A 215,282-nucleotide genomic window follows, 5' to 3' on the forward strand; every position below is an offset into this window, starting at 1 on the left:
CGACGGCCGGGGCGCATGCGCCCCGGCCGTCGTGTTCGCTCGGTGCGCCGGCCGTTCGGGCCGAAACGCCCGCACCCGCTTCTCGTTCTCGACCTCGCAGGCTCGGTCGAGAACTCGGCGGATGCGGGCGTTTCGGCGTCCGCGTCGATGGTGTTCACCGGCGGGGCCGGTGCCTCGTGATGTCGCGCTCTGCGGCATCGCGGCCGCACACCGTCGGGCGCCCGGCAGCTCTAGCCGCGCCGCAGGTCGCCTGCCCAGATCAGTTCCTTTTTCGAGCTGGACGCCCGCGCGGTGTCGCACCGAGCGGGCAGATGACGAGGGCGAGCCCGCAAGCCCTCGTCATCTGCCCGCCGGATCAGCGTGAGGACGATTCACCGGCTCCAGACGTCGCGCATCCAGGCCTCGACATCGTCGGGGTCGCGCGGCAGCGACGCCGACAGGTTCTCGTTGCCGTCCTCCGTGATGAGGATGTCGTCCTCGATACGCACACCGACGCCGCGGAAACGATCCGGCACCAACTCGTCGTCCGCCTTGAAGTACAGGCCCGGCTCGATCGTGATGATCATGCCCGGCTTCAACTCGGCGTCCATGTAGTCCTCCTTGCGCGCAAGGGCGCAGTCGTGGACGTCGAGGCCGAGGTGGTGGCTCGTACCGTGCACCATCCACCGACGGTGGAACTGGCCGTTCTCCGGGTCGAGCGTCGCCTCGACGTCGACGCCGTCAGGCAGCAGACCCCAGCCGTGCAAACGCTCCGCGATGACGCGGATCGTCGCGGCATGCACGTCCGAGAACTTCGCGCCCGGCTTCGCCGCCGCGAGCCCAGCCTCCTGCGCCGCGAGCACCGCCTCGTACACCTCACGCTGCGCGGGGGAGTACGTGCCGTTGACGGGCAGGGTGCGCGTCACGTCAGCGGTGAACAGCGAGTCGACCTCGACGCCCGCGTCGACGAGGATGAGGTCGCCGTCCTTGATGTCGCCCGTGTTCTTGATCCAGTGCAACGTGTTCGCGTGATCGCCGCTCGCACAGATCGAGTCGTAGCCGACGCCGTTGCCCGCATGGCGTGCATGCAGGCCGAAGACACCCTCGACCCAGCGCTCACCGCGCCCGCGACGCACCGCCTCCGGCAGATCGGCGACGACGGCCTCGAACCCGCGCGCGGTCGCGTCGCACGCCTCGCGCATCTGACCGACCTCCCACGCATCCTTCGTCAACCGCGCCGTCGACAGCCACCGGCCGAGCTCCAGATCGCGCTCCTGCGCCTTCTCGGTGGTGGCCTCGTCGAGGTGGGCGCGGATCTGCTCGACCTGCGCCGTGACGTCGACGTCAGCGTCACGTACGACGAGCACCTCCGTCGCGCCCGCGTCCTTGGCCGCAGCGTCGGGGAACTCATCGATGTGACGAGCGGTGATGCCGAGCTCGTTCGCCATGTCCTCGAGCGTCGGTCGCGCACCGACCCAGAACTCGCCGTAGCGGCTGTCACCGAAGAACTCCTCGGTGTCGCGCCCGGCGAGCGGGCGGAAGAAGATCTGCGCCTCGTGCCCGCCCTCGGCCAGCGGCTCCAGGACGAAGACGGCGTCCGGCTCGCGGTCCGCGCCGAGACCCGTCAGCCACGCGAACGCGGTGTGCGGGCGGAACACGTAGTCACAATCGTTGCTGCGCACCTTCAACCCGCCGGCGGGCACGACGAGACGGGCCCCCTCGAAGGCCGCCGAGAGGGCCTCGCGTCGCGCGGGCGTCAGGTCGGCGACCTCGGCGCGGGGCGTCGGCTCGGTGCCGCGCGGCGCCCACCCGGAGGCGACGAACTCTCGGAAGGCCGCCCCACCCGGGCGGCTGCGGTGCTCTGCTGTCTGCTGCTTCTCACTCACCCGTCCATTCTGCACCCCGGCCCCCGACATGTGGCGGACGGTGTGCGCCCAGTTCGCCGCATCCCCCACAATGGCTGGGCCGACAGAAGTGACGAGACGAGGTGCAGGCGCGACATGGTGAATCCCGACGGCCCCAGGCCACCCCGACACCGCCGTCGGCGACCCCGTTGCCGGCGCCGCGTCGTGCCGCGCCGAGCAGCCCCGAGAGCCGCCCTGTGCAGGCCCACCCCACGAAACCCGCCGCGGCCACGACGAGCGCCCCGCGGATGCCACGTACCGGCGCGACGCGGGTGCGCGGTCGGGCGATGTCCGTCATCCGTCCGAGCGGGCCGCCGACGAAGCCGATCTCGGTGCGCGGCACCAACGACCGCGTCTCCGAGTGGCACACGCGCGCCGTCATCGACTTCTGCCTCCGCCTCGGAGAGGCGATGCTCGTCACCGGCGCATCCGTGGCCGACACCACCGCGTCGCTGCTGCGCGTCGGGCGCGCCTACGGGCTCCAGGGCGCGCACGTCGACATCACCTACACGTCCGTCACGATCTCGATGCATCGCGGCGTGCACCGCGACCCGATCACCGTCATGCGCATCATCATGCACTTCGGCACCGACTACTCGCGGCTCGAGGCGTTGCACCCCCTCGTGCGCGACATCGCCCGCGACCCCGACGACCCGGGCGAGATCGACGACAACCTCTACACCCTCGAACGCATCCTCGAGCAACCGCACGTGTACCGCCGCGGCGTCATCACCTTCGCGTGGGCGCTCATGGGAGCAGGCGTCGCGATGCTGCTCGGCGGCAGCACGGCCATGGTCCTCGTCGCCGGGCTGTCCACGGCGGTCGTCGACCGCATCCAGTACGCCGTCGCGCGCGCCGGTGTCTCCGCGTTCTTCGGGCAGATGCTCGGTGCGATGTTCGCGACGGCTATCGCCGTCGGCCTGCTCGTCGTCCACCAACACGCGGAGACGATCATGTGGCTCGGACAGGTGAGACCCTCCCTGGTCGTCGCCTCCAGCGTCGTCGTGCTCCTCGCAGGCATGAGCGTCGTGACGGCTGCGCAGGACACACTCGACGGCTTCTACCTGACCGCCGGCGCGCGCACCTATGAGGTCGTCCTGCTCACCGGCGGCGTCGTCGCGGGCGTGCTGCTCGTCCTGAGCATCGCCCAGCGCTTCGGCGTCGACCTCGTCATCGTCGAACGCTCCAGCAGCTTCGCCGGCTCTGTTCTCACCCAGATCGTGGCAGCCGCACTCATCGCCGGTGCCTTCGCCGTCTCCGCGTACTGCGCTCCGCGCACCGTGCTCGCCGCCGTTCTCACCGGCGGATTCTCGTGGCTGCTGTTCGGGACGCTCATGTGGGGTGTCGGCACCAGCGAGCCCGTCGCCGCAGGAGGTGCGGCCCTCGTCGTCGGGGCGCTGGCACCATTCGTGGGGACACGGGTGCACGTGCCGAGCATCGCACTGATCACCGCGGGCATCGTGCCCTTGCTGCCGGGGCAGGCGGTCTACCGGGGCATCATGATGTTCATCACCGAGGGCGAGAACACCCTGTGGCAGACCACTCTGCTCAACGCCGTCCTCATGGGCCTCACGCTGTCAGTCGGCGTGTCGCTCGGCACGCTGCTCGGCCGTCAGGTCAGCGCGGGCGCCGACTCGCTCACCGCGCGCGTCGTGCGACGGACCGTCAGCGAGACGACGAACGACACCGCCGCCTGAGCGGCGCGGAGTGCGTCAGCGGACCGTGCTCGAGGCGGTTGCGCTGGCAGGTCGGGCGGTGCCCGAGCTCTGGGCGGGCTTCGATGCTGCGGATGACGAGGCAGGCGCCGAGGACGCACCCGACGACGACGGCGCGACGCTCGTCGTCGGCACCGCCGCCGGAGTCGTGCCACTGGCCGTCGAGCCGGCGTCACCCTTCTTGGTCCACGACCAGCTGGCGAGCAGCGCCGTCAACGCCGACTCGTCGCGGGCGGCGTCAGCCTTCGCGCCGGTCAGGGTGACGGAGTACAGCACCTTGTCGTGCGCGAGCATCACGTAGCTGCGCTTGAGGTCGACGTTCTTCTCCGTCGAGGTCGCCGTGAAGCCGACGGCCTTCTCACCGCCGACGGTGCGGTCGGGCAGGGCGGCCACCGATGCGCCGCTCTGCTTGGCCTGCAGCGACGCCCGGCGCAGCGTGCCCTCCAGCTCGGGCGCAGGCGTGACGCTGGAACGCGCGACGACGATCGTGGGCGCGACGTCGTGCGCGAGAGTCGACGACGACAGGTAGGCGACCGATTTCGGCTGGGACGTGAGATTCCACCCAGCCGGCACGACGAAGTTGAACGCGCCGTCCGAGCTGACGACGGACCCGGGGCTGGGGGAGGTGATGGCACTCGGGTTGGACGACGCCGTCGTCGCCGAGGAGCTCGCGCTGAACGGGGTCTGGGTCGCCGAGACATCCTTGGGGTCGGCTCCCGAGCTGCACGCACTCAACGCGACGAAGCCGGTGGCCGTGACGAGCGCTGCGACGCCGCGTGCGGCCCGACGGAGCGAGCGGCGGCGCGCTCGCGGGGTCATATCGAAGGGGCCCTGCTTCACCATGGTCGAAACCCTAGCGACGCGAGCGGTCTCAGCGTGTGCGGCGCGCGGCGCGGGCAGCGCCCTGTGATGACAACCACGGCGTCACCGGGCGACGCCACAGCAGGTAGACGGTCGCGAGGCCGAGCGTCATCGTCACCGCACCGATGAGGGCGCCGGGGCCGAACGAGCGCACGCCGGACAGCAGGAAGGTGAAGGTGTAGACGATGGCGAGGACGGTCGCGCACGTGCGCCCGGAGGCGCGACCGCGCAGACACAGGCGCGCCACGAGTAACCACAGCACGACGCAGAATGCGCCCGTGACGAGACCAAACCAGCGGGCCTGATCCGTCGCCCGCTCCAACTCACCGGCGGGCAGGGTGCGCCGCTGGAACTCGTGCGCGAGCCGCGCCGTCTGAGCGCGGGTGCCGTCACGATCGAGCCATGCGACGAGCGTCGAGACGGCCTGCACGAGCGCACCGGCCATCATGCAGGCAACGGCCCGCCGCACCGGACGCGGCGCGTGCTCACCCATGCCTGCCCTCACGGGCAGCAACACTAACCTGTCACCCATGCGTATCGACCTGCACACCCACTCGAACCGCAGCGACGGCACGACGAGCCCCGCCGACGTCGTCGCGCAGGCATCGGAGGCGGGGCTCGACGTCGTCGCGCTCACCGACCACGACACGACCCGCGGGTGGGACGACGCCGCCGACGCCGCGCGCCGCGTCGGCATCGACGTCGTACGGGGCATCGAGATCTCCTGCCGCCATCGTGGCATCAGCATCCACCTGCTCGCCTACCTTCCGGCTCCCGAGGGAGAGCTGTTCGACGAGATGGAACGTGCCCGCGAGTCGCGGGTGACGCGCGCCGAGCGCATGGTCGAGCGGCTCGGACGCGACGTGCCGATCACGTACGAGCAGGTGCTCGCGCAGGCGGGGCCGGACGCGACGATCGGGCGCCCCCACATCGCCGATGCGCTCGTCGCGAACGGCGTCGTGCCCGATCGCAGCACCGCCTTCGAGCACCTGTTGAGCAATTCGGGCCCCTACCACGTCGGTCACTACGCCATCGACCCGGTGCGCGCCGTCACCCTCGTGCGGGCGGCCGGCGGGGTGCCCGTCATGGCGCACCCCTTCGCGGACGTCCGTGGACGCGTCGTCGACGACGCCGTCATCGAGGAGATGATCGGCGCCGGGTTGCTCGGCCTCGAGGCCCACCACCGCGACCACACGCCCGAGCAGGTGCGCCACGCCCGCGACCTCGCGCGGACGCACGATCTGCTCGTCACCGGCTCGAGCGATTACCACGGCGACGGCAAGCCGAATCGACTGGGGGAGAACACGACCGAGCCCGACCAGTACGAACGCCTCGTCGCGCTCGCGACGAGTGACGTGGGAGTCTTGCGCGGGCGCTGACGCGGTGCTGACGGCGGGTGCCGGGCGTCCGGCGGGCATGACGACGGCGCCGGAGCGAGCCCTGCTCACCCCGGCGCAGGACGCGACGTCGACGGATGCCTGATCGAGGTGGCCCCGGCTCGAACCCGGGCACCCGATCATCTTCCCCTCAGCGTTTGAGGCGCGAACGCAACGCACTCACGACGGCTCCCAGGCCATGCGTGGGCTGCTTCGTGGTCGAGGCGGCGAGAGCGTCGCCGTCGCCGTCCGCGACGGCCTCGCGCGAAGCCTTCTCCTCATCGGTCTCGCGTGCGCCCCATTCGCCGAGGCGGCGGAGGCGCTCGGTGCGCAGCGCCGCGATGCGCCCTCGATCGGTGCGGTACTCGAGGTCGGCGACGGTGACGGTGCCGGAGCGCAGGTCCACCTGTTCACCGATGTAGCGGAACAGCACCGCCAGCGTCGCGACGACGGGGACGGCGAGGAAACCGCCGATGACGCCATGGTCCTCGGAGCCGGCCGCGATGCCGAGCAGCACGAGGACAGGGTGCAACGACATCGAGCGGCTCTGCAGCAGCGGCTGCAGGATGTGCCCCTCGAGCTGCTGCACGAGGATGATGATGACGAGGACGATGATCGCTGTCGTCACCCCCTTCGTCACCAGCGCGACGAGGACGGCGAGTGCGCCGGCGACCGTCGCACCGACGATCGGGATGAACCCGCCGAAGAACGTGATGACGCACAGCGGCAGGGCCAGCGGCACACCGCATGCGATGAGACCGATGCCGATGCAGACCGAGTCGATGGCCGAGACGATCGCCTGGGTGCGGATGAACCCGGACAGGGTCTGCCACGCGCGGGTGAACACCTCGGTGACGTGAGCGCCGGTGCGCTCACCCGTGACGAGCCGCACCCACGGCAGGAAGCGGTCGCCGTCCTTGATGAAGAAGAACGCGAGGATGAGGCTGAGGACGAGGGTGACGAGGATGCTGCCGACCGTCGTCACGCCGCTGAAGACGCCCGAGGCGATGGCATCGCCCGACGTCTTGAGCTTCTCGTTGATCACGTTGACTGCGTTGTCGATCTGGGTCGCCGGGATCTTCAACGGCGGGCCCTGCAACCAGCGTTGGATCTGGGAGACGCCCTCCATCGACTTGCGTGCCAGCTCGGGCGCCTCGGCTGCGACGGTCGGGACGATCGCGGCGATGATGCCACCGACGACGAGCAATCCGCCGAGCACGCTCGAGAGCGCCGCCAGGGCGGGGCGCACGCCGCGGCGACGCAACCAGGCGGCAGGCGGCCACAGGACGGTCGTGATGAAGAGACCGAGGATCAGCGGCAGGATGATGACCCAGAACGGTGTGAGCGCTCGCCACACGAGATAGAACGTGACGATGATGATGCTGATCCGCAACGACCAGCGCGCGAACGAGGCGAAACCGTCCGAGATGATGCGCGAGCGGTCCTCGGACGCCCGTGACTCGGGCTCGTGCGGGTCCTGCTTCTCGACGCGGGCATCGCGGTTGCGTGCGTCGAGCGTCAGCTCGTCGCGCTCTTCGGGCGGGGTGGACGGAGGCGAGGCGGAATCGGCCGGTAGCGGCGTCGAGTCATCGGCCGCGGGCGGCGTCAGGGCCGGGTCCGGAGGTGAGGCAGGCATGGGTGCCCTTTCGGATCAACGGTCATTTGTCGTGAAGCGTACTGAGAGTGATGACACAGGCGCGAATGCGGCGCGAGGCGCCCGGTGCTCGCCCGCGTCACGTCTGAACGAGTGCGGACGGCGCCGGGCGCCTCGCGCCGGGAGGGTGCGTCAGTCGGCGGCAGACGTCTCACCCGCGCCACCGCGGGTGCGACGGCGACGTCGGCGCGGCTGCGACGAACCGCCGGAGCCCTCGGTGCTCGCGGCGTCACGGCGCGGGCGACGCTCGCTCGAGCCACCCGAGGCCTGACGTTCGCCGCCGCGACCACCGGAGCGCCCGCCTCGTCCCCCCGATCGGCCGCGCTCGTCGTCACGGCGCGGACGACGCTCGCCGCGCTGATGCGAGTCGCCTCGCCCCGTCTCTCCAAGATCTTCGACGCGCTCGGCGTCGAGGCCTTGGCGGGTGCGCGCCGACTTGGGCAGGCTGCCGGTCGCGTTCGCGGGGATCTCGAGATCCTCGAACAGGTGCTCGGAGCTGGAGTACGTCTCCTCGGGTTCGGGGATGCCGAGGTCGAGGGCCTTGTTGATGAGCGCCCAGCGGTGCAGGTCGTCCCAGTCGACGAGGGTGACGGCGATGCCCGTCTTGCCCGCGCGGCCGGTGCGGCCGATGCGGTGGACGTACGTCTTCTCGTCCTCCGGGCACTGGTAGTTGATGACGTGCGTGACGTCCTCGACGTCGATGCCGCGCGCGGCGACGTCGGTCGCGACGAGGACGTCGACCTTGCCCGAACGGAACGCACGCAGCGCCTGCTCTCGGGCGCCCTGGCCGAGGTCGCCGTGCAGCGGAGCGGCCGCGAAGCCGCGCGAGATGAGCTCGTCGGAGACCTTGGCGGCCGTGCGCTTGGTGCGGCTGAAGATGATCGTCAGGCCGCGGTCCTTCGCCTGCAGGATGCGGGCGAGCATCTCGACCTTGTCCATCGCGTGCGCGCGGTAGACGAACTGCTCGATGTTGGAGGCCGTCTCGGCCTCGCTCGCGTCGTCCTGCATGGCGCGGATGTGCGTCGGCTGCGTCATGTAACGACGCGCGAGGGTGACGACGGCGCCCGGCATCGTCGCGGAGAACAGCATCGTCTGACGCCCACCCGGCGTCATTGCGAGGATCTTCTCGACGTCGGGCAGAAAGCCCAGGTCGAGCATCTCGTCGGCCTCGTCGAGCACGAGGCAGCCGACGTACGCCAGGTCGAGGTGACCACGCGTCGCGAGGTCGATGATGCGACCCGGCGTGCCGACGATGACCTCGACACCTTTCTCGAGGCGCTCGACCTGCGGCTCGAACGCGCGACCGCCGTAGATCTGCGCGATGCGGATGCCGCGCTTCTTCGCGGCGGCCTCGAGGTCGGAGGCGACCTGGACGGCGAGCTCGCGCGTCGGGACGACGACCATCGCCTGCGGCTTGCCCTCGGGCGCGGGGACGGCGGCCTTCGACGTCTCACCCGGCGCGGTGACGCGGCTGAGCAGCGGCACTCCGAAGCCCAGGGTCTTGCCGGTGCCGGTGCGCGCCTGGCCGATGATGTCGTGCCCCGAGAGCGCGACGGGCAGCGTCATCGCCTGGATGGGGAAGGGATGGACGATCCCCTTCTCTTCGAGGGCGGCGACGATGTCGGGGTGGATGCCGAAGTCGGCGAATGTCTGCTCGGCGATGGGCTCAGGGGCCGCTTCGGCCTCGATGGAGGTGATGCCGGCGGAGTCGAGCTCGGCAGCCGTGGGCTGGTTGTCGTTGATCACGATCGTGCTTCCTGTGTCGCCCCGGGGCCTCGGAGGCCGCGCCGGGGATGATGAGAGCCGATCGGAGGTCTGCGCGCCGCGCGGCCTCGCGTGCGGAGGTGGGCGGCGGGAGTGGGCGTCTGTCGTATGACGCCCGCACGTGCCGGGAGGGGCCGATCGGTCACCCGTGGTCATCTCGAGTCTACCCACGCGCGCCACACCTGTTCGACGCCACGCTACGATCGCTGCATGAGCGAGCCTGTGACGCCTGATCCGAGCCCTTCACGCACGATCGAGGACGAGACGTACCGGGCGGGGGTGATCGACCTGCTGAGCGTCATCGCCTACGGCGAGCTCTCCGGCGCCTTCGCGACGGTGGCGGACGCCGCTCGCGCCCCGCGCCTCGACCACAAGCTGGCGCTCGCGCGCATGGCGCGCGGCGACTTCGACCACTACGAGCAGCTCGCCGGCCGTCTGCGCGACCTCGGCGTCGAGCCCGAGGACTCGATGCAGCCGTTCACGGCCGCCATCGATGAATGGCACCGTCGTACGCCGCCCGCCGATTGGTACGAGGGCCTCATGAAGGCCTACGCCGGCGCCGCGATCGCAACGGATTTCTATTCGGAGATCGCGCGCTACGTCGACCCCGAGACGCGTTCGCTCGTCGAGCGTGCCGTCGACAGCGATGAGCAGGACGCGTTCATCATGAGCGTGCTCAGCGACGCCATCGCGGCCGACCCGCGAGTGGGTTCGCGTCTCGCACTGTGGGGGCGCCGCCTCGTCGGTGAGGCCCTCAGTCAGGCTCAGCGCGTCGCGGCGACCCACGACGGGCTGACGGCCCTGCTCGTCGACGACGGCTCCGGCGTCGGCGCGGACCTCGCCGAGCTGACGCGCATGTTCGAGCGACTGACGTCGAATCACACGCGCCGCATGGAGGCCTTGGGGCTCACGGCGTGAGCGCCTGACCTCTGACCTGATCGCGGAAACGCAGAAGCCCGGCCCCAGGAGGGGCCGGGCTTCTTCACCTGCGCAGCGGAGCTGCGCGAGCGACGGATCAGACGCGGTTCTTTCGACCCACCAGCGTGAGGTAGATGGTGATGAGAACCATCGCGCAGATGATGCCCACGATGAAGGGGATGATCTCGAAGCCGCCGTTGGAGTTCTTGTAGCCGAACTGGGTGGTCAGCCAGGAGCCGAGGGCGGAGCCGACGATGCCGAGGATGATCGTCATGATGATCCCCATGTTCTGGTCGCCCTTGAGGAACAGGCGGGCGAGGGCGCCGATGATGAGGCCGCCGATGATCGAGCTGATGATGCCCATGGTGAGTCTCCTATGAGTTCGGCTGGGCTCCGGTATGTCCCAACGTTTGTCTCCACCTAAGCCAATCGGCGGTCGCATTTCAACCATCGAGACCGGCGAGGTGCTAGATGCGTTATTCCTTCGTTACGCGACGGCGGGCGTTCACCCCTTTGGGGTGAACGCCCGTGACCGCTTCGGGTGAACGTCAGCCGCCGAAGCCGACGCGGCCCTTCTGCTCCGCCGCGATGTCGACGTAGCCGATGGCGGAAGCCGGCACGGTGACGCTGTGGCCGCGCTCGTCACTCAGCGTGAGCGGGGTGCCGCTGTCGAGAGCCGCGCGCACGTGCTCGCGCACCGCGTCGGCGTTCTCGTGCGAGTCGATGACGACCTCGCGGGCGACGTTCTGGACGCCGATTCGAACCTCCATGGTTCTCCTCCTTCTCGTCGCGTGCGGAACGCGATCAGTGGTGGACGTGTGGGTGAGATCAGCGTGCCCCATCGGCGACGCCGGAATCATCCCAGGGGGTGAGAAGCCACGCGACTCACCCGTCGTATGGGTGCAACGCCTCAGCGCTCGATTTCATCCCCGCCGGTCTTCGGGAACCCGCCGAGGCCGCGCCAGCCCAGCAGACCGACGATGCGCGCGGCCTCCTCGCGGGGGATCGGCGAACCCGTCGTGATCCAGTAGCGCGCGACGACCTGCGACATGCCGACGAGGGCGACGGCGACGAGCGTCGCCTGCTCCGTCGGAAGCTCCGTGTCCTCCTGCACGACCTTGGCGACCTCGGCCGCGGTCTCCGTCAGCATGCGTTCGACCTTCTCGCTGACGGCGGGCTCGTTCGTCAGATCCGATTCGAAGACGAGGCGGAAACCCGCGTCCTCGCGCTCGACGAAGGCGAAGAACGCGCCGATCGCCGCGGCGACGCGCTGGCTGTTGTCGGACGTCGACTCGATGGCCTCGCGCACGAGGAGCGGCACCTCACGCGTGTGCTGCTCGAGCAGCGCCAGGTACAGGTCGAGCTTGCCGGGAAAGTGCTGGTAGAGCACCGGCTTGCTGACGTGGGCGCGCTCCGCGATCTCGTCCATCGCCGCACTGTGGTAGCCGGATTCGACGAAGACGGACTGCGCCGCCTCCATGAGTTGGGCTCGCCGCGCCGATCGGGGGAGGCGTCCGCGTTTGGTCGAATCGTCCACGTGGGTCATGGATGAGGCTCCTTGCTCGTCGGTCATAAGCTGGGTGCGACTTTATCGCCCATGGGCCATCTCGGTGGCCCGGTCACGGAATGAGGTGCCTGTGCGAGACGCCCAGCCCGACGATCCCGGCGCCCGACGATACGCGCGCCACCACTCGCTGGCCGGCTTCGGGGTGACCGGGCAGCGACGGTTGGCAGCGGCGCGGGTGCTCGTCGTGGGCGCCGGCGGGCTCGGCTCACCCGTCATCTCCTCGCTCGCCGGCTGCGGCGTCGGGCACCTCGTCGTCATGGATCCGGACGTCGTGGAGATCTCCAACCTGCCGCGTCAGCTCATCCACACCGAAGCCGCGATCGGCACGGCGAAGGTGACGTCGGTGCAGCGCGCCGTCGCGGCGCAGAACAGTGGTGTCGAGGTGAGTGCGCTGCCCGAGCGCCTCAGCGTGACGCGGGCGCTCGAACTCGTCGCCGAGGTCGACGTCGTCGTCGACTGCACCGACAGCATCGAGGCTCGCTACGTGCTCAACGACGCCTGCGTGCTGCTCGGCGTACCGCTCGTGTGGGCGTCGATCGCGCAGTATGCAGGGCAGTTCGGCGTCGTCGAGCCCGCAGTCGGGCCGTGCTATCGGTGCGTCTTCCCCGATCCGCAGGCCGTCGCCGGGCTCGCGACGTGCGAGGAGGCGGGGGTGCTCGGCGTGCTGCCGGGCGTGCTCGGCGCGATGCAGGCCGTCGAGGTGATCAAGCTGTGCTCCGGCATCGGCGCTCCGGCGCGCGATGCGATCCGGTTGTACGACGCCCTCGGCGCGACGATGGCGACGCTGCCCGTCGCGCGCGACCCCGAGTGTGGCGTCTGTGGGCTCGAAGCGGGGTACTTCGAGAGGGTTGCCGGCCTCGAGGGGGTGGATGCGCCTCCAGGGTTCGCTGATTTCGGTGGATCTGGTGGTTTTGGTGGTCTCGGTGCGGCGGGTGGCCCTGGGGCCGACGGGCGCGCGGCGGCGTCAGGCGCGGTGGCCGAGATCGGGCCGCAGGAGTGGCCGGACGCGGGGTTCGTCCTCGTCGACGTGCGCAATCCCGATGAGGTCGAGGCGGCGCCGTTGCCCCCATGGATGACGGTGGGCGCCGACGAGACGTTCGTCGAACCCTGGGCCGGCGGCTGGAACGAGACGACGCGAGCGTCCGTGCACGCGCGGGTGGGGGAGCGCGACGTCGTGCTCGTCTGTGCGCGCGGTGCGCGTTCGCGTGCGGCCGCGGGGGTGCTGGGTGCGAGTGCGAGTGCGATAGAGCATGCTGCTGCGTCGGGCCGGGAGGCGGCCTCTGGTCAGGATGTGACGCCGGGCGATGATGCGGCGGCTGATGGATCGTCGAGGCGCTCGGGTCGCATCCTGAGTGTGCGTGGGGGCCTGGCGGCGGCGTCATGAGGCCGGCATGACGGGCGGGGCGCGCGACGAACTGAGCGAATCGGTCGCCGAGGTCGTCGCCGACGTGCCGCCGGGGCGCGTGACGACGTACGGTGCCGTCGCCGCGGTCGTCGGCACGGGCGCACGTCAGGTGGGGCGCATCCTCGCGGACGGTCGGCCGGGGTGGCCGTGGTGGCGGGTGACGAACGCGCGGGGGCTGTTGCCGGAGGCGCTGAGGGCGCAGGCGTTCGAGCAGTACGAGGCGGAGGGGACGCCGACGCGAGGTGAGGGAGTCGACCTGCGTCGGGCTGGTTGGGTGCCTCCGTTCTGACGGGTGGGTGACGAAAAATTCCGCGGAATCCCGGCGTTGTCGGCGCGCTGTGCTGGGATGACATCATGACGAATCACGAGGGTTTGACGGCGCAGACGCCGGCCGGCGCGCCCGTCCAGGGCGAGGCCGCCCTGCCGATCGCTGCGCTGCCGCCGAGCGTGGTCGAGGGCGTCGTGGCGAGCGTCGATCCGACGCGTCTCACCCCGGCGCTGCGTGGCGCGACGCAGACCGAAGCGGCGGCGCCGCTCGATCTCGATCCTGCGCAACAGGCCGTGCTCGAGGCCGACGATCGGGTGCTCCACGTCGTCGGCGCGCCCGGCACGGGCAAGACGACGCTCGCCGTCGAACTCGTCGCGCAGGCCGTGGAGGGTGGTGCGCGTCCCGATGAGTGCGTCCTGCTCTCACCGACGCGCGTGGCAGCCGGGGCGTTGCGCGCCCGCGTCACGACCCGCGTGGGCGGCACCTCGAGCGAGCCGATCGCGCGCACCCCGCAGGCGCTCGCGTTCGGCATCCTGCGCATGCGCGCCGCGATGGACGACCTGCCGGCGCCGCGCCTGCTCGCCGGTCCGGAGCAGGACGTCGTGCTCAAGGAACTGCTCGAAGGCCACCGCCTCGGCCTCGGCGCGGCGCCTGCCTGGCCCGAGGATCTGGCGGAGGCGCTGACGACGCGCGGGTTCCGCAACGAACTGCGCGACCTCATCATGCGCGCGGTGGAGTGGGACGTCAGCAGCGACCACCTGCGCCGGCTCGGCGCCGAGCACGGGCGCGACGAGTGGATCGCGGCCGCGGACGTCCTCGACGAATACGACGACGTCACCGCCCTGTCACGTCCGGGAGCGTTCGACCCGGCCTGGATCCTCGGTGCGGCGGCGCAGGCGTTGCGCGAGAACGAGACGCTGCGCGAGCGGGTGCGGGCGCAGCTGAGACTCGTCGTCATCGACGACGCGCAGGAACTCACGCGCGCGTCCGTCAGTTTCCTCACCGAACTCGTCGGCCCGGGTCAGCGGCTCGTCCTGCTCGGCAACCCCGACGTCACGGTGCAGGCCTTCCGCGGCGCCGACCCGCGCTACCTCGAGCAGGTCGCGGCACAGCACGGCGCGAGTCGACGGTTCGTGCTCGGCTACGGCCACCGTCAGCCCCGAAGGCTCGCGGAGGTGGTCGAACGCGTCACCGCGCGCATCGGCAGCGTCGACGGCATCGCGCACCGCAGCGTCGTCACGCGCCCCGGTGGGGGCGTCGACGTCGCGCTGCTGCGCAGCGGCGCGCAGGAAGCCGCCCACATCGCGGGGGTGCTGCGTCGAGCACACCTCAAGGACGGGGTGGCGTGGAAGGACATGGCCGTCATCGTGCGAGCCGCTGCCGGAACGTCGGCGCTGCGGCGCGCCCTCAACGCGGCCAAGGTGCCCGTGGCTGTCCCTCCGGCGTCCTTGGCCCTGCGCGACGAACCCGCCGTGCGGCCGTTCCTGCACGCCCTCGAGATCGTGACGAGCCGGACGCGTGGCTCTGAACAGGCCCCGGTGGACGGCGACGCCGATGCCTCGCGGGCGGGCGTCAGTGCCGACCTCGCCCTCGACCTGCTCACCTCGCCGCTCGGCGGAGCCGACCCGGTCGTGCTGCGACGACTGCGACGTTCGCTGCGCCGTGAGGAACTGGCCGCCGGCGGCAACCGCGTCTCCGACGAGCTGCTCGGCGCCTGCCTGCTCGAACCGGCGCTGCTCGTCTCCCTCGGCCCCGAAGCGGCGCCTGCGCGCCGGGTGTCGCGCGTTCTCGCGGCAGGGGCGGCCGCGCTGAGGGCCGCTCCGCCCCACGACGACGCCGAGCACGTGCTGTGGCAGATGTGGCAGGCCAGCGGCCTCGCCGAGGCGTGGGAGGCGAACGCGTTGGCCGGGGGAATCTCCGGAACCCGCGCCGACCGTGACCTCGATGCGCTGCTCGCGCTCTTCGCAGCGGCTGCAGCGTTCGTCGAGCGGCTGCCCGGCGCGGGCGTGGCCGACTTCCTCGACCACGTCCGCAGCCAGGACGTGCCGGGCGACCGCCTCGTCGCCGCAGCCCCCGACGAAGACGCCGTCGCGCTCGTCACCGCAGCCGGCTCGGCGGGCGGCGAGTGGCACACGGTCGTCGTCGCGGGCGTCCAGGAGGGCGTCTGGCCCGACCTGCGATTGCGCGGTTCGGTGCTCGGCTCGGAGGATCTCGTCGACATCCTCAGCGGTCGCGGGCGCTCGCTCCCCGCGCGGCAGGCGGCCGTCCGGCACGACGAGACGCGGCAGTTCGCGATGGCGATGAGCCGGGCGCGCGAGCACGTCGTCGTGACGGCCGTGCGTGACGAGGACGAGCAACCGAGCGTCTACCTCGACATCGTCGACCCGCTCGCGCCGGGCGCTGCGGCCGACGCGATGCGAGAGTTCACCCCTGTCGCCCGGCCGATGACCCTCGCCGGGCTCGTCGCCGAGGCCCGACGCATGCTCGCCGACCAGGACGAGGCCGTCCGTGACGAGGGCGCCCGCCGTCTGGCGCGCCTCGCCGAGCACGACGTGCCGGGCGCCGACCCCGAGCAGTGGTGGGCCCTCGTCAGCCGCAGCGACGACAGGCCGGTCCGCCCGCCGCAGGAGTGGGTGCGGGTCAGCCCGTCGAAGATCGAGGGATTCCACCGCTGCGGTCTCAACTGGCTCCTCACGACCAACGGTGGTTTCGGCCCGTCGGTCGGGGCGAGCACGATCGGCACGCTCGTGCACGAACTCGCCGAGGAGTTCGCCGACGAACCCGCTCTCATGGACGAAGCGCTCGAGAAGCGGTGGCCGCGTCTCGGCCTCGGCGACTCGTGGGTGTCGCGCGGCGAGAAGGCGCGCGCTCAGAGCATGGTGAAGAAGCTGCAGGGCTACCTCGGCGACGCGGCGGCCACGGGATGGGCCGGCGAGGCCGCCGAACGACGGTTCTCCGCGATCGTCGGGCGAGCCAAGATCTCCGGCTCGATCGACCGTCTCGAGCACCACCCCGAGCGCGGGCTGCGCGTCATCGACTACAAGACGGGCAGCTCGAAACCGAAGGACGAGGAAGTCGCAGCGCACCCGCAGCTCGCCGCCTACCAGGCCGCGCTCGAGGCAGACGCGTTCGGCCCGGGGCGTCCCAGCGCCGGGGCTGCTCTCGTGCAGCTCGGCCAGGCCGCCGGCACCGGCGCGAACAGCACCGCTCGCGTCCAGGCCCAGCCGCCCCTCGTCGCCGACGAGGACGCCGCGAGTGACGGCGAGCCCGGGGCGGTCGACGAACCGATCGTCGGCACCCGCGGGTGGGCGTTCGACCTCATGCAACGCACGGCTGACGGCATGGGCGCCGCCACCTTCGTCGCCGCCGCCAACCCGAACTGCACGATGTGCCCCGTCAAGAGCTCCTGCCCCATCCAGCCGGAAGGCCGAACGCTGTGACCGACGACCTCACCCCAGCAACCAGCGACCCGTCGGGGCCACAGGGCTCCGAGGCGAAGGATCGCCCCGCTCGTCTGAGCGCGGACGCCATCGCCGACGCGCTGGAGCGCTATCACCACACACCCGAGCAGGTCGCCGTCATCGAGGCGCCGCTGGAGCCGCTGCTCGTGGTGGCGGGAGCCGGCTCGGGCAAGACGGACACGATGGCTTCGCGCGTCGTGTGGCTCGTGGCGAACGGCTTGGTGCGCCCGCAGGAGATCCTCGGCCTCACCTTCACCCGCAAGGCCGCCGGTGAGCTCGCCGAACGCGTCAACCAGCGCCTGCGCATGCTCGAGGCGAGTGGCCTGTGGAGCCCGCCCGATGATCCGGACGGCACGCCGAGCCTCGGCGAGAGCCCCACGATCTCGACGTACAACGCGTACGCGGGGCGCATTGTCGGTGAGCACGGTCTGCGCCTCGGCATCGAGCCGGATGCGCGGATGCTGTCGGAGGCCGCCGCGTGGCAGTTCGCGCACGAGGTCGCGAGTGGGTGGGACGGCGACATGTCGCAGGTCACCGTCAAGCTGCCGAGCGTGACGGCGGCCGTCCTCGCGACCGCGGGTGAACTGAGCGAGCATCGGCGCAGCGTCGACGAGCTGCGCGCCTACTACGACTCCCTCCTCGGCTCGCTCGACGCGATCCCGTTCGCGCCGCGAAAGCGTTCCCTCGGGGACGCGGGCAAGGCGCTCACGGCGAAGGCGAAGGGCCACCAGCAGATCCTCCCGCTCATCGAGCGGTATCAATCGCTGAAGAAGGACAGGTCGGCGCTCGACTTCTCCGACCAGATCGCGTTCGCCGCCGAACTCGCCGACCGCTTCCCGGCCATCGGCGCGATCGAGCGCGCGCGCTACCGCATGGTGCTGCTCGATGAGTTCCAGGACACGAGCTCAGCGCAGATCGCCTTCCTCGCAGCCGTCTTCGCCGCCGGGGAGACGCAGCAGCGTCCGGGCGTCGTGGCGGTGGGGGACCCGCACCAGTCGATCTTCGGCTGGCGCGGCGCGAGCGCGACGACCCTGTCCGCCTTCCGTCGCTCCTTCGCCCTACCGGGATCCGACCTCACGCCCGTCGCCTCGCTCGCGACGTCGTGGCGCAACGACGCCGCCGTCCTCGACGCGGCCAACGTCACCGCCGCGCCGCTGAACAGGGCCTCGCGCGTGCCCGTGGCGACCTTGCGCCCCCGCCCCGACGCAGGCCCCGGCGCCCTGGCCGCTGCCCGCTACCTGACGGAGGCGGACGAGGCACACGCCGTCGCGCAGTGGGTGGCCGAACGACGCCGTCCGCTGCGTCCGGGCGAGGCGCCCCGAACCGCTGCGGTGCTGTGCCGCAAGCGATCTCAGTTCGTGCCGATGCTGGATGCCCTCCACGACGCGGGCGTCCCCGCGGAGGCCGTCGGGCTCGGTGGCCTGCTGCAGACCCCCGAGATCGTCGACCTCGTCTCGATGCTGTGGGTGGTCGACGACCCGAGCCGCGGCGACCATCTCATGCGCCTGCTCACCTCCCCGGCGATGCGTCTCGGTGCGGCCGACATCGCAGCGCTCGGGTCGTGGGCCAAGGAGTTGCACCAGCGACACCAGGACGACGCCGCGGCAGCCACCGAGGAGCGCGCCGAGGGCGGCAGCGCCGAACCGGCGAGCAGCGAATCCGGCGCGGGGGAGGGCGCGCCGTCTGAGCCTGTACCCGGGCCTGATGGGGAGGCGGCCAGGCGCGGCGCGCGGGCGGAGCGCGACCTCGCGCAGGACACGAGGGACGAGGTGAGCCTCGTCGAGGCGATCGGCGAACTGCCCGACGCGTCATGGCGTGGGCGCGACGGCGAGTACCTCTGCGACGTCGCCCGTGAGCGGCTGCGGGGGTTTCACACGTCGGTGCAACGCCTCCGGTTGCTCTCCGGGCTGCCGCTCGCCGATTTCGTCGGGGAGGCCGAACGCGTGCTCGGTCTCGACATCGAGGTGCTTGCCCGCCCGGGGTACGACCCGTCGAGCGCCCGGGCCCACCTCGACGCCTTCGCCGACATCGCGGGGACGTTCTCGGTCCAGGCCCAACGTCCGACGCTCGGGGGGTTCCTCGAATGGCTCGACGCGGCCCGGCAGGAGGAACGCGGCCTGGAGATGCCCGCCATCGAGGTCAACCCGCATGCGGTTCAGGTGCTCACCGTGCACGCCGCGAAGGGGCTCGAGTGGGACGTCGTCGTCGTGCCCGGCCTCGTCGAAGGGGTCTTTCCGAGCCTCGGCGGTTCGACGCGGGCCGAGGGCGAGCAGTGGCAGTACAAGCCGCACAAGGCGCGCGGCTGGCTGAGTGGTCTTCAGTCGATCCCCTACGATCTGCGCGGTGACAGGGAGGGGCTGCCCGCCCTCGCCGTCACGGGTGCGGAGGATTCCGACGAGCTGGCCGACCGGTTCACCGAGTTCTGCGAGCAGGGCCTTAAGCACGCGGTGACGGAGGAGCGCCGTCTTGCGTACGTGGCCTTCACCCGCGCGCGCAGCACCATGTTGCTCACCGCTCCGATCTGGTACGCGAGCGGCACGACCCCGCGCGAGACGTCTCGTTTCCTCACCGAACTGCTCGAGGAACCCGATCTCGGCGCGAGCATCGAGCGTCTGCACTGGGAGCAGATGCCGCCGACGCAGGTCGACGGCGAGCGCCCCAGCAACCCGCTCGACGCCGACGTCCTGACGGCGACGTGGCCGCTCGACGCGATGGCCGACCAACGCGCCCACCTCGTCCCTGCCGCGGACCAGGTGCGCGCGCTGCGCACCCGGCTGCAGAACGGGGAGGCCCTCGAGCCGGCCGGGCAACTGGCGCTCGGGTTGGAGGGGACGATCGAGGACAGGGAGCAGGAGATGGAGCTGCTCCTGGCCGAACGACAGCGCGAACGCACCCGGCTGCGCAGCGACGTCGTGCTGCCCTCGCACCTGTCCGCCTCCCAGCTCGTCGCACTCGCGAGCGACAAGGACCTGTTCGCGCGGCGCCTACGGCGCCCGATGCCGAGTGAACCGGCGGTGGCGGCGCGGCGCGGTACGGCGTTCCACGCCTGGGTGGAGCGGCACTACGGTGCTGCGGCCCTAGTCGACCTCGACGAACTGCCTGGCTTCGGTGACGAGGACGTGGCCGCCGACGAGATGCTGCCCGTGCTGCAGACCAACTTCCTGGCCAGCGAGTGGGCGGATCGGGTACCGGTCGACGTCGAGGTCGCCCTCGAGACCGTCGTCGCCGGGTACGCGGTGCGCGGCCGCATCGACGCCGTCTTCGCGCGTGACGGCGGCGGGTTCACGGTCGTCGACTGGAAGACCGGAGCCAAGCCGGCGGGGCCGACCCTGCGTCATCGCTCGCTGCAGCTCGCCGCCTACGCCCTCGGTTACGCGCGCCTGCGCGGCCTGGGTCCCGAGGACGTCGACGCCGCGTTCTTCTACGCCGCCACGGGGGAGACGTATCGCCCCGGCGTTGCGTTGCAGCGCGACCTCGAGGAGCTTCTCGGGTCGGTCGGGGGCTGACGGCGGTGCTTGTCGCGCTCGGGTCGCGGAGGCGGGGCGTCCCGCGGGTGCGGCCCGAGCGGTCAGCGGGATCTCGCGTTCCCGCCGGACGATTCGTCGGCGACGGCGCCTGCCGAGTCGTCGCTCGAGGCCGCGGGCTCCTCGGACGAGCCGTGAGGCAGTCGGGTGCGCGCGGCGTCGCCATCGACGCGCGTGGCGCCCGCGTGCTCGGAGCGGTCCTCTCGCTCCGGGGCCAGGCGCACGGGGATCTCGACGGTGGCGTCCTCCTCGCCCACCTCGGCGTCGACGACCTCGATGTCGGCGGGGTCGAGCGGGGGGACGAGGTCGATCGGCGCCGTGCCCGCGCGGCGCGCCGGCGGCAGGAGACTCGAGTCGCCCTCCACCTCGAAGGCGAGTTCCTCGAGCGCCGCGGCGTGACGCTCGACGCGCGCGTCGTCGCCCATCGTGCGGCTTGCGAGCAGCGCGTACGCGAGTTCCATCTCGCCCATGAGCCGGATGCGGCGCTCCAGGTTCGGGTCGGGCCGCTCGGCGCGTTCGGCGGCGTAGGCCTCGAACACGGTGTCGAACGCCTGCTGCGGCGCAGAGTTCCACAGCAGCGCGAAGTCGCGCGCGGGGTCGGCGACGCCGGCATGCTCCCAGCCGCTGATGGCGCTCACCTCACCCTCGTCGACATGGACGTCGGCGCCGCGCAGCGGCCCGTGCGTCACCGTCGTCGAGAAGCGCCACAACGCCGGCGTGTCAAGGGCCTCGCGCCAGCGGGCGATGAGGGCCGACGGCACCCGGGACGTCGCGGCGGCGCGATCGACGTCGGCGCGCAGACGCTGACGGTAGGTGTCGGCGTCGTAGGTGGCGAGGCCGGCCTCCTCGACGACGCGCGGGTCGACGCCGTGCAGGTGCGCCAGCGCCTGGCCGAGGGCACGCGCCGCGGCGGAGCGTCCGGCGAGGTGGCGCCAGTCGAGCGCCTTGCCGCGGGGGCGCGCGTAGACGGCGACGGCCGAACCCTCCTTCGGGCGTGCGGAGCCCTCGACGCGGGGCACGTCGAAGTCGACGCGTCGCGTGAGCAATTGCACGAGGGCGTCGGATGCGGCGAGTTCGGCGCCTGCGGCTCCAGTCAGCGCGGAGCGGACGAGCCAGACCCGGCCGTCGGCGCCCGTGATGTGGGCACTCTGGTAGAGGTCGCCGGCCGGCACGGGCAGGCCTTCGACCTTGATGGGGCGGATTCCGGGCACGGCGGCGTCGGCGAGGGCGGCGAGGAGCAGGGGCGAGCGCATCACCCCCACACCGTATGTCGGAGGTGGCGTCTAGCCTGGGAGGCATGCCCGACGCCACGCGACCTTTGCCCGATCTCGTCCTCGGCGACGCCGTCGTCGACCGTGATGCGCTGCGGCGCTCCGAACCGGATCTCATCGAGCGGCTGCTCGCCGTCGCGACGACGCGGGTCCTCGACGTGCGCGGCGCCTCGGTGCCGCAACGGCGCACCCAGCCGCTCTGGCGCGCACCACAGGCCGAGGATCGGCAGTGGTTCGACACCGGCGGTGTCGTCCTCTACCTCGGTCAGACGTCCCACGGCCCCGCGCTCGCCGTGCTTCGCCCGCAGGACGACGCACCGGTCCCTGCGCCGACGGGGGAGCGCCCTGGCAACGCGGCTACCGCCACGACTTCGGAGGATGACGGCGACGACGCGCCGTCGTGGCGCACCCTGCGCGACATCGGGCTCGAACTGTCGGGCGACGACCTCGCCTGCGTCACCGCGGCCGTCGCGTTGGCCCAGTGGCATGCGACGCACACGCACTGCCCGCGCTGCGGGGCGCCCACCATCGTCGTCGAGGCGGGCTGGGTGCGTCGCTGCGAAGCGGACGGTTCGCATCACTTCCCGCGCACCGACCCGGCCGTCATCATGGCGATCGTCGACGAGTCCGACCCCGACGACTCGCGCCTCCTGCTCGCCCGCGGCCCACGCTGGAAGGGCCCGCACCGTTCGGTGCTCGCGGGTTTCGTCGAGCCAGGGGAGTCGTTCGAGCAGGCCGTGGCGCGCGAGACGTTCGAGGAGTCCGGCGTCGAGGTCACCGACGTGCGCTATCTCGGCAGCCAGCCGTGGCCCTTTCCCGCCTCCGTCATGATCGGCTGCATCGCGCGTGCGGTGACGACACCGCTGCGCGCTCAGGAGGGCGAGATCGAGGAGATCGGGTGGTACTCGCGCGCCGACGTCCGTCAGGGCCTCGCCGACGGTTCCCTCGCGCTGCCGGGGCGCCTGTCGATCGCGCGCGCTCTCATCGAGCATTGGTACGGTGAGCCGCTCCCGTGACGGTGGCGCACGATCCGACCGACCAACCCGCCCACCCGCATCGCGACGAACGACCATTTCGAGGAGTACCTGAGCAGTGAACGAGCATGACGCCGATTCGGTGCTCGCGGGTCTGGACCCGCAGCAGCGGGAGGTCGCGGCGAACCCGCTCGGCCCGATGGTCGTCCTCGCCGGCGCGGGCACGGGCAAGACGCGCGCCATCACGCACCGCATCGCGTACGGCGTGCACTCGGGCGCTCTCGTCGGTCAGCGCACGCTGGCGGTGACGTTCACCGCGCGTGCTGCGGGCGAGATGCGCACGCGCCTTCGCGAGTTGGGCGTCCCGCAGGTCGTCGCACGCACCTTCCACGCCGCGGCGCTGAGCCAACTACGCTACTTCTGGCCGCAGGCGATCGGTGGGGGCGCGCCGGAGGTCGTCGGGACGAAGGGCAGCCTCGTCGGCGAGGCGGCGGGGCGGCTGCGTCTGCAGGTCGATCGCACCGGGCTGCGCGACCTCGCCGGTGAGGTCGAGTGGGCCAAGGTCTCGATGCTCACCCCGGAGACCTACCCGGCCGCAGCACGGCGCGCCGGCCGTCAGCCCGCCGATCTCGACGTCACGGCGATGGCGCGACTGCTCGATGCCTACGAGGACGTCAAGTCCGCGCGCGGCGTCATCGACTTCGAGGACGTCCTGCTCCTGGCCGCCGGCATCCTCGCCGAGCGCGAGGACATCGCCCGTCAGGTGCGCGATCAGTACCGCCACTTCGTCGTCGACGAGTACCAGGACGTCAACACCGTCCAGCAGTACCTGCTGTCGCTGTGGGTCGGTGAGCGCAAGGATCTGTGCGTCGTCGGTGACCCGGCGCAGACGATCTACTCGTTCACCGGCGCCTCGCCGCGGCATCTGCGCACCTTCGCCCAGCGCTTCGAGGGTGCCGCGAAGGTCGAGCTCGTGCGCAACTACCGCTCCGACCCGCCCATCGTCCGCCTCGCCAACGACGTGATGAAGCGCGCCGATCAGGCGTTCGGCAGCGTGACGCTCCAGGCGCAGCGCGAGGGGGGCGTCACGCCGAAGCTCGTCACCTACCCCGACGATCCGGCGGAGGCGCGGGGCGTCGCGAAGGAGATCAAGCGGCTCCTCGCCGACGGCGTGAAGGCCAGCGGCATCGCCGTCCTGTATCGCACCAACGCGCAGTCCGAGGCCTTCGAGACGGCGCTCGCCGACGCCGGCGTTCCCTACCAGATACGCGGCGGTGAACGCTTCTTCCACCGCGACGAGGTGCGCAAGGCCGTCCTGCTCATGCGCGGCGCGGCCCGCAGCGACGACGGCTCGAAACCGTTGCCCGACGTCGTCGCCGACGTCCTGAGCGGCGCCGGCTGGTCGCAGCAGGCGCCCGCGGCGGGGGCGAGCCGTGAACGGTGGGAGTCGCTGCAGTCCCTCGCGGAACTGAGCAAGGACGTCGCCCGCACCGTCCCCGGCGCGCGGTTGCGCGACTTCGTCGCCGAGCTCGACCGACGTGCGTCCGAGCAGCACGCGCCGAAGGTCGAGGGCGTGACGCTCGCGTCGCTGCACGCGGCCAAGGGACTCGAGTGGGACGCGGTGTTCTTCGTCGGCGCGAGCGACGGGCTGCTGCCCATCATGATGGCGAATGCGCCCGAGGCGATCGAGGAGGAGCGGCGTCTCATGTACGTCGGCATCACGCGTGCGCGCCGTTTCCTGCAGCTCAGCTACTCGCGCAGCCGCCACGAAGGTGGCCGGGCGTCGCGCAACCCGTCACGCTTCCTCGACGGGCTGGGCGACTCGCTCGAGGGCGCCGTCGTCGCGGCGACGAAGACGAAGCGCGCCGCGCCCGCCCCCAAGCGCTCGACGGCGAAGTGCCGCACCTGCGGCAAGGATCTGTACTCCGCGCCCGAGCGCAAGATCGGCCGCTGCACCGAATGCCCTGCGACCTATGACGAGGCCCAGTTCGAGGCGCTGCGCGAATGGCGCGCCGCGGTCGCGAAGCGCGACAAGGTACCGGCGTTCGTCGTCTTCACCGACGCGACGCTCGTCGCCATCGCCGAGACGCTGCCGGCGAACCCCGCCGGCCTGCGCGCCATCGCGGGGGTCGGCAACACCAAGATCTCCAAGTACGGCGCGTCCGTCCTCGCCGTCCTGGGCGGCGCGAAACCGCTCGACGAGGTCGAGAAGCCGTCGCATTTCGGCGACTTCGACCCGGCCTGAGAAGCCGCCGAAGAACTTTCTCGATAATTCGGTTGCTCCCTTCTCGCGGGCGCCGCTAGCCTGAGACCACTTCGCGCCGCGCCTTGGGTGCGCCGCGAACGATCCGCACGAACGAACCGAGTTCGCCCGACGCGAACCGCCGACCCAGGAGGTGCCTCATGGACATCATCACGACGATGACGACGTACGCCGCCTCCCTGCGTGCTTCCCTGCGCCCGAGCGCTCAGGCGTTCCTCCTCGATCTTTCGGGGGAGACGTCTGCCCAGGCCGTCATCGGCTCCGGGCTGCACGCCGCCGGCATCAATGGCTCTGAAGCCCGCCACATCTTCCACGAGGTGGGCGTGCCGTTCAGCGCCGAGCGTCGCCCCCACACCCCTCGGTTCTTCCCGCTCTCCTGCACGGCGCAGGTGGTCTAGCCACCTGCGAACGTCAGCGAAAGCCGCGAGATCCGAACCCGGGTCCGCGGCTTCTTTCGTGTGACGAACCGATCCAGCATCGAGCGTCTTCGCGAACGAGGCTCAGGGCCCCCACCAGAAACTCCCCGACACCGGGGCCCACCTCCTTTCCGAAGCAAGAGCGAGAGACCGACATGACTGCAATGTTCGAAGACCTGATATCCGACGCCCTGATACCCCTGGCGGGCGGTGACGTCGACACGCCGTGCGCCACCGCTGACCCCGAGCTGTGGTTCGCGCAGTCCCCGGCGGACGTCGAGTTCGCCAAGGCGCTCTGCGCCACCTGCCCCGCGGCGCAGCTGTGCCTCGCGGGCGCGAAGGAGCGTCAGGAGCCATGGGGCGTGTGGGGCGGTGAGCTGTTCGAACGCGGCGTCGTCGTGCCGCGCAAGCGCCCGCGTGGGCGTCCGCGCAAGAACGCCGCGTGAGCGCTACCGCCCGCCCCGAAGCGCGCGATGACCCGGGGTACCGATGCACCCGACACGCTGCCCGAGCTGCTGCTCAGGCAGCGTCTCGGCATGTCGGGGTGCACGACCACAGGCGGTGCTCGACGTGCGGCGCGGCCATGTCGAAGGTGAGACTGATCGAGCAGGCCGTGACGTTGCCCGCCGCGAACGCCCGGACGAACAACCCGGCCGCACCCGCGGCGAAGGCGAACAGGGCGGGGCTGAGGGCGGCGTCTGGGCGCCGCGTCCCGCTCGAATAGGCCGGGTTGACGCACCCGGCGCACGCGCCGCCTGCGCCAGCGACGGGGCCGACGGTGACGGTGCGAGCCGTGAACGCGAGCGGCAGGACGGCCGGCGCCGGGCCGGTCAGCGGGCCGGGCAGATCGGGGACGTCACCCAGTTCTTCGTAACGCCACGGCAGCGCCCCGATGAGCAGATCGGGCGCGGATGCACTCGCGCGACCGTCCCACACCCCGGCCCCGTCGCACAGCGGGGCGACGACGTCGAGGACGGCTCGTTCGAGCGCCGCAGGACCGGTGACGAGGGTGCGCGTCGTGCGTCGCGGGCGGTGGGTGACGGCGGCGACGAGGTCGCGCCAGCCTGCGTCGTGGGCGGGGGCACCGGAACCGGGTTCGGGGTCGGTGAGGGCGTGCAGCGAGGTGTCGTCGAGGTCGTTCAGCACGAGGTGACGCAGGGCGCGGCGCTCGGCGACGTGGGGACGCGGCGTGATGACGGTGTCGGACACGAGGGGCTCCTGTGGGTGGGTGACGCGGATGGGACGGATGCCGAGGACGGCGAGTGGGTGGCGAGGGCACGGTCGAGCGCCCACGCGAACGGTTGGCCGGCGCACCCGAGCAGGTGATCCAGCACGACGGGCGGTGCCCGTCATGTCTTCGAGCCTGCCCCGCGCGCGCAGATCGCTGCAGGGCTCGTCCACAGGCGTCACACTTGGGGATGACGCAGGATCCCGAGGTTGTCAGTCGCTGTCGATAGCCTCGGGGCATGCCGAGAACCACCGCCCCCGCGCCCACGCGAATCACTGTCGACGGTCAGGACGTCGAGATCCGGCGTAGCGCGCGCCGCACGCGATCCGTGCAGGCACGCTTCGAGGACGGCGTCGTCGTCGTGCTCGCCCCGGCGACGCTCTCGGCGCGCGAGGAGACACGCATCGTCGAAGATCTCGTGCGCAAGATGCTGCGCAAGAGTCGGTCGCAGCGCAACGACGACACCCTGATGCGGCGGGCCGTGGCGCTCAGCCGACGCTTCGTGCCCGGCGCGCCCGAGCCTGCCTCGGTGCGGTGGGTGTCGAACATGACGACCAGGTGGGCGTCGTGCTCACCGGGGGATGCTTCGATCCGGCTGTCCGACGCGATGGTCGGCATGCCCGACTACGTCGTCGACGCGGTGCTCCTGCACGAGGTCACGCACCTGCTCGAACGCGGGCACGGACCGCGCTTCCAGGAGATCGTGCGCCGCTACCCGGAGCACGAACGCGCCCAGGCCTTCCTCGCCGGCGCCTCGTTCGGGGCACGCCGCGCCGCGCCCGCGCCGTCGGCGTCACTCGATGACGACCTCGGCGAAGAGGAAGGAGAAGTCGCCGACCGGCCGGGGGAGTCGTGACGGCCGCGTCGATCGCGGCCGAGGGGGCTCAGAGCCCGGGGTTGGCGCGGACGCGCTCGCATGCGAGGGCGATGGCCTCGCGCAGCGCCGGTTCGGCATCCTCGGGCAGGGCGTCGACGTCGAACCAACGCACATCGTCGGATTCGTCACTCACCGTGAGGGATTCGCCGACTGCCACGGCGACATACCGCACGTCGAGGTGTTCCGTGCACCATCCGAACGCCCCGTCGAGAGCATGGATGTCGACGGCGAGCAGCCCAGGCAGCAGCCGCAGGTCGGCGAGGCCGGATTCTTCGAGGCCCTCCCGCAGGGCCGCGGCCTCGAGCGTTGCGTCGCCGCCCTCGAGGTGCCCGCCGAACTGGAACCACCGCTTCGCCTTCGCGTGCAGCGTCAGCGCCACGCGGCGGGCGTCGGCATCGACGACGACCAGCGACGTCGTGAAGTGGGCTCGGCTGTGATGACGCCACATTGCCGTCGCATCGAGTCGCAGGGTCTCGACCATGCGGGCGCGCATCTGCTCCTGCGGCGGATTCGGGGCCGTCCAGGTGCTCAGGTCGGCGAGTGCCTGCGAGTGCAGCGCCGTGAACTGTTCGGGCATGGCGGGCTCGGGGCGCGACGACGGGGCCGAACGGGTCTCGACCCGCCCGGCCCCGTGGTCGGATGTCATGGAGTGGTTCACGCGCCCGGCGTTCCACCCTGCGTCGGACCGTCCTGGTCGTGTCCGTCGCCGGCGCCGCCTTCGTCCTCCGACGTGCCACCCTTCGCGCTGCCGGCCGAGTCGGCGTCACCGGGGGCCCCGTCCGCGCGGTCGTCCGGACCGTCATGACGCGGATCGCGCGGGTTCATGGCGGCCTGCTCACCGGACGCGGGACCGGCCGACGCGTCATCCGACGACGAACGGCCCGTCGATGAACCGCCGGAGCCTTCACCGCCGGCCGAACTCGACTCGCCCATCTCGGCGAGCCCCTGGGCCAGCAGCGCGTCGAGGGCGTCGTCCATCTCATCGCGGCCCGTCTCGGGAGTCTCCTCGCCGCCCGCGCGCGCGATGAACGTCGACGGGTCGTCGAGGTCGGTGGCGCTGGGAACGTGGTCGGGGTGCGACCACACGCCGTCGCGGGTGGCGGCGTCCGTCGCGTCGGTCAGCTGCGTCCACAGCGCTGCCGCTTCACGCAGGCGGCGCGGGCGCAGTTCGAGCCCGACGAGCGAGCTGAAGACCTTCTCGGCCGGGCCGGCGGAGGCGCGACGGCGACGTACGACCTCCGAGAGGGCCGCGGCGTTCGGCAGGTGCTGCGCGACGGCGGCGTCGGTGACGACGTCGACCCACCCCTCGACGAGAGCGAGCAGGTTCTCCAGGTGAGCGAGCGTGTGCTTCTGCGCATCCGACGGTTCGGGGGAGAACAGGTTGCCGGCGAGCGCTCCCTGCAGGGCCTCGGCGTCCTGCGGGTCGATGTCGCGCAGCTTCTCCTCGATGGCGTCGGTGTCGATGCGGATGTCACCGGCGTACGTCTGGACGGCGGCGATGAGGGCCGCGTCGAGCCACGGCACGCGCTCGTACAGGCGCACGCGGGCGGCCTCGCGCACCGCGAGGTAGAGGTGCACCTCGCCGGCGTCGAGCTCGAGGCCGTCGGCGAACAACGCGACGTTGTGCGGCAGGATCGTGACGGCGTTGGGGCGCAGCAGCGGCAGGCCGACCTCGGTGCCGGTGACGCTCTCCTTCGCGAGCGCGCCGATGGCCTGGCCGACCTGCACGCCGAACATCTGCGCACTCATCTGCTTGAGCATCGGCGTCATCTGAGCGCTGAGGCTGGAGATGTCGAAGCCTGGCGGCAACATGCCCTCGGGGATGCCGAGCTGCGACAGGTCGCTCGCGTCGAACGAGCCGAGCTGCTTCATCATCGCGTCTGCGACGGCGTTGCCGACGCCGCCCGCGACGGGTTCGACGACCTTGCGCCAGGTCGGCATCGTCGCCTCGACCCATTCGCTGCGCGACAGGGCACGGGCCGGGGCGCCGGGAGCGGCGAAGTCGGTGACGGCGTCGAGCCACAGGTTGGCGACGGCCGCGACCTGCGCGACGTCGCTCTTCGTCGAGGTGGGCACGCTCGGGTCACCCTCCGCGGAGACAACCTGGCGCGCGACGTTCGCCGCGAGCTGTTCGTTGAACGCCGAGCCCGAGTCGCCGCTCATCATCGCCTGCAGCTGCGCCTGCATCATCCCCATCTGCGCCGGGTCCATCGAACCCATACCCATCTGGCGCAGCGCATCCATCATCTGCGGGTCGGGCGTGCCCCCACCCATGAGGCCGCGCAGCATCTCCTCGAGACCGTCGCCGCCGTTCGCGTCGCCACGCTCGTCGTCGTCCTTGCGGCCGCCGTAGGGGTTCATCGGGTTGTGGTCATCAGCCATGGTGCGCACCTTCCGAGAGGTTCGTGTCCGTCTGGAGCCGACACTACCGGCCGTCGTCGGCGCCGCGCGTGCGGCGGGCGGGCCTGAGCGTGCGCCCCGCGCCGCTGCGGGCAGGTGAGAGGATGACGGCTGTTCGACTCCTTCGTGACGTACAACAGCGAGAGGCGCCCATGAGTTCCCGAACCGTCGACGCGGCCGAGCGCCGCCCGTCACGCTGGGCGTCGATGCGCACGCGGACCAAGGTGATGCTGGCGATCTTCGTCGTCGTGCTCCTCGCCGTGGTCGCAGGCTTCGGCATCAAGGTGCCCTACGTCATCCTGCGCCCCGGCCCGGCGCCGAACACCCTCGGCACCTTCGAGGGAAAGAAGGTGTTGACGCTGAGCGGCGCGAAGACCTACCCGACCTCGGGCGGCCTGCACTTCACGACGGTCTCGATGGTCGGCGGCCCCGGCAACCGCCCCAGCCTCATCGAGTACGGGCTCGCGAAACTCGACGATCACGCGCAGATCTACGAAGAGTCGCAGCTGTTCGCGCCGCAGACCACGCGGGAGCAGGTGCAGCAGCAGAACGAGGCGGAGATGACGGGGTCGCAGTCGTCGGCCGAGGTCGTCGCCGCGCGTCAGGCGGGCTACGACGTGCCCGAGATGATCGAGATCGCCGGCATCTTCGACTCGGCGAGCGAGGCGAAGAAGCTGCTGCGCGTCAAGGACGTCATCGTCTCCGTCAACGGGGTGAAGATTGCGGATTCGCTGTCGCTGCAGCGCGAGATGAAGAAGGTCACGCCGGGCCAGAAGGTGCAGCTCGGCATCACCCGCGACGGCAAGGCGATGACGTTCGCCGTGCCGACGACGAAGGTCGACGACCGCGCCGTCATGGGGCTGACGCTCAATCCGAAGGCAACGATGCCGTTCAAGGTGAACATCTCCGTCGGCGACGTCGGCGGCCCTAGCGCCGGCACGATGTTCGCCCTCGCGATCTACGACGAACTGACGCCCGGTGCGCTCACCGGTGGCAAGCAGATCGCGGGCACGGGCACGATGGACTCAGCCGGTGACGTCGGCGCGATCGGCGGCATCCGTGAGAAGGTCGTCGGCGCGCGCCAGGCCGGTGCGACGGCGTTCCTCGCCCCGGCCGACAACTGCGCCGAACTGAAGGGCCACGTGCCGAACGGGCTTGACGTCTACCGCGTCGCGACGATCAAGGACGCCATCTCGACGGTCGAGCACGTCGCCGACGGTTCGACGCAGGGGCTGCCGCGCTGCGGCTGAACGCCCCTACGATGGGTCGCATGAGTGCCGTCAAGCCCGTGCTGTCCCCTCTCACCCGCGCTGCTCTCGAGACCGAGGCGCACGTCGCGACAGACGGGTGGGGTCAACCGGCGCGCCTGTTCTCCCTCGCCCGCAACGGTGAGCTGCTGCGTCGTCAGCCGGCCCTCGCGGCGATGCTCGGCGACGTCGACCCCGACGAGTTCTCCGCGATCGAGCAGGAGGGAGTCATCCGCGGTGACGACCTCGAGAAGGCGCTAGGGCACACGGCTTGGCCGGCGGACGTCGACGGTGTGGCGCTCGCGGTCGAGCGCATCATCGTGCCGCCGCAGGCCGAGATCGAGACGTTCGGTCGCGGTGGGACGAATGCGCAGCGGCTGGCGACCCACGAGCAGCGTGAGGACGTGCGCCTGCTCGTCGCGGCGCTGCGCAACGGCGAGATCATCACCCTCGTGCGACGTCGTGCCGAGGACGATGACGACAAGGTCGCGATCGGCACGAACATCGCGCCGGGGCTCGTCGAGGCCCTCAAGGCGACGCTGGCCTGATGACGTGGCCTGGCGGCGACCACCCGGCGACGAGCATCTCCATGGCTCCGTGACCCCTCGCATCCTCTTGCGCTCAAGTGCACCCGGGTGCACTTGCACGCAGGGGAGAACGGGGGCAGACGCTCGAGCACGGCACAGCGCGGAGGCGTCTCCGAGACGTGACGAGGCTCACGCGGCATCCGATTTGCATTCTTTGTTCATCTGATCGTAGGGTTAAGGCATACCGACGCGGGGTGGAGCAGCTCGGTAGCTCGCCGGGCTCATAACCCGGAGGTCGCAGGTTCAAATCCTGTCCCCGCTACCACGTGGCCCGCCGCTTCTGATCTCAGAGGCGGCGGGCTTTTTTGTCGTGAGATCGTCGTGGTGATGACATCGAGTTCAGTGCGCCGACGGTGGCTCACTGTCGAGCAGGCCGGCCGCTCGAGGTGGCCGGACGAGGGGGAGTTCATGGGGCGTTCGTTTCGTCGCGAGGCGTGGCTCGTGTACCTGCTCGCCTGCGCGTTCGTGACCGTCAGCGCCATCCTGCAGCTGCGCTCCTGGAACTGGACGCTGTTCGACACTCGCATCTACCTCGACGCGACGACGAAGACGCTGAACGGCACAGCCGATCTGTACGAGGGCCGGTTCGGTGACGGCTGGCCGTTCACCTATCCGCCGTTCGCCGTCCTGGCCTTCGCGCCGCTCGCCGCATTGGCGCGGTCTGTCGCGACGGCGCTGCTGACGCTCGGCAGCCTCGTCGCACTGTTCCGCATCTGCTGGTTGCTCGCGGATCGCTCGATCGCACAGTGGAGGCTGGGGGAGCGAGCCCCGGCCCCCGGCTTGGCGACGGGAGCCCTCACGCCCCTCGTCGCCGCGGGTGGGGTGCTGCTCGCCGCGCGCTCGGACGCCGTCGGCGGCACGCTCGCCTTCGGCCAGATCAACCTCGTCATGGCCTGGTTCGTCGTCGAGGACTACCTCGGTCTCGGCCGCCGGCGCCTCGCGGGGGCTCGGCTGTCAGGCGTGCTCACCGGCCTGGCTGCGGGCGTCAAGGTGACGCCGGCGCTCGCCGCCGTCCCACGCCTGTTCACCCGCGACCACGCGAGCGCCCTGCGCGCGCTGGGGGCGGGCGTCGTCACCGTTGGCGTCTCGGCGATCGTGCTGCCGCACGAGGTCGTCACGTACTTCACGTCGGCGTTGTGGGACACGAGCCGGCCCGGCGCGCCGGAGAGTGAGTGGAACCAGTCGCTGTCGGGCCTCGTCGCGCGCGTCATGCACGACGTGCCGGGCGCCGGCCTCGTCCGCCTGCTCGTCATCGCGGCGGCGCTCGTCGCGGGGGTGTTCGTCACGGCCGCGCTGCTGCGTCGTGACGACGACGTGGGCGCGGTCCTCGTCATCTTCGTCACGACGGGCGCGGTCAGCCCGATCACCTGGTACCACCACCTCGTCCTCGTTCCGCTGTTCGCCGTGTGGGCGATCCTCGCGACGCGCGGTTGGGCCAAGGGGCTGTACCCGGCGATCGCGGCGCAGGCTTTCCTGCTCGGGCTCTGGGTGCTCACCGGGATGTACCAGAGCGTGCCGCGCGACAACGGAGCCGAACTGCACCACGACCCTCTCGAGACCTTCATCAGCGAGGCCGTCCCGGTGCTCAGCCTGACGATCCTCCTGACGCTCGCCGCCGCGATCGCGCGCAGCAGACGGGCAACACAGCCGCACCCGACGCGCTGACGTCGTCCGGTCGCCGGCCGATTCACCAGCATGCCACCTGCTCGGGGCTCGAACCTGAGCCATCGTGTGAGCTCGCGTCGCGTCGTGGGCACCTGATTCGTCTCGGTTGGGGCTGATGGGTCGTCTGCGCGACGGGTCGGTCACGGAATCTCGCGCGAGCCGTTCGGCCATGCCCGTGCCCGCGAGCGCGGCCGCGGCGACCTCCGACGACGCGATGCTCGCCTGGGCCATCAAGCACGGGACGGCGGCGGAACGACGCGACATCGCCGGAAGCATCGGTGTCACCTACCCGGCGGCCGCCGCGTTCCTCGGCACGACGTGTGACAGGGGCCACGGCTATGCCGGGGTGGGTCGTCAACTTCGCGAACACGCCGGCGCGGTGGAACGTCACCCTCGACGGGTCGGCTACGCGGGCGCTCAGGTTCGGCCCGCGAGCCATGACTATGGCGCACTCGGGGTGCCGGACGGGCGCCACACACTCGCGTTCGTCGACCCCCGCACCGGCGCGGTCGCTGCGAAGATCGCGACGGACCTGCACTGCGGTACTCCGGCCGGCGGTACACCCACGTCCGGATGGTCACCGACCGGGCCGGTCGAGGACGGTTCGATTCCGGCGACCCACCCGAGCTCGACGCTGCCGCCACCTGCGAGGCGCCCCAGCCAGACGCCTCCGGGCGTCGGCCCGGTCGTCGAGACCGACCACGTATCGAGCGATCGCGGCCCGGGCGTGCTGGTCGTGTCGTTCCTCGGTGCAGCGGGTGCACTGCTGGGCGCGAGGCGCCGCCTGCGCCGCGCCCGATGAGCGACGAGCGCGATCAGCGACGAGCGCGAACCGCACGCCTGAGCACGGGGGCAGGCGCTCAGGGTCGAGACGCCACGACGCGCGCCCGGTCGTAGGACGACGCCGCGGGCGAACCCAACGCAGGATGGCGACGAACTCACAGGGAGGCAGCGTATGACGTGCCTCCCTGTGAGTCAGTCGCCATCCGGCTGGGCGCCGCGAGATCTGCGAGCCGGCCCAGCGTCGGTGCAGGGAGGTGGCTTACCCTGGCGCCCATGAGCATGACGTCGGGGGTGGAGGGCAGCGTCCGCATCGATGCCTGGTTGTGGGCTGTCCGGTTGTACAAGACCCGCTCGGCGGCGACGACCGCGTGTCGCGCCGGGCACGTCCGCATGAACGGTGCGACCGTCAAGCCGTCGACGAGCGTGACGGTGGGCGCCGATCTGCGCGTGCGTCAGCAGGGCTTCGACCGCATCGTGCATGTCACGGGCCTGGTCAAGAAGCGCGTCGGGGCGCCCGTCGCGGCGCAGTGCTACGTCGAGTCGACGCCGCCGCGCCAGCGCGAGACCATCCCGCAGATCCCGGTGCGTGACCGCGGCGCTGGGCGTCCGACGAAGAAAGACCGCCGTGAGATGGAGCGCCTGCGTCACGGGGGAGCGCGGTGAGTGATCAGGGTGCGCAGGCCGACGGTGATCAGTGCGCCGGAGGGCATGCCGGCAACTCACCTGCGTTGACCACGGTGAACGCGGTCGATGATCAAGAGAAGGGCGGCTCGAGCTGGCCAAGGGCACGATTCGGGCGAAGCGCCGTCGAGGATCGGTCGGGAAGCAAGTCGAAACGCTGGGTGACGAGGCCCGCAGGCCGCGTTCGTCGCGTGCTCGGTGTCGTCATCGCGCTCGCGTGCCTGCTCACTGCCGCGCTGTGCGCTCTCATGTGGTGCGACGTGCTCATCGGTAACGTCGTGCCCGTTCTGCAGGCGCTCACGCCGGTCTGGGTGCTGATCGCCGCGGTGATGCTCGTCGCGGCGGTGCTCGTACGCCGGCGCGCGGCGCTCCTCGCGGCGCTTCCCATGCTCGTCGCTGCAACGGCGGCAGGCGTGGCACTCGCGCAGCATCCGAGCCCGCCGTCGTCGGTGCAGCATGCTGCCGGCCAGCGGCACCTGCGTGTCCTCGCGCTCAACCTCGAGTTCGGAGGCGCTGACGCAGGCGCCGTCGCCGCTGAGGTCGCCCGGGTGCGCCCGGACGTCGTCGTCATGCCCGAGACAACGGCCGTGAAGCTGCGCCTGCTCGACGCCGCGGGTCTGGGTGGGCAGTTGCCGTACCGCGCCTCGGGGCTCGTCGACGACGGCTCACGCGGCACGGCCGTCCTGTCGCGCTACCCGCTGCACACGCTTGACGACGGCCGCCACCTCGGCGCCTACGACCTGCAGATGCCGATCGTGACGGTCGCAGCACCCGGCGCCGATGTCACCGTGCACGGCGTGCACACCTACCCGCCGCTGCAGGACGGCGCGAACCAGTGGCGCCCGCAGCTCGAGGCGCTGGGACGCTGGCAACGCGGCGAGAACGCGCCGCACCTCGTGATGGCGGGCGATTTCAACGCCTCGGCGGCGCACCCGGCGTTCCGGCATCTCGCGGATGGACTCATCGACGCCTTTCCCGCCCAGCATGGCAACTGGCCGCCGACGTGGCCGCAGGACGCCGTCGTGCCGCCGTTCGCCCAGATCGACCACATCCTCACGCGTGGTTTCGTGCCCGTCGATGCGGGCACCTTCACCGTCCCCGGCACTGATCATGCCGGCGTGTGGAGCGACCTGCGCTACTGACGGAACACTCCCTGACGAACATCGCTCGGAAACGCGTCGTGGCTGACGCGTTTCCGGGCGATGTTCGAGGACTCGTGAGCCCGGCGGGCCTCACATGCTCTTGCGGCGGCGCGAGCTCCACCAGGCGATGGTCGTGCCGACCACGAAGATGGCGATCAGCGCGGCCGCGGCGATGAGCCAGTGGTCGGTGTCCCGCACCCAGAACGGATCCCACGAGCGGGAACGGCCGGGGATCGTCATGCTCGTCTTGACGTCGGCGGTCTGGGCACCCATGGCCAGGCCCCAGCGGCTCGGGAAGATGCTGCCGAGGCCGCGCATGAGCTGGCTGTCGAGATCGAACAGCCCACCCGAGAAGACCAGCGCGCCCATGATGACGATGACGAGCATCGGCATGACCTGCTCGTTCGTCTTCGCGAAGCTCGACAACGCGAGGCCGATCGCGACAGCCGCGAGCCCCGTCAGGAAGGCGAGGACGAACGTCTCGAGCGTCGTGTTGGCGAGCGCGACGGGGGCGGTCGGCGCGCCCTTGCCCGCGATGACGAGCAGGACGAGGATGGCGCACTGCACCGCGACGAGCAGCCCGTACGTGACGACCTTGCTGCCGATGTAGGCGAAGGGTGACAGTCCGACGGCCTTCTCCCGCAAGAAGATCGGGCGCTCGGCGACGAGTTCGCGGATGGTGGCGGCCAACCCCATGAAGACCGATCCCATGACGATGAGCGTCATGATCTGGGTTCCTTCAGCCCGCAGCGTCACCTTGCCGGGGTCGCCCCCGTTGGCGATGAGTTCCTGCTCGAAGAAGACCGTCTTCAGCCCGTGCGTGCCCGGTACGAGCATCGCCAGGCCCGCGAGGGCGATGGGGAGCAGCAGCATGAAGGCGACGAAGCCGCGGTCGGCCGCGATGACCCTGAACTGGCGTCGGATGAGCGTCGACAGCTGACGAAAGATCGACTGCTGACGCGGTGGCACGTCCCGCTGCGACGACGCGGACGGGCGCGGCGCGCTCAGGGGAGCGGACACCTGGCTGTCCATCATCGCCGAGGAGCGGAACACGTCCTGCGAGCGCTGCGGGTCGTCGGTGACGGTGTTGAACACATCGGCGTGATCGCTCGCCGAGAAGTAGGGCAGCATCTCGTCGGGCGGGCCGAAGTAGGCGACCCGTCCGCCCGGTGCGAGCATGAGCACCCGGTCGCAGACGCCGAGGCTCGCGACGTTGTGCGTGATGACGACGACGGTGCGGCCGCCGTCGGCGAGGCCGCGCAGCGTCAGCATGACGCGCTTGTCGAGGCCCGGGTCGAGGCCGGAGGTCGGTTCGTCGAGGAAGAGCAGCGACGGGCGCGTCAGCAGCTCGAGGGCAACGGATGTGCGTTTGCGTTGGCCACCGGACAGGCGTGAGACCTGGGTGGTGGCGTGCTCCGTCAGCCCCAGTTCGTCGATGACCTCCTCGACGCGGGCCTCGCGCGACTCACGATCGAGGTCGGCGGGGAAGCGCAGCTCGGCCGCGTACCGCAGGGCCTGACGGACCGTCAGCTCGGGGTGGACGACGTCGTCCTGCGGGACGACGCCGATACGGTGGCGCAGATCCTCGTAGTTGTCGTAGAGGTCTCGTCCGTCGTAGTAGACCTCGCCCTCGGTAGCCTTCTGGGCACCGATGAGGGCCTTGAGCAGCGTCGACTTGCCCGCACCCGAGGGGCCGATGACGGCGACGAGGCTCGATCCTTCGAGGCCGAAACTGACGTCGTCGAGCAGCTTCTTGCCGTCGGGCAGCGAGAACGACAGGTGGTTGGCGACGAAGGTGACGTCACCTTCGTCCTCGCTCGCGACGAGACGCCCGTTCTTCAACGTGAATCGGGTGTGGCCGACGGCGAGCAGGTCGTCCTCGCGCAAGGTGCCGCGGGTGATGCGCGCACCGTTGATGTAGGTGCCGTTGCTGCTGCCGAGATCCTCGACGGCGAAGCTGTCGCCCTGCGGCACGAGGCGGGCGTGACGCCGGCTCGCGAGCAGGTCGCGCACGACGATCTCGTTCTCGGTGCCGCGACCGATGGTGATGGTGCCCGACGGCAGGGCCATGGCCTGCGGGACGGCGCCCTGGACGGTCAGGCGGCCGGTGGGTTCGGGCTCGAGCTGCCCGGTCCATCCCTGGAACACGTCGCCGCTCGCACGTCGCTCGGCGGGGGCCTGCGGGGGGCGGGGCAGCCGGATCGGGCCGGTCTTCAGGCTCGAACCGGTCGTGGCGTCGGGCGTGGGCGCAGCGCTCGAAGCGCCGCTGCTGCGACGCGGCATCGGCACGGAGATCGAGGTTGCCTCAGGCGGGGCCTGTGACGGGCTCGCGCCGTTCGGGTCGACACTGCGCGCGACCTGCTCACCTGCTGGGGTGGAACTTCGCGAGAACTGGACTCGCGTCCCACGGGGCCCGCCGAGTCGGACGTCCTCACCACCGCGCAGATCGCGGTAACCGTGCACGCGCTGGCCGTCGACCCAGGTGCCGTTCGAGCTGTCGAGGTCACGCACCTGCCACCCCTCGCCCTGCGCGCTCACCTGAGCGTGGCGTCGTGAGACGTCGACGTCGACGATCGTGATGTCGCAGTCGCGGCCGCGGCCGATCGTCGCGCTCTCACCTGGTTGCAACCGCACGACGTGCCCGTCGACCTGCACCGTCAGTTCTTGTATTCCCACGCTTCCCTCCCGGAGCGTTCCAGCGCCCACGGGCGCTGCTGTGGTCGATGTCCAGGTTGGATCGCGGCCGGTCCGGACGGGTGTTCGCGGCTCAGACCGAGACGAGCCAGCCGTCGCGCACCTCGAAGGTGGAGGCGCCGATGCCGATGCGGTCGCCTTCGTGCAGCAATGTCTGCTCGACGCGGCGCCCGTTGACGAACGTGCCGTTGCGCGACCCGAGATCGCGCAGCAGCAGACCCTCATCCTCCGCCGTGATGACGACGTGTCGGCGCGAGACGAGCATGTCGTCGAGCACGATGCTGTTGCTGCGGCTGCGGCCGATCGTCAGCGAGTCCTCCGGCAGATCGTCGTTCTGGCCGACGACCTGAGGCGGCGCCGACTCGTACCCGCTCGAGGAGTACCCGTTCGACGGGGGAGCCGACGCATAGCCCCCAGACGGAGGTGCGGACGGGTAACCACCCGACGGAGGTGCCGACGGGTAGCCGTTCGACGGGCTCGTCGCCTGCGCGTCGGCTGCCGGCGCGGGCACGGCTCCGACGGGTGAGGCGCCACCGCGGGGTGCCTGGTCGGCGTCGCCGTCGGCCTGGTCGTGGCGCGGCGACTCGGATGCACCGTCAGCGGGGTCGGAGCCCACCGCGTGAGGCGCCGAGGGCGCCGCGTACTGACCTGCATCGCCGGGCGCAGACTGCCCGGCGGCGGATTGCTGTTCGCCTGCCCACCCCACGGGCGTGGCGGCGGGCTGGGCGTCGTTCCACGGGTTGCCGAGCTGCCCGGGAGCGGCCGGGCCGGCGCCCTGCTCGTCGGCCGAGCTCGCGTCCATCTGTCGCGCATCCCTCTGCTGCGGCGCGGCCGGGGCATCGCCCGACGAACGGCCGCCGATGGCCGGAGCGTCAGCCTGCGCGGCGGGCGCGTCGAGCTGAGCATCCGGTCGCGGCCCGGCCCACGCCGGCTGCGCGGTGCCCGTGGCGGGCGCGTTCCACTGGATGGGGTACGGCTCGCGGCCTCGTTCGCTCATCGTCCACTCCGTTCGCGGCGCGGTGCGCCGTCCCGTCCTACGTCGATCCGTCGTTGTCATCCGGGTGCCGGCCCGCCGATGTCGGTGGTCGGGCGCGCCCGTGTCATGGGGCAGCCTACCGGCCGCGACACACCCATGGGTGGGCGTCGGGAATGAGTAAGCTGGGGGCAGCGTCCAAGCGTGATCGGGCCAGGCGACACGCACGCGAGATCTGCGAGGAATCCATGGGTATTGCACACAAGAGCGCCACGCGCCACCGCGTCGTCATCATCGGCTCCGGCTTCGGCGGTCTGTTCGCCGCGACCCAGTTCAAGGACGAGGACGTCGACGTCGTCCTCATCTCCTCGACGACGCATCACCTGTTCCAGCCGCTGCTGTACCAGGTCGCGACCGGCATCCTCAGCGAGGGCGTCATCGCCCCGAGCACGCGCGAGGTGCTCAAGAAGGTCAAGAACGTCGAGGTATTCCAGGGGACGGTCAGCGACATCGACGTCCAGAACAAGCGCGTCTTCGCGCAACTGCTGGACTCGACCCAGACGTACGACTACGACTCGCTCATCGTCGCGGCCGGCGCGGGGCAGTCGTACTTCGGCAATGACCACTTCGCCGAGTTCGCGCCCGGCATGAAGAGCATCGACGACGCGCTCGAGCTGCGAGGTCGCATCTTCGGTGCCTTCGAGACAGCGGAAGTGGCCGCGGCCGCCGGCGAGTGGGACGACGTGCGCACGCTGCTGACGTTCGTCGTCGTCGGGGCCGGCCCGACGGGCGTCGAGATGGCCGGGCAGATCAGCGAACTCGCCAACCGCACCCTCGCCGAGGACTTCCGCCACATCAACCCCAAGGACGCGCGCATCGTCCTCGTCGATGCGGCGCCGCAGGTGCTGCCACCGTTCGGCAAGAACCTCGGCGAGAAGGCGAAGAAGCAGCTCGAGAGCATGGGCGTCGAGGTGCTGCTCGGGCAGATGGTGACGAATGTCGACGCCACGGGCATCGAGATGAAGACGCAGGACGGCACCGTCACCCGCATCGACTCCGCGTGCAAGGTGTGGGCCGCAGGCGTCGCCGCGAGCCCGCTCGGCAAGCTGCTCGGTGACAAGACGGGCGCCGAGGTCGACCGCGCCGGGCGCATCTCCGTGCAGCCCGACCTGACGCTGCCCGGCCACCCGGAGATCTTCGTCGTCGGCGACATGATGAGCCTCGACAAGCTGCCCGGCGTCGCGCAGGTGGCGATCCAGGGCGGAAAGTTCGCGGCCAAGTCGATCCTCGCGGGCGTCAAGGGTGAGCCGGCCCCGGCGAAGTTCAAGTACTTCGACAAGGGCTCGATGGCGACGATCTCCCGTTTTTCGGCCGTGACGAAGGTGGGCCGCCTCGAGACGGAGGGGTTCATCGCGTGGCTCATGTGGCTCGGCGTTCACCTCGTCTACATCATCGGCTTCAAGTCGCGCCTGTCGACGATGCTGAGCTGGGCCGTCGCGTTCGCGAGCGACAGCCGCGACGAGCGCACCACCACGGAGCAGCAGGTCCACGCGCGTCTCGCGATCGCCGAACTCGGGGAGAAGTACCACCCGAGCGTCGACGTGCCCGGCCTGCTCGAGCTGTCGAAGGGCAGCGCGCAGCTCGAAGCCGTTGACGGTGCGGACGCGCCGGCGCTCGAGAAGCAGTCTGAGACGCCGAAGGCCTGATTCCGGTCGCACGAATCCGTGCGATGCGCGACGGCGCGGGGGAGTCGTCGCCGAGACGAGCGAGCACCTCGTCGTGGAGCAGGCCGTTCGTCGAGACGCCGTTGCCGCTCCAGCAGCCGGGGCGTCCGTCGAGGCCGGTGAAGCGGCCGCCCGCCTCGGTGACGATGGGCACGAGCGCCGCCATGTCGTAGTCCTCGAGCTCCGGTTCGGGCGCGATGTCGACGCTTCCCTGCGCGACGAGCATGTGCGAGAAGAAGTCGCCGTAGGCGCGTGAACGCCAGCATTCCTTCGACAGGCGGAACAGGTCCATGTCCTTGCCACGTTCGGCCCAGCCGTTGAACGAGGAATAGCTGAGAGAGGCGTCCGCCAGCCTGTCGACCTTCGAGACGCTGATCGACGTCGCGCTCGTGAGGCTGCGTCCGGTCCACGCGCCGGTGCCCTGCGCGGCCCACCAGCGGCGGTGCAGTGCGGGTGCGGCGACGAGACCGACGACGGGCGTGCCCGCGTCGACGAGGGCGATGAGGGTCGCCCAGACGGGCACACCGCGCACGTAGTTCTTCGTCCCGTCGATGGGGTCGATGATCCACAGCCGATCGGCGTCGCCGCTCGTGCCGAATTCCTCACCCTTGATGGCGTCGCGCGGGCGCGCGCGCTTGAGGTTCTCGCGGATGACGCGTTCGGCCTCGCGGTCGGCCTCCGTCACGGGGGTGAGGTCGGGTTTCGACTCGACCTGCAGGTCGGCGGCGCCGAAGCGCGACATCGTGATCTCTTCGACCGAGTCGGCGAGGACGTGGGCCAGGCGCAGGTCGTCGTGGTACGGGCTGGGGTCGCGCAGGGTGTCGCTCATTGCGCCCACGCTACCGGCTCGCCGGCACCGCGAGCACGCGGTGGCGGGGTAGGCGAGTGAGTGCTCACTCGTCTACCCCGCGGTCGGGTTCAGCGTCGCTCGAGGTGCTCGTCCTTGTCGGGCACGTGGCGCGAGCGCAGCAGACGACGCAACGACGCCAGGCGCGCCGGGCCCGTCGTGCCGGCGTGACCCGCGGCGACGTAGGCGTCGAGCGCGCAGTCTGCCTCGTCGTGCGAGCAGCCGCGTGGGCATTCGGCAGTGCCGGGGGCGAGCTCAGGGAAGTGGTCGACGATCGTCGTCGGGTCGATGTGTGCGAGGCCGAACGAACGAATGCCGGGGGTGTCGATGATCCAGCCGCCCTCCGGCCCGGGAAGTTCGAGGGCGATCGCCGACGTCGAGGTGTGGCGCCCGCGTCCCGTCACGTCGTTGACGTGGCCGGTCGTGCGCGCGGCATCCGGAACGAGGGCGTTGACCAGTGTCGACTTGCCGACGCCGGAGTGCCCGACGAGGACGCTGACACGCCCGGCGAGGCGGGCGCGCAGGTCGTCGAGACCGTCGAGGTCACGGGCGACACGACCACCGGACGCGATCAGCTCGTCCCGTTGGGCGTCGCTCAGCTCGTGCGCCGACGTGACGCTGTGCGGCACGTCGAGGTCGGCGTAGTTCGCGAGGAACGGCGCCGGGTCGTCGAGGTCGGCCTTCGTCAGCGCGAGCAGCGGGTCGAGCCCCGCGTCGTAGGCGGCGACGAGGCAGCGGTCGATGAGGCCGGTCCGCGGCTCGGGGTTCGCGACCGCCGTCACCATGACGAGCTGGTCGGCGTTCGCGACGATGACGCGCTCGTACGGGTCGGTGTCGTCGGCGGTGCGGCGCAGCACGCTCGAGCGTTCCTCGACGCGCACGATGCGCGCGAGCGAGCCCTCGTGACCGCTCGTGTCGCCGACGAGCGCAACACGGTCACCGACGACGATGGGCGTGCGCGTCAGCTCGCGGGCGCGCATCGCCGTGATCTGCCGTCCGTCGAGCAGGACCGACCAGCGGCCGCGGTCGACACCCGTCACTATGCCGATGACGGCGTCGGCGTGCTTGGGGCGATCCTTCGTGCGGGGCCGAGATCCCTTGCGGTTGGGGCGCACGCGCACGTCGGACTCACTCCAGTTGCGACTCGCCATCTCAGACCGTCCGCTGCAGCGCCGGCTCGTGCGCCGCACTCGTGCCGTCGAGCAGCGCCTCCCACCGCCGGTCGAAGTGCGGCAGCGTCTTGGCGGTCGTGCCGACGTTCTCGACGACGATGCCGTCAACGACGAGCCCGACGACCGCAGCCGCCATCGCCATGCGGTGATCGTCGTACGTGTGGAACAGCCCGCCGTGCAGCACTTCTCGCGGCACCGGGGTGATGACAAGACCGTCCTCGGTCTCGTGCACCTGCGCCCCGATCGCCGTGAACTCGCGCGAGAGCGCCGCGAGCCGATCGGTCTCGTGGCCGCGGATGTGGGCGACGCCGCGGATGCGGCTGCCACCGTCGGCGAGCGCGCACAGGGCGACGACGACGGGCGTCAGCTCGGACGCTTCGGTGAGGTCGACGTCGATGCCCCGCAGACGACCGCTTTCGGGGCCGCGCACACGCAGACCGTCACGATCGAGCGTCACCTTGCAGCCCATGCGCTCGAGAACGCCACGGATGTGATCGCCCGGCTGCGTCGTGAACGTCGGCCAGTCGGCCATGAACACCTCGCCACCCGTGACGGCGGCCGCCGCGAGGAAGGGGGCAGCGTTCGACAGGTCGGGCTCGACCATGACGTCGAGCGCGCGGATGTCGCTGGGTTCGACGCTCCACGCGTAGCTGCCGCGCCCGTCGGCGTCGACGTCGTCACCGACCTCGATGACGACGCCCGCGTCACGCAGCACCTCGACCGTCATGTCGATGTGGGGGATGCTCGGCAGCGTTGCGCCGGTGTGGACGATCGTCACGCCCTCGTCGAAGCGCGCGCCGGAGAGCAGTAGTGCGGAGACGAACTGCGAACTCGTCGACGCGTCGACCTCGACGCGCCCGCCCGTGACGGCTCCGGTGCCGTGGACGGTGAACGGCAGTGCGCGGCGGCCGTCGTCGTCGATGCGGACGCCGAGGTCGGCGAGGGCCTGCAGGACAGGACCCATGGGGCGATTGCGGGCGTGCTCGTCGCCGTCGAAGGCGACCGGCCCGTCCGCGAGGGCGGCGACCGGCGGGAGGAAGCGCATGACGGTGCCGGCGAGGCCGCAGTCGACCTGCGCGGGGCCCCGAAAGGGTGCAGGAGTGACGTGCCAGTCGTCGCCCTCGGGGGAGTCTCCGGGCACGTCCTCGACCTGGACGCCCACCGAGCGCAGTGCTTGCGCCATGAGGAGGGTGTCGCGCGAGCGCAACGGCGCCCGCAGGAGAGAGTCGTCGTCGGCGAGGGCGGCGAGGACCAGGTAGCGGTTCGTCAGGGATTTCGAGCCGGGGACGCTGAACGCGCCGACGACCGGCCGGTCCGCGCGAGGTGCGGGCCAGTCGGTCGTCGGGTTCGCGGAAGCGGCGCTCGTCGCGGCGGTGGTCGTCATGTCGGAGTTCTTCATGTCGAGGCCCGCTGCGCGAGCGCTCGTACTGCCGGAGGTCATGAGGGCAGCTTGCTCCCGGCGACGGCGGCCATGAGCTTGGCCTCGCGACGAGCCGTCTTCGCGGCGCGCTTGGCCTCACGGCGCGTGACGTCGACGCCGTGCGAGGTACGCCAGGCGAGGCCCGGCTTGCCCGCGGTGTCGGCGGCGGCGAGCAGCACGCCACCGACGATGGCGGCAGTGCGGAAGAAGTTGGACTGCTTGCGTGCCTTCACCTCCGGGTCCTTCTCGGCCCAGAACGCCTCGTGCATGTAGGCGTTCGCGCCGACCGTCGGGGCGAGCAGAGCCGCGGACAGGCGCGGGAACTTGCCGAGCGCGAGGGCGGTGCCGGCGGCACCCATGAGCGCGCCCTGGCCCTTGACGATCATCTCGGGGTCGTTCGGCACCTTGCTGCCGCTCTCGCGGCTGACGAACTCGACGAACGGCGCGGCCTCGGCGGCCTGCGACTTCGTGTTGGTGAACGCCTTGGCCGCCTCGTTGAGGAAGTAGCTGGCGAGCGCGGTACGCGCGATGCGACGGATCATGGTTCCTCCTCCTGTGAAGGTCGGCGTCGATCGTCGACGCCTTGGCCTCCCACGTTAGTCGGCGCCACCGACAACATGCGAGCCCTGTACTGCCACCGGCCGCCCGGCTGCGCACTCACTCCAACGCTGTGGGGCAGTGGGCGCGGTCCATCCTGGCCGATCCGTGGGCGAACTCGCAGATGGAGCTGCCCGATCGGCCCCCGCAGAGCTGCGTGGGGGCTGACTAACATGATGTCTCGTCGTGGACGCGACCGTCCTCGCATCCAGGGGCAGGGAGATGCACACGATGGCAAGACTTCGAACCGTCACCATCGATGACAGGGACCCCTTCGGAGAATGGGACCTGACAGAAGAGTCTCTCCGAACCGCTTATGTCGCGGCCGGTCACGTCACGAAGGCCTTGGGCGCGCTTGCCACTCCTCTCACCGGCCGGAGGGCGTACATGGCTGCCGACCTGACGGGTTCTGATCGGGCGATGAGGGCCGGGCTGAGTGACATGACCCTGTCGACCGAGCCATCGGCGCCGTCCTACTTGAGCCAGATGATCGACGCCATCAAGGGGATGGCCTTCGAGGACACGACGGAGTTCGAAAGGATTCTCGCGGGAGTCGATCAACGTTCCTTCCGTAGGGAGCTCCCCGTCAGGAAGAGCCGGGCGATCCGCGAGGCAAAGCTGATTCATACCATCGTCGCGGATAGCGGAGTGGGATACACCCTGGCCGTGAGTCACGCGGATGGCCGTTCCCTCTACGTCGTTCCTCATGACGAGGCTTCCCCCACCATCGCCATGGGGATCGCACGCTCCATCTACGTCGACGATTCAGGTCCGTCGTTCGAAGTCAGGGGGAAGTTCAAGCCGGCACCGTCTTTCGACACTGCGGGGAGGCGTTGTGTGATTCCGGATGCTTTCTTCTTGACGAATCACGTGAGCCGAGCCGCTTCACGTCGGTGCGATGCGCATGACCGCAGCGGCGCCACGCTCGTGGGGGGTGCAGCGCGCGTCAATGATGCGGTCCGGGCGATGAACCCATCGCACCCGCGCTTCGCGGCGCATTTCACGCACCCCATCTACGACGACCCCGCAGATGAATGGTCTCCGTTCGGCAGTGACGGGGCCGCCGGTGTGCTTGCGGAGTGGGAGAGCCGTCGGGACGAGCTGACGTCCTCCACGCGCCTGCGAGAGATGTACGACACGGACGAAGAATGGCGGGAGTCGGCCGCCGCGATCGGCACGTCGCCCCTCGATGCCGTTGACGAAGCGACCTGGGTGGTGGCGAGAGCATTCACGCTGCTGCGTCTGACCGGCCAGATCGACGAGGGCGGCAAGGTCGCTGCTCTGCGTGGTCTTGATCGACTTCTGCTCGAGACGGACGGTGCAGACGAATACCTCCAGCAGAAGCGTGACCTGCAGTCGTGGCGCAGCGGGCGCGCCTGAGACCCGGGCGTGCCAGACGGGCAGGGGCAGCGCCGGGGGCCCGAAAGCCGGTTGCGCTCGGTGAAGTGATGGAGGCACGACGGGCGGCGAATGGTCGCTTTCTTCACCGGAGCCGGGCAAGACTGGGTGAGACGACGACCTCTCCTCTTAGGCTTGGCCCATGTGCGGCAGATACGCAGCCAGTGCGAGCACGGGTGAATTGGTCGAGGAGTTCGAGGTCGACGTCGACGCGACGGGCGAGCAGACGCGGTCGCTGCTCGCGTCGCCGCAGAACCCGCCTGTCGGTGAGCCCGACTACAACATGGCGCCGACGAAGCAGGCGCCCGTCGTCCTGACCCGTCCCGAGCGGCTCGACGACGGCTCGCGCGGCGAGGCGAAGCGTCAGCTGCGTCACCTCACGTGGGGGCTCGTGCCGTCGTGGTCGAAGGACACCAAGGGTGGCGTGCGCATGATCAACGCGCGCGCTGAGACGTTGCTCGAGAAACCGTCGTTCGCGAAGGCCGCCCGCGCGCGTCGCTGCCTCGTGCCCGCGTCGGGTTGGTACGAGTGGCAGCTGTCACCGACGGCGCTCGACGCCAAGGGCAAACCGCGCAAGCAGCCGTTCTACATGCGCCGCGTCGACGGCACGGACGTCGCATTCGCCGGCCTCTACGAGTTTTGGTGCGATCGTTCGCTGCCCGACGGCGACCCGGCCGCGTGGCTGACGACGTTCGCCATCATCACGACGAGCGCGGGGCAGGGCCTCGACCGCATCCACGATCGCCAGCCCCTCGCGCTCGAACGCGAGCAATGGGCCGAGTGGCTCGACCCGACGCTGACCGACGACGCCGACGTCGCGACGTTCCTCACGCCCGGCGATTCGAGCCCCTTCGAGGCCTACCCCGTCTCACGCGCGGTGAGTTCGAATCGGACGAACGGCCCAGGCCTCATCGAACCCGCGCCGGAATCCGACCTCGTGGGCGTCGTCGACCCCGCGACCGGCGAGATCATCGGGGCCGAGAAGTGACCGCCGAACCACGTCCCTCCCGGTCTGTCGCGCCGGAACGAGCGCACCGCGTTCTTGACATCGAGACGGACGCCGGGCCGGCACGCGCCTACGTCATCGATCCGGTCGGTGGTCCCGCGAACACCGAGGTGAAGAACTCCGAGTCCTCGAGCACCGAGTCTGCGAACGCTGAGACTGCGGCGGTCACGACGACCGGCAAACACCAGCCCGTAGGAACACTCGTCCTCGGACACGGCGCCGGCAAGGGCACGAACACGCTCGACCTGTGGGGCTTGCTCGACCTCGCCGATGACGGGTGGCGTGTCGTCCTCGTCGACCAGCCCTGGGTGCTCGCGGGCCGCAAGATCGCCACGCCCCCGAAGACCCTCGACGAGGGTTGGCGCGCCGTCGTGAGCCACTTGCGCGAGGCGGGCGAGATCACGGGCCGCTTCGTGCAGGGTGGTCGTTCCGCCGGTGCCCGCGTCGCGTGCCGCACCGCCGTCGAGACGGGCGCTGACGCCGTCGTCGCGCTGGCTTTTCCGCTCGCGGCGCCGGGCAAGGCGGACGACCCGTCGAAATGGCGCACGGACGAGGCGCAAGCCGTGCTCGATGCGGTCGTTACCCTGCTCGTCGTGCAAGGCGCCACGGACACCTTCGGCGGCCCCGACGCGATCCGCGCCGCGCTGCCCGGCGCCGACGTCGCCGCCGTCGCGGGCCCGCACGGATTCAGCAAGCAGCCGCAGGATGTCGTCGACGCCGTGCGCAGGTGGCTGGCCGCCGCGTCCTGACTCATATCGAGAGCGGGGCGGGGAATAGCGCAGCCCACTCATCGTGTTGACGACGGCGAAACAGAAAGCCCACGAGGGCCATTCGAACGTCGAAAGTGAGCACGATGCTGGTAGCACCCGTGGTTCCGGTCGAACCGTCCGCGCTGAGCCTCACCACCGGTTTCGGTGGCGCGGGCACGCGCGCGTCTCGTGTCGCGCCGCACCCCGCGCTAGGGTTGAGCGCGATGACAGACAACACGACGGTCGACGCCCTCGGCGCGCCGCAGCCAGACGGCGGCGCGGCGCCACGCAGCGTCACCGATTCCAAGGATTTCGACCCGAGTACCGAGACCCCGGCCGAGCGGGCCGCGCGCTTCGATCGTGACGCGATGCCGTACCTCGATCAGCTCTACAGCGCCGCCCTGCGCACGACGCGCAACCCGAGCGACGCCGAGGATCTCGTGCAGGAGACGTTCGCAAAGGCGTTCGCAGCCTTCCACCAGTACAAGCCGGGCACGAACCTCAAGGCGTGGCTGTACCGCATCCAGACGAACACGTACATCAACTCTTACCGCAAGAAGCAGCGTCAGCCGCTCGAGTCCGACGCCGCCGAGGTGGAGGACTACCAGCTCGCGCGGGCCGAGGCGCACTCGTCGACGGGGTTGAAGTCGGCCGAGAACGAAGCGCTCGATCACCTGCCCGACAGCGACATCAAGAAGGCGCTGCAGGCCTTGCCGGAGGACTTCCGTCTCGCGGTGTACTACGCCGACGTCGAGGGTTTCCCCTACAAGGAGATCGCCAAGATCATGGACACGCCGATCGGCACCGTGATGTCGCGCCTGCACCGCGGACGCAAGCTGCTGCGTGAACAACTCGAGGACTACGCGCGTGGGCGCGGCTTCCTCAAGGGTGAGGCGGACACCGCGAAGGGGGCGAAGAAATGAGCGACAAGTGCCCCGAGTACGTCGATCGTCTCTACGCCTACATCGACGGTGAGCTGACGGCCGAGCAGTACGAGGAGATCAAGGCTCACCTGCTCGACTGCCCCCCGTGTTTGACGGAGTACGAGCGCGACATGCTGCTCAAGAAGCTCATCAAGCGCGCTTGCGCCTGTGAGCAGGCGCCGGAGCAACTGCGCTCGTCGATCCTCACGCGCATCACCTACGAGCGCACCGAGGTGGGCTACGAGGCCTGACGCCGAACCGAGCATGACGAAGGCCGACCATCCCGTGAGGGTGGTCGGCCTTCGTTCGCGTCTGCGGCAGATGCTCAGGCGTTGGGCTTCTTGCCGTGGTTCGCGCCCTTGCCCTTGCGGCTGCGACGCTTGCGTGCGCGCTTGCTCATGGTCTTGCTCCCTGGTTCGGGGTCTTCCCCCCGGTACGTCGGGGGCCAACCTCCCCATTCTGTCACATCGCGCTCGTGCCCCCTGCGGGCATCCGCGCAGCGAGAGGCGGCTCGCTCTCGTCGGCCTGGCGTGGTGGGGAGGTGGAGTCTCGGATCAACCGTTCGATTGATCCGAGCGGAGGTGGACCTTTATTAAGGTGAGCCTTCCTCATCAGAAAGGCTCGGATCCATGACGACGGCCCTCACCCCGCCCCTGTCGGCCGCGCTGCGCGACCACACCCGTGCCGCGCACGAGCACGCCGAGAACCGCGGCTTCATGACCCGCCTCATGGGCGGCGAGAGCAGCATCGGCGCGCACCAGGGGCTGCAGCGTCAGCTGCTGCCGGTGTACGACCACCTCGAGTCGGCGTGCGCGACGCACCGCGATGACCCCCGCCTCGCGCCGCTGCTGGACCCGGCACTCGAGCGCGCCGCATCGCTGCGTCACGACCTCGCCGCGCTGGAACGCCTCGGCTATGCGGACGCCACGGCGATCCTGCCCGCCACGCAGCGCTACGTCGACGACCTCGTCGCCTGCGCCGCCTCGCCGGCCACGCTCATCGGCCACCACTACACGCGCTACCTCGGGGATCTGTCCGGCGGGCAGATCATCGCGACGCTCATGCGCCGCCACTACGACGCGCCTCACGATGTCCTCACCTTCTACCGCTTCGACATCGCCAAGCCGAAGACGTACAAGGACGCCTACCGCGCCCGCCTCGATGAGTTGGCCCTCACGACGCAGGAGCAGGACGAGGCCCTCGACGCCGCCGGTCGCGCCTTCGCCCTCAACGCCGCCGTCTTCGACGCGCTGGACGCCTGCTACCCCGCGGGTGCGAACGCTCGGGCCGAGGCCGTCTGAACGCATGGAATCGATCCGTGAGATGCCCGTGGCGCTCGCGTTCGGCATCCTGTTCTGCATCGTCATGGCGCGAGCCAACGCGACATACTGGATCGGCCGCGGCGCGATCGGCGGCTGGCGTCGGCATCCGAAGTACGCCCACCACCTCGACGCGCGCTCCGTCAAGCGCGCCGAGGGCATGGTGCACCGCTTCGGCCCGCTCGCCGTCCCGCTGTCGTTCCTGACGGTCGGCGTGCAGACGGCCGTCAACCTCATGGCCGGGGCCGGCCGGATGCCGCTCGTGCGCTACCTGCCGGCCGTCGCCGTCGGCAGCCTCATCTGGGTCGGCGTGTACACCGTGGTCGGGGTGGCGTTGCTCGACGTCATCCTCCGCCTCGTGCACTGACGCACCTGACGTCATGAAGGTGGACGAGAACCGCCGATGTGGACGGAAATCGCAGGAGGGGACGGGATTCGCGACGGTGAACGAGAATCGCAGGTGAGGCAGCGAGAACGGCCCGGCATCCAAGGGGGATGCCGGGCCGTTCTCGTTGCGGGAGGGAGGCTCAGGCCTGCTTCGTCTCCGCGAAGATGCGAGCGATCTCGTCGATCTTGCCGAGCAACTCGTCAGCCTTGGCGATGTCCCACTCGCCCTTGGTGCCGCTGGCACCGGCGAGCTTCGTCGCCTCGTTGACGAGGGTGTGAAGCTGCGGGTACTTCTCGAAGTGCGGGGGCTTGAAGTAGTCCGTCCACAGCACCCACAGGTGCTCCTTGACGAGCTGGCTGCGCTGCTCCTTGATGATCGTGGCGCGCATCTTGAAGTCTTCGTCGCCGGGCTTGTCGGCGACCTTGGCGATGATGGCCTTGACCGACTCGGCCTCGATGCGGGCCTGGGCAGGGTCGTAGACGCCGCAGGGCAGGTCGCAGTGAGCCGAGACCTCGACGGTGGGGGTGAAGAAACGCTTCAGCATGAGGGACTCCTTGCTGCTGGTGATCAGCTGCCGAACGGCAGCACTGCTCTCAACCTATCGCGCGAAGCGGCCCCGGCGAAAGGTGCTGACGCAGGTGCGACAACGTCGCAGAATCTGCGTCATCACTGGGGAGTCGGGGCTGACGACCCGCCCCCGCATCGCCTCGTCCCCCAGCGCCCCGACGAGCCATGAGTCGACCCCCTCACGGGGGTTGTCACGCTCCACCCACCAGCCCGACGCGCCGTCGGCGAGGCGTTCGCGCCTCGTCACCCGTTTGATCGCGAGCGGGCGGGGGCCGTCGTCGCCGTCAGGGAGGCGGACGACGTGGCAGCGCCCGACCCGGGGCGACGTACCCCAGGCGACGAGGACGACGTCGCCGTCGACGTAGGTCGGTTCCATCGAGCGACCCCTGACGACGACGAAGCCCAGCTGCATCCCACCAGGGTAGTGGGTTGCAGCTGGGCGAGCGTCAGAGCAGTTCGTCGTCGACGAGGGCGGCGATCGCCTCGTGCTCGCTGCGAATGCGCGACAGGAAGCTCTTGGTGCGCTCACGCTGCGGGTTGTTGATGACGTCGCGCGGCGCGCCGGTCTCGACGATGACGCCGGCGTCCATGAACACGACACGGTCCGCGACGTCCCGCGCGAAGCTCATCTCGTGCGTGACGACGACCATCGTCATCCCGTCCTTGGCCAGTTCCTTCATGACGGCGAGCACCTCGCCGACCAGTTCGGGGTCGAGGGCGGACGTCGGCTCGTCGAACAGCATGAGCTTCGGCTGCATCGCGAGCGCGCGGGCGATGGCGACGCGCTGCTGCTGGCCGCCCGAGAGCTGGCTGGGGTAGTGCTTCGTCTTGTCGCCGAGCCCGACCCGTTCGAGCAGCCGCTCGGCCTCCGCCTTCGCCTCGGCCTTGCCCACGCCCTTGACCTGGACGGGCGCCTCCATGACGTTCTCGAGGGCCGTCATGTGTGGGAAGAGGTTGAAGCGCTGGAAGACCATGCCGATCTCACGGCGCTGCGCGGCGATCTTCCTGTCCGTGAGGCGGTGCAGCTGCCCGCCCTTGTCGGCGTAACCCATGAGGTCGCCGTCGACCCAGATGCGCCCGCCGTCGATCGTCTCGAGCTGGTTGATGCAGCGCAGGAACGTCGTCTTTCCCGAGCCCGACGGGCCGAGCAGCACGACGACCTCGCCGGGGTGGACGTCGAGGTCGATGCCCTTGAGCACCTCGTGCTTGCCGAACGACTTCATGACGTTGACGGCGCGCACGAGTGGCTCATCGGAGCGTGAGGCCACGGGGGCCGTGGTTGCGGACGGTCGCGGCTGGGCGTTGCTCGCCCCGGCGGCGGCGGTGCTCATCAGTGGTCACTTCCGATCGAGGACAGACGTGAGCGGAACCCGCCGGTCGTGGTGCCCTGCGCCCCGAAGCCGCGCGCGAAGCGTCGCTCCAGCCAGCTCTGCAGCAGCATGAGCAGCGTGCAGAGGATGAGGTACCACATGAGGGCGCCGACGTAGCTCGGCATCACCTTGTACGTGTTGTTGGCGACGTTCTGCGCCTGGTTGAACAGTTCGGCGGTGACGGGCACGGCCGTCAGCAGCGACGTGTCCTTGACCATCGAGATGGCCTCGTTGCCGGTCGGCGGCACGATGACGCGCATCGCCTGCGGCAGGATGATGCGGCGCATGGCCTTGCCGTTGCTCATGCCGAGGGCCTGGGCGGCCTCACGCTGACCGTTGTCGACGGACAGGATGCCGGCGCGCGCGATCTCCGCCATGTAGGCGGCTTCGGACAGTCCGAGGCCGATGATGCCGACGGTGATGCCGGAGCTGATCGTCTTGACGTCGAGGGTGTAGAACGTCAGCCCGAGGTCCTTGCCGAACGGCACGCCGAGATCGAGGGTCGGGTAGAGGGTCAGGACGCCGAGACCGAGGATCGTCATGAGGACGTAGCGTGGCACGGCCCGGAAGAACCAGATGTAGACGAACGCCACGCCGCGCAGCACGGGGTTGTCCGACAGGCGCATGATCGCGAGGATGACGCCGAGCACGACGCCCAGGATCATCGACACGATCGTCACGATGATCGTGCCCTTGAGCAGTCCGTCGAGCACGGGCGAGTAGTTCATCACCTTGAGCACGAACGGCCAGTCCCAGGCCTTGTTGGTGACGACGGAGCTGATCATCATCGCGACGAGGACGGCGATGACGGCGAGGGCGACCCATCGGCCGGGATGCCGGACCGGCCGGGCGTCGATGACGCCCGGCCGCTCGGTGGTGGTGGTGTCGGTCATGTCGTTCGCGATCAGGGCTTGGGGTTGACCGGGAACGAGGTGACGGCGCCGTCACCGTTGCTCCAGGCGTCGAGGATCTTCTTGTAGGTGCCGTCCTTGTCGAGGGCCTCAAGGGCCTTCGAGATGGCCTCGGCGAACGCCGTGTTGTCCTTCTTGACGACGATGCCGTACGGGGCCGAGGCGTACTTCGAGCCGACCTTCTCGAGCTTCGCGTCGTTCTTCGCGACGGCCCAGTTGGCGACGGGGGAGTCGGCCGCGAAGCCGTCGACCTTGCCGGCGATGAGGTCGGCGGTCACCTTCGACTGGGCGACCTCGCTGACGATCGTGATCGGCTTCTTGCCCGCGGCGGTGCACTTCTTGTTGCGTGCGGGCAGGTCGTCGGTCTGCTGCACGGTGTCCTTCTGGACGCCGATCGTCAGGCCGCACGCGTTGTCGGGGTCGAGCTTCTTCGGGTTGCCCTTGGCGGTGACCCAGGCGGTGCCCGCGCTGTAGTACTGCACCATGTTCGCGGTCTTGAGGCGCTCGGCGTTGATGGTGAACGAGCTGATCGCCGCCGGGTACTTGCCAGCGTTGACGCCGCCGATGAGGGTGCCGAAGTCGCCGTTCTGGAAGGTGAGCTTGAGACCGAGCTTCGCGGCGACGGCGTTGAGCAGGTCGATGTCCATGCCCTGGATCGTCTTGCCGTCGGCAGCCGTGAACTCGTTCGGGGCGTATGAGGCGTCCGAACCGATCGTCAGGGTGCCCTCTTTGGCGATGGCGGCGGGGACGAGCTTGGCGAGCGAGTCGTCCTTCGTCACCTCGGCGGCCTTGCTCGACGCGCCCGCAGCGCCCGAGGAGGCAGAGCTCTTGGAGTCGTCGAGGGAGTCGGAGCCACAACCCGACAGCAGCAGGGCGGTGGCACTCAGGCCGGCGAGGGCGGGGGCGGTGGTACGACGCATGGGCGGGCCTTTCGGCATGGGGACGGCGCGAGCCGTCGGAGACGATGGCCACAGCATGCCACCGCGCCTCGCCCCAGGCGAGCGACACGACATAAGTATGCGGGATCGTGACCTACGGCCCGCCTCGTGCGCGCGACACCGTGCCCGTGCAGCGACCTTGGGGCGGCCGCGTGAGACGTGCGTCACGCGTGATCATGCAGGACGCGGGCCGCTGCGATCAGGCCGAGCGCAACGAGTCGTAGAAGCGCACGCAGTCGTCGTATCGCGGCAGCAGACCCGACGCCTCGGCCTGCGCCAGCGACGGCGCAGCCTCGTCCTTGGGGGACAGCAGCGGTTCGATGTCGTCGGGCAGCGTCAGCCCCACCGTCGTGTCGAGGGGGTTGATGCCGTGCTCGCGCAAGGGGGTGTAGGGCGCGCTGCACAGGTACATCGCCGTCGAATCCTCCTCGAGGGCGCAGAACGCGTGGCCGAGCCCCTCGGCGAGGTAGACCGCCTTGCGTTCGCTCGTGTCGAGCACGACCGATTCCCACTGCCCGAACGTCGGCGACCCGACGCGGATGTCGACGATGAAGTCGATGATCGAGCCCGACAGGACAGTGATGTACTTTGCCTGGCTCGGCGGCACGTCGGCGAAGTGGATGCCGCGCACCGTGCCGCGGCTGCTGACCGAGATGTTCGACTGGACGACGTCCATGCGGTGGCCGAGGTGCTCGGCGAGCTTGTCGCCGCGGAAGCCCTCCATGAACACGCCGCGCCCGTCGGGGAACTGGCGGGGCGTGACGACGTAGGCGCCGTCGATCTTCAGCGGCTGGATGTCCATCACAGGGCCTTGCGGACGGCGGGGGTGATGTGGCCTTCGGCGAGGACGCGGTGCATGTAGGCGCCGTAACCGGACTTGACGAGGGAGTCGGCGAGGGCGGAGAACTGCGCGTCGTCGATCCAGCCCTGACGCCACGCGATCTCCTCGACGCAGCCGACCTTCAGATCCTGCTGCTCCTCGAGGACGTGGACGAACTGCGAGGCGTCCATGAGGCCCTTGAAGGTGCCCGTGTCGAACCACGCGGTGCCGCGCGGCAGCACCGTCACCGTGAGGTTGCCGCGGCGCAGGTACTCGTCGTTGACGCCCGTGATCTCCAGCTCGCCACGCGGGGAGGGCTCGAGGTTCTTCGCGATGTCGACGACGTCGTTGTCGTAGAAGTACAGGCCGGGCACGGCGTAACGCGACTTCGGCTGCTCCGGCTTCTCCTCGATCGAGACGACGTTGCCGTCCGCGTCGAACTCGACGACGCCGTAGGCGCTCGGGTTCGTCACGTGATGAGCGAAGACGTGGCCACCGGTGAGCTCAGCGTGGCCCTGCAGCGCCGTCCCCATGCCGGCGCCGTGGAAGATGTTGTCGCCGAGGACGAGGGCGACCGAGTCGTCGCCGATGAACTCCTCGCCGATGATGAACGCCTGCGCGAGGCCGTCGGGCGAGGGCTGCACGGCGTAGCTGATCTCGACACCCCAGTCGGATCCCTCGCCCAGCAGCCGCTGGAACTGCTTGCTGTCGTGCGGCGTCGTGATGATGAGGATCTCGCGGACTCCGGCCATCATGAGCGTCGAGATCGGGTAGTAGATCATCGGCTTGTCGTACACCGGCATGAGCTGCTTGCTGATGCCCCGTGTGATCGGGTGAAGTCGCGTTCCCGATCCCCCCGCGAGAATGATTCCCTTCATAGGCCTACCTTATGCTGGCAGGGTGCAGATCCTGGTCACCGGCGGAGCCGGCTTCATCGGCGGCAACTTCGTCCACCTGACGGTGAAGGAGCGCCCAGAGGCGCGCATCGTCGTTCTCGACGCCATGACGTATGCGGGCAACGAGAGATCTCTCGACGGGCTGGGGGAGCACGTCGAGCTGGTGCGCGGCGACATCGCCGACGCCGCGCTCGTCGACCGTCTCGTCGCCGCGTCCGACCTCGTCGTCCACTTCGCCGCCGAGTCGCACAACGACAACTCCCTCGCCGAGCCGTGGCCGTTCGTCCAGACCAACATCGTCGGCACCTACACGCTGCTCGAGGCGGCGCGCAAGCACGACGTCCGGTACCACCACATCTCCACCGACGAGGTGTACGGCGACCTCGCGCTCGATGACCCGGAGCGTTTCACCGAGGCGACGGCGTACAACCCGTCGAGCCCGTACAGCTCAACCAAGGCCGGCAGCGACATGCTCGTGCGTGCCTGGGTGCGCAGCTTCGGGGTCAGGGCGACGATCTCGAACTGCTCGAACAACTACGGTCCGCGCCAGCACATCGAGAAGTTCATCCCGCGCCAGATCACGAACCTCATCGACGGCGTGCGTCCCAAGCTCTACGGTGACGGGCTCAACGTGCGCGACTGGATCCACGTCGACGACCACAACTCGGCCGTCTGGGCCATCATCGAGCGCGGGCGCATCGGGCAGACCTACCTCATCGGCGCCGACGGTGAGCTCGACAACAAGACCGTCGTGCAGGCCATCCTCACCGGGATGGGGCGTGACGCCGACGACTTCGACCACGTCACCGATCGGCCCGGCCACGACCGCCGCTACGCGATCGACTCGACGAAGCTGCGCGAGGAACTCGGCTGGAGTCCGCGCTACACCTCCTTCGACGACGGCCTCGCCGCCACGATCGCCTGGTACCGAGAGAACGAGTCGTGGTGGCGTCCGTTCAAGGACGCCACCGAGGCCAAGTACGCAAGCCAGCAGGTCGTCGCGGCGCCTGCTGACACCGCCACCGGTCAAGGGGCATGACGATGGCGCGTCGCTGGCTCGTCCTCGGAGGCACGGGCATGCTCGGTCAGGATCTCGACGCGCTGCTGCGCAGCCGCGGTGAGAGCGTCGTCTCGCTCGGCTCCGCCGGATGCGACGTCACCGAGCTGGAGACGGTGCAGCGCGTCATCGGCGATCACGCGCCGGACGTCGTCGTCAACTGTGCTGCGTACACGGCCGTCGATGCCGCTGAGAGCGACGAGGCCGCGGCGTTCGCACTCAATGGGACGGGTGCGTTCAACGTCGCTCGAACCGCGCAGGCCGCGGATGCCCAGCTCGTCCACGTCTCGACCGACTACGTCTTCGACGGCCGCGCCGAGGAACCGTACGATGTCGAGCACCCGCAGGCCCCGCAGTCGGCCTACGGACGCACCAAGGCGGCCGGAGAATGGGCCGTTCGTGCCACGCACCCCGACGCGCTCATCGTGCGCACGGCATGGCTCTACGGAGCGCACGGAAGCAACTTCGTCGCGACGATGCTGAAGCTCGCCCAGAACCGTGACACCCTCGACGTCGTGGCCGACCAGGTCGGACAGCCGACGTGGGCGGGCGACCTGGCGGACACCATTGTCGGGCTGATCGAGCAGGAATGCTCGGGCGGGTTCTACCATGGGACGAGTTCGGGCAGCGGGTCATGGTTCGACCTCGCACGAGAGGCATTCATCCTCGCAGGCCTGGATCCTGAGCGCGTGCGCCCGACGACGACGGAGGCGTTCCAGCGGCCCGCGCCGAGGCCCGCCTACAGCGTGCTCGCACGCTCACCGCGCGGGCCGAGCATCGGTGACTGGCGTGCACGACTCGCCGCATCCGGCGTCGTTCAGCAGGAGCGCGCTGCAGAGCGCGCGCGGGCCTGAGGCGCAGGCTCGAGACGACCGCGGTGCGGGGAACGCAGCCGAACGGGAACGAGGGGAATTCGGACGCGTCCGACGAAGGGGAAACAGGGTTTTGTGGGGAAAGGCGCCGGCGAGCATGACTGACGGGGCGAGAGGTAGGCGCGACCTGCTCGCCAGGATGCGTGGCGACTGGCGGCGCAACCTGTTCCTGCTGCTGTTCGTCCTCGACCTGGGCGTCATCACACTCGCCGTGGCTGCCGGGTTCTTCGCGCGCTTCGCAATGGCGGAGGCGTCGCTCGACACCGTTCGCTCGCAGGGCAACCTCTACCTCGTCGTCGTGCCCGCCCTCATCCTCGGATGGCAGGCCTCGCTGCTTCTCAATCAGGCGTACAACATGGAGATCATCGCGATCGGCACCGACGAATATCGTCGTGTCGTGCGCGCCACGTTCTTCACGTTCGGCGCGCTCGCGATCGTCCTCGTCCTGCTGCGCTGGCAGGTAGCGCGCGGCTTCCTGGCCGTCGCCCTCCCACTCGGGCTCGTCCTGCTTCTCATCGAACGTCTCCTGGTCCGCCGCTGGGTGCTCGCGCGACGCCGCCGCGCGATGCTCGTCGACGGCGTCGTCGTCGTCGGCTCACCGCATGAGGTGCGCTACGTCGCCGAAGGCATAGCCCGCAACCCGGCTGCGGGCCTAGTAGTGCGCGCCGTCGCGACGGACACGACCGATGCTCCGACGTTCGAGCTCGCCAACGGAGTGGTCGTGCCCCAGGCCGGCGCGATCGCCGACGTCGTCGACGCCGTGCACCGCTACGAGGCCAGCACGATCATCGTCGCCGGCCATAACCGCATCAACCGCAAGCAGCTGCGCGAACTCGGCTGGCAGCTCGAGGACACCACCATCCGCCTCGCCCTCGCCAGCCGCATGACGGACGTCGCAGGCCCCCGCATCCACTGGCACCCCATCGAAGGGTTGCCGCTCATGAGCGTTGAGATGCCCCGCTACAGCGGCGTCAAGTACTCCCTCAAACGGGCCTTCGACCTCGTCATCGCCACCGGGATGGTCGTCCTCGTCGCCCCGATCCTGTTCGCCATCGCCATCGCCGTCCGCCTCGACAGCCCCGGGCCCATCTTCTTCCGCCAGACCCGAGTAGGCGTCAACGGAACGCTGTTCAAGATGACCAAGTTCCGCTCGATGGCCGTCGACGCCGAAGCGCGCCTCGCCGGACTCGAACGACAGAACGAAGGCTCCGGCCTACTGTTCAAGATGAAAGACGACCCCCGCACCACCCGCGTCGGCGCCTTCATCCGCCGCTACAGCCTCGACGAACTGCCACAACTGTTCGACGTCATCGCCGGCAGCATGTCACTCGTCGGACCACGCCCCCCACTGCCCCGCGAGGTCGAAGCCTACGACCACCACGTCCACCGCCGCCTCAACGTCAAGCCAGGCATCACTGGACCCTGGCAGGTCGGCGGACGCTCGAACCTCTCCTGGCAAGAATCCGTGCGCAAGGACCTCTACTACGTCGAGAACTGGTCCCTGTCCGGCGACCTCGTCATCATGTTCAAGACCCTCCGCGCCGTCCTCGCACGCGACGGCGCGTACTGACATTCCCTTGTCTCGCCTTCCGGCCGGCCCCCGAAGGGGGGTCAGAACGTGGTTGTCGGGACGACGAACGCCCCACGTCGACGACGTGAGGCGCTCGAAGGTGCGATGAGGGCCGTCAGACGGAGAGCCAGTCCTGCCAACCGGCGTGAAGCACGAGCCACGCCATGAGGCCGTAGCCCGCCTGGCCGGGGTGGTAGCCGTCGCTGGCGGCAAGATCCGACTGCCACTGATCGTGCCCGAGCAGCGGGCGGAAGCAGTCGACATACGTCACGCCACGACGCGCGCAGACGTCCGCGTGCGCGTCGACGAGCACCTCGAGCTTCGCGTTCATCTCCGGGTCGCTCGTGGGCGGCGGGCCGACGACGAACGTCGCGATGCCGTTCGTCGACGCATCGTCGAGGATGTTCGCGAGGTTGAGGCGCGAACGTGCTGTCGTCAGACCCTGCGCGGCGTCGTTCGTGCCGAAGCCGATGACGAGTCGGCGCTCGTTGCAGTTCTTCCACCGCAGCGCCGCCTCACCCCGCCAGCGCGCGAGGACGTCAGAGGAACTGTCGCCGCGCACGCCGAGGTTGTACGTCGTCAGCCTGACGCCCTCGTGCGGCGTACGCGCGACGACCCGCGAGACCCACCCCAGGGCCTTCGGGTCGCCGTAGCCGTTGACGAAGCTGTCGCCGACGAAGACGAGGCCGACACGGCGCTCACCCTCGGCGACGTGGAAATCGGCGCTCGGCCGGAACTCGGGCTCGCTGCCTTCGGTGGGGTAGGACACGCTACGACCGCCTTCACTCACTCGTCATCGTCGTCGTCGAGCCGTGCCAACCATGTGGCGAGGCGCTCGACGGGGATCTCGAACTCCGGGTTGAGGTCGACGAAATGACGCAGCTGCTCCGCGAGCCACTCGAACGTCACGTCTTCTTCGCCGCGGCGCGCCGCGAGCTCCTCGATACCCCGATCCGTGAAATACACGCGCCCAGCTTATCGTCCGTCAGCTCGGTGCCCACCCCGCAGGCGTCGCGCGCCCACGACGAAGCGGTGCCCACCCCGCGTGGGGGAGGGCACCGCTTCATCAGGAACGCACCATCAACGGCTGCTCACGTGAACCTCAGCGCGCGAACGCCTGCTCCATGAGCTCCGCGTTCTGCGCGGCGTGACGCTTGTTGTTGCCGGTCGCGGGCGACGCGGACGCCGGACGCGACACGACGCGCAGACGTCGCGTCTCGCCGTGGCTCTCGAGCAGGTCGGGCAGGTTGAAGTACATGAACGGCCAGGCGCCCTGGTTCTTCGGCTCGTCCTGCACCCACACGATCTCGGCGTTCGGGTACGCCGAGACCGCCTCGGCGATCTCCTTGGCCGGGATCGGCGCGAGCTGCTCGACACGCACGATGGCGGTCGTGTCGTCACCGCGCTTCTCACGCTCCGCCTCGAGGTCGTAGACCACGCGGCTCGAGGCGAGCAGCACCCGCTCGACCTTCGAACCGTCGAGCTGCTTCTGGTCCTTCAGCACCGGCTCGAACTGGCCCGAGGTGAAGTCGGCCGGCGAGCTCGTCGCGGCCTTCACGCGCAGCAGCTGCTTCGGCGTGAAGACGATGAGCGGCTTGCGCGGTCGCGCGTGCGCCTGGCGACGCAGCAGGTGGAAGTACGACGCCGGCGTCGACGGGTAAGCGATCGTCATGTTGTCCTCGGCGAACAGCTGCAGGAAGCGCTCGATGCGCGCCGAGCTGTGGTCCGGACCCTGACCCTCGTAGCCGTGCGGCAGCAGCAGCACGACGGAGCTGCGCTGCGCCCACTTCTGCTCCGAGCTCGAGATGAATTCGTCGATGATGGTCTGCGCACCGTCGACGAAGTCACCGAACTGCGCCTCCCACAGCACGAGCGCGTCGGGACGCTCGACCGAGTAGCCATACTCGAAGCCCATCGCGGCGTACTCGCTGAGCAGCGAGTCGTAGATCCACAGCCACGCCTGGTCATCCGTGAGGTAACGCAGCGGCGTCCACTCGTTGCCGTTCGCCTTGTCGATGAGGACGGCGTGACGCTGCACGAACGTGCCGCGTCGGGTGTCCTGACCGGACAGACGCACCGGCGTGCCGTCCATGAGTAGCGAACCGAACGCGATGAGCTCGCCCATGGCCCAGTCGATGCCGCCGTCCTTGACCATCGCCGTGCGACGCTCGAGCAGCTGCTTGAGCTTCGGGTGCAGCGTGAAGCCCTCCGGCGGGTTCGTCCACACCGCGCCGATGCGCTCGAGAGCGGCCTCGGTGATCGCGGAGGAACGGCCCGAGGAGTAGGCGCTCTTCGCGTCGTCCTCGAGCTGAGCGGACGGGCGCTCGAGGCCGCCGTGGCCCTCGGCGTCGGTGCCCTGGCTGGAATCGGACGAAGCGCTCTGCGCGGCGCTGTCGGCAGCGGCCTTCTTCGTCGCCTCCTTCGTCTCGACGAAGACGCGCTCGAGCTGCTGCTGGTAGTCCTTGAGCAGTTCGTCGGCACGCTCCTGGTCCATGTCGCCGCGGCCGACGAGGGCCTCGGCGTACAGGCGACGCACGGACTTCTTCGCCTCGATCAGCTTGTACATGAGCGGCTGCGTCATCGACGGGTCGTCGCCCTCGTTGTGACCGCGGCGGCGGTAGCACACCATGTCGATGACGACGTCCTTGTTGAACGTCTGGCGGTACTCGAACGCGAGTTCCGCGACGCGGACGCAGGCCTCCGGGTCGTCACCGTTGACGTGGAAGATCGGCGCCTGCACCATGCGCGCGACGTCCGTCGAGTACGTCGATGAACGCGACGAGCTCGGCGCGGTCGTGAAGCCGACCTGGTTGTTGATGACGACGTGGATCGTGCCGCCGGTTCGGTAGCCGCGCAGCTGCGACAGGTTCAACGTCTCGGCGACGATGCCCTGGCCCGCGAACGCGGCGTCGCCGTGGAGCAGGATCGGCAGCACCGTGAACGCCGTGCCGGCGAGGTTGATGCGGTCCTGCTTGGCACGGGCGATGCCCTCGAGCACCGGGTCGACGGCCTCGAGGTGGCTCGGGTTGGCGGCGAGGTAGACCTTCGTGTGGTTGCCCTCATCGGAGACGAACTCGCCCTCGGTGCCGAGGTGGTACTTGACGTCACCGGAGCCCTGCACCGAGTTGGGAGCGGCGGTGCCCTCGAACTCGCGGAAGATCTGGCCGTACGACTTGCCCGCGATGTTGGCGAGCACGTTGAGACGGCCACGGTGCGGCATGCCGATCGCGGCCTCTTCGAGGCCGGCGTCCGCGGCCTCCGACAGGATGCGGTCGAGGATCGCGATGACGGACTCGCCGCCTTCGAGGCTGAAGCGCTTCTGGCCGACGAACTTCGTCTGCAGGAACGTCTCGAACGCCTCGGCTTGGTTGAGCTTGCGCAGGATGCGCTCCTGCTCGTCCGACGTCGGCTTCGAGTACGTCTTCTCCAGCTTGTTCTGCATCCAGGCCCGCTCCTCGGGGTTCTGGATGTGCATGTACTCGACGCCGACCGTGCGGCAGTACGAGTCACGCAGGATGCCGAGGATCTTGCGCAGCTTGAGGAAGTTGGCGCCGCCGAAACCGCCCGTGGCGAACGTGCGGTCGAGATCCCACAGCGTCAGGCCGTGGCTCGTGACGTCGAGGTCGGGGTGACGACGCTGCTTGTACTCGAGCGGGTCGGTGTCGGCCATGAGGTGACCGCGCACGCGGTAGGCGTGGATGAGCTCCTGCACGCGCGCGACCTTGTTGATGTCGTCGTCGTGGTTGGCAGAGATGTCCTGCACCCAGCGCACCGGCTCGTAGGGGATGCGCAGCGACTCGAAGATCTCGTCGTAGAAGTTGTTCTCACCGAGCAGCAGCTGGTGGATCTGACGCAGGAACTCCCCGGACGTCGCACCTTGGATGATGCGGTGGTCGTAGGTCGAGGTGATCGTCAGGATCTTGCTGACGGCGTTGCGGTTGAGCGTCTCCTCGCTCGCGCCCTGCCACTCGGCGGGGTAGTCGAGCGCGCCGACACCGATGATGGCGCCCGCGCCCTTCATCAGACGCGGCACCGAGTGCACCGTGCCGATGCCACCGGGGTTGGTCAGCGAGATCGTCGTGCCCGCGTAGTCCTCGAGCGTCAGCTTGTTGTTGCGCGCCTTCTTGACCATCTCTTCGTACGCGGCCCAGAACTGCGCGAACGTCATCGCCTCGGCGCCCTTGATCGACGGCACGACGAGCGTGCGCGAACCGTCGGGCTTCTGCAGGTCGATGGCGAGGCCGAAGTTGATGTGCCCCGGCTGGTGCAGGACGGGCTTGCCCTTCTCGTCGACCGAGAGGGAAGCGTTCATCTCCGGCATGACGCGCAGCGCCTTGATGATGGCGTAGCCGATGATGTGGGTGAAGCTCACCTTGCCGCCGCGGCCGCGGGCGAGGTTCGAGTTGATGACGATGCGGTTGTCGATCAGCGCCTTCGCAGGGACGGCGCGGACCGACGTCGCGGTCGGGACCTCGATCGAGGCCTCCATGTTCTGCACGATCTTGGCGGCGATGCCCTTGAGCGGGGTGTCCTTGTCGTCCGCCGCCGGCACGTCACCGAGGGCGCCGTCGCCCTGGTCGCGCGGCGTCGGCAGCGGTGTGTGGCCCTCGGCCTGCTTCGGGTCGAGCTTCTGCGGCTCGCTCTCGGCGGTGCGCGTCGGCTCGGCGGCCTGCTGTGCAGGCGCCTCCTGCTGGTCGCGCGGTGCCTCGGCGGCCATCGGCTTCTCGGTTCGGGGAGCGGCCTTAGCGCCCGAGCCCGACGTGGACGTGGACGTGGAGGCCGGCGCCGAGGAGTTCGACGAGCCCGGCTGATAGGTCGCGAAGAACTCCTGCCATGCGGCATCCACGGAGTTCTTGTCCTTGCTGTACTGCTCGAAGAGTTCCTCGACGAGCCACTCGTTCGCGCCGAAGTCGTCGTGCTCAGAGCTGGGGGACTGGGATGACACGCAGATGCGCCTCTTTCATTCGCGTCGATTCACGTACACGTGCGGGAGGCGTCCCGTTGCCCCCGCCATGACGCGGCGCGTGGCCGTGTCAGGCAGGAGCGAGGTGAACCACTCCACTGCCGTGTGGTACACGGCATACGTTGCCACCCTATCGCTCCCGCGCCGCCGCCGCGAGAGGCGGTCGGTGGTGAGGTGGCCCACCCCGGCGCGAGACTGCGCGGGCCTCGCCGGTCGAGGCCGGCCCGGGGGGTGGAACGAGCCCGGTGAACGGCTGCGCCCGTGGTAATTTCACTGCGTCATGACGCAGTGGATATTGATCCTCCTCGGAGTTGTCCTCACGCTCGGAACGGCACTGTTCGTCGCCACCGAGTTCTCTCTCGTCGCGCTGGATCGTCACTCCGTCCAGCGCGCCATCGACGACGGCGACGAACGCGCCCGCCCCGTCCTCGCCTCGCTGCGCGGGTTGTCGACGCAGCTGTCGGCCGCGCAGGTCGGCATCACCCTCACGACGCTGATCCTCGGCTTCATCGTCGAACCCAGCGTCGGTGCGTTGCTGCGCACCCCGTTGGCGGCCATCGGCGTCACCGGCGGCGCGGCCTCGGCGACCTCGACCGTCCTCGCGATGGTTCTCGCCTCCGCCTTCTCGATGATCTTCGGTGAACTCGTCCCGCAGTTCCTTGGTATCTCCGCGCCTCTTCGCGTCGCCGAGATCGTCGCGCGACCCGTACAGGTGTTCGCCGCCCTCTTCAAGCCGCTCATCGTCGTGCTCAACGGATCGGCGAACCTGCTGCTGCGCTCCATGGGCATCGAACCGCAGGAGGAACTGTCCGCGGCCCGCACGCCGCAAGAGCTGAGCTCCATGGTGCGTCGCAGCGCCGAGGCCGGCACGATCGAGGAGGGCACCGCGCACCTGCTGACGCGCTCGCTCAACTTCGGTGAGCGCACCGCGTCCGACGTCATGAGCCCGCGCGTGCGCTGCGAGGCCGTCGATCGCGACGCGACGGCGGATGACGTCGTCCGGCTAGCGAGGTCGACGGGCCACTCGCGCTTCCCGGTGCTGGGGGAGGACTGGGACGACGTCCACGGTGTCGTCCACGTCAAGAAGGCCATCGCCGTGCCCGTCGAACGCCGCGGCGATGTGCCCGTCACCGCTCTCATGGTCAAGCCGACTTTCGTGCCCGAGACGATCACGCTCGAACCGCTGCTCGTGCTCCTGCGTGGCGCGGGGCTGCAGCTCGCCATCGTCATCGATGAGTACTCCGGAACCTCGGGCCTGGTGTCGCTCGAGGACGTCATCGAAGAGATCGTCGGTGAGGTCAGCGACGAGCACGACAAGCTGCACGACGCGAGCCGTCACCTGCCCGACGGGTCCTGGACGGTGCCCGGGCTGTGGCGCCCCGACGAGGTCGTCGATCGCATCGGCGCGCCCGTGCCCGACGATCGCGCCTACGAGACGCTCGGTGGTTACGTCATGCAACAGGTCGGCCGCATTCCCGAGGTCGGGGACGAACTCATGCTGCCGGGATGGCGCCTGCGCGTCGTGTCGATGGACGGCCGGCGCGTCAACCGCGTCCGGTTCACCCCGGCGGTGCAGGGGCAGTCGATGGACGATGTCATCGGCGGCGCAACCCGGGCCGGTGAGGCCCGATGATGCTCTGGATCTCGCTCCTGCTGCTGCTCGGCAACGCGTTCTTCGTGGGCGCCGAGTTCGCCGTCATGGCAGCGCGGCGCTCGCAGCTCGAACCGATGGCCGCGGAGGGCTCGAAGCGCGCCTCTGCGGCGTTGGAGGCCCTCGAGAACGTCGCCTCGCTGCTCGCCTGCGCGCAGCTCGGCATCACGGTCTGCTCGGTGCTGCTGGGTGCCGTCGCCGAGGACGCGGTGCACCACCTCATCGCCGGCCCCCTCGAGGCGACGGGCATGCCGGACGGGCTGACGCACGTCGTCAGCCTGCTGCTCGCGCTGCTCATCGTCGCGTACTTCCACGTCGTGCTCGGTGAGATGGTGCCGAAGAACCTCGCCATCGCCGGGCCCGACCGGGCAGCGTTGCTGCTCGCGCCCGCACTGCTGTGGGTGACGAAGGCGATCCGCCCGCTCGTCACGGTGCTCGAGAACGTCAGCAAGGCCATCGTGCGACGCATGGGCATCGAACCGCAGGACGAGGCGGCCTCGACGTTCTCGACCGAGGAGGTCGAGATGATCGTCGAGGAGTCGCACCGAGAGGGTCTGCTCGAGTCGGGGCAGGAGCGCCGCGTGCGTGAGGCCCTCGAGTTCACCGACAAGGTCGCGAGCGACGTGGCCGTGCCGCTCGACTCGCTCGTCACGCTCTCGTTGGGCGCGACGCCCGCCGATGTCGACGCGATGGTCGCCAAGCACGGGTTCTCGCGCTTCCCGGTCATGACGACGTCGGGGGAGCTGCGCGGTTACATCCACCTCAAGGACGTGCTGTACGCGCAGGACGAGGCGTACACCGAGCCTGTTCCGCCGCGCCGCATCCGGCTGCTCGCGACGGTGCGTCCCGGGGACGAGGTCGAGGACGTGCTCGTCACGATGCAGAACTCGGGCGCGCACCTCGCGCGCGTCGTCGGTGACGACGGGCGCACGAGCGGTGTCGTGTTCCTGGAGGACGTGCTCGAGGAACTCGTCGGCGAGGTCGCGGACGCGACGCAGCGCTTCGACGCGCGCGCGTTGGCCGGAGCGTCGCGGGCCGAGTCGGCGTCGGTCGTCCGGGCTGACCAGGCGCGCCCGCGCGCGTGATGGTGCCTGCCGTCGCCGGGAACTGCTGGTAAGGTTTCGTCTCGCGCTCCTGGAGCGCATGCCCCCTTAGCTCAGGGGATAGAGCACCGCCCTCCGGAGGCGGGAGCGCAGGTTCGAATCCTGCAGGGGGCACAAGACGAACGGAGGCCCGATCCGGCCGCGCTTCGCGGCCGGATCGGGCCTCCGTTCGTCTTGCATCAAGCTCGAAGGATTCGGGAGGACGACGAGCGTAGCGAGGAGGACGGGTCCTGCAGGGGGCGTTGTCGCAGCCTGCGATCAAGCCGGCGTGGCATACCCTGGCCCGGTGATGTCGGCAGATCCTTGGGTAGCGCTGGATCGCGACGTCGGGGTGTCCGTCGCCTTTTCCGTGGATGCCGACGGGCGGGTCGTCACCCCCGCGCCGCGTGTCGCGGCGTCGCGTGAGCGCTCCGCCACCGATCAAGATGACTTGGGCCGGGCTCAGCGGATCCCCGCACTCATCACCGCGCACCTGGGGCTGTCGGCCGTGGCTCGACCCCCTGGTGACGTCGAGGTCGACCTGTCGTCGGACGGGTGGCTCGGTCGCTGCGGGGCCGAGACGGGCATCATCGCAGGAGGGGCCACAGACGTCCGCCGAGCCCGCCCGCCGCTGCGCTCCTTCGGCCAGAGCCTCACCTGGGACGCCGTCGCACAGGACGTCGGCCTCGACGCGCTCGTGTGGGCGTCGCTGCTGAGTGCGTCCAAGACGCCACCGCTGACGTTGGGGCAGCGCCTCGATGACCTGTCGAGCCGCCGTGACGCGAACCCCCTCGCTCGTGCCCGCCGTGCCCAGGCAGCCGCGATGATACGGCTCGAGGCCGCGACCGAACTGCTCGACAGCGGCGCCCCTGACGCCGACACCCTCGACGTAGAGCCCCTGGCCTACGGAGACGGCGCCGACACCCCGGCCCGCGACGACCTCGCCGTCGGCGGTTCTGCCGCTCTCTTTCGTTCGCCGGACGGTGGGGACCACGTCACCCCCGCACCGTTGCGGGTGGCTGTTCTCCTCACCTCCCGGGCGTTTCACGACGCGGCGCGCACCGGCCGCACCCGTCCTGCGTTGCTCGCGATCGACGATCTGGCGGTGGCGATGCTGCGTCACGTCGAGGCTGCGCCCGTCACGCGGACGGATGTGCCCGCGCTGAGCGCGGCCCGTAGCATCGTGCGAGAAACCCTGGACGCTGCCTGCGTCGCAGCGCCCGTGCCGTACTGAACGCGTCGATCCTCGATGCGGCCGGCGGCGGTGGGCGTGCGATCGCTGCGGGTCCGATCCGCGCGCAGCGGGGGCTGCCGGGCCGTCTCGGCGCAGCGCCGTCCCCCTCGCGAGAAGGCAGCAAGGAGACCACGTGAGCGTCAGGTCGGCCGCCCCCACGGGCGCCCTCGAGCAGATCGTGTGGCCGCGCACCGCGCGCCGCCGTGATGACGGCGTCGTCGAGATCGCCGGCATCGGCCTCGACGAGATCGCCGAACGCTTCGGCACGCCGACGTACGTCATCGACGAGGCCGACGTCCGCAGCCGAGCCCGTGCCTACCGTGAGGCGTTCGCGCGTGCGTTCGCGGCCATCGGCACCCAGGCGGACGTGTACTACGCGGGCAAGGCGTTCCTGTCGTCGCACGTCGCGCAGTGGGTCACCGAGGAGGGGCTGCGCCTCGACGTCTGCTCGGGGGGTGAGCTCGCGATCGCGAAGAAGGCGGGCGTGCCGGGCGAGAACATCGGCATGCACGGCAACAACAAGGGCGTCGCCGAGATCGACGACGCCCTCGCGTACGGCGTCGGGCGCATCGTCGTCGACTCGTTCGAGGAGATCGACCGCGTCGCCGACGCCGCTGCGCGCCACCACATCACGGCGCCTGTCATGATCCGCGTCAAGCTCGGCGTCGAGGCGCACACTCACGAGTTCATCGCGACGGCGCACGAGGACCAGAAGTTCGGTTTCTCCGCCGCCGACGGCCAGATCGGTGACGCCGTCGCCCGCGTCCTCGCCCGCCCGGAGCTTCACCTACTCGGCTTCCACAGCCACATCGGCAGCCAGATCTTCGAGTCCGCCGGCTTCAAGGAGGCCGCGACGCGCCTCATTGCCCTGCAGTTGCAGGTCGCGAAGGAGCACGGCGTCGAACTGCCGGAGCTCGACCTCGGCGGCGGTTTCGGCATCGCCTACCTGCCCAGCGACGCACCGCTCGACCCCGCCGAGATGGCGACGCAGCTCGCCGGCATCGTGCGCGAGGCGTGCCAGAACGCCGACGTCCCGGTGCCGCGCGTCTCGATCGAGCCGGGCCGCAGCATCGTCGGCCCCGGCGGCGTGACGCTGTACCGCGTCGGTACGGTGAAGCTCGTTCAGGCGAGCGACGACCTCGTGCGCACGTACGTCAGCGTCGACGGTGGCATGAGCGACAACGCACGCCCCGCGCTCTACCAGGCCGACTATCACGCGGCGCTCGCGAACCGCGGCGGCAGCGACGAGCTGACGCCGACCCGCATCGTCGGCAAGCACTGTGAGAGCGGCGACGTCGTCGTGCGCGACATCGACTTCCCGTCCGACACCCGTGACGGCGACCTCGTCGTCGTCGCCGCGACCGGCGCCTACTGTCGTGCGCTGGCCTCGCAGTACAACCACGTCCCGCGCCCGCCCGTCATCGCCGTCGCGGACGGCGACGCTCGCGTGCTGCTGCGCCGCGAGACGATCGACGACCTGCTCGCCCTCGAAGGGGAATGACATGACCACCACCGCATCCGCCATGCCGTCCGACTCGACGACCCCGCGCGAGCCGATCACGATCGCGCTGCTCGGCAGCGGCGTCGTCGGCACGTCCGTCGCCCGCGAGCTGACCCAGAACGCCGCCGATTTCGAGGCCCGTATCGGTGCGCCGCTGCAGATCGTCGGCGTCGCGGTGCGCAACACGCGCAAGGACCGCTCGGAGACGGGCCTGCCGGCCGACGCCTTCACGACGGACGCGCAGGCGCTCGTCGACGGTGCCGATATCGTCGTCGAGCTCATGGGTGGTGACGAGCCCGCCAAGAGCCTCATCACGCGCGCCCTGAGCAACGGCTCGAGCGTCGTCACGGCCAACAAGGCCCTGCTCGGCAGCGATGGCCCGGAGCTGTACCAGCTCGCGATGGATCACGGCGTCGACCTGTCCTACGAGGCCGCCGTCGCGGGCGCCATCCCGCTCATCCGTCCGTTGCGCGAGTCGCTCGCGGGCGATGGGGTGACGAAGGTGCTCGGCATCGTCAACGGCACGACGAACTTCATCCTCGACAAGATGCACCGCACCGGCGCCGACCTGCAGGACGTGCTCGCCGAGGCGCAGGAGCTCGGTTACGCCGAGGCCGACCCGACGGCCGACGTCGGGGGCTACGACGCGCAGGCGAAGGCCGCCATCCTCGCCTCCCTCGCGTTCCACACGCGCGTGCGCACGAGTGACGTGCACGTCGAGGGCATCATGAACATCACGGCGGAGGACATCACCGCCGCGCGCCGCGCGGGCTGCGTCATCAAGCTGCTCGCGATCGCCGAGAAGGTCGAACGCGGCGAGGCAGACGGGGGAGCGGGCGTCAACGTCCGCGTCCACCCCGTCCTGCTGTCGCGCTCGCACCCGCTCGCGAGCGTGCATGAAGCATTCAACGCGGTCTTCGTCGAGACGAAGCTCGCCGGGGAGCTGATGTTCTACGGCCGCGGGGCGGGCGGCGACCCGACGGCGTCAGCAGTCCTCGGCGACATCGTCCAGGCCGCGCACCACCGCGTCACCGGCGGGCGCGGTTCGGGGGAATCGGCCTACGCCGACCTGCCGATCCTGCCGATCGGCGAATCCCTGACGCGTTACGTCGTGCGCGTCGAGGTCGCCGACGAACCGGGCGTCCTCGGGCGCGTGACGAGCGCGTTCGGCGAGCACGGCGTCTCCATCGAGAGCATGCGCCAGGGCGTGCGCCGCTCCGAGGATGGCCTCGCCTCCCTCACCTTCATGACCCACCAGGCACCGGAGGCCGCGCTCGCGGCCACGGTCGACTCGATCAAGAAGCTCGCGGACGTCGACTGCGTCTCGTCCGTGCTTCGCGCAGAAGGAAACTGACATGGCTCACCTGTGGCGCGGCGTCATCACCGAGTACGCCGAACGACTTCCAATGCTCGACGGTGCTCCCGTCGTCACGCTCGGGGAGGGCGGCACTCCGCTCATCCCGGCGGAGAAGCTGAGCGAGCGGGTCGGTGCGCGTGTGTTCGTCAAGTACGAGGGCCTCAACCCGACCGGTTCGTTCAAGGACCGCGGCATGACGACGGCGATGTCGATGGCCGCGAAGAACGGCGCGAAGGCCGTCATCTGTGCCTCGACGGGCAACACGTCCGCCTCCGCCGCGGCCTACGCGACGAAGGCCGGCATGACGTGCGCCGTCCTCGTGCCCGACGGCAAGATCGCGATGGGCAAGCTCAGCCAGGCCATCGCGCACGGCGCGCAGCTGCTGCAGGTCGACGGCAACTTCGACAACTGCCTCGACGTCGCGCGCAAGCTTGCCGAGAGCTACCCCGTAGAGCTCGTCAACTCCGTCAACCCGGCCCGCATCGAGGGCCAGAAGACGGCCAGCTTCGAGATCGTCGACGCGCTCGGCGACGCGCCCGACATCCATGTCCTGCCCGTCGGCAACGCCGGCAACATCACGGGTTATTGGAAGGGCTACCGCGAGTACGCGGCGCCGTTCACGACCGTGGACGGCCGCGAGCTCGCCGCCGTCGCGACGAAGACCCCGGCGATGTGGGGCTTCCAGGCCGAGGGCGCCGCGCCGCTCGTCGCGGGCCACCCGTTCGACGAGCCGGAGACGATCGCAACGGCCATCCGCATCGGCAACCCCGCATCGTGGAGGCAGGCCGAGCAGGCCCGCGACGACTCGGGCGGCGTCATCGACGCCGTCAGTGACGACGAGATCCTCGCCGCGCACCGCATCCTGTCGAGCGAGGAGGGCATCTTCGTCGAACCGGCGTCGGCCGCCTCGATCGCCGGGTTGCTCAAGATGAGCGACGCGGACCGCGTGCCCGCGGGCGCGACGATCGTCTGCACCGTCACCGGGCACGGCCTGAAGGATCCGCAGTGGGCCCTGCGAGGCGCCGACGGCGACGACATCCAGCCCGAGCGCGTCTCCGCCGACGCCTACTCCGTGGCGCGCGCGCTCGGCCTCGACGCCTGACGATGGCCCGTTCGCTCAGCGCCTCCCGCCTCCGGCCGAGCCGCACGCCTCAGGTCGGGTCGACGGCGCACGTTCGCGTGCCCGCGAGCACGGCGAACCTCGGGCCGGGTTTCGACTCGATCGGCATGGCCCTCGACGTCTGGGACGACGCGCGCGCCGAGGTGACGGACCGCGGCCTCGTCGTCGACGCGCGCGGCAGCGGCGCCGGTGAGGTGCCGCTCGACGGCTCGCACCTCGTCGTGCGCTCGATGCGCGCGGCGTGGGAAGCGCTCGACGTCGCGCCGCCCGCAGGGCTGGAGCTGAGGTACACAGGCGCCGTGCCGCACTCGCGCGGCCTGGGCAGTTCGGCGACGGCGATCGTCGCGGGCGTCGCGCTCGCGACGGCGCTCGCCGGGCACGATCTCGACGACGCCGCGACGCTCGCGTTCGTCAATGACGTCGCCTCGAGCATCGAGGGCCACCCCGACAACGCGTCGGCCTCCGTCTACGGCAGCGTGACGGTGAGCTGGGCCGACGTGCTCGAGGGCCCCGACGCGCCGCGCGACTGGCACACCGCCGTCCTGCGCCCGCACCCCGATGTCGTGCCCGTCGTCATCGTCCCGGCGCAGCGCCTGTCGACGGCGACGGCTCGCGCCGCGTTGCCCGAGAGCGTCCCGCTCGCCGTGGCAGCGCGCAATTCGGGGCGCGCAGCGCTGCTGGCTCACGCGATCACCACCGAGCCGTCGCTACTCATGCCCGCGACGCTCGATGCCCTGCACCAGGAGCAGCGCCGTTCGGCCTACCCGGATTCGATGGCGCTCGTCGACGCGCTGCGTGACGCCGGCGTCCCCGCCGTCATCTCGGGCGCGGGTCCGACGGTGCTCGCGCTGGCATCACGTTTCGCCCTGAGCGCGGTGCACGATGTCGCTGGGGGCGGCGAGGTGCTCGAACTGAGCGTTCCGACGCGCGGAATCACCCCCATGTCGCGCTGATCCGCCGCCGGGGTGTACCGTTTTGGTGCACCCGGGTGGTGCTCGAGTTCGACCATGCCACACGACGCGACGCTGTCGTCGCGCCAGGCCCGTGACCTCTGGGTCACCGTTCTCGCCTCAGCCTCGCTGCAGGTCATCATTCGCTTCCAGGTGCGCTGTTCCCGTCTGTGCTGTCATTCCGACGGCGGGAACCAGGGGTCTGATCTGAACGGCCCCTGAACTTCATCCCGCCCGCGCTCTTCGTCGCGGGCCGAACGAGGGGGAAGGAACCTTCGTGTCAGAACAACCGTCTGCGCCCGCCCCGGCCCAGAGCAGCCCGCGCGGAGCGCTCTCCGCGATGCGTCTCGACGAACTCAAGCAGCTCGCGCAGAGCATGGGCATTCCCGGCATCTCCAAGATGCGCAAGGTCGACCTCGTGACGGCGATCCGCGCCGCGCGCGCCGAGGCCAACGGTGTCGGCGGCAGCCGCGCCAAGGCCGCGGGCGTCACCTCGACCGCTCCGACGGCCCGTCGCGCCACGAGCGAGCAGGCCGAGGCTGCGCCGTCTGCCACCGAGGCGCCCCGCCGTGAGCAGGGCGACGCTCCGGCGCCGCAGGATGACGAGCCCGGCCGCGCCACTCGTGACGCCGGCGCTCGCGAAGGCGACGCTGCCTCCCGCGAGGGTGAGCGTTCCACGCGCGACGAACAGGAGCAGCCGCGCGAGCAGCGCACCCGTCGTGGCCGCCGCGGTGGCGAGGAGCGCAAGCGCGCCTCCGAGAACTCAGGTTCCGACCAGGGCGACGCTCAGCGTGAAGGTGCCGCGCAGGACACCGGCTCCGAGAACGGCGCCGATGGCAAGACCGTCGATGGCAAGACCGTCGATGGCAAGAACGTCGACGCCAAGGACGACGCCTCGAACGGCGAGAGCCGTGGCCGTCGTGACGGCGAACGCGACGAGCGTCGTCAGCGCCGCGAGAACGGCTCGAACGAGCCCTCCGGTGACAAGAACTCCGACGGCGACGCTCGCCGCGAGCGTCGCGACAACAGCGACAGCGCCTCGGGCGAGAACGGCCGCGACAAGCGCGACAACCGCGACTCCGGCAACAACAGCGGCAACGGCGGCTCCAACCGTCGCGAGCGCAACAACGAGCGCAACCACAGCAACGATGACGACGAGCGCGGTGGCCGTCGTCGCCGTCAGCGCGGCCGCGACCGCGACCGCGACCGGGGCGAGCGCGGCAACAACCGTCGCGGGCGCAACCGCGACTACGACGACGACGCTCCCGAGGTGCGCGAGGACGACGTCCTCATCCCCGTCGCGGGCATCGTCGACGTCCTCGACAACTACGCCTTCGTGCGCACGACCGGTTACCTCGCCGGCCCGACGGACGTCTACGTCCCGATGAACATCGTGAAGAAGAACGGGCTGCGCAAGGGTGACGCCGTCACCGGCGCGGTGCGTGCGCTGCGCGAGGGTGAGCAGTTGCCGGCGCGTCAGAAGTTCAACGCGCTCGTGCGTCTCGACTCCGTCAACGGCATGACGGTGGAGCAGGCGAAGAAGCGTGTCGAGTTCGGCAAGCTGACGCCGCTGTACCCGCAGGAGCGCCTGCGTCTCGAGACGACCCCGAACGTGCTGACGACTCGCATGATCGACCTCGTCTCGCCTGTCGGCAAGGGCCAGCGTGGCCTCATCGTCGCCCCGGCGAAGGCGGGCAAGACGATGGTCATGCAGTCGATCGCCAACGCGATCACGACGAACAACCCCGAGTGCCACCTCATGGTCGTCCTCGTCGACGAGCGTCCCGAAGAGGTCACCGACATGCAGCGCGCGGTCAAGGGTGAGGTCATCGCCTCCACCTTCGACCGTCCGGCGACGGACCACACGACGGTCGCGGAGCTCGCCATCGAGCGTGCCAAGCGCCTCGTCGAGATGGGCCATGACGTCGTCGTGCTGCTCGACTCGATCACGAAGCTCGGGCGTGCCTACAACCTCGCCGCCCCGGCGAGCGGTCGCATCCTGTCCGGTGGTGTCGACTCGGCCGCGCTGTACCCGCCGAAGAAGTTCTTCGGTGCGGCGCGCAACATCGAGAACGGCGGCTCGTTGACGATCCTCGCGACGGCTCTCGTCGAGACGGGTTCGAAGATGGACGAGGTCATCTTCGAGGAGTTCAAGGGCACCGGCAACATGGAGCTCAAGCTCGACCGTCAGCTCGCGAACCGCCGCATCTTCCCGGCCGTCGACGTCAACAACTCGTCGACGCGTCGCGAGGAGATCCTGCTGTCGGGCGAAGAGCTCAAGATCATGTGGAAGCTGCGTCGCGTGCTCGCTGCCCTCGACCAGCAGCAGGCCGTCGAACTGCTCATCGACCGTCTCAAGAAGACGAAGAGCAACGTCGAGTTCCTCATGCAGGTGCAGCAGACGTCGAACATCAAGCTCGACGACGAGGACAACTGATCCACGCCTGACGACGTCACCTGACGACGCCCCCGAGACCCGACGCCCCTGCGGCGAGTGGTCACGGGCGCGATCGTGTCGGGCGGGGTGGCGGCGGGAATGATTCGTCCCACCTCGATGTTTTGAACCATGTCAGGCGATCTGGCAAGATTGTTTGTTGGCTTCCGGTTCACGTCCACCATCCCGGTGATGACGACCCGGCGGCATCCTCAACAGCTAGGAGAACCCCGTGAAGAAGAACCTTCACCCCGAGTACACCGCCACGACGGTGTCCTGCACCTGCGGCAACACGTTCGAGACGCGCAGCACGTCGAAGAGCGACAAGATGAACGTCGAAGTGTGCTCCAACTGCCACCCCTTCTACACCGGCAAGCAGAAGCTCATGGACACGGGTGGTCGTGTCGCCCGCTTCCAGGCTCGCTACGGCAAGAAGGACGCCAAGTAGTCTTCGCACCACGCCGACCCCAGCCCATCAGGGCGGGGTCGGCGTTTTGCATTCCCGTGGACGCCGCCTGCCGGCGCTGCGCCCCCATCACTTCAGTCCGCGAGGAGCGTCATGCTTGATTCCGCCGCCACGATCGTCGCCGAGTACGACGATCTCGAGAAGCAGCTGGCCGAACCGGCGACGCATGCGGACCCGACGCTGATGCGCCGCCTCAACAAGCGTTACGCGGCCCTCGCACCGACCGTCGCCGCTTATCACGCCTGGAAGATCGCGCAGGACGACCTCGGTGCGGCAGAAGAGCTGGCCGACGAGGACGCCGCGTTCGCCGCGGAGCTGCCGGCGTTGCAGACCCATCTGGAGGCGAGCGCCGACAAACTGCGCACGCTCCTGCTGCCGCGCGACGAGGACGATGAGCGCGACGTCGTCCTCGAGGTCAAGGCCGGCGAGGGCGGCGCCGAGTCGGCGCTGTTCGCCGGCGACCTCGTCCGCATGTACCTGCGTTACGCGGAACGCCGCGGTTGGAAGGCCGAGATTGCCGACGCGACCGACGCCGATCTCGGCGGGTACAAAGACGCCCGCATCACGGTCCGCGCGAAGGGGCTGCCCGAACCGGGCGAGGCCCCGTGGGCGCGCCTCAAGTACGAAGGCGGCGTGCACCGCGTGCAGCGCGTGCCCGTCACCGAGAGTCAGGGCCGCATCCACACGAGCGCGGCGGGCGTCCTCGTCATGCCGGATCTCGACGAGGACGACGACGAGATCGAGTTCGGCCCGAACGACCTCAAGATCGACGTCTATCGCAGCTCCGGCCCGGGTGGGCAGAGTGTCAACACGACCGACTCGGCCGTGCGCATCACCCACCTGCCGACGGGTGTCGTCGTCAGCTGCCAGAACGAGAAGTCGCAGCTGCAGAACAAGGAGTCCGCGCTGCGCGTGCTCAAGGCGCGGCTGCGTCAGATGGAGATCGAGCGCAAGGAAGCGGAGGCCTCGGCCGCGCGCAAGTCGCAGGTGCGCACGGTCGACCGCAGTGAGCGCATCCGCACGTACAACTTCCCCGAGAATCGGATCGCAGATCACCGCACGGGCTACAAGTCGTACAACCTCGACGCGGTGCTCGACGGCGATCTCGACGCTGTCGTCCAGTCGGCGCTCGACGCCGACGAGGCGGCGCGTCTCGCAGCAGTGGGGGAGTCGGGGGCGTGACGGCGTTGCGCGCGAAGCTGCGTCGTGCTGCGGCGCGGCTCGCGGATGCCGGCATCGAATCCGCGGATCGTGATGCGGCGCTGCTGCTCGCCCATGTTCTCGGGTGCGAGCTGGGCGAGGTGCGCCGTCGCGAGGTGCTCGGCCACGAGCTCAGCGACGGGGACATGGCCCGCTTCGAGGCGCTCGTCGACGAGCGCGCACGGCGTGTTCCGCTGCAGCACCTGACGGGTCGGGCGCCTTTCCGCAGCCTGGAGTTGCGTGTCGGCCCTGGCGTGTTCGTGCCGCGCCCCGAGACGGAGATGCTCGTCGATGCCGCCCTCGAGGCGGCCCCGCACGGGGGGCGCATCGTCGATCTGTGTACCGGATCGGGCGCCATCGCCCTGGCGATCAAGGCCGAGCGTCCCGACCTCGAGATCTACGCCGTCGAGCTCTCCGAAGAAGCGGCGGCGTGGGCAGCGTTGAACTGCAAGCAGAGTGGCCTCACTGTCAACTTGAGCGTTGAGGATGCGCGCCAGGCTCTACCTGAGCTCGAGGGCAGTTTCGACGTCGTCGTGAGCAACCCGCCGTACGTGCCCACCGGCATGGTGCCGATCGACCCCGAGGTTGCCGAGCACGACCCGGAGATTGCGCTGTACGGCGGTAGCGAGGACGGCCTTCGCTTTCCGCTCGAGATCGCCGAACGCGCCGCGCACCTGCTGAAGCCCGGCGGTCTGCTCGTCATGGAGCATGCAGACGCCCAGGGCGAATCCCTGCCCGAGGCGCTGCTCGATCGGCGTGGTTTCGAGTGGGCGCGGGACGAGGCCGACCTCGCCGGCAAGCCCCGCATGACGCTGGCCCGCCGTGAGGGCGGTTCGCGCTTCGAGGTGCCCACAAGCCCCGCAGAACGCCCGGTGAGGCGCCGCGCGACCGTCAGGCTGCTCGTGCTCGATCACGCCGGCGACGTGCTCCTCTACGAGGATTCCGACCAGGGCCTCACCCCGCCCGCGACGTGGTGGTCGACCCCGGGTGGCGGCATCGACCCCGGAGAGAGCGAACGCGACGCCGCGGTGCGTGAGTTGTTCGAGGAGACCGGTTTGCAGGTCGAGGCCGATGCCTTCGTCGGGCCGATCGCGCGGCGCCGCGTCGTCCACGGGTACTCCGATTCGGTCGTGCGTCAGGACGACGTGTTCTACGCCGTGCGCACGACACGCTTCGAGCCCGACCCGGGGGCGCTCACGCCCGAGGAGCAGGTGACGATGCAGCGCTGGCGCTGGTGGTCGGTTCGCGACCTCGAGACGACGAGCGAACGAGTGTGGCCACGCGAGATCGCGGCCCTCGTCAGCGCCCGGGCGACGCCGGACGCGACAGCGGGTAGCGCCACGTCTGTCGACGAACTGCAGCCCGACGAAACCGTCGCACTCGACGACGTCGAGGAGTCGACCGTCCCCGTCGCCCTCGGCCACCGCTGAGGCACACACCGCGAGGTCGGCGTCAGGGCCTGCGCCTCTTCTGATGTCGGTCTCGCACCGCCCCGCCCTGCGTCTCGGCCACCGTCACGATGTTGGCCGAGGACGCCGCGTCAGCGCGCTGGTGCGGCCTCGCCGACCGGCGGCGAGGACGTGTGCCCGCCACGGACCCGGGCTTAGAGTGGGAGCCGAATCGCGCCGCCCGCAGCGTGCTGGGCGGCCTCGGACGTGAGGAACGCACCATGGGGATCTTCGATCGTCTCTTCGGTCGTGGGGGAGCCCAGCCGGGCTTCGGTCAGCAGCAGGGATACGGGCAGTCCGCGTATCCGGCGCAGGGCAACCAGCAGCAGGGGTATGCCCAGCAGGGCTACCCGCGGCAGGCGTCGAACGCGCCTCGTCAGACGCCGGGCGCGTCGATGAGCGAGGACGAGCGCGCCATCGCCCGCTACGCGTACATGCTCAAGACGGCGCCGCCGGAGGAGATCGAGAAGGCGCACGCCGAGGCCTTCGCCAAGTTGACGCCGGAGCAGCGTCAGCAGGTGCTCACGCGTCTCGCGACCGACAGCCCGCAGGATGCTCCGCAGAGCGCAGACCCGCAGGCGCTGGCGCGGGCTGCGACTCGGGCCGAGATGCGTCAGCCCGGGTTCCTCCAGAGCTCGTTCGGTGGTTACGGCATGGGCGGCGGCTTCGGTCGCGGCGGCATGGGGATGGGGATGGGCGGCATGGGCATGGGCTCGATGCTGCTCACGAGCGTCGCCGGCGCCTTCGTCGGCACCGCCATCGCCCATGCGATGTTCGACGACTGGGGCAACGACTTCGATTCCCACGACATGCAGGACGCATATCAGGATGGCTACCAGGACGGTGGGGGCGACGGCGGCGGAAACGACGTTGCCGACGGTGGCGGATTCGACGGCGGCCAGGACTTCGCCGGGGGCAGCGACTTCGGCGGGTTCGACGGGGGCGACTTCGGTGGGGGAGACTTCGGGGGCGACATGGGTGGTTTCGACTTCTAGGAGAGTGGCGTGAGCCCCATTTTCGACGTTTCCGGTTCGGATGAGCGCGACCCCGCCATCGAGGCGGCGCACGCTGCCGTCGGCGAGGGCAAACTCGTCGTCCTGCCCACCGACACGGTGTACGGCGTCGGCGCCGACCCCTTCAACCCTGACGGCGTCGCGGCGCTGCTCGCGGCGAAGGGGCGTGGGCGCGACAAGCCGCCGGCCGTCCTCGTGCCGAACCCGGCGACGGTCGAGGGCCTCGCGATGAACGTGCCGTCCTACGCGCGTCGCCTCATGGATCGCTTCTGGCCGGGCGGGCTGACGTTGATCTTCCGTGCGCAACCGTCGCTCATGTGGGATCTGGGTGACACGAACGGCACGGTCGGGTTGCGCATGCCCGATCACGAGATGGCGCTCGAACTGCTGCAGGCGACGGGGCCGCTCGCCGTCAGCTCGGCGAACCGCACGGGCCAGCCGCCGGTCACGACGATCACGGAGGCCGGTTTCGCGTTCGGCCCGGCGGTCGAGGTTTATCTCGACGGGGGAACGTGCGACGACGGGTTGCCCAGCACGATCCTCGACTGCACCAAGCCCGACCCCGTCATGCTGCGCCGCGGCACGATCACTCCGGCACAGCTGCGTGAGGTGCTCGGGCCCATCGACCTGCTCGACTCGACGGGTGCGCCGCTGTCCGAGACACCCCAGGATGCCCCGGAAACGGACAACCCGCACCAGCACGAGTCGGCCTCGAACCCCGCGCCCGAGTCGACCGACGACGAGCGCACGGCCGAACGTCAGCGTCTCGAGGCCATGGGAGCTCGCGCGCGGGCGGGCGAGGCGACGCAGGCCATCCCGCTCGGCGGCATCGGAGCGGAACCGCCGTTCGAGCCCGAGAGCGTGACGAGCGTGGAGCTTCCTGGCCGCCCGGGCGAGCAGAACCACTAAGGTGGCGAGCATGACGACCCCGTTCTACGGCTCCGACTACGCCGCCCTCGAATCCTTCGACCCCGACATCGCCGGTGTCCTCATCTCCGAGCTCGACCGCCTGCGCGGCGGCCTGCAGCTCATCGCGAGTGAGAACATGTCCAGCCCGGCCGTCCTCACCGCGCTCGGTTCGACGCTGAGCAACAAGTACGCCGAGGGTTACCCCGGCCGTCGCTACTACGGTGGCTGCGCCGAGGTCGACAAGGCCGAGACGGTCGCCATCGAGCGTGCGAAGGCGCTGTTCGACGCCGAGCACGCCAACGTCCAGCCCCACTCGGGTGCTTCGGCGAACCAGGCCGTGTACGGCGCGTTCATGAACCCCGGTGACACGATCCTCGCGATGAGCCTGCCCATGGGCGGCCACCTCACGCACGGCACGAAGGTGTCGTTCTCGGGCAAGTGGTTCAACGCCGTCGGCTACGGCGTCGACCCCGAGACGGAGGACATCGACTACGACGAGGTCGAGCATCTCGCCAAGGAGCACAAGCCGAAGGTCATCCTCGCGGGCGGCTCCGCCATCCCGCGTCTCATCGACTTCGAGCGCTTCCGCGCCATCGCCGACGAGGTCGGCGCGATCTTCTGGGTCGACGCGGCTCACTTCATCGGTCTCGTCGCCGGCAAGGCGATTCCGTCGCCGGTGCCGCACGCCGACGTCGTCTCGTTCACGACGCACAAGGTGCTGCGCGGCCCCCGCTCGGGCGCCATCGTCTGCAAGGAAGAGCACGCGAAGGCGATCGACAAGGCCGTCTTCCCGATGATGCAGGGTGGCCCGCAGATGCACACGATCGCGGCGAAGGCCGTGAACTTCAAGGAGTGCGCGACGCCCGAGTACCAGCAGTACGCGAAGGACGTCATCGCCAACTCGCAGCGTCTCGCCGAGGGGCTCAAGGCCAAGGGCATCCGTCCGACGACGGGCGGCACCGACACGCACCTGTCGCTGCTCGATCTGCGTGACGTCGACGTCACCGGCGCTGACGCCGAACTGCGCTGCGACGTCGCGGGCATCACACTCAACAAGAACGCGATCCCGTTCGACCCGCAGAAGCCGAACATCGCCTCGGGCATCCGGGTCGGCACCCCGTCCGTCACGACGCAGGGCATGGGCCTTGCCGAGATGGACGTCATCGCCGACGTCATCCACCGCGCCGTCACCGAGACGGACGGCACGCCCGAGCACCCCGTCGCGCAGGAGATCCGCGAGCAGGTCACCGATCTCGTCACGCGTTTCCCCGCTTACCCCCGCTGAAATCTGACCGCCTGCCGTGCGTGAGTACGTCCTCATCAGCGTCGTCGCTGCGATCGTCACGTTCGTGATGACGCCGCTCGCACGGTGGTCGGCAGTTCGCTTCGGTGCGGTGACGCAGGTGCGTGCGCGTGACGTGCACGCCCTGCCGATCCCGCGGCTCGGGGGAGTGGCGCTGTTCGTCGGCTTCCTCGCCGCCGTCGGTGTCGCCTCGCGGCTGCCGTACCTGTCGCACGTGTTCGACAGTCGCGAAGCCATCGGCACGACGATCGCCGCGGCCATGATGTGCGGGCTCGGCGCGTGGGACGACTTCGCCGAGCTCAACTGGGCCATCAAGTTCGGTGGTCAGGCGCTCGCGGCCTGCGTCCTCGTCGTCTCGGGGGTGCAGTTCCTCTTCCTGCCGCTGGGGGAGCAGACCGTCCTGCCGACGCCGGTGCTCGTCGTGCTGTCGGTGCTCGTCATTCTCGTCATCGTCAACGCCGTGAACTGGGTTGACGGTCTCGACGGTCTCGCAGCCGGCATGGTGGGCATCGCCTCGTTCTCGTTCTTCGTCTACGCCTACCAACAGGCCGTGCAGTGGGGCGACAAGTCGGTGTTCACGACGTCAGCCTTCATCGCGGCGGCGACGGTGGGTGTCTGCGTCGGCTTCCTGCCGCACAACTTTCATCCGGCGCGGTTGTTCATGGGGGACGCCGGCTCGTTGCTCCTCGGCACGCTCATCGCGGCCGCCACGATCTCGTTCGCCGGCAACCTCGACCCGGCGGCCGTCTCCGGTTCGGGTGACGCCTCCGTCGCGTTCCTGCTGCCGCTGCTCGTGCCCCTCGCGATCCTCGCGGTGCCGCTGTGGGATTTCGCCGCGGCCATCGTGCGTCGCCTGCGCTCCGGGCAGAAACCGTGGGAGGCGGACGGTCGCCACCTGCACCACCGCATGCTGAAGATCGGGCACACGCACCGCGCGGCCGTGCTCATCCTCTACCTGTGGTCGATCGGCATCGCCCTCGGCCTCGTCTCGATGGCGTACTGGCCCGTCGAGCGCTCGCTCGCCGCCCTCACGGGGCTGACGGTCCTCGCCTTCGCGCTGACGTGGGGGCTGCCCCGTTGGCGACGCCGCAAGGCCTTGTGATAGTTTTCACAAGCAGGTTCAGGTGATGGATTCACCCTGGTGACGAGCCCGAACCCGACGACGTGATCCCCGCGCCAACGCAGATTGTGAGCCCTTCCTCCATGGACTCCGCCTCCACCTCGCACCCGGTGACCAACGTGTCGCCGTTCGCTGCGATGCTGCGTGATTCGCTCGTGCCGAGTGCCGCAGTGGGCGTCGTCTGCGCGGTCGTGTTCGCAGTGCTCAACGGCGTGGCCGGGGGAGTGTCGTCACTGTTCGGCACGGTTCTCGCCCTCGCCTTCTTCGCGAGTGGTCTGCTCGTCCTTCGTACGCTGCGCACGCTCAGCCCGGTCGCCATCATGGCTGCGGCGATGGCGGTCTTCTTCGCCCAGGTGATCGTTCTCGGCGTCGTCCTCGTCCTCGCGACGAAGGTGGAATCCCTCGACGGGCCTGCAACGGGCATCACCGTCGCCATCGTGGTCGTGGCCTGGCAGATCTTCCAGGTGCGCTCGTTCATGCGGACGCGGCAGTACGTCTACGACCCGGACGCGTCAGGCGCTTCGACGACGAGCGGCGGCTCCCAGTGAACCGCGGCACAGCGTCGGGTAGGATACGCAGTGTCTCCGGCGTGCACCTCGAGCCGCCGACCAGCCCGAGAGGGCAGGGGCGGTTCCACTGCAACAGACACACTGAACTTTTTTGCTGGATGCTGACTGAGGAGAATTTGTGAGCTTCATCGCGGGCGCTGCCCTGGTTGCCGACGGGGAGTCGTTCAAGTCCCCGGGCACGAGCGATTTCTGGTGGCCCCTGATCGGTGGCGACAGCAACTGGGCCATCACGCGCCCCGCCGTGGTCTTCCTCGTGTCGGCCCTGCTCATCGGCTGGTTTTTCGTCACCGTGACGGGCAAGAAGCTCTCAGTCGTGCCGAGCAAGCGTCAGTTCATCGCCGAGGGTGTCTACGACTTCGTGCGCAACACGATCGGGCGCGACATCATCGGCTCGAAGGACTTCATGCGGTTCCTGCCGCTGTTGTTGACTTGCTTCACCCTGATCCTGTTCAACAACGTGGCCGGAATCATCCCCTTCATCCAGTACCCGAGCACGGGTCGCATCGGGTTCCCGATCGTCCTCACGCTCATCGTGTACGTCACGTACCACGTCGCGGCGGTCAAGGCGAAGGGCGGCTTCGGCAAGTACATGGGCTCGCTCATCCCCCCGGGCCTGCCGGGGTGGCTCAAGCCGATCATGTTCGTGCTCGAGTTCCTCACGTACTTCCTCATCCGCCCGCTGACGCTGGCGCTGCGACTCTTCGGCAACATGATGGCGGGGCACCTCATGCTCCTCGTGTTCATCGTCGGCGGTGAGTACCTCCTCCTGCACGGCGGCAACATCGGCCTCAACGGTGCCGGCGTTCTCTCGTTCGCCGCGGCCATCCTGATGTCGTTCTTCGAACTGCTCATCGAGTTCCTGCAGGCCTTCATCTTCACCATGCTTGCCGCTCTGTATCTCGCAGACGCGGTCTCCGATCACCACTGATCGGCACTCTGTACCCCTTCTGAACCTCAGCGACACCGGGAAAAGGTCCCGGTGCCACTCGAAAGGAAAAGCACATGACCGGCGACATCGCATTCCTCGGCTACGGACTCGCTGCTATCGGCCCCGGCATCGGTATCGGTCTGATCTTCGCCGCCTACATCAACGGTGTGGCGCGTCAGCCCGAGGCCCGCAACATGCTGCAGACCATCGCCTTCACCGGCATGGCGCTCACCGAGGCACTCGCCATCCTTGGTCTGGTCTTCGCGTTCGTCTTCCAGGGCAAGTAAGTCCTGCTCGAACTGACCAGTCCCCCCAACAGATAGGAAGCCAAGGTGTTCCTCGCATCTGAAGGTGCAGGTTGGCCGGAGAAGCTGCCGCTGCTCCCGCACCCCGCCGAGATGATCATCGGGCTCATCGCCTTCGCGATCCTGTACTGGCTGTACAAGACGAAGGTCGTTCCGAACATGGAGCGCATGTACGCGGAGCGTACGGCGTCCATCGAGGGCGGCATCGCCAAGGCGGAGGAGGCCCAGAAGGAGGCCGCCGCCGCCAAGCAGCAGTACGAGTCGCAGCTCGCCGACGCGCGTGCTGAGGCGGCCAAGATCCGCGAGGACGCCCGCGCCCAGGGTGCGGCCATCATCGCGGAGAGCCGTGAGCAGGCCGGCGCCGAAGCCGCCCGCATCACCGAGAACGCGACGAAGCAGATCGCGGCCGAGCGTCAGCAGGCCTTTGTCCAGCTGCGCAGCGAGCTCGGTGGCCTGTCCACCGAGCTCGCCAGCCGCATCGTCGGTGAGTCGCTGCACGACGAAGCCCGTCAGAAGGGCATCGTCGACCGGTTCCTCGCCGAGCTCGAGGCGGGCAGAATCCGTCCCGAGTCCGCCACCGCCGGCTCCGAGGCCGCCGCCTCGAGCGCAGGCAGCACGCGGGTCGAAGCCTGATGCAGGGTTCGTCGAGGACGGCTCTCTCCGCGGCCCGGCAGGTGCTCAACGGCACCCTGTCCGGCCCCGGTGACCCGATGAACACGGCTCGTGAGCTCTTCGCGGTCGTCGACGTCATCGATTCCAACGCGACGCTGCGTCGCGCGCTGGGTGACCCGTCGCGCGAGAGCGAGGCCAAGCGTGGCCTTGTCCAGCGTCTGTTCAGCGGCAAGATCGGCTACGACGCGATGGCGGTCGTGACGGCTGTCGCCGGTGAACGCTGGTCGAGCGAGCGCGACCTCAGTGACGCTCTGGAGCGTCTTGCGGTCGAGGCCGCCACCGCTTCGGCGGAGAAGGCCGGTCGCGCGGATGCTTTCGAGAACGAGCTGTTCCGCTTCGAGCGGACCGTCGCTTCCGACGCGGGCCTCAGGGATGCCCTGTCCGACCGCTCTCGCAGCGGTGCGGACAAGGCCGGGCTCGTCGCCCGTCTGCTTGAGGGCAAGGTCGCCCCCGAGACGGCGCTGCTCGCCACTCGCGCCGCAGGCTCCCCCCGTGGGCGCGGTTTCGAGCGGGCCATCGAGGAGTTCCTCGAGGGCGTGGCCGGGCGCCGCGGCCAGTCGAGCGCGATCGTCACGAGTGCGGTCGAGCTGACCCCGGAGCAGAACGAGCGGCTGCGCGCGGCTCTGACGAAGATGTACGGCAAGCCCGTGCAGACGAACGTCGTCATCGACCCCTCGGTCGTCGGCGGCATCAAGGTGGCTGTCGGTGACGACGTCATCGACGGAACGATCGCGCGTCGCCTCGACGAGGCCCGCGCGCACCTGTCCGGCTGATCGACGCCCAAAGAATTGCCGCATCCGCGGCCCTGAGCCAAGAAGCACGGCGCCCGATGCGGGCCCATGACAAGGAGTGATGATGACGGAGCTTTCGATCCGTCCGGAGGAGATCCGGGATGCACTGAACGGTTACGTTCAGTCCTACGAGCCCGGCGCGGCCTCCCGTGAAGAGGTCGGCCGCGTCGTCGATGCCGCTGACGGCATCGCACACGTCGAGGGTCTTCCCTCGGCCATGACCAACGAGCTGCTTCAGTTCGAAGACGGCACGCTCGGTATCGCCCAGAACCTCGACGTCCACGAGATCGGCGTCGTCATCCTGGGTGAGTTCGGCGGCATCGAAGAAGGCCAGAGCGTCAAGCGCACGGGCGAGGTCCTCTCGGTTCCCGTCGGTGACGCGTTCATGGGCCGCGTCGTCAACCCGCTCGGTCAGCCGATCGACGGCCTGGGCGACATCGAGGCCGAAGGCCGTCGCGCCCTCGAGCTGCAGGCGCCCACCGTCGTCCAGCGCAAGTCGGTCCACGAGCCGCTCATGACGGGCATCAAGGCGATCGACGCCATGACGCCGGTCGGTCGCGGTCAGCGTCAGCTGATCATCGGTGACCGCAAGACGGGCAAGACGACGATCGCCACCGACACGATCATCAACCAGAAGCAGAACTGGGAGACGGGCGACCCGTCGAAGCAGGTTCGCTGCATCTACGTCGCCGTCGGTCAGAAGAACTCGACTGTCGCCGAGGTCCGCGCCACGCTCGAAGAGGCCGGCGCGATGGAGTACACGACGATCGTCAACGCTCCGGCGGGTGACGCGGCGGGCTTCAAGTACCTCGCTCCGTTCACCGGTTCGGCCATCGGCCAGCACTGGATGTACCAGGGCAAGCACGTCCTCATCGTGTTCGACGACCTGAGCAAGCAGGCTGAGGCCTACCGCGCCATGTCGCTGCTGCTGCGCCGTCCGCCGGGCCGCGAGGCCTACCCCGGTGACGTGTTCTACCTGCACTCGCGTCTGCTCGAGCGTTGCGCAAAGCTGTCGGACGACCTTGGTGCCGGTTCGATGACGGGTCTGCCGATCATCGAGACGAAGGCCGGCGACGTCTCGGCCTACATCCCGACGAACGTCATCTCGATCACGGACGGCCAGATCTTCCTCCAGGCCGACCTGTTCAACGCCAACCAGCGCCCGGCTGTCGACGTGGGTATCTCCGTGTCGCGTGTCGGTGGTGCGGCCATGACGAAGGCCATGAAGGCCGTCACCGGTTCGATCAAGGTCGACCTCGCGCAGTTCCGCGAGATGCAGGCGTTCGCCATGTTCGCCTCCGACCTCGACGCCGCGTCGCGCCGTCAGCTCGCTCGCGGTGAGCGTCTCATGGAGATGTTCAAGCAGCCGCAGAACAGCCCGTACCCGGTCGAGGACCAGGTCGCGTCGCTGTGGGCCGGTACGACGGGCAAGTTCGACGATGTCAAGACCGAGGACGTGCAGCGCTTCGAGGCCGAGTGGCTCGAGTACATGCACCGCAACCACGGTGAGTTCATGATGGCGATCCGCGAGAGCGGCAAGCTGGCCGACGACGGCAAGGACGTCTTCGCCGGTGCGATGGACGACTTCCGCAAGCAGTTCCAGGCGTCGTCCGACCACGGTGGTGAGGGTTCCGAGCAGTTCGACGAGATCGCTGCGGACCACATCAACCAGGAGAAGATCACCAAGCACAAGCCGTGATCTTCGTGATCGCACCTCGGCGGGTGTGACGAGCACCCGCCGAGGTCGGCCGCCAGGTCGACACCACCACCCAAGCCAGCACCAGTACAGAGAGGCGGAAAGCTATGGGAGCGCAGCAGCGGGTCTACCGCCAGCGCATCCGGTCCGTCCAGGCGACCAAGAAGATCACGCGCGCGATGGAGCTCATCGCTGCCTCGCGCGTGGTCAAGGCGCGCGAGGCCGTCGCGAAGTCGACGCCCTACGCCGTGGCCCTGACCCGAGCCGTCTCCTCGGTCGCGTCCTCCACGTCGGACATCGACCACGCACTGACGACGGAGCGCGAGAACGTCAAGCGCGCCGGCGTCCTCATCGTCACGGCTGACCGCGGCCTCGCCGGCTCGTACTCGGTCAACGCGATGAAGGAAGCCCAGCAGCTCATCACCAAGCTCGAGCACGAGGGCAAGGAGGTCGTCCCCTACCTCGTCGGCCGCAAGGGCGTGAGCTACTACAAGTTCCGCCGTCGCGAGTACGAGGCAGAGTGGACGGGCTTCACCGACAGCCCCAAGTTCGAGAACGCCGAGGAGATCGGTGAGCGTCTGACCGCCGACTTCCATGCCGGTGCCGAGGGTGGCGGGGTCGACGAACTGCACGTCGTCTACACCGAGTTCCAGTCGATGGTGACGCAGCAGGCCCGCGTCATCCGTCTGCTGCCGCTCGAGGTGGCCGAGGGTCAGCTCGACCTCGACGGCGACGGCAAGCCCGACGGACCGCTTCCGCTCTACGACTTCGAGCCGAACGCCGAGGGCGTGCTCGATGCGCTGCTGCCGAAGTACGTCACGGCTCGCATCTTCAACGCGCTCCTGCAGTCGGCCGCTTCCGAGCTCGCTGCCCGCCAGCGCGCGATGAAGTCCGCCACGGACAACGCGACCGAACTCATCAAGACCTACACCCGACTGGCCAACCAGGCCCGTCAGGCCGAGATTACGCAAGAGATCAGCGAGATCGTGGGTGGCGCCAGCGCCCTCGCCGATGCCAGCTGACCGCCTTCACGTAAAGGAATCCTCATGACTGCCACCATCAACGAAAGCGCAACCGCGGCCCCGGCCGCGGGCGGCGTGGGCCGCGTCTCGCGCGTCATCGGCCCGGTCGTCGACGTCGAGTTCTCGGCCGACACGATGCCGGAGGTCTACAACCTCCTGACGCTCGAGGTCTCGCTCAACGGCGAGCAGAAGAACATCAACCTCGAGGTCGCCCAGCACATCGGTGACTGGATGGTTCGCGCCATCTCGCTGCAGCCGACGGACGGCATCGTCCGCGGCTCCGAGGTGCGCGACTCCGGCGGGCCGATCTCCGTACCGGTCGGCGACGTCACCCTCGGCCACGTCTTCAACGCGACGGGTGACTGCCTCGACCTCGAAGAGGGCGAGCAGCTCGAGGTCAAGGAGCGCTGGGGTATCCACCGTACGGCGCCCGCGTTCGACCAGCTCGAGTCCAAGACGACGATGTTCGAGACGGGCATCAAGGTCATCGACCTGCTGACCCCGTACGTCCAGGGCGGAAAGATCGGCCTGTTCGGTGGTGCCGGTGTCGGCAAGACCGTTCTGATCCAGGAGATGATCGCTCGAGTCGCTCGCAACCACGGTGGTGTGTCCGTGTTCGCCGGTGTCGGTGAGCGCACCCGTGAGGGCAACGACCTCATGGTCGAGATGGAAGAGGCCGGCGTCCTCGGCCAGACCGCGCTCGTGTTCGGCCAGATGGACGAGCCGCCGGGAACGCGTCTTCGCGTCGCCCTGTCGGCGCTGACGATGGCGGAGTACTTCCGCGACGTGCAGAAGCAGGACGTGCTGCTGTTCATCGACAACATCTTCCGCTTCACGCAGGCCGGTTCCGAGGTCTCCACGCTGCTCGGCCGCATGCCGTCCGCCGTGGGTTACCAGCCGACGCTGGCCGACGAGATGGGTGTGCTCCAGGAGCGCATCACCTCGACGCGTGGTCACTCGATCACGTCGATGCAGGCCATCTACGTGCCGGCCGACGACTACACCGACCCGGCCCCGGCGACGACGTTCGCGCACCTCGACGCGACGACCGAGCTCTCGCGTGACATCGCGTCGATGGGTATCTACCCGGCCGTGGACCCGCTGACGTCGACGTCGCGCATCCTCGACCCGCGTTACATCTCGAAGGAGCACTACGAGACGGCGGTTCGCATCAAGTCGATCCTGCAGCGCAACAAGGAACTGCAGGACATCATCGCGATCCTCGGTATCGATGAGCTCTCCGAAGAGGACAAGATTCTCGTCAACCGCGCTCGCCGCATCCAGCGCTTCCTGTCGCAGAACACCTACGTCGCCAAGCAGTTCACCGGCATCGAGGGTTCGACGGTGTCGCTGCAGGACTCGATCGAGGCCTTCACGAAGATCGCGGACGGCGACTACGACCACGTCCCCGAGCAGGCCTTCTTCATGTGTGGTGGCCTCGACGACGTCGAGCGTCAGGCCGCGGAGCTGGCCAAGCAGGACTGATTCGCGCGCCGCGGCGGGGATGACCCGAGGCGGGGAGTGAGAACGACGAAGGGCTGGGGGTTTCGACCCCCGGCCCTTCGTCGTGCATCGTGAGCAGAGCGCGTCGTTGAGTCGCGGCGCGCAGGAATGAGGAGCAGGGATGGATCTGGGTCTGAAGTGGCGGGTGCGTGAGGACGACCTCACGCGCGGTGACGCGGTCGTCGCGCCGGACGAGCGCTTGGCGTGGCCGAAGACGATCGGCATCGGCATGCAGCACGTCGTCGCCATGTTCGGTGCGACGTTCCTCGTGCCGCTGCTGACGGGCTTCCCGCCGTCGACGACGCTGTTCTTCTCCGGCGTCGGCACGGTCGTCTTCCTGCTGCTGACGGCGGGGCGCGTGCCGAGCTACCTCGGCTCGTCGTTCGCGTTCATCGCGCCGCTGACGGCCGCGACGAAGGCGCACGACATGGCGACGGCGCTGGGCGGCGTCGTCATGGCGGGCCTGGCTCTGGCGCTCGTCGGGCTCGTCGTCCAGGTCGCCGGCGACGGCTGGTTGCGTGCGCTCATGCCGCCGGTCGTCACGGGCACGATCGTCGCGCTCATCGGCCTCAACCTCGCGCCTGCGGCCAAGGGCAACTTCATGAAGGCGCCTGTGACGGCGCTCGTCACCCTGGTCGTCATCCTCGCGGTGACGGTGCTCGCGAAGGGGCTGCTCGGGCGCCTCAGCATCCTCATCGGTGTGCTCACCGGGTATCTCGTCGCGTGCCTGCGCGGTGAGGTCGACTTCGACGCCGTGGATTCCGCCGCCTGGATCGGACTGCCGCACTTCGCGTCGCCGTCGTTCTCGTGGTCGGTCGTCGGGCTGTTCGTGCCGGTCGTGCTCGTGCTGATCGCGGAGAACATCGGCCACGTGAAGTCGGTCGCGCAGATGACGGACCGCAACCTCGACGACGTCTCGGGGCGTGCGCTGCTCGGTGACGGCCTCGCCACGACGCTCGCCGGCTTCGGTGGCGGCTCGGGCACGACGACGTATGCCGAGAACATCGGCGTCATGGCGGCGACGAAGGTGTATTCGACGGCGGCCTACTGGGTCGCGGCCATCACGGCGATCGGGCTGTCGTTCCTGCCGAAGTTCGGCGCGATCATCTCGACGATCCCGCCCGGCGTCCTCGGGGGAGCGGCGACGGTCCTCTACGGCATGATCGGCATGCTCGGCGTGCGCATCTGGATGGAGAACCGCGTCGACTTCGCCAACCCCGTCAACCTCATGACGGCTGCGGTCGCGCTCATCGTCGGCATCGCCGACTACACGTGGACGATCGGTGACGTCGCCTTTGCCGGCATCGCCCTCGGTACGTTCGCGGCGGTCGTCGTGTTCCACCTCATGCGCGCCGGGGCGCGGGTTTCGGGGGCGCTCGCCGATCCGCTCGCGCCGCTGCCGCACGAAGGTGCGTCCGTCGCGGGCGCGTCGGCCGACGCAGACGCCGACGCGCGAGCGGACGGGCGTCGCTGACGACCCCTGTCGCACGGGCGTGCACACCCACCGGGTGGGCCGCGCGCCCCGGCCCGATTCGCCCGCTATCATGGGGGAAATCACCGACTCGAAGAGGAAGCCCGCATGAGCACCCTGAACGTCAAGTTCGTCGCTGCCGACCGTGAGGTCTGGGAGGGCGAGGCGAGCCGCCTGATCGCACGGACCACCGAAGGTGAGATCGGCATCCTGCCCGGTCACCAGCCGATCCTGTCCGTCCTCGTCGAGGGCGACGTCGTCGTCGTGCCCGCGCAGGGCGAGCGCCGTACGGTCAAGATCGACGGCGGGTTTCTCTCCGTCGACAAGGACGTGGTGACGGTCGTCGCTCAGCACGTCGAGATGGCCGGGGTCTGAGGCGGTTTCGAACCATGGATTCAGCGATGACGGCCGGCGAGATCACTCTCGCGCTGGCCGTCATCCTGGTCTTGCTGGCTCTGGCGGCGATGGTGCTGCGCACGCGCGCCATCGGCCGCGACGGCAACCTCGCCGTCATGGCGGTTCGCTACCCCGGCGCGTCGTGGCGCACCGGGATGGTGCGGTACCGCCACGATCGTCTCGAGTGGTTCTCGTTCCGCTCGATGACGATGTCGCCGCGGCGCACCTGGGCGCGCGGCGACTTCTTCCTCGGTTCGCGCGCTCAGCTCGCGGACGGTGACCGCCCGGCGGCCCTGTCGGGTGACGCGGTGAGCGTCGACGTGCGCTGCGGTGAAGAGGCCTTCACCATCGCCATGGCGCCCGGTGACTACACCGCGATGCGCTCGTGGAGCGAGTCCGCACCGCCCGGATTGCACGCGGACGCCCTGGTCTGAGACCCCCGTCCGGCGTCTCTGACGGTCGACGCCCCGCCCAGCGGCATTGCTTTCGCGACCTCGACCGCCGCGATGGTCGGGTTTGGCACGGAGAGCGCGCCTCGTTCCCAAGGCCGCCCCGTCGGCCGCATCCCACGTCTGGAGCGGGCTGGGGCTCAGCGCCCCCCGCCGGGCTGCCACAACACGTCGCCGGGGCCTTGGGCGTTGGCGTAGCGCGCGAACACGAACAGGGCGTCCGAGAGCCGGTTGAGATACCTGGCCGTCAGCGGGTTGACGCCGCCGGGACGCTCGTCGTCGGGCTCGGCGCTCTCGCTCCCGTGGGCGTCGATGGCCGCCCAGCAGGCACGCTCGGCGCGCCGCACGACCGTCCGCGCGAGGTGGAGATAGGCCGCCGCCTGAGTGCCGCCGGCGAGGACGAAGGAACGCAGCGTCGGCAGGTCGGCACCGAACTCGTCGCAGGCGGTCTCGAGTTCGTCGATCCACTCCTGCTGGACGCGCAGGGGAGGGTGCGCGGGCTGTGTCACGAGGGGTGTCGACAGGTCGGCGCCGACGTCGAACAGGTCGTTCTGGATGCGCAGGAGCATTGGGCGCAGCCGCTCAGGCAGATCGGGGGCACACGTGAGCGCGAGGCCGAGCGCGGCGCCGGCCTCGTCCGCGTCGGCGTAGGCGACGAGGCGCGGGTCGTTCTTCGACGTCCGGCTGAAGTCGCCGAGGCCCGTGCTCCCGTCGTCACCGGTGCGGGTGTAGATCGTGCTGAGAACCACCATGCCCCCACTGTTTCACGTACGCCCGATGGGAGGCGTTCAGACCGTTGCCACTTCGTTACGCCGTGCGGCGAACGTTCACCCGGCGCCGTGCGTCTTTACCAATGACGGCACCCGCCGGAGGCGACGCCTCCACGCCGGGTGGGGCGCGCGACGCGCCGGCCGTCCACGAACAGCTCGGCCCGCACGGGCGAGTGACGAGGGGGGCGATCATGGCCGAGACGACGAGGCGCACGCACGCGTCGCGCTCCGAGACACTCGCGACGGGTGCGCACCTCGTCATCGACCACCCCGTCCCCGGGCGCGAGATCATCATCAACGGCCCCGTCAGCGCACGCACGAGCGACCGCGTCCGCACGGCATTGCACACCGCACTGGCGGGCGGTGACGGCGACCTCGTCGTCCACCTGGCCAACGCGCAGGTGTGGGATGCGGCCGGGCTGGGCGTCATGGTCGGCGCGCATCACCGGGCCGAGCGTCGGCGGCGTCGCCTCGTCGTCGCCGATGCCTCGCCGCGTCTGTGCCGTTTGCTCGCAGGCACCCGCCTCGACCGGGTCATGAACGTCTCCGGCGCCTGCGGCTACGTCCCGCTGGCGCGCACTGCCTGACGCGCACGGCCTGACGCGTGGCGAAGGCACGACGCACGCGTGCGCCCAGCCTCGCGACCTGAGCACCCCCGAACCTCGAGGCGGATCAGAACAACCGGCGCTCGGAGTCGTCGATGCCCTTGAGCGCGTCGTAGTCGAGCACGACGCAGCGGATGCCGCGATCCTCCGCGAGCGTGCGGGCCTGCGGTTTGATCGTCTGGGCGGCGAAGACGCCGCTGACGGGGGCGATGTGCGGGTCGCGGTTGAGTAGTTCGAGGTAGCGCGTCAGTTGCTCGACTCCGTCGATCGTGCCGTGGCGCTTGAGTTCGACGGCGACGGTGGCTCCGCCCGAGTCCTTGCACATGATGTCGACCGGCCCGATCGCCGTCATGTATTCGCGCCGCATCAACGTGTAGCCCTCACCGAGGGTCTCGATGTGCTGTGCGAGCAGCTTCTGCAGCTGCGCCTCGACGCCGTCCTTGACGAGGCCCGGGTCGACGCCGAGGTCATGGGCCGAGTCGTGATGGACGGTGTGCAACCGGATGCGCAGCCGGTCGTCCGACTTGCCGTGCTGCACGAGCCACACGCTCGTCACGCCGTCGGCGACCTCGACGTCCTCGGGTTCGACCTCGGCCATCGTGCACGGCGGCGCCATCCAGTTGAGCGGCTTGTAGGAGCCGCCGTCGGAGTGGACGAGCACCGAGCCGTCGGCCTTGACCATGAGCAGGCGCTTGGCGAGGGGGAGGTGGGCCTGCAGGCGTCCCTCGTAGTCGACGCTGCATTCGGCAATCACGATTCGCACCGGACAACCTTACGCGTCGGGCTCCGACTGCCCGGCCAGGACGAAGCAGCTGCCGAGCGTGACGACGAACCCCGCGATGGCCAGCGGCCACGTGCCGCCGCGCACGGCGTCACCGAGCAGGGCGAGGCCGATGGCAGCGGGCACCACCGTCTCGATGGCGAAGGTGATGGCGGCGACGGACGTCGCCTCTCCCGCGTCGAGGGCGAAGCCGTAGGCGGTCATCGCGATGATGCCGTGGGCGATGAGCACCCAGAACGGCCAGCTCGCGATCGTGTGCAGGACGTTGCCGTCCCACGGCAGGATGCGCGCGCCGATCGCGATACCTGCGAATCCGAGCCCCGCGGTGACGGCGAGAAGCGCGCTGTTGCGGGCGCGATACGCCGCGTACCCGAACGGCACCAGGAGGGCCGCGACCACGAGCGCGGCGGGGGCCAGCCAGGTCGGCACCCCGGTGGCGTGACCCTCCTTGGCGCAGACGGCGAGCATGACGAGACCGACGCCGACTCCGACGAGCGCCATGATCTCGCGTCGCGTCAGCTTGGCGTGCAGGACGACGACGGCGAGCACGGCCGTCACCGCGACCGACCCGGCGATGACCGACTGCACGAGGAACAGTGGCAGGGTACGCAGGGCGCCGCTCGAGGCGAGGAAGGCCACGCCGTCGAGCGCGAGGCCGACGCCGTACAGCCAGCCGAAGCGCGCACGGGTGATGAGGTCGGCGCCGTCGGGCGCCTCCCTCATGCGCGCCACGCCAATCGCCTGGACGATCGTCGCTCCGCCGTAGGCGAGGGCGGCGACGAGGGCGCCGAGCAATCCGAAGATCATGAGGTCATCACGCGGTAGATCGTCCCACGAGCGGTTGGTCGTCGCATCTGAAAGACTGGGCGCATGATCAACACAGTGGGTGTCATCGGGCTCGGCACGATGGGTGCCGGCATCGTCGAAGTCTTCGCCAAGGCGGGGCTCAGCGTAATCGCCGTCGACGGTTCGGCGGAGCTCGCCGAGCGCGGCAAGGGGTTCCTCACGAAGTCCCTCGGGCGTGCCGTGAGCAAGGGCAAGCTCTCCGAGAGTGAGCGTGACGAGATCGTCGGCCGTGTCGCGTTCGGCGACGACCTCGCCGCGATGAAGGACGCCGACCTCGTCATCGAGGCGGTGCCGGAGCTGCTCGAGATCAAGACGTCGATCTTCACGACGCTCGACGACATCGTTCGTGACGACTGCGTGCTCGCGACGAACACGTCGTCGCTGTCGATCACCGAGATCGCGAAGTCGACGAAGGAGCCGTCGCGCGTCATCGGCATGCACTTCTTCAACCCGGCGCCGGTGCTGCCGCTCGTCGAGGTCATCCACTCGCTGCTGACCGACGTGAAGCTCGTCGAGGACGTCCGCGAACTCGCCGTCCGCCTGGGCAAGAAGCCGGTCGTCGTCGGCGACCGTGCGGGCTTCGTCGCGAACGCGCTGCTCATCGCCTATCTCGCGCGTTCGATCCGCGCCTACGAGACGGGTCTCGCCTCCCGTGAGGACCTCGATGCAGCGATGGCGGCCGGTGTCGGCTTCCCGATGGGCCCGCTGACGCTGTGCGACCTCATCGGCCTCGACGTCGTCCACGAGGTCTGCGGCGTGCTGTACGACGCGACACATGACCCGAGCGTCGCGTCGCCGCCGCTGCTGCGTCAGATGGTGGCGGCCGGCTACCTCGGTCGCAAGAGTGGCAAGGGCTTCTACACGTACGAGGCGGCCGGTTCGAGCACCCTCGTCGCCGACGAGCGCACGCCCGGTGAGAGCAAGGCGCACAGTGGTCGCGTCGGTCTCGTCGGCGAGGGTGAGCTCGTCGACTCGCTCGCCGAGGAGATGTCGTCAGCGGGCCTCGAGCTCGTGCGGGTCACGGCGGCTGACGAGGCGTCGGCGCTCGAGGACGTCACGTTCGTCTTCGCCGTCGACGGCGGCGTCGAGGATGACGGGTGCTGCGGCGGCTCGTGCGCCTGTGGTGACGAGTGCTCGTGCGGTCATGTCGAGGGCGACGTCTCCGAGCACGCGCTGCAGATCGATGAGAAGCCGCTCATGCGCGCCGTGCGCGACGCGATCGGTGACGGCGGCGTCATCGCCACGCTCGGTGAGGGCGCGGCGACGGAGGCCGCGACCGGTGAGCCGTCGCTCGATGCGCGCGTCGTTCCCGTCGTCCTGCGTGAGAAGCAGCGCGCCGGCCAGGTGCTCGAGATCGGCCGCAGCGTCGCCATCGCGGACGACGCGGTCGAGGCCGTTCGCTCGTTCGCCGCGGCTGCGGGCTGGACGCCGGTCGTCGGCAAGGACCGCGCGGGCCTCGTCGTCGACGCGCTGCTCTACCCACACCTCAACGACGCGGTGAAGATGTTGGACTTGGGCTACGCGAGCGTCGAGGACATCGACACGGCGATGAAGGCCGGCTGCGGTTACCCGAAGGGCCCATTCGAGTTGCTTGACGAGGCCAGCTACGACGACGTCTCCGGTGTGCTGTCGGAGATGTACTTCGAGGCGGGGGAGACGCACCTCGTGCCGTCGCCGCTGCTGACGGAGCACCTGCTCGCGGAGCGGTCCTTCCGAGGCTGATGCCACGGCGCAACAACAGAGCGCAGGACGAGACGCGCGGCGACGTGAGCCGCGCGTTTCGTCCTGTCGACACGGTGCAGACCTACGCGGGCGGCCAGTGGACGGTGCGGGTCCTGCGCGGCAACGCCGACGGCAAGATCTACACGTGCCCGGGGTGTCAGCAGCAGTTGGCGTCATCGCTGCCGCACGTCGTCGTGTGGCCGAATGATCGGCTGGGTGACGTGACGGATCGTCGTCACTGGCACACGAGTTGCTGGCGAGCGCGAGATCGCCGTCCGCCGCGGGGTTCGTGGCGGTGAGTGTGCGCTCGCGGTCGCATAGGGTCGAGGGCGGACGACGAAGTCCGGGTTTCGTCGTGATCGTCGAGGAGGGGCGTTGAGCCTGCAGGGGATTCGCTCGAACACGGTGCTCGCTGCGCGCCGTCAGGACGTCGAACTGCACACCGCCGACGGGTTGACGCTCGTCGGTGAGTTGGCGCTGCCGCTCGAGCGAGACCCGGTGGCCACGCTCGTCACGCTGCATCCGCTGCCGACGCACGGCGGTTTCATGGACAGCCATGTCTACAAGAAGGCCGCCAACCGGCTGCCGGCGCTCGCGGACATCGCGGTGCTGCGGTTCAACACGCGTGGCACGTCGTCGCCGCGCGGGACGTCGGAGGGTGCGTTCGACTCGGCTGACGGCGAGCGTTTCGACGTCGCCGCCGCCATCGAGTTCGCGGAGTTCCACGAGTCGCCGGCGCTGACCAATCGTTGGCTGGTGGGGTGGAGCTTCGGCACGGATCTGGCGCTCATGCACGGGCTCGATCCGTCGATCGAGGGCGCGATCCTGCTGTCGCCGCCGCTGCGGTGGTCGCAGCCCGAGCACCTGGCGGCGTGGGCCGAATCGCGCAAGCCGGTGACGGCGCTCGTGCCCGAACTGGATGACAACCTGCGCCCCGACGAGGCGCGCGAGCGGTTCGCGGCCATTCCGCAGGCTGACGTCATCGGCGTCGATGGCGCGAAGCACCTGTGGGTGGGGGAGAAGTACGTGCGGCGCGTGCTCGACGAGATCGTGCGCATCGTCGCGCCGTCGAAGCTGCCCGAGGGTGGCCTGCCGACCGAGGTCGACGCTTCGCTCGTGGTCGAGGGCTGAGTTGACACGCAAGCGGTGGGCGCCTCTGTGAGCCCGGGCACCCTTGGTGGCTGTCTCGGACCGGTTGTCGACACTGACGTTCGGCGCCGCGAGGTTTTGCACGTCGTTCTGCTACCCCCTGACCGGGGCATGACCACGTGCAGAGCCACCCCAGCTTGAGTGGTGCAGAAACGACCGTTTGTGCACCAGTTCCCTCGCGGTTGAGCGCGACATTTTGGCAGGCTTAGAGCCATGCCGGAAACAGAGGAGGCTCTCACCAGGACCGCCTACAACGTTGTGGCCGACGTGTACGCCGACCACTTCCGTACCACCGAAGGCGAACAGCCCATCGACTTGGCCATGATCGACCACTTCGTCGCACTCCTGCACGAGCCTCGCGTGGTCCTGGATGCTGGCTGCGGGGCAGGGCGAATGCTGCCCTATTTGGCTGGGCTCGGATGCCACCCGGAGGGCATCGACCTCTCACCCAACATGGTCCGCAGGGCACGAGCCGACCACCCTGACTTCACCGTCGCCGTGGGGAGCCTGACGCACCTGCCCTACGCAGACGAAGTCTTCGACGGCGTCTTTTCCTGGTACTCCACCATTCACAACCCGGATGAAGACCTCGAAGTCATGGTTGCGGAGATGGCCCGCGTACTGCGCCCGGAAGGGGTGCTGCTCCTCGGTTTCCAGGTGGGACACGGCATGCGCCGGGTAGGTCGCGGATATGCGGCACGCGGCTATGACGTGGTGATGACCAGATACCACCGAAGTGTCGAGAGCCTGACTGCTCTCTTGGAGGAGCATGGACTCACGGTGAGCGCTCAACTGGAGCGGTCACCTGTGGGCTCGGAAGAAGACGCGCAAGCCGTGATCATCGCGCAGCGATCTCAGCCCGCCTGAATGGTGTGGCTCAAACGAACGGTTTCGTGGAGCGTGGGAACCAGCGCCCCTGCCCTAGGGAGAAGGCGCAGTAGCGTGAGGGCGGCGCCACGAGGGCGTCGCGGCCAGCGGAGAGGACGCTCGTGGTCGACCTGTCCGTACTACCGGGCTTCCTCGGTGTCATTCTGGTGTTCCTCATCCCACCCGGCCCAGACATGGCGTACATGCTCGCGGTCGGACTCGAGGGAGGGCGGAGAGCCGCGCTCAAAGCGATCCTTGGCATCGCTACCGGAATGAGCGTCTACGCCGCCGCAGTCGTTGTTGGCTTGGGTGAGGTCGCCAGAAGTCACCCTGATTTGCTGACCGGCCTGAAGCTGCTTGGGGCTGCTTATCTGCTCTGGCTGTCGGTGACTACCGTGCGCCATGCTCGCGAGATGTCCACGATCGGCGACGTCGCCGCCGGGCGGTGGTACCTGCGGGGTCTGTCGGTCAGCCTGACGAACCCCAAGATCATCCTGTTCTTCCTCGCCGTCCTCCCGCGCTTCGCCGGCCACGCCACCAACACGACAGCGCAGATGGCCCTGCTCGGCACAGTCAACGTGTGCACCGAGTTCGTGCTCTACGGCACCATCGGTGCTCTCGCGGGCACTTTTCATGAGCGATTCACCAGCAGTCCGCGAGCTAGCGCGGCGTTGAACTACCTGGCGGCCACGGTCTACGCCGTTCTTGCCTGCGTCATCATCATCGAAGCCGTCCGACAGGTGTAGCTCAAACGAAAGGCTCTGCACCATCGCAGCGGTCCGGTAGCTCAACCCGCCGTTCATGCGCCTGCGAGAGGCAGCTGCGCCGACAGTCGCAAGTCATCCACCCCCGGGCGATCTTCAAATGCGTCGGCGAACCGAGCCACCTCGGCGAACCCGAGCGCCGAATAGAGCGCAACAGCTCCCACGTTGGATGAGAGCACCCTGAGCCATACGCTGTCATCACCCCTGGCCTCAACTGCTGTCAGTGCAGCGTGTATGAGCTTCCGCGCTAGGCCTTGACGGCGGGCGATAGGTGCCACACCGAGCCCACCCACATACCACTGGCCGAACTCACTAGGTTCTCGTCGAATCTTGATGAACCCCAGCACTTCATCACCTTCAGCAGCGACCAGAACTTCGTCGACGAGCGTTCCTGTCGGCACTCCGAAGAAGGGGCGACCCGGGCTCCAGTGGCTCCCCGGGTCGGTCATCGGCGACCAGCAAGCGTGGTCGATCTCGGCCAGACGCGGCCCGTCATCCACGCGAGCAGGGCGAACGCTTGCCATGACTCGACGCTACGCCCATCACTGTGACGTCGCAGGGGCCCAGCGACGGATGTTCCTGGCGCAGCTGAAACGACGGACTCTGCTCTACGCTCCCCACTGGCTCTTGGCCCGCCATCACGCGGTGAGTCAGCGCGGATCTGTAGAGAGCAGCGCAAAGATGAGAGTGTCAGTCCATTCGCCCTTGCTCCAGCAGTCCTGCAGGTGATGGGCCTCTTGCCTCATTCCCACTGACGCCGCCAGACGCGCCGATGCCTCATTTCGGGCATCCATCTGCGCAACGAGACGGTGCAGGGCGTACTCATCGAAGGCAAAGCGGATGACCGCGCGAACGGCCTCGCGGGCATACCCGTGGCCACCGTGGCTGGGGTCGAGCACCCATCCGATCTCTGCGACGTGGTGGGGCTGGTCGGTGAACCACACGCTGACGTCGCCAATGCTCTGCTCGCCCTTGTCGATAGTGAGCGACAGCGCACCAGATGGCCCCTCGAGACCGTTCTTCGTCATGCGTTTGGTCAGGTTCTCCTGCGCCTGCTGGGGCGTCCAGGGGTCTTCGAGAAGGAAGCGCGCGACATCGGGGCGAGCGTAAAGGGACGCCATCCATCCCACGTCGTCGGAGCGGTAGCGGCGCAGCGCTAGGCGCTCAGTGCGAAGCGGCCATGAGGGCTGAGTGGGCATAGAGCGATCCTCTCACCGCGGCCCAGGCCGACCCCGTCGTGGAGAACTGGCTGCCCAACTACCATGGCATCGGCCTCACCCACCTCACCGCCGAGCAGCCACGTCAGCGGCTCGACCGGTGGAGCGCCGCGTTGCTCGCCACGCAGAACGTGTGGCTCAAACGAAGGTTTTTGCACCATCGGGTCGACCTCGTGGCTCAACCCACCGTTTTCGCATCGGCATCCCTGATCTCAGTGATCCCGTCCCTGGCTGCTACACCCCGCCTGCGGCCCTCAGGTGAGGGCGGTGAGCAAAGCGGCTGACAACAGCCCCCCGGCGATGACCCAAGCGATGACGCTCACGGTGGTCCGAGTGCCGAAGCTGCGTGCCACCATGACCAGCGACGGGATGCTGAGCGCCGGCAAGGTGATGAGCAGAACCCCCGCAACACCAAGACTCGCGCCAGCGGCACTCAAACCGGCGACGACGGGAATCTCCCCACCGGTGGGGATGACGAGCAGGGCGCCGACCACACCGACGAGGAGCAAGGCCAGAAGGCCAGACCCGTTCCCTAGGTGGGTGAAGTCGGACAGCCACCCGGAGAACAAACCGGTCAGTGCGACGAGGATCAGGTACTCAGGCACAACGATGGCGACATAACGCGTGAGGGCTTTAGCGAAGCGCCACGGCATGTCAGCGACGCCCTGCGGGTCGTGGTCGACGTCGATGAGTTCGTCGGCATCGACCTCGCGTGCTTGACGTTGAGCAATGAAGGCGGCACCCAGGACGACGACGACGCCGACGACGGCGCGGGTGGAGACCACTTGCCAGGACATCGTCAGACCGAGGAAAAGCAGGACAGCGGGGTTGAGTAGCGGGTTAGCGAGCCAGTACGCCATCACCGCACCCGCGGGTGCACCGCGGCGACGCAAACCGATTGCCACCGGCGCGGTACAGCAGGTACACATCATGCTCGGCAGGGCGAGTAGCCCGCCGCTGAGGCCTTGGCCCCATGAGCTGCGGCGGTTCATGGCGTTCAACAGGAGCCGTTTCGGGATGAATGCTTCGAGTGCTGAGGCCACCAAGATCGCGACGAGCGCGGCCTTCCACACGGCTTTGACGTAGGCGCGGGTGAAATCGAGGGCTCCATGCCAGCTTGGCGCGTCACCGGGGTGGCCGGCCTCGCCGAAGATGGCCTTGCCACTCCACGCACCCGATTTCGCGAGGGCGTGAGCTTTGTCGTCATACGGGATCCACTTGGCCCACGCCAGCCCGATCACAACGATTACCAGGGTCAGGCCTACCCCCACGATGGTCACGCTACGACTCGGGCCTTGGCGTCCATCACGGCCCGAGTCGAGATGGGCGTCTGAGGTGGAAAGAGTGCTCACCAGCATGTTTCCTTCGTGTCATCGGGCGTGAGATTCTTGCGGCGCCCTGGCCAAGCGAAACGTGTGAAGCTGCGTAGCGCCATGTCCGTCGCCGTCACAACGGTAGTCCTGCCCCATACGCACGTTCCAGCGCACTGTCCGCGCCGCTTGCCTCGGCGCAGCCTTTGCGGGGCACGGTCGTCGGGCGACGACGCTGCGCGCCTGAACACGTCACACCCCTCCGGGGCAGCAGCACCTGACGAGCTACGCACACCCATCGCGACGTAGCTCAAACGAACGTTCCTGATACGACGCCGAGCCTTGGGGTAGAAACGATGGGCTGCCTCAGTGTCCTTCAGCCGCCGGCTCGACGAGTTCGACGAGCACGCCGCCGGCATCCTTGGGGTGGATGAAGTTGATGCGGCTGCCGCCGGTGCCGATCTTCGGCGCGTCGTAGAGCAACCGCATGCCGCGCTCGCGCAGCGTCGCGCACACGGCGTTGAGATCGCGGACGCGGTAGGCGAGCTGCTGCATGCCGGGGCCGGAGCGGTCGAGGAACTTCGCGATGCTCGACTCCGGCGACAGCGGCGCGAGCAGCTGGATGTGGCTGTGCGGGGCATCGGCCGGGCCGACCGTCATCATCGCCTCACGCACGCCCTGCTCGTCGTTCGTCTCGGTGTGCGCGCACGTCATGCCGTACGTCGACTCGTAGAAACGGATGGCGGTATCGAGGTCGGGCACGGCGATGCCGACGTGGTCGATGGCCTCGAACAAGTGCGTGATTTCGCCGGTCATGACCTCACTCTATGGTTTGCTTGGACGAGGAAGCCGGGTTAACGACGATTAACTCGGGCGATCGACACGAACCGGCGGCCGTGCGGCACCGTGACCCACGCCCGCCCGCTCACTGGAGGAACCATGACCGACACCACCGCCGTCATCGTCGCCGGAGCGCGCACCCCGATGGGTCGCCTGCTCGGCTCGCTCAAGGGCTTCTCAGGTGCCGACCTCGGTGGCCTCGCCATCAAGGGTGCGCTCGAGAAGGCCGGCGTCAAGGGCGACCAGGTCGACTACGTCATCATGGGCCAGGTGCTGACGGCCGGCGCCGGCCAGATCCCCGCGCGCCAGGCCGCCGTCAAGGGCGGCATCCCGATGGACGTGCCGGCGCTGACGATCAACAAGGTCTGCCTGTCCGGGCTCGACGCCGTGGCGCTCGCGGCCCAGCTGATCCGCGCGGGCGAGTTCGACGTCGTCGTCGCGGGCGGCCAGGAGTCGATGACGAACGCGCCGCACCTGCTCGAGAAGTCGCGCGAGGGCTACAAGATCGGCGACGTGACGATGCGCGACCACATGGCCTTCGACGGACTGTGGGACGCGTTCACCGACCAGGCGATGGGCAACCTCACCGAGCAGGCCAACGCCGGCGACGTCGAGTTCAGCCGCGAAGAGCAGGACGCCTTCTCGGCCGCCTCTCACCAGAAGGCCGCCGCGGCCTGGGAGAAGGGCCTCTTCGACGACGAGGTCATCCCCGTCGAGATCCCGCAGCGCAAGGGCGAGCCAGTCGTGTTCAAGAACGACGAGGGTATCCGCGCCGACACGACGACCGAGTCGCTCGGCAAGCTGCGCCCCGCCTTCAGCAAGGACGGCACGATCACGGCAGGCTCCGCCTCCCAGATCAGCGACGGTGCCGCGGCGCTCGTCGTCATGAGCAAGACGAAGGCCCAGGAGCTGGGCCTGACCTGGATCGCCGAGGTCGGCGCGCACGGCGTCGTCGCCGGCCCCGACTCGACGCTGCAGAGCCAGCCGGCGCGCGCAATCGCGAAGGCCTGCGAGAAGGAGGGCCTCACGCCGGCCGACCTCGACGTCGTCGAGATCAACGAGGCGTTCGCCGCCGTCGGCCTGGCCTCGACGAAGGAACTCGGCCTCGACGCGGAGAAGGTCAACCCCAACGGCGGCGCCATCGCGATTGGCCACCCGATCGGCATGTCGGGCGCGCGTCTCGTGCTGACCCTCGCCCACGAACTCAAACGCCGCGGTGGTGGCGTCGGTGCTGCCGCACTGTGCGGCGGTGGCGGCCAGGGTGACGCGCTCATCGTGCGCGTCGACGCCTGAGCGCTGACCAGGACACGGCCCGAGCATGCCGCGTGAGATCGTCGTCGACCCACTCGTCACGCGGATGCGTGGCGGTGACCGGCGCGCCCTCGCGCGGTTGCTCACAGCCATCGAGAACGACCACCCGGCGCTGCCGGAACTGGGTGCAGCCATCGCCCAGTTCACGGGCCACGCCCAGATCATCGGTCTGACGGGGCCGCCCGGCGTCGGCAAGTCGACGTCGACGGACGCACTCGTCGCGGCCTATCGCGCGCAGGGCCTCAGCGTCGCGGTGCTCGCGGTCGACCCCTCGTCGCCGTTCTCCGGTGGCGCGCTGCTCGGCGACCGCATCCGCATGGTCGGTCACTCGGGTGATTCCGGGGTGTTCGTCCGCTCGATGGCGACCCGCGGCCACCTCGGCGGGCTGTCGGCGGCGGCGCCCGCTGCACTGCGGCTGCTCGACGCTGCCGGCTTCGACATCGTGCTCGTCGAGACGGTGGGCGTCGGCCAGTCGGAGGTGCACATCGCCTCGCTCGCCGACACGACGATCGTCCTGCTCGCGCCCGGGGCCGGAGATTCCATCCAGGCCGCGAAGGCCGGGGTCCTCGAGATCGCTGACGTCTTCGTCGTCAACAAGGCCGATCACGACGGCGCGGCGGCGACCGTGCGCGACCTGCGCGCCATGATCTCGCTCGGCCAGACGGGGGAGCCGGGGCAGTGGCGCCCACCGATCGTCACGACGGTCGCAGAACGCGGCGAAGGGGCGACGGACGTCATCGACGCCATCGCGACCCACCGAGCGTGGCTGAGCGAGCACGATGAGCTGAGCCTGCGTCGCCGACGTCGGGCTGCGGGCGAGATCGAAGAGCTCGCGTTGCGGCGACTGCGTGAGCGCTGGGAACGCCCCAACGCCGAGGTGAAGCTCGAGGATCTCGCTGAGGCTGTCGCTCGAGGGGTTCTGGACCCCTACGCCGCGGCGCAGGCCGTCGCGGGTTGAGGGTGAGGGGCTCGATGCGCGTCCCGAAACCGCGCGAGAGCCCATGGCGGCGAGGCGTCGCAAGAGCGAGTTCGGACGTGCGTCGACGGCCGGTATCAGCTCTGATTCCGCCGAATATCGGGGTTGTCGGCGCCGGTGCCTACACTCGGAGCATGAAGCCTCCCACGCCCGTCATCATGCTCATCGCGGCCGCTGAGCACGCCGAAGAGATGCGGGAAGAATTCGCCCACCGCTACGCTGCCGACTACGACCTGCAACTCGCCACGACGCTCAGCGAATCGATGACGATGGCGCAGGGCCTCAACGCGCGCGGCCTCCCGGTCGCGATGTTCGCCGCGACGACGCAGGTGGGCGACGCGACGGGCCTCGTCACGCTGCAGTGCCTGCATGCCGTCATGCCGGCGGCCAAGCGGGTCATGGTGCGCCTGCGCAGCGAACCGTGGGCGGTCGAGGAGCAGCGCGTCGCGCAGATCAGCGGCCAGATCGAGGCCGCGCTCCTGCTGCCGAGCGGCCCGCGCGACGAGGAGTTTCACACCGCCGTCACCGAGCTGCTCTCGGACTGGGGGTGGTCGGCGGGTGGCCCCGAGATCGAGCTCGTCAACATCGTGGCGCCCCCAGGCGACCCCAACGTCGGGGTGCTGCGCGACTTCCTCGATCGCCAGGGCATCCCGACGGGGGTCTGGCCGCCGGAGGCTCCGCACGCAGCCAAGACGCTCGAGATGGCGCGTTCGCAGGGCATCGAGATCGCCTATCCGCTCGTGCGCATCGCCGAGCGCGAGGTTCACGCCAACCCTGACGTCCGTGTGCTCGGGCGCGCCTTCGGCGCCACCGTCGACGAGTTGGGTGAGGGTCACGTCGTCGACCTTGCGATCGTCGGTGCGGGCCCAGCCGGCCTCGCTGCCGCGGTGTACGGCGCGAGCGAGGGGCTGCGCACAGCCGTCATCGAGGCCGACGCCGTGGGCGGGCAGGCCGGCACGAGCGCGATGATCCGCAACTATCTGGGCTTTCCCCGCGGCATCTCGGGCATGCGCCTCGCGCAGCGCGCACGGTTCCAGGCCACTCGGTTCGGCGCGGGCATCTACTCGGCCACCGAGGTCACCGGTTTCACGCCCGGCTATCGCGGCGAACCGCACGTGCTCGAGACCGACGATGGGCCGGTCTGCGCCCGCGCCGTTCTCATCTCGACGGGCGTGGCCTACCGTCGCCTGGGCGTCGAGGAGGTCGAAGGCTTCGTCGGACGCGGCGTGTACTACGGCGCGGCGTCGTCGGCTGCCCGCGAGTGCGAAGGCGGGCACGTCCTCGTCGTCGGCGGCGGCAACTCGGCGGGCCAGGCCGCCATCCACCTCTCACGCTTCGCGCGCTCCGTCAGCATCGTCGTGCGTCGCGACGGGCTCGCGGAGACGATGTCGGATTACCTCATCCGCGAGATCGAGGCGAACCCGCGAATCGTCGTCAAGACGAATGCGGAGATCGTCGGGGCGAGCGGCACCGATCGGCTGCAGCACGTGACGATCCGCTTCAACGAGGAGGACCAGGAGCTGACGGTTCCCGCCTGCGGGCTGTTCCTCCTGCTCGGCGCGCACCCGTGCGTCGACTGGCTCGACGGCACCGTGGCGCGTGACGCCAAGGGTTTCGTGCTCACCGGTCGTGACGTGCCGCAGGAGTTCTGGCGTGACGGGCTGCCCCCGGAAGCGCTCGCGACGAGCGTGCCTGGCGTGTTCGCCGCAGGCGACATCCGCGCTGGGTCGATGAAGCGCGTCGCCGCGGCGTCGGGTGAGGGCGCGGGGGCCGTGACGCTCGTTCACCACTGGCTCGAGGCCGTCGTGACGGGGACCTGCGACCCGGACGCCTGCGCGAGCTGATCCTGCCGGGCCCAAGACGCGACGCTCGTCGCACGCCGCGCGGGGTGGCCGACGTGCGAACCTGACTGCATCGTTCCCATCACCTTCGAGGAGATCATCATGCTCGTCGCTTTCTCCGTCGCACCGTCGACGACGGACGACCCGGACGGTTCCGTCAGCGAGGCGGTGGCCGCAGCCATCCGCGTCGTGCGTCAGTCGGGCATCCCGAACCGCACCGACTCGATGTTCACGACCCTCGAGGGGGAGTGGGACGAGTGCATGGACGTCATCAAGCGCGCCTGCGAGGCCGTCCAAGTCGCGTCCCCGCGCGTCTCGCTCGTGCTGAAGGCCGACATCCGCCCGGGCTACACCGGCCAGCTCGACGCGAAGGTCGAGCGCGTCGAAGCCCGGCTCGCCGAGTCGAACTGACGCCCGGGCCTCGCCGGGCGCGGATAATGACCACGAGAGAGGACGTCGACATGACCATCGACGAGCGCTACGAGATCCGTGGCCTGACAAGCGATGACGCCGACGAGCTCGCCCAGCTCCACGTCACGATCTGGCGCGACACCTACACCGGGCTCATCCCGCAGGAGAAGCTCGACGGGCTCGATCCCGTCGACGGTGCGAAGCGCTGGCGCGCGTGGTTGACCTCCGCCGAGGCGCCTCGGGTCGTCGGGGCATTCGACCGCTCGAGCGGTGCGCTCGTCGGGTGGATCTGCATCGGCAAGGCCCGCGACGACGACGCGCCCGCGGACGTCGAACTGCAGGTGCTCAATCTCGACACGGCGCACCATGGCACGGGCCTCGCGCACGAACTCATGACACGCGAACTCGGCGACCAAGAGGCCTACCTCTGGGTCGTCGATGGCAACGAGCGTGCGCAGGCGTTCTACCGCAAGCACGGGTTCGAACTCGACGGCGTCGGCAAGGACGACACCTCGGGTTCGTACGACCTGCGGATGGTGCGCTCGCGGGGCTGACGGCCCGGGCGCGAGGACCCGCCGCGGAGTGACGGTCCGACCCGAGGGACGCGCCTCGCCACGTGCGGCCAGGTGTTCGCTGTGCGCGATCATGCGTCGCCCGCCCCGGCGCGCCCTGCAACAATGAGGGCATGTCGAATCAGCCGTTGAACGCCGCGTCGCTGCGCGGTGCCGTTGACCTGTCCTCGCTCAAGAAGCCGCAGGGTGGCGCTCCTGCCGGGCGCCCCGCATCGGCCGCTGGCGCACCGACCGGCAACGCCGGCGCTGCGGCGCCGGCAAACGCGCCGAGCGCTGCGAATCCCGGGCAGGCCCCCATGCCGCAGGGCGCCGACGACGCCGTCATCGCCGAGACGTTCCGTCACGACGGTCTTGTCGTCGACGTGACAGCCGAGAACTTCCAGGGCCTCGTGCAGCAGTCGGTGCAGCACCCCGTCATCATCGCGATCTGGGCGGGTTCGCAACCGGCGTCCCTGGCGCCCGTCGCTTCGCTCGCGCGCGCGGTGCGCGCGCAAGAAGGGCGCGTCCTCATGGGCGTCGCCGACCTCGACACCGCGCCCGAGATCGGTCAGGTCTTCGCTCAGCTTTCGCAGCAGGCCGCGCAGCAGGGCCAGCCGGGGCAGATTCTCGCGGCGGCCTTCGTCCAGGGCCAGCCGATCCCGATTCCGCCTGTCGTCGAAGACGCGCAGACGCGCGAGCTCGTCGACCAGATCGTCCAGATCGCTGTGCAGAACGGTCTTGCGGGCCGCGTGGCGAACTACGACCCGAACGCAACGGGCCAGGCCGGCGCTGAGGGCGGCGAGCAGGCCGAGCCCGAGCTGCCGCCGCTGCACCAGCTCGCGTACGAGTCGATCGACAAGGGCGACTACGACGGCGCCATCGCCGCGTTCGAGCAGGCACTGACGGAGAACCCGAAGGACGAGGAGGCGCGTCTCGCCCTCGGCCAGGTCAAGCTCATGCAGCGCACGCAAGGCGTCGACCTCCAGGCTGCACGTGACGCCGCCGCGAAGAACCCGGCCGACGTCACCGCGCAGACGCAGGTCGCCGACCTCGATGTCCTCGGTGGCCACGTCGAAGACGCGTTCGCGCGTCTCGTCGACGTCGTCAAGGCGACCTCCGGCGACGAGCGCAACGCCGCGCGCGAGCACCTCATCGGGCTGTTCGACGTCGTCGGCGCCACCGACCCGCGCGTCAAGAAGGCACGCACGGCGCTGATGTCGGCGCTGTACTGACAGCCCCGACGGGCCGGGCGACGTCTGGCAACGACGCACTGACCCCTTGCGTGCAAGTGCCCCGGGTGCACTTGCACGCAGGCACGTAGCCGCCCTGCTGTCGGCGGTGGGTGACGGACACGAAGGGCTCGCTCCACCCGGAGCGAGCCCTTCGTTCGTGTTGTGACGGAAGCGAGCCTCAGTTGCCCAGGGCTGCCGCGACGACGTCCTTCGCCTCAGCCTGCACCTGTGCAAGGTGTTCGGGGCCCTGGAACGACTCGGCGTAGATCTTGTAGACGTCCTCGGTCCCCGACGGGCGCGCGGCGAACCAGGCCGAATCAGTGACGACCTTGAGGCCGCCGATTTTCGCGCCGTTGCCGGGCGCCTCCGTGAGCTTTGCGATGATGGGCTCGCCGGCCAGCGTGTCCGCCGTGACGGCCTCGGGCGTCAGTGCACCGAGCTTGGCCTTCTCCTCGCGCGTGGCGGGGGCGTCGACGCGCGCGTACGCGGGTTCGCCGTGCTTCGCCGTCAGCTCGCCATAGAGCTGCGACGGCGACTTGCCCGTCGTCGCCTTGATCTCCGAGGCGAGCAGCGCGAGCAGGATGCCGTCCTTGTCCGTCGTCCAGACGGAGCCGTCGAAGCGGCAGAACGACGCGCCCGCCGACTCCTCACCGCCGAACGGGCCCGAACCGTCGAGCAGGCCCGGCACGAACCACTTGAACCCGACGGGCACCTCGACGAGCGTGCGGCCGAGGTCATCGGCGACGCGGTCGATCATCGAACTGCTGACGAGCGTCTTGCCGATGAACCCGTCCTGGCGCCACTGCGGGCGCGCGCCACCGTAGAGGTACTGGATCGCGACCGACAGGAAGTGGTTGGGGTTCATGAGCCCCGCGTCGGGCGTGACGATGCCGTGACGGTCCGAATCAGCGTCGTTGCCCGTCGCGATGTCGTACTTGTCGCGCTCGCCGATGAGCGACGCCATCGCGTTGGGGGAGGAGCAGTCCATGCGGATCTTCTCGTCCCAGTCGAGCGTCATGAAGCGCCACGTCGGGTCGACGAGCGGGTTGACGACGGTGAGGTCGAGCGCGTGACGCTCCGCGATCTCACCCCAGTACGCGACGGCCGCGCCGCCGAGCGGGTCGGCGCCGATGCGCACGCCAGCGCGCTTGATCGCGTCGAGATCGACGACGTTCGGCAGGTCGTCGACGTACGTGCCGAGGAAGTCGTAGCGCTGGACCTTGCCCATCGCCTGCGTCAGCGGCACGCGCTTGACACGCTTGAGCCCGTCACGGATGTGCTCGTTCGCCGCGGCCGCGATGACCTTCGTCGCGTCCGAGTCGGCCGGGCCACCGTGCGGCGGGTTGTACTTGAACCCGCCGTCGGCGGGCGGGTTGTGCGAGGGCGTGACGACGATGCCGTCGGCGAGACCCGAGCCGTTCGTCAGATCCTTGCCCTTGTTCGCGCACAGGATGGCGTGGCTGACGGCGGGCGTCGGCGTGTAACCGTCACGCTCGTCGATGAGGACGGTGACGTCATTGGCGACGAGCACCTCGATGGCGCTCGCCCATGCGGGCTCGGACAAGGCGTGGGTGTCGCGGCCGAGGAACAACGGCCCGTCGAAGCCCTGCGAGCGGCGGTAGTCGACGATCGCCTGCGTCGTGGCGAGGATGTGCGCCTCGTTGAACGCGGTCTTGAGGCTCGAACCGCGGTGCCCCGACGTGCCGAACGCCACCTGCTGGTCGACGTTCTCAGGGTCGGGCGTCAGCGTGTAGTACGCCGTGACGAGGTGGGGGACGTCGATCAGGTCACGAGGTTCGGCCAACTGGCCCGCGCGGTTGCTCATGCCTTCATCCTGCCCTCTTTGAGCGGCGACGTAAACGCCCGAACCGATGCCTCGAGCGAGGCGGGGCGGACGTGACGAGGCCGGCCGCACCCCTGGCGGGTACGGCCGGCCTCATGCGCTCGATCGAGCGGGTCGTCAGTCGCGCTGACGCGTCTGGTCGGCGGCGTCGCGAGCCTCGTCGTCGGCGCCCCAGCGGCCACCCTCGACGTCCTCGTCAAGGCCGCCACCGGGCGTGCCGGTGATGTCCTTGAGGTGCTCGACGGGCTCGTCACCCGTCTCGTCCTCGCCGGCCGGCGTGAAGGCACGCTCGTGCGCCTTCGACTCGGTCTGCTCGACGTCGAAACCACCCTCGTCCGCGTGGTCGACGGGGTGCGTCGCCGGGACGCCGGTGCGCGAGCGCGCCTGCTGGTCGCCGGCCGCTTCCTGAGCGCCTTCGGCCTGCGCGCCGCCTCGCGAACCGTCGAGCGGCTGATCGAGTGCGCCCGGGTTGCCTGCGGCGTCCTCGAGCGGCGCGCCCGCGATGAGGGCCTCGGACGGCTGCTTGTCGGACGAACTCGTCGCTGCGTTCTGGTCGCTCATCGTGTTCTCCTGTCGTGCCGTTGCGGTGGACGATGAATCGGCGCCACCGGCCTGCTCGGTAGCGGTGTGCGCAGCCACCTGCGTCATGTCGGGGCGCGTCGCCGGCTCGAACCACACGACACCGAGCGGCGGCATCGTGATCTCGGCCGAGTACGGCTGACCGTCCCAGGGGATCTCCTCGGCCTCGACCGAACCCAGGTTACCGACGCCCGAGCCGCCGTACGCCTCGGCGTCGGTGTTGACGATCTCGTTCCACGTACCAAGGTGGGGAAGGCCCACGCGGACGCCGTGGTGCGGGTTGCCGGCGAAGTTCGCGGCGATCGCGACGACGGGGCGGTACCCGTCAGCTTCGGCGGGCGCGAATCGCAGCCACGTGTAGGCGTTGCGGCCCGCGTCGTCGGCGTTGATCCACGAGAAGCCCTCCTCCGAGTGGTCGAGAGCCCACAGGGCCGGGCGCTCGCGGTAGGCGCGGTTGAGGTCCTTCATCATCGCGTGCACGCCGTAGTGCGCGGGCTGGTCGAGCAACCACCAATCGAGGCTGCGACCGTCGGCCCACTCGGCCTCCTGCGCGAACTCCGAACCCATGAAGAGCAGCTGCTTGCCGGGGTGGGCCCACATGTACGCGAGGTAGGCGCGCACGTTGGCGAGCTGCTGCCAGCGATCACCGGGCATCTTGCGCAGCAGGCTGCCCTTGCCGTGAACGACCTCGTCGTGGCTGACGGGCAGCACGAACTGCTCGCTGAACGCGTAGACGAGCGCGAACGTCAGGTCGTGGTGATGATGCTGACGGTAGATCGGCTCACGTGCGACGTAGTCGAGCGAGTCGTGCATCCAGCCCATGTTCCACTTGAGCCCGAAGCCCAGGCCGCCGGTGTCCGTCGAGCGGGTGATGCCCGGCCACGACGTCGACTCCTCGGCGATGATGACGGCACCCGGCGTGCGCTTGTACGCCGTCGCGTTCGTCTCCTGCAGCAGCTGCACGGCTTCGAGGTTCTCCTGGCCGCCGAACTTGTTCGGCACCCATTCGCCGTCCTTGCGGGCGTAGTTGAGGTACAGCATCGAGGCGACACCGTCGACGCGCAGACCGTCGGCGTGGAACTCCTCGAGCCAGTACAGCGCGTTGGCGACGAGGAAGTTGCGCACCTGCGGGCGGCCGTAGTCGAAGATGTTCGAACCCCACTCGGGGTGCCAGCCCTTGCGCGGGTCCGGGTGCTCGTAGAGCGCCTGGCCGTCGAAACGGGCGAGCGCCCACTCGTCGGTGGCGAAGTGGCCGGGAACCCAGTCGAGGATGACGCCGATGCCCTCCTGATGGAGGCGGTCGACGAGGAACTTGAAGTCGTCCGGGTCGCCGAAGCGGCTGTTCGGCGCGTAGTAGCTCGTGACGTGATAGCCCCAGCTCGGCGGGTACGGGTGCTCCATCACGGGCATGAACTCGACGTGCGTGAAGCCCAGATCCTTGACGTAGTTGACGAGGTGCTCGGCCATCTCGCGGTAGCTGAGCCCCTGACGCCACGAACCGAGGTGCACCTCGTACGTCGACATCGGGCCGTGGTGCGCGTTCGTCTCGGCGCGCTTCGTCATCCACGCGTCGTCGTTCCACTCGTAGTGCGAGCTCGTCACCTTCGACGCCGTCGCGGGCGCCGTCTCCGCGAGGCGCGCCATCGGGTCGGCCTTCGCGCGACGCACGCCGTCGCTGCACAGGATCTCGAACTTGTACGCGGTGCCCTCGCGCACGTCGGGGACGAAAAGCTCCCACACGCCCGACTCCCCGAGCGTGCGCATGCCGTGGCCGACACCGTCCCAGTGGTTGAAGTCGCCGACGACGCGCACGGCCTTGGCATTGGGCGCCCAGACGGCGAACGCGGTGCCCGTGACGTCACCCTTGATGCTCGGGTAGGTGCGCACGTGGGCGCCGAGGACGTTCCACAGCTCCTCGTGGCGCCCCTCACCGATGAGGTGGAGGTCGATCTCGCCGAGGGTCGGCATGAAGCGGTACGGGTCGTCGCCGCGGTGCTCGCTGCGGTCGTCATACGTCGTGATGACGCGGTAGTCGGGCATGTACTCACCCGCAATCGCGCCGGCCCAGATGCCGTCGTGCTCGTGCGTGAGCTCGAGCACAGTCTCGCCCATGTCGATGACGACGCCACGCGCCATCGGGCGCACGACGCGGAACGTGATGACGCCGTTCTCGACATGCGCGCCGAGCACACGGTGCGGGTCACGGTGCTCACCGGCGACGACGGCGTCGAGTTCGCTCACCTCGACGCGCGACGGCGCGACGGCGGGCGAGGCGGCGCCGAGGGCGCTCGCGTCGGTGGTAGAAGCGTTGCTCGTCTCACCGGCGGCGCTCAGGCCACCGCCAGAACCCGCGTCGCTCGCGGCCGCCTCGGGCTTGTCTCCCGCAGCCGCGACGGTCGTATCACCCGTCGCGGGTGCGCCCTGCGGCGCGACGAGCGGAGCGGCGCCGGAAGCGTCGGCATCCTGCGTCGAGACGAGGGGAGCGCCGTTCGTGTCGGACGGGCTCATCGAGGCAGGAGTGGGCGTCGTGCTGTCGTCGGAGGTCATGGTGCTCCTTTCCGCGGCGCCGGTGGGCGCGGCGTCGTCCTCGTCGGCGGGCGTCATCGTGGGCGCCTCGCCGTGGGTCGCGGACGAGTCGGTGGAGGTGGTGAGGATGCGGCCGACGGCGTCGGCGGGGATGCTCAACCAGTCGGGGCGGTTGCGGGCCTCGTACGAGCACTCGTAGAGCGCTTTGTCGAGCACGAACAGGTCGAGCAGGTCGCGGTCGACGGCGCCGAGTTCGCTCTCGTAACCGGCGAGGAAGGCGTCCTGAGCGGCGCTGACCCACGCGCGGCGGTCGCCGTCGGCGCCGGCGATCTCGTTCTCGATCGTGCCACCGGCGTAGTCGAACGAACGCAGCATGCCCGCGACGTCGCGCACGGCGACGTCTGGTGCCGAGCGCTCCTCGAGCGGACGCAGTGGCTCGCCCTCGAAGTCGAGCAGGACCCACCCACGCCCGCGTACGTCGAGCACCTGGCCGAGGTGGTAGTCGCCGTGGATGCGCTGGAAGCGCGGCCACTGCGCGCTGCGCCCGGCGTCGATGCGGTGGGCGATCTGCGTGGCGCGCTCCGCGAGCTGCGGCGCGTCGTTGAGGGCCGCTGCCGCTCGCTCGTGCATCTCGTCGACGAGGGCATCGACACGGTCGGTGTCGGCCTCGACGCTCGGCAGCACCTCGGCGAGGGTGCGGTGCACCTGCGCCGTCGTACGACCGAGTTCGCGGGCGCCGTCGGTGAAGTCACGGTTCTCGCGAGCCGCGTCGAGGGCCTCACGCCAGGCGTCCCGCACGTCGGGCAGGAACTCCTGCGCGAACGCGAGGTCCGCGACGAGCTGCTCGCGAGAGTGACGCCCCTCCGTGTACGAACCACTGAGAGATGCCAGCAGCGCCGGCACGTGCGTGTTGCCCGCGCTCGTCAGGGCCCCCGTCACCTCGATGTCGGGGTTGGCGCCGACGTTGAGCACACGGAACAGCTTGGCGATGAGCTGCTCGCCGTCGTCGAGGGTGTAGATGATCGACGTGTTCGACTGCTCGCCACGCAGCACCGTGGCGCTGCGCATCGCGGCGAGATCGGCGCTCTGCGGACCGGGCCGGCCTGCGACGCTCATCTCGACGACACCGTCGCTGCGCTCGGCCTGCGTTCCGCCCGACGCCATCGTCGCGAGCAGGACGGCGGCGAACACCGGGTCGTGCGGGCCGTCGTAGACGTAGCGCGTGCCGAGCGCGGAGTGCTCGATCGTGCCGATGAAGGCGTGCTCCAGCTCCGGCGCGCGCTCACCACGGTAGGTGACGGGCACCTGGTAGGTGGTCTCGTGCTCGGCGTCGAGATCGCGCAGGAACAACACCTCGAGGCCGACCTCACCTGCCGGGTCCTCGAAGCGGAAGGCACTCACCTTGCGCAGGTGCGGCTCACGGCCCTTGGCCTGGAACCAGCGCTGCGTCGCCACCCACGGCGTGAGCAGTTCGAGCTTGCCGGGTGACAACGTGGCGCCGGAGTGGATCTCGGCGACCATCAGAGGTCCTTTCCCTCAGCGTCCGAGGTGGTGTCGTCCTTGAACTCGTCGAGCACCTCGGAGGCGTTGGCCTCCGGGGTACCGGTCGCGGCGGGCAGCGCGTCGTCGGCGCTGACGTCGGACTCGATCGCCAGCCAGTAGAAGCCGCGCGAACCGAGCATGACGGTGACCGTGCCGTCCTCACCGATCTGACCGAAGCCCTGACCGCCGAAGATGTCGGTGAGCTTCGCGCCGGCGAACTTGGCAGCGACCTGCACCCGGGCGCCCTGCGGGCGCGAGCTCAGGTTGTTGATGCACAGCAGGTGCTTCGTCGTCGTGTTCTCGGCCTTCGCGTCCTCGTCCGACATCGAGCGCGTGAACGCGAGGACGGCGTCGTTGTCGGCCGGGGCGACGACGAAGTCGCCCATGCCGAACGCGGGGTAGCGCGAACGCACCGAGAGCATGCCGCGCGTCCAGTGCAGCAACGACGCGCTCGAGGCCATCTGCGCCTCGACGTTGACGTTGTTGTGGTGGTACACGAGGCTCTGGATGACCGGCAGGTACAACTTGCCCGGGTCGGCCGTCGAAAAACCGGCGTTGCGATCCGGCGTCCACTGCATCGGCGTGCGCACAGCGTCACGGTCGTCGAGCCAGATGTTGTCGCCCATGCCGATCTCGTCGCCGTAGTACAGGCACGGCGAGCCGGGCAGCGACAGCAGCAGGGCGTTGATCAGCTCGATCTCGGCGCGACTGTTGTCGAGCAGCGGCGCGAGGCGACGACGGATACCGACGTTGGCGCGCATGCGCGGATCGGGGGAGTACCAGCCGTACATCGCGGCGCGCTCCTCCGGCGTCACCATCTCGAGCGTCAGCTCGTCGTGGTTGCGCAGGAAGGTGCCCCACTGGGTGCCCTTGGGGATCGGGGGCGTTTCGGCGAGCACGTCGATGATGGGCGTCGCCTTCTCCTCGCGCAGCGAGTAGTAGATGCGCGGCATGACGGGGAAGTGGAAGCACATGTGGCATTCCGGTTCTTCCTCGGTGCCGAAGTAGTCGACGACCTCGTGCGGCATCTGGTTGGCCTCGGCGAGCAGGACGCGGCCGGGGTACTCCTCGTCGACCATCCGGCGCAGTTCGACGAGGAACTCGTGCGTCTTCGGGTGGTTCTCGCCGTTGTGCCCCTCCTCCTCGAACAGGTACGGCACGGCGTCGAGGCGGAAGCCGTCGATGCCCATGTCCATCCAGTACCGGACGATGTCGAACATCTCCTCCTGCACGGCCGGGTTCTCGAAGTTGAGGTCCGGCTGGTGGGAGAAGAAGCGGTGCCAGAAGAACTGACGACGCACCGGGTCGAAGGTCCAGTTCGACTCCTCGGTGTCGACGAAGATGATGCGCGCGTCCTCGTACTTCTCGTCCGTGTCGGACCAGACGTAGTAGTCGCCGTACGGGCCTTCCGGGTCCTCTCGGCTCGCCTGGAACCACGCGTGCTGGTCGCTCGTGTGGTTCATGACGAAGTCGGTGATGACGCGGATGCCGCGCGCATGCGCCTGCGCGACGAGCTCCTGGAACTCGGGCAGCGTGCCGAAATCGGGCAGCACCTGCTTGTAGTCGGCGATGTCGTATCCACCGTCGCGCAGCGGCGAGGCGTAGAACGGCGGCAGCCACAGGCAGTCGACGCCGAGCCACTGCAGGTAGTCGAGTCGGGCCATGAGGCCCGAGAAGTCGCCGGATCCGTTGCCCGTCGAGTCGCTGAAACCGCGCACGAGGACTTCGTAGAACACGGCCTTACGGAACCACTGCGGGTCGTGCTTCAGACCCGGCTGGTGCAGACCAAGACCTTGCATGCTCAGAACTTCCTCACGTGGATGATGTGGACGTTTTCGGCGTCCGGCCCGAGCCGGACGAAGTTGTGCTCGCCCCAGTGCCAGGTGGCGTCGCTCAGCAGGTCGTGCGCGACGAACCCTTCGTCCCCACGTAGTCCGAGCGCGCCCATGTCGAGGTGCACCCAGGTCTCGCGCGTCGCGTGCGGGTCTGTGTTGGCGATGACGATGATCGTGTCCTGGCCGCCGTTGGCGCCGTCTCCGATGTCGCGGCTCTTGGAGAAGACGATGAAGTTCTCGTCGTCGACGCCGTGCCATCGCAGGTTGCGCAGGTGCTCGAGCGCCGGGTGGGCGCGGCGGATCTCGTTGAGCCGGCGCAGGTACCAGTCGATCGACTGGCCCTCCTTGGGCCCGCCGGGGGCGTAGTCGGCCCAGCGACGGTCCTTGAACTGGTACTTCTCGTTGTCGTTCTGCTCCTGGGCGCCGGGGCGCGCCACCGACTCCATGAGCTCGTACCCGGCGTAGATGCCGTAGGTCGGCACGAGCGTGGCAGCCAGCGCCGCGCGCAGCTTCCAGGCCGCCGGGCCGCCGTACTGCATGTACGGCGTGAGGATGTCGTGCGTCGTCGGCCAGAAGCTCGGACGCATGTAACTCGCCGTGTCGCCGATGAGTTCGTCGAGGTACTCGCGGATCTCCCACGGCTGGTGGCGCCAGGCGTAGTACGTGTAGCTCTGCTGGAAGCCGATGCGGCCGAGGTTGTGCATCATCGCGGGCTTCGTGAAGGCCTCCGCGAGCCAGATCACCTCGGGGTGGTCCTTCGCGACGTCGGCGATCAGCCACTGCCAGAACTCGACGGGCTTCGTGTGCGGGTTGTCGACGCGGAAGATCGTGATGCCGTGGTCGATCCACACCTGGATGACGCGACGCACCTCGGCGTAGATGCCGGCCGGGTCGTTGTCGAAGTTGAGCGGATAGATGTCCTGGTACTTCTTCGGGGGGTTCTCCGCGTAGGCGATCGTGCCGTCGCTGCGCGTGGTGAACCACTCCGGGTGCGAGGTGACCCAGGGGTGGTCGGGCGCGCACTGCAGCGCGATGTCGAGCGCCACCTCGAGGCCCAGTTCGTTCGCGCGGGCGACGAACGCGTCGAGGTCGTCGAAGTCACCGAGCGACGGCTCGATGGCGTCGTGACCGCCGTCCTTCGACCCGATGGCGTACGGCGAACCAGGATCCTCCGGGCCAGCCGTCAACGTGTTGTTCGGGCCCTTGCGGTTGACCTCGCCGATCGGGTGGATCGGGGTGAGGTAGACGACGTCGAAACCCATGTCGGCGACGGCGGGCAGACGCTCGGCGGCGGTGCGCAGCGTGCCCGAGACCCACTTCTGCGTCTCCTCGTCGAAGTGAGCACCCTCGGAGCGGGGGAAGAACTCGTACCACGCGCCCGTCAGCGCCAGCTTGCGCTCGACGAGCCAGGGGTAGTCGCGGCTGGGGGAGACGAAGTCGCGCAGCGGCAGCCGCTCGAGCACGTCCTTGACCTCGGTAGACGTGCCGGCCGCGAGACGCTCGTCGTCGCTGCGCGAGGTGTCGCGCAGGGTCGTGACGGCGTCGCGCAGGACGCGCTCGTCAGCATCGTCGTAGGTGTTGGTCGCACACGCGCGCTCGAGCACACGGGCGCCCTCTTCGAACATGACCTCGACGTCGACACCCGCGGCGACCTTGATCGTCGCGTCGTGATCCCACGTCCTGTACGGGTCGCTCCAGCCCTCGACACGGAAGTGCCAGACGCCCTCGTGGTCGGCTTCGGCCTCGCCCGTCCACAGGTCGAGCCCCGGGTTCACGCACGTCATCGGGACGATCCGCTCGACGCCGTGCGGCGACGTCATGACGAGGGAGGCGTTGACGGCGTCGTGACCCTCGCGGAACACGGTGGCGCGCACCGTGAACGGCTCGTCGACGACCGACTTCGTCGGCAGGTTGCCGCAGTCGACGATCGGCATGACGTCGGTGACGGGGATGCGGCCGATGCCGCGCGGTGCATCATCCGCGCGCGCGACGGTGGGTGCGTGCGCGTCCGGTTCGGGACGCTTCTCCTCGGTGTCGGGCGTGTAGCGGCCGGTCTCGGGCGAGGAACTCGCCGGGGTGGACGCGGCGGGTGCGCCCAGGTCGTCGTCACTGGCCGACGTGGCAGTGAGATCTGACGTCAGGGGCTCGGAGTCGGGGAACGGGGGCATCTCACCTGGCTGAGAAACTGTCACGTCCGTCACGCTACCCAATGCCACCGACAACCGCCTCCCGGCGGCGATTTCGTGGACAGTGACACGCGCGGCGAGGTGACGGCGACTGCGTCGCAGGGCTGGTACTCATCGGCGGGACTACGATGTTCGGGTGTTTCTGCCGTTGACCGTCGCGCTGCTCGTGACGACGTGCGTCCTCGCCCTGCTGGCCCTCGTCGCCACCGTCCGCGGACGCCCGATCGACAACCCGATGTTCTACCTGACGATCGCCATCGAGGTTCTTCTCGTCATCCAGTTGATCGTCGGCATCGCGACGTCGGGTTCGGCGGATCCGCACATGAACGTCGGCGTCTTCATCGCCTATCTCGTCGGTCTGATCTTCGTGCTGCCCGTCGCCGGGTTCTGGGCCATCGCCGAACGCGAATCGCGCTGGGGTACAGCGGTGCTCCTCGTCGGCGCCGTCGGCCTCGCCGTCATGATCGGCCGCCTCGTGCAACTGTGGAACGGACACGCCTGATGCCTGAAGCCCCTCGCAAGACCACGAACGCACTTCCTGACGGCGCGTCACCCGTCACCCCCGGCGCGGCGTATTCGACGCCGCCGACGCCCGACGAGTCGGGTTCGCGCGGGCGCGTCAACACCGGGCCGGGGCGCATGCTCGTCGCCGTCTACGGGTTGTTCGCGCTCGCCGCGACGGGGCGCTCGATCATGCAGATCGCGCAGTCGTTCGACAAGGCGCCCGTGCCGTACCTGCTGTCGGCGCTTGCCGCCGTCATCTACATCGTCGCGACGGTGGCGCTCGCGCGCGGCAACCACCCGTCCGTGCGCCTCGCACGGGCGACGATCACCTTCGAGCTCGCCGGAGTTCTCATCGTCGGATTGTGGAGTGTCCTGCAGCCCAGCGCCTTCCACGACAAGACGGTGTGGTCGCACTTCGGCCAGGGCTACGGCTTCGTCCCCCTCATCCTGCCGATCGTCGGCCTGTGGTGGCTGCGCCGCAACGCCACCCGCTGAACCTGCGCCATCCCGGTCACGCTGCGTCCGCAGCCGCGTTCCGTGACGGACGAGCGCCCGCAGCCGAATCACTTGTTGCTCGTTGCGTCGTGCAGCGGCTGTGGTTGACGTCGTCGTGACGACAGGTAGGGGTTGTGGAGATTCGCGCTTCTTGGAGCGCGTTTCTCCTCGACCCCTTCCGGGAGCTCAGCCGCGCGACGGCGTGAGCACGAGCATCGAGGGGCCATCGGCGGCGAACGTGCCACCGTCGGCTACAAACTGGCCCTCTGGCGGCGGCGGCGGCTGCGCCGAATCCCACACGACGCTCCAGCCGCCCCCGTCCGGTGACGGCGGCAACGTCACCGATGCAGCGTCGAGCGCCCCGTGCAGGACGAGCAGGACCGACTCGTCGTCCGTGTCACCACCGTCGAACAACGCCTGCAGCGTGCGCGTCGAGGGGCACGTCCACTCGGCGTCACTCAGCCCGACCCCGGCCGCGGAGAACCAGCGCACGTCAGGCTCACCCGCCACGGCGCGGGAACCGGGATAGAAATCGGGATGGCGCAGCACGCCGAAGCGGCGCCGTAGGGCGAGCAGGTGCCGCGTCGTCGCGAGCAGATCACGCTGGGCCGGGGAGTGATTCCAGTCGACCCAGCCGATCGGCGAATCCTGGCAATAGGCGTTGTTGTTGCCATGCTGCGTTCGAGCGAACTCGTCGCCTGCGGTCAGCATCGGCACGCCGGCCGACAGCAGCAACGTGCCGAGCATGTTGCGCATCGAGCGCAGTCGTCGGGCTGCGAGATCCGCTGCCACATCGCCCGCACCACCCGAGACGCTCCCGGCAGCGGCGTCTGACGTCGGCTCACCACCCGACTCGTCGACCGCGTCACTCGGCCAACCCTCGACACCGTGATTCCACGACCGGTTGTCACTCGTGCCGTCGCGGTTGTCTTCCCCGTTGGCCTCGTTGTGCTTCGTCTCGTAGGCCGTCAGGTCGGCGAGCGTGAAACCGTCGTGCGCCGTGACGTAGTTGATCGACGCCTGCGGCCGGCGCAGCGGGCCGCCGACCAGGTCCTGCGACCCGGTCAAACGCGTCGCGAGATCCGCCACCCCGCCGCCGGGGTGCTGCCCGCCGCCACCGTCGCCTCGTGATGCCGCCGCAAGGTCGGCGAGCCAGAAGTCACGCACCGTGTTGCGGAACCGGTCGTTCCACTCGGCGAAGCCGGCGGGAAACTGCCCTGTTCGCCACCCGTGGAGGCCGGTGTCCCACGGCTCGGCGATCAGCGTCACCTGCGACAGCACCGGGTCTGCCTGCATCGCCATGAGCAGCGCCGCCCGCGGGTCGAAGTCATCACCGGGCGCCCGCCCGAGCGCGACGGCGAGGTCGAAGCGAAAACCGTCGACGTGATACTCGCTCACCCAGTGCCGCAGGGAATCGAGCACGAGGCGCATGACGGCGGGTTCGCGCACGTCGAGGGTGTTGCCGCAGCCGGTCACGTCGATGTCCTCGCCGTGCTCGCCGAGACGGTAGGCGGTCGCATTGTCGAGCCCGCGCAGTGACAACATCGCGCCCTCGTGGCCGCCCTGCTCGCACGTGTGGTTGTAGACGACGTCGAGGATGACCTCGAGCCCCGCCGCGTGCAGCGACCTCACCATCGACTTGACCTCGTCGACGACCCCCTGCGCATCACTCGCATGGGCATACGCCGCGTGCGGCGCGAAGAAACCGAGCGTGTTGTAACCCCAGTAGTTGCTGAGCCCGAGCTTCACCAGGTGCGGTTCGTCGACGAACGCATGCACCGGCAGCAGTTCGACGCTCGTCACGCCGAGATCGCGCAGGTACGTCGTCATCGACGCGTGCGCGAGCCCCGCGTAGGTGCCGCGCAGTTCTTCGGGGACGTCGGGATGCTGCACCGTCAGACCCTTGACGTGCGCCTCGTAGATGACGCGGTCGGCGTCACGCACCTGGGGGCGGGCGTCGCCGCCCCAGTCGAAATCGTGGCTCACGACGACGCCGCGCGGCACGAACGGCGCGGAATCGCGGTCATCCCGCACCCGGGCGTCGCCCGCGAACGCGTCGTCGACGACGTGCCCAAACACTTCGGGCCGCCACGTCATCTCGGCGCTGACGGCGCCCGCATACGGGTCGAGCAGCAGCTTCGCGGGGTTGTGACGCAGGCCCGCCGCGGGCGCCCACGCTCCGTGCGCGCGGTACCCGTACGTCGTCCCGGGGCCGGCCGCCGGAACGAACGCCGCCCAATGGCCGCCGTCGAGGCGCATCATCGAAACGCGCGACTCGCCCGCCGGGGCATCCTGCGTGCCGAACAGGCACAGTTCGACTGCGCTCGCGTGGGCCGCGACGACGCAGAAGATCGCGCCGTCCCGCTCGAGCGTGACGCCCGGACGAGGGGTGCGGACGAAGACTCGTTGCGGGTCGGCCATGCGAACCAGGATAAGAGTCGGTAGGTTGGCCACATGACTGATCCCACAGCTCTGCCCAACTTCGGCCAGCCCGCTCCGGCGCCCGGCACGGGCGCCGGCGACACCTCCGGCGCGGCCTCCCTCACGGACAAGATCGTCGGCATCCTCGGCGGTTTCGGTTTCAACCCGCAGATCGACTCCGACGGCGACATCATGTACTCCGTCGAGGACCAGAACCTCTTCGTGCGCGTCATGGAGGGTGAGATCGCTCTGATTCGCCTGTTCGGTCAGTGGCAGATCACGGACGACATCACGTCCGACCTGACCAAGCGCCTCAACGCGGCCAACGACGTCACCCTCAGCCTCAACATCGTCAAGGTCGGCATCGCGCGCGACATGGTCGTCGTCTCCGGTGAGCACCTCGTGACGCCGGATCTCGACCTCGAGATGGTGCTGCCGTCGACGACGCAGATGATCCTGCAGGCGACGCAGTTGTGGCACCAGAGCGCCAGCTCCGACGGCCCGCACGCGGCCGAGGGCGGCGTCCCCGCGTTCGCGCAGCCCGGCGAGGGTGACGCGCCCGCCGGCGGGCAGGCCTGAGCCATGGCTGAGCAGGTCGCCTACGGCCAGTGGGTCAAGCTGGATGTGACGGACGGTGTCGCCACCATCCGCATCGATCGACCCAAGATGAACCCGCTCGACGCGGAGATCCAGGATTCGCTCGCGCGTGTCGCGGCCGACCTGCTCGACGACGCCGACGTGCGCGCCGCCATCATCACCGGTGGAGACAAGGTGTTCGCGGCTGGCGCCGACATCAAGGAGATGCAGCAGCTCGACTACGTCGACATGGTCGAACGTGGCACGAAGCTGCAGAACGCGTTCCGCGCGCTCGCCGAGCTGCCGTTCCCGACGGTCGCCGCCATCGAGGGGTACGCCCTCGGCGGCGGCTGCGAACTCGCCATGACGGCGGACTTCCGCATCGCCGCGAACGACGCGACGCTCGGCCAGCCCGAGATTCTGCTCGGCGTCATCCCGGGTGCGGGCGGCACGCAGCGGCTCGCTCGTCTCGTCGGGCCGTCGAAGGCGAAGGACATCGTCTTCTCCGGTCGCTTCGTCAAGGCTGACGAGGCGCTGGAGATCGGTCTCGTCGACGAACTCGTCGAGCCCGGCACGACGTACGAGGCGGCGCTCGCGAAGGTCAAGCCGTTCGTCAACGGCCCGCGTGTCGCCCTGCGCGCCGCGAAGGAGGCCATCAACCGTGGCCTCGACGGCGACCTCGCGACGGGGCTCGCCATCGAGTCGCAGCTGTTCACCGGCCTGTTCGCCACGAAGGACCGCGAGATCGGCATGCGTTCGTTCGTCGAGCAGGGGCCGGGCAAGGCGCAGTTCGAAGGCCGCTGAGCATGATCAAGCAGTGGAAGGTCGAACCCGATTGGCAGGAGCCGTTCCTCGCGGCTCTCGCCGATCGGGGCGCGACCCCCGCGCAGCGTGACGACGCCCTCGGCGACGTCGACGACGCCTGCATCCGCCAGAACAAGACGGCACGCGAGATCTTCGGAGATCCCGTCGCCTACGGAAAGGACTACCCCGTGTCATCGCCCTTGACCGCCCGCGAGGCGGGCCAGGCGCGCACGCGCGCCATCGTGCTGGCCCTGGCCGGGCTCGTCGGCATGTTCTTCGCCCTGCTGGGCTGGACCGGCATGGTGCGCGACGTCGACAAGGTGTGGGGCGCGAACCCCACGATCTGGTTCGTCGTCGGCCTCGTCATCGCGATCGCGGCCGCGATCGTCGACACGCTCCTCGGCCGCAAGGCCGACTTCACACAGGGGGAGACGGGTGCCGCCTCGACTCTCGTCAACCGTCTGCTGCCCTGGATCATCGTCGCGCTGACGTTGATCGGTCTGCTCGTCGTCAAGCTGACGCACGGCTGATTCACTTCCTCACATCCACGATCCGTGCGAGGGCTCGACGCCGACGTTACCGACGGGTAACGTAATCTCGGACGGACAAGCTCCTACGAAAAGGACGGTAGACGCATGAACATCGTCGTCTGTGTCAAGCACGTGCCCGACGCCCAGGGCGAGCGCGGCTTCTCCGAGGACAACACCACCGACCGCGAGAACGTCGACGGCCTCCTGTCGGAGCTCGACGAGTACGCGGTCGAAGAAGCACTCAAGATCGTCGAGTCCGAAGGCGGCGAGGTGACGGCGCTGACCGTCGGCCCCGCCGACGCAGCCGAAGCAGTCAAGAAGGCGCTGCAGATGGGCGCCGACAAGGGCATCCACATCAGCGACGACGCCATCGCCGGCTCCGACGCCCTCGCGACGTCGCTCGTCATCGCCGAGGCCGTCAAGAAGGTCGGCCAGCCCGACATCGTGATGTTCGGTCTCGCCTCGACCGACGGCGGCATGAGTGTCATCCCGGCCATGGTCGCCGAGCGCCTCGGCCTGCCGCAGCTCACGCAGGTCTCGACCCTCGAGGTCTCCGGCGCTCAGGCGACGGGTCGTCGTGACTCCGACGTCGCGTCCGAGACGGTCGTCGCGTCGCTGCCGGCCGTCGTGTCGGTGACCGACCAGATCAACGAGCCGCGCTACCCGTCCTTCAAGGGCATCATGGCGGCCAAGAAGAAGCCGGTCGAGGAGATGAGCCTCGCCGACCTCGGTGTCGACGCCGGCCAGGTCGGTCTCGACGCCGCGGCCACCAAGGTGCTCGACACGACGAAGCGCCCCCCGCGCGAGCAGGGCCAGATCGTCACCGACGAGGGCGACGGCGGCACGAAGCTCGTCGAGTTCCTCTCCGGCGCCAAGCTCATCTGATCGCCACCGACACTTTCTGACTGAGGAGAAACACACCATGGCTGAAGTTCTCGTCCTGGTCGACCACGTCGATGGCCAGGTCCGCAAGGTCACCGCTGAGTTGCTGACGCTCGCGCGCAGCCTCGGCACGCCGTCCGCCGTCTTCGTCGGTTCGAACGTCGACGCCGCACGCCCGCGTCTCGCGCAGTTCGGCGCCGAGAAGGTCTACGTCATCGACTCCGCCGAGGTCGACGGTCACCCGGCCCCGCTCGCCGAGGCGCTCGCCGCCGTCGTCGAGCAGGCCTCGCCGGCCGCCGTTCTGCTGCCCTCGTCGGGCACGAACAACGAGGCCGCGGCGCGCCTCGCCGTCAAGACCAACTCAGGTCTGACGACGGACGCCGTCAACGTCGAGGCCGGCGACGGTGGTGCGCCGGTGACGACGCAGTCCGTGTTCGCCGGTTCCTGGACGCTCAAGGCACAGGCCACGACGCCGATGTCGATCATCACGGTGAAGCCGAACTCGGCGACGCCGCAGGCGTCGCAGTCGCAGGCTGCTCCGGTCGCCGTCACCGTGTCCGTCTCGGACGCGGCGAAGAGCGCCCAGATCACCGACCGCAAGGAGAAGCAGAAGTCGGGTCGTCCCGAGCTCAGCGAGGCGCGCATCGTCGTCTCCGGTGGTCGCGGCACGAACGGTGACTTCTCGCCCGTCGAGGCGTTCGCCGACTCGCTCGGTGCGGCTGTCGGTGCTTCGCGCGCCGCCGTCGACGCTGGCTGGTACCCGCACACCAATCAGGTCGGCCAGACGGGCAAGCAGGTCTCGCCGCAGCTGTACGTCGCCGCCGGCATCTCCGGTGCCATCCAGCACCGCGCCGGTATGCAGACGTCCAAGACGATCGTCGCCGTCAACAAGGACGAGGAGGCGCCGATCTTCGAGCTCGTCGACTTCGGCGTCGTCGGCGACCTGTTCAACGTGCTGCCGCAGGCCACCGAGGCCGTCGCGAAGGCCAACAACTGACCTGACGCACCTCTCGCGCGTCGAAGGCGCCCGGCTTCCCATCAGGGAGGCGGGGCGCCTTCGTCATACCAACCGTTGCCCGCGAGCCGTTTGGTCCGTCCTGGGCCGCCGGTGCGGCATCACCCGGTGGGTTGCTGATCGCTGTTGGGACATGATCCACCCTCGTCGCCGGGGGAGTGCTCGCTGGTCGTCGCTGCACCTTCCAGAACGCGAGGCGCCTGATCGTCGACACGTGCGACACCGGGGGCGTCGAGCGTTGACTCATCCTTGCCGGGGTCTGCCTCGCGCGGCGGGGGTCCGACGATCAGCGAACCGTGCTTCGCTGCCGACCGCGAGAACTGGCTGCCTCATAAAGCGAACTTTGAAAAGTTCTACGAGTATACTCAAGGAAGTCAAGCCTCCCAGAGTTGACATTGTGTAAACTCTGGGAGAGCACCATACAACCGATTGAAATGCAGTCCATCGAGTCCGCGCCGACTGTCGACGCGCTGAAGGGCACCCGAGTAAGACCTGTTTCTCAGTGATCAGCTCGCTTCTGATCCAGACCGAGTCGGATCACTGATTTGGAGCGGTGGGGCTCGCGTCGTGGGGTGGGGTGCCCATGTGGGACTACTGGGGCAGTTCCGAGGGGCTGCCGGTTTCTGGTTGGAAAATACATGTTTCGAGGCTCAGGGTGAAGAGAAGATTGTCTGCTCTCTACTTCCGGCAAACCCACCGATCGTCGGCCGGCTCACGAATGATGTTTTGGACGCCTGCACGCGCCACGTCTCGCGTCGTTTGAATATGTTGAATGTGAGTCAAGACTCACTCCCATCTATCGCTCAGGCAGATGCGCGCAGTCCTCATCTCGTCGAGGGAGCTGCTGGCCTCCTTCTTGCCGCCAAAGCTCTTGAGGTGGGCGGGCGCCGCGTGAGTCACGGTCTGGATATGTTCCGAAATCGTCTTTCTCGACCCGTTTACAGTCACAGTCTCGGGTGGCACGCCGGCTTGGCGGGTTTGCTGAGAACTCTCGATGCGTCGAGCGCGCAGGCGTGGCTCGCCGCCAACCGCGCGCAGCTGGGCCGCCGCTTGGATTTGGGAACGTCCTCCCCTGCGCATACGGCTCGCGGAGTATGGGGGGCTGAGCATGGGCTTGGCGCCCTCGACCTGTCGCTGAGAAGACTGTCGATCGATGTCTGCAAAAGTGTCCTCGGGGAAGCTGTTCTATGACGATTACCAAAGGTCGCTCTGCTTTTTCCCTGTGGTTCGCGGGCGAGACCGTGTCGCAGCTGGGCACGTCTTTGGCGATGCTTGGGTGGACGCTCCTCGCCTACTCCGTGACGCACGACGTCAGGGCCGCGGCGCTGGTGGGTGCATTGCGCACCGCCACTCAGATCGTCACCGTGCTACCGGGCGGGCTGATCTCGGATCGCCTTGACCGTCGCAGCCTGCTCCTCCTCGACGCCGGGGTAGAGGTGCTCCTCTACGGCGTGCTCGCTGCCTTCATCGTCACCGACGTGCTGAGTCTCGGGCTGCTCGCAGCGCTGGCCGTCATCCAAGGCGCGTGCAGTGGGGCACTGGGCTCGGTGCGCCACACCGTTCTGCCTGACCTCGTCGAGGAGGATGAATTAGGAGAGGCCGTCGCGCGCATGCAGACGAGGGACGCGGTGATCGCCACCCTCGGCCCGCCCCTCGGTGGTGTGCTCTACGGCATCGGGCCCGTAGTGCCGTTCGTGTCCAACATGGTGCTCTCGGCAATGGAGTGGGCATTCACGACGCGCTTGCCTCGCCGGCTCGGCACACTTGACCGCGAGCGGCCCACCGAGCCTCTGCGTGCCGCGCTGTTCGCAGGGTTCGGGTGGCTGCGGCGTTCGCGCGCGGCCCAGACGCTCCTGCTACTCGGGCTCATCGGGAACTGCGCGGTCATCTCACTCGCCATCGGGCTCAACCTGCACCTGCAGGCAACGGGTCAGGGCGCCTGGCGTGTGGGTGTGGTGGACGGCGTCGCTGGAATCGGCCTCGTGCTGGGCGGGATGCTCGCCCACCGGGTCATGGGACGCTGGCCGGCTCGTGAACTCATAGCAGGAGCCATGCTCACCATGGCGGTGATCGCCAGCGTTCTCGCCGTCACGCATAGTTTCAGGTGGATGGTGGGTCTCGCACTCTTTCTCTTCATGCCCGTGCCCACCGTCGCTGTGGCGGCGCAGCCCTACCTGCTCGGCCTCATTCCGGACGAGCTGCGGGGACGCGTGCTGATGGCCGCGGGCCTCGCTTCTCTCGTGTTCAGCTCCAGCGCGCAAGCATTGTCCGGTCTGGTGCTCGACTGGGCAGGCTTCGAGGCGCTCGCCGGGGGCGTGGCCGTCCTGTTGTTGCTCGCGGCAGCCGTTGGGACGTTCTCAGATGCCGTACGCAACATCCCGGCACCCGATGCTGAGAGCGCAGGGTGATGTCGGGGCGGCGTCACCAGCCGGGCCACCCCGCCGGCGTGAGCCATAGGTGAGCCCCGACTATCTCGCGGCCGACGCGCAACGCGTTGTGCAGTGACGGTGTGTTGTCGGGGTGGATGGTGCCCCACAGCACGTCGCCGTCGGCGGCCGGCAGCATCTCGAAGAGGTGCTGCATCGCAGCGGGGGCGAGCTTTTGGCCGCGGTGCGGCGCGTCGATGACGTTCTCGGCGACGGTGAATCCCGTCATGCCATGGGCGTTCCAGCGAAAGGCGGCGATGATCCCGACGAGTCGGTCGGCGAGGTGGATGCCGAAGAGCGTTCCCGCCGCGGCGTGTTCGTCGAATTCCTCCAGGGTCTGGGGCGTGGACCACAGACGCGTCTCGGGGTTCTGTTCCGCCAGATCGTCGTGGACCCGCTCCGCGAGCCGCGACGCCGCCGATGCCGAGATGGGCGCGAGGGTCACGTCGTCGAACCTCGTGCTCCGAGGACGCTCTCGCAACTCGCGAATGAGACCGGCCACGAGGTAGGTGTCCACCTCTGTCTGAAACCCGAAGGCTTCAAGGGAAACGCGCGCCGAGTCCGGCGACGACGTGAAGACCTGGAGCCTCCCGGGCGCGAACGGGGCGTAGGCCCGCGCGATCTCGTCGGCCATGGCGTGCCAGTGATCGCCCGACGACGCGTCGCCGACGTCGTGCGCCGCGATCTCCACGAACGGCTTGGTGAGGTCGCGACCTCGAAACCGGATCCCGGTGACGGCCCAGCCACCGCAGGGCAGGGTGAGGAGGCGATTGGCCCAGTCGACGGCATCGGGCACGTCGATGACGGCGACGCCGTCGCGGTAGGCGGCGCCGAACTCCTCGTCTCCGACCCACTCGGCACCTTCGGCGAGGTGGGCCCGCATGTTCGTGGCCAGCGTCGGTTCGTCGTACCAGTCGCGCAATCGGGGGTGGACGTCGCGCAGGGCAGCGGTCGTGATGGCGTCGTGGAGGCCGACTGAGGATTCAGGTGAGGTGGTCATCGCCGTCAGTGTGACCCGTGAGGTCCGCCGCATGCATCCGAATTTCCAGGGACCACACCGGGCCTGCGCGCCAGGCGTTCACCAGGCTCATCGGGCGCGACATGGCGCTGTCGGCGGGCGGGACTAAGCTTGGCGGGTGCCGAATCGCGTGTATCTCGACCATGCTGCCACCTCGCCGATCCACCCCGAGGTGATCGACGCGATGGCGAAACAGATGGCAATCGTGGGCAATGCGTCCAGCCTGCATACGAGTGGCCGCAATGCGCGCGGCGTCGTCGAGGAGTCGCGCGAGCGGATCGCAGCGGCTCTGGGGGCGCGTCCGTCGGAGGTCATCTTCACCTCCGGCGGCACCGAGAGCGACAACATGGCCATCAAGGGCACCTACCGCGCGACGCGCCGCATCGATGACGCGCGGCGCCGGCTCGTCGTCAGTGGCATCGAGCACCACGCCGTCCTCGACGCCGTCGAGGCGCTCGTCGCGCACGAGGGTGCGGCCGTCACCTGGGTCGAACCCACGAGCGACGGTGTCATCACGGCAGCAGCCGTCCGTGCCGCGATCGAGGCTGACGGTGGGCCGCAGACCGTCGCGCTCGTCAGCGTCATGTGGGCGAACAACGAGGTCGGCACCGTGCAGCCCATCGCCGAGATCGGTGCCGTCTGCGCGGAGTTCGCGATCCCGTTCCACACCGACGCGGTGCAGGCGATCGGCCACGTCGACGTCGACTTCGCCGCATCGAACACGACGATGCTCGCGCTCACCGGCCACAAGCTCGGCGGGCCACAAGGCGTCGGAGCGCTGCTGCTCGCCCGCGACGCGAAGCTCGACCCGCTGACCCACGGCGGCGGCCAGGAGCGTCAGGTGCGTAGCGGAACGCTCGACGTCGCCGGCATCCGGGGCTTGGCCATCGCCGTCGAACTCGCCTGTGCCGCACGCGAAGATGAGGCCGTGCGTCTCGTCGGCCTGCGTGACGCCCTCATCGACGGCGCCCTCGCGCTCGACCTCGGTATCGAGATCAGCGGCGCCTGGACGCGCGGCGACAGCACGTCACGGCTCCCCGGCAACGCCCACCTGCGTGTTCCCGGTTGTGACGGCGACTCGATGCTCTACCTGCTCGACGCCGCGGGCGTCGAGTGCTCGACGGGCTCGGCGTGCCAGGCCGGCGTGCCGCGTCCCAGCCACGTCCTGCTCGCCATGGGCATCCCCGAGGAACGAGCGCGCGGCGCATTGCGCCTCACCCTCGGGCATACCTCGACGCAGGCCGACGTTGACGCCTTTCTGGAGGCGCTGCCGGCCGTCGCCGAACGCGCCCGCAGAGCCCAGGAAGCTACCAGGAAGGTGTCGTGATGCGCGTCGTCGCCGCGATGAGCGGTGGAGTCGATTCCGCCGTGGCCGCCTCGCGCATGCTCGAGGCGGGCCACGACGTCGTCGGGGTCCACCTCGCGTTGTCCCAGTCCGCTGCCACGCTGCGCGAGAGCGCTCGCGGCTGCTGCACGATCGAGGACGCCGGTGACGCGCGCCGCGTCGCTGATCGCCTCGGCATCCCGTTCTACGTGTGGGACATGGCCGAGCGGTTCAAGGCCGATGTCGTCGAGGATTTCGTCGCCGAGTACGAAGCCGGACGTACCCCCAACCCGTGTCTGCGCTGCAACGAGAAGATCAAGTTCGCGGCGCTGCTCGACAAGGCGCTCGCGCTCGGTTTCGACGCCGTCGCGACCGGTCACTATGCGCAGATCGTCGAGGGCCCGAACGGCAAGGAGCTGCATCGGGCCGTCGACATGGCGAAGGACCAGTCGTACGTCCTCGGGGTGCTCGACGCCGAGCAGCTCGCGCACTCGTTCTTCCCGCTCGGCGACACGACGAAGCCGCAGATTCGTGAGGAGGCCGCGGCCAAGGGCTTCTACGTGGCGAACAAGCCCGACAGCCACGACATCTGCTTCATCGCCGACGGCGACACCAAGGCGTGGCTGACGAAGCGGCTAGGTGAGAAGCCCGGCGACATCGTCGACACCGACGGTGAGGTCGTCGGCCGGCACGAGGGCGCGTACGCGTACACCGTCGGTCAGCGTCGCGGGCTCGGACTCAAGGTGCCGCGCGACGACCACGCGAAGCGGTACGTCGTCGACGTCCAGCCGAAGACGAACACCGTCGTCGTCGGAACGGCCGATCTGCTCGGCGTCGACGTCATCGAAGGCTCGCACGCCCGCTGGCCCGGCCCGCCGCCCGTCGGTGAGGTGCGGCTCGGCGCGCAGCTTCGGGCGCACGGCGAGGAGTTTCCTGCGACCGTGACCGCTGACGATGACCGCGTCGTCGTGCGGCTCGACGCGCGCACACGCGGCGTGGCGCCGGGGCAGTCGGTCGTGCTGTACGAGGGCACGCGCGTCGTCGGGTCGGCGACGATCACCGCTACGTCACGTGCGCCGCGTCAGTCGAGTTCTGTTGTTACGGTGGGAGATTCGACGACAAGCTCTGACGGTTCCCCGAGCGTCGGGGGCGAGTGAGTAGGCCGTGGCAGATCTTCTCGGGCCTCGCACGAGCGGCGTCGGTTCGCTGCCCGACGTCGGGTCGCGCGACGCCGTGCGGCAGGTGCGCGACCTGCTCGTCGGGGATGTTCCCGACGGCTTCGGCATCCCGTACGTTCCCGAGCAACCGGCGCGTGGGCCGGGCGCCGACATGATCGGCCGAGCTGCCGACCTGCTCGTCGAGATGCCGGTCGACCTGCAGCCTAGTGGCTGGCGCCTCACGCCCCCGGGCTCGGCTCGCGGGCGCGACCTGCGCCGCGCTCAAGGGTTCTTGCAACAGGATCTCGACGAGGTCGCCGAGGCCTACGACGGCTATGTCGGACCGCTCAAGACGCAGGTGTGCGGTCCGTGGACGCTGGCCGCGTCGCTGTGGTTGCCCCGCGGGGAACGCGTCGTCAGCGACGCCGGGGCGTCGCGAGATCTGGCACAGTCGCTGGCCGCGGGCGCCGTCGGCCACGTCGAGCACCTGCGACGTCTCGTGCCCGGCGCCGACGTCGTCGTCCAGCTCGACGAACCGAGCCTGCCCGCCGTGCTCGCCGGCTCGATTCGCTCGCTGTCCGGCATGCGCCGGCTGCATCCCGTCGACGAGGGGCGGGCCGGTGAGGTTCTGCGCGACGTCGTCGACGCGGTCAGGGCGAGCGGGGCGAGCGTGACGGCGCACTGCTGCGCGCCCGACGCGCCGATCGCGCTCCTGCGTCGCGCGGGCCTCGACGGTGTCGCGCTCGACACGTCGCTCGTCGCCGAGCCCCAGTTCGACGCCCTGGGTGAGGCGATCGACGGCGGGATGACGCTGTGGGCCGGGCTCGTGCCAACCACGTCGACCGAGCGTCACCCGCGCGTCCACGTCGAACGGTTCCTCGCGATGTGGAACCGCATCGGATTCGGGGCTGAGGAGTTCGACCGTCTCGTCGTCACCCCCGCGTGTGGTCTGGCGACGCTGCCGCCCAAGGACGCCCTTCGCATTCAGCGCCTCGCGATCGAAGCGGCCACGATGCTGCGAGAAAGCGTCGGCTGACGTCGTCGACGCATCTGGTGCCATAGCTCGTCCTGCCGACGAGAGCGTCGAACCTGACGCAAGCAGCACACCGGCCTCGCGTGGCCTCAGCCGCGGAATTCCGGGGTTGTCGTGCCGGTGGTGCAGGATGGAGCACGTGAGCGAGACGACGCCCAGGAAGGGCCGCCAGGCGAAGGCGGACACGCTGCGCACCGACGTACCCGACGCGGTGCGCCACCGCGCGGCGGAACTGACCGAGCAGATCGACGGCCACCAGTTCGCGTACTACGTGAAGGATGCGCCCACGATCAGCGATGGCGAGTACGACGAGTTGTTGCGCGAACTGCAGGGCGTCGAGGAGAGCTACCCCGAGCTGCGTTCGCCGGAGTCGCCGACGCAGCGAGTGGGGGGCACGTACTCGACGGAGTTCACGGCCGTCGACCACGTCGAGCGCATGCTGAGCCTCGACAACGCGTTCAGCCCGGAGGAACTCGCGGAATGGGGCGACCGCGTCGTGCGCGAGGCCAACACGAGCTTCCACTACCTGTGCGAGCTGAAGATCGACGGGCTCGCCATCAACCTGCTCTACGAGAACGGCAAGCTCGTGCGCGGCGTGACGCGCGGCGACGGGCGCACGGGCGAGGACGTCACGCTCAACGTCCGCACGATCCAGGGCATCCCGCTCGAACTGCACGGCGACGACCTACCTCAGCTCGTCGAGATCCGCGGTGAGGTGTTCTTCCCGGTCAAGGAGTTCGAGGCGCTCAACGCCTCACTCGTCGAAGAAGGCAAGTCGCCGTTCGCCAACCCGCGCAACGCGGCGGCGGGCTCGCTGCGACAGAAGGACCCGGCGAAGACGGCCAAGCGGCCGCTGCGGATGCTGGTCCACGGCATCGGTGCGCGCACCGGGTTCGACATCACCCGCCAGAGCGAGGCCTATGAACTGCTCGCCGACTGGGGGCTGCCGACGTCGCCCTACGCCGAGGTCCTCGACACGATGGACGAGGTGCAGAAGTTCGTCGCCCACTACGGGGAGCACCGGCACTCCGTCACGCACGAGATCGACGGCGTCGTCGTCAAGGTCGACGAGATCGCGGTGCAGCGCGCCCTCGGCGCGACGTCACGCGCGCCCCGCTGGGCCATCGCCTACAAGTACCCGCCCGAAGAGGTCAACACGAAGCTGCTCGACATCGAGGTCAACGTCGGACGCACCGGCCGCGTCACTCCGTTCGGCATGATGCAGCCCGTCAAGGTCGCCGGCTCGACGGTGTCGATGGCGACGCTGCACAACGCGTTCGAGGTCAAGCGCAAGGGCGTGCTGATCGGCGACACCGTCGTGCTGCGCAAGGCGGGCGACGTCATCCCAGAAATCGTCGGGCCCGTCGTCGAGGCGCGCACGGGCGACGAGCGGGAGTTCGTCATGCCGACGCACTGCCCGGCGTGCGGCACCGAGCTCGCCTACGAACGTGAGGGCAACAAGGACATCCGCTGCCCGAACGGCCGCACCTGCCCCTCCCAATTGCGTGAACGCCTGTTCTCCCTCGCGAGCCGTGGCGCCTTCGACATCGAGGCCCTCGGCTGGGAGGGCGCCATCTCGCTGCTCGAATCGGGGGTGCTGACGGACGAATCCACCCTGTTCGACCTCACCTACGACGACCTCGCCCGGGTGCCCCTCTACACGCGCGTCGCGAAAAAGAGCGACCCGGAGGCCAAGGTGCGCGACGGACGCATCGTCTCGGCGACGGGGGAGAAACTGCTCGCCAACCTCGAAGTCGCCAAGACGCAACCGTTGTGGCGCGTCATCGTCGCCCTGTCGATCCGACACGTCGGCCCGACGGCGGCGCGCGCGCTCGCGACCCAGTTCGGTTCGATCGACGCAATCCGTGACGCCGACGAGGCGACGCTCGCCGCGACCGACGGCGTCGGCGCCGTCATCGCCCACTCGATCAAGGAGTGGTTCGCCGTCGACTGGCACGAGAACATCGTCGCCGGGTGGGCCGCGAGCGGCGTGCGCATGGAGGACGAACGCGACGAGTCGATAGAGCAGACCCTCGCCGGTCTGACGATCGTCGCGACCGGTTCGCTCGAGAACTTCACGCGTGACGGCGTCAAGGAGGCGATCATCGCGCGCGGCGGCAAGGCATCCGGCAGCGTGAGCAAGAAGACCGACTACGTCGTGCTCGGCGAGAACGCCGGGTCGAAGGCGACGAAGGCCGAGGAGCTGGGTCTGCGCATCCTCGACGAGGCCCAGTTCACGCGCCTGCTCGAGGGCGGCGCGGCCGCTCTCGGTGACGGATTGGGCGACGACGAAGGCGCAGCGGGTGACGAAGGGTCCGAGCTTGCCGTCGACGACGCGCTCGAAGAAGCTCACGCTCCGGTCGATCCGGAGCCCGCCGCCACGGACGATGAAACCACGGACGGTGAAACCGCACCGGCCGACACCACGACGAAGGAACCTGACGATGAGTGACGTGACGATCTACTGGCGGCCGGCTTGCCCGTTCTGCACCCGCCTCGAGCGCGCGCTGGGCGCCGACGGCACGCGCGCGACGTGGCGCAACATCTGGGAGGACGACGAGGCTCGCGAGTTCGTCGCGATGGTCAATGACGGCAACGAGGTCGTGCCCACCGTCGTCATCGACGGCCGTCCCCACACCAACCCCGACCCGGCCCTGGTCAAGAAGGCGCTCGTGGGCTGAGTGCCCACCCGAGCACGCCGATCCACACACCACATAGGATGACGCCCATGTCTTCTCTCTCCCGCGATGAGGTGGCGCACGTCGCCGGCCTGGCCCGCATCCAGCTGTCGGACGACGAACTGGAGACGTTCGCCGGCCAGCTCGACTCGATCGTCGGCTTCGTGGCCAGCGTCAGCGAGGTCGCGGCCGATGACATCCCGCCGATGTCGCACCCGCTGCCCCTGACGAACGTGACGCGTGCTGACGAGGTGCGAGCGTCGTTGAGCGCCGACGAGGCGCTCGCGATGGCCCCGGCGAGCGAGCAGCAGCGCTTCGCGGTGCCGCGCATCCTCAGCGAGGACTGATCCATGAGTGCTGACACGACCGACGAGACGAGCAAGGGTTCGACCGTGACCGACGACATCATCCGCCTCAGCGCCGCCGAGATGGCGAGCAAGCTCGCCGACGGCAGCCTCACCTCCGTCGAGCTGACGCAGGCCCACCTCGACCGCATCGCGGCGGTCGACGGTGACGTCCACGCCTTCCTCCACGTCAACGCCGAGGAGGCGCTCGCCACGGCCGCGCAGGTCGACGCCGACCGCGCCGCCGGCAAGACGCTGCACCCCCTCGCCGGCGTCCCCGTCGCCGTCAAGGACGTCGTGACGACGAAGGGCCAGCCGACGACGGCCGGTTCGAAGATGCTCGAGGGCTGGATCCCGCCGTACGACGCGACGATCGTCACGAAGCTGCGCGCTGCCGGCATGCCGATCCTCGGCAAGACGAACATGGACGAGTTCGCGATGGGTTCCTCGACCGAGCACAGCGCCTACGGTCCGACGCACAACCCGTGGGATCTCGAGCGCATCCCGGGCGGCTCCGGTGGCGGTTCGGCCGCCGCCGTCGCGGCTTTCGAGGCGCCCCTTGCGGTCGGCACCGACACGGGCGGCTCGATCCGTCAGCCCGCGTCCGTCACCGGTACCGTCGGCACGAAGCCGACGTATGGCGGCATCAGCCGTTACGGCCTCATCGCCATGGCGAGCTCGCTCGACCAGGCCGGCCCGTGCACCCGTTCCGTCCTCGACGCCGCGCTGCTGCACGACGTCATGGGCGGGCACGACGGGATGGACTCGACGTCGATCGACGCCCCCGTCCCGCCCGTCGTCGAGGCGGCGAAGCGGGGTGACGTCTCCGGCATGAAGATCGGCATCATCGAGCAGCTCGACGGTGAGGGCTACCAGAGCGGCGTCAAGGCGCGCTTCGACGAGGCAGTTGCGGCCCTCGTCGACGCCGGCGCCGAGGTCGTGACCGTCTCGTGCCCGAGCTTCGAGCAGGCGCTCGCCGCCTACTACCTCGTCATGCCGTCGGAGGTCAGCTCCAACCTCGCCAAGTTCGACGCCATGCGCTACGGCCTGCGCGTCTCGCCCGAGGGCGTCGAGGCTCCGTCGGCCGAGCAGGTCATGGCCGCCAGCCGTGACGCGGGCTTCGGCAGCGAGGTGAAGCGACGCATCATCCTCGGCACGTACGCCCTGTCGAGCGGCTACTACGACGCGTACTACGGCCAGGCGCAGAAGGTGCGCACGCTCATCGCACGCGACTTCGCCAAGGCGTTCGAGACGGCCGACGTCCTCGTCAGTCCGACGTGCCCGACGACGGCGTTCAAGCTCGGCGAGAAGCTCGAGGACCCGATGGCGATGTACCTCAACGACGTCGCGACGATCCCCGCCAACCTCGCCGGTCTGCCCGGCATGTCGCTGCCCGCCGGTCTGTCGGACGACGGGCTTCCCGTCGGCTTCCAGATCCTCGCACCCGCGACGAAGGACGAGCGCATGTACGAGGTCGGGGCCGCGCTGGAGAAGGCACTCGAGAAGACCTGGGGCGGGCCGCTGCTCGCGAAGGCTCCGGCACTGAAGGAGAACAACTGATGGACGCCGTCCTCGACTACGACGAGGCCCTCGCGACGTACGACCCCGTCATGGGGTTCGAGGTGCACGTCGAGCTGAACACGAACACGAAGATGTTCTGCGGCTGCGCCACCGAGTTCGGCGCCGAGCCCAACACGCAGACGTGCCCCGTCTGCCTCGGTCTGCCGGGCGCGCTGCCTGTCGTGAACGCCAAGGGCGTCGAGTCGGCCATCCGCATCGGTCTCGCGCTCAACTGCGAGATCGCCGAGTGGTGCCGCTTCGCCCGGAAGAACTACTTCTACCCGGACATGCCGAAGAACTTCCAGACGTCGCAGTACGACGAGCCGATCGCGTTCGACGGCTACCTCGACGTGGAGCTCGAGGACGGCACCCCGTGGCGCGTCGAGATCGAGCGCGCGCACATGGAGGAGGACACGGGCAAGTCGCTGCACGTCGGTGGTGCGACCGGTCGCATCCAGGGCGCCGACCACTCGCTGCTCGACTACAACCGCGCGGGCATCCCGCTCATCGAGATCGTGACGAAGCCGCTCGTCGGAGCGGGGGAGCGCGCGCCCGAGATCGCAAAGGCGTACGTCGCCGCGATCCGTGAGCTGATGCGCGCCCTCGACGTCTCGGACGCCCGCATGGAGCAGGGATCGATGCGGTGCGACGCCAACGTCTCGCTCATGCGCAAGGGCGCCGACGGGTTCGGCACCCGCACGGAGACGAAGAACGTCAACTCGTTGCGTTCCGTCGAGCGCGCGGTGCGCTACGAGATCACGCGCCAGGCCGCCATCCTCGACGACGGTGGCTCCATCCTGCAGGAGACGCGCCACTGGCACGAGGACACGGGCGTCACGACCTCCGGGCGCCCGAAGTCGGACGCCGACGACTACCGCTACTTCCCCGAGCCCGACCTCGTCCCCGTCGCGCCGAGCCGCGAATGGGTCGAGGAGCTGCGCGCGACGCTGCCCGAACCGCCCGCGGAGCGCCGCAAGCGTCTGCAGGGCGAGTGGGGTTTCTCCGACCTCGAGATGCGCGACGTCTACAACGCCGGCGCCGTCGAGACGATCGAGGAGACGATCGCTGCCGGCGCGACGCCGGCCGGTGCCCGCAAGTGGTGGACGGGCGAGATCGCCCGCCTGGCCAACAAGGCCGGCCAGCCGTTCGTCGAGTTCGCCACTGAGCGCAACGTGACGCCGGCGACGATCGCCGAGCTCGACGGACTCGTGACGTCGGGGCGCCTCAACGACTCGATGGCCCGTCAGACGCTCGAGGGCGTGCTCGCCGGCGAGGGCCAGCCGACCCAGGTGGCCGATGCCCGCGGCCTCGAACTCGTGCAGGACGACGGCGCGCTCGAGGCCGCAGTCGCCAAGGTCATCGACGCCAACCCGGACGTCGCGCAGAAGGTGCGTGACGGCAAGGTGCAGGCCGCGGGCGCACTCATCGGCCAGGTGATGAAGGAGATGAAGGGCCAGGCAGACGCGGCCAAGGCCCGTACGATCATCCTGACCCAGCTCGGACAGGCCTGAGCGCGAGCGGGCATGTGACGGACGAAGGGACGCCCATGGATCGTCGAGGATTTCTGACGGTAGCCGGCGCCGCGCTGTTCGGCGCCACGGCGTGCTCATCGGGTGGCTCGGGCGGCTCGTCGTCGGACCACACGGCGTCAGTGCCCACGACGTCCGTCGCGCCGACCGCGAAGGCGTCGAAGGGCGGCGGCAGCGTGCCGGTGAAGCTGACGATCCCGTCGATTGATTTCGACCGCAAGCTCACGGGCATGGGTCTCACGGACGACGGCGAGATCTCGCCGCCCCCCGGCGTGACGCAGTGGTACAACGCCACCGTCAGCCCGGGCCAGAACGGCATCTCGGTCATCGCCGGGCACGTCACCTATGACGGCCCCGACGTGTTCGCCAACCTCGAGAAGGTCAAGGTCGGCGATCAGCTCAGCGTCGGGTTCGCCGATGGTTCGTCGAAGAAGTTCGTCGTGGTGCGGGAGAAGTCGGTCGACAAGCAGGCCCTACGCACCGACCGGAGCGTGTGGGGCTCCTCGAGCACACCCAGCCTCGTGCTCATCACGTGCGACGCCGAATCCAAGCTCGTCGGCCAGCACCACCTCAACAACTTCGTCGTGTGGACGAAACCCGTTTCCGGATGATTCACCTGCATTACTGCGCAGTACCACTGACAATCCTCCCAGCCTGTGCTTAGCTGAATCACAGGCGGGGAGGGGTCAGCGTTCACCGCGATCCCTGCGGGGGCCGCGCAGAGCATGACGCACCGCCGAGTCCAAAGGAAATCTCGAAAGGTGCCATCATGAAGAAGTTTGCTGGTCTCGCAGCGGTCGGCGTCGGCGCGCTCGCCTTCACAGGTGCAGGCGCATCGCAGGCGGCTGAGACGCACATCAGCGGTAACCTGCAGTACACGTCGATGACCTACTGGTGCGACAAGGGCAAGCCGAACTTCGCATTCGGCTACCGCACGCTGAACAAGACGGAGTCGCAGGTCACGTTCACGGCTTCGGGCTTCAAGCCGCTCGTGACGAAGAACGTCTCGCCCTACACGGCGAGCCGTACCGTCTACGCCGTCGGGGGTTACGCAGGCAAGCCGATCACGGTGACGGCACACGCTGCCTCGACCGGTTCCTCCTTCAGCGTCTCGGGTCGCGTTCCGTCGAGCTGTGCCGGCCTGCCCACTGTCCTTCCGTTCACAGACTGGTCCGCCGCAGGCAAGCCCACCGCGCAGCCGGTGCCGACGAAGCCGGCCCCGACGAAGCCGGCCCCGACCAAGCCCGCGCCGACCAAGCCGGCTCCGACCAAGCCCGCGCCGACGAAGCCGGCTCCCACCACGTCGGCCCCGACCACCACGGGTCAGGGCCCGAAGGTCGAGACGGACCGCGTCGTCACGAACCAGAACGACACCACCGCTGCCGCGGCCGGCCTGGGCGCCCTCGCCCTCGCGGGTGGCGGGCTCGTCGTGGCGCGTCGCGCGCGCCGCTGACGAGCGTCTCGCGATGCACGGTGACGCCGGGGTCCTCGACGGATCCCGGCGTCACCGCGTCCAGGGCGACCTAGACTGACGCCATGAAGAACACCTTGGGGAAGTGTGTCGGCGCGGTCTCGGTCGCGCTCTGTCTGAGTGCGTGTGGTAGCGGTGGGGGAAGCTCGGACAAGTCCGTCTCCGTCTCAGCATCGTCGACATCGCCGTCGTCCGTCTCGGTCACGTCGTCCAGCTCCGCGCCCTCGCCGTCGGGCACGGCAGCGTCGAGCACGTCGGCCGCGTCGTCGTCGGCTGCCCCGGCCCCTCAGACCAGCGGCCCATCGTCAGCCGGTCGTCCCAGCGGCTCGGCCACGCCGCGTGCGAGCGCATCGAGCGGCGTCTCCAAACCCGGCGGAGGAAGCGGTGGCGCGAGCGTCGCGGTTCCGAGGTCCGCCGCGGTCAACATCTCGATCCCGAGCATCGGGCTCGATCACAGCATCGTGCCCGGCGGGCTCAACGGGGGCGTGCTGAACCCGCCGAGCGGCGTCATCCAGCAGTTCACCGGATACGGGCGTGTGACCCCGGGCAAGCCGGGCATCAGTGTGCTCGCGGGCCACGTCACCTACAACGGGCCCGACGTGTTCTACAAGCTGTCGAGCGCCCCGGTCGGTGGCCGGGTCACGATCTCCTACGCCGACGGCACGCACAAGGACTTCGTCATCACCTCGAAGGCCAGCGTCGACAAGAACGCGCTGCAGAACGACTCGCGCGTGTGGGGCGCGAGCGCCGCCCCGGTCCTCGCACTCGTCACTTGCGACTCCTCGAGCGGCTGGGCCAACGCGCAGCACCACACCAACAACTTCGTCGTCTGGGCGAGCCCCGCCTGAGATCGGTCCGGCACGGACCTCCGACTGAAGGCCGAACGGCCGACGCCGATGCGATCGTCGATGGCCACGCCGAGCGACGATGGCGGCCAGAGCGTCGCGGCCTCATGCGGGCCGCGTGGCCGCGTTTGGCGTGAGGCGTACGCGGCGACGAAGATGAGCAGGTGAGTGAAACCACCCGACGTCTCGTACTCCTTCGTCACGCCACCGCCGAACCGGCCGGCCCTGACGGTGACGAAGCGCGCCACCTCAGTGACGGTGGCGTGAGCGAGGCCCGCGCCGTCGGCCGGTGGCTCAAGAACGAGGGGCTGCTCGGCGATGTCGTCGTGTGCTCGCCGGCGCTGCGCACCCGCGAGACGTGGGCCGCCATCCAGGACGAGACGGGCCATGGCGTCATCATCACGATGGAGCCCGCCGTCTGCGAAGCCGACACGCAGACGCTGCTGGCCGTCGTCCACGAACTCGACGCGACGGCGCCCGAGGCGACGAGCGCGATCGTCGTCGGCCACGCGCCGGGTTTGCCGCAGCTTGCCCATGACCTGTGTGCCGGCGAGGGCGCGGACATCGATGTCGTCACGCGCGGATTCGTGCCGGCCTCGGCTGCCGTGCTCGAGACCACCGGAGCGTGGACCTCGTTCCTGCCCGGCGGCGCGAGCCTCACCACCGCTCGCCCCGGGACGGCGGGCTGACGCGGACACCGAACGCCGCCCTTCGCTGACCGCATCGTGAGATGCGCGTCTCACGATGTTGACCCATGAGTAACCCCGCGACAAAACTATGTGACATGGCACAGGTTCTCGTACTCACGCAGCGTGCGTTCTGATCGGTTCGACCGACACGACGCACGCTGATCCCTCATCGCCGCACAGGCTGGGGGATTTTTTGATGCCAGACCCTCGTGCACGACCTCCAGGTGAAAGTGGTGAGTACTGATGAGCGATACGGCGACGACCGATCGCGCACCCACCCCGGGTGACGTCGCGGCGAAGCGCGCAGGCGAGCAGGTGAGCGTCACCGGCGCGCAGAGCCTCGTCCTCGCGCTCGAGGCGCAGGGCGTCGAGACCGTCTTCGGCCTGCCCGGCGGTGCGATCCTGCCGGCCTACGACCCGCTGCTCGACTCGGTCTCCGTCCGCCACATCCTCGTCCGCCACGAGCAGGGCGCCGGTCACGCGGCGCAGGGTTATGCCGCCGCCACCGGCAAGGTCGGCGTCTGCATGGCGACCTCCGGCCCCGGCGCGACGAACCTCGTCACGCCCCTGGCCGACGCGTACATGGACTCCGTGCCGATCGTCGCCATCACCGGCCAGGTCAGCTCCAAGACCATCGGTACGGACGCGTTCCAGGAAGCGGACATCCGCGGCATCACGATGCCGATCACGAAGCACAACTACCTCGTGACGGACCCGGCCGACATCCCGCGCGCCATCGCCGAGGCGTTCCACGTGGCGCGCAGCGGCCGCCCGGGCCCGGTCCTCGTCGACATCACGAAGGACGCGCTCGTGTCGAAGACGACATTCTCGTGGCCGCCGCGCTTCGAACTGCCCGGTTACCGCCCCGTCATGACGCCGCACGCCAAGCAGATCAAGGCGGCCGCCGAGATGATCCGCGCAGCGGAGCGCCCGGTGCTCTACATCGGCGGCGGCGTCATCCGCGCCGAGGCGAGCAAGGAGCTGAAGGCGCTCGCCGAGCAGACGCAGATCCCCGTCGTGACGACGCTCATGGCGCGCGGCGCCTTCCCCGACAGCCACGAGCTGCATCTCGGCATGCCGGGCATGCACGGCAGCGTCCCCGCCGTGACGGCGCTGCAGCGCGCCGACCTGCTCATCACGATCGGCGCCCGCTTCGACGACCGCGTCACCGGTGCGCTCGACAGCTTCGCGCCCGAGGCCAAGGTCATCCACGCCGACATCGACCCGGCCGAGATCAGCAAGAACCGATACGCCGACGTCCCGATCGTGGGCGACGCGCGCGAGGTGCTGCTCGAGCTGGCGCGTGCGCTCGACGACGTCGACACCTCGCGCTACGCGACGTGGCGTGAGACGACGGCGTCGTGGAAGGAGCAGTTCCCGCTCGGCTACGCGACGCCGGAGGACGACAAGCTCGCGCCGCAGTACGTCATCGAACGCATCTCGGCGCTCACCGGGGCCGAGGGCACGTACGTCGCCGGCGTCGGCCAGCACCAGATGTGGGCGGCCCAGTTCGTGACGTACGACCGTCCGAACGCGTGGATCAACTCCGGCGGCCTCGGCACGATGGGCTACTCGGTGCCCGCCGCGATGGGTGCGAAGGCCGCCGAGCCGGAGCGCACCGTCTGGGCGATCGACGGCGACGGCTGCTTCCAGATGACGAACCAGGAACTCGCGACCTGCGTCATCAACGACATCCCGATCAAGGTCGCCGTCATCAACAACTCGAGCCTCGGCATGGTGCGCCAGTGGCAGACGCTGTTCTACAACGAGCGCTACTCGAACACCGACCTGCACACCTCGCACGGCGGCAGCCGCATCCCCGACTTCGTCAAGCTCGCCGACGCCTACGGCTGCGTGGGCCTGCGCTGCGAGCGGCCCGAGGACGTCGACGCGACGATCAAGCAGGCGCTCGAGATCAACGACCGTCCCGTCGTCATCGACTTCGTCGTGGAGCGCGACGCGATGGTGTGGCCGATGGTGCCCGCCGGCGTGAGCAACGACCTCATCACGATGGCGCGCGACATCACGCCCGTCTGGGATCGCGACGAGGACGACGCCGACGACGTCAACATCCCGGACGAGGACGAGGCGGTCGAAGCGGCCCGCGAGGATGGCGCTGCCACAGCCGACGCCGCGCAGACGAAGGAGCAGCAGCGATGACGACGAACCGCCACATCCTGTCCGTGCTCGTCGAGAACAAGTCGGGTGTGCTCGCGCGCATCTCCGGGCTGATCTCGCGACGCGGGTTCAACATCCACTCCCTCGCCGTGGGGGAGACGGAGGATCCGCACGTCTCGCGCATGACGGTCACGGTCGACGCCGACGACGTCGCGCTCGAGCAGGTCGTCAAGCAGCTCAACAAGCTCGTCGAGGTGCTCAAGGTCGTCGAACTCGACCACGCGAGCGCCATCGAACGTCAGCTCGTGCTGTTCAAGGTGAAGGCTGACGCCGCGACGCGCTCGCAGATCATCGATCTCGTGACGATGTTCCGCGCCAACATCATCGACGTGACCAACGAGTCGGTCGTCATCGAGGCGACGGGCACGCTCACGAAGCTCGAGGCGCTGCTCACGACGCTCGAGCCGTTCGGGATCCGCGAGCTCGTGCAGTCCGGCGTCGTCGGTCTGGGTCGCGGCTCCAAGGCCATCTCGGCGCGCGACAAGAAGAAGAACTGAACTTTCCGCCCGAGTGAGTGCTCGGGCAGAATCGAACCGAACAGGCCGCCGCTTCGATGCGGCGGACGTGATGAAGAGGAGTTTCTCCCGTGGCTGACATGTTCTACGACGACGACGCCGACCTGTCGATCATCCAGGGCAAGAAGGTTGCCGTCATCGGCTATGGCTCGCAGGGCCACGCCCACGCGCTCAACCTGCGCGACTCGGGCGTCGACGTGCGCATCGGCCTCGCCGAGGGCAGCAAGTCGAAGCAGAAGGCCGAGAACGAGGGCCTCACGGTTCTCTCGGTCGCCGACGCGGTGAAGGAAGCCGACGTGGTCGTCATCCTCACGCCCGACCAGGTGCAGCGCACGGTCTACGCGAACGACATCAAGCCCAACCTCAAGCCCGGCACGACGCTGCTGTTCGGCCACGGCTTCAACATCCGCTTCGGCTACATCACGCCCGAGTCGGACGCCGACGTCGTCATGGTCGCGCCGAAGGGCCCCGGCCATCTCGTGCGTCGTGAGTACGTCGACGGTCGCGGCGTGCCCGTCATCGTCGCCGTCGAGCAGGACGCCTCGGGTTCGGCCTGGGATCTCGCGAAGGCGTACGCGAAGGCCATCGGCGGCCTGCGTGCCGGCGGCATCAAGACGACGTTCACCGAGGAGACCGAGACGGACCTGTTCGGTGAGCAGGCCGTCCTGTGCGGTGGCGCGAGCCAGCTCGTCATGTACGGCTTCGAGACGCTGACGGAGGCCGGCTACCAGCCGGAGGTCGCGTACTTCGAGTGCCTGCACGAACTGAAGCTCATCGTCGACCTCATGGTCGAAGGTGGCCTCGCGAAGCAGCGTTGGTCGATCTCCGACACGGCCGAGTTCGGCGACTACGTCTCGGGCCCGCGGGTCATCGACGAGCGCGTCAAGGAGAACATGAAGGCCGTTCTCACCGACATCCAGAACGGCAACTTCGCCAAGCGCTTCATCGACGACCAGGACGCCGGCGCGCCGGAGTTCAAGAAGCTGCGCGAGAAGGGCGCCTCGCACCCGATCGAGAAGACGGGCAAGGAACTGCGTGGCCTCATGTCGTGGCTGAAGGACTCGGACACGGATTCGGACTATGTCGAAGGTTCGGCTGGCCGCTGAGGATCGAGCGAGCGGCGGTAGGACCGGAACGTAGTGAGGATCCTGCCGGAGCGAGCGTTGACGAAGCGGCCGAAAGAAGATGGCCGTTGATCCTGAAGCCTTAGCCGCTGCTGAGCCGGGCCCGGACACCCTTCGAGGTGGCCGGGTTCGGTCATTCTCTGAACGCCTCTCGCACCGCTTGCTCGAAATTGGGAGACTGAACGCATGCCTGAACTTCGCTCACGCACGACGACTCACGGACGCAACATGGCGGGTGCGCGTGCCCTGTGGCGCGCGACCGGCATGGGGGAGGGCGACTTCGGTAAACCGATCGTCGCGATCGCGAACAGCTTCACGCAGTTCGTGCCGGGTCACGTCCACCTCAAGGACATGGGTCAGCTCGTCGCTGGCGCCATCGAGGAGGCCGGCGGCGTCGGGCGTGAGTTCAACACGATCGCCGTCGACGACGGCATCGCGATGGGTCACTCGGGCATGCTGTACTCGCTGCCGAGCCGCGAGGTGATCGCCGACTCCGTCGAGTACATGGTCAACGCGCATCAGGCCGACGCGCTCGTCTGCATCAGCAACTGCGACAAGATCACGCCGGGCATGCTGCTCGCCGCGCTGCGTCTCAACATCCCGACGGTGTTCGTCTCCGGCGGGCCGATGGAGGCCGGCAAGGCCGTCATCGGGGAGGACGGCACGGCTGAGACGCGTCTCGACCTCATCGACGCGATGATCAAGTCGGTCGACGACACGGTCTCCGACGAGGAGATCACGAAGATCGAGCAGAGCGCATGCCCGACGTGCGGCTCGTGCTCGGGCATGTTCACGGCGAACTCGATGAACTGCCTGACGGAGGCGCTCGGTCTGTCGCTGCCGGGCAACGGTTCGACGCTGGCGACGGCCGCCGCGCGCAAGGAACTCTTCCTCGACGCGGGCCGACTCGTCGTCGACCTGTGCCGCACCTACTACGACGGCGACGACGACTCGGTGCTTCCGCGCGCGATCGCCGCGAAGCCGGCGTTCGAGAACGCCATGCGTCTCGACATCGCGATGGGTGGTTCGACGAACACGATCCTGCACCTGCTGGCCGCGGCGCAGGAGGCGGGTGTCGACTTCGACCAGGAGGACATCGACGAGCTCTCGCGCGTCACGCCGTGCCTCGTCAAGGTCGCGCCGAACAGCAACCAGTTCTACATGGAGGACGTGCATCGCGCCGGTGGCATCCCCGCCATCCTCGGTGAGCTGGATCGCGGTGGCATGCTCAACCGCGACGTCCGTTCGGTGCACAGCCCATCGCTCGAGCAGTGGCTCGCGGACTGGGACATCCGCTCGGGTTCAGCCACCGAGAAGGCCACCGAACTGTTCCACGCCGCGCCGGGCGGGGTGCGCACGACGGAGGCGTTCAGCTCGACGAACCGCTGGAAGAGCCTCGACACCGACCCGGAGAACGGCTGCATCCACTCCGTCGAGCACGCCTACACGAGCGAGGGTGGGCTGGCGGTGCTCAGCGGCAACCTCGCCCCCGACGGGTGCATCGTCAAGACGGCCGGCGTGCCCGAGCACCAGTGGAACTTCTCCGGCCCGGCCAAGGTGGCCGAGAGCCAGGAGCAGGCCGTCGAGATGATCCTCAAGGGCGAGATCGACGCCGGCGACGTCGTCGTCGTGCGCTACGAGGGCCCCAAGGGCGGCCCCGGCATGCAGGAGATGCTGTACCCGACGAGCTACCTCAAGGGCGTCGGGCTCGGCCCGAAGTGCGCCCTCATCACCGACGGTCGTTTCTCCGGGGGCTCCTCGGGTCTGTCCGTCGGGCACGTGTCGCCGGAGGCTGCGGCCGGTGGCGCCATCGGTCTCGTGAAGAACGGTGACGTCATCGAGTTCGACATCCCCAACCGTCGCGTCAACCTGCTCGTCGACGACGCCGAACTCGTGCGCCGTCGCGCCGAACAGGACGAGCGCGGCTGGGAGCCCGTCGACCGTCACCGCCCCGTCTCGGCGGCGCTCAAGATCTTCGCGCGCTTCGCGCAGAGCGCCGACAAGGGCGCCGCGCGCAAGGTGGACTGACCACTTCCCTCCCCGACGACGCCCGTCGCGCCGAACCGAACGGTTCGCCCCGGCGGGCGTCTTCGTCGTCTCCTCGCATGTCCGCTCCGGCGCGGACCTGCGTGATGCAAGGACTTCATGAGCGCCACGAGCCTCGCTCTCGTGCTGACCGCAGCACTCCTGCACGCCGTGTGGAACATCGCTGCGAAACGCGTCGTGGGGGACGGATACGTCTTCGTCTGGTTCTACGACGTGCTGTCGGCGATCGTGTGGCTGCCGATCGCGTTGGCCGTCCTCGCCTCCCAGGGGTGGCCGCTGACGTGGTCGCTGCTGTGGGCGCCGATCGTCTCCGGCGTCATCCACATCGCCTACCAACTGTGGTTGCAGACCGGCTACGACCGGGCCGACCTCGGCGTCGTCTACCCCCTCGCGCGCGGCGTCGGACCGTTGCTGACGATGCTCGTCGCCGTCGTGTTCGGGGGCGAACGGCCCGGGCCGGCCGCGCTGCTCGGCGGGCTCGTCATCATCGCGGGCATCGTCGTCGTCGCGAGCGCGCAGGGTGGCGAGCGGCATCACAGCGTCGCCGGCGGGTTGAAGTGGGGCGCGCTGACGGGCGCGGCGATCGCGGGATACACGCTGTGGGACGACGTGAGCGTCACACACCTTGGCCTCGACCCGGTCGTCTACTTCGCCCTCGGCACCGCGTGGCAGACGGTCCTGCTGACGCCGGGGCTCGAACGCTCGCGCCGCGCGGGCGCCGAGGTCGCCGCCATCTGTCGGCGCTGGTGGCGGGAGGCCGCCGTCATCGCCGTGCTGTCGCCGCTCGCGTACGTCCTCGTCCTCGTCGCGATGCAGTCGACGCCCGTGGCCCTCGTCGCACCGGCCCGGGAGAGCAGCATCGTCGTCGGTGCGCTGCTCGGGGCGTGGATGTTCAAGGAGAGCGGGGTGGCGCGCAAGCTCGTCGGTGCGCTCGTCGTACTCGCAGGGATTGCGTTGGTGGCGAGCGCCTGACGGTTGCGCCCTGCCGCGCAGTTCGTATCGCGAGACAAGCGTTTCGCATGGCAAGACGAGCAGCTAATCTGCGGGGCATGAGCAACATCGATCTCGCAGTCATCGCAGGCGACGGAATCGGCCCCGAGGTCGTCACCGAAGGCCTCAAGGTTCTCGACGCAGTGACCGACGGCGGGGTGAGCACGACGCAGTACGACCTCGGCGCCAAGCGTTGGCACGCGACGGGGGAGACGCTGCCCGACTCGGCGCTCGAGGAGATCCGCGGCCACGAGGCGATCCTGCTCGGGGCGATCGGTGACCCCAGCGCGCCGAGCGGCCTGCTGGAGCGCGAGCTGCTGCTGCGCATCCGGTTCGAGCTCGACCACTACATCAACCTGCGCCCCAGCAAGCTGATGCCGGGTGTCTCGACGCCGCTTCGTGAGGACATTGCGCGCGGTGGCATCGACTTCGTCGTCGTCCGTGAAGGCACCGAGGGCCCGTACACCGGCAACGGTGGTGCGCTCCGCGTCGGCACGCCGCACGAGATGGCAACCGAGGTGAGCGTCAACAGCCGCTTCGGCATCGAGCGCACCGTCCGCGACGCGTTCGAGCGCGCGAACAAGCGTGAGCGCAAGAAGCTGACGCTGCTGCACAAGCACAACGTGCTCTCGTACGCGGGCCACCTGTGGCGCCGCACCGTCGAGGAGGTCGGTGCCGAGTACCCCGACGTCACGCACGACTACGCGCACATCGACGCGGCGATGATCTACCTCGTCACCGATCCCTCGCGCTTCGACGTCATCGTCACCGACAACCTGTTCGGCGACGTCGTCACCGACCTTGCCGCGGCCGTGACCGGCGGCATCGGGCTCGCCGCATCGGGCAACATCAACCCCGAAGGAAGTGCGCCGAGCATGTTCGAGCCCGTGCACGGCTCGGCCCCCGACATCGCCGGCCAGGGCAAGGCCGACCCGACCGCGACGATCCTGTCGACCGCGCTGCTGCTCGAACACCTCGGGCGCGGCGACGAGGCACGCCGCGTCGAACAGGCCGTCGCCGAGGATCTCGCGTCACGCGGTGACGCCACCCGCTCGACGTCGCAGATCGGTGACGCGATCGCCGCCCGCCTCTGACATCTTCCCGATGCTGCCCGGGTTTCGCGGCGAGGGTGCCGCGAAACCCGGGCAACATCGTCGACGCTCCGCGCTCGCCCCGGACCCGATGACGCCCGCCGTGCTGCTTCGGCGTTAACCTGGGGCCACACAGTGACGCATCCCACTTTTTGCCAACTTGGAGAAGACCATGGCCCTGACGTTCCCGATGACGCCGAACCCCGCCCCGCGCGCTGACGCGGAGCGCGCCGAGATCCTGAGCAACCCCGGTTTCGGGCAGAAGTTCAGCGACCACATGGTCGTCTCGATCTGGCGCGAGGGCTCCGGGTGGGGTGACGGCGAGGTCAAGGCGTACGGCCCGTTCCAGCTCGACCCGGCGGCGGCCGTCCTGCACTACGCGCAGGAGATCTTCGAGGGCATGAAGGCCTACCGTCACGAGGACGGCTCCGTCTGGACGTTCCGCCCCGAGAAGAACGCGGCGCGCTTCAACCGTTCGGCGAAGCGTCTCGCGCTGCCGGAGATCGACGAGAACGACTTCGTCGAGTCGCTGAAGGCGCTCGTCAAGGCTGACGAGTCGTGGGTGCCCGCGTTCGACGCCGGCGAGGCGAGCCTCTACCTGCGCCCGTTCATGTTCGCGTCCGAGGCGTTCCTCGGGGTGCGTCCGAGCCGCGAGGTGACCTACTGCGTCATCGCCTCGCCCGCGGGTGCGTACTTCAAGGGCGGCGTGAAGCCGGTGTCGCTGTGGCTGTCGCGCGACTACTCGCGTGCCGGCGTCGGTGGCACGGGCGCCGCGAAGTGCGGCGGCAACTACGCGAGCTCGCTCGCCGCACAGATCGTGGCGAACGAGCGCGGCTGCGACCAGAGCGTCTTCCTCGACTCGGTCGAGGGCAAGTACGTCGAGGAGCTCGGCGGCATGAACGTCTTCTTCGTGACCAAGGACGGCGAGCTCGTCACGCCGCAGCTCACCGGCACGATCCTCGAGGGCGTCACGCGCGACTCGATCCTCGAACTCGCGAAGGACCTGGGCCTCACGCCCGTCGAACGTCGCGTGACGATCGAGGAGTGGATCGAGGGCTGCAACGACGGCACCATCACCGAGATCTTCGCGTGTGGCACGGCCGCCGTCGTCACGCCCGTGGGGCGTCTCGTGTGGAGGGACGGTGAGGTGGCGTCCGGACCCGAGGGCGAGGCCGGCCCGTACGCGACGAAGATCCGCGAGGCACTCCTCGCGATCCAGAAGGGCACCGCGGAGGACACGCGCGGCTGGATGACGCGTCTCGTCTAACGGCGGGCCGCGCCCCATGACGACTGCTCGGCGTGACGGCCCGGCACCCCGCGCGACGGGTGCCGGGCCGATGCCGCGTCTCGTCGCGAGTGACCTCGACGGCACGCTGCTCGACGCCGACGGACGCGTCAGCGAGCGCACCCGCGCGGTGTGGTCGGGGCTCCGTGCGCGCGGCATCGAGACGGTCGTCGTCACCGCGCGGCCACCGCGCTGGCTCGATCACCTCGCGGAACTCGTGGGTGCTGCCGGATCGCCGGAGTCGACAGCCGACGATGTCGGCGCCCACACCCTGGCGATCTGCGCGAACGGGGCGTTCGTCTACGACCTCGCGACACGGCGCGTTATCGAGGCCGACGGATTCACCGCGGATGAGGCACTCGCCGTCGTCGAGCACCTGCGGCGACGCTACCCGGATGCGGGAGCGGCCGTCGAGACCGAGCGTGGCATGTTCCGAAGCGCCGCCTACCCGGACGCCCACGCCGGCATGCCGGCGCACGACGCCGGCGTCCGCGACTGTGAGCTGGCCGCGCTGCCGCCCGACGTCGTCGTCGGCAAGATTCTGCTGCGCGACGAGGCGTGGCGCGGCGATGCGTTCGTCGAGGCGTTGACGGAGTGTCTCGGTGGGCGTGGAGTGCTGGCCTACTCAGGAGCGGCAGGGCTTGCGGAGATCAGCGCCCCGGGCGTGACGAAAGCGGCCCGCCTCGAGTCCTGGTGCGCGGAGCGGGGCATCGACGCGAACGACGTGTGGGCCTTCGGCGACATGCCCAACGACATCCCGATGCTGACATGGGCCGGGCGCGGCGTCGCCGTCGAGAACGCTCACGACGAGGTGCTCGCGATCGCCGACGACACCTGTGGCCCCCACGATGCCGACGGCGTCGCCCGCTACCTCGAACGCCACCTCACCCTCGATTCCCACCCCTGATCCTCAGCGGCTGATCCTGTTCACGTCGGCGAATCTCGTCCCCCTCTGCGACTCACCTCCACATTCGCGATTCATGGACCAGGCTGAGAACGGTTCCAGAAGTGGACGTCAGTCGCAGATGTGTCAGGGCGCGGGGGCGGCACGGTCCAGCACGTCGAGCAGGCGTCGTCGCAACTCCTGCGAACTCCCGGCGAACTCGCGCTGACGACGAACGTACTCGGCGCGGCCGCGCGGCGTCTCGACGGGGACGACGCCGTAGCCGAGGCCGCGCACGTCGTAGGGGCTGGCCTCCATGTCGAGCGTGCGGATCTCCTTGGCGAGTTCGAACGCGTCGAGCACGAGGTCACTCGGGACGAGAGGCGCGAGTTTGTGCGCCCACTTGTAGACATCCATCCCTGCGTGCAGGCACGCAGGCTGTTCGAACTCGACCTGACGCTCGCGCGTCGGGCGCTCGCGATTCAGTTCGACGGCGTCGGGCGTGAAGAAGCGGTACGCGTCGAAATGCGTGCAGCGGATGTCGGCGGCCTCGACGACGTCGTCCGTCGCGGCCTGGCTCAGGCGCAGCGGCAACTGTTCGTGGCGCTGCTCGCCCGGCGCGAGCTTGTAGACCATCGCCCACTCGTGCATCCCGAAGCACCCGAGGTGCGGGGCGCGATCGAGCGTCGCGGTGAGCAGCGACCTGACGAACGCGATGGTGCGGTCGCGTGCGTCGACGAACTCGTCGACGTCAAGGACGTCGGCATCCCCCTTGGCCGTCGTGATACGGCGGGTAAACCGGTCGTCCGCAATCGGCGTGCGACCGCGCTCGTCGACGAGCAACGCGACGCCCGCGCCCGGGTGCCACCGCCGCAGTTTGCCGGGGGAGTAGGAGTAGTAGACGAAGAGAAAATCCTCGACGGGATGCTTGCGGTGCTCCTTGCGACGTCCGAGATGCGGTTCGACGTGCGGGGCCACGCGCGCCTCGTGGGCGGCGACCGCCTCGCGCCACTGCGCCGGCGTCATCACCTCGACCTGCTCCATCACCCGTCGATCCTAGAACTCGACCCACGGCGCTGCGATCCACAGCCTGCTGCCGCACCGCCCCGTCAGCGGACCGGCGACGACGAAATAGGATGGGCACATGCGTATCGCGAGGTTCACGACGGGTGATGACCCGATGTTCGGTCTGGTCGACGGGGCGGGCGAGAAGATCGCCGAGATCACGGGCGACCCGCTCTACACGAAGATCGAGCTGACGGGTGCCGTCCACCAGGTCGACGACGTGCGTCTGCTCGCGCCCGTCATCCCGCGCTCCAAGATCGTCGCCATCGGCAAGAACTACGCCGAGCACGCGCGCGAGATGGGCGGCGAGGCGCCGAAGGAACCGCTCATGTTCCTCATCCCGAACACCGCCGTCGTCGGCCCGAACGACCCCGTCGTCATGCCGTCGATCAGCGAGCGCGTCGACTTCGAGGGCGAACTCGCCGTCGTCATCGGGCGCATGTGCAAGAAGGTGAGCGTCGAGGAAGCGATGAAGGTCGTCTTCGGCTACACGATCGCAAACGACGTCACCGCCCGCGACCTTCAGAAGAGTGACGGCCAGTGGTCGCGCGCCAAGGGCTTCGACACGTTCTGCCCGCTCGGGCCGTGGATCGAGACCGAGCTCGACCCGTCCGCCACGCGCGTGACGACGCGCGTCGACGGCGAGGTGAAGCAGGACGGGCCGACGTCCGACATGATCCACGACGTCGCTCAGCTCATCTCGCACGCGTCGCAGGCGTTCACGCTGCTGCCGGGTGACGTCATCCTCACCGGCACCCCCGAGGGCGTCGGCCAGGTGCGGGCGGGGCAGCGCGTCGAGGTCGAGATCCCCGAGATCGGCGTGCTCGCCAACACCTACGTCGCTGACGAGGACGACGCCTGACGGCGCCCATTCCGGGCGGCCGAAGCGATGCGATATGGGCAGCCTCACACCTCGTCAGGTCGCAACCGGTGAGTAGCACCACACGTCACGACTTACCCTGAAAAGCGTGACTGACGCACCGATCGGCATCTTCGACTCCGGCTACGGCGGTTTGACCGTGGCGCGCGCCGTGCTCGACCAGCTGCCGCACGAGAAGATCATCTACCTCGGCGACACCGCCCGCGCGCCCTACGGCCCGCGACCCATCGCCGAGGTGCGGCAGTACGCCATCGAATGCCTGGATTCACTCGTCGAACAGGGCGTCAAGGCCCTCGTCATCGCGTGCAACTCGGCGTCCGCAGCCGTCCTGCACGACGCGCGCGAGCGCTACGACGTGCCCGTCGTCGAGGTCATCCGCCCGGCGACGCGCCGTGCCGCCGCGGCGACGCGCAACAACCGCGTCGGCGTCATCTCGACGGAGGCGACGCACCGAAGTGGTGCCTACACCGACAGCTTCGCCGCAGCGCCGCAGGTCAAGATCTCGAGCGTCCCGTGCCCGCGGTTCGTGGAGTTCGTCGAGGCAGGCATCACCTCCGGCCCGGAGCTGCTGACCGTCGCGCACAAGTACCTCGACGGCCTCGTCGACGAAGGCGTCGACACGCTCATCCTCGGCTGCACGCACTACCCGCTGCTGACCGGTGTCATCAGCTACGTCGTGGGCTCGACGGTGACACTCGTGTCGTCGGCGGAGGAGACGGCGAAGGACGTCTACCGCGTGCTCGCCGACATCGGTCAGCTGCGCGACCCCGAGCTCGGCTCGACGCAGCACCAGTGGATGACGACGGGCGACCCGGCCGCGTTCGAGACCCTCGCGCGGCGCTTCCTCGGCCCCGAGGTGACCGCGGTGACGCGTGAGGCGGCGCTGTGAAACTGACCATCATCGGTTGCTCAGGCTCCTACCCGGGCCCCGAATCGCCCGCCTCCTGCTACCTCGTCGAGGCGGAGGCCGACGGCAGGCGCACCTCGGTGCTCCTCGACTTCGGCAACGGCTCGCTCGGCGCGCTGCAGCGCTACCGCGAGGTCGACGAGATCGACGCCGTCGTCATCAGCCACCTGCATCCGGACCACTGCCTCGATCTGTGCAGCTATTACGTCGTGCGCAACTACGACCCGCTCGGTCGTTTCGACGCCAAGTTGCCGGTGCACGCACCCGCGGGCGCACGCGAGCGCCTGACGCGCGCCTACGCCGTCGACAAGCCCGAAGACCTGGGCACAGCCTTTGACTTCGTCGACCTCGTCGACCGTCAGACGTTCGAGATCGGCCCGCTGCGCATCACGCCGCACCTCGTGAACCACCCCGTCGAGGCGTACGGGCTCCGCGTCGAGGCCGACGGCGCCGTGCTCGCGTACACGGGTGACACGGACGCCTGCCCGGCACTCGTCGAGCTCGAGCGGGAGGCCGACCTCGTCCTCACCGACTCGGCCTTCGTCGACGGTCGCGACGACGAGATGCGCGGCGTCCACCTCAGCGGCTCGCGCGCCGCGCAGACGGCCAAGGACGCGGGGGCGAAGCGACTCATGCTCACCCACATCCCGACGTGGACGCCCGTCGAGGACTGCCTGCGCGATGCTCGCACGGTCTGGGACGGCGACGTCGAGGTCGCCGTCGCGGGGGAGACCTACGAGCTCTGACGGGCGCCGCGCGCCGTCGATGGTCGGCGTTGCGTCGCGCCAGGATGGCGGATGACTCACGGGTAGGCGTGCTGCCAGTCACCTCCTGTGAGTTACGCGCCATCCTCGGGTGGCGCAGTGTCGCGCCGGCAGAACGACATCGGCTGACGGGGGCGCGCACCGGGGGCGGAGCAAATGCGCCCGCGCCTGCTCACGGTCGAATGCCAGGATGACGGCATGTCGACCGAGATTCGCTACCCCCGCCCGCTGCGTCCCGGTGACACGGTTGCCGTGACCGCCCCGTCGGCGCCGGTTCGACCCGAACACGAGGCACGGCTGACTTTCGTCACTGACTGGCTGCGTGGCCGCGGTTTCGAGGTGATCCTCGGCGAGTGCCTGATCGGTGACGGCATCACGAGTGCCTCCGCGCGTGCACGGGCGGATGAGTTCAACGCGTTCGTCCGCGACCCCGCAGTGCGTGCCATCGCCCCACCGTGGGGTGGTGAGTTGGCCATCGACCTCGTCGACCTGCTCGACCACGACGCGCTGCGCGCGGACCCCACCTGGGTCGTCGGGTGGAGCGACATCTCGACGCTGCTGCTGCCGCTGACGCTGCGCTCCGGCGTCGCGACGATGCATGGCCAGAACCTCATGGACGCGCCGTACGAACTGCCGCAGGGCACCGCGCACTGGCTCGACGTCGCCGCGATGCCGGCCGGGGCGTCGTTCGTCCAAGGGGACCCACGCGTGCGTCGGCGCGGTGGGTTCGACGATTGGGAGCGTCACCCCTGCGCCGATCGCATGGATCTGAGCGAGCCCACGTCGTGGCGGGTTCTCGCGGGCGGGTCACGGATCGACGTCTCCGGGCGTCTCATCGGCGGGTGCCTCGACGTCGTGTGCCATCTCGCGGGCACCCCGTACGGCGACGTGCGCCGCTTCGCTCGTGACCACGAGGATGACGGCGTCATCGTCTACCTCGAGAACTGCGAGGCACCCTCGCTCGATGCTGCGCGCATGCTCCACGGCCGCGCCTCGCCGGGTGGTTCGAGGGGGCATCAGCGGTGCTCATCGGCCGGACCGGTGCGCCGGAACGAGCCGGTCTGACACAGGACGACGCGATCCTCGGTGCGCTGGGGAGCCTCGACGTGCCGATCGTCGCCGACGTCGACTTCGGTCACGTGCCACCCGGCAACGTCCTCGTCAACGGATCCCTCGCGCACGTCGTCGTCGACGGGGAACGCCACGAGATTCGTCAGACCTTCGTGTGATGCCCGGCGAGCCCGGTGCCGGCAGTCACCAGCCGACGCTCACCTGGCGCTCCTGGCGTGTCAGCCCCCCACAGGATGGCGGGTAACTCACGCCTCCGCGGAAAACATCTCGCCGGCGCGTGAGTCACCCGCCATCGTCGGGTCCACGGCCGTCAGGCGAACGCGAGCGGCATCTCAAGGCTGCGGTGCCGCTCAGCAACCCTCGCCGCACTCGATAGGCTGACGCCATGACTGACGCAGCCACGCCCACCCCCCGCCACGACGGTCGCACCACCGATCAGTTGCGCGAGGTGCGCATCACCCGCAACTGGCTCGATCACGCCGAGGGCAGCTGCCTCGTCGAGTTCGGTCGCACGCGCGTGCTGTGCGCCGCGTCGTTCACCGAGGGCGTGCCGCGCTGGCTCAAGGGCCAGGGCACCGGCTGGGTGACGAGCGAGTACGAGATGCTGCCGCGCTCGACGAACACCCGCAGCGACCGCGAAGCGCGCAAGGGCAAGGTCGGTGGCCGCACCCACGAGATCAGCCGCCTCATCGGGCGTAGCCTGCGCGCCGTCATCGACACGAAGGCGCTGGGGGAGAACACGATCGTCATCGACTGCGACGTCCTGCAGGCCGACGGCGGTACGCGCACCGCGTCGATCACCGGCGCGTACGTGGCGCTCGCGGATGCCATCGCCGACGCTCAGGCGCGCGGTCTCATCGCGAAGAAGGCGAAGCCGCTGACGGATTCGGTCGCCGCGATCAGCGTCGGCATCGTCGCCGGTCAACCCGTGCTCGACCTCGACTACCCCGAGGACTCGACGGCGGAGACCGACATGAACGTCGTCATGACGGGCTCGGGCGGCATCGTCGAGGTGCAGGGCACCGCCGAGGGTGCGCCGTTCAGCCGTGACGAGCTCAACGCGCTGCTCGACCTCGCCGCCGACGGCATCGCCGACCTGACGACGAAGCAGCGCGACGCTCTCGCCGCCGACGGTCGCGAGCGCCTGCAGTGAACGACGCTCGCCCCGCCGATGCACGCACCCGCGTCGTGCTCGCCACCCGCAACGCCGGCAAGATCGCGGATTTCCAGCACCTGCTCGACGCAGCGCAGCTGCCCATCGACGTCGTGAGCGTCGGCGAGTTCGCCGATCTGGCCGACACCGTCGAGACGGGTGTGACGTTCGAGGAGAACGCGCGCCTCAAGGCCGACGACGTCGCGCGCGCGACAGGTCTGCCGGCGCTCGCCGACGACTCGGGCCTTGCCGTTGACGTCCTCGGTGGCTGTCCGGGCGTGTTCTCGGCACGCTGGTCGGGCACGCACGGCGCGGATCAGGCGAACATCGACCTGCTGCTCGCCCAGACCGGCGACGTGCCCGCCGACGAGCTCACCGCGCGCTTCATGTGCTGCGTGGCGCTCGCGGTTCCCGGCGAGTCGACGCAGGTGGAGTTCGGCCACGTCGAAGGGCGCCTGACGCGCGATCAACGCGGTACGAACGGGTTCGGCTACGACCCGATCTTCGAACTGCCCGACGGCCGGACGATGGCCGAACTCACCGCGGACGAGAAGGCTGCCATCAGCCATCGCGGGCGAGCTTTCCGCGCGGTCCTGCCGCAGGTGGCTGCGCTCGTCTGAGGCTCGGCGGAGCTACTTCGCCGAGGTCGATGCCGTCGCCGACGTCGATGAAACCGACGCGGATGCTGACCGCGCACCAGATGGCGCTGCCTTCCACGGCAGCTGCACGGTCGTGCTCGTGAAGACCGCCTCCTGACCCAGTTCTCCCGTGGCCTGAGCGACGTCGAGCCCCCACGTCGTCGGGCGCTTGACGTTCGAGCACGTGATCGTGAACAGCCGTTGCTGTGTCGGCGTCTTCACACCCGGGCGATGTTGGGGCGACACGGCCGTCGTGCACTCAGGGAACTCATTCGTGTCCTGCGCCTCAGCGACGGCGAGCGTGAGTGCGGCATATTCGGTGGCCCACGCCGTCACCGTCACATTCTCGCCCTGGTAGCGGGCGGACACGACCTGCGTGTCGACGGGCTGGTCGGCCTGGATCTGCGCGTCCCGATCTGTCTGCGGACGGCCCTGGGCCTCGGCATCGCCGAGCGCGAAGATCGCCGAGGTCGCGCCCGTGTGCGTGGCGTCGCCCCAGAGGCCCAGATGGCAGGACGCTTCAGCGCGCCGGTGACGTGGCACGTCAGCGTCACGAGGTGGGTGACGTTCTTCAGCGCGCCCTTGATCGGTGCGGACAGGGGTTTCTCCGAGGCCCTGGTGCACTGGGGGTCAGCATCACCTCCTGGGATGAGCTGCCCACCGCCCACGGCTCGCGTGTCCTGCAGGACGAACTGGCCCTTGGGTGCTGTCGCGAGTGTCAGGGTGTACGCGCCGCGGGCTGAGGTCGCCGAACGAACCCAGATCTGTGTCGGGACGAATTCGGGCGCATCGGTCGAACCTTCGGCGGGGACATCCGGATCCGTCGGGCCCGTGCCCTCGGGCAGATCGACGGTGGGGACGACGGAGGGCCGCGTCATACGACTCGACGCCGGGGGCGCCGGGGTGATGGCCCGCGCGGAGCAGCCGGTGAGCGCGAGGAGCGCCGCGACCGCGATCGCGCGACGGGGCGCGCCTCACGGCGTCGTGCCGACGGCCAGGGGGGTGACGACGCTGGCTCCAGAGCCGCCGCCCGCGACGCGCACGATGAGCAGCGTCGCAGCATTCTGCTCGCCCGGGCAGTGCACCGAGTACGTCGTCAGCATGCCCTGGACGCCCTTGGTTCCCGCGGTGCAGACGCCCCCCGCCGATGCCGACGGTGACATGCCGTTGGCACCCGGGGAGGTCGGGGCCAGAAAAAAGGTGGCGCCGGGGCGCGTCGTGACGACTGCGTCGTACGCGCCGTTCGCGTACGTCACGGAGGTGATCTCGACCCTGAACGCGCCGGACGACGACGGCGCCGGGCTGGTCGGGGAGGGAGCCGTCGTGCTCGAGGCGCCGGCGCTCGTTGCGCTCGAGGAGGCGCCGTTCGTGCCGCTGGCACTCGCTGACGGCGTTGCCGACGACGACCCGCTCGTCGACGATCCGCTCGAGCACCCGACGAGGGCGGTGAGGGCGCAGAGTGAGACTGCAGCTGTGATGGTGTGTCGCATGGCTTCCTCCGACGACGGGTGCGCCGGCCGGGGCGAGCTGGGGCGTTCGTGCTCGGCTGGGGCGTCGTGACGTGCTGGGCTCACAGTAGAGCCGCCGCGACGTCAGGGGAGGGCGTTTTCGGTTGCGAATCGGTCTCGGTTGCCCGCGAGGTGACGGGGGACGATTCGGACGGGTCCAGGATCCGGGCGATGGCCGCACGCCTGCCGAGTGGGGCCCGTCAACTAGAGCCCGCCCGAGCACCGCACCCGACATGCGACGGGGGCGGCCCCGCGTCTGCGAGTGCCGCCCTCGTCCTCGGTGCGCCTGGGGAGACTTGAACTCCCACGTCTAAGACACCAGAACCTAAATCTGGCGCGTCTGCCAATTCCGCCACAGGCGCAGCGCAGACGATCCTACGTCACGTCGTCCGAGCCCATGCCGACGCTTGCACAGGATGGCAGGTAACTCACGAGGAAACGAGTCGTGCCGGGCTTACACGTGAGTTGTTCGCCATCCTGCGTGGGGCAGAACCGCGGCGGGGCCGCGCCCACCCTGCGTCAGGGCGCGCTCAGGCTTGGAACTTCAGGGCCTTCTTCAGTGACGCGACGTGTCCGGTGGCCTTGACGTTGTAGCGCGCGAGCTCGATGACGCCGTTCTCATCGATGACGAACGTCGAACGGATGACGCCGACGACGGGCTTTCCGTACAGCTTCTTCTCGCCGTAGGCGCCGTACGCCTCGAGCGTCGTCCTCGACTCGTCCGACAGCAGCGGGTACGTCAGCTGCTCCTTCTCGACGAACGTCGCGAGCTTGGCGGGCGCGTCGGGGCTGATGCCGATGACCTCGTAGCCCGCGGCCTGCAGCGGTGCGAGCGAGTCGCGGAAGTCGCAGGCCTCCGTGGTGCATCCTGGCGTCATTGCGGCGGGGTAGAAGAAGATGATGAGTTTGCGGCCGGCGTAGTCGCCAAGGGAGATCTGGGTGCCGGCGTCACTCGTCAGCGTGAAGTCGGGGGCGCGTGTACCAGCTTCGAGGCGTGCCATGGGTGAAGTCCTCCTGAGCGAATCCGTCTGGTGCGTTAACCTTTGAGTCAAGATCCTAGTTTTCCGCATGTGGCAAGGAGACCCACCATGGCACCCAAGACGGCCAAGCAGATCGAAGCTGAGCTCGCCGCGTCGCGTTCGCGCCTCGCTGGCACGATCGACGAGCTCGCGTTCCGCGCGCAGCCGAAGGAGATCGCCAAGCGTCAGACCGAGAGCGCTCGCCTCGCGCTGACCGACGCGACCCGCACTGCCGACGGCGACCTGCGCTCCGACCGTGTCGCGATGGGTCTCGGCGGCCTCGGTGGGCTGCTCGTGCTCGTCGGCCTCGCGAAGCGCCTTCGCTCCTGACACTGGGCGCCCCACGGCGCCTCCCGACGTGGCCCGTTCGTCCCGCGACGAGCGGGCCACGCGTGTTTCTCCGAGCCGTCACGTCGGGGGAGGGGCAGGCGCTGACACGGATTTGGCCCCGCACCTGCCGTTCATGTAGTGTTTCTCCTCGTTGCGCCAATAGCTCAATTGGCAGAGCAGCTGACTCTTAATCAGCGGGTTCGGGGTTCGAGTCCCTGTTGGCGCACCACTCCGGAGAAGGCCCACCGTTCACGGTGGGCCTTCTCGCATGCTCGGGTTCGAGTGCCCCGGTTCGTGAGGCGCCTGTGCCGGGTCGGGCATCACCCGCAAGGTGATGGCGGCCCGGGGCGCCCCGTGAAAGGGTTGAGGCGACAGTGAACGCCGCCAACGCAGGGAGGCAACCATGCCCGGTGAGAACGACAAGAACGCCACGTCCGCGAACGAGGAGAACACGACGCGAGACGAGCAGAGCGACGCCGAGAAGGAGATGGGGGTGCCGGCCCACGAGCTCAACTCGCAGGCGGACGTCATCTCCACCGACGACGCCGGCTGAGCGTCCCCGTCGCCGATGATCGTCGAACCGACCTGGCGCGACGTCGTGTCGCGGTCAAGGAGAACGACGAAGGGCCGGTGAACACGTGTTCACCGGCCCTTCGACACCGCGGCCACGACGTCGAACGACGTTCGGCTCCAACGGTTTTCCTGGTGCGCCAACAGGGACTCGAACCCCGAACCCGCTGATTAAGAGTCAGCTGCTCTGCCAATTGAGCTATTGGCGCAACGAGAAAGAACTATAGACGACAGCGGCACTGCGGACCAACTTCGAGCCGCGCGTCGAGTGCGGCGCAACACGATACGCCTCCGACGCGCCCAGCGGGGGATGGGACGCGGCGCGATCGGGGCGATAGATTCGTGACAGAACAGTTCTGACCACAACACACCGGAGACGACTCATGACGAGCCTTCCTGAAGCCGGAGTGGAGCGCCCGTACGGCGATCCGCCGAAGCTCGACGCCAAACCCGACTACAAGGTCGCGTTCAAGCGCGCTGCGGCCAAGTTCTCGCAGGATCAGTGCACCGATCTGGCAGCGTCGCTCACCTACTACTCGGTGCAGGCGATGTTCCCCGCCATCATCGCGGCGGTCTCGACGATCGGCCTGTTCGGCAACGGGCAGAAGACGACGGACAGCGTCATCGAAGCCATTGCGGAGATCGTCGGCAAGAACAAGGACGACATCCCCGAGGGGTTCACGACCTTCATCAACAACCTGCAGGGCGGCGGCGCCGGCCTCGCCTTCATCCTCGGCATCCTGGTGTCGCTGTGGTCGGCGTCGGGCTACGTCAACGCGTTCTCGCGCATGAGCAACCGTATCTACGACGTGGCCGAGGGGCGCCCCGTCTTCAAGCTGCGGCCGTGGCTCTACTTCGTCACGATCGTGGCGTTCGTCCTCGCGATCCTCGCCGCGTTCTCGCTCGTCGTCTCGGGTGGCATCGCGGAGCAGATCTTCGACTCCGTCGGTCTCGGCACGCAGGCTGCGACGGTGTGGGACTGGGCGAAGGTGCCGTTCGTCATCGTCGTCGTCATCTTCATCATCTCGCTGCTGTTCTGGGGTACGCCGAACGTGAAGCGTCCCTTCAAGCAGGCGATGTTCAACCCGGGCGCCATCCTCGCGTTCGTGATCTGGGCGATCGGGACGATCGCCTTCGCCTGGTACGTGTCCAACATGGGCAACTACGGCAAGACGTACGGCCCGATGGCGACGCCGATCATCCTGCTGCTTTGGCTGTGGATCACGAACCTCGCCATGCTCTTCGGTGCGGAGTTCGACTCGGAGACGTTGCGCACGCGCCAGTTGAAGACCGGCTACCCGGCCGAAGAGCTCATCCTCCTGCCGGTGCGTGACGAGAAGGGCATCGACAAGAAGGCGGAGAAGTACGACGCTCTCGTCGAGCAGGCGCACACGCTGCGCCTGTCGTCCGGCGTGCCCGACGAGGCCGTCCGCACGATGCTGCCCGAGGCTCCCAAGGAGCGTTCCGACGAGCGCACGATGGCCGCTCAGGCCGGCTCGAGCGAGAAGCGTCCGACGCGTCCGCAGTCGAAGACACAAGAAGCGGCTCCGGCGCTCGCCGCGGCCACGAAGGACGAGGCCCCCGACCTCGCGGACGGCTCCGGCGCCTCACGCGCGGACGGCGTGAGGCGTCGTCGCGCCACGGACGACGCCGCGGAGCGCGAGGCGGCGGAGATCGCCGAGGCGCGCGAGGTGCGTCGCCGTCGTGCGCTCGCCGAGAGCCGCCACAAGCGTGAGGAGCGGGAGCGTCGTGACGCGCAGCGTCACAAGGTCGAGGCCGAGCAGAAGAAGGCGGAGGCCGAGCGCGCGAAGGAGCGCAAGAAGGCCGAGGCCGAGCGTCCGCTCGAGGAGAAGTGGGCCGAGGTCGAGAATGCCCGCAACCGCTACGAGCACCCGAACACGCGCGAGTACCGCGCCGTGACGGCGGAGCGCGAGGAGCGCCGTCGCCGTTGGTTCTCGAACACGACGGCGAACTGAGCACCTGCTCAGCGCGATTCGCCGCCATGACGATGCCGCCCCACCCCGCCGAGCGCGGGGTGGGGCGGCATCGTCATGGCGGGCGCGAGGCTCGCTAGGATGTTCGCCGTGACTGACAACGACCGCGCCCACACCGACCGCATCGTCTGGATCGACTGCGAGATGACGGGCCTCGACCTGGAGAACGACGCCCTCATCGAGGTAGCCGCGCTCGTCACCGACTTCGAGTTGAACCAGCTGGGTGACGGCGTCGACGTCGTCATCAAGCCCGAGCCGACGGCCCTCGAACAGATGGGAGACTTCGTGCGCGACATGCACACCAAGTCCGGGCTGCTCGCCGAGCTCGACGAAGGGGTCAGCATGGAGGAAGCACAGGCGCTCGTGCTCGAGTACGTCATGCAGCACGCGCCCGAGGCCGGGAAGGCGCCGCTCGGTGGCAACACGGTCTCGACCGACCGCGGCTTCCTCGAGCGCGACATGCCGCAGCTCGCGGGGCACCTGCACTACCGCACGATCGACGTGTCGTCGATCAAGGAACTTTCGCGACGTTGGTACCCCCGCGCCTACTTCAACGCGCCCGCCAAGCACGGCGGCCATCGGGCCCTCGCCGACATCCGCGAGTCGATCGCGGAGCTGCGTTACTACCGCGAGGCCGTCTTCGTGCCCGCTCCCGGCCCGACGTCGAACGAGGCGCAGGTCCTCGCCAAGCGCTACGAGGTTGGCCCCTGACGCCGGACGCGGCCCTGATTGGGCGCGGCGGCACTGTTTCGGGTATATTCGTCCGCGCTGCCTGACACGGTGACGTGGACGGCGCATGGTGGGTATAGCTCAGCAGGTAGAGCACCTGGTTGTGGTCCAGGATGTCGCGGGTTCAAGTCCCGTTACTCACCCCAAGCAAGTGGCCCCCAGAGCGATCTGGGGGTTTTCTTGTCTACCCGCTCTCTGCGGGTGAGTCCCTGTAGCTCAGCTGGATAGAGCAAGAGCCTTCTAATCTCTAGGTCGCGAGTTCGAATCTCGCCGGGGGCACCGAAGCGGCTCGACCGCGGCGTGCGTTGCGCTGCCGTGCTCATGCGACGCCATGTCGTCGCGCGCCGATGCCACGCCCATGACTCGCTCATGACGCCCCTGCTCCGCGCGCTGAGTCGCCCGCCTCCGCCACATCGGGATCACGGGCCCCGCATCACCTCCTCGCCACGCGAATCACGTCACATCACCATGCCCTCATGCCACCCGATGCACTCTCAGACTCCTCCATGCTTTAGGTTTGCCTTACCTAAACGTTTGGCTGTGAGGAGTGCGTGGTGTTCGGCAACTATCTGGTCGGGCTTCGAGAGGGGCTGGAGGCGTCGCTCGTCGTCGTCATCCTCGTGGCCTACCTGGTGAAGTCGGGTCGGCGCCACCTGCTCGGGCGCATCTGGCTCGGCGTCGCCGCCGCCATCGCGATCTCCCTCGCCTTCGGCGCCGCCCTCACGTACGGCCCCCGCGGCCTGACGTTCGAGGCCCAGGAGGCGATCGGTGGCACGCTGTCGATCGTCGCCGTCGGCTTCGTCACCTGGATGATCTTCTGGATGGCACGCTCCGCCCGCAGCCTGTCGGGCGATCTGAAGAGCCACGTCGACCGCGCCGCGGACGCCTCGCGCGCCTCCCTCGTCGTCGTGGCGATGCTCGCCGTCGGCCGTGAGGGCCTCGAGACGGCCCTGTTCCTGTGGGCAGCCACGCAGGCTGCGAGCTCGGGGGAGGGCTCGTCGAGCGCGCCGCTCATCGGCGCCGGGCTCGGCCTGCTGACGGCCGTCGTCATCGCCTGCCTCCTCTACCGCGGCGCGCTGTCGCTCAACCTGTCGAAGTTCTTCACCTGGACCGGCGGCTTCCTCATCTTCGTCGCGGCCGGCGTCCTCGCCTACGGCGTGCACGACCTGCAGGAGAGCGGTGTGCTGCCGGGCCTCAACTCCCTCGCGTTCGACGTCAGCGAGCAGATCCCGCCGTCGTCGTGGATCGGCACGCTGCTCAAGGGCACGTTCAACTTCTCACCGGCGACGACGTGGTTCGAGCTCGCCGTCTGGGTTGCCTACGTCGCGATCGTCCTGCCGATGTTCATCGTGCGCGTGCGCGCACCCCACCCCCCGAAGGCCTCGGGCTCCACCGTGGCCACGAAGCAGAAGGCAACAGCATGATTCTCCCCACCCGCACCGCACGGGCATTCGCGTTCACCAGCATCGCCGGCTTGGCGCTCACCGGGTGCACGAGCAACTCGAAGGATTCCAAGGGCGACGGCAAGCTGACGGTCTCCTCCACCTCGAGCGAGTGCAAGGTCTCGGCCTCGGAGGCACCCTCGGGCACCCTGTCGTTCAGCGTCAAGAACGACGGCGACAAGGTCACCGAGTTCTACCTGCTCGGTTCGGACCGCCTCCGCATCGTCGGCGAGGTCGAGAACATCGCACCGGGCCTGACGCGTGAACTCGTCGTCAAGGCCGCGCCCGGAACCTACTACACGGCCTGCAAGCCGGGCATGGTCGGCAAGGGCATCCAGTCGAAGTTCACCGTCACCGACTCCGGCGCCGACCTCACACCGACGGGGGCCGACAAGGCGCTCGTCGACGAGGCCGACAAGCAGTACCAGGCCTACGTCAAGGATCAGGCGACGCAGCTGAGCGCGCAGACGACGACGTTCGTCAACCTCTACAAGAGCGGCAAGGACGCCGAGGCGCGCGCCCTCTACGCGAAGGCGCGCCTGCACTGGGAGCGCGTCGAGCCCGTCGCCGAGTCGTTCGGCGACCTCGACCCCAAGATGGACCTGCGCGAGGCCGACCTCGAGAAGGGCCAGGAGTGGACCGGCTGGCACCGGATCGAGAAGGATCTGTGGCCGCCGAAGTCGGGCTACACCGAGATGAGCAAGACCGAGCGCAACAAGATCGCCGACCAGCTCCTCAGCGATACCAAGACGTTCGAGACGCGCACCAAGACGACGACGTTCACCGCCGACAAGATCGCCAACGGCGCGAAGTCCCTCATGGACGAGGTCGCGACGGGCAAGGTCACCGGCGAGGAGGAGATCTGGTCGCACACCGACCTCTACGACTTCCAGGGCAACGTCGACGGCGCACGCATCGCATGGGAGAACCTGCGTCCGCTGCTCAAGAAGAAGGACGCGAAGCTCGACACGTCGATCGCGACGAAGTTCGCGGCCCTGCAGAAGCTGCTCGACAAGCACCGCGTCTCCGGTTCCGGAGACGACGCCGTCTTCAAGAGCTACGACAAGCTGTCGAAGGCCGAGGTCAAGGAACTCTCCGACGCGGTCAACGCGCTCAGCGAACCGCTGTCGAAGCTGACGGCGACCGTCACGTCCTGACACCGGCGTCGAAGCGCCCTACCCTGGGTGGGGCGCTTCGACGGTGGTCGTCACGACGATCGCAGCGACCGGATCCGCATCAGGACGGATTGACACGACGTGCAGAAGGATGGGTGAAGTGACGCAGCTGTCGCGCCGCGGGATGTTCGGTGTCGCAGGAGGCGGCGCAGCCGCAGGGCTGGCGGGTTTCGCCGGGGGGTGGGGTGCCTCTCAGGCTTCCGCGAGCCCGGCTCCCGACGCCTCGGCGCGCACCTACCCGTTCTTCGGCGCCCACCAGAGCGGCATCGTCACCCCGGCACAGGACCGGCTCTACTTCGCCGCGTTCGACGTCACCGCGAGCACCCGAGACGACCTCGAGACGCTCCTAAGTGCCTGGAGTTCCGCCGCCGAACGCATGATGCGCGGGCTGCCGGCGTCGGACGAGGTGACGTCCTACGACGCACCCCCGGCCGACACGGGTGAGGCCGACGGGCTCGGCGCGGCCGGCCTGACGATCACGTTCGGCTTCGGCCCCACCTTGTTCCGCACGAGCGACGGCAAGGATCGTTTCGGCCTGGCGAAGAAGCAGCCGAAGGAACTGCGCGAGCTGCCGCACTTCCCGGCCGACAAGCTCGACCCGCATCGAAGCGGCGGTGACCTCTGCGTCCAGGCCTGCGCCGACGACCCGCAGATCGCCGTCCACGCCATCCGCAACCTCACCCGCATCGCCTTCGGCCTCGCCGCGCTGCGCTGGGCGCAGCTCGGCTTCGGGCGCACCAGCTCGACGTCGACGGCGCAGGCGACGCCGCGCAACCTGTTCGGGTTCAAGGACGGCACGGCCAACATCAAGGCCGAGTCGCAGGACGTCGTCGACGAGCACGTGTGGGTCTCGAAGGGCGACGACGCCGCAGCCGACTGGATGGCCGGCGGCTCGTATCTCGTGGCACGCCGCATCACGATGCACCTCGAGACGTGGGATCGCACCAGCCTGCGCGAGCAGGAGACCCTCATCGGCCGCGACCGCGTCGAGGGAGCGCCGTTGTCGGGCGGCAAGGAGTTCGACGAACCACGCTTCGACGTCACCGGCCGCGAGAACAAGCCCCTCATCGCCAAGAACTCGCACGTCTTCCTCGCCCACCCGAAGAACAACAAGGGCGTCCAGATGCTGCGGCGCGGCTACAACTTCACCGATGGCAACGACGCGCTCGGTCGCCTCGATGCGGGTCTGTTCTTCCTCGCGTACGTGCGCCGCCCATCGACGCAGTACATCCCGATGCAGATGCGCATGTCCCGCGAGGACGCCCTCATGGAATACCTGCAGCACACCGGATCCGGGTTGTTCGCCATTCCGCCGGGCGCGCGCGACGGTTCCTACGTCGGGCAGACGCTGCTCGAGGGCTGACGGCGCGGCGACGCTCGAAGCGACGACGCTCAAAGGCGACGACGCTCGGAGGTAGCAGCGCGCGGGATGGCGACGTGGTCGGCAGGGCATCAGGCGTCGATGCCACAGCGCCGTCATGGCATCCGGGAACGGTGATGCGCCGAGCGAGTTGAGCCGCACGCGCGCACCGGCAAGACTGACAGGGTGAACGAACCCTTCAACGCCGCCCGGCTGCACGCAGCAGTCGGTGAGCTGCGCGCCGCCGTCGCGGCCAACGTCCTCCCGTTCGAGACGGCCGACGCGGCGGTCGCTCGGCGCTCGCAGCAGGAGCTCGTCGCGCAACTCGACGACTACGTCATGCCCCGCCTCGAATCGCTCGATGCGCCGCTGCTCGCCGTCATCGGTGGATCGACGGGTGCGGGCAAGTCGACGCTCGTCAACTCGATCGTGCGCGAGCAGGTGACGCGTTCGGGTGTTCTGCGCCCGACGACGCGCGCGTCGGTTCTCATCCACCACCCGAGCGACACGCACTGGTTCATCGACGAGCGGGTGCTGCCCGGCCTGTCACGCCTGACCGGCAGTGCGACGCAGGGTGACGACCCGTCGTCGCTGCGGCTCGTCGCGTCGGCGTCCGTGCCGCGCGGGCTGGCGCTGCTCGACGCGCCCGACATCGACTCCGTCGTCTCCGCGAACCGCGACCTGGCCCGTCAGCTGCTGTCGGCCGCCGACCTGTGGCTGTTCGTCACGACCGCGGTGCGCTACGCCGACGCAGTGCCGTGGGAGATGCTCGAGCAGGCCACGGAGCGCGGGACGTCCGTCGCCGTCGTCCTCGACCGGGTGCCGCGCGAGGCGATCGACGAGGTGCAGGCCGACCTCGCGCGCATGCTCGCCGCGCAGGGGCTGGGCCGCGCGCCGGTGTTCGCGGTCGCCGAATCGCCGCTCGACGACTTCGGCATGCTGCCGCAGGCCGAAGTCGCGCGCATCACCGAGTGGCTCAACTCGCTTGCGAGTGACGCGATGTCGCGGCAGGCCGTCATCCGCCGCACCCTCGACGGCGCCCTCGACTCGCTGGCGCCGCGGGCACGGGCGAGCGTCGCGGCGGCGCGGGCCCAGGAGGACGCCCACGCCCGCCTGAGCGACGTGGCCCACGAGGCCTATCGCGAGCACCTGCAGGAGGTGGCCGAGGGTCTTGAGGACGGCACGCTGCTGCGCGGCGAGGTGCTCGCGCGGTGGCAGGAGTTCGTCGGTACGGGTGAGCTGTTCAAGCAGTTCGAGGCCGGCGTCAGCCGCCTGCGCGACCGCGTCTCCGCTCTGTTCACCGCGCGGACGGAGAAGGCCGCACCCGCGAAGGATCTGGGGGAGGCGCTGCAGTCCGGGGTGGCGCAGCTCGTCACCTCACACGCTGAATCGGCAGCCCTCGACGCCGGCCGCGGCTGGCGCCTCGACGACGCGGGCAAACCGCTCGTGACGCGTCACCCCGAGCTGACCTCAGCCAGTCCGCAGGTGGCCGACCATATCGAGCGGCTCGTGCGCGACTGGCAGGGTGACGTGCTCGAGCTCGTTCGCTCCGAAGCCGGTGAGAAGCGCTCGACGGCGCGTTTCCTCGCGTTCGGCGTCAACGGCATCGCCGTGCTGCTCATGATCGTGACGTTCGCCTCGACAGGCGGCCTGACGGGCGCTGAGGTCGGCATCTCCGCCGGCTCGTCCGTGCTCGCGCAGCGCCTGCTCGAGGCGATCTTCGGCGACCAGGCCGTCCGCTCGCTCGCCAAGGCGGCCCGCGGTCTGCTCATCGAGCGCGTCGAGGCGCTCTTCGCCGCCGAGGAACGTCGCTACGACGCTGCGCTCGGTGAGGTGGCTTTGCCGAAGCAGGCGGCGGCTCGCATCGAGACGGCGCTCACCCATGTCGAGGAGGCGCGATGAGCTGGAAGCCGTTCGGACGCGAGCGGCGCGAACGCGCCGAGGTCGTCGCCCCCGTCACGCGCGAGGAGGTCGACGGCCGCGCCGCCGCGCTGCAACGCGCGCTGACGCTCGGTGGGCCCGCCTTGCCCGCGGACGATGTCGCCGTCGCCCGCAAGCTGCTGGCGCGCGTCGCCGAGCGCTCACGGATCGGCGGTAACCACACCGTCGTCGCGCTCGCCGGGGCGACCGGCTCCGGCAAGTCGAGCCTGTTCAACGCGCTCGTCGGCGAGCCCGTCTCGCGGGTCGGCGCGCGCCGCCCGACGACGTCACGGGCCGCCGCGGCGATCTGGGGTGAGAGCGTTCCGAGCGAGTTGCTCGACTGGCTCGACGTGCCTTCACGCCATCAGGTGCACGCCGCGATGCCACGTCATGCCGAGCTCGACGGGCTCGTCCTGCTCGACCTTCCCGACTTCGACTCCCGTGTGCGTGAGCACCGTGCGGAGGCCGATCGCGTGCTCGAGCTGTGCGATCTGTTCGTGTGGGTCACCGACCCGCAGAAGTACGCCGACGCGGTGCTGCACGAGCAGTACGTCCGTCAGCTCGCGGTCGCGAAGGCGACGTCGATCGTCGTGCTCAACCAGGCCGATCGGTTGACGCCGGAGGGGGCCGACAGCTGCCTCGCCGACCTGAGTCGCCTCCTCGTCGAGGACGGGCTGACGGACGCGCTCGTGCTGCCCACCTCGACGGTCGTCGACGGCGGTGTGACGACCCTCGTCGACGCTCTCGCGGACGTCGTGCAGGCCAAGAATGCCGCCGATCGGCGCCTCGCGGGCGATCTGCGGCATCAGGCCCAGCGGCTCAGCTCGCACGTCGGAGCGGTGCGCGAGCATCGCACGAGTGGGACGAACGCCGAGCTCGTCTCCGCCCTCGCGCAGTCGGCCGGTGTGGGGGTGGTGCTCGACGCCGTCGAGCGCGACTACCGCACAGAGGCGGCACGGCGCACCGGATGGCCGTTCACGCGCTGGTCGCAGAAGCTCAAGGCGCGGCCGCTCGCGCGGCTCGGGCTCGACAAGCAGGTGTCCGACGGCATGAGCCGCGGTGATCGGCGCGTCGTGCTCGGCAAGTCGTCGCTGCCTCCCGCAACGCCGGCCGCGCGCGCTGCGGTCGACCTCGCGACGAGGCGTCTCGGGGAGAAGGCTGCGGACGGCCTGCCGGACCCCTGGGCAGACGAGGTGCGCAGCGCCGCGACGGGGCGTGACGGCGCCATGGCCGACGCGCTCGACCAGGCCGTGCTGCGGACGCCGTTGCGCGGACGCTTCCCGGGTTGGTGGGCCGCGGCGTCGGCGCTGCAGTGGGCCTTCGCCGGTGTCGCGCTGGCCGGGGCCGCGTGGTTGATCGTGCTCGCGCTGCTCGGCACGATGCAGATCCACGTGGGCGTCCCGACGATGGCGGGTGATTGGCTGCCCATCCCGCTCGTCATGCTCGCCGGCGGGTTGCTCGCGGGGTTGTTGCTCACGGTCCTCACGCGGACCCTCGCTCGGACGGGAGCCCGACGCGCACGTCAGGATGCGCAGGAGCGCCTCGACGAGGCCATCGCGCAGGTGGCGTCGGAGCGCATCATCGCGCCCGTCGAGGCGGTCGTGAGGCGCCACGACGACACGGCACGGGCGCTCGCGGAGGCGTCGGCCTGAGCCGCGGGCGATGGTTGCGGTGCTGGTGGGTGGGGGCTCTGCGGACGGTACGGCCGTGGGTCAGGCGCGGGGGGACCGTGGTTCGGCTCCGGGCTGGGGATGGTGACGCTGCGTCGCGGCCGTCCCCAGGCGAGGCGTGCCAGCTGTGAATCTGCCTCCCAGGCAGCGCTCGGGAGGGCCTATCCACAGCATCGGTGACGGTGGGACGCGCGGGGCGGACGAACCTGCCTAGCGTCGGGATCACGACCGGCCGAGGTGGCCGGCGCGACGCCTGACGCGGCCGCGGCCGCAGTGGAGGAACCACCATGAACGAGGTAGCGATCGACATCAGCGGCACCGTCGTCACCGACCCGGTGCTGCGCCAGACGAAGACAGGGGATGCGTTCCTCACGTTCCGGATGGCGGTCAACGAACGCCGCTGGAACGCGCAGGAGAACACGTGGAGCGACGGTGCGTCGCAGTTCTTCAGCGTGACGGCGTTCCGCACGCTCGCGGGCAACGCTTATCACTCGCTCGCGAAGGGTCAGCACGTCATGGTCTCGGGTCGGCTGCGGCTCAGTCAGTACGTCGCGCAGGACGGCTCGCAGCGCATGAGCGTGCAGATCGACGCGCACGACATCGGCGCCTCCCACAAGTTCGGGCAGACGTCGTTCACGAAGTGCTCCGACCCCGTCATCCCGAGCTCCCACCGCCTCGCCGACGACATCGTCACGGAGGTGACGCGCACGGTGGAGAACGAGCAGTTCGGCCGCAGCGAACCCGCGTCCGACGAGGAAGCCACCGAGGGGCGCCGCGCGCTCGTCGACGCCTGAGACGGCGAGGCCGGCCGGACGGTGAGCACGTCACCGCCCGGCCGGGCGGACGTCGGGCCCCGCACGCGCCGCGGAAAGTCGCGTCGAACGGCTTGCAACCGATAGCCTCGGGCGCATGGCTGAGTTCATCTACACCATGACCAAGGCGCGCAAGGCCGTTGGCGACAAGGTGATCCTCGACGACGTGTCGATGTCGTTCTACCCCGGCGCCAAGATCGGCGTCGTCGGCCCCAACGGCGCCGGCAAGTCCACCATCCTCAAGATCATGGCGGGGCTCGACCAGCCCAGCAACGGCGAGGCACGCCTGTCCCCGGGCTACAGCGTCGGCATCCTGCTGCAGGAGCCACCGCTCAACGAGGAGAAGGACGTGCGCGGCAACGTCGAGGAAGGCCTCGGCCAGATCAAGGTCGACCTCGACCGGTTCAACGAGATCTCCGCCGAGATGGGCGAACCCGACGCCGACTTCGACGCCCTCATGGAGGAGATGGGCAAGCTCCAGGAGAAGATCGACGCGGCCGATGCGTGGGACATCGACTCCCAGCTCGAGCAGGCCATGGACGCCCTGCGCTGCCCGCCCGGTGACGCCGATGTCTCCGTCCTCTCCGGTGGTGAGAAGCGCCGCGTCGCGTTGTGCAAGCTGCTGCTGCAGAAGCCCGACCTTCTCCTGCTCGACGAGCCCACCAACCACCTCGACGCCGAATCCGTCCTCTGGCTCGAACAGCACCTTGCGAGCTACCCGGGCGCCGTCCTCGCCGTCACCCACGACAGGTACTTCCTCGACAACATCGCCGGCTGGATCTGCGAGGTCGACCGCGGTCGTCTCTACCCGTACGAAGGCAACTACTCGACGTACCTCGAGAAGAAGCAGGAGCGCCTCACCGTCCAGGGCAAGAAGGACGCGAAGCTCGCCAAGCGCCTCAAGGAAGAACTCGAGTGGGTCCGCTCCAACGCGAAGGCCCGCCAGACGAAGTCGAAGGCACGCCTCGCGCGCTACGAGGAGATGGCCGCCGAAGCCGAGCGCACCCGCAAGCTCGACTTCGAGGAGATCCAGATCCCGCCGGGCCCGCGCCTCGGCGCGCAGGTCATCGAGGTCAACGACCTCAAGAAGGGCTTCGGCGACCGCGTCCTCATCGACGGGCTGTCGTTCACGCTGCCGCGCAACGGCATCGTCGGCGTCATCGGCCCCAACGGCGTCGGCAAGACGACCCTGTTCAAGACGATCGTCGGCTTCGAAGAGCCAGACGCCGGCACCGTGAAGATCGGTGAGACGGTCAACATCAGCTACGTCGACCAGAACCGCGCCGGCATCGACCCCGAATCGACTCTGTTCGAGGTCGTCTCCGAAGGAAACGACCACATCCAGGTCGGCCAGGTCGAGATCCCCGCACGCGCCTACGTCTCGCAGTTCGGGTTCAAGGGCCCCGACCAGCAGAAGAAGGCCGGCGTCCTGTCCGGCGGTGAACGCAACCGCCTCAACCTCGCCCTCACCCTGAAGCAGGGCGGCAACCTGCTGCTGCTCGACGAACCGACCAACGACCTCGACGTCGAAACCCTCGGATCCCTCGAGAACGCGCTGCTCAGCTTCCCCGGCTGCGCCGTCGTCATCAGCCACGACCGCTGGTTCCTCGACCGCGTCGCGACGCACATCCTCGCCTACGAAGGCACCGACGAGAACCCCGCCGCGTGGTACTGGTTCGAAGGAAACTTCGACGCCTACGAGAAGAACAAGATCGAACGCCTCGGCGCCGAAGCAGCACGCCCCCACCGCGTCACACACCGCCGGCTCACCCGCGACTGAGGATCAAGCGCGCGAAGGTAGGACCGCAGCGAAGCGAGGATCCTGCCGCAGCAAGCGCTGACGAAGTCGCGGAAAGGACACGCGACTGAGGATCAAGCGCGCCAAGGTAGGACCGCAGCGAAGCGAGGATCCTGCCGCAGCAAGCGCTGACGAAGTCGCGGTAAGGACACGCGACTGATACTCCCTCGACCCGTCTTCCGGGCGGCGCGGATCCTGAGCTCGCGGGCTCGCCCAGGATCGCCGCGCCACCTCGGTGCGACAGGCCTCCGGGCTGGATGACAGCAACGCCTCTCACTCACACCTCGCACGCTCGGTGTTCGTGAGGGGCGTTGCTGTCATCCAGAGTCCATGGTGCGCCGGGTCACTGTCCGCTGTCCCTGCGTCGTGAGGTGGGGGACGGATTGGGCTCGGGGAAGGGCTGCGTCATGACGCGTGCTCGTGGTGGCGCCGCGCCGTCAGAGCCGGCCGGCATCGCCGGCGCAGTCGGTGCTGCGGTCTGGGGGTCCGGACCGTCGGGCTGACGGGTCAGCGCCGTTTCGCGAGGCGCGCCTCGAGAGAAGCCTTCGAGGCCGGCCACTCGTGCGCAAGGATCGAATAGACAACCTTGTCGCCCAATGCGCCGTTGCCCTCGCGACGATCGGCGCGCAACACGCCGTCACGCCTGGCACCGAGACGCTCGATCGCGGCCTGTGACTGCTGGTTCATCCAGCTCGTCTCGTACCGCACACACTCGACCCCGACCGTCTCGAAGGCGTACGTCATGAGCAACAACTTGCTCTCCGCGTTCGTGCCCGTGCCGTGCGTCGACGCGCGATTCCACGTGTAGCCGATCGACACGCGCGGCACCGCGTCGACGATGTCGTAGAACGTCGTGCACCCCAACACCTGCTCGTCCGCCAGCCGCACCGCGACGAACGGCACCATGAACCCCGACTCGCGCCATGCGAGGCGCTGCTCGATCATCGCGCGAACACCGTCAGCGCGCGGAACGCTCGTGTACCAGCGCGTCCACATCTCGCCGTCGTTGACGGCGTCCACGAGGCCGTCATGATGCTCGAGCGTCAAGGGCTCCAACCGCACCAAGGACCCGGTCAGCGTGATGTCAGCGTCGAAATCAGTCATGCCCCTCAACGTAGCGCCCATGCGTCGCAGCCCGACGGATGTGACCAAGAATCGCGGATGGGCACGAACATCGCAGATGGGGACGGGAATCGCAGTCGTGCAGGGGATGGCGGTACGCGAGGTCAGGGGCGGGGGGCGTCCTTGAGGCGCATCATGCCCTCCTGCGCGACGGTGGCGACGAGGGTGCCGTCCTCGGTGAACATGCGCCCCACGCCGAGGCCGCGCCCACCCGACGTCGAGGGTGATTCCTGCGCGAACAGGATCCACTGCGTCAGATCCACGGGTCGGTGGAACCACATCGCGTGATCGAGGCTCGCAGCGCGGTAGCCGGGTGACGACCAGGCGATGCCGTTGGCGCGCATCGCCGCCTCGAGCATCGAGTAGTCGGAGGCGTACGCGAGGATCGCAGCGCTGAGCAGCGGGTCGTTCGGCACCTCACGCAGTGTGCGCATCCACAGGTTCTGGAACGGCTGACGTTCGTCCGCCGGCGCGAGATAGAGCCCGCCCTCGACGTGTCGAACGTCGACAGCGCGTCCGCGCGCCCAGTGCTGCGCCATCGGGTGATCGATGTCGCCGACGATGTCCGCGGTCGTGGGCAGCGACTCGGGGGCCGGCACGTCCGGCATCGTCACCTGGTGGTCGATGCCGCCGGCGTCCTCCTGGAAGCTCATGATGACGCTGAGGATCGGCGCGCCGTTCTGGATCGCGTGAACGCGCCGAGCGGAGAACGACCCACCGTCACGTAGTCGCTCGACGGCGAAACGCACCGGCTGCGCAGCGTCCCCCGGGCGCAGGAAGTACCCGTGCAGGGAGTGGATGTGGCGCGGCGCCCCGGGCTTGATCTCACCGACGGTGCGGCCGGCCGCGACGATGCACTGCGCGAGAACCTGCCCGCCGAAGATGCGCCCGTGCGGCTGCGGCTGCGATTCGCCGACGAACAGGTCCGCGGCGCTCTGACCGAGGTCGACGCGGCGCTCACCGTCCTCGTCGAAGGACGCGGAGATCGTTGCACTGCCCACCGGGCGGACGTCGAGGATGTTCAGCAGGTCGCCGACCGGGTCGTCGGACGGTTCGATCGAAACGAGGGAAGTCACGAGGCGAGGCTACCCATGAACGGCGCCTCCCGCGCGCAACCGCGTGACATGACACCGCCGTCGGTTGGTGATCGGGCCTGGGCGCGGGGGATAATGACCGCCATGACCTACGCGCCCGACTATGCCTCCGTCGTGCCCGTTCCGCTGCGGTGGTCGGACATGGACGCCTACGGCCACGTCAACAACGTCCAGTTCCTGCGTCTGCTCGAGGACGCCCGCATCCTCGCGTTCGCGCAGTGGTTCGGTCGTGAGCGTTCCGTCGTCGGCGAAGGCATCATCGTCGCGCGTCACGAGATCGAGTACCGGGCGCCGTTGCTGTTCCGCATCGAGCCGATCGAGGTCGCCATGTGGATCACGCACCTCGGCGGCGCGGCGTACGACGTCGGGTACGAGGTGCGCGACGGGGGGCACGGTTCGACGACGTACGCGCTCGCGGAGACGACGCTCGTCGGTTACGACTTCCAGACCGAGCAGCCGCGCCGGCTCGAGGAGCACGACAAGACGCAGCTGCGACGCTTCGTCGGCCCGCCCGTGCCGTTCCGCCACCGCGCTGCCGAGAAGCGCCGCGAGGCCTCGGCGTGAGCGACGGGTTGGAGCTCGCCGACGCCCAGGTCGCCGCAGACCTGACGACGTACGTCGCCCGCGCGCGCACGCTCGACGCCGACGGCGCGATCCGCCTCCAGGCGAGTGGATCGACGCTCGCCGCGTGGGTCGGCGTGCGCAAGGGCCGCGGACTCATGGGGGAGGGCACCGTCATCGGCTTGCGGGTGCTGCCGCTCGCGCGCGCCGTCGACGAGCAGGTCGATGTCGTCGTCCCATTGGCGGCGGTCGCCGATCGTCTGGCTCGCCGCGGTTCCCCGCAAGGTGCGGTACCGAACACCGCGCCCGGTGCAAGCCCCCAGGTCGTCGACGAATCCGATGGCGCCTTCACGCTCGAGATCCCGCCGATGACGGTGCGCACGTCCTGGGCCGCTGTCACGCCCCCGCGCAGCGGATGGTCGCCGCTGGCGCGCCTGCCCGTCGACGGTCTCGTGCACGTCGCGCGCGTCGGCATCGAGGAGGTCGCCACCGGAACCCCCGAGGGCGCCGGTGCCGCAGCCGTCGAACAGCTCCGTGAACGCGTCTGGAACCGCCCGATCGAGGGTGATCTCGGCGGCGCCGACGGGCTGCCCACCGGGGCCGCGCTCGGGCTGTACGCGCTCGGATTCGCCGTCGGTGACGTCGCGACGGTGTATGGCACGGCCCGCTGGCATCGCGTCTCGACAGACGTCGGGCACGTTCTCGTGCGCTGACGGTTCGGGGTGCGCGGCGTCGTTGACGCGGGTTTGCGCACCTGAAGGGTGGGCCGCGCGGGCGAGGGATGTCGCTCGTCGCTCGGACCGCGAGCGTGCCGATCGGCTGGGGTGCGCGACGTTGCTGACGCGGGGTGCGCACCTGGCGGCGCGCGTTCGGGTGCGATGCGTCACCGTCGAAATCGTCCGCACCTGAGCGGTCGGGCATCCGGCGCCGTGCACGCGAGCCCGCCGAGCCGAACGATGGGTGCCTGCGCGGTTATCGTCGTGACCATGACGCACCGTTCACTACCGCAGCCACGCACCCTCGACCCCATGGACGCGCCGAGCCTGCGCTGGGGCATCATCGCGCCCGGTGGCATCGCCCGCACGTTCGCGCAAGCGATCACGGCGCGGACGTCGCAAGGCATCGTCGCCGTCGGTTCTCGAAATGTTCAGCGTGCACAAGAGTTCGTCGACGAATTCGCCTCCGGCGCAACGGCCTACGGATCCTACGGCGAACTAGTTGCTGATGACGACGTCGACGTCGTGTACGTCGCCTCACCGCACAGCGAGCACCGCGACCACGCACTGCTCGCCATCGAGGCGGGCAAGCACGTCCTCGTCGAGAAGGCATTCGCGCGCAACGCCGCGGAGGCTCGGGAGTTGCTCGAGGCGGCGGAGCGCGCTGGCGTGTTCGTCATGGAAGCCATGTGGTCGCGCTTCCTGCCGCACTACGACGTGATCCGTCAGGCCGTCGACGCCGGCCTCATCGGTGACGTGCGCTGGATCGCCGCTGACCACGGTCAGGCGCTCTACCCGGAGGGGCCCCAGCGCCTGTCCGATCCCGCCCTCGCCGGCGGTGCGCTCCTCGACCTCGGTGTCTACCCGCTCAGCTTCGCGGCGATGCTCATGCCGCAGGTCGACGACGTCGTCGCCACCGGCATCCTCACGCCGCAGGGCGTCGACGAATGCGAGACGATCACCCTGCGCGGCGGTGGTTCCATCGCCGGTCTCGGCACGACGATGGCGACGCAGACGCCCAACACCGCCGTCGTCGCCGGCACCGAAGGGCGCCTCGAACTCGACGGGTGGTTCTATTTCCCGACGCAGGTGCGTCTCGTCAGCAACGACGGCGAGGTGCTCGACACCTTCGACGGTGCCGACGACCTGCACGCGCTGCACTTCGAGGCCGTCGAGGTGGCCCGCCGCATCAGCGACGGCCGCCGCGAGTCGCCCCTCATGCCACACGCCGAGACGTTGCGCGTCATGGGTCTCATGGACGAGATCCGCCGTCAGCTCGGGGTGGTCTACCCGGGGGAGTGACCGTGCGCCAAGCACGCGTCACGCCAGGACGCACCCACGACAGCTCCGGCTACCGTCGACGCACGATGGCGGGTAACTCACAGGTAGGCGCCTCGTGACGCGCCTACGCGTGAGTTACCCGTCATCATCGCGTCACGCTGCGACCGGGTGGGCCTCGATCAGGCTCGCGTGAACCAGACCGTCACGTCGCGTTCGACGGTGAGGCTGTCGGCGTCACCGCTGCTCAGGACGACGAACGCGTCGTCGGGCAGGGCGACCGGCTCACCGAAGTTCGTGACGACCCACAGGTCCTCGTGGCCGTCACGGCTGTTGACGAACGCCACGACGTCGTCGCCGGCGCCCTCGACCCACGTGAGCGAGCCGGAGCCCAGTTCGCGGGCGTGACGCTCGCGCAGCATGCGGCGGTAGAACTCGAGCGTCGAACCGGCCACGCCGTCCTGCTGGTCGACGGCGAGGTCACCGTAGACCTCGGGCTGCGGCAGCCACGTCGCCTCCGACGGGCCGAACCCGAACGACGGCGCGTCCTTGACCCACGGCATCGGCACGCGGCAGCCGTCACGGCCGGCCTCGGTGTGCTCGGAGCGCTCCCACGTCGGGTCCTGACGCGCCTCGTCGGGCATCGTCGTGTGGTCGGGCAGGCCGAGTTCCTCACCCTGGTACAGGTAGGCGCCGCCGGGCAGTGCCAGCTCGAGTGCCGTCGCCGCGAGGGCGCGACGCAGGCCGAGTGCCGCGTCGGGCTGCGGGTCCTCGGCGCGGATGCCGTTGGGGCGCGGCTGCCCGACGGGCAGCGCAAGACGCGTGGCGTGACGTACGACGTCGTGGTTGCTCAGGACCCACGTCGTCGGTGCGCCGACGGAGTCGTTCGAGCGGTACGACGACGTGATGCTCTCGTGCAGGTCGGCGGCACGCCACGGTGTCTCGAGGAAGGCGAAGTTGAACGCCTGGTGGAACTCGTCCGGGCGCACGTAGCGGGCGAGGCGCTCGGGCGGGCTGACCCACGCCTCGGCGCACATCGCGCGGTCCGCGGCGGAGTCGTAACCGTCGGCGTCGCGCGGGTTGTAGGAGTCGAGCAACTCACGCCACGCGCGGTAGATCTCGTGCACGCCCTCCTGATCCCACATCGGGCCGCCGTTGTCGTGGCTCGCATCGCCGGTGCCGGCCATCTGCGCGTGCGCCGCGTGATCGGGCAGCCCGTCGGCCTTGATCAGGCTGTGCGCGACGTCGACGCGGAAGCCGTCGACACCGCGGTCGAGCCAGAACGTCAGGATCGAGACGAACTCGTCGCGGACCTCGGGGTTGTTCCAGTTGAAGTCGGGCTGCTTGGGGTCGAACAGGTGCAGGTACCACTGCTCGGGGTTGCCGTCGGCGTCGCTGACGCGCGTCCACGCGTTGCCGCCGAAGATCGCCTGCCAGTCGTTCGGCGGCAGTTCACCGTTCTCGCCCTTGCCGTCGCGGAACAGGTAGCGCTCGCGCTCCGGCGAACCAGGGCCGGCCGCGAGGGCCGCCTTGAACCACTCGTGCTCGTCGGAGGAGTGGTTCGGCACGAGGTCGACGATGACGCGCAGGTCGAGCTCGTGCGCGCGGGCGATCAGCTTGTCGGCGTCGGCGAGGGTGCCGAACAGCGGGTCAATGTCGCGGTAGTCGGCGACGTCGTAGCCCGCGTCGGCCATCGGGGAGGTGTAGAACGGCGAGATCCACAGCGCGTCGACGCCGAGGTCGCGCAGGTAGGGCAGCTTGGCGGTGATGCCGGGCAGGTCGCCGACACCGTCACCGTTCGAATCGGCCCACGAGCGCGGATACACCTGGTAGACGGCGGACGTACGCCACCATTCCTGGCCGCCGTGGCCGACGTGCGTCGCTGAGGTCTGCTTGATCCACGAAGTCTGTTCACTCACCGCCCCAGTTTGCCAACCACGGGCGCTGGGACGAAACCGTCCGCATCACCCGCGGCCGAGAGGGGCTCGACAGGCCCATCGCTGCCCGAGCCGTTCGACTCGGTGACGGCGGCGCGTCAGCGAACCGGGTGCTCCGGCTCCGGCCCGGGGGTGTTGACGAGGCTGTAGGCCGCGCGCACGAGGTAGTCGCGCAGCAGGCGGTCGAGCTCCGGTTCCAGGGCGACGTCGTCGCACGCCGCCATGATGTGCGTCAGCCAGCGGTCGCGCTGCTCGGGGGTGACGGCGAACGGCATGTGTCGCATCCGAAGGCGCGGGTGGCCGCGCTCGGCCGAGTACGTCGTCGGGCCGCCCCAGTACTGTTCGAGGAACATCTCGAAACGGCGCTTCGCGGGCTCGAGATCGGCCTCGGGGTACATCGCTCGCAGCGTCGCGTCCTGCGCCACGCCGTCGTAGAACACCTCGACGAGACGGTGGAACGTGGCGTGGCCGCCCATGCGGTCGTACAGCGTCGGCTCACTCATGTGTCCAGTCTTTCACCCGCGCGCCACGGCCGTCGCGTGGCCGGAGGTCCCTTCATCGGTGCCGAGGTCGGCCTCACTTCGGCAGGGCGGTGTTGACGGCGGCGAACGGCTGGGCCGGCGGGCCCTTGACGCCTGCGTCCTCGAGCGCGATGACGCTGCGTCGGCGCAGTTCGCGGCTCACGCCGAAGTTCTCGTTCGGCGCCGTCTTCGCGATGATGCGGAACGTCATGGTGCCGCCCGCCACCGATTCGACACCCGCGACGTTCGGGCGCTCGATCAGCTTCTCGCTCCACTCGGGGTCGGCCCCGAGCGCGTCGACGACGCCCTCGAGCACATGGGTGACGGTGTGGATGTCCGAGTCGTAGGCGACCGGGATGTCGACGAGCGACGTCGACCACCCCTGCGAACGGTTGGCGACGCGCACGATCTCACCGTTTCGGACGTACCAGACGACACCGTTCGCGTCGCGCAGCCGCGTGATGCGCAGCGTCACCTCCTCGACGGTTCCGATCGCCTCGCCGGTGTCGATGACGTCACCGACGCCGTACTGATCCTCGAAGATCATGAAGATGCCCGACAGGTAGTCCTTGACGAGCGACTGCGCGCCGAAGCCGAGCGCGACGCCCGCGACTCCGGCGCTCGCCATGATCGGGCCGAGCTGGATGCCGCACTGCGCGGCGATCGTCAGCGTCGCAACGACGACGACTGCCACCGTCGTGATCGAGCGCAGCAATGACCCCATCGTCGCGGCGCGCTGACGGCGACGCTCGTCGTCGAGACCTGCGGCGGCACGCAACCGGGCGCGGGTCGGAGCGAGCAGGTCGCCCGCGCTGACGGCGGTGCTCCCCGCAGCGCCTTCCGCCTCTCCCGCAGCGTCGCCCGCGCCTTCTGGCGCCTGGGCGGAAGGGGTGGCGGCGCCCGTCTGCTGACCGGCCTCGTCAATGGCCCCACGTGTCTCGTCCTGCCCAGAACGCGTCGAGCGGGGGCGGGCGATCATCGCCTCGACGGCCCGCGAGATCGCGCGGTGGGCGAGCCAACGCACCGCGACGGCCGCGACGACGATGATGACCACCTGCACCGGAGTGCCACCGACGTGGTGCCACAGATCGCCCATCGCCGACGTGCGCAGTGGGACGAGGCTCAGGGGAATCGATGACATGCCGTCATCCAATCACCCGCGCCCAGCTCGTCTCGAACGACCGACGTGGGCCGATTCGCTGCCGCCCCACGTGAAGCGAGAGTCTCGCAGAGCCCAGGCTCCCCGGGCTCTGCGAGATCACTGCCAGCCGGCGCAGCTGCGTCGCGATGGCACACACGATGCGGCCCGGGACGATCGAAACCGTCCCGGGCCGCATCACGTGCATCACGACGCGGGAAGCACGAGCACTCACGGCTCGCGCGCATCACCGCCCGTCGCGGCGGGCTCAGCCGTGCTGTCGCGCCGCCTGTGCGTCGAAGCGCTGAGCCTCGACGGCGCGCGCCACGGTGTCGCGGTTCTCGGCAACGGTGCGCACGAGACCGGCCGGGGCGTCACGGTGGGCGTCGAGCCAGGTGTTGGCCTGCGCGAGCAGCTGCGGCCCGGCGAGGGTGAACGGGAAGAACGACCCGATCGTCAGCTCCGCGATGTGGTGCGTGCGCGAGGCCCAGTAGCCCTCGGCCATCTCGAAGTAGCGCTCGACGTACGGCTCGAGCAGTGCCTCGTCGTGCACGTGCCCGAAGCCCGCGGCGGTCTCGGCGATCGTCTGGTTCGCGAGCGCGTCGGAGTCGACGACGGACGCCCACGCCGCGGCCTTCGCCTCGGCCGTCGGCATCGCCGCCCGGGCACGCGCGGCGCGCTCAGCGCCGGTCGCGGTGTTGTCCCGCTCGAGTTCGGCCGCGATCTCGAGCTCGCCGAGCACGCCACCGGCGACGAGGCTCGTGAGCAGCGTCCAGCGCATCTCGGTGTCGAGGGCGAGACCGTCGAGCACGGACGAGCCCTCGAACAGGCCGCGGACGAACGCGAGGTCGTCGGCGCTCGCGGCGAACGACGTGAACGCCTGCGCGAGCTGGAGCTGCGCATCGGAGCCGGGCTCGGCCGACAGCAGCAGACCGCGCAGAGTGCGGGCCACGAGGGCGACGACGTCGTCGCGGTGCTCCGGTGCCGTGTACGTGCGCGCGGCGGTCGTCAGCTGCCCGAGCAGGGTGCGCAGCAGCGTCGAGTCACTCTCGCCCGGCAGCGTCGCGAGGGCCATGTCGATGAAGTCGCGCGCCGACATCTCCGCATCGCGCGTCATGTCCCAGGCGGCGCCGAGCACGAGGGCGCGCGGCAGCGAATCCGTGAACGCGCGCGGGTGGGCGATGGCCGTGGCGAGGCTGCGCGCATCGAGACGGATCTTCGCGTAGGCGAGGTCGTCGTCGTTGACGAGCAGCAGGTCGGGTTGCGGCGTGCCGACGAGCTCGCTCACCTCGGTGCGCTCACCGTCGACGTCGAGCTCGACGCGCGCGGTGCGCGTCAGGGCGCCGTCACGCAGCATGTAGCAGCCGACGGCGAGGCGGTGCGGACGCAGCGTGGGGTAGTCGTCGGCGGCGCTCTGCTCGATGACGACGCTCGTCATGCGGCCGTCGTCGTCGGTCTCGACGATCGGGCGCAGCGTGTTGACGTCGGCGGTCTCGAGCCACAGCTTCGACCACTGCGTGAGGTCGCGTCCGCTCGTCGTCTCGAGCTCGGCGAGCAGCTGCGGCAGCGTCGTGTTCTGCCACGCATAGCGCGCGAAGTAAGCGCGCAGACCGGCGGTGAACGGCTCACGCCCGACGTAGGCGACGAGCTGCTTGAGCACCGAAGCGCCCTTGGCGTACGTGATGCCGTCGAAGTTGACCTCCACGTCGGCGAGGTCGCGGATCGGGGCGACGATGGGGTGCGTCGAGCTCAGCTGGTCCTGACGGTAGGCCCACGCCTTCTCGGACGTGCCGAACGTCGTCCACGCCGATTCCCAACGAGTCGCCTCGGCCTGCGCCGTCGTCGAGGCCCACTCGGCGAACGACTCGTTGAGCCACAGGTCGTTCCACCACTTCATCGTGACGAGGTCGCCGAACCACATGTGCGCGAGCTCGTGCAGCACCGTCAGCGCACGGCGCTCGACGACGGCCTCCGAGACCTTGGCGCGGAAGACGTAGATCTCGGAGAACGTCACGCAGCCGACGTTCTCCATCGCGCCCGCGTTGTATTCCGGCGTGAAGATCTGGTCGTACTTGGTGAACGGGTAGGGCTGGTCGAACTCGTTCTCGAAGAACGCGAAGCCACGCTTGGTGATGTCGAAGATCTCGTCGGCGTCCATGTGCGGCGCGAGCGACTTGCGGCAGAACACACCGAGAGGGATGATGCCGGCGCGCGTCTCGACGCTGTCGCGGTACGCCTCGTAGGGGCCCGCGACGAGCGCGGTGATGTAGCAGGAGATGCGGGCGGTGGGGGCGAACTCCCACGTCGCGGCCGGCTCGCTCACCCCGTTCGGACCCGTGTAGGTCTGCGTCGCGGGCTTCGGCTCCGGCGTCGTCTCGTTCGACAGCACCTGCCAGCGCGCGGGCGCCGTGACGGTGAACTGGAACGTCGCCTTGAGGTCGGGCTGTTCGAAGACGGGGTACATGCGTCGCGCGTCCGGCACCTCGAACTGCGAGTAGAGGTAGACCTCGTCGTCGGCGGGGTCGACGAAGCGGTGCAGGCCCTCACCGGTGTTCATGTAGACGCCGACGGCGTCGACGCGCACCTCGTTCTCGGCGGCGAGATCGGTGAGACTGATGCGTGCGCCGTTCCAGTCGACGTCACGCTCCTCGCCGTTGACGACGACGCGGCTGACGGATTCGCCCAGGAAGTCGAGCCACGTCTCGCTGCCGGGCTGTGCGCTGAAGCGCACGACGCTCGACGTCGCGAACGTCGTCGGGCCGGTGGTGAGGTCGAGGGTGACGGCGTAGGAGTCGACGGTGATGTTCTCGCCGCGGGTCTGCGCGTCGTCGCGGGTGAGGTTGGCCCCGTTCACGTCAGTGGTGTCCTTCCAGCAGGGTTGAGGAACGGCGGCGCGCGAACTGGTGTGCGCCACAGCCGTTCGGGCGGTGCTGCCCATCCTTGCACGGGCGCTCGAGGTGGCAGGATGGAGCGGTGAGCGAAAATCAGCGCGAGTCCGCAGCCCCTACCGTCGAGATGTTTTTCGACCCGATGTGCCCGTGGGCGTGGATGACGTCCCGCTGGCTCATGGAGGTCGAGAAGGTGCGTGACGTGCGCGTCACCTGGCGCGTCATGAGCCTCGCCGTCCTCAACGAGGGCCGCGACCTGCCCGATGATTACCGGGCCTTCCTCGAACAGGCGTGGGCGCCCGTACGCCTCGTCATCGCGGCGCAACAGGCGCACGGCGACGACGTCGTCAAGCCGCTCTACGACGCGATCGGCACCCGCTTCCACCCCGGCGGCGCCGACCCGCGTGACGCCGAGAGCGTGCGGCGCGTGCTCGTGGAGTCGCTCGCCGAGTGCGGTCTCGAGCCGGAGCTCGTCGATGCGGCGACCAACGTGCCCGGCGACGATGTCGACGTCGCCCTGCGGGCCGCGCACAAGCGCGCGACCGACCTCGTCGGCACGGACGTCGGCACCCCCGTCGTCGCGTTCGGCGGCACCGCGTTCTTCGGCCCGGTCGTGACGCCGGCGCCCAAGGGTGAGGACGCCGGGCGCCTGTGGGACGGCTGCCTCCTCGTCGCGGGCACGCCCGGTTTCTACGAACTCAAGCGCAGCCGCGACGTCGGCCCCGACTTCAGCTGACCCTCCGCACCACCACTGCCCCTCAGGCCATATCTTCGCGACAAGGACGAGCACACATGCGCATTCACATCGGTGGCGACCACGCAGCTTTCGAGACCCAGCAGGCCCTGCTGACCTACCTGACCGAGCAGGGTCACGAGGTCATCAACCACGGCCCGAGCGAGTACGACGCCGAGGACGACTACCCGGTCTACGTCCTGCGTGCCGCCGAGGGCGTGCGTGACGACGAGGGCTCGCTCGGCATCGTTCTCGGCGGGTCCGGCAACGGCGAGCAGATGGCGGCGAACAAGGTCAAGGGCATCCGTGCCGCGCTGTGCCTGACGCCCGAGTTCGCCTCTCTCGCACGCGAGCACAACGGTGCGCAGATCCTGTCGATCGGTGGTCGCTTCGTCTCGATCGACGAGGCCAAGCAGATCGCCCGCACCTTCATCGAGACGCCGTACGCGGGCGTCGAGCGTCACGCGCGCCGCCTCGCGATGGTCGAGAAGTACGAGCGGGACGGCACGCTGCCCTCCGAGGACTGAGGCCTTCGAACGGCCCGCCCGGCGCGATCTTCTCGCCGTGTGACGGGCCGTCGGCCCGGGTCGGTGGAGCCTGTCACCCACGCAGGTGCATGCTCCACCACCCCTGGTGCGCGTGAGGCAACCCCTATAGGCTGGCGCGCGTGGTTCTGGAGGCTCAACGCGAACAGACGCGCCTGCGTCAGTCGGTGCAGCGTGCCGTGGCCACTCCGATCTCCAAGCCGCACAGCGTCGTCGTCGCGTTCGCGCTGCTCACCGCGATCGTCTGTGCCGCCGCCATCGCGCTCACGCCGACGATGTCGCATGCGGTCTTCATCCCGCTCATCGTCGCCGCAGCGTTCCTGTTGTCGGGGCGTCGCCTGGCGCTCGCCATCGCCATCGTCCTGACGGGCTATGTGACGACGGCCGCGATCACCTGGTCCGACGCGCCGACGCAGTGGTCCGTCGCGGTGGCTCTCGCCCTCATCGTCGGCATCGTCGCGTTCGCGAACCGTCAGCGCTTCACGATGGGTGTGCCGCTCTCGGTGGGCTCGAGCATGCTCAAGGATCTGCGCCAGCGGCTCGACACCCAGGCCCTGCCACCCGAGATGCCGGACGGGATGCGCGTCGAGCACTGTGTCATGCCCTCACGCGGGGATGCCTTCAGCGGTGACTTCGTCGTCGCCGCCCGACGCGCCGACCACCTGCACCTCGCCCTCACCGACGTCTCCGGGCACGGCCCGTCGGCGGGGATGCGTGCGCTGCTGCTTTCCGGCGCCCTCGCTGGGTTGCTGGGGGAGACGCGCCCGGAGGATTTTCTTCCCGGCGCGAACCGCTACCTCATCCGCCAGGGCTGGCGCGACGGGTTCGCCTCCGCCATCCACGTCTCGATCAACGTCGAGGACGGCCAGTACTGCGTCGGTACGGCCGGTCACCCGAGCGCCGCGCATTATCACGCGGGCACGCGCCGCTGGGAGATGATCACCGGCGCGGCCGGTCTGCTGCTCGGGTTGTTCGACCAGGGGCCGCAGGACTACGCGCGCGCCGGCGGGGTGCTCGAGCCCGGCGATGTCCTGCTCCTCTACACCGACGGCGTCGTCGAGGGCCCTGACGGCGACCTCGCGGCCGGGACGCAGCAGATGCTCGGCCTCGCGCAACGGGCCATCAGCGCCGGCCCGGAGGGGGCGGCCCAGCGCATCTGCGAGGCCTCGGCGCGCACCGGGGGGCAGGACGATCGCTCCGTTGTCGTCATCTGGCGGCCCGTGCCTGAGTCGTCCGAATCGCGCCACGCGCGCGGAACCGCGTCCGTCTGAGTGAGCGCGCCCTTCTCAGCGAGTGCATCTGCCCGATCGACCTATCCTGCTTGAACGACGAACGGCGCCGCCCCCCACCGGGGAGCGGCGCCGTCAGCGTTCAACGGAGGCAGCTCACTCGCCGCCGAAGGCGCCGTCGAGTTTCTCGTTCGCGAAGTCCTGGCCCTTGTCGATCTGGTCGGCGTGCTGGCCGCCCGTCTTGTCGTCGGCGAAGTCGCCGGCCTTCTCGACGCCCTGGTCGAGCTTGTCGGGGTTGTCCTGGGCGAACTCGCTGGCCTTGTCCTTGGCGCTGTCGAAAATGCCCATGATGTGCCTACTGCGAATGGAAGTGCTCCGGCGAACCGGACTCATCTTCACCGAAGCACATGCGCGGGGGCCGCGTCGAGACCGCCGGCATCGTTCGTTGGCGAACGTCTCGGTGGTCAAGACGCCCGGCGGCGACCCCTCGCGAGAGCACGGGGGGTGGCGGCCGCGGGCGAGAACAGCCCGCGCGGATTGGGGCGTCACGGCGTGTTCGGGTAATGTGTCCGAGAAACATGCGGGCGTAGCTCAATGGTAGAGCCTCAGTCTTCCAAACTGATCACGCGAGTTCGATTCTCGTCGCCCGCTCCAGCACCGCGACGGCGGCTCCCGCGGGGGCCGCCGTTCGTCTTGCGAGAGCGCGCCCCGGCGCGATCGCAGCAGGACGGCTCGCGCGGAGCGGCCCGCCTCGCCTCCGGCGAGCGGGGCTGACGGGGTGTGGCGCAGCTTGGTAGCGCGTCCGCTTTGGGAGCGGAAGGCCGCAGGTTCGAATCCTGTCACCCCGACCGTTAGCATGAACGACGAGTAAGAGGAGCGCGCCGCGCCGCAGGCAGGGCCGATGATCGGCCGGCCGGTGCGGGCGCGCCCACCATCACCGATCGACTGGAGTGCACCGCTGATGAAGAGCGCTGTCGAAAACCTCACCCCGACCCGGGTCAAGCTCACCGTTGACGTCACGGCCGATGAACTGAAGCCGAGCATCGAGAAGGCCTACACGACCATCGGCTCGCAGGTTCAGATCCCCGGTTTCCGCAAGGGCAAGGTTCCCGCGAAGCTCATCGAGCAGCGTTTCGGCCGCGCGGCCGTCATCCAGGAAGCCGTCAACGAGGCGCTTCCGGAGCTGTACACGAACGCGATCGTCGAGAACGACGTCAAGGTCCTCGGCCAGCCCGAGGTCGACATCACCGAGTTCCCGCTCGAGGACGGCGCGGGCCTGAGCTTCACCGCCGAGGTCGACATCCGCCCCGAGATCACGCTCCCGGCGTTCGACACGCTCGAGGTCGAGGTCGAGCCGATCGAGGTCTCCGACGCCGACATCGACGAGCGCATCGCCGAGCTGCGCGAGCGTTTCGGCACGCTCGAGTCGGTCGAGCGCAAGGCCAAGAAGGGCGACTTCGTCACGATCGACCTGTCGGCCACGATCGACGGCAACGAGATCGACGCCGTGTCCGGTGTCTCCTACGAGATCGGCTCGGGCACGATGCTCGACGGTCTCGACGAGGCACTGACGGGCCTCAAGGCCGGCGAGGAGACGACGTTCACCTCGCCGCTCGCCGGCGGTGAGCACGAGGGCGAGAACGCCCAGTGCACCGTCAAGATCGAGTCGGTCAAGGTCCGTGAGCTGCCCGAGCTCGACGACGAGTTCGCCCAGCTGGCGTCGTCGTTCGACACGATCGACGAGCTCAAGGCCGACCTGCGCGCCGAGGTCGAGCGCACCAAGCGCTTCGAGCAGGGCGTCCAGGCCCGCGACAAGGTGCTCGAGGTACTCCTCGAGCAGCTCGACATCCCGGTGCCCGAGTCCATCGTCACCGAAGAGGTGACGAACCACCTCGAGGGCGAGAACCGTCTCGACGATGACGAGCACCGCGCCGAGGTCACCGAATCGACGCGTCAGCAGGTCGCGACGCAGCTCCTGCTCGACGAGATCGTCGAGAAGCACGAGATCCAGGTCGGCCAGGACGAGCTGATCGAGTACCTCATCATGTCGGCGCAGCAGTACGGCATGGACCCGAACACGTTCGCGCAGGCGCTCGACGCGCAGGGCCAGGTGCCCGCCATCATGGGTGAGGTCGCTCGCCGCAAGGCGCTCGCCACCGTTCTCGAGTCCGCCACGGTCAAGGACACGGCGGGCAACGTCGTGGACCTGAACGCCGCCGTCGACACCGGCGAGGACGAGGACGAGGCGCAGGCCGCCGACGCCGCCGACGGTGAGAACGCCACTCCGGTCGCCTCCGAGGACGCCGACGCCGACGCTGCGGACAAGCCCGCCAAGAAGGCTGCCGCGAAGAAGACGACGACCAAGAAGGCCGCGACGAAGAAGACGGCAACGAAGAAGGTCGCCGCCCCCGCCGAGGCCGCTGACGCCGCCCCCGCCGAGGCCGCGGAGAAGCCGGCCAAGAAGGCCGCCGCCAAGAAGACGGCTGCGAAGAAGACGGCGACGAAGACCGCCGCCAAGAAGACCGCTGCGAAGAAGGCGGCCAAGAAGGCTGTCGACGGCGAGTGAGTCGTCACTGACGTCTGAGACGAGGGGCCGCGCGAGCAATCGGGCGGCCCTTCGTCGCGTCCGGGCTCAGGCGAACGTCGCGCCTTGCGCTGACGGCGAACAAGCCCCGAGACGGGGACGAAACGCCCGGGCCCGCGCGTTAGGGTCAGTGAAGAGTTCAAGCGTGATGTCACCCGCTCGGGGTGGCAGATTCGGAACGGAGTGATCCCTTGACGAATGCCCAGTCCTCGGACGTGGTCATGGCAGGCCCGCAGATGGCCGCCGGCCTCGACGACCAGATCTACAACCGGCTCCTCAAGGAGCGCATCATCTTCCTCGGTTCGGATGTTCGCGACGACAATGCGAACGCCATCTGCGCGCAGCTGCTGCTGCTCGCCGCAGAGGACCCGGAGAAGGACATCTGGCTCTACATCAACTCGCCCGGTGGTTCGGTGACGGCCGGCATGGCCATCTTCGACACGATGCAGTGGGTGCCGAACGACGTGTGCACCGTCGCGATGGGTCTGGCCGCGTCGATGGGTCAGTTCCTGCTGTCCGCCGGTGCCAAGGGCAAGCGCTACGCGACGCCGCACGCGCGCATCATGATGCACCAGCCGCTCGGCGGCATCCAGGGCACGGCCTCCGACGTGAAGACGCAGGCCGAGCAGCTGCTGCACATCAAGAAGCAGATGGCCGAGCTCATCGCCGAGCACACGGGCCAGCCGGTCGAGAAGATCTCGGCCGACTCCGACCGCGACCGCTGGTTCACCGCGGCCGAGGCCAAGGAGTACGGCTTCGTCGACCACGTCTTCGAGCGTTCGCAGGACGCCACCAAGGACGCGACCGGGGACGCTGCGGCATTCTCCGAGTCGTCCGACCACTGATCTCGCCCACGAAGGAGACCTTCATGAACACCCACAGCTCCATGGGCCACCCGATGGGCGGCGTCACCGCGCCGATGCCGACGAGCCGCTACATCCTGCCCCAGTTCGAAGAGCGCACCTCGTACGGCACGAAGCGCCTCGACCCGTACACGAAGCTGTTCGAGGATCGCATCATCTTCCTCGGCGTCCAGGTCGACGACGCGTCTGCCGACGACATCATCGCGCAGCTCATCGTGCTCGAGTCGCAGGATCCGGACCGCGACATCGTCATGTACATCAACAGCCCCGGTGGTTCGTTCACCGCGCTGACGGCGATCTACGACACGATGCAGTACATCCGCCCGGACGTGCACACGTTCGTCCTGGGACAGGCCGCCTCGGCCGCCGCCGTCCTGCTCGGCGCCGGCGCGCCCGGCAAGCGGTACGCGCTGCCGAACGCGCGCGTGCTCATCCACCAGCCGGCGATGGAGGGCTCGGGCGGCCAGGCCTCCGACGTCGAGATCCAGGCCAACGAGATCATGCGCATGCGTGAGTGGCTCGAGGAGACGCTCGCGAAGCACTCCGGCCGCTCGATCGAGCAGGTGCGTGCCGACATCGACCGCGACAAGATCCTCACCGCCGAGATGGCCAGGGAGTACGGCCTCATCGACGAGGTGCTGACGAGCCGCAAGGCGTCACTGGAGAGCTGATGGCTCCGGGCCCACCGGGCCTGACCCGCCACGACGAACGTGCCCGCTCCTTCCGTGTGGAAGGGGCGGGCACATTCGTCATGTCGGCATCACCCGCGGCGGGGGAGCGGCCCGGGTGTCACAGCCGCTCGCCGGTCTCAGTGTCGAAGACGTGGACGTGGTCGGCCAAAGGCTTCACCGCGAACCGGTCACCCTGCGTCGGGCGCACGCGCTTGTCGACGCGCGTGCCGATGCGGGGGCCGTCAGGCTCGCCCGCGGGGCGACCGTAGACGAACGCCTCCGAGCCGAGCGTCTCGACGAGTTCGACCTCGAGCTCGAGCGCACCCGCCTCACCGGGCTGCGCGACGACGAACGCCTCGGGGCGCACCCCGATCGTCACGCGATCCGACGTCGCCTTGATGTCGCGCGACAACGACACCCGCATGCCGTGGAACGTCGCGTCACCGCCGGTGAGCGCGGCGTCCATGAGGCTGATCGACGGCGAACCGATGAAGCCTGCGACGAACGTGTTGCGCGGCCGTTCGTACAGCTCCTCCGGGGTGTCGCACTGCTGCAAGATGCCGTCCTTGAGCACCGCGACACGGTGACCCATCGTCATCGCCTCGACCTGGTCGTGCGTGACGTAGACGGTCGTGACGCCGAGGCGTCGCTGCAGCGCCGCGATCTGCGCACGCGTCGAGACGCGCAGCTTGGCGTCGAGGTTCGACAGCGGCTCGTCCATGCAGAACACCTTGGGCTGGCGCACGATCGCGCGACCCATGGCGACACGCTGACGCTGGCCACCCGACATCGCGCCCGGCTTGCGGTCGAGGAGGGGCTCGAGCTCGAGGATCTTCGCCGCCTCCTCGACGCGGGCGTTGATGTCCGCCTTCGAGGTGCCTGCGTTCTCGAGCGCGAACGCCATGTTCTGACGTGCCGTCATGGTCGGGTAGAGCGCGTAGCTTTGAAAGACCATCGCGACGTCGCGATCACGGGGACGCACGCCGGCCTGGTCGTGGCCGTCGATGAGGATGCGGCCCTCGTCGACCGGTTCGAGGCCGGCGAGCATGCGGAGCGTCGTCGACTTGCCGCAGCCCGACGGGCCGACGAGGACGAGGAACTCCCCGTCGGCGATGTCGAGCGTGACCTTGTTGACGGAGGGACGGGGCGCACCCTTGTGCAGGCGGGTGGCCTCGTCGAAGGTGACGGATGCCATGAATTACTTCTTCAGCTTGGGCTTGATCTGGGAGTCGTACTTCGCCTGCAGCGCCTTGTCGAGCGCCTCGAGCGTCGACTTGACGTCCGAGCCGGCGATGATCTTGTCGAGCGAGGTACCGATGTCGATGCCACCGCCGGGCAGGAACACGCGGACGTTGTCCTGGGGGCGGGCCTTCGGCAGCTGCTTGACGGCGACGGCGTATTCGGGGTTCTTCTCGAGGTACGCCTTCTCCTTCGCGTCGTCCATGGCGGAGGTGCGCACCGGCAGGTACCCGGTCGCCTGGGAGAAGGTGATCGTGTTGTCCTTGTTCGTCATGAACTCGATGAACTTCACGGCGTTCTTCTGACGCTCGGCGGAGATGCCCTTCGGCACCGCGAGGCCGGCGCCACCCGTCGGCACGGTCTTGATGCCGCCCGGCGCGGGCAGGAAGCCGATGCCGACCTTGAAGCTTGCGTCCTTGATGACGCCGGCGAGGCCACCGGTCGACTCGATGGCGCAGGCGCCGATGCCCGAGGCGAAGTCGGCCTGGCTGTCCTTCGACGTCTGCATCCAGCCCTTCTTGGCCCACCCCTGGATCTTCGTGGCGGCCTTGACGGTGCCCTCGGACGCCATGGTGGGCGTCCAGTCCTTCGAGTAGCCGCCGCCGTAGCTCCACGCGATGGACTGGAACGTCCAGTCGAGGTAGTCGGAGCCGTCGTCCAGGACGATGGCCTTCTTGCCCGAGCCCATGGCCGACTGCAGCTTGGGCGCCCACTGCTCGAACTCGTCCCACGAGGTCGGCGCACGGTCCGGCAGACCGGCCTTCTTCCAGGCGTCCTTGTTGTAGTAGAAGATGACCGTCGAGCGCGAGTACGGCAGGGCGTAGTGCTTGTCCTCGTACTTGTAGTCGTCGTACAGGCCCTTGACGTAGTCGTCCGTCGAGAGCTTGTTCTCGGACGTCAGGGCCGACATGTCGGCCAGACGGTCGTTGAGGGCGAAGTTGAACCACGTCGTGTCGGAGACGATGACGACGTCGGGCAGGCTGCCGCCGGACAGGGCCGCGTTGAACTTCTGCGCGACGTCGGGGTAGCTCTTGCCGGCGTCGACGAGCTTGACCTTGAGGTTCGGGTTGGCCTTCTCGAACTCGGCGATGAGCTTCTGCTCGGTCGCCTTCGACTTGCCGGGGTGGTTGCTCCAGAACTCGATCGTGTTCGAGTCGCCGCCACCGTTGTTACCACCGCTGGAGGAGCCGCCGGAGCCGGCGCAGGCGCTGAGGCCTGCGGTGACGACGGCACCAGCCGTCAGGCCGAAGAGGTTGCGGCGCGAGAGTGTGGACATGAGTTTCTTCCTTCGTCTGGGTGAAGCGTGGGGGAGAGGGTCAGCCCTTGACGGCGCCGGCCGTGAGGCCCTTGATCATGTGGCGCTGCAGGACGAGGAACAGGGCGAGAACGGGGAGCATGGCGAGCATCGTGGCGGCCATGACAGGGCCCCAGTCCGTGATGCCCTCGTTGTTCTGCAACTGGGTGAGGCCGACCGGCAGGGTGCCGGTGCGCTGGTCGTCGGACATGAGGAACGGCCACAGGTACTCGTTCCACTCGTTGACGACGGTGATGATGGAGAACGCGATGAGGGTCGGCCACGACATCGGCATGACGACCTTGCGCAGCAGCTTCATCGGCCCGGCCCCGTCCATGCGCGCGGCCTCGATGATCTCGCTGGGGATCGACAGGAACTGGTTGCGCATGAGGAACGTGCCGAACGCGACGCCCGCCAACGGCAGGATGATGCCCTGGTAGGTGTTGCGCCAGCCGAGCTGGCTGACGAGGGCGTAGTTCGAGATCACGGTGATCTGGTTCGGCACCATGAGCGCCGCGATGACGACGATGAACACGAGGTTGCGCCCGGGGAAGCGGATGAGGCTCAGGGCGTAGGCGCTCATGACACCGAGGACGATCTTGGCGAGCGACAGGATGACGGTGACGATGACCGAGTTGCGGAAGAAGTCCCAGAAGGGGATCGACTGCGTCGCGGTCTTGTAACCCTCACCCGTGACCGAGTGCGGGAACCAGACGGCGGGCGTCGTGTAGATGTCGCTGCGGTGCTTGATCGACGTCATGAAGATCCAGTACAGCGGGATCGCGACGATCGCGAACGCGATCATCATCGCGGCGTAACCGGCGATCGTCATCGGCAACCCGCCGTGGTCGAGGACCTCGTTGCTGTGCGCCTCCTCGCGGGGGCGTCGTCGGAACGGGGAGGAACCCGACCGCTTCGGCGTGGCCGCAGCGGCGTTCTCCTGCGGGGCTGCGGTGCTCATGCCTTCTGCTCCTTGTCCATGACCCGCACCTGCACGACCGTCACGACGAGCAGGATGAGGAACATGATGGTCGCGATCGTGGCGCCGTAGCCGGCGCGCTGGTTGACGAACGTCTCCTGGTACACCTGGTAGACGAGCGTCGACGTGCCGTAGCCCTGGGGGCCACCGCGCGTCATGATCTGGATGATGTCGAAGACCTGGACCGAGTTGAGCAGCACCGTGATCGACAGGAAGAACGTCGTCGGGCGCAGCTGCGGTAGCAGCACCTTGGTGAAGCGACGCCATGACGACGCGCCGTCGATCTCCGCGGCCTCGTCGAGGTCGGTGCGGCGGCCCTGCAGCGCGGCGAGGTAGATGACGAACGTGTAGCCGATGTTCTTCCACACATACGTGAGCGTCACCATGACGAGGGCCCAGTTCGGATCCTGGTAGAAGTCCGGGACGCTGAGGCCGACGCGGTGCGCGAGGTCGGAGAGCAGACCGAAGTGCGGGTCGAAGACGAACTGGAACGCGAGGCCGACGGCGGTGCCGGACAGGACGAACGGCGCGAAGATCGCCGAGCGCACGAGGTTGCGACCGCGCAGCTGACGATCGAGCAGCAGCGCGAGCCCGAGGCCGATCATCATCGACAATCCGACCGTCGCGACGGTGAAGATGGCGGTGTTGCGCAGCACCTGGTGCGCGTTGGCGTCGTGCAGCCACGTCGAGTAGTTCTGCAGACCGATGTAGTTGAGCGTCGGCGCCGACAGCGTCCAGTCGGTGAACGACAACCGGATGTTGTCGATCAGTGGTCGGTAGGTGAACACGGCCAACAGCGCGAGGTTGGGCAGCAGCAGCGCTGCCGCCGTCAACCATTCACCGACGGGCCGGCCGCGGCGTGGCGGCGGGGGGCCGAGGGGCGCGGGCGGGTGCGCCTGCGGCGAGAGCGTGGGGGGGTCTTCGAGCACGCGCAAAGGTTGTCCTGACAAGGTGTCCTGGAAATGAACAACAGGTGTTGGTCGTGTGTCCATTTGAGAGTGATTCGCGACGCGAGGCGTGCGGGGACTCCGCGTCCGTTGCGCCCAGCGCGAACAGCCTTGGCCGGCGCCCGCCACGCGGGATTCAATGAGGGGCAGCGAGGGCCCCGTCGACTACCGTCGTCGGGTACGCACACCCGTCTCGCGGCGGGTCGCTCGACGAAGGGATGACGGATGGCACGCGTGGGAGAGAGCGGCGACCTGCTCAAGTGCTCGTTCTGTGGCAAGAGCCAGAAGTCGGTCAAGAAGCTCATCGCCGGCCCGGGCGTCTACATCTGCGACGAGTGCATCGACCTGTGCAACGAAATCATCGAGGAAGAGCTGACCGACTCGGTCGACATCGGCCTCGAGAAAATGCCGAAGCCGCGCGAGATCTTCGACTTCCTGCGTGAGTACGTCATCGGACAGGACGCGGCGAAGCGCTCGCTCGCCGTCGCCGTCTACAACCACTACAAGCGCGTCCAGGCCGCCGAGGCGTCGGGGTCGAAGGATCCGGTCGAGATCGCGAAGTCGAACATCCTGCTCATCGGCCCCACGGGCTGCGGCAAGACCTACCTCGCGCAGACGATGGCGCGCATGCTCAACGTCCCGTTCGCCATCGCCGACGCGACAGCCCTGACGGAGGCCGGCTACGTCGGTGAGGACGTCGAGAACATCCTGCTCAAGCTGCTGCAGGCGAGTGATTTCGACACCAAGCGCGCCGAGACCGGCATCATCTACATCGACGAGATCGACAAGGTGGCGCGCAAGAGCGAGAACCCGTCGATCACGCGTGACGTCTCCGGTGAGGGCGTGCAGCAGGCGCTGCTCAAGATCCTCGAGGGGACGGCCGCGTCGGTGCCGCCGCAGGGCGGGCGCAAGCACCCACATCAGGAGTTCATCCAGATCGACACGACGAACGTGCTGTTCATCGTCGGTGGCGCGTTCGCGGGCCTGGAGAAGATCATCGAGGACCGCAAGGGCAAGAAGGGGCTCGGCTTCGGCTCGCAGCTGCACCTGCCCGCCGGTGGGGATGCGTCGATGACCGACGTGCAGCCCGAAGACCTCATGAAGTTCGGTCTCATCCCCGAGTTCATCGGCCGCCTGCCCGTCATCACGACCGTCGAGCCGCTCGATCGCGAGGGCATGGTGAGCATCCTCACCGAGCCGAAGAACGCACTCGTCAAGCAGTACAAGCGCATGTTCGAGATCGACGGTGTGCAGCTCGAGTTCACACCAGACGCCCTCGACGCCGTCGCCGAGCAGGCGATGAGCCGCGGCACCGGCGCGCGCGGGTTGCGCGCCATCCTCGAAGAGGTCCTGCTGCCCGTCATGTTCGACGTGCCGAGCGAGGACGACATCGACAAGGTCGTCATCACGCGCGAGGTCGTGCTCGACCGCATCACCCCGACGATCGTGCGACGTCGCGCTGCCTAGCGATAAATTTCGCATGTTCAAATTGGTCACGGTTCTTGTAGGTGGATCTCTACGCAGACCGCCCAATGGGAAGCCGCACGCAAAGCCTTGGTTCGACGCACCGAACTTCGACAACCTTGCGGCGTACTGCGAGCCTCACGTCTCGAGGGTGCGGGAGATGGACGCGGTTTTCCTGGGGGAGCTAGCGTCGATGCGAAGACTAAGTCGACGACGTAGACATCGAACGGCGCTGTGGATCCTGACAAGTGCTCTCGGGTGCTATCTCGCCGCAAGTGCAGTGCTTTTAATCAGCGGCTTTTCATGGGTGAAAATGGGCGCCTCTGCAGCCGCCGCCTATCTTGCTTCAAGATTGATATTAGAGTGTTTGCGTCGCGGGTCCTATAAGGCGTCTGAGCGTGAGCGAAAAGGCGCCGAAAAACTTCTAGCTGACCATCTGGCTGGCCGCGATTGCATTCTGGCTAGTGCAGGGGTCGTGGAGCCGTTGCCTCCGACGTCCGCAGCGATTGGCGGGCGAGTCCCTTTGGCCGCACCTCGGTTCCCAAGCGCTCGTCTGAGCGACGTCATGCGCGCTTCGCGAAGTGCGGATCTCGAACGCCCCAGGTCGTGGTCCATGCATGATCTTCAGCAGCTGACTGGGCAAGAGTTTGAGCAGGTAGTGGCTGCGAGACTTTTGCTCGACGGAGTCCTCGGGGTGAGGGTGGTTGGGGGTCCCAACGATCGGGGTGCCGACATAGTCGGTGAATGGAGCGGGGGCGAGATCGTTATCGTCCAATGTAAGCGCTATCAATCGTCGACAAAAATTAATTCTCGTGATATGCAGATGTTCGCAGGTGTCGCCTTCACGTTGCATAACGCAAATGTACCCATTTACATTACGACGTCAAGTTTTACCCGCCAGGCGGTGGGTGTTGCTGGTGAGTGCAATATTCATCTACTGGGTGGCACGCAAGTTCTACGGTGGCTCGCGGGAAACGACTCCTTCCTCCAATGCTCACTACAGGCGCCGCCAGTCTAGGCGCGTTATCGCCACCTAACCGTGCGACATGAGCTCTCGAGGTTGCTAAGGGGATACGCCGAAGACTCCATGCAACTCTTCTTGGACGTGCCTCCAGTCTGTCCTAGCGCCAAGGCGGGCTGAGCCCCCCTCTCACGGCTCAGCTCGCCCATCGGTGCGTCAGTTCTTGACCTTCGGCGGGGGAGCGAGCAGCTCGGTGTCGCGCACGAGCAGGACGCCGTTCTCCGTCTCCTCCTCGACGCTCGTCATGGCGCTGATGCGGCCGGCTGCGCGCAGGTCGGCTTCACCCTTGGTTGCGGCGGCGAGGGCCGCCGCCGGGCCGGCGAGCGTCATCGCCGTCACCTCGGCGCGCATGCCGAGCTTGGCCTCTGACTTCGCGCGGCGCACACCGGCGAGAGCCTGAGACACGGCGGTGAGGACGAGCGGGTCACCGTCGGGCAGGGACGCGAGCTCGTCGCGCGTCGGCCAGGTGGCGCGGTGCACCGACTCGGCGTGCTGCCACGACCACACCTCTTCGGTGGCGTATGGCAGGAACGGCGCGAACAGGCGCAGCAGGACGTCGAGCGCGATGCGGACGGCGGCACGCGCCGACGCCGACTCGGCCTCGCCGAATTCACCGTCACGGTTGTTGGCGCGCTCCTTGACGAGCTCGATGTAGTCGTCGCAGAACGCCCAGAAGAACGTCTCCGTCAACTCGAGCGAACGCGTGTAGTCCCACGTCTCGAAGCTCTTCGTCGCGTTCTCGACGACGTCGCGCAGGGCCGTCAGCAGCGAGACGTCGAGAGGCTGCGTGACGTGCGGCAGCAGCGCCTCGATCGTCGGTGCAGCGTCGGCATCGGGCGTCACCGGAGGCGTCATGAGCGCGAACTTGGAGGCGTTGAGCACCTTCATCGCGAGGCGACGGCCGACCTTCATCTGGCCCGTGTCGTAGGCGGCGTCCGTCCCGAGGCGGCCCGAGGCGGCCCAGTAGCGCACGGCATCGGCGCCGAACTCCCTGACGACGTCCTCCGGTGTCTGCGCATTGCCCTTCGACTTCGACATCTTCTTGCGGTCGGGGTCGAGGATCCAGCCGGAGATGGCGGTGTTCTTCCACGGCACGGTGCCGTTCTCGTGATGCGCGCGCACGACCGTCGCGAACAGCCAGGTGCGGATGATGTCGTGGCCCTGGGGGCGCATGTCCATCGGGAAGATCTTGTCGAACAGCTCGGGGTCGCTCTTGTGCGCGGTGCCGTCGGCGATCGGCCAGCCCGTCGCGATCTGCGGGGAGAGCGACGACGTCGCCCACGTGTCCATGACGTCGGGGTCGGCGATGAACCCGCCGGCCCGGCCGCGCTGGCTCTCGTCGTAGCCCTTCGGCGCCTGGCCCTGCGGGTCGATCGGCAGCTCGGACTCGGCGGGCACGATCGGGTTGTCGTAGTCGGCCTCGCCGTTCGCGTCCAGCGGGTACCAGATCGGGAACGGGACGCCGAAGAAACGCTGACGGCTGATGAGCCAGTCGCCGTTGAGGCCCTCGATCCAGTTCGTGTAGCGGCTCTGCATGAACGCGGGGTGCCAGTCGATCTCGTTACCACGAGCGACGAGCGCCGACTGCAGATCCTTGTCACGGCCACCGTTGCGGATGTACCACTGGCGGCTCGTCACGATCTCGAGGGGCTTGTCGCCCTTCTCGAAGAAGTTGGCCTTGCGCTGCGTCTTCTTCGGCTCACCGTCGAGGTCACCGGAGGCGATGAGCGCCTTGACGACGTTCTCGCGTGCGGTGAACGTCGTCTTCGTCGCGAGCTCGTCGGCAAACAGCTGCTCGCCCGGGCCGCCCGCGATCCACTCGGGCACCTCGCCCGTGATGCGGCCGTTGCGCGTGATGATCGAGCGCGTCGGCAGCTGCAGCTCGCGCCACCACTGGACGTCGGTGAGGTCACCGAAGGTGCAGCACATGGCGATGCCGGCTCCCTTGTCCATCTCGGCGCTCGGGTGCGCGAGGACGGGGATCTCGACGTCGAACAGCGGGCTCTTGACGTTCGTGCCGAACAGCGGCTGGTAGCGCTCGTCGTCGGGGTGGGCGATGAGGGCGACGCAGGCGGGCAGCAGTTCGGGGCGGGTCGTCTCGATGTAGACGTTCTCGCCGTCGCTCGTGTGGAAGGCGACGCGGTGGTAGGCGCCCGGGTAGTCGCGTGCCTCGAGCTCAGCCTGGGCGACGGCCGTCTGGAACGTGACGTCCCACAGCCCCGGTGCCTCCTGCTGGTAGGCCTCGCCGCGCTTCAGGTTGCGCAGGAACGCCTGCTGCGCGACGGCGCGCGAACGCTCGTCGATCGTGCGGTACTGCACGTTCCAGTCGACACTGATGCCGAGACGGCGGAAGAGTGCCTCGAACGTCTCCTCGTCCTTGACGGTGAGCACGTCGCACAGCTCGATGAAGTTCTTGCGCCCGATCGGCTGCTGGTCGGCGGCCTTGACGCTCTTGCCCTCGGCGCCCTCGAGTGGCGGGGTGTAGTTCTCGATGTAGGGCTTCGTCGCGTCGCCGCGCACGCCGTAGTAGTTCTGGACGCGACGCTCCGTCGGCAGGCCGTTGTCGTCCCAGCCGATCGGGTAGAAGACCTCGCGCCCCTGCATGCGCTGGTAGCGCGCCATGCAGTCGGTGTGGGTGTAGCTGAACACGTGCCCGACGTGCAGGCTGCCCGACGCCGTCGGCGGGGGAGTGTCGATGGCGAAGACCTGCTCGCGCGGCAGCTGCAGGGCGCGTTCACGGTCGAACATGTACGTGCCGCGTTCCTTCCATACCTGGCCCCAGACGTCCTCGAGGCCGTCGACGGTGGGCTTGTCGGGCATCGTGCGGGCGCCGGGCGGCGTCTGCTGGGCTGGGGTGGTGTCGGAAGTCATGGGGTCATTTTCCCATGCCTGACGCACTGGTGCGACCGGCGGCGACGAGGCGGGCTCGGTGCGACAACGCCGGGGCGGGGGCCTAGGCTATGAGCAGATGGCCGACGACGCGCCCACATGCCGGGCGCGTAGGAGAATCAGGGCGAGACGTCGCTCGGACGAGGGAGCACACGAACATGAACGCCACGCCGCGCGGCGCCGCCGCGATCGAGCCCTTCGTCGCGCGTTTCGCGCCGAGCGACGTCACCCCCGTGGGGCCCGCGTTCGTCGAGTACGCGGCCGACCGGCTGCCGCAGTCGCTGCTCGCGCTGTACCGCGATCACGGCATCGGCTGGTACGGCAAGCAGGAGCTGCAGCTCGTCGACCCCGCCGTGTGGACGCCCGTGCTGCAGGAGTGGTTCGGTGTCGGCGTCGCGAGCATCCCGTTCGCCGTCACGAGCTTCGGGCACGTGTATCACCTCGACGAGGACGGCCGCGTGCAGTGCCTCGACCCGCACTTCCTGACCAACCTCGTCGTTGCAGAGTCGGCCGACGAGTTCTTCGCCGAGCACCTCGTCGGGCCGTCGTCGCACCTCGCGGACCTGCGCGGACCGCACCAGGGTGCGCGCACCAAGCTGGGGCTGCTCGGTGAGGGCGAGCTCTACTCGTTCACGCCGATGCTGCCGCTCGGCGGCACCGTCAGCCCCGACGCACTGACGAAGGGTGACGGCGTCCAGCACGCCCTCCTGACGCACCGCATGGTGCGCGAGCAGCGTCAGCGCTGATCCGCCAGCCTGTGGTCATGCGCTGACCTGCGGGAGCCCCGAACACCCACCTCGGTGATCAACGACGATGCCCGCCCCACTTCGATCGAAGTGGGGCGGGCATCGTCATAGCAGGGAGAGCCCGCGTCAGCGCTTGCCAGCGGAGCGAACACGCCATGCGCCCGCACCGGCAGCGCCGGCGAGCAGGCTGAATGCCGCGAGCGTCGAGGTGGAGGAGTTACCCGTCGACACGAAATCGGTGTTGACCTTGGGGCCAGCGCTCGGGACGGCGGGCGTGGCCGGAGCAGGCTGGGACGGCTTCGCCGGGGTCTGCACGACGGGCGCAGGCGTCGTCGAGACAGGTGCCGGCGTCGTCGGCTTGGCGGGTACGGGTTGGGCGGGCCTCGAAACCGTCTTCTTGACGTAACCCGCAGGGAAGGTTGCGTTCTCGCACGCCACATTGTTGTCATTGCGATCCAGCGCCGGGCGGTAGCCCGGCTCACCCTTGTTGATCGGTGCTGCGTGGGCTGCAACCGCGGCATCGCAGTTTGGGTAGTACACCGCGGCACTGGCCGGCGTTGCCGCGGCGGCGAGGGCTGCGCCGACGAAGCCCAGGGTTAGAGCAGGGGCGATGGTCTTCTTCATGAGCTGTCCTTCAGGGGCGTCACTCGTTGGTCGATCCAACGCTCTCGACGCTAGCGATCCCGCACCTCGAATGGGGGAAAGCTGATGAAACAGTGTGAGAGGGCTTCGAGGCGCGCCGGGTTCGCGATCTGGCGTTGGGGGCGTCGAGCCGTGAGCTTCCTGGCCCGGAGCACCATTCGCCATCTGGCGCTTTCCGCCCGGTCGGCCGCGCTATTTCGTGAGCGATCGGGCAGATCGCGGTCGATCAGCAGTGGGCAGTACCAGGTCGCCGGGTGGTCGGGCCGGGGCGGACGGAGATCATGTCGACGTTCGCGTCCGGCGTCGCCGTGAGGGCGAGGCGGACGGCGCTCGCGACCGACTCGGGCCGCAGGTAGTTCGCCTCGTCGTACTCGCGGCCCTCGAAGGAATTGAGCTCGACCTGCATGTCGGTCGCCACCCGCCCCGGGTGCACGGACGAGACGCGGATCCCCCTCGGGCGCAGCTCCTCTCGCATCGCGTCCGTGAGGGCGCGGGCTGCGAACTTCGACGCCGAGTAGACGCCGCCGGGGCCACCCGCCGTCAGCCCCGAACCGGAGTTGATGACGACGACGGTGCCGCGAGCCGCCTCCAGGGCGGGCAGGAGCAGCCGCGTCAGATCGGCGACGGCGACGACGTTGATCTCGAACGTGCGGCGCCAGTCGTCCCGACGCAGATCCGTCAGCGCGCCGTTGCCGAGCACGCCGGCGGAGTGGACGACGCCGTCGAGACGCGTCAATCCGAGAGCTTCGACGGCGCGAGTCGTCGAGGCCTCGTCCGCCAGATCCGCGACGAACGGCCGGGCGTTCTCGTATCGCGCACACGCCTCGGTGACGGCGTCGGCAGACGCGCCGCCGATGATGAGGTCGTGATCGGCGGCCAGGGCGTCACAGATGGCGCGGCCGATGCCGCGCGTACCGCCGGTGACGAGGACGGTGGGGCGAGACGTCATGATGTTCTCCTCAAAAGGGTGGGCCCGTCGACAGGCATGGTCGGCAGGGCGGCGGGGCTGGACTCACGGTAACGAAGACCGCGCGGCGGGCCCGGGTCGGTTCGCAACGAAGACCACGCGGCGGGCCCGGCTCCATCTGCTCGGTGGGCCCGTTGCTGCGCTTCCCGGCCCCACAGATCCTGCCCGCAGCGGCCGGTTTCTCAGCTGCCCGAGAATCGTGCATCTGCACGAGGAATGTGCGTCATGAAAGTCGTGCAGATGCACATTACTCATGCAGTCGGCCCGGGCTGGCCGACTCACCACTGGTGCAGCTGGTCCGGGCTCGTCGAGTCGCTCCGGGGCAGGTGGCAACAGGCCGGGGGGCACCGGCTTGCCCGTGCGATCGAACACTCCGCCACGGCGGGTAACATGGTGGCAACGACGTTCGAGCCGTCATCAGCGGCGAGTCCCCGGAAGAACAGGTTGCGCACACCGCGAGCGCACCCCAGTAGAACCGGGCGGGAGTGGCCCGTCACAGCCGGCATGAAGCGGTCATGTCGCTCCTCGTGCGCCCGCCACCGGGCGAGAGCGCGGGTTCGAGATGGCAAGCAAGGTGGTACCGCGGCCACCCGGCACACGCCGGCGACGTCGTCCTTGCTCGACGATCTGACGCGCAAAGGATGCCACCATGACCTACCCCAAGGTCGACCTCACGCGAGAGCACGCGGCAGCGACCCCCGATGACGCAGCGGGAGCGGCCGCCACGACCCCCGGCACCGGCGAGGCGTTCGGCATCCCCAAGGGCGTGCCGAGCAGCCCGAACTTCCCGTCCATCGAGAAGGCCGTCCTCGACTACTGGCGGCGCGACGACACGTTCCAGGCCTCGATCGAGCAGCGCGACGCCGGCGAGAACGGCGACAACGAGTTCGTCTTCTACGACGGCCCGCCCTTCGCGAACGGCCTGCCGCACTACGGCCACCTGCTGACGGGTTACGTCAAGGACCTCGTCCCGCGGTACATGACGATGCGCGGAAAGCGCGTCGACCGCGTCTTCGGCTGGGACACGCACGGCCTGCCCGCCGAGCTCGAGGCGATGCGCCAGCTCGGCCTCAAGACCAAGGACGACATCCTCGACATGGGGATCGAGAAGTTCAACGACGCCGCGAAGAAGAGCGTCATGAAATACGCCTCCGACTGGGAGGACTACGTCACCCGCATGGGCCGCTGGGTCGACTTCGAGCGCGGCTACCGAACGTACAACTCGGGCTACATGGAGTCGGTCATCTGGGCGTTCAAGTCGCTCTACGACAAGGGCCTCATCTACGAGGGCCTGCGCGTGCTGCCGTACTGCTGGAACGACGAGACGCCGCTGTCCAACCACGAGCTGCGCATGGACGAGGACGTCTACAAGAACCGTCAGGACCCGGCGGTGACGGTCGGTTTCACGCTCGAGACGGGGGAGAAGGCCCTCATCTGGACGACGACGCCGTGGACGCTTCCGAGCAACCTCGCCGTCTCCGTCGGCCCGGACATCGACTACGTCGTCGTCGAGGCCTCAGGCCCGACCGGCAGCGACGAGAAGTACGTCATCGCCGAGGCGCGCCTCGCGGCCTACAGCAAGGACCTGTTCGGCGAGAAGCTCGACGCCGACGCGCTCGCCGCGAAGGTCGTGCGTCGCATGAAGGGCTCCGAGCTCGTCGGCCTCACCTACACCGCGCCGTTCACGTACTTCCTCGACGACGAGCGCGTCGTGGGCAAGGCGTGGCGCATCCTGTCGGCCGACTACGTCACGACCGACGACGGTACGGGCCTCGTCCACATGGCTCCCGCGTTCGGTGAGGAGGACAAGGCCGCGACCGACGCGGCCGGCATCCCCGTCGTCGTGCCCGTCGGCCCCGACGGCCGGTTCACCTACCCGGTGAGCGACTACGAGGGCATGCAGGTGTTCGACGCGAACCCGCACGTCATCGACCACCTCAAAGCGGCGACGAAGGGCGACATTGCGAACGCCGGGCACGCCAGCGACGGCACCGTCCTCGTGCGCCGCGAGAGCTACGACCACTCCTACCCGCACTGCTGGCGCTGCCGTCAGCCGCTCATCTACATGGCGGTGAGCTCCTGGTTCGTCGAGGTGACGGCGATCAAGGAGCGCATGCTCGCGCTCAACGAGGAGATCGACTGGGTGCCGGGCAACGTCAAGCACGGCCAGTTCGGCAAATGGCTCGAGAACGCGCGCGACTGGTCGATCACCCGAAACCGCTTCTGGGGCAGCCCCGTTCCCGTGTGGAAGTCGGACAACCCGGAGTTCCCGCGCCTCGACGTCTACGGCTCGTTCGAGGAGATCGAACGTGACTTCGGCGCCTTGCCCCGCAATGCTGACGGCGAGGTCGACCTGCACCGTCCGTTCGTCGACGAGCTGACGCGCCCGAACCCCGACGACCCGTCGGGGAAGGCGACGATGCGTCGGGTCGACGACGTCCTCGACGTCTGGTTCGACTCGGGCTCGATGAGCTACGCGCAGGTGCACTACCCGATGGAGAACGAATCGTGGTTCGAGAACCACTTCCCGGCCGACTTCATCGTCGAGTACATCGGTCAGACGCGCGGCTGGTTCTACACGCTGCACATCCTCGCGACGGCGCTGTTCGACAAGCCCGCGTTCTCCTCCGTCATCTGCCACGGCATCGTGCTCGGCAGCGACGGGCAGAAGATGAGCAAGTCGCTGCGCAACTACCCGGACGTGTCCGAGGTGTTCGACCGTGACGGCGCCGACGCGATGCGCTGGTTCCTCATGTCGAGCCCGATCCTGCGCGGCGGCAACCTGTCCGTCACCGAGCAGGGCATCCGTGACGGCGTGCGTCAGGTCATGATGCCGCTGTGGAACGCGTACTCGTTCTTCGCGCTCTACGCGAACGCCGCAAACGGTGGTGAGGGTTACGACGCGCAGTGGTCGACGGCGTCGAACGACGTGCTAGACCGTTACCTGCTCGCCAAGCTGCACGACTTCGTCGCGCAGGTGCAGACGCAGATGGACGCGTACGACATCGCGGGGGCGTGCGACAGCGTCCGCAGCTTCCTCGACGTGCTGACGAACTGGTACATCCGCCGCAGCCGCGAGCGGTTCTGGGGCACCGGATCGTCCGCGAGCACGGGCACCGAGCACGAGGCGTCGAGCAACGAGGCGTTCGACACGCTCTACACCGCGCTCGAGGTCGTGACGCGCGCCGCGGCGCCGCTGCTGCCGTTCGAGACCGAGCAGATCTGGCGCGGCCTGACGGGCGGACGCTCGGTGCACCTCACCGACTTCCCCGTCGCCGACGACCTGCCCGCGGACGCCGACCTCGTCACGGCGATGGACCGCGCCCGTGAGGTGTGCTCCGCAACGCTCGCCATCCGAAAGGCCGAGAAGCTGCGCGTGCGCCTGCCGCTGGAGTCGGTGACGTTCGTCGGTGAGAACCCGCACCCGTTGGAGCAGTTCGCCGATCTGATCTCCGACGAGGTCAACGTCAAGAACGTCGTGCTCGCCGACTCGGCGAACGTCGACGCGGATGCGCTCGGCGTCAGCCGGCGCCTCACCGTCAACGCTCGCGCGGCCGGCCCTCGGCTCGGCAAGAACGTGCAGCAGGCCATCAAGGGCAGCAAGTCCGGCGACTGGTCGCTGGGCGCCGACGGCGTCGTCACCGCCGGTGGGCTCGCGCTCGAGGAGGGCGAGTACACGCTCGACATGGTCGTCGACACCGAGAAGGCCGGCGCCGACACAGCCGCCGGGATGCTGCCCGGTGGTGGCTTCGTCGTCCTCAACACGCAGGTGACGCCGGAGCTCGCCGCCGAGGGCCTCGCGCGCGACGTCGTGCGCGCCGTCCAGCAGGCCCGGCGCGACGCCGGTCTCGACATCTCCGACCGTATCTCGCTCACCATCACCGGTGACGACGAGGTGTGGGCGGCGACCGTCGCGCACCAGGACCTCATCATGCGTGAGACGCTCGCGGTGCAGTTCGGCTCGGCGGGCACGCAGCACCAGCTGCCCGACGGCGTCGGCACGAGCGCCGAGGTCGGCGACAAGCAGCAGGTGCGTATCGTCGTGAAGAAGGTGGAGAACAAATGAGCGACCAGCGTCCGCGCGACGAGAACGACTACGACGGCGACGGATTCGACGGCGCCGACGTCAACGAACACCTCGTCGAGGGTGAGAGCCCGCGCGACGGGTACGCGACGTTCGGCATCCAGGGCGAATCGTTCGGACACGCGAACGAGGAGATGGATCTCGACGAGTACGTCGCCGAGCACGTCATCGGTGACGGCTCGGCCGGCCCGGGCGGTGAGACGGGCGACGCCGCCGACCCCACGGAGCGCGCCCTGACGACGGGCATCGTCGGCGACAACCTCGTGAGCAAGAAGGCCCAGCGCAGCGGCGACCCCCGGGCCGCCGCTCGCGAGGCCGAGGAAGCTGCAGCGCTGCGGCTGCGGGCGCGCGAGATCGAGGACGAGATCCTCGCGCGCACCCCGGAGAACAACCCCGAACCGTCCCTCGAACGTGTGCGTCGCGCGATGGAACTGCTCGGCGACCCGCAGACGAGCTTCCCGATGATCCACCTCACGGGCACGAACGGCAAGACGTCGACGACCCGCATCGTCGAGCGGCTCGTGCGCGAACGCGGTTTGAAGACAGGGCGATTCACCTCACCGCACCTGCACGACTTCCGTGAGCGCATCAGCCTCGACGGCGAACCCGTCGACGTCGAACGGCTCGTGCGTGTGTGGGACGACATCGAACCGTTCATCGCGATGGTCGACCACGAGAGCACGAGCAACGGCGGCGTGCGGATGACGTACTTCGAGGTCGTCGTCGTCCTCGCCTACGCCGTGTTCGCGGACGCGCCCGTCGACGTCGCAATCGTCGAGGTCGGCCTCGGCGGCGCGTGGGACGCGACGAACGTCGCCGACGGCGTCGTCAGCGTCGTCACGCCCGTGGCGCTCGATCACCAGCGGCTGCTCGGTGACACGGTCGAGGACATCGCGCACGAGAAGAAGGGCATCATCAAGCCCGGCGCGTTCGCCGTCGTCGCCGCGCAGGTGCCGGAGGTCGACGAGATCCTGCGCGAACAGTGCCTCGAGGTCGACGCGACGATGCTGCGCGAGGGCGACGCGTACGCCGTCACCGCGCGCGAGGCGGCCGTCGGCGGGCAGATGATCTCCGTCAAGGGCCTCGCCGGTGAGTACGACGACCTCTTCCTGCCCCTGTTCGGCGCGCACCAGGCACACAACGCCGCGACGGCGATCGCCGCCGTCGAGGCGTTCCTCGGGGGAGGAGAGACTAAGATCGACGACGGCGTGCTGCGCGCCGCGCTCGACGCCGTCACCTCGCCCGGGCGACTCGAGGTGGTGCGGCGCTCGCCGACAGTCCTCGTCGACGCCGCGCACAACCCGGCCGGCGCGCAGGCACTGCGTGAGGCGCTCGCGGATTCCTTCCAGTTCAACCGCCTCGTCGGGCTCGTCGCCGTGCTCGCCGACAAGGACGCCGAAGAGCTGCTGCTCGCGCTCGAACCGACGCTCGACCACGTCGTCGTCACGCGCAACACGTCGCCGCGCTCGATGGATCCGCGCGAACTCGGCCAGCTCGCCGCCGAACTGTACGGCGACGATCGCGTCACCGTCGTCGACAGCCTGCCGGACGCCCTCGACCGCGCGGCGGCCCTCGCCGACGACGAAGGCGTCGGAAGTGGCGTCCTCGCGACGGGCTCCGTCGTCACGGCCGCGGACGTGCGCATGCTGCTGGGGGTGACGTCGTCATGATCGCCGAATGGATCCGTCGCCTCCGCTTCACCGGCGTCGGCGAGAAAAAGACGCGACAGCTTGCGGGCGCCGTCATCGGCTGCCAGGCGTTCGTCCTGTTCTTCTTCGCGCTCGTCGCGTGGGGCCTCGACCACTCCCGGCACCCCGACGGTGGCGGCAACGCGACGACGTTGCTCTGGGTCGGCATTGCGCTGGCTGTGCTCTGCCTGTATTCCAGCGCGTCGATGCGCAAACCGCTCGGCATTCCGTTGGGATGGGTGCTGCAGGCAGCGACGCTGCTCACCGCGTTCATCGTCCCGTCCATGCTCGTCGTCGGCCTCATCTTCCTCTCGCTGTGGATCACCGCGCTCGTACAGGGCGACAAGATGGACGAGCTCACTCGTAACTTCATGAGGGAGTATTCATGAACTGGCTCGAGGCCGTCGTCCTCGGCATCGTGCAAGGGCTCACCGAGTTCCTGCCGATCTCGTCGTCGGCGCACCAACTGCTCGTCGGTCGCGTGTTCTTCGACAACGACGGCGGCGGCGCCGCGTTCACCGCCATCAACCAGCTCGGCACGGAGACGGCCGTCCTCGTGTACTTCTGGAAGGACATCGTCCGCATCATCAAGGCGTGGTTCGGCTCGCTGCGCGGCCACGTCGCGAAGGACGACCCCGACGCGCGGATGGGCTGGCTCGTCATCATCGGCACCCTGCCGATCGGCATCCTCGGCATCCTGTTCAAGAGCGCGATCGAGGGCACGCTGCGCAACCTGTGGATCACCGCGACGATGCTGCTCGTCTTCGCGCTCGTCATCATGCTGGCCGATGTCGTCTCCGACAAGCGCGTCGAGGAAGGCCATCACGAGAAGGGCCTGGACGAGCTGACGTGGGCCGACGGCGTCAAGTACGGCTTCTTCCAGGCACTCGCCCTCATCCCCGGCGTCTCGCGCTCGGGCGGCACCGTCGCCGGTGGTCTGTTCATGGGCTACTCCCGACCCGCCGCGGCTCGCTACTCGTTCCTGCTCGCCATCCCGGCGGTGCTGTCGTCCGGCCTGCTCGAACTCATGGACGTCATCAGCAAGGGCAAGGATCACGACTCCGGCAGTTGGGGCATGATCGCCATCGCGACACTGCTCGCGTTCGGTGTCGGCTACGCCGTCATCTCCTGGTTCATGCGATACATCTCGACGCACAACTTCCGCCCGTTCGTCATCTACCGCATCGCGCTCGCACTCGTCGTCTTCGGGCTGCTCGCGACCGGCACGATCGACGCCGCCGTCAACTGAGCGATCCACGCGCCCGCCGCGACGAACGGCATTCATGATCTGCCCCCGACCTTCGATAGGTTGGGGGCAGATCCGCACTCTCTGCCTGGAGGACACCATGACCGCACAGCTCGAACGCTCCCTCGTCATCATCAAGCCCGACGGCTACCGCCGCGGCCTCACCGGCGAGGTGCTGCGCCGCATCGAAGCGAAGGGCTACACGATCGCCAAGCTGCAGGTGACGGAGGCGACGCGCGACCAGCTCGCTGCGCACTACGCCGAACACGAAGGCAAGCCCTTCTACGAACCGCTCGTCGAATTCATGAGCTCCGGCCCCATCGTCGTCGCGGTCATCGAAGGCAACGACTGCATCAAGGGCTTCCGCTCCCTCGCCGGCGCCACCAACCCCACCGAAGCGGCCCCCGGATCCATCCGCGGCGACCTCGGCCGCGACTGGGGCCTCAAGGTGCAGCAGAACATCGTCCACGGTTCCGACTCCACCGAATCCGCCGAACGCGAGATCGCGATCTGGTTCTGACCTTCCCTCGCTGTGTCTTCCGGTGAGCGACAGGTGTGGGCTCGCAGGCTCGCCCACACC

The 215,282-nt window shown here is 69.1% G+C and carries 192 protein-coding genes, 9 tRNA genes and 1 pseudogene; 139 read left to right on the forward strand and 63 right to left on the reverse strand.

Annotation, left to right across the window (positions count from 1 at the left end):
- Positions 1-371: 371 nt before the first annotated feature.
- The gene (locus AC1RS9_RS01455) at positions 372-1,865 is read right to left on the reverse strand and encodes an aminopeptidase P family protein (RefSeq protein ID WP_074040394.1); all 1,494 of its coding nucleotides are present in this window, start codon (positions 1,863-1,865) and stop codon (positions 372-374) included.
- Positions 1,866-2,131: 266 nt separating this feature from the next.
- On the opposite strand from AC1RS9_RS01455, the gene AC1RS9_RS01460 reads away from it, so the two are divergent.
- Positions 2,132-3,580, forward strand: a complete 1,449-nt coding sequence (locus AC1RS9_RS01460) for a threonine/serine exporter family protein (RefSeq protein ID WP_492920271.1) — start codon at positions 2,132-2,134, stop codon at positions 3,578-3,580.
- Positions 3,581-3,595: 15 nt separating this feature from the next.
- Here AC1RS9_RS01460 and AC1RS9_RS01465 read toward each other — a convergent pair whose 3' ends face one another.
- Both AC1RS9_RS01465 and AC1RS9_RS01470 read right to left on the reverse strand, forming a co-directional pair.
- A complete protein-coding gene (locus AC1RS9_RS01465; RefSeq protein WP_473957357.1) occupies positions 3,596-4,441 on the reverse strand; it encodes a hypothetical protein in 846 nt (281 codons plus the stop codon).
- Between the two features lie 28 nt (positions 4,442-4,469).
- Positions 4,470-4,991 (reverse strand): hypothetical protein, encoded by a 522-nt coding sequence (locus AC1RS9_RS01470; RefSeq protein WP_143181232.1) that lies wholly within the window; start codon positions 4,989-4,991, stop codon positions 4,470-4,472.
- Here AC1RS9_RS01470 and AC1RS9_RS01475 point away from each other — a divergent pair.
- Positions 4,990-5,838, forward strand: a complete 849-nt coding sequence (locus AC1RS9_RS01475) for a PHP domain-containing protein (RefSeq protein ID WP_473957355.1) — start codon at positions 4,990-4,992, stop codon at positions 5,836-5,838. The two genes, AC1RS9_RS01470 and AC1RS9_RS01475, sit on opposite strands and share 2 nt — an antisense overlap.
- A 148-nt stretch (positions 5,839-5,986) precedes the next feature.
- Here AC1RS9_RS01475 and AC1RS9_RS01480 read toward each other — a convergent pair whose 3' ends face one another.
- Both AC1RS9_RS01480 and AC1RS9_RS01485 read right to left on the reverse strand, forming a co-directional pair.
- On the reverse strand, positions 5,987-7,471 hold the full coding sequence (locus tag AC1RS9_RS01480; protein WP_006943440.1) for an AI-2E family transporter: 1,485 nt from the start codon (positions 7,469-7,471) through the stop codon (positions 5,987-5,989).
- 150 nt (positions 7,472-7,621) lie between these two features.
- A complete protein-coding gene (locus AC1RS9_RS01485) occupies positions 7,622-9,235 on the reverse strand; it encodes a DEAD/DEAH box helicase (RefSeq protein WP_006943420.1) in 1,614 nt (537 codons plus the stop codon).
- Positions 9,236-9,463: 228 nt separating this feature from the next.
- Between AC1RS9_RS01485 and AC1RS9_RS01490 the strand changes: the two genes are divergently transcribed.
- A complete protein-coding gene (locus tag AC1RS9_RS01490) occupies positions 9,464-10,171 on the forward strand; it encodes a ferritin-like fold-containing protein (protein ID WP_040014196.1) in 708 nt (235 codons plus the stop codon).
- A 97-nt stretch (positions 10,172-10,268) separates the two neighbouring features.
- On the opposite strand, the gene AC1RS9_RS01495 is transcribed toward AC1RS9_RS01490, so the two are convergent.
- From AC1RS9_RS01495 to AC1RS9_RS01505, 3 genes are all read right to left on the reverse strand, one after another.
- Entirely contained in the window at positions 10,269-10,535 is a 267-nt protein-coding gene (locus AC1RS9_RS01495; protein ID WP_006943429.1) for a GlsB/YeaQ/YmgE family stress response membrane protein, read from the reverse strand.
- 184 nt (positions 10,536-10,719) lie between these two features.
- Positions 10,720-10,941: a DUF3107 domain-containing protein gene (locus tag AC1RS9_RS01500; protein WP_006943432.1), complete on the reverse strand. Its 222-nt coding sequence runs from the start codon at positions 10,939-10,941 to the stop codon at positions 10,720-10,722.
- A 140-nt stretch (positions 10,942-11,081) separates the two neighbouring features.
- On the reverse strand, positions 11,082-11,717 hold the full coding sequence (locus tag AC1RS9_RS01505; RefSeq protein ID WP_040014195.1) for a TetR/AcrR family transcriptional regulator: 636 nt from the start codon (positions 11,715-11,717) through the stop codon (positions 11,082-11,084).
- A gap of 91 nt (positions 11,718-11,808) precedes the next feature.
- Here AC1RS9_RS01505 and AC1RS9_RS01510 point away from each other — a divergent pair, with 91 nt between their 5' ends.
- From AC1RS9_RS01510 to AC1RS9_RS01525, 4 genes are all read left to right on the forward strand, one after another.
- Positions 11,809-13,122, forward strand: a complete 1,314-nt coding sequence (locus AC1RS9_RS01510; RefSeq protein WP_492920276.1) for a HesA/MoeB/ThiF family protein — start codon at positions 11,809-11,811, stop codon at positions 13,120-13,122.
- A gap of 7 nt (positions 13,123-13,129) precedes the next feature.
- Positions 13,130-13,432 (forward strand): MGMT family protein, encoded by a 303-nt coding sequence (locus AC1RS9_RS01515; protein ID WP_115297078.1) that lies wholly within the window; start codon positions 13,130-13,132, stop codon positions 13,430-13,432.
- 65 nt (positions 13,433-13,497) lie between these two features.
- Positions 13,498-16,851, forward strand: a complete 3,354-nt coding sequence (locus AC1RS9_RS01520) for an ATP-dependent helicase (RefSeq protein WP_492920278.1) — start codon at positions 13,498-13,500, stop codon at positions 16,849-16,851.
- Positions 16,848-20,378, forward strand: a complete 3,531-nt coding sequence (locus AC1RS9_RS01525; protein WP_473957223.1) for an ATP-dependent helicase — start codon at positions 16,848-16,850, stop codon at positions 20,376-20,378. The genes AC1RS9_RS01520 and AC1RS9_RS01525 overlap by 4 nt, the downstream gene beginning before the upstream one ends.
- Positions 20,379-20,440: 62 nt before the next feature.
- Here the strand turns inward: AC1RS9_RS01525 and AC1RS9_RS01530 are convergent, their stop codons facing one another.
- Positions 20,441-21,649: a phosphotransferase gene (locus AC1RS9_RS01530; RefSeq protein WP_313489968.1), complete on the reverse strand. Its 1,209-nt coding sequence runs from the start codon at positions 21,647-21,649 to the stop codon at positions 20,441-20,443.
- 44 nt (positions 21,650-21,693) lie between these two features.
- On the opposite strand from AC1RS9_RS01530, the gene nudC reads away from it, so the two are divergent.
- From nudC to AC1RS9_RS01550, 4 genes are all read left to right on the forward strand, one after another.
- Positions 21,694-22,683 carry an NAD(+) diphosphatase gene (nudC, locus tag AC1RS9_RS01535; RefSeq protein WP_492920280.1) on the forward strand — a complete coding sequence of 330 codons (990 nt, stop codon included), beginning with the start codon at positions 21,694-21,696 and terminating at the stop codon, positions 22,681-22,683.
- A gap of 76 nt (positions 22,684-22,759) precedes the next feature.
- Positions 22,760-24,886 (forward strand): ATP-dependent DNA helicase UvrD2, encoded by a 2,127-nt coding sequence (locus AC1RS9_RS01540; RefSeq protein WP_492920282.1) that lies wholly within the window; start codon positions 22,760-22,762, stop codon positions 24,884-24,886.
- Between the two features lie 158 nt (positions 24,887-25,044).
- Positions 25,045-25,302 carry a hypothetical protein gene (locus AC1RS9_RS01545; RefSeq protein ID WP_006943441.1) on the forward strand — a complete coding sequence of 86 codons (258 nt, stop codon included), beginning with the start codon at positions 25,045-25,047 and terminating at the stop codon, positions 25,300-25,302.
- A gap of 182 nt (positions 25,303-25,484) precedes the next feature.
- Positions 25,485-25,766: a WhiB family transcriptional regulator gene (locus tag AC1RS9_RS01550; protein WP_006943409.1), complete on the forward strand. Its 282-nt coding sequence runs from the start codon at positions 25,485-25,487 to the stop codon at positions 25,764-25,766.
- Positions 25,767-25,839: 73 nt separating this feature from the next.
- On the opposite strand, the gene AC1RS9_RS01555 is transcribed toward AC1RS9_RS01550, so the two are convergent.
- The gene (locus tag AC1RS9_RS01555) at positions 25,840-26,529 is read right to left on the reverse strand and encodes a hypothetical protein (protein ID WP_050786405.1); all 690 of its coding nucleotides are present in this window, start codon (positions 26,527-26,529) and stop codon (positions 25,840-25,842) included.
- 257 nt (positions 26,530-26,786) lie between these two features.
- Here AC1RS9_RS01555 and AC1RS9_RS01560 point away from each other — a divergent pair, with 257 nt between their 5' ends.
- Positions 26,787-27,404 (forward strand): M48 metallopeptidase family protein, encoded by a 618-nt coding sequence (locus tag AC1RS9_RS01560; RefSeq protein ID WP_492920284.1) that lies wholly within the window; start codon positions 26,787-26,789, stop codon positions 27,402-27,404.
- Between the two features lie 28 nt (positions 27,405-27,432).
- Here AC1RS9_RS01560 and AC1RS9_RS01565 read toward each other — a convergent pair whose 3' ends face one another.
- Both AC1RS9_RS01565 and AC1RS9_RS01570 read right to left on the reverse strand, forming a co-directional pair.
- Positions 27,433-28,071, reverse strand: coding sequence for an NUDIX hydrolase (locus AC1RS9_RS01565; protein WP_459109535.1), 639 nt, complete (start codon positions 28,069-28,071; stop codon positions 27,433-27,435).
- 8 nt (positions 28,072-28,079) lie between these two features.
- A complete protein-coding gene (locus AC1RS9_RS01570; protein ID WP_492920286.1) occupies positions 28,080-29,807 on the reverse strand; it encodes a zinc-dependent metalloprotease in 1,728 nt (575 codons plus the stop codon).
- 170 nt (positions 29,808-29,977) lie between these two features.
- Here AC1RS9_RS01570 and AC1RS9_RS01575 point away from each other — a divergent pair, with 170 nt between their 5' ends.
- From AC1RS9_RS01575 to AC1RS9_RS01605, 7 genes are all read left to right on the forward strand, one after another.
- Entirely contained in the window at positions 29,978-31,075 is a 1,098-nt protein-coding gene (locus tag AC1RS9_RS01575) for a YlbL family protein (protein WP_492920288.1), read from the forward strand.
- Positions 31,076-31,095: 20 nt separating this feature from the next.
- Positions 31,096-31,620 (forward strand): PPA1309 family protein, encoded by a 525-nt coding sequence (locus tag AC1RS9_RS01580; protein WP_038567306.1) that lies wholly within the window; start codon positions 31,096-31,098, stop codon positions 31,618-31,620.
- Positions 31,621-31,847: 227 nt separating this feature from the next.
- Positions 31,848-31,924 (forward strand) — tRNA-Met (locus AC1RS9_RS01585).
- A gap of 143 nt (positions 31,925-32,067) precedes the next feature.
- Entirely contained in the window at positions 32,068-33,324 is a 1,257-nt protein-coding gene (locus AC1RS9_RS01590) for a glycosyltransferase 87 family protein (RefSeq protein WP_492920290.1), read from the forward strand.
- A gap of 169 nt (positions 33,325-33,493) precedes the next feature.
- Entirely contained in the window at positions 33,494-34,126 is a 633-nt protein-coding gene (locus AC1RS9_RS01595) for a hypothetical protein (protein ID WP_006943404.1), read from the forward strand.
- Positions 34,127-34,380: 254 nt separating this feature from the next.
- Positions 34,381-34,770 (forward strand): RNA-binding S4 domain-containing protein, encoded by a 390-nt coding sequence (locus tag AC1RS9_RS01600; protein WP_131940690.1) that lies wholly within the window; start codon positions 34,381-34,383, stop codon positions 34,768-34,770.
- Between the two features lie 179 nt (positions 34,771-34,949).
- The gene (locus AC1RS9_RS01605) at positions 34,950-35,930 is read left to right on the forward strand and encodes an endonuclease/exonuclease/phosphatase family protein (RefSeq protein ID WP_492920293.1); all 981 of its coding nucleotides are present in this window, start codon (positions 34,950-34,952) and stop codon (positions 35,928-35,930) included.
- 90 nt (positions 35,931-36,020) lie between these two features.
- On the opposite strand, the gene AC1RS9_RS01610 is transcribed toward AC1RS9_RS01605, so the two are convergent.
- Positions 36,021-38,606: an FHA domain-containing protein gene (locus AC1RS9_RS01610; RefSeq protein ID WP_160126188.1), complete on the reverse strand. Its 2,586-nt coding sequence runs from the start codon at positions 38,604-38,606 to the stop codon at positions 36,021-36,023.
- A gap of 91 nt (positions 38,607-38,697) precedes the next feature.
- Positions 38,698-39,621 carry an FHA domain-containing protein gene (locus AC1RS9_RS01615; protein ID WP_492920295.1) on the reverse strand — a complete coding sequence of 308 codons (924 nt, stop codon included), beginning with the start codon at positions 39,619-39,621 and terminating at the stop codon, positions 38,698-38,700.
- A gap of 224 nt (positions 39,622-39,845) precedes the next feature.
- On the opposite strand from AC1RS9_RS01615, the gene AC1RS9_RS01620 reads away from it, so the two are divergent.
- Positions 39,846-41,303 carry an NAD(P)/FAD-dependent oxidoreductase gene (locus AC1RS9_RS01620; RefSeq protein WP_006945907.1) on the forward strand — a complete coding sequence of 486 codons (1,458 nt, stop codon included), beginning with the start codon at positions 39,846-39,848 and terminating at the stop codon, positions 41,301-41,303.
- A 40-nt stretch (positions 41,304-41,343) separates the two neighbouring features.
- On the opposite strand, the pseudogene hisN reads toward AC1RS9_RS01620, so the two are convergent.
- From hisN to AC1RS9_RS01640, 4 genes and pseudogenes are all read right to left on the reverse strand, one after another.
- Positions 41,344-42,150 (reverse strand): annotated as a pseudogene (gene hisN / locus AC1RS9_RS01625) (histidinol-phosphatase); the annotation flags it as partial.
- Between the two features lie 89 nt (positions 42,151-42,239).
- The gene (rsgA, locus tag AC1RS9_RS01630) at positions 42,240-43,319 is read right to left on the reverse strand and encodes a ribosome small subunit-dependent GTPase A (protein WP_492920297.1); all 1,080 of its coding nucleotides are present in this window, start codon (positions 43,317-43,319) and stop codon (positions 42,240-42,242) included.
- Position 43,320: 1 nt separating this feature from the next.
- Positions 43,321-44,781, reverse strand: a complete 1,461-nt coding sequence (gene aroA / locus AC1RS9_RS01635; protein ID WP_286697258.1) for a 3-phosphoshikimate 1-carboxyvinyltransferase — start codon at positions 44,779-44,781, stop codon at positions 43,321-43,323.
- Complete coding sequence (locus tag AC1RS9_RS01640) at positions 44,778-45,302, reverse strand: DoxX family membrane protein (RefSeq protein ID WP_062257114.1); 525 nt, start codon at positions 45,300-45,302, stop codon at positions 44,778-44,780. Before AC1RS9_RS01640 ends, aroA begins: the two co-directional genes overlap by 4 nt.
- Before the next feature lie 442 nt (positions 45,303-45,744).
- Between AC1RS9_RS01640 and AC1RS9_RS01645 the strand changes: the two genes are divergently transcribed.
- From AC1RS9_RS01645 to rsrA, 5 genes are all read left to right on the forward strand, one after another.
- Positions 45,745-46,737 (forward strand): hypothetical protein, encoded by a 993-nt coding sequence (locus tag AC1RS9_RS01645; RefSeq protein ID WP_143181548.1) that lies wholly within the window; start codon positions 45,745-45,747, stop codon positions 46,735-46,737.
- 160 nt (positions 46,738-46,897) lie between these two features.
- Positions 46,898-47,743 carry an SOS response-associated peptidase gene (locus AC1RS9_RS01650; protein ID WP_006945914.1) on the forward strand — a complete coding sequence of 282 codons (846 nt, stop codon included), beginning with the start codon at positions 46,898-46,900 and terminating at the stop codon, positions 47,741-47,743.
- Positions 47,740-48,510, forward strand: coding sequence for an alpha/beta hydrolase family protein (locus AC1RS9_RS01655; protein ID WP_074046235.1), 771 nt, complete (start codon positions 47,740-47,742; stop codon positions 48,508-48,510). Before AC1RS9_RS01650 ends, AC1RS9_RS01655 begins: the two co-directional genes overlap by 4 nt.
- A gap of 104 nt (positions 48,511-48,614) precedes the next feature.
- Positions 48,615-49,433, forward strand: a complete 819-nt coding sequence (locus AC1RS9_RS01660) for a sigma-70 family RNA polymerase sigma factor (RefSeq protein WP_286697255.1) — start codon at positions 48,615-48,617, stop codon at positions 49,431-49,433.
- A complete protein-coding gene (gene rsrA, locus AC1RS9_RS01665) occupies positions 49,430-49,684 on the forward strand; it encodes a mycothiol system anti-sigma-R factor (RefSeq protein ID WP_062257123.1) in 255 nt (84 codons plus the stop codon). The genes AC1RS9_RS01660 and rsrA overlap by 4 nt, the downstream gene beginning before the upstream one ends.
- A gap of 74 nt (positions 49,685-49,758) precedes the next feature.
- On the opposite strand, the gene AC1RS9_RS01670 is transcribed toward rsrA, so the two are convergent.
- Positions 49,759-49,833, reverse strand: a complete 75-nt coding sequence (locus AC1RS9_RS01670; RefSeq protein ID WP_369798754.1) for a 50S ribosomal protein bL37 — start codon at positions 49,831-49,833, stop codon at positions 49,759-49,761.
- A 229-nt stretch (positions 49,834-50,062) separates the two neighbouring features.
- On the opposite strand from AC1RS9_RS01670, the gene AC1RS9_RS01675 reads away from it, so the two are divergent.
- On the forward strand, positions 50,063-50,734 hold the full coding sequence (locus tag AC1RS9_RS01675; RefSeq protein ID WP_062257125.1) for a biliverdin-producing heme oxygenase: 672 nt from the start codon (positions 50,063-50,065) through the stop codon (positions 50,732-50,734).
- 4 nt (positions 50,735-50,738) lie between these two features.
- Complete coding sequence (locus AC1RS9_RS01680) at positions 50,739-51,119, forward strand: DedA family protein (RefSeq protein ID WP_006946040.1); 381 nt, start codon at positions 50,739-50,741, stop codon at positions 51,117-51,119.
- 160 nt (positions 51,120-51,279) lie between these two features.
- On the opposite strand, the gene sodN is transcribed toward AC1RS9_RS01680, so the two are convergent.
- The 7 genes from sodN to rfbA form a co-directional block, all read right to left on the reverse strand.
- Entirely contained in the window at positions 51,280-51,684 is a 405-nt protein-coding gene (sodN, locus tag AC1RS9_RS01685) for a superoxide dismutase, Ni (RefSeq protein ID WP_006945950.1), read from the reverse strand.
- Positions 51,685-51,738: 54 nt separating this feature from the next.
- The gene (locus tag AC1RS9_RS01690; protein WP_144708214.1) at positions 51,739-52,119 is read right to left on the reverse strand and encodes a S24/S26 family peptidase; all 381 of its coding nucleotides are present in this window, start codon (positions 52,117-52,119) and stop codon (positions 51,739-51,741) included.
- Positions 52,120-52,153: 34 nt separating this feature from the next.
- Positions 52,154-53,038 carry an amino acid ABC transporter ATP-binding protein gene (locus AC1RS9_RS01695; RefSeq protein ID WP_439099109.1) on the reverse strand — a complete coding sequence of 295 codons (885 nt, stop codon included), beginning with the start codon at positions 53,036-53,038 and terminating at the stop codon, positions 52,154-52,156.
- The gene (locus AC1RS9_RS01700; RefSeq protein WP_006945891.1) at positions 53,038-53,970 is read right to left on the reverse strand and encodes an amino acid ABC transporter permease; all 933 of its coding nucleotides are present in this window, start codon (positions 53,968-53,970) and stop codon (positions 53,038-53,040) included. The genes AC1RS9_RS01695 and AC1RS9_RS01700 overlap by 1 nt, the downstream gene beginning before the upstream one ends.
- A gap of 11 nt (positions 53,971-53,981) precedes the next feature.
- Positions 53,982-54,908 carry an ABC transporter substrate-binding protein gene (locus tag AC1RS9_RS01705; RefSeq protein WP_006945918.1) on the reverse strand — a complete coding sequence of 309 codons (927 nt, stop codon included), beginning with the start codon at positions 54,906-54,908 and terminating at the stop codon, positions 53,982-53,984.
- 217 nt (positions 54,909-55,125) lie between these two features.
- The gene (locus AC1RS9_RS01710; protein WP_473957869.1) at positions 55,126-55,728 is read right to left on the reverse strand and encodes a dTDP-4-dehydrorhamnose 3,5-epimerase family protein; all 603 of its coding nucleotides are present in this window, start codon (positions 55,726-55,728) and stop codon (positions 55,126-55,128) included.
- Positions 55,728-56,624 (reverse strand): glucose-1-phosphate thymidylyltransferase RfbA, encoded by an 897-nt coding sequence (gene rfbA / locus AC1RS9_RS01715; RefSeq protein WP_006945868.1) that lies wholly within the window; start codon positions 56,622-56,624, stop codon positions 55,728-55,730. The genes AC1RS9_RS01710 and rfbA overlap by 1 nt, the downstream gene beginning before the upstream one ends.
- Before the next feature lie 22 nt (positions 56,625-56,646).
- Here rfbA and rfbB point away from each other — a divergent pair, with 22 nt between their 5' ends.
- The 3 genes from rfbB (at position 56,647) to AC1RS9_RS01730 (ending at position 60,141) form a co-directional block, all read left to right on the forward strand.
- Positions 56,647-57,681 (forward strand): dTDP-glucose 4,6-dehydratase, encoded by a 1,035-nt coding sequence (gene rfbB / locus AC1RS9_RS01720; RefSeq protein ID WP_473957868.1) that lies wholly within the window; start codon positions 56,647-56,649, stop codon positions 57,679-57,681.
- 2 nt (positions 57,682-57,683) lie between these two features.
- Complete coding sequence (gene rfbD, locus AC1RS9_RS01725) at positions 57,684-58,553, forward strand: dTDP-4-dehydrorhamnose reductase (RefSeq protein ID WP_062257165.1); 870 nt, start codon at positions 57,684-57,686, stop codon at positions 58,551-58,553.
- A gap of 115 nt (positions 58,554-58,668) precedes the next feature.
- On the forward strand, positions 58,669-60,141 hold the full coding sequence (locus tag AC1RS9_RS01730; protein WP_083607387.1) for a sugar transferase: 1,473 nt from the start codon (positions 58,669-58,671) through the stop codon (positions 60,139-60,141).
- 115 nt (positions 60,142-60,256) lie between these two features.
- Here AC1RS9_RS01730 and AC1RS9_RS01735 read toward each other — a convergent pair whose 3' ends face one another.
- The 3 genes from AC1RS9_RS01735 to AC1RS9_RS01745 form a co-directional block, all read right to left on the reverse strand.
- Complete coding sequence (locus tag AC1RS9_RS01735; protein ID WP_006945919.1) at positions 60,257-60,910, reverse strand: GDSL-type esterase/lipase family protein; 654 nt, start codon at positions 60,908-60,910, stop codon at positions 60,257-60,259.
- Positions 60,911-60,927: 17 nt separating this feature from the next.
- Positions 60,928-61,107 carry a DUF6104 family protein gene (locus tag AC1RS9_RS01740; RefSeq protein ID WP_006946035.1) on the reverse strand — a complete coding sequence of 60 codons (180 nt, stop codon included), beginning with the start codon at positions 61,105-61,107 and terminating at the stop codon, positions 60,928-60,930.
- 136 nt (positions 61,108-61,243) lie between these two features.
- Positions 61,244-65,086: a multifunctional oxoglutarate decarboxylase/oxoglutarate dehydrogenase thiamine pyrophosphate-binding subunit/dihydrolipoyllysine-residue succinyltransferase subunit gene (locus AC1RS9_RS01745; protein ID WP_074040417.1), complete on the reverse strand. Its 3,843-nt coding sequence runs from the start codon at positions 65,084-65,086 to the stop codon at positions 61,244-61,246.
- Between the two features lie 298 nt (positions 65,087-65,384).
- Here AC1RS9_RS01745 and AC1RS9_RS01750 point away from each other — a divergent pair, with 298 nt between their 5' ends.
- The 27 genes from AC1RS9_RS01750 to AC1RS9_RS01880 all read left to right on the forward strand — a co-directional run bounded on the left by AC1RS9_RS01750 (position 65,385) and on the right by AC1RS9_RS01880 (position 93,679).
- Positions 65,385-66,737, forward strand: a complete 1,353-nt coding sequence (locus AC1RS9_RS01750) for a hemolysin family protein (RefSeq protein ID WP_074040418.1) — start codon at positions 65,385-65,387, stop codon at positions 66,735-66,737.
- Positions 66,734-67,840: a hemolysin family protein gene (locus AC1RS9_RS01755; RefSeq protein WP_006945979.1), complete on the forward strand. Its 1,107-nt coding sequence runs from the start codon at positions 66,734-66,736 to the stop codon at positions 67,838-67,840. Before AC1RS9_RS01750 ends, AC1RS9_RS01755 begins: the two co-directional genes overlap by 4 nt.
- Before the next feature lie 60 nt (positions 67,841-67,900).
- Positions 67,901-67,972: transfer RNA gene (locus tag AC1RS9_RS01760), tRNA-Arg, on the forward strand.
- Between the two features lie 373 nt (positions 67,973-68,345).
- Entirely contained in the window at positions 68,346-69,071 is a 726-nt protein-coding gene (locus AC1RS9_RS01765; RefSeq protein ID WP_143181235.1) for a hypothetical protein, read from the forward strand.
- 133 nt (positions 69,072-69,204) lie between these two features.
- Positions 69,205-70,572 carry a diaminopimelate decarboxylase gene (lysA, locus tag AC1RS9_RS01770; RefSeq protein ID WP_074040420.1) on the forward strand — a complete coding sequence of 456 codons (1,368 nt, stop codon included), beginning with the start codon at positions 69,205-69,207 and terminating at the stop codon, positions 70,570-70,572.
- Between the two features lies 1 nt (position 70,573).
- Positions 70,574-71,926, forward strand: coding sequence for a homoserine dehydrogenase (locus AC1RS9_RS01775; protein WP_074040421.1), 1,353 nt, complete (start codon positions 70,574-70,576; stop codon positions 71,924-71,926).
- A 1-nt stretch (position 71,927) separates the two neighbouring features.
- A complete protein-coding gene (gene thrC / locus AC1RS9_RS01780) occupies positions 71,928-73,031 on the forward strand; it encodes a threonine synthase (protein WP_074040422.1) in 1,104 nt (367 codons plus the stop codon).
- Between the two features lie 2 nt (positions 73,032-73,033).
- Entirely contained in the window at positions 73,034-74,002 is a 969-nt protein-coding gene (thrB, locus tag AC1RS9_RS01785; protein ID WP_083603896.1) for a homoserine kinase, read from the forward strand.
- A gap of 337 nt (positions 74,003-74,339) precedes the next feature.
- Positions 74,340-76,436, forward strand: a complete 2,097-nt coding sequence (gene rho / locus AC1RS9_RS01790; RefSeq protein WP_216343058.1) for a transcription termination factor Rho — start codon at positions 74,340-74,342, stop codon at positions 76,434-76,436.
- 229 nt (positions 76,437-76,665) lie between these two features.
- Positions 76,666-76,881 carry a 50S ribosomal protein L31 gene (gene rpmE, locus AC1RS9_RS01795; protein ID WP_006945964.1) on the forward strand — a complete coding sequence of 72 codons (216 nt, stop codon included), beginning with the start codon at positions 76,666-76,668 and terminating at the stop codon, positions 76,879-76,881.
- Positions 76,882-76,992: 111 nt separating this feature from the next.
- Positions 76,993-78,081, forward strand: a complete 1,089-nt coding sequence (gene prfA, locus AC1RS9_RS01800) for a peptide chain release factor 1 (protein ID WP_062257153.1) — start codon at positions 76,993-76,995, stop codon at positions 78,079-78,081.
- Positions 78,078-79,529, forward strand: a complete 1,452-nt coding sequence (gene prmC / locus AC1RS9_RS01805) for a peptide chain release factor N(5)-glutamine methyltransferase (protein WP_074040424.1) — start codon at positions 78,078-78,080, stop codon at positions 79,527-79,529. The genes prfA and prmC overlap by 4 nt, the downstream gene beginning before the upstream one ends.
- Before the next feature lie 239 nt (positions 79,530-79,768).
- The gene (locus tag AC1RS9_RS01810; protein ID WP_492920309.1) at positions 79,769-80,542 is read left to right on the forward strand and encodes a hypothetical protein; all 774 of its coding nucleotides are present in this window, start codon (positions 79,769-79,771) and stop codon (positions 80,540-80,542) included.
- 9 nt (positions 80,543-80,551) lie between these two features.
- The gene (locus AC1RS9_RS01815) at positions 80,552-81,469 is read left to right on the forward strand and encodes an L-threonylcarbamoyladenylate synthase (RefSeq protein ID WP_492920311.1); all 918 of its coding nucleotides are present in this window, start codon (positions 80,552-80,554) and stop codon (positions 81,467-81,469) included.
- Between the two features lie 10 nt (positions 81,470-81,479).
- Positions 81,480-82,754, forward strand: a complete 1,275-nt coding sequence (gene glyA, locus AC1RS9_RS01820) for a serine hydroxymethyltransferase (protein WP_062257501.1) — start codon at positions 81,480-81,482, stop codon at positions 82,752-82,754.
- A 16-nt stretch (positions 82,755-82,770) separates the two neighbouring features.
- Positions 82,771-83,874: an MraY family glycosyltransferase gene (locus AC1RS9_RS01825; RefSeq protein ID WP_062257499.1), complete on the forward strand. Its 1,104-nt coding sequence runs from the start codon at positions 82,771-82,773 to the stop codon at positions 83,872-83,874.
- A 101-nt stretch (positions 83,875-83,975) separates the two neighbouring features.
- Complete coding sequence (locus AC1RS9_RS01830) at positions 83,976-84,440, forward strand: Cg1360 family ATP-synthase-associated protein (RefSeq protein WP_062257498.1); 465 nt, start codon at positions 83,976-83,978, stop codon at positions 84,438-84,440.
- A gap of 139 nt (positions 84,441-84,579) precedes the next feature.
- Complete coding sequence (atpB, locus tag AC1RS9_RS01835; RefSeq protein WP_074041227.1) at positions 84,580-85,389, forward strand: F0F1 ATP synthase subunit A; 810 nt, start codon at positions 84,580-84,582, stop codon at positions 85,387-85,389.
- Between the two features lie 74 nt (positions 85,390-85,463).
- Positions 85,464-85,676, forward strand: coding sequence for an ATP synthase F0 subunit C (atpE, locus tag AC1RS9_RS01840; protein ID WP_062257494.1), 213 nt, complete (start codon positions 85,464-85,466; stop codon positions 85,674-85,676).
- A 45-nt stretch (positions 85,677-85,721) separates the two neighbouring features.
- Positions 85,722-86,327, forward strand: coding sequence for a F0F1 ATP synthase subunit B (locus AC1RS9_RS01845; RefSeq protein ID WP_074046545.1), 606 nt, complete (start codon positions 85,722-85,724; stop codon positions 86,325-86,327).
- Positions 86,327-87,139 (forward strand): F0F1 ATP synthase subunit delta, encoded by an 813-nt coding sequence (locus tag AC1RS9_RS01850; RefSeq protein ID WP_062256364.1) that lies wholly within the window; start codon positions 86,327-86,329, stop codon positions 87,137-87,139. The genes AC1RS9_RS01845 and AC1RS9_RS01850 overlap by 1 nt, the downstream gene beginning before the upstream one ends.
- Positions 87,140-87,221: 82 nt before the next feature.
- Positions 87,222-88,856 (forward strand): F0F1 ATP synthase subunit alpha, encoded by a 1,635-nt coding sequence (atpA, locus tag AC1RS9_RS01855; protein ID WP_038570542.1) that lies wholly within the window; start codon positions 87,222-87,224, stop codon positions 88,854-88,856.
- 104 nt (positions 88,857-88,960) lie between these two features.
- Positions 88,961-89,875, forward strand: a complete 915-nt coding sequence (locus AC1RS9_RS01860; protein ID WP_006946039.1) for a F0F1 ATP synthase subunit gamma — start codon at positions 88,961-88,963, stop codon at positions 89,873-89,875.
- A 24-nt stretch (positions 89,876-89,899) separates the two neighbouring features.
- Positions 89,900-91,360, forward strand: coding sequence for a F0F1 ATP synthase subunit beta (gene atpD / locus AC1RS9_RS01865; protein ID WP_062256367.1), 1,461 nt, complete (start codon positions 89,900-89,902; stop codon positions 91,358-91,360).
- Between the two features lie 139 nt (positions 91,361-91,499).
- A complete protein-coding gene (locus tag AC1RS9_RS01870) occupies positions 91,500-92,852 on the forward strand; it encodes a uracil-xanthine permease family protein (protein WP_038567375.1) in 1,353 nt (450 codons plus the stop codon).
- A gap of 105 nt (positions 92,853-92,957) precedes the next feature.
- Positions 92,958-93,224: a F0F1 ATP synthase subunit epsilon gene (locus AC1RS9_RS01875; protein WP_006945873.1), complete on the forward strand. Its 267-nt coding sequence runs from the start codon at positions 92,958-92,960 to the stop codon at positions 93,222-93,224.
- Between the two features lie 14 nt (positions 93,225-93,238).
- Positions 93,239-93,679 (forward strand): DUF2550 family protein, encoded by a 441-nt coding sequence (locus AC1RS9_RS01880; protein ID WP_006945926.1) that lies wholly within the window; start codon positions 93,239-93,241, stop codon positions 93,677-93,679.
- 155 nt (positions 93,680-93,834) lie between these two features.
- Here the strand turns inward: AC1RS9_RS01880 and AC1RS9_RS01885 are convergent, their stop codons facing one another.
- Positions 93,835-94,446 (reverse strand): cob(I)yrinic acid a,c-diamide adenosyltransferase, encoded by a 612-nt coding sequence (locus tag AC1RS9_RS01885; protein WP_074046540.1) that lies wholly within the window; start codon positions 94,444-94,446, stop codon positions 93,835-93,837.
- A 209-nt stretch (positions 94,447-94,655) separates the two neighbouring features.
- Between AC1RS9_RS01885 and AC1RS9_RS01890 the strand changes: the two genes are divergently transcribed.
- Positions 94,656-95,051 carry an STAS domain-containing protein gene (locus AC1RS9_RS01890; RefSeq protein ID WP_160126190.1) on the forward strand — a complete coding sequence of 132 codons (396 nt, stop codon included), beginning with the start codon at positions 94,656-94,658 and terminating at the stop codon, positions 95,049-95,051.
- An 85-nt stretch (positions 95,052-95,136) separates the two neighbouring features.
- Here AC1RS9_RS01890 and nucS read toward each other — a convergent pair whose 3' ends face one another.
- Positions 95,137-95,832 carry an endonuclease NucS gene (gene nucS / locus AC1RS9_RS01895; RefSeq protein ID WP_038567383.1) on the reverse strand — a complete coding sequence of 232 codons (696 nt, stop codon included), beginning with the start codon at positions 95,830-95,832 and terminating at the stop codon, positions 95,137-95,139.
- A gap of 9 nt (positions 95,833-95,841) precedes the next feature.
- Positions 95,842-96,657 (reverse strand): hypothetical protein, encoded by an 816-nt coding sequence (locus AC1RS9_RS01900; protein WP_038567386.1) that lies wholly within the window; start codon positions 96,655-96,657, stop codon positions 95,842-95,844.
- A 63-nt stretch (positions 96,658-96,720) separates the two neighbouring features.
- Between AC1RS9_RS01900 and AC1RS9_RS01905 the strand changes: the two genes are divergently transcribed.
- The 5 genes from AC1RS9_RS01905 to AC1RS9_RS01925 all read left to right on the forward strand — a co-directional run bounded on the left by AC1RS9_RS01905 (position 96,721) and on the right by AC1RS9_RS01925 (position 101,180).
- The gene (locus AC1RS9_RS01905) at positions 96,721-98,418 is read left to right on the forward strand and encodes a 3-hydroxybutyryl-CoA dehydrogenase (RefSeq protein WP_492920319.1); all 1,698 of its coding nucleotides are present in this window, start codon (positions 96,721-96,723) and stop codon (positions 98,416-98,418) included.
- Positions 98,418-98,717: an Rv1322 family protein gene (locus AC1RS9_RS01910; protein ID WP_006945959.1), complete on the forward strand. Its 300-nt coding sequence runs from the start codon at positions 98,418-98,420 to the stop codon at positions 98,715-98,717. The genes AC1RS9_RS01905 and AC1RS9_RS01910 overlap by 1 nt, the downstream gene beginning before the upstream one ends.
- A 76-nt stretch (positions 98,718-98,793) precedes the next feature.
- Positions 98,794-99,549 (forward strand): alpha/beta hydrolase, encoded by a 756-nt coding sequence (locus tag AC1RS9_RS01915; protein ID WP_492920321.1) that lies wholly within the window; start codon positions 98,794-98,796, stop codon positions 99,547-99,549.
- 231 nt (positions 99,550-99,780) lie between these two features.
- A complete protein-coding gene (locus AC1RS9_RS01920) occupies positions 99,781-100,434 on the forward strand; it encodes a class I SAM-dependent methyltransferase (protein WP_492920323.1) in 654 nt (217 codons plus the stop codon).
- A 122-nt stretch (positions 100,435-100,556) separates the two neighbouring features.
- Complete coding sequence (locus AC1RS9_RS01925) at positions 100,557-101,180, forward strand: LysE family translocator (protein WP_404602995.1); 624 nt, start codon at positions 100,557-100,559, stop codon at positions 101,178-101,180.
- A gap of 53 nt (positions 101,181-101,233) precedes the next feature.
- Here AC1RS9_RS01925 and AC1RS9_RS01930 read toward each other — a convergent pair whose 3' ends face one another.
- Positions 101,234-101,722, reverse strand: a complete 489-nt coding sequence (locus AC1RS9_RS01930; protein ID WP_474903623.1) for a GNAT family N-acetyltransferase — start codon at positions 101,720-101,722, stop codon at positions 101,234-101,236.
- Between the two features lie 126 nt (positions 101,723-101,848).
- Entirely contained in the window at positions 101,849-102,397 is a 549-nt protein-coding gene (locus tag AC1RS9_RS01935; protein WP_115296413.1) for a GNAT family N-acetyltransferase, read from the reverse strand.
- Positions 102,398-102,435: 38 nt separating this feature from the next.
- Between AC1RS9_RS01935 and AC1RS9_RS01940 the strand changes: the two genes are divergently transcribed.
- Positions 102,436-102,699, forward strand: a complete 264-nt coding sequence (locus AC1RS9_RS01940) for a hypothetical protein (protein WP_172462937.1) — start codon at positions 102,436-102,438, stop codon at positions 102,697-102,699.
- Here AC1RS9_RS01940 and AC1RS9_RS01945 read toward each other — a convergent pair.
- Complete coding sequence (locus AC1RS9_RS01945) at positions 102,670-103,773, reverse strand: permease (protein ID WP_062257753.1); 1,104 nt, start codon at positions 103,771-103,773, stop codon at positions 102,670-102,672. The genes AC1RS9_RS01940 and AC1RS9_RS01945 overlap by 30 nt on opposite strands.
- Positions 103,774-104,091: 318 nt before the next feature.
- Positions 104,092-104,541 (reverse strand): methylmalonyl-CoA epimerase, encoded by a 450-nt coding sequence (gene mce / locus AC1RS9_RS01950; protein WP_062257751.1) that lies wholly within the window; start codon positions 104,539-104,541, stop codon positions 104,092-104,094.
- 123 nt (positions 104,542-104,664) lie between these two features.
- On the opposite strand from mce, the gene AC1RS9_RS01955 reads away from it, so the two are divergent.
- The 6 genes from AC1RS9_RS01955 (at position 104,665) to AC1RS9_RS01980 (ending at position 110,887) form a co-directional block, all read left to right on the forward strand.
- Complete coding sequence (locus tag AC1RS9_RS01955; RefSeq protein WP_492920327.1) at positions 104,665-105,858, forward strand: acetyl-CoA C-acetyltransferase; 1,194 nt, start codon at positions 104,665-104,667, stop codon at positions 105,856-105,858.
- A 25-nt stretch (positions 105,859-105,883) separates the two neighbouring features.
- Positions 105,884-106,834, forward strand: coding sequence for a methylmalonyl Co-A mutase-associated GTPase MeaB (meaB, locus tag AC1RS9_RS01960; protein WP_492920329.1), 951 nt, complete (start codon positions 105,884-105,886; stop codon positions 106,832-106,834).
- Positions 106,835-106,986: 152 nt separating this feature from the next.
- Positions 106,987-108,696: an NAD(P)/FAD-dependent oxidoreductase gene (locus tag AC1RS9_RS01965; protein WP_473956876.1), complete on the forward strand. Its 1,710-nt coding sequence runs from the start codon at positions 106,987-106,989 to the stop codon at positions 108,694-108,696.
- Positions 108,697-108,795: 99 nt separating this feature from the next.
- Positions 108,796-109,104 (forward strand): thiamine-binding protein, encoded by a 309-nt coding sequence (locus AC1RS9_RS01970; protein ID WP_074040752.1) that lies wholly within the window; start codon positions 108,796-108,798, stop codon positions 109,102-109,104.
- Positions 109,105-109,154: 50 nt separating this feature from the next.
- A complete protein-coding gene (locus AC1RS9_RS01975; RefSeq protein WP_186318468.1) occupies positions 109,155-109,658 on the forward strand; it encodes a GNAT family N-acetyltransferase in 504 nt (167 codons plus the stop codon).
- Positions 109,659-109,789: 131 nt separating this feature from the next.
- Entirely contained in the window at positions 109,790-110,887 is a 1,098-nt protein-coding gene (locus AC1RS9_RS01980; RefSeq protein ID WP_115296410.1) for a co-chaperone YbbN, read from the forward strand.
- 178 nt (positions 110,888-111,065) lie between these two features.
- Here AC1RS9_RS01980 and pgm read toward each other — a convergent pair whose 3' ends face one another.
- From pgm to AC1RS9_RS02000, 4 genes are all read right to left on the reverse strand, one after another.
- A complete protein-coding gene (gene pgm / locus AC1RS9_RS01985) occupies positions 111,066-112,712 on the reverse strand; it encodes a phosphoglucomutase (alpha-D-glucose-1,6-bisphosphate-dependent) (protein ID WP_473956879.1) in 1,647 nt (548 codons plus the stop codon).
- Between the two features lie 135 nt (positions 112,713-112,847).
- The gene (glgB, locus tag AC1RS9_RS01990) at positions 112,848-117,356 is read right to left on the reverse strand and encodes a 1,4-alpha-glucan branching protein GlgB (protein WP_473956881.1); all 4,509 of its coding nucleotides are present in this window, start codon (positions 117,354-117,356) and stop codon (positions 112,848-112,850) included.
- Positions 117,356-119,176, reverse strand: a complete 1,821-nt coding sequence (treS, locus tag AC1RS9_RS01995; protein WP_006945942.1) for a maltose alpha-D-glucosyltransferase — start codon at positions 119,174-119,176, stop codon at positions 117,356-117,358. Before treS ends, glgB begins: the two co-directional genes overlap by 1 nt.
- 2 nt (positions 119,177-119,178) lie before the next feature.
- Positions 119,179-121,380 carry an alpha-1,4-glucan--maltose-1-phosphate maltosyltransferase gene (locus AC1RS9_RS02000; protein ID WP_473956901.1) on the reverse strand — a complete coding sequence of 734 codons (2,202 nt, stop codon included), beginning with the start codon at positions 121,378-121,380 and terminating at the stop codon, positions 119,179-119,181.
- A 154-nt stretch (positions 121,381-121,534) separates the two neighbouring features.
- Here AC1RS9_RS02000 and AC1RS9_RS02005 point away from each other — a divergent pair, with 154 nt between their 5' ends.
- Positions 121,535-121,900: a hypothetical protein gene (locus AC1RS9_RS02005; RefSeq protein ID WP_074040758.1), complete on the forward strand. Its 366-nt coding sequence runs from the start codon at positions 121,535-121,537 to the stop codon at positions 121,898-121,900.
- Positions 121,900-122,397: a hypothetical protein gene (locus AC1RS9_RS02010; RefSeq protein ID WP_083603948.1), complete on the forward strand. Its 498-nt coding sequence runs from the start codon at positions 121,900-121,902 to the stop codon at positions 122,395-122,397. The genes AC1RS9_RS02005 and AC1RS9_RS02010 overlap by 1 nt, the downstream gene beginning before the upstream one ends.
- Before the next feature lie 186 nt (positions 122,398-122,583).
- Here the strand turns inward: AC1RS9_RS02010 and glgX are convergent, their stop codons facing one another.
- Complete coding sequence (glgX, locus tag AC1RS9_RS02015) at positions 122,584-124,818, reverse strand: glycogen debranching protein GlgX (RefSeq protein WP_473956883.1); 2,235 nt, start codon at positions 124,816-124,818, stop codon at positions 122,584-122,586.
- Between the two features lie 33 nt (positions 124,819-124,851).
- Between glgX and AC1RS9_RS02020 the strand changes: the two genes are divergently transcribed.
- The 6 genes from AC1RS9_RS02020 to AC1RS9_RS02045 all read left to right on the forward strand — a co-directional run bounded on the left by AC1RS9_RS02020 (position 124,852) and on the right by AC1RS9_RS02045 (position 131,033).
- Positions 124,852-125,397: a T3SS (YopN, CesT) and YbjN peptide-binding chaperone 1 gene (locus tag AC1RS9_RS02020; RefSeq protein ID WP_006945928.1), complete on the forward strand. Its 546-nt coding sequence runs from the start codon at positions 124,852-124,854 to the stop codon at positions 125,395-125,397.
- A 3-nt stretch (positions 125,398-125,400) separates the two neighbouring features.
- A complete protein-coding gene (locus AC1RS9_RS02025) occupies positions 125,401-126,198 on the forward strand; it encodes an enoyl-CoA hydratase/isomerase family protein (protein WP_006946011.1) in 798 nt (265 codons plus the stop codon).
- A gap of 2 nt (positions 126,199-126,200) precedes the next feature.
- Positions 126,201-126,728, forward strand: coding sequence for a hypothetical protein (locus tag AC1RS9_RS02030; RefSeq protein ID WP_006945992.1), 528 nt, complete (start codon positions 126,201-126,203; stop codon positions 126,726-126,728).
- A gap of 105 nt (positions 126,729-126,833) precedes the next feature.
- On the forward strand, positions 126,834-127,613 hold the full coding sequence (locus AC1RS9_RS02035) for an electron transfer flavoprotein subunit beta/FixA family protein (RefSeq protein ID WP_006945995.1): 780 nt from the start codon (positions 126,834-126,836) through the stop codon (positions 127,611-127,613).
- A gap of 37 nt (positions 127,614-127,650) precedes the next feature.
- Positions 127,651-128,607 (forward strand): electron transfer flavoprotein subunit alpha/FixB family protein, encoded by a 957-nt coding sequence (locus AC1RS9_RS02040; protein WP_006945925.1) that lies wholly within the window; start codon positions 127,651-127,653, stop codon positions 128,605-128,607.
- A 1,205-nt stretch (positions 128,608-129,812) separates the two neighbouring features.
- Positions 129,813-131,033, forward strand: a complete 1,221-nt coding sequence (locus AC1RS9_RS02045; protein ID WP_492920336.1) for an MFS transporter — start codon at positions 129,813-129,815, stop codon at positions 131,031-131,033.
- 13 nt (positions 131,034-131,046) lie between these two features.
- Here the strand turns inward: AC1RS9_RS02045 and AC1RS9_RS02050 are convergent, their stop codons facing one another.
- Positions 131,047-131,847, reverse strand: a complete 801-nt coding sequence (locus tag AC1RS9_RS02050; protein WP_492920338.1) for a GNAT family N-acetyltransferase — start codon at positions 131,845-131,847, stop codon at positions 131,047-131,049.
- 406 nt (positions 131,848-132,253) lie between these two features.
- Between AC1RS9_RS02050 and AC1RS9_RS02055 the strand changes: the two genes are divergently transcribed.
- The 10 genes from AC1RS9_RS02055 to AC1RS9_RS02100 all read left to right on the forward strand — a co-directional run bounded on the left by AC1RS9_RS02055 (position 132,254) and on the right by AC1RS9_RS02100 (position 143,147).
- The gene (locus AC1RS9_RS02055; RefSeq protein ID WP_235006282.1) at positions 132,254-133,396 is read left to right on the forward strand and encodes a cysteine desulfurase family protein; all 1,143 of its coding nucleotides are present in this window, start codon (positions 132,254-132,256) and stop codon (positions 133,394-133,396) included.
- Positions 133,396-134,550: a tRNA 2-thiouridine(34) synthase MnmA gene (gene mnmA / locus AC1RS9_RS02060; RefSeq protein WP_074046202.1), complete on the forward strand. Its 1,155-nt coding sequence runs from the start codon at positions 133,396-133,398 to the stop codon at positions 134,548-134,550. Before AC1RS9_RS02055 ends, mnmA begins: the two co-directional genes overlap by 1 nt.
- 7 nt (positions 134,551-134,557) lie before the next feature.
- Positions 134,558-135,586 carry a uroporphyrinogen decarboxylase/cobalamine-independent methonine synthase family protein gene (locus tag AC1RS9_RS02065; RefSeq protein WP_006946016.1) on the forward strand — a complete coding sequence of 343 codons (1,029 nt, stop codon included), beginning with the start codon at positions 134,558-134,560 and terminating at the stop codon, positions 135,584-135,586.
- 127 nt (positions 135,587-135,713) lie between these two features.
- On the forward strand, positions 135,714-138,035 hold the full coding sequence (gene ligA, locus AC1RS9_RS02070; RefSeq protein WP_492920341.1) for an NAD-dependent DNA ligase LigA: 2,322 nt from the start codon (positions 135,714-135,716) through the stop codon (positions 138,033-138,035).
- A complete protein-coding gene (locus AC1RS9_RS02075) occupies positions 138,028-138,264 on the forward strand; it encodes a glutaredoxin family protein (protein ID WP_492920343.1) in 237 nt (78 codons plus the stop codon). Before ligA ends, AC1RS9_RS02075 begins: the two co-directional genes overlap by 8 nt.
- A 47-nt stretch (positions 138,265-138,311) precedes the next feature.
- The gene (gatC, locus tag AC1RS9_RS02080; RefSeq protein ID WP_492920345.1) at positions 138,312-138,608 is read left to right on the forward strand and encodes an Asp-tRNA(Asn)/Glu-tRNA(Gln) amidotransferase subunit GatC; all 297 of its coding nucleotides are present in this window, start codon (positions 138,312-138,314) and stop codon (positions 138,606-138,608) included.
- A gap of 3 nt (positions 138,609-138,611) precedes the next feature.
- A complete protein-coding gene (gene gatA, locus AC1RS9_RS02085; protein ID WP_051805735.1) occupies positions 138,612-140,165 on the forward strand; it encodes an Asp-tRNA(Asn)/Glu-tRNA(Gln) amidotransferase subunit GatA in 1,554 nt (517 codons plus the stop codon).
- Positions 140,165-141,676 (forward strand): Asp-tRNA(Asn)/Glu-tRNA(Gln) amidotransferase subunit GatB, encoded by a 1,512-nt coding sequence (gene gatB, locus AC1RS9_RS02090; protein WP_338812873.1) that lies wholly within the window; start codon positions 140,165-140,167, stop codon positions 141,674-141,676. Before gatA ends, gatB begins: the two co-directional genes overlap by 1 nt.
- A 35-nt stretch (positions 141,677-141,711) precedes the next feature.
- A complete protein-coding gene (locus AC1RS9_RS02095; protein ID WP_062257705.1) occupies positions 141,712-142,305 on the forward strand; it encodes a class F sortase in 594 nt (197 codons plus the stop codon).
- A gap of 158 nt (positions 142,306-142,463) precedes the next feature.
- On the forward strand, positions 142,464-143,147 hold the full coding sequence (locus AC1RS9_RS02100; protein ID WP_062257703.1) for a hypothetical protein: 684 nt from the start codon (positions 142,464-142,466) through the stop codon (positions 143,145-143,147).
- Between the two features lie 70 nt (positions 143,148-143,217).
- Here the strand turns inward: AC1RS9_RS02100 and AC1RS9_RS02105 are convergent, their stop codons facing one another.
- Positions 143,218-143,418, reverse strand: coding sequence for a hypothetical protein (locus AC1RS9_RS02105; protein ID WP_050786539.1), 201 nt, complete (start codon positions 143,416-143,418; stop codon positions 143,218-143,220).
- A gap of 178 nt (positions 143,419-143,596) precedes the next feature.
- Between AC1RS9_RS02105 and AC1RS9_RS02110 the strand changes: the two genes are divergently transcribed.
- The 10 genes from AC1RS9_RS02110 to AC1RS9_RS02155 all read left to right on the forward strand — a co-directional run bounded on the left by AC1RS9_RS02110 (position 143,597) and on the right by AC1RS9_RS02155 (position 154,835).
- Positions 143,597-144,013, forward strand: a complete 417-nt coding sequence (locus tag AC1RS9_RS02110) for a class F sortase (protein ID WP_255569627.1) — start codon at positions 143,597-143,599, stop codon at positions 144,011-144,013.
- Between the two features lie 161 nt (positions 144,014-144,174).
- Positions 144,175-144,699, forward strand: a complete 525-nt coding sequence (locus AC1RS9_RS02115; RefSeq protein WP_062257701.1) for a SixA phosphatase family protein — start codon at positions 144,175-144,177, stop codon at positions 144,697-144,699.
- Between the two features lie 243 nt (positions 144,700-144,942).
- A complete protein-coding gene (locus AC1RS9_RS02120) occupies positions 144,943-146,859 on the forward strand; it encodes an acetolactate synthase large subunit (protein WP_062257699.1) in 1,917 nt (638 codons plus the stop codon).
- Positions 146,856-147,374: an acetolactate synthase small subunit gene (gene ilvN, locus AC1RS9_RS02125; protein WP_006946034.1), complete on the forward strand. Its 519-nt coding sequence runs from the start codon at positions 146,856-146,858 to the stop codon at positions 147,372-147,374. The genes AC1RS9_RS02120 and ilvN overlap by 4 nt, the downstream gene beginning before the upstream one ends.
- 89 nt (positions 147,375-147,463) lie before the next feature.
- Positions 147,464-148,498, forward strand: coding sequence for a ketol-acid reductoisomerase (gene ilvC, locus AC1RS9_RS02130; RefSeq protein WP_006945953.1), 1,035 nt, complete (start codon positions 147,464-147,466; stop codon positions 148,496-148,498).
- 204 nt (positions 148,499-148,702) lie between these two features.
- A complete protein-coding gene (gene ilvD, locus AC1RS9_RS02135; protein WP_006945871.1) occupies positions 148,703-150,544 on the forward strand; it encodes a dihydroxy-acid dehydratase in 1,842 nt (613 codons plus the stop codon).
- Positions 150,545-150,661: 117 nt separating this feature from the next.
- Positions 150,662-151,534 (forward strand): EamA family transporter, encoded by an 873-nt coding sequence (locus AC1RS9_RS02140; protein WP_492920350.1) that lies wholly within the window; start codon positions 150,662-150,664, stop codon positions 151,532-151,534.
- A gap of 77 nt (positions 151,535-151,611) precedes the next feature.
- Positions 151,612-152,646: a 3-isopropylmalate dehydrogenase gene (locus AC1RS9_RS02145; RefSeq protein ID WP_239303488.1), complete on the forward strand. Its 1,035-nt coding sequence runs from the start codon at positions 151,612-151,614 to the stop codon at positions 152,644-152,646.
- A gap of 169 nt (positions 152,647-152,815) precedes the next feature.
- Entirely contained in the window at positions 152,816-153,910 is a 1,095-nt protein-coding gene (locus AC1RS9_RS02150; protein WP_492920352.1) for a branched-chain amino acid aminotransferase, read from the forward strand.
- A 16-nt stretch (positions 153,911-153,926) separates the two neighbouring features.
- Positions 153,927-154,835, forward strand: a complete 909-nt coding sequence (locus AC1RS9_RS02155; protein ID WP_492920354.1) for an HAD family hydrolase — start codon at positions 153,927-153,929, stop codon at positions 154,833-154,835.
- Between the two features lie 123 nt (positions 154,836-154,958).
- Here AC1RS9_RS02155 and AC1RS9_RS02160 read toward each other — a convergent pair whose 3' ends face one another.
- Positions 154,959-155,855, reverse strand: coding sequence for a 3-methyladenine DNA glycosylase (locus tag AC1RS9_RS02160; RefSeq protein ID WP_492920404.1), 897 nt, complete (start codon positions 155,853-155,855; stop codon positions 154,959-154,961).
- Between the two features lie 100 nt (positions 155,856-155,955).
- Here AC1RS9_RS02160 and AC1RS9_RS02165 point away from each other — a divergent pair, with 100 nt between their 5' ends.
- The 7 genes from AC1RS9_RS02165 (at position 155,956) to rdgB (ending at position 161,271) form a co-directional block, all read left to right on the forward strand.
- Positions 155,956-156,738: a fumarylacetoacetate hydrolase family protein gene (locus tag AC1RS9_RS02165; RefSeq protein WP_038567485.1), complete on the forward strand. Its 783-nt coding sequence runs from the start codon at positions 155,956-155,958 to the stop codon at positions 156,736-156,738.
- A gap of 106 nt (positions 156,739-156,844) precedes the next feature.
- Positions 156,845-157,645, forward strand: a complete 801-nt coding sequence (murI, locus tag AC1RS9_RS02170; protein WP_338812889.1) for a glutamate racemase — start codon at positions 156,845-156,847, stop codon at positions 157,643-157,645.
- Positions 157,642-158,409, forward strand: a complete 768-nt coding sequence (locus tag AC1RS9_RS02175) for an MBL fold metallo-hydrolase (RefSeq protein WP_312293377.1) — start codon at positions 157,642-157,644, stop codon at positions 158,407-158,409. Before murI ends, AC1RS9_RS02175 begins: the two co-directional genes overlap by 4 nt.
- A gap of 216 nt (positions 158,410-158,625) precedes the next feature.
- On the forward strand, positions 158,626-159,492 hold the full coding sequence (locus tag AC1RS9_RS02180) for an LD-carboxypeptidase (RefSeq protein WP_338812892.1): 867 nt from the start codon (positions 158,626-158,628) through the stop codon (positions 159,490-159,492).
- The gene (locus AC1RS9_RS02185; RefSeq protein ID WP_338812894.1) at positions 159,450-159,656 is read left to right on the forward strand and encodes a hypothetical protein; all 207 of its coding nucleotides are present in this window, start codon (positions 159,450-159,452) and stop codon (positions 159,654-159,656) included. The genes AC1RS9_RS02180 and AC1RS9_RS02185 overlap by 43 nt, the downstream gene beginning before the upstream one ends.
- A gap of 227 nt (positions 159,657-159,883) precedes the next feature.
- Positions 159,884-160,651: a ribonuclease PH gene (rph, locus tag AC1RS9_RS02190; protein ID WP_338812896.1), complete on the forward strand. Its 768-nt coding sequence runs from the start codon at positions 159,884-159,886 to the stop codon at positions 160,649-160,651.
- Positions 160,648-161,271 carry an RdgB/HAM1 family non-canonical purine NTP pyrophosphatase gene (gene rdgB, locus AC1RS9_RS02195; protein ID WP_492920358.1) on the forward strand — a complete coding sequence of 208 codons (624 nt, stop codon included), beginning with the start codon at positions 160,648-160,650 and terminating at the stop codon, positions 161,269-161,271. Before rph ends, rdgB begins: the two co-directional genes overlap by 4 nt.
- Positions 161,272-161,283: 12 nt before the next feature.
- On the opposite strand, the gene AC1RS9_RS02200 is transcribed toward rdgB, so the two are convergent.
- Positions 161,284-161,832, reverse strand: coding sequence for a hypothetical protein (locus tag AC1RS9_RS02200; protein ID WP_492920360.1), 549 nt, complete (start codon positions 161,830-161,832; stop codon positions 161,284-161,286).
- A 431-nt stretch (positions 161,833-162,263) separates the two neighbouring features.
- Complete coding sequence (locus tag AC1RS9_RS02205) at positions 162,264-162,545, reverse strand: hypothetical protein (RefSeq protein WP_492920362.1); 282 nt, start codon at positions 162,543-162,545, stop codon at positions 162,264-162,266.
- 4 nt (positions 162,546-162,549) lie between these two features.
- Here AC1RS9_RS02205 and AC1RS9_RS02210 point away from each other — a divergent pair, with 4 nt between their 5' ends.
- Complete coding sequence (locus AC1RS9_RS02210; protein ID WP_492920364.1) at positions 162,550-162,849, forward strand: hypothetical protein; 300 nt, start codon at positions 162,550-162,552, stop codon at positions 162,847-162,849.
- A 229-nt stretch (positions 162,850-163,078) separates the two neighbouring features.
- Here the strand turns inward: AC1RS9_RS02210 and AC1RS9_RS02215 are convergent.
- A tRNA-Leu gene (locus AC1RS9_RS02215) sits at positions 163,079-163,159 on the reverse strand.
- A 168-nt stretch (positions 163,160-163,327) separates the two neighbouring features.
- The gene (gene bcp / locus AC1RS9_RS02220; protein ID WP_338812905.1) at positions 163,328-163,798 is read right to left on the reverse strand and encodes a thioredoxin-dependent thiol peroxidase; all 471 of its coding nucleotides are present in this window, start codon (positions 163,796-163,798) and stop codon (positions 163,328-163,330) included.
- A gap of 87 nt (positions 163,799-163,885) precedes the next feature.
- Between bcp and AC1RS9_RS02225 the strand changes: the two genes are divergently transcribed.
- From AC1RS9_RS02225 to AC1RS9_RS02235, 3 genes are all read left to right on the forward strand, one after another.
- Complete coding sequence (locus tag AC1RS9_RS02225) at positions 163,886-164,146, forward strand: DUF3618 domain-containing protein (RefSeq protein WP_006946019.1); 261 nt, start codon at positions 163,886-163,888, stop codon at positions 164,144-164,146.
- Between the two features lie 153 nt (positions 164,147-164,299).
- Positions 164,300-164,375 (forward strand) — tRNA-Lys (locus tag AC1RS9_RS02230).
- 174 nt (positions 164,376-164,549) lie between these two features.
- Positions 164,550-164,699 (forward strand): hypothetical protein, encoded by a 150-nt coding sequence (locus AC1RS9_RS02235; RefSeq protein ID WP_492920367.1) that lies wholly within the window; start codon positions 164,550-164,552, stop codon positions 164,697-164,699.
- A gap of 150 nt (positions 164,700-164,849) precedes the next feature.
- Here AC1RS9_RS02235 and AC1RS9_RS02240 read toward each other — a convergent pair.
- A tRNA-Lys gene (locus tag AC1RS9_RS02240) sits at positions 164,850-164,925 on the reverse strand.
- Between the two features lie 174 nt (positions 164,926-165,099).
- Between AC1RS9_RS02240 and AC1RS9_RS02245 the strand changes: the two genes are divergently transcribed.
- The 11 genes from AC1RS9_RS02245 to ettA all read left to right on the forward strand — a co-directional run bounded on the left by AC1RS9_RS02245 (position 165,100) and on the right by ettA (position 177,598).
- The gene (locus AC1RS9_RS02245; protein ID WP_492920369.1) at positions 165,100-166,692 is read left to right on the forward strand and encodes a YihY/virulence factor BrkB family protein; all 1,593 of its coding nucleotides are present in this window, start codon (positions 165,100-165,102) and stop codon (positions 166,690-166,692) included.
- 99 nt (positions 166,693-166,791) lie between these two features.
- Positions 166,792-167,421: an oligoribonuclease gene (gene orn, locus AC1RS9_RS02250; RefSeq protein ID WP_312293485.1), complete on the forward strand. Its 630-nt coding sequence runs from the start codon at positions 166,792-166,794 to the stop codon at positions 167,419-167,421.
- Positions 167,422-167,509: 88 nt separating this feature from the next.
- Positions 167,510-167,585 (forward strand) — tRNA-His (locus AC1RS9_RS02255).
- A 59-nt stretch (positions 167,586-167,644) separates the two neighbouring features.
- Positions 167,645-167,718, forward strand: a tRNA-Arg gene (locus AC1RS9_RS02260).
- A gap of 275 nt (positions 167,719-167,993) precedes the next feature.
- On the forward strand, positions 167,994-168,863 hold the full coding sequence (efeU, locus tag AC1RS9_RS02265; protein WP_492920371.1) for an iron uptake transporter permease EfeU: 870 nt from the start codon (positions 167,994-167,996) through the stop codon (positions 168,861-168,863).
- Positions 168,860-170,038 (forward strand): iron uptake system protein EfeO, encoded by a 1,179-nt coding sequence (gene efeO, locus AC1RS9_RS02270; protein ID WP_165584835.1) that lies wholly within the window; start codon positions 168,860-168,862, stop codon positions 170,036-170,038. Before efeU ends, efeO begins: the two co-directional genes overlap by 4 nt.
- Positions 170,039-170,147: 109 nt before the next feature.
- The gene (gene efeB, locus AC1RS9_RS02275; RefSeq protein WP_492920373.1) at positions 170,148-171,419 is read left to right on the forward strand and encodes an iron uptake transporter deferrochelatase/peroxidase subunit; all 1,272 of its coding nucleotides are present in this window, start codon (positions 170,148-170,150) and stop codon (positions 171,417-171,419) included.
- Positions 171,420-171,602: 183 nt separating this feature from the next.
- Positions 171,603-173,318 (forward strand): dynamin family protein, encoded by a 1,716-nt coding sequence (locus AC1RS9_RS02280; protein WP_241725658.1) that lies wholly within the window; start codon positions 171,603-171,605, stop codon positions 173,316-173,318.
- Positions 173,315-174,988: a GTPase family protein gene (locus AC1RS9_RS02285; protein ID WP_312293481.1), complete on the forward strand. Its 1,674-nt coding sequence runs from the start codon at positions 173,315-173,317 to the stop codon at positions 174,986-174,988. Before AC1RS9_RS02280 ends, AC1RS9_RS02285 begins: the two co-directional genes overlap by 4 nt.
- Positions 174,989-175,293: 305 nt before the next feature.
- The gene (locus tag AC1RS9_RS02290) at positions 175,294-175,800 is read left to right on the forward strand and encodes a single-stranded DNA-binding protein (protein ID WP_115296394.1); all 507 of its coding nucleotides are present in this window, start codon (positions 175,294-175,296) and stop codon (positions 175,798-175,800) included.
- Positions 175,801-175,915: 115 nt separating this feature from the next.
- Entirely contained in the window at positions 175,916-177,598 is a 1,683-nt protein-coding gene (gene ettA, locus AC1RS9_RS02295) for an energy-dependent translational throttle protein EttA (protein ID WP_006945958.1), read from the forward strand.
- 525 nt (positions 177,599-178,123) lie between these two features.
- On the opposite strand, the gene AC1RS9_RS02300 is transcribed toward ettA, so the two are convergent.
- Entirely contained in the window at positions 178,124-178,720 is a 597-nt protein-coding gene (locus AC1RS9_RS02300) for a GNAT family N-acetyltransferase (protein ID WP_006945991.1), read from the reverse strand.
- Between the two features lie 122 nt (positions 178,721-178,842).
- Positions 178,843-179,814: an acyl-CoA thioesterase gene (locus tag AC1RS9_RS02305; protein ID WP_006945875.1), complete on the reverse strand. Its 972-nt coding sequence runs from the start codon at positions 179,812-179,814 to the stop codon at positions 178,843-178,845.
- Between the two features lie 102 nt (positions 179,815-179,916).
- Between AC1RS9_RS02305 and AC1RS9_RS02310 the strand changes: the two genes are divergently transcribed.
- The 3 genes from AC1RS9_RS02310 (at position 179,917) to AC1RS9_RS02320 (ending at position 182,411) form a co-directional block, all read left to right on the forward strand.
- Positions 179,917-180,396: an acyl-CoA thioesterase gene (locus AC1RS9_RS02310; RefSeq protein WP_006945998.1), complete on the forward strand. Its 480-nt coding sequence runs from the start codon at positions 179,917-179,919 to the stop codon at positions 180,394-180,396.
- Positions 180,393-181,106 (forward strand): DUF8185 domain-containing protein, encoded by a 714-nt coding sequence (locus AC1RS9_RS02315; RefSeq protein ID WP_006945867.1) that lies wholly within the window; start codon positions 180,393-180,395, stop codon positions 181,104-181,106. Before AC1RS9_RS02310 ends, AC1RS9_RS02315 begins: the two co-directional genes overlap by 4 nt.
- Before the next feature lie 273 nt (positions 181,107-181,379).
- Positions 181,380-182,411, forward strand: coding sequence for a Gfo/Idh/MocA family protein (locus AC1RS9_RS02320; protein WP_492920378.1), 1,032 nt, complete (start codon positions 181,380-181,382; stop codon positions 182,409-182,411).
- A gap of 158 nt (positions 182,412-182,569) precedes the next feature.
- Here AC1RS9_RS02320 and AC1RS9_RS02325 read toward each other — a convergent pair whose 3' ends face one another.
- The 4 genes from AC1RS9_RS02325 to pepN all read right to left on the reverse strand — a co-directional run bounded on the left by AC1RS9_RS02325 (position 182,570) and on the right by pepN (position 188,837).
- Positions 182,570-184,306 (reverse strand): glycoside hydrolase family 13 protein, encoded by a 1,737-nt coding sequence (locus tag AC1RS9_RS02325; RefSeq protein WP_006945965.1) that lies wholly within the window; start codon positions 184,304-184,306, stop codon positions 182,570-182,572.
- A gap of 116 nt (positions 184,307-184,422) precedes the next feature.
- On the reverse strand, positions 184,423-184,827 hold the full coding sequence (locus tag AC1RS9_RS02330; RefSeq protein WP_006945874.1) for a globin: 405 nt from the start codon (positions 184,825-184,827) through the stop codon (positions 184,423-184,425).
- 73 nt (positions 184,828-184,900) lie between these two features.
- Positions 184,901-185,986, reverse strand: a complete 1,086-nt coding sequence (locus AC1RS9_RS02335) for a mechanosensitive ion channel family protein (RefSeq protein ID WP_492920381.1) — start codon at positions 185,984-185,986, stop codon at positions 184,901-184,903.
- Positions 185,987-186,251: 265 nt separating this feature from the next.
- Entirely contained in the window at positions 186,252-188,837 is a 2,586-nt protein-coding gene (gene pepN / locus AC1RS9_RS02340; protein WP_492920383.1) for an aminopeptidase N, read from the reverse strand.
- A gap of 119 nt (positions 188,838-188,956) precedes the next feature.
- Here pepN and AC1RS9_RS02345 point away from each other — a divergent pair, with 119 nt between their 5' ends.
- The 3 genes from AC1RS9_RS02345 to AC1RS9_RS02355 all read left to right on the forward strand — a co-directional run bounded on the left by AC1RS9_RS02345 (position 188,957) and on the right by AC1RS9_RS02355 (position 191,420).
- Positions 188,957-189,607, forward strand: a complete 651-nt coding sequence (locus AC1RS9_RS02345; RefSeq protein ID WP_473956663.1) for a mycothiol-dependent nitroreductase Rv2466c family protein — start codon at positions 188,957-188,959, stop codon at positions 189,605-189,607.
- A gap of 56 nt (positions 189,608-189,663) precedes the next feature.
- Complete coding sequence (locus tag AC1RS9_RS02350) at positions 189,664-190,131, forward strand: ribose-5-phosphate isomerase (protein ID WP_006945927.1); 468 nt, start codon at positions 189,664-189,666, stop codon at positions 190,129-190,131.
- A gap of 140 nt (positions 190,132-190,271) precedes the next feature.
- Complete coding sequence (locus tag AC1RS9_RS02355; RefSeq protein WP_006945915.1) at positions 190,272-191,420, forward strand: PP2C family protein-serine/threonine phosphatase; 1,149 nt, start codon at positions 190,272-190,274, stop codon at positions 191,418-191,420.
- 114 nt (positions 191,421-191,534) lie between these two features.
- Here AC1RS9_RS02355 and AC1RS9_RS02360 read toward each other — a convergent pair whose 3' ends face one another.
- Complete coding sequence (locus AC1RS9_RS02360; RefSeq protein ID WP_006945905.1) at positions 191,535-191,726, reverse strand: antitoxin; 192 nt, start codon at positions 191,724-191,726, stop codon at positions 191,535-191,537.
- Positions 191,727-191,958: 232 nt separating this feature from the next.
- Between AC1RS9_RS02360 and AC1RS9_RS02365 the strand changes: the two genes are divergently transcribed.
- From AC1RS9_RS02365 to AC1RS9_RS02385, 5 genes are all read left to right on the forward strand, one after another.
- Positions 191,959-192,032 (forward strand) — tRNA-Gly (locus AC1RS9_RS02365).
- A gap of 120 nt (positions 192,033-192,152) precedes the next feature.
- A tRNA-Pro gene (locus AC1RS9_RS02370) sits at positions 192,153-192,226 on the forward strand.
- 113 nt (positions 192,227-192,339) lie between these two features.
- On the forward strand, positions 192,340-193,944 hold the full coding sequence (gene tig / locus AC1RS9_RS02375) for a trigger factor (protein WP_492920386.1): 1,605 nt from the start codon (positions 192,340-192,342) through the stop codon (positions 193,942-193,944).
- Between the two features lie 239 nt (positions 193,945-194,183).
- Positions 194,184-194,807 carry an ATP-dependent Clp protease proteolytic subunit gene (locus AC1RS9_RS02380; RefSeq protein WP_038567538.1) on the forward strand — a complete coding sequence of 208 codons (624 nt, stop codon included), beginning with the start codon at positions 194,184-194,186 and terminating at the stop codon, positions 194,805-194,807.
- A 23-nt stretch (positions 194,808-194,830) separates the two neighbouring features.
- Positions 194,831-195,496, forward strand: coding sequence for an ATP-dependent Clp protease proteolytic subunit (locus tag AC1RS9_RS02385; protein ID WP_074046199.1), 666 nt, complete (start codon positions 194,831-194,833; stop codon positions 195,494-195,496).
- Positions 195,497-195,614: 118 nt separating this feature from the next.
- Here the strand turns inward: AC1RS9_RS02385 and AC1RS9_RS02390 are convergent, their stop codons facing one another.
- From AC1RS9_RS02390 to AC1RS9_RS02405, 4 genes are read right to left on the reverse strand one after another with little or no spacing between them, the layout of a single operon-like run.
- Positions 195,615-196,691, reverse strand: coding sequence for an ABC transporter ATP-binding protein (locus tag AC1RS9_RS02390; RefSeq protein ID WP_074046200.1), 1,077 nt, complete (start codon positions 196,689-196,691; stop codon positions 195,615-195,617).
- A gap of 3 nt (positions 196,692-196,694) precedes the next feature.
- On the reverse strand, positions 196,695-198,011 hold the full coding sequence (locus tag AC1RS9_RS02395; protein WP_074041100.1) for an ABC transporter substrate-binding protein: 1,317 nt from the start codon (positions 198,009-198,011) through the stop codon (positions 196,695-196,697).
- A 40-nt stretch (positions 198,012-198,051) separates the two neighbouring features.
- Positions 198,052-198,990, reverse strand: a complete 939-nt coding sequence (locus tag AC1RS9_RS02400) for a carbohydrate ABC transporter permease (RefSeq protein WP_006944415.1) — start codon at positions 198,988-198,990, stop codon at positions 198,052-198,054.
- On the reverse strand, positions 198,987-199,937 hold the full coding sequence (locus tag AC1RS9_RS02405) for a carbohydrate ABC transporter permease (protein ID WP_170957207.1): 951 nt from the start codon (positions 199,935-199,937) through the stop codon (positions 198,987-198,989). Before AC1RS9_RS02405 ends, AC1RS9_RS02400 begins: the two co-directional genes overlap by 4 nt.
- A gap of 243 nt (positions 199,938-200,180) precedes the next feature.
- Between AC1RS9_RS02405 and clpX the strand changes: the two genes are divergently transcribed.
- Complete coding sequence (clpX, locus tag AC1RS9_RS02410) at positions 200,181-201,422, forward strand: ATP-dependent Clp protease ATP-binding subunit ClpX (RefSeq protein ID WP_492920390.1); 1,242 nt, start codon at positions 200,181-200,183, stop codon at positions 201,420-201,422.
- Positions 201,423-202,032: 610 nt separating this feature from the next.
- A complete protein-coding gene (locus AC1RS9_RS02415; protein WP_492920392.1) occupies positions 202,033-202,437 on the forward strand; it encodes a restriction endonuclease in 405 nt (134 codons plus the stop codon).
- A gap of 159 nt (positions 202,438-202,596) precedes the next feature.
- On the opposite strand, the gene valS is transcribed toward AC1RS9_RS02415, so the two are convergent.
- Positions 202,597-205,311 (reverse strand): valine--tRNA ligase, encoded by a 2,715-nt coding sequence (gene valS / locus AC1RS9_RS02420; RefSeq protein ID WP_473956652.1) that lies wholly within the window; start codon positions 205,309-205,311, stop codon positions 202,597-202,599.
- Between the two features lie 176 nt (positions 205,312-205,487).
- Here valS and AC1RS9_RS02425 point away from each other — a divergent pair, with 176 nt between their 5' ends.
- Positions 205,488-206,075 carry a GAD-like domain-containing protein gene (locus tag AC1RS9_RS02425; protein WP_006944396.1) on the forward strand — a complete coding sequence of 196 codons (588 nt, stop codon included), beginning with the start codon at positions 205,488-205,490 and terminating at the stop codon, positions 206,073-206,075.
- 126 nt (positions 206,076-206,201) lie between these two features.
- Here the strand turns inward: AC1RS9_RS02425 and AC1RS9_RS02430 are convergent, their stop codons facing one another.
- Both AC1RS9_RS02430 and AC1RS9_RS02435 read right to left on the reverse strand, forming a co-directional pair.
- Entirely contained in the window at positions 206,202-206,699 is a 498-nt protein-coding gene (locus AC1RS9_RS02430; RefSeq protein WP_473956650.1) for an excalibur calcium-binding domain-containing protein, read from the reverse strand.
- 244 nt (positions 206,700-206,943) lie between these two features.
- Entirely contained in the window at positions 206,944-207,666 is a 723-nt protein-coding gene (locus AC1RS9_RS02435; RefSeq protein WP_492920395.1) for an SDR family oxidoreductase, read from the reverse strand.
- A gap of 667 nt (positions 207,667-208,333) precedes the next feature.
- Here AC1RS9_RS02435 and ileS point away from each other — a divergent pair.
- The 5 genes from ileS to ndk all read left to right on the forward strand — a co-directional run bounded on the left by ileS (position 208,334) and on the right by ndk (position 215,222).
- Complete coding sequence (gene ileS / locus AC1RS9_RS02440; protein ID WP_083603912.1) at positions 208,334-211,750, forward strand: isoleucine--tRNA ligase; 3,417 nt, start codon at positions 208,334-208,336, stop codon at positions 211,748-211,750.
- Positions 211,747-213,438, forward strand: a complete 1,692-nt coding sequence (locus AC1RS9_RS02445) for a bifunctional folylpolyglutamate synthase/dihydrofolate synthase (protein WP_006944412.1) — start codon at positions 211,747-211,749, stop codon at positions 213,436-213,438. Before ileS ends, AC1RS9_RS02445 begins: the two co-directional genes overlap by 4 nt.
- Complete coding sequence (locus AC1RS9_RS02450) at positions 213,435-213,845, forward strand: DUF4233 domain-containing protein (protein WP_006944394.1); 411 nt, start codon at positions 213,435-213,437, stop codon at positions 213,843-213,845. The genes AC1RS9_RS02445 and AC1RS9_RS02450 overlap by 4 nt, the downstream gene beginning before the upstream one ends.
- Positions 213,842-214,705 carry an undecaprenyl-diphosphate phosphatase gene (locus tag AC1RS9_RS02455; protein ID WP_006944409.1) on the forward strand — a complete coding sequence of 288 codons (864 nt, stop codon included), beginning with the start codon at positions 213,842-213,844 and terminating at the stop codon, positions 214,703-214,705. Before AC1RS9_RS02450 ends, AC1RS9_RS02455 begins: the two co-directional genes overlap by 4 nt.
- A 97-nt stretch (positions 214,706-214,802) precedes the next feature.
- Entirely contained in the window at positions 214,803-215,222 is a 420-nt protein-coding gene (ndk, locus tag AC1RS9_RS02460; protein WP_062257506.1) for a nucleoside-diphosphate kinase, read from the forward strand.
- Positions 215,223-215,282: the final 60 nt, after the last annotated feature.

The sequence above is a fragment of the Dermacoccus sp. MPR-E5 genome (assembly GCF_058809565.1).

Excerpts from the sequence above, each read along its gene's own strand:
- AC1RS9_RS01460 (WP_492920271.1), top strand. The coding sequence starts at position 2,132 with ATGCCACGTACCGGCGCGACGCGGGTGCGCGGTCGGGCGATGTCCGTC.
- AC1RS9_RS01465 (WP_473957357.1), bottom strand. The coding sequence starts at position 4,441 with ATGGTGAAGCAGGGCCCCTTCGATATGACCCCGCGAGCGCGCCGCCGC.
- AC1RS9_RS01475 (WP_473957355.1), top strand. The coding sequence starts at position 4,990 with ATGCGTATCGACCTGCACACCCACTCGAACCGCAGCGACGGCACGACG.
- AC1RS9_RS01470 (WP_143181232.1), bottom strand. The coding sequence starts at position 4,991 with ATGGGTGACAGGTTAGTGTTGCTGCCCGTGAGGGCAGGCATGGGTGAG.
- AC1RS9_RS01480 (WP_006943440.1), bottom strand. The coding sequence starts at position 7,471 with ATGCCTGCCTCACCTCCGGACCCGGCCCTGACGCCGCCCGCGGCCGAT.
- AC1RS9_RS01490 (WP_040014196.1), top strand. The coding sequence starts at position 9,464 with ATGAGCGAGCCTGTGACGCCTGATCCGAGCCCTTCACGCACGATCGAG.
- AC1RS9_RS01495 (WP_006943429.1), bottom strand. The coding sequence starts at position 10,535 with ATGGGCATCATCAGCTCGATCATCGGCGGCCTCATCATCGGCGCCCTC.
- AC1RS9_RS01500 (WP_006943432.1), bottom strand. The coding sequence starts at position 10,941 with ATGGAGGTTCGAATCGGCGTCCAGAACGTCGCCCGCGAGGTCGTCATC.
- AC1RS9_RS01505 (WP_040014195.1), bottom strand. The coding sequence starts at position 11,717 with ATGACCCACGTGGACGATTCGACCAAACGCGGACGCCTCCCCCGATCG.
- AC1RS9_RS01515 (WP_115297078.1), top strand. The coding sequence starts at position 13,130 with ATGACGGGCGGGGCGCGCGACGAACTGAGCGAATCGGTCGCCGAGGTC.
- AC1RS9_RS01520 (WP_492920278.1), top strand. The coding sequence starts at position 13,498 with ATGACGAATCACGAGGGTTTGACGGCGCAGACGCCGGCCGGCGCGCCC.
- AC1RS9_RS01530 (WP_313489968.1), bottom strand. The coding sequence starts at position 21,649 with ATGCGCTCGCCCCTGCTCCTCGCCGCCCTCGCCGACGCCGCCGTGCCC.
- nudC (WP_492920280.1), top strand. The coding sequence starts at position 21,694 with ATGCCCGACGCCACGCGACCTTTGCCCGATCTCGTCCTCGGCGACGCC.
- AC1RS9_RS01545 (WP_006943441.1), top strand. The coding sequence starts at position 25,045 with ATGGACATCATCACGACGATGACGACGTACGCCGCCTCCCTGCGTGCT.
- AC1RS9_RS01550 (WP_006943409.1), top strand. The coding sequence starts at position 25,485 with ATGTTCGAAGACCTGATATCCGACGCCCTGATACCCCTGGCGGGCGGT.
- AC1RS9_RS01560 (WP_492920284.1), top strand. The coding sequence starts at position 26,787 with ATGCCGAGAACCACCGCCCCCGCGCCCACGCGAATCACTGTCGACGGT.
- AC1RS9_RS01565 (WP_459109535.1), bottom strand. The coding sequence starts at position 28,071 with ATGACATCCGACCACGGGGCCGGGCGGGTCGAGACCCGTTCGGCCCCG.
- AC1RS9_RS01570 (WP_492920286.1), bottom strand. The coding sequence starts at position 29,807 with ATGGCTGATGACCACAACCCGATGAACCCCTACGGCGGCCGCAAGGAC.
- AC1RS9_RS01575 (WP_492920288.1), top strand. The coding sequence starts at position 29,978 with ATGAGTTCCCGAACCGTCGACGCGGCCGAGCGCCGCCCGTCACGCTGG.
- AC1RS9_RS01580 (WP_038567306.1), top strand. The coding sequence starts at position 31,096 with ATGAGTGCCGTCAAGCCCGTGCTGTCCCCTCTCACCCGCGCTGCTCTC.
- AC1RS9_RS01590 (WP_492920290.1), top strand. The coding sequence starts at position 32,068 with ATGGGGCGTTCGTTTCGTCGCGAGGCGTGGCTCGTGTACCTGCTCGCC.
- AC1RS9_RS01595 (WP_006943404.1), top strand. The coding sequence starts at position 33,494 with ATGCCCGTGCCCGCGAGCGCGGCCGCGGCGACCTCCGACGACGCGATG.
- AC1RS9_RS01600 (WP_131940690.1), top strand. The coding sequence starts at position 34,381 with ATGAGCATGACGTCGGGGGTGGAGGGCAGCGTCCGCATCGATGCCTGG.
- AC1RS9_RS01615 (WP_492920295.1), bottom strand. The coding sequence starts at position 39,621 with ATGAGCGAACGAGGCCGCGAGCCGTACCCCATCCAGTGGAACGCGCCC.
- AC1RS9_RS01620 (WP_006945907.1), top strand. The coding sequence starts at position 39,846 with ATGGGTATTGCACACAAGAGCGCCACGCGCCACCGCGTCGTCATCATC.
- rsgA (WP_492920297.1), bottom strand. The coding sequence starts at position 43,319 with ATGGCGAGTCGCAACTGGAGTGAGTCCGACGTGCGCGTGCGCCCCAAC.
- aroA (WP_286697258.1), bottom strand. The coding sequence starts at position 44,781 with ATGACCTCCGGCAGTACGAGCGCTCGCGCAGCGGGCCTCGACATGAAG.
- AC1RS9_RS01640 (WP_062257114.1), bottom strand. The coding sequence starts at position 45,302 with ATGATCCGTCGCATCGCGCGTACCGCGCTCGCCAGCTACTTCCTCAAC.
- AC1RS9_RS01645 (WP_143181548.1), top strand. The coding sequence starts at position 45,745 with ATGGCTGCCGACCTGACGGGTTCTGATCGGGCGATGAGGGCCGGGCTG.
- AC1RS9_RS01650 (WP_006945914.1), top strand. The coding sequence starts at position 46,898 with ATGTGCGGCAGATACGCAGCCAGTGCGAGCACGGGTGAATTGGTCGAG.
- AC1RS9_RS01660 (WP_286697255.1), top strand. The coding sequence starts at position 48,615 with ATGCTGGTAGCACCCGTGGTTCCGGTCGAACCGTCCGCGCTGAGCCTC.
- rsrA (WP_062257123.1), top strand. The coding sequence starts at position 49,430 with ATGAGCGACAAGTGCCCCGAGTACGTCGATCGTCTCTACGCCTACATC.
- AC1RS9_RS01675 (WP_062257125.1), top strand. The coding sequence starts at position 50,063 with ATGACGACGGCCCTCACCCCGCCCCTGTCGGCCGCGCTGCGCGACCAC.
- AC1RS9_RS01680 (WP_006946040.1), top strand. The coding sequence starts at position 50,739 with ATGGAATCGATCCGTGAGATGCCCGTGGCGCTCGCGTTCGGCATCCTG.
- sodN (WP_006945950.1), bottom strand. The coding sequence starts at position 51,684 with ATGCTGAAGCGTTTCTTCACCCCCACCGTCGAGGTCTCGGCTCACTGC.
- AC1RS9_RS01690 (WP_144708214.1), bottom strand. The coding sequence starts at position 52,119 with ATGCAGCTGGGCTTCGTCGTCGTCAGGGGTCGCTCGATGGAACCGACC.
- AC1RS9_RS01695 (WP_439099109.1), bottom strand. The coding sequence starts at position 53,038 with ATGAGCACCGCCGCCGCCGGGGCGAGCAACGCCCAGCCGCGACCGTCC.
- AC1RS9_RS01700 (WP_006945891.1), bottom strand. The coding sequence starts at position 53,970 with ATGACCGACACCACCACCACCGAGCGGCCGGGCGTCATCGACGCCCGG.
- AC1RS9_RS01705 (WP_006945918.1), bottom strand. The coding sequence starts at position 54,908 with ATGCGTCGTACCACCGCCCCCGCCCTCGCCGGCCTGAGTGCCACCGCC.
- AC1RS9_RS01710 (WP_473957869.1), bottom strand. The coding sequence starts at position 55,728 with ATGGACATCCAGCCGCTGAAGATCGACGGCGCCTACGTCGTCACGCCC.
- rfbA (WP_006945868.1), bottom strand. The coding sequence starts at position 56,624 with ATGAAGGGAATCATTCTCGCGGGGGGATCGGGAACGCGACTTCACCCG.
- rfbD (WP_062257165.1), top strand. The coding sequence starts at position 57,684 with ATGGCGCGTCGCTGGCTCGTCCTCGGAGGCACGGGCATGCTCGGTCAG.
- AC1RS9_RS01730 (WP_083607387.1), top strand. The coding sequence starts at position 58,669 with ATGACTGACGGGGCGAGAGGTAGGCGCGACCTGCTCGCCAGGATGCGT.
- AC1RS9_RS01750 (WP_074040418.1), top strand. The coding sequence starts at position 65,385 with ATGACGCAGTGGATATTGATCCTCCTCGGAGTTGTCCTCACGCTCGGA.
- AC1RS9_RS01755 (WP_006945979.1), top strand. The coding sequence starts at position 66,734 with ATGATGCTCTGGATCTCGCTCCTGCTGCTGCTCGGCAACGCGTTCTTC.
- AC1RS9_RS01775 (WP_074040421.1), top strand. The coding sequence starts at position 70,574 with ATGACCACCACCGCATCCGCCATGCCGTCCGACTCGACGACCCCGCGC.
- thrC (WP_074040422.1), top strand. The coding sequence starts at position 71,928 with ATGGCTCACCTGTGGCGCGGCGTCATCACCGAGTACGCCGAACGACTT.
- thrB (WP_083603896.1), top strand. The coding sequence starts at position 73,034 with ATGGCCCGTTCGCTCAGCGCCTCCCGCCTCCGGCCGAGCCGCACGCCT.
- rho (WP_216343058.1), top strand. The coding sequence starts at position 74,340 with ATGCGTCTCGACGAACTCAAGCAGCTCGCGCAGAGCATGGGCATTCCC.
- prfA (WP_062257153.1), top strand. The coding sequence starts at position 76,993 with ATGCTTGATTCCGCCGCCACGATCGTCGCCGAGTACGACGATCTCGAG.
- AC1RS9_RS01810 (WP_492920309.1), top strand. The coding sequence starts at position 79,769 with ATGGGGATCTTCGATCGTCTCTTCGGTCGTGGGGGAGCCCAGCCGGGC.
- glyA (WP_062257501.1), top strand. The coding sequence starts at position 81,480 with ATGACGACCCCGTTCTACGGCTCCGACTACGCCGCCCTCGAATCCTTC.
- AC1RS9_RS01830 (WP_062257498.1), top strand. The coding sequence starts at position 83,976 with ATGGACTCCGCCTCCACCTCGCACCCGGTGACCAACGTGTCGCCGTTC.
- atpE (WP_062257494.1), top strand. The coding sequence starts at position 85,464 with ATGACCGGCGACATCGCATTCCTCGGCTACGGACTCGCTGCTATCGGC.
- AC1RS9_RS01850 (WP_062256364.1), top strand. The coding sequence starts at position 86,327 with ATGCAGGGTTCGTCGAGGACGGCTCTCTCCGCGGCCCGGCAGGTGCTC.
- atpA (WP_038570542.1), top strand. The coding sequence starts at position 87,222 with ATGACGGAGCTTTCGATCCGTCCGGAGGAGATCCGGGATGCACTGAAC.
- AC1RS9_RS01860 (WP_006946039.1), top strand. The coding sequence starts at position 88,961 with ATGGGAGCGCAGCAGCGGGTCTACCGCCAGCGCATCCGGTCCGTCCAG.
- atpD (WP_062256367.1), top strand. The coding sequence starts at position 89,900 with ATGACTGCCACCATCAACGAAAGCGCAACCGCGGCCCCGGCCGCGGGC.
- AC1RS9_RS01870 (WP_038567375.1), top strand. The coding sequence starts at position 91,500 with ATGGATCTGGGTCTGAAGTGGCGGGTGCGTGAGGACGACCTCACGCGC.
- AC1RS9_RS01875 (WP_006945873.1), top strand. The coding sequence starts at position 92,958 with ATGAGCACCCTGAACGTCAAGTTCGTCGCTGCCGACCGTGAGGTCTGG.
- AC1RS9_RS01880 (WP_006945926.1), top strand. The coding sequence starts at position 93,239 with ATGGATTCAGCGATGACGGCCGGCGAGATCACTCTCGCGCTGGCCGTC.
- AC1RS9_RS01885 (WP_074046540.1), bottom strand. The coding sequence starts at position 94,446 with ATGGTGGTTCTCAGCACGATCTACACCCGCACCGGTGACGACGGGAGC.
- AC1RS9_RS01890 (WP_160126190.1), top strand. The coding sequence starts at position 94,656 with ATGGCCGAGACGACGAGGCGCACGCACGCGTCGCGCTCCGAGACACTC.
- AC1RS9_RS01900 (WP_038567386.1), bottom strand. The coding sequence starts at position 96,657 with ATGATCTTCGGATTGCTCGGCGCCCTCGTCGCCGCCCTCGCCTACGGC.
- AC1RS9_RS01905 (WP_492920319.1), top strand. The coding sequence starts at position 96,721 with ATGATCAACACAGTGGGTGTCATCGGGCTCGGCACGATGGGTGCCGGC.
- AC1RS9_RS01910 (WP_006945959.1), top strand. The coding sequence starts at position 98,418 with ATGCCACGGCGCAACAACAGAGCGCAGGACGAGACGCGCGGCGACGTG.
- AC1RS9_RS01920 (WP_492920323.1), top strand. The coding sequence starts at position 99,781 with ATGCCGGAAACAGAGGAGGCTCTCACCAGGACCGCCTACAACGTTGTG.
- AC1RS9_RS01930 (WP_474903623.1), bottom strand. The coding sequence starts at position 101,722 with ATGGCAAGCGTTCGCCCTGCTCGCGTGGATGACGGGCCGCGTCTGGCC.
- AC1RS9_RS01935 (WP_115296413.1), bottom strand. The coding sequence starts at position 102,397 with ATGCCCACTCAGCCCTCATGGCCGCTTCGCACTGAGCGCCTAGCGCTG.
- AC1RS9_RS01945 (WP_062257753.1), bottom strand. The coding sequence starts at position 103,773 with ATGCTGGTGAGCACTCTTTCCACCTCAGACGCCCATCTCGACTCGGGC.
- mce (WP_062257751.1), bottom strand. The coding sequence starts at position 104,541 with ATGACCGGCGAAATCACGCACTTGTTCGAGGCCATCGACCACGTCGGC.
- AC1RS9_RS01955 (WP_492920327.1), top strand. The coding sequence starts at position 104,665 with ATGACCGACACCACCGCCGTCATCGTCGCCGGAGCGCGCACCCCGATG.
- meaB (WP_492920329.1), top strand. The coding sequence starts at position 105,884 with ATGCCGCGTGAGATCGTCGTCGACCCACTCGTCACGCGGATGCGTGGC.
- AC1RS9_RS01965 (WP_473956876.1), top strand. The coding sequence starts at position 106,987 with ATGAAGCCTCCCACGCCCGTCATCATGCTCATCGCGGCCGCTGAGCAC.
- AC1RS9_RS01970 (WP_074040752.1), top strand. The coding sequence starts at position 108,796 with ATGCTCGTCGCTTTCTCCGTCGCACCGTCGACGACGGACGACCCGGAC.
- AC1RS9_RS01975 (WP_186318468.1), top strand. The coding sequence starts at position 109,155 with ATGACCATCGACGAGCGCTACGAGATCCGTGGCCTGACAAGCGATGAC.
- AC1RS9_RS01980 (WP_115296410.1), top strand. The coding sequence starts at position 109,790 with ATGTCGAATCAGCCGTTGAACGCCGCGTCGCTGCGCGGTGCCGTTGAC.
- pgm (WP_473956879.1), bottom strand. The coding sequence starts at position 112,712 with ATGAGCAACCGCGCGGGCCAGTTGGCCGAACCTCGTGACCTGATCGAC.
- glgB (WP_473956881.1), bottom strand. The coding sequence starts at position 117,356 with ATGGTCGCCGAGATCCACTCCGGCGCCACGTTGTCACCCGGCAAGCTC.
- treS (WP_006945942.1), bottom strand. The coding sequence starts at position 119,176 with ATGCAAGGTCTTGGTCTGCACCAGCCGGGTCTGAAGCACGACCCGCAG.
- AC1RS9_RS02000 (WP_473956901.1), bottom strand. The coding sequence starts at position 121,380 with ATGCCCCCGTTCCCCGACTCCGAGCCCCTGACGTCAGATCTCACTGCC.
- AC1RS9_RS02010 (WP_083603948.1), top strand. The coding sequence starts at position 121,900 with ATGCCTGAAGCCCCTCGCAAGACCACGAACGCACTTCCTGACGGCGCG.
- glgX (WP_473956883.1), bottom strand. The coding sequence starts at position 124,818 with ATGGCCGACCCGCAACGAGTCTTCGTCCGCACCCCTCGTCCGGGCGTC.
- AC1RS9_RS02020 (WP_006945928.1), top strand. The coding sequence starts at position 124,852 with ATGACTGATCCCACAGCTCTGCCCAACTTCGGCCAGCCCGCTCCGGCG.
- AC1RS9_RS02025 (WP_006946011.1), top strand. The coding sequence starts at position 125,401 with ATGGCTGAGCAGGTCGCCTACGGCCAGTGGGTCAAGCTGGATGTGACG.
- AC1RS9_RS02030 (WP_006945992.1), top strand. The coding sequence starts at position 126,201 with ATGATCAAGCAGTGGAAGGTCGAACCCGATTGGCAGGAGCCGTTCCTC.
- AC1RS9_RS02035 (WP_006945995.1), top strand. The coding sequence starts at position 126,834 with ATGAACATCGTCGTCTGTGTCAAGCACGTGCCCGACGCCCAGGGCGAG.
- AC1RS9_RS02040 (WP_006945925.1), top strand. The coding sequence starts at position 127,651 with ATGGCTGAAGTTCTCGTCCTGGTCGACCACGTCGATGGCCAGGTCCGC.
- AC1RS9_RS02045 (WP_492920336.1), top strand. The coding sequence starts at position 129,813 with ATGACGATTACCAAAGGTCGCTCTGCTTTTTCCCTGTGGTTCGCGGGC.
- AC1RS9_RS02055 (WP_235006282.1), top strand. The coding sequence starts at position 132,254 with ATGGCGAAACAGATGGCAATCGTGGGCAATGCGTCCAGCCTGCATACG.
- mnmA (WP_074046202.1), top strand. The coding sequence starts at position 133,396 with ATGCGCGTCGTCGCCGCGATGAGCGGTGGAGTCGATTCCGCCGTGGCC.
- ligA (WP_492920341.1), top strand. The coding sequence starts at position 135,714 with ATGGAGCACGTGAGCGAGACGACGCCCAGGAAGGGCCGCCAGGCGAAG.
- AC1RS9_RS02075 (WP_492920343.1), top strand. The coding sequence starts at position 138,028 with ATGAGTGACGTGACGATCTACTGGCGGCCGGCTTGCCCGTTCTGCACC.
- gatC (WP_492920345.1), top strand. The coding sequence starts at position 138,312 with ATGTCTTCTCTCTCCCGCGATGAGGTGGCGCACGTCGCCGGCCTGGCC.
- gatA (WP_051805735.1), top strand. The coding sequence starts at position 138,612 with ATGAGTGCTGACACGACCGACGAGACGAGCAAGGGTTCGACCGTGACC.
- gatB (WP_338812873.1), top strand. The coding sequence starts at position 140,165 with ATGGACGCCGTCCTCGACTACGACGAGGCCCTCGCGACGTACGACCCC.
- AC1RS9_RS02095 (WP_062257705.1), top strand. The coding sequence starts at position 141,712 with ATGGATCGTCGAGGATTTCTGACGGTAGCCGGCGCCGCGCTGTTCGGC.
- AC1RS9_RS02100 (WP_062257703.1), top strand. The coding sequence starts at position 142,464 with ATGAAGAAGTTTGCTGGTCTCGCAGCGGTCGGCGTCGGCGCGCTCGCC.
- AC1RS9_RS02120 (WP_062257699.1), top strand. The coding sequence starts at position 144,943 with ATGAGCGATACGGCGACGACCGATCGCGCACCCACCCCGGGTGACGTC.
- ilvN (WP_006946034.1), top strand. The coding sequence starts at position 146,856 with ATGACGACGAACCGCCACATCCTGTCCGTGCTCGTCGAGAACAAGTCG.
- ilvD (WP_006945871.1), top strand. The coding sequence starts at position 148,703 with ATGCCTGAACTTCGCTCACGCACGACGACTCACGGACGCAACATGGCG.
- AC1RS9_RS02140 (WP_492920350.1), top strand. The coding sequence starts at position 150,662 with ATGAGCGCCACGAGCCTCGCTCTCGTGCTGACCGCAGCACTCCTGCAC.
- AC1RS9_RS02145 (WP_239303488.1), top strand. The coding sequence starts at position 151,612 with ATGAGCAACATCGATCTCGCAGTCATCGCAGGCGACGGAATCGGCCCC.
- AC1RS9_RS02150 (WP_492920352.1), top strand. The coding sequence starts at position 152,816 with ATGGCCCTGACGTTCCCGATGACGCCGAACCCCGCCCCGCGCGCTGAC.
- AC1RS9_RS02155 (WP_492920354.1), top strand. The coding sequence starts at position 153,927 with ATGACGACTGCTCGGCGTGACGGCCCGGCACCCCGCGCGACGGGTGCC.
- AC1RS9_RS02160 (WP_492920404.1), bottom strand. The coding sequence starts at position 155,855 with ATGGAGCAGGTCGAGGTGATGACGCCGGCGCAGTGGCGCGAGGCGGTC.
- AC1RS9_RS02165 (WP_038567485.1), top strand. The coding sequence starts at position 155,956 with ATGCGTATCGCGAGGTTCACGACGGGTGATGACCCGATGTTCGGTCTG.
- AC1RS9_RS02180 (WP_338812892.1), top strand. The coding sequence starts at position 158,626 with ATGTCGACCGAGATTCGCTACCCCCGCCCGCTGCGTCCCGGTGACACG.
- rph (WP_338812896.1), top strand. The coding sequence starts at position 159,884 with ATGACTGACGCAGCCACGCCCACCCCCCGCCACGACGGTCGCACCACC.
- bcp (WP_338812905.1), bottom strand. The coding sequence starts at position 163,798 with ATGGCACGCCTCGAAGCTGGTACACGCGCCCCCGACTTCACGCTGACG.
- AC1RS9_RS02225 (WP_006946019.1), top strand. The coding sequence starts at position 163,886 with ATGGCACCCAAGACGGCCAAGCAGATCGAAGCTGAGCTCGCCGCGTCG.
- AC1RS9_RS02235 (WP_492920367.1), top strand. The coding sequence starts at position 164,550 with ATGCCCGGTGAGAACGACAAGAACGCCACGTCCGCGAACGAGGAGAAC.
- AC1RS9_RS02245 (WP_492920369.1), top strand. The coding sequence starts at position 165,100 with ATGACGAGCCTTCCTGAAGCCGGAGTGGAGCGCCCGTACGGCGATCCG.
- orn (WP_312293485.1), top strand. The coding sequence starts at position 166,792 with ATGTTCGCCGTGACTGACAACGACCGCGCCCACACCGACCGCATCGTC.
- efeO (WP_165584835.1), top strand. The coding sequence starts at position 168,860 with ATGATTCTCCCCACCCGCACCGCACGGGCATTCGCGTTCACCAGCATC.
- efeB (WP_492920373.1), top strand. The coding sequence starts at position 170,148 with ATGGGTGAAGTGACGCAGCTGTCGCGCCGCGGGATGTTCGGTGTCGCA.
- AC1RS9_RS02285 (WP_312293481.1), top strand. The coding sequence starts at position 173,315 with ATGAGCTGGAAGCCGTTCGGACGCGAGCGGCGCGAACGCGCCGAGGTC.
- AC1RS9_RS02290 (WP_115296394.1), top strand. The coding sequence starts at position 175,294 with ATGAACGAGGTAGCGATCGACATCAGCGGCACCGTCGTCACCGACCCG.
- ettA (WP_006945958.1), top strand. The coding sequence starts at position 175,916 with ATGGCTGAGTTCATCTACACCATGACCAAGGCGCGCAAGGCCGTTGGC.
- AC1RS9_RS02300 (WP_006945991.1), bottom strand. The coding sequence starts at position 178,720 with ATGACTGATTTCGACGCTGACATCACGCTGACCGGGTCCTTGGTGCGG.
- AC1RS9_RS02310 (WP_006945998.1), top strand. The coding sequence starts at position 179,917 with ATGACCTACGCGCCCGACTATGCCTCCGTCGTGCCCGTTCCGCTGCGG.
- AC1RS9_RS02320 (WP_492920378.1), top strand. The coding sequence starts at position 181,380 with ATGACGCACCGTTCACTACCGCAGCCACGCACCCTCGACCCCATGGAC.
- AC1RS9_RS02330 (WP_006945874.1), bottom strand. The coding sequence starts at position 184,827 with ATGAGTGAGCCGACGCTGTACGACCGCATGGGCGGCCACGCCACGTTC.
- AC1RS9_RS02335 (WP_492920381.1), bottom strand. The coding sequence starts at position 185,986 with ATGTCATCGATTCCCCTGAGCCTCGTCCCACTGCGCACGTCGGCGATG.
- AC1RS9_RS02350 (WP_006945927.1), top strand. The coding sequence starts at position 189,664 with ATGCGCATTCACATCGGTGGCGACCACGCAGCTTTCGAGACCCAGCAG.
- AC1RS9_RS02360 (WP_006945905.1), bottom strand. The coding sequence starts at position 191,726 with ATGGGCATTTTCGACAGCGCCAAGGACAAGGCCAGCGAGTTCGCCCAG.
- tig (WP_492920386.1), top strand. The coding sequence starts at position 192,340 with ATGAAGAGCGCTGTCGAAAACCTCACCCCGACCCGGGTCAAGCTCACC.
- AC1RS9_RS02380 (WP_038567538.1), top strand. The coding sequence starts at position 194,184 with ATGGCAGGCCCGCAGATGGCCGCCGGCCTCGACGACCAGATCTACAAC.
- AC1RS9_RS02385 (WP_074046199.1), top strand. The coding sequence starts at position 194,831 with ATGAACACCCACAGCTCCATGGGCCACCCGATGGGCGGCGTCACCGCG.
- AC1RS9_RS02390 (WP_074046200.1), bottom strand. The coding sequence starts at position 196,691 with ATGGCATCCGTCACCTTCGACGAGGCCACCCGCCTGCACAAGGGTGCG.
- AC1RS9_RS02395 (WP_074041100.1), bottom strand. The coding sequence starts at position 198,011 with ATGTCCACACTCTCGCGCCGCAACCTCTTCGGCCTGACGGCTGGTGCC.
- AC1RS9_RS02400 (WP_006944415.1), bottom strand. The coding sequence starts at position 198,990 with ATGAGCACCGCAGCCCCGCAGGAGAACGCCGCTGCGGCCACGCCGAAG.
- clpX (WP_492920390.1), top strand. The coding sequence starts at position 200,181 with ATGGCACGCGTGGGAGAGAGCGGCGACCTGCTCAAGTGCTCGTTCTGT.
- AC1RS9_RS02415 (WP_492920392.1), top strand. The coding sequence starts at position 202,033 with ATGCATGATCTTCAGCAGCTGACTGGGCAAGAGTTTGAGCAGGTAGTG.
- valS (WP_473956652.1), bottom strand. The coding sequence starts at position 205,311 with ATGACTTCCGACACCACCCCAGCCCAGCAGACGCCGCCCGGCGCCCGC.
- AC1RS9_RS02425 (WP_006944396.1), top strand. The coding sequence starts at position 205,488 with ATGAACGCCACGCCGCGCGGCGCCGCCGCGATCGAGCCCTTCGTCGCG.
- AC1RS9_RS02430 (WP_473956650.1), bottom strand. The coding sequence starts at position 206,699 with ATGAAGAAGACCATCGCCCCTGCTCTAACCCTGGGCTTCGTCGGCGCA.
- AC1RS9_RS02435 (WP_492920395.1), bottom strand. The coding sequence starts at position 207,666 with ATGACGTCTCGCCCCACCGTCCTCGTCACCGGCGGTACGCGCGGCATC.
- ileS (WP_083603912.1), top strand. The coding sequence starts at position 208,334 with ATGACCTACCCCAAGGTCGACCTCACGCGAGAGCACGCGGCAGCGACC.
- AC1RS9_RS02445 (WP_006944412.1), top strand. The coding sequence starts at position 211,747 with ATGAGCGACCAGCGTCCGCGCGACGAGAACGACTACGACGGCGACGGA.
- AC1RS9_RS02450 (WP_006944394.1), top strand. The coding sequence starts at position 213,435 with ATGATCGCCGAATGGATCCGTCGCCTCCGCTTCACCGGCGTCGGCGAG.
- AC1RS9_RS02455 (WP_006944409.1), top strand. The coding sequence starts at position 213,842 with ATGAACTGGCTCGAGGCCGTCGTCCTCGGCATCGTGCAAGGGCTCACC.
- ndk (WP_062257506.1), top strand. The coding sequence starts at position 214,803 with ATGACCGCACAGCTCGAACGCTCCCTCGTCATCATCAAGCCCGACGGC.